General features: G+C 66.6%; 239 protein-coding genes, 3 tRNA genes and 3 pseudogenes (1 of these 245 only partly in view). 84 read left to right on the forward strand and 161 right to left on the reverse strand.

Annotation, left to right across the window (positions count from 1 at the left end; all coding sequences use genetic code 11):
- Positions 1–1141, forward strand: the 3' portion of a protein-coding gene (locus M9978_RS01410; protein ID WP_254291063.1) for a sensor histidine kinase. The gene continues 1112 nt to the left of window position 1, outside the view; 1141 of the gene's 2253 nt are visible here — the last part of the coding sequence; the start codon falls outside the window, past its left edge; the stop codon is at positions 1139–1141.
- Complete coding sequence (ntrX, locus tag M9978_RS01415; RefSeq protein WP_254291064.1) at positions 1138–2511, forward strand: nitrogen assimilation response regulator NtrX; 1374 nt, start codon at positions 1138–1140, stop codon at positions 2509–2511. The genes M9978_RS01410 and ntrX overlap by 4 nt, the downstream gene beginning before the upstream one ends.
- 27 nt (positions 2512–2538) lie before the next feature.
- Here the strand turns inward: ntrX and M9978_RS01420 are convergent, their stop codons facing one another.
- A complete protein-coding gene (locus tag M9978_RS01420; protein ID WP_254291065.1) occupies positions 2539–2856 on the reverse strand; it encodes a DMT family transporter in 318 nt (105 codons plus the stop codon).
- A gap of 122 nt (positions 2857–2978) precedes the next feature.
- Here M9978_RS01420 and hfq point away from each other — a divergent pair, with 122 nt between their 5' ends.
- The 4 genes from hfq to M9978_RS01440 all read left to right on the forward strand — a co-directional run bounded on the left by hfq (position 2979) and on the right by M9978_RS01440 (position 5993).
- Complete coding sequence (gene hfq, locus M9978_RS01425; RefSeq protein WP_436977157.1) at positions 2979–3581, forward strand: RNA chaperone Hfq; 603 nt, start codon at positions 2979–2981, stop codon at positions 3579–3581.
- 10 nt (positions 3582–3591) lie between these two features.
- Positions 3592–4884 carry a GTPase HflX gene (gene hflX, locus M9978_RS01430; RefSeq protein ID WP_254291067.1) on the forward strand — a complete coding sequence of 431 codons (1293 nt, stop codon included), beginning with the start codon at positions 3592–3594 and terminating at the stop codon, positions 4882–4884.
- Positions 4884–5543 (forward strand): peptidylprolyl isomerase, encoded by a 660-nt coding sequence (locus M9978_RS01435; protein WP_436977161.1) that lies wholly within the window; start codon positions 4884–4886, stop codon positions 5541–5543. The genes hflX and M9978_RS01435 overlap by 1 nt, the downstream gene beginning before the upstream one ends.
- Positions 5544–5645: 102 nt before the next feature.
- Positions 5646–5993, forward strand: coding sequence for a WYL domain-containing protein (locus M9978_RS01440; RefSeq protein WP_254291069.1), 348 nt, complete (start codon positions 5646–5648; stop codon positions 5991–5993).
- A gap of 4 nt (positions 5994–5997) precedes the next feature.
- Here the strand turns inward: M9978_RS01440 and mazG are convergent, their stop codons facing one another.
- The 10 genes from mazG to M9978_RS01490 are packed head-to-tail and all read right to left on the reverse strand — an operon-like array spanning position 5998 to position 15189.
- On the reverse strand, positions 5998–6792 hold the full coding sequence (mazG, locus tag M9978_RS01445) for a nucleoside triphosphate pyrophosphohydrolase (protein ID WP_254291070.1): 795 nt from the start codon (positions 6790–6792) through the stop codon (positions 5998–6000).
- 32 nt (positions 6793–6824) lie between these two features.
- Complete coding sequence (locus tag M9978_RS01450) at positions 6825–7442, reverse strand: retropepsin-like aspartic protease family protein (protein WP_254291300.1); 618 nt, start codon at positions 7440–7442, stop codon at positions 6825–6827.
- A gap of 5 nt (positions 7443–7447) precedes the next feature.
- Entirely contained in the window at positions 7448–8212 is a 765-nt protein-coding gene (locus M9978_RS01455; RefSeq protein WP_254291071.1) for an MBL fold metallo-hydrolase, read from the reverse strand.
- Positions 8209–8988: a TatD family hydrolase gene (locus M9978_RS01460; RefSeq protein ID WP_254291072.1), complete on the reverse strand. Its 780-nt coding sequence runs from the start codon at positions 8986–8988 to the stop codon at positions 8209–8211. The genes M9978_RS01455 and M9978_RS01460 overlap by 4 nt, the downstream gene beginning before the upstream one ends.
- On the reverse strand, positions 8985–10529 hold the full coding sequence (gene metG / locus M9978_RS01465) for a methionine--tRNA ligase (protein ID WP_254291073.1): 1545 nt from the start codon (positions 10527–10529) through the stop codon (positions 8985–8987). The genes M9978_RS01460 and metG overlap by 4 nt, the downstream gene beginning before the upstream one ends.
- A gap of 38 nt (positions 10530–10567) precedes the next feature.
- On the reverse strand, positions 10568–11551 hold the full coding sequence (locus tag M9978_RS01470; RefSeq protein WP_254291074.1) for a DNA polymerase III delta subunit-related protein: 984 nt from the start codon (positions 11549–11551) through the stop codon (positions 10568–10570).
- The gene (gene tmk / locus M9978_RS01475) at positions 11548–12171 is read right to left on the reverse strand and encodes a dTMP kinase (RefSeq protein ID WP_254291075.1); all 624 of its coding nucleotides are present in this window, start codon (positions 12169–12171) and stop codon (positions 11548–11550) included. Before tmk ends, M9978_RS01470 begins: the two co-directional genes overlap by 4 nt.
- The gene (locus M9978_RS01480) at positions 12168–13331 is read right to left on the reverse strand and encodes a D-alanyl-D-alanine carboxypeptidase family protein (RefSeq protein ID WP_254291076.1); all 1164 of its coding nucleotides are present in this window, start codon (positions 13329–13331) and stop codon (positions 12168–12170) included. The genes tmk and M9978_RS01480 overlap by 4 nt, the downstream gene beginning before the upstream one ends.
- A 27-nt stretch (positions 13332–13358) precedes the next feature.
- Positions 13359–14153, reverse strand: coding sequence for an SPOR domain-containing protein (locus tag M9978_RS01485; RefSeq protein ID WP_254291077.1), 795 nt, complete (start codon positions 14151–14153; stop codon positions 13359–13361).
- A gap of 16 nt (positions 14154–14169) precedes the next feature.
- Positions 14170–15189 carry a lytic murein transglycosylase gene (locus M9978_RS01490; RefSeq protein WP_254291078.1) on the reverse strand — a complete coding sequence of 340 codons (1020 nt, stop codon included), beginning with the start codon at positions 15187–15189 and terminating at the stop codon, positions 14170–14172.
- Between the two features lie 129 nt (positions 15190–15318).
- On the opposite strand from M9978_RS01490, the gene M9978_RS01495 reads away from it, so the two are divergent.
- Positions 15319–15408: transfer RNA gene (locus tag M9978_RS01495), tRNA-Ser, on the forward strand.
- 4 nt (positions 15409–15412) lie between these two features.
- On the opposite strand, the gene M9978_RS01500 is transcribed toward M9978_RS01495, so the two are convergent.
- The 13 genes from M9978_RS01500 to pyrH form a co-directional block, all read right to left on the reverse strand.
- Entirely contained in the window at positions 15413–15769 is a 357-nt protein-coding gene (locus M9978_RS01500) for a hypothetical protein (protein ID WP_254291079.1), read from the reverse strand.
- Between the two features lie 66 nt (positions 15770–15835).
- Positions 15836–16165 carry a PilZ domain-containing protein gene (locus tag M9978_RS01505; protein WP_254291080.1) on the reverse strand — a complete coding sequence of 110 codons (330 nt, stop codon included), beginning with the start codon at positions 16163–16165 and terminating at the stop codon, positions 15836–15838.
- A gap of 55 nt (positions 16166–16220) precedes the next feature.
- Positions 16221–16451, reverse strand: coding sequence for a 50S ribosomal protein L31 (gene rpmE, locus M9978_RS01510; RefSeq protein ID WP_254291081.1), 231 nt, complete (start codon positions 16449–16451; stop codon positions 16221–16223).
- 97 nt (positions 16452–16548) lie between these two features.
- Positions 16549–17427 carry a nuclear transport factor 2 family protein gene (locus tag M9978_RS01515; RefSeq protein WP_254291082.1) on the reverse strand — a complete coding sequence of 293 codons (879 nt, stop codon included), beginning with the start codon at positions 17425–17427 and terminating at the stop codon, positions 16549–16551.
- 125 nt (positions 17428–17552) lie between these two features.
- Positions 17553–18032, reverse strand: coding sequence for a 3-hydroxyacyl-ACP dehydratase FabZ (fabZ, locus tag M9978_RS01520; protein ID WP_254291083.1), 480 nt, complete (start codon positions 18030–18032; stop codon positions 17553–17555).
- Positions 18032–18652 carry an OmpH/Skp family outer membrane protein gene (locus M9978_RS01525; RefSeq protein WP_254291084.1) on the reverse strand — a complete coding sequence of 207 codons (621 nt, stop codon included), beginning with the start codon at positions 18650–18652 and terminating at the stop codon, positions 18032–18034. The genes fabZ and M9978_RS01525 overlap by 1 nt, the downstream gene beginning before the upstream one ends.
- A complete protein-coding gene (bamA, locus tag M9978_RS01530; RefSeq protein ID WP_254291085.1) occupies positions 18652–21435 on the reverse strand; it encodes an outer membrane protein assembly factor BamA in 2784 nt (927 codons plus the stop codon). Before bamA ends, M9978_RS01525 begins: the two co-directional genes overlap by 1 nt.
- 73 nt (positions 21436–21508) lie before the next feature.
- On the reverse strand, positions 21509–22642 hold the full coding sequence (gene rseP / locus M9978_RS01535; protein ID WP_254291086.1) for an RIP metalloprotease RseP: 1134 nt from the start codon (positions 22640–22642) through the stop codon (positions 21509–21511).
- On the reverse strand, positions 22639–23796 hold the full coding sequence (locus M9978_RS01540) for a 1-deoxy-D-xylulose-5-phosphate reductoisomerase (protein ID WP_254291087.1): 1158 nt from the start codon (positions 23794–23796) through the stop codon (positions 22639–22641). Before M9978_RS01540 ends, rseP begins: the two co-directional genes overlap by 4 nt.
- The gene (locus tag M9978_RS01545; protein ID WP_254291088.1) at positions 23793–24578 is read right to left on the reverse strand and encodes a phosphatidate cytidylyltransferase; all 786 of its coding nucleotides are present in this window, start codon (positions 24576–24578) and stop codon (positions 23793–23795) included. The genes M9978_RS01540 and M9978_RS01545 overlap by 4 nt, the downstream gene beginning before the upstream one ends.
- The gene (locus M9978_RS01550) at positions 24575–25315 is read right to left on the reverse strand and encodes an isoprenyl transferase (protein WP_254291089.1); all 741 of its coding nucleotides are present in this window, start codon (positions 25313–25315) and stop codon (positions 24575–24577) included. Before M9978_RS01550 ends, M9978_RS01545 begins: the two co-directional genes overlap by 4 nt.
- Complete coding sequence (gene frr, locus M9978_RS01555; RefSeq protein WP_254291090.1) at positions 25312–25869, reverse strand: ribosome recycling factor; 558 nt, start codon at positions 25867–25869, stop codon at positions 25312–25314. The genes M9978_RS01550 and frr overlap by 4 nt, the downstream gene beginning before the upstream one ends.
- Positions 25870–25883: 14 nt before the next feature.
- A complete protein-coding gene (gene pyrH / locus M9978_RS01560) occupies positions 25884–26615 on the reverse strand; it encodes a UMP kinase (protein ID WP_254291091.1) in 732 nt (243 codons plus the stop codon).
- Positions 26616–26860: 245 nt separating this feature from the next.
- On the opposite strand from pyrH, the gene M9978_RS01565 reads away from it, so the two are divergent.
- Positions 26861–27754: an OmpA family protein gene (locus tag M9978_RS01565; protein WP_254291092.1), complete on the forward strand. Its 894-nt coding sequence runs from the start codon at positions 26861–26863 to the stop codon at positions 27752–27754.
- Between the two features lie 58 nt (positions 27755–27812).
- Here M9978_RS01565 and M9978_RS01570 read toward each other — a convergent pair whose 3' ends face one another.
- From M9978_RS01570 to rpsB, 3 genes are all read right to left on the reverse strand, one after another.
- Entirely contained in the window at positions 27813–29402 is a 1590-nt protein-coding gene (locus tag M9978_RS01570) for an EAL domain-containing protein (RefSeq protein WP_254291093.1), read from the reverse strand.
- 161 nt (positions 29403–29563) lie between these two features.
- Complete coding sequence (gene tsf / locus M9978_RS01575) at positions 29564–30496, reverse strand: translation elongation factor Ts (RefSeq protein WP_254291094.1); 933 nt, start codon at positions 30494–30496, stop codon at positions 29564–29566.
- 92 nt (positions 30497–30588) lie between these two features.
- Positions 30589–31485 (reverse strand): 30S ribosomal protein S2, encoded by an 897-nt coding sequence (gene rpsB, locus M9978_RS01580; protein ID WP_254291095.1) that lies wholly within the window; start codon positions 31483–31485, stop codon positions 30589–30591.
- A gap of 275 nt (positions 31486–31760) precedes the next feature.
- Between rpsB and M9978_RS01585 the strand changes: the two genes are divergently transcribed.
- Positions 31761–31982 (forward strand): hypothetical protein, encoded by a 222-nt coding sequence (locus tag M9978_RS01585; protein WP_254291096.1) that lies wholly within the window; start codon positions 31761–31763, stop codon positions 31980–31982.
- Here the strand turns inward: M9978_RS01585 and M9978_RS01590 are convergent.
- Both M9978_RS01590 and M9978_RS01595 read right to left on the reverse strand, forming a co-directional pair.
- On the reverse strand, positions 31924–32718 hold the full coding sequence (locus M9978_RS01590; RefSeq protein WP_254291097.1) for a CDP-alcohol phosphatidyltransferase family protein: 795 nt from the start codon (positions 32716–32718) through the stop codon (positions 31924–31926). The genes M9978_RS01585 and M9978_RS01590 overlap by 59 nt on opposite strands.
- A gap of 10 nt (positions 32719–32728) precedes the next feature.
- On the reverse strand, positions 32729–33460 hold the full coding sequence (locus M9978_RS01595; protein WP_254291098.1) for a phosphatidylserine decarboxylase: 732 nt from the start codon (positions 33458–33460) through the stop codon (positions 32729–32731).
- Positions 33461–33620: 160 nt separating this feature from the next.
- Here M9978_RS01595 and M9978_RS01600 point away from each other — a divergent pair, with 160 nt between their 5' ends.
- The gene (locus M9978_RS01600) at positions 33621–34844 is read left to right on the forward strand and encodes an NADP-dependent isocitrate dehydrogenase (protein ID WP_254291099.1); all 1224 of its coding nucleotides are present in this window, start codon (positions 33621–33623) and stop codon (positions 34842–34844) included.
- 73 nt (positions 34845–34917) lie between these two features.
- Here M9978_RS01600 and M9978_RS01605 read toward each other — a convergent pair whose 3' ends face one another.
- Both M9978_RS01605 and M9978_RS01610 read right to left on the reverse strand, forming a co-directional pair.
- A complete protein-coding gene (locus tag M9978_RS01605) occupies positions 34918–35355 on the reverse strand; it encodes a hypothetical protein (protein ID WP_254291100.1) in 438 nt (145 codons plus the stop codon).
- A gap of 41 nt (positions 35356–35396) precedes the next feature.
- Positions 35397–36596, reverse strand: a complete 1200-nt coding sequence (locus M9978_RS01610) for an FAD-dependent oxidoreductase (protein WP_254291101.1) — start codon at positions 36594–36596, stop codon at positions 35397–35399.
- Between the two features lie 48 nt (positions 36597–36644).
- Here M9978_RS01610 and M9978_RS01615 point away from each other — a divergent pair, with 48 nt between their 5' ends.
- Positions 36645–38417 (forward strand): cation:proton antiporter domain-containing protein, encoded by a 1773-nt coding sequence (locus tag M9978_RS01615; RefSeq protein ID WP_254291102.1) that lies wholly within the window; start codon positions 36645–36647, stop codon positions 38415–38417.
- Here the strand turns inward: M9978_RS01615 and M9978_RS01620 are convergent.
- The 5 genes and pseudogenes from M9978_RS01620 to M9978_RS01640 all read right to left on the reverse strand — a co-directional run bounded on the left by M9978_RS01620 (position 38414) and on the right by M9978_RS01640 (position 44885).
- Positions 38414–40222 (reverse strand): DUF885 domain-containing protein, encoded by a 1809-nt coding sequence (locus tag M9978_RS01620; RefSeq protein WP_254291103.1) that lies wholly within the window; start codon positions 40220–40222, stop codon positions 38414–38416. The genes M9978_RS01615 and M9978_RS01620 overlap by 4 nt on opposite strands.
- Positions 40223–40237: 15 nt before the next feature.
- Positions 40238–40561 carry a hypothetical protein gene (locus M9978_RS01625; protein WP_254291104.1) on the reverse strand — a complete coding sequence of 108 codons (324 nt, stop codon included), beginning with the start codon at positions 40559–40561 and terminating at the stop codon, positions 40238–40240.
- Positions 40562–40586: 25 nt separating this feature from the next.
- The gene (gene alaS, locus M9978_RS01630) at positions 40587–43247 is read right to left on the reverse strand and encodes an alanine--tRNA ligase (protein WP_254291105.1); all 2661 of its coding nucleotides are present in this window, start codon (positions 43245–43247) and stop codon (positions 40587–40589) included.
- Positions 43244–43618 carry a hypothetical protein gene (locus M9978_RS01635; RefSeq protein ID WP_254291106.1) on the reverse strand — a complete coding sequence of 125 codons (375 nt, stop codon included), beginning with the start codon at positions 43616–43618 and terminating at the stop codon, positions 43244–43246. The genes alaS and M9978_RS01635 overlap by 4 nt, the downstream gene beginning before the upstream one ends.
- Positions 43615–44885: pseudogene (locus M9978_RS01640) on the reverse strand (M24 family metallopeptidase). The gene M9978_RS01635 and the pseudogene M9978_RS01640 overlap by 4 nt, the downstream one beginning before the upstream one ends.
- Before the next feature lie 70 nt (positions 44886–44955).
- Here M9978_RS01640 and M9978_RS01645 point away from each other — a divergent pair.
- On the forward strand, positions 44956–46293 hold the full coding sequence (locus M9978_RS01645; protein WP_254291107.1) for a dicarboxylate/amino acid:cation symporter: 1338 nt from the start codon (positions 44956–44958) through the stop codon (positions 46291–46293).
- On the opposite strand, the gene M9978_RS01650 is transcribed toward M9978_RS01645, so the two are convergent.
- Both M9978_RS01650 and recA read right to left on the reverse strand, forming a co-directional pair.
- Positions 46290–46931 (reverse strand): glutathione S-transferase family protein, encoded by a 642-nt coding sequence (locus M9978_RS01650; RefSeq protein WP_254291108.1) that lies wholly within the window; start codon positions 46929–46931, stop codon positions 46290–46292. The genes M9978_RS01645 and M9978_RS01650 overlap by 4 nt on opposite strands.
- A gap of 161 nt (positions 46932–47092) precedes the next feature.
- Positions 47093–48172: a recombinase RecA gene (recA, locus tag M9978_RS01655; protein WP_302053738.1), complete on the reverse strand. Its 1080-nt coding sequence runs from the start codon at positions 48170–48172 to the stop codon at positions 47093–47095.
- 141 nt (positions 48173–48313) lie between these two features.
- Between recA and M9978_RS01660 the strand changes: the two genes are divergently transcribed.
- Both M9978_RS01660 and M9978_RS01665 read left to right on the forward strand, forming a co-directional pair.
- Positions 48314–48694, forward strand: coding sequence for a DNA-3-methyladenine glycosylase I (locus tag M9978_RS01660; protein WP_254291109.1), 381 nt, complete (start codon positions 48314–48316; stop codon positions 48692–48694).
- Positions 48695–48827: 133 nt separating this feature from the next.
- Positions 48828–49265, forward strand: coding sequence for an endonuclease domain-containing protein (locus M9978_RS01665; RefSeq protein WP_436977158.1), 438 nt, complete (start codon positions 48828–48830; stop codon positions 49263–49265).
- A gap of 30 nt (positions 49266–49295) precedes the next feature.
- Here M9978_RS01665 and M9978_RS01670 read toward each other — a convergent pair whose 3' ends face one another.
- From M9978_RS01670 to M9978_RS01705, 8 genes are all read right to left on the reverse strand, one after another.
- Entirely contained in the window at positions 49296–49559 is a 264-nt protein-coding gene (locus tag M9978_RS01670; protein ID WP_254291110.1) for a hypothetical protein, read from the reverse strand.
- A gap of 51 nt (positions 49560–49610) precedes the next feature.
- The gene (locus M9978_RS01675) at positions 49611–51266 is read right to left on the reverse strand and encodes a hypothetical protein (protein ID WP_254291111.1); all 1656 of its coding nucleotides are present in this window, start codon (positions 51264–51266) and stop codon (positions 49611–49613) included.
- 94 nt (positions 51267–51360) lie between these two features.
- Complete coding sequence (locus tag M9978_RS01680; protein ID WP_254291112.1) at positions 51361–53526, reverse strand: prolyl oligopeptidase family serine peptidase; 2166 nt, start codon at positions 53524–53526, stop codon at positions 51361–51363.
- 380 nt (positions 53527–53906) lie between these two features.
- A complete protein-coding gene (rplQ, locus tag M9978_RS01685) occupies positions 53907–54329 on the reverse strand; it encodes a 50S ribosomal protein L17 (protein ID WP_254291113.1) in 423 nt (140 codons plus the stop codon).
- Positions 54330–54554: 225 nt separating this feature from the next.
- The gene (locus M9978_RS01690) at positions 54555–55622 is read right to left on the reverse strand and encodes a DNA-directed RNA polymerase subunit alpha (protein ID WP_254291114.1); all 1068 of its coding nucleotides are present in this window, start codon (positions 55620–55622) and stop codon (positions 54555–54557) included.
- Positions 55623–55727: 105 nt separating this feature from the next.
- Positions 55728–56117 (reverse strand): 30S ribosomal protein S11, encoded by a 390-nt coding sequence (gene rpsK / locus M9978_RS01695; RefSeq protein WP_066579261.1) that lies wholly within the window; start codon positions 56115–56117, stop codon positions 55728–55730.
- Between the two features lie 58 nt (positions 56118–56175).
- Positions 56176–56544: a 30S ribosomal protein S13 gene (gene rpsM, locus M9978_RS01700; RefSeq protein ID WP_254291115.1), complete on the reverse strand. Its 369-nt coding sequence runs from the start codon at positions 56542–56544 to the stop codon at positions 56176–56178.
- Positions 56545–56698: 154 nt separating this feature from the next.
- Positions 56699–57211 (reverse strand): hypothetical protein, encoded by a 513-nt coding sequence (locus tag M9978_RS01705; protein WP_254291116.1) that lies wholly within the window; start codon positions 57209–57211, stop codon positions 56699–56701.
- A gap of 18 nt (positions 57212–57229) precedes the next feature.
- Here M9978_RS01705 and M9978_RS01710 point away from each other — a divergent pair, with 18 nt between their 5' ends.
- Positions 57230–57862, forward strand: coding sequence for a tetratricopeptide repeat protein (locus tag M9978_RS01710; protein WP_254291117.1), 633 nt, complete (start codon positions 57230–57232; stop codon positions 57860–57862).
- Here the strand turns inward: M9978_RS01710 and M9978_RS01715 are convergent.
- From M9978_RS01715 to soxR, 4 genes are all read right to left on the reverse strand, one after another.
- Positions 57859–58389: an SRPBCC family protein gene (locus M9978_RS01715; protein WP_254291118.1), complete on the reverse strand. Its 531-nt coding sequence runs from the start codon at positions 58387–58389 to the stop codon at positions 57859–57861. The genes M9978_RS01710 and M9978_RS01715 overlap by 4 nt on opposite strands.
- Positions 58386–59708: a DUF418 domain-containing protein gene (locus tag M9978_RS01720; RefSeq protein ID WP_254291119.1), complete on the reverse strand. Its 1323-nt coding sequence runs from the start codon at positions 59706–59708 to the stop codon at positions 58386–58388. Before M9978_RS01720 ends, M9978_RS01715 begins: the two co-directional genes overlap by 4 nt.
- Positions 59709–59769: 61 nt before the next feature.
- Entirely contained in the window at positions 59770–61995 is a 2226-nt protein-coding gene (locus M9978_RS01725; RefSeq protein WP_436977159.1) for a S9 family peptidase, read from the reverse strand.
- A gap of 71 nt (positions 61996–62066) precedes the next feature.
- On the reverse strand, positions 62067–62510 hold the full coding sequence (soxR, locus tag M9978_RS01730) for a redox-sensitive transcriptional activator SoxR (RefSeq protein WP_254291120.1): 444 nt from the start codon (positions 62508–62510) through the stop codon (positions 62067–62069).
- Positions 62511–62583: 73 nt separating this feature from the next.
- Between soxR and M9978_RS01735 the strand changes: the two genes are divergently transcribed.
- Positions 62584–62958 carry a VOC family protein gene (locus tag M9978_RS01735; protein WP_254291121.1) on the forward strand — a complete coding sequence of 125 codons (375 nt, stop codon included), beginning with the start codon at positions 62584–62586 and terminating at the stop codon, positions 62956–62958.
- Positions 62959–62996: 38 nt separating this feature from the next.
- Here the strand turns inward: M9978_RS01735 and M9978_RS01740 are convergent, their stop codons facing one another.
- From M9978_RS01740 to trmD, 4 genes are all read right to left on the reverse strand, one after another.
- On the reverse strand, positions 62997–64634 hold the full coding sequence (locus M9978_RS01740; protein ID WP_254291122.1) for a cation:proton antiporter domain-containing protein: 1638 nt from the start codon (positions 64632–64634) through the stop codon (positions 62997–62999).
- 214 nt (positions 64635–64848) lie between these two features.
- Complete coding sequence (locus tag M9978_RS01745) at positions 64849–65223, reverse strand: hypothetical protein (RefSeq protein ID WP_254291123.1); 375 nt, start codon at positions 65221–65223, stop codon at positions 64849–64851.
- A gap of 125 nt (positions 65224–65348) precedes the next feature.
- Positions 65349–65741, reverse strand: coding sequence for a 50S ribosomal protein L19 (gene rplS, locus M9978_RS01750; protein WP_254291124.1), 393 nt, complete (start codon positions 65739–65741; stop codon positions 65349–65351).
- A 1-nt stretch (position 65742) separates the two neighbouring features.
- Positions 65743–66471, reverse strand: coding sequence for a tRNA (guanosine(37)-N1)-methyltransferase TrmD (trmD, locus tag M9978_RS01755; RefSeq protein WP_254291125.1), 729 nt, complete (start codon positions 66469–66471; stop codon positions 65743–65745).
- Positions 66472–66517: 46 nt separating this feature from the next.
- Between trmD and M9978_RS01760 the strand changes: the two genes are divergently transcribed.
- Positions 66518–67426, forward strand: a complete 909-nt coding sequence (locus M9978_RS01760) for an NAD(P)/FAD-dependent oxidoreductase (protein ID WP_254291126.1) — start codon at positions 66518–66520, stop codon at positions 67424–67426.
- Here the strand turns inward: M9978_RS01760 and M9978_RS01765 are convergent.
- From M9978_RS01765 to tpiA, 7 genes and pseudogenes are all read right to left on the reverse strand, one after another.
- Positions 67423–69018, reverse strand: a complete 1596-nt coding sequence (locus M9978_RS01765) for a serine hydrolase domain-containing protein (protein ID WP_254291127.1) — start codon at positions 69016–69018, stop codon at positions 67423–67425. The genes M9978_RS01760 and M9978_RS01765 overlap by 4 nt on opposite strands.
- A gap of 41 nt (positions 69019–69059) precedes the next feature.
- On the reverse strand, positions 69060–69560 hold the full coding sequence (locus M9978_RS01770) for an SRPBCC family protein (protein WP_254291128.1): 501 nt from the start codon (positions 69558–69560) through the stop codon (positions 69060–69062).
- Positions 69557–69886: an ArsR/SmtB family transcription factor gene (locus M9978_RS01775; protein ID WP_254291129.1), complete on the reverse strand. Its 330-nt coding sequence runs from the start codon at positions 69884–69886 to the stop codon at positions 69557–69559. The genes M9978_RS01770 and M9978_RS01775 overlap by 4 nt, the downstream gene beginning before the upstream one ends.
- Before the next feature lie 251 nt (positions 69887–70137).
- Positions 70138–70614 (reverse strand): ribosome maturation factor RimM, encoded by a 477-nt coding sequence (gene rimM / locus M9978_RS01780; RefSeq protein ID WP_254291130.1) that lies wholly within the window; start codon positions 70612–70614, stop codon positions 70138–70140.
- 171 nt (positions 70615–70785) lie between these two features.
- Positions 70786–71244: pseudogene (gene rpsP / locus M9978_RS01785) on the reverse strand (30S ribosomal protein S16); the annotation flags it as partial.
- A gap of 38 nt (positions 71245–71282) precedes the next feature.
- A complete protein-coding gene (gene ffh / locus M9978_RS01790; RefSeq protein WP_254291132.1) occupies positions 71283–72779 on the reverse strand; it encodes a signal recognition particle protein in 1497 nt (498 codons plus the stop codon).
- Positions 72780–72936: 157 nt separating this feature from the next.
- Entirely contained in the window at positions 72937–73683 is a 747-nt protein-coding gene (tpiA, locus tag M9978_RS01795) for a triose-phosphate isomerase (RefSeq protein ID WP_254291133.1), read from the reverse strand.
- A 127-nt stretch (positions 73684–73810) separates the two neighbouring features.
- Here tpiA and M9978_RS01800 point away from each other — a divergent pair, with 127 nt between their 5' ends.
- A complete protein-coding gene (locus M9978_RS01800; RefSeq protein ID WP_254291134.1) occupies positions 73811–75763 on the forward strand; it encodes a peptidylprolyl isomerase in 1953 nt (650 codons plus the stop codon).
- Positions 75764–75766: 3 nt separating this feature from the next.
- The gene (trpE, locus tag M9978_RS01805; RefSeq protein ID WP_254291135.1) at positions 75767–77272 is read left to right on the forward strand and encodes an anthranilate synthase component I; all 1506 of its coding nucleotides are present in this window, start codon (positions 75767–75769) and stop codon (positions 77270–77272) included.
- 9 nt (positions 77273–77281) lie between these two features.
- Here trpE and M9978_RS01810 read toward each other — a convergent pair whose 3' ends face one another.
- The 5 genes from M9978_RS01810 to M9978_RS01830 all read right to left on the reverse strand — a co-directional run bounded on the left by M9978_RS01810 (position 77282) and on the right by M9978_RS01830 (position 82404).
- Positions 77282–78211, reverse strand: coding sequence for a hypothetical protein (locus tag M9978_RS01810; protein ID WP_254291136.1), 930 nt, complete (start codon positions 78209–78211; stop codon positions 77282–77284).
- 78 nt (positions 78212–78289) lie between these two features.
- Positions 78290–79207, reverse strand: coding sequence for a DUF808 domain-containing protein (locus M9978_RS01815; RefSeq protein ID WP_254291137.1), 918 nt, complete (start codon positions 79205–79207; stop codon positions 78290–78292).
- 115 nt (positions 79208–79322) lie between these two features.
- Positions 79323–80594, reverse strand: a complete 1272-nt coding sequence (clpX, locus tag M9978_RS01820) for an ATP-dependent Clp protease ATP-binding subunit ClpX (protein WP_254291138.1) — start codon at positions 80592–80594, stop codon at positions 79323–79325.
- Between the two features lie 107 nt (positions 80595–80701).
- Complete coding sequence (locus tag M9978_RS01825) at positions 80702–81373, reverse strand: ATP-dependent Clp protease proteolytic subunit (RefSeq protein ID WP_302053739.1); 672 nt, start codon at positions 81371–81373, stop codon at positions 80702–80704.
- Positions 81374–81480: 107 nt separating this feature from the next.
- Positions 81481–82404: a glycosyltransferase family 2 protein gene (locus tag M9978_RS01830; protein WP_254291139.1), complete on the reverse strand. Its 924-nt coding sequence runs from the start codon at positions 82402–82404 to the stop codon at positions 81481–81483.
- A 94-nt stretch (positions 82405–82498) separates the two neighbouring features.
- Here M9978_RS01830 and M9978_RS01835 point away from each other — a divergent pair, with 94 nt between their 5' ends.
- The gene (locus M9978_RS01835; RefSeq protein WP_254291140.1) at positions 82499–83095 is read left to right on the forward strand and encodes a DUF4328 domain-containing protein; all 597 of its coding nucleotides are present in this window, start codon (positions 82499–82501) and stop codon (positions 83093–83095) included.
- Between the two features lie 60 nt (positions 83096–83155).
- Here the strand turns inward: M9978_RS01835 and tig are convergent, their stop codons facing one another.
- A complete protein-coding gene (tig, locus tag M9978_RS01840) occupies positions 83156–84772 on the reverse strand; it encodes a trigger factor (RefSeq protein WP_254291141.1) in 1617 nt (538 codons plus the stop codon).
- A gap of 68 nt (positions 84773–84840) precedes the next feature.
- A tRNA-Leu gene (locus M9978_RS01845) sits at positions 84841–84925 on the reverse strand.
- A gap of 147 nt (positions 84926–85072) precedes the next feature.
- Here M9978_RS01845 and M9978_RS23005 point away from each other — a divergent pair.
- Entirely contained in the window at positions 85073–85264 is a 192-nt protein-coding gene (locus tag M9978_RS23005; RefSeq protein WP_302053740.1) for a hypothetical protein, read from the forward strand.
- Positions 85265–85268: 4 nt separating this feature from the next.
- Here M9978_RS23005 and M9978_RS01855 read toward each other — a convergent pair whose 3' ends face one another.
- The 3 genes from M9978_RS01855 to M9978_RS01865 are packed head-to-tail and all read right to left on the reverse strand — an operon-like array spanning position 85269 to position 87777.
- Positions 85269–85862 (reverse strand): hypothetical protein, encoded by a 594-nt coding sequence (locus M9978_RS01855; protein WP_254291142.1) that lies wholly within the window; start codon positions 85860–85862, stop codon positions 85269–85271.
- Positions 85862–87010, reverse strand: a complete 1149-nt coding sequence (locus M9978_RS01860; protein ID WP_254291143.1) for a M48 family metallopeptidase — start codon at positions 87008–87010, stop codon at positions 85862–85864. The genes M9978_RS01855 and M9978_RS01860 overlap by 1 nt, the downstream gene beginning before the upstream one ends.
- Before the next feature lie 5 nt (positions 87011–87015).
- Positions 87016–87777 (reverse strand): hypothetical protein, encoded by a 762-nt coding sequence (locus M9978_RS01865; protein WP_254291144.1) that lies wholly within the window; start codon positions 87775–87777, stop codon positions 87016–87018.
- A 153-nt stretch (positions 87778–87930) separates the two neighbouring features.
- On the opposite strand from M9978_RS01865, the gene M9978_RS01870 reads away from it, so the two are divergent.
- Entirely contained in the window at positions 87931–88143 is a 213-nt protein-coding gene (locus tag M9978_RS01870; protein WP_254291145.1) for a hypothetical protein, read from the forward strand.
- A gap of 15 nt (positions 88144–88158) precedes the next feature.
- On the opposite strand, the gene gatB is transcribed toward M9978_RS01870, so the two are convergent.
- The 3 genes from gatB to gatC are packed head-to-tail and all read right to left on the reverse strand — an operon-like array spanning position 88159 to position 91386.
- Positions 88159–89613 carry an Asp-tRNA(Asn)/Glu-tRNA(Gln) amidotransferase subunit GatB gene (gene gatB, locus M9978_RS01875; RefSeq protein ID WP_254291146.1) on the reverse strand — a complete coding sequence of 485 codons (1455 nt, stop codon included), beginning with the start codon at positions 89611–89613 and terminating at the stop codon, positions 88159–88161.
- A 1-nt stretch (position 89614) separates the two neighbouring features.
- On the reverse strand, positions 89615–91099 hold the full coding sequence (gene gatA, locus M9978_RS01880; RefSeq protein WP_254291147.1) for an Asp-tRNA(Asn)/Glu-tRNA(Gln) amidotransferase subunit GatA: 1485 nt from the start codon (positions 91097–91099) through the stop codon (positions 89615–89617).
- On the reverse strand, positions 91099–91386 hold the full coding sequence (gatC, locus tag M9978_RS01885; protein WP_254291148.1) for an Asp-tRNA(Asn)/Glu-tRNA(Gln) amidotransferase subunit GatC: 288 nt from the start codon (positions 91384–91386) through the stop codon (positions 91099–91101). Before gatC ends, gatA begins: the two co-directional genes overlap by 1 nt.
- Positions 91387–91514: 128 nt before the next feature.
- On the opposite strand from gatC, the gene M9978_RS01890 reads away from it, so the two are divergent.
- From M9978_RS01890 to M9978_RS01905, 4 genes are read left to right on the forward strand one after another with little or no spacing between them, the layout of a single operon-like run.
- Positions 91515–92621, forward strand: coding sequence for a DUF3089 domain-containing protein (locus M9978_RS01890; protein WP_254291149.1), 1107 nt, complete (start codon positions 91515–91517; stop codon positions 92619–92621).
- The gene (gene ruvX / locus M9978_RS01895) at positions 92618–93082 is read left to right on the forward strand and encodes a Holliday junction resolvase RuvX (protein WP_254291150.1); all 465 of its coding nucleotides are present in this window, start codon (positions 92618–92620) and stop codon (positions 93080–93082) included. The genes M9978_RS01890 and ruvX overlap by 4 nt, the downstream gene beginning before the upstream one ends.
- Positions 93083–93134: 52 nt before the next feature.
- Positions 93135–94127: an aspartate carbamoyltransferase catalytic subunit gene (locus M9978_RS01900; protein WP_254291151.1), complete on the forward strand. Its 993-nt coding sequence runs from the start codon at positions 93135–93137 to the stop codon at positions 94125–94127.
- The gene (locus tag M9978_RS01905) at positions 94124–95332 is read left to right on the forward strand and encodes a dihydroorotase (RefSeq protein WP_254291152.1); all 1209 of its coding nucleotides are present in this window, start codon (positions 94124–94126) and stop codon (positions 95330–95332) included. The genes M9978_RS01900 and M9978_RS01905 overlap by 4 nt, the downstream gene beginning before the upstream one ends.
- A 59-nt stretch (positions 95333–95391) precedes the next feature.
- Here M9978_RS01905 and M9978_RS01910 read toward each other — a convergent pair whose 3' ends face one another.
- Genes M9978_RS01910 through M9978_RS01920 form a run of 3 tightly spaced genes read right to left on the reverse strand, consistent with a single transcriptional unit; the run spans position 95392 to position 98081 of the window.
- Entirely contained in the window at positions 95392–96753 is a 1362-nt protein-coding gene (locus M9978_RS01910; protein WP_254291153.1) for an SPOR domain-containing protein, read from the reverse strand.
- Positions 96754–96786: 33 nt separating this feature from the next.
- Positions 96787–97368, reverse strand: coding sequence for a hypothetical protein (locus M9978_RS01915; protein ID WP_254291154.1), 582 nt, complete (start codon positions 97366–97368; stop codon positions 96787–96789).
- Positions 97368–98081, reverse strand: coding sequence for an AAA family ATPase (locus M9978_RS01920; protein ID WP_254291155.1), 714 nt, complete (start codon positions 98079–98081; stop codon positions 97368–97370). Before M9978_RS01920 ends, M9978_RS01915 begins: the two co-directional genes overlap by 1 nt.
- Positions 98082–98271: 190 nt before the next feature.
- Between M9978_RS01920 and M9978_RS01925 the strand changes: the two genes are divergently transcribed.
- Positions 98272–99267 (forward strand): SPOR domain-containing protein, encoded by a 996-nt coding sequence (locus tag M9978_RS01925; RefSeq protein ID WP_254291156.1) that lies wholly within the window; start codon positions 98272–98274, stop codon positions 99265–99267.
- Between the two features lie 4 nt (positions 99268–99271).
- Here M9978_RS01925 and serB read toward each other — a convergent pair whose 3' ends face one another.
- On the reverse strand, positions 99272–100153 hold the full coding sequence (gene serB / locus M9978_RS01930; protein WP_254291157.1) for a phosphoserine phosphatase SerB: 882 nt from the start codon (positions 100151–100153) through the stop codon (positions 99272–99274).
- Between serB and miaA the strand changes: the two genes are divergently transcribed.
- The 7 genes from miaA (at position 100146) to argJ (ending at position 108515) form a co-directional block, all read left to right on the forward strand.
- Positions 100146–101081, forward strand: coding sequence for a tRNA (adenosine(37)-N6)-dimethylallyltransferase MiaA (gene miaA, locus M9978_RS01935; RefSeq protein ID WP_254291158.1), 936 nt, complete (start codon positions 100146–100148; stop codon positions 101079–101081). The genes serB and miaA overlap by 8 nt on opposite strands.
- Positions 101082–101162: 81 nt before the next feature.
- Positions 101163–102908 carry an acetolactate synthase 3 large subunit gene (locus tag M9978_RS01940; protein WP_254291159.1) on the forward strand — a complete coding sequence of 582 codons (1746 nt, stop codon included), beginning with the start codon at positions 101163–101165 and terminating at the stop codon, positions 102906–102908.
- Positions 102909–102912: 4 nt separating this feature from the next.
- Positions 102913–103428: an acetolactate synthase small subunit gene (ilvN, locus tag M9978_RS01945; protein ID WP_254291160.1), complete on the forward strand. Its 516-nt coding sequence runs from the start codon at positions 102913–102915 to the stop codon at positions 103426–103428.
- A 100-nt stretch (positions 103429–103528) separates the two neighbouring features.
- Positions 103529–104548, forward strand: coding sequence for a ketol-acid reductoisomerase (ilvC, locus tag M9978_RS01950; protein WP_254291161.1), 1020 nt, complete (start codon positions 103529–103531; stop codon positions 104546–104548).
- Positions 104549–104651: 103 nt separating this feature from the next.
- Positions 104652–105287 carry a YceI family protein gene (locus M9978_RS01955; RefSeq protein WP_254291162.1) on the forward strand — a complete coding sequence of 212 codons (636 nt, stop codon included), beginning with the start codon at positions 104652–104654 and terminating at the stop codon, positions 105285–105287.
- A 204-nt stretch (positions 105288–105491) separates the two neighbouring features.
- Entirely contained in the window at positions 105492–107156 is a 1665-nt protein-coding gene (gene leuA, locus M9978_RS01960) for a 2-isopropylmalate synthase (protein WP_254291305.1), read from the forward strand.
- A 135-nt stretch (positions 107157–107291) separates the two neighbouring features.
- A complete protein-coding gene (argJ, locus tag M9978_RS01965) occupies positions 107292–108515 on the forward strand; it encodes a bifunctional glutamate N-acetyltransferase/amino-acid acetyltransferase ArgJ (RefSeq protein ID WP_254291163.1) in 1224 nt (407 codons plus the stop codon).
- 130 nt (positions 108516–108645) lie between these two features.
- Here argJ and trxA read toward each other — a convergent pair whose 3' ends face one another.
- The 10 genes from trxA to M9978_RS02015 all read right to left on the reverse strand — a co-directional run bounded on the left by trxA (position 108646) and on the right by M9978_RS02015 (position 125595).
- Positions 108646–108999, reverse strand: coding sequence for a thioredoxin (trxA, locus tag M9978_RS01970; RefSeq protein ID WP_254291164.1), 354 nt, complete (start codon positions 108997–108999; stop codon positions 108646–108648).
- 51 nt (positions 109000–109050) lie between these two features.
- Complete coding sequence (gene addA, locus M9978_RS01975) at positions 109051–112461, reverse strand: double-strand break repair helicase AddA (RefSeq protein WP_254291165.1); 3411 nt, start codon at positions 112459–112461, stop codon at positions 109051–109053.
- Complete coding sequence (gene addB, locus M9978_RS01980) at positions 112442–115387, reverse strand: double-strand break repair protein AddB (protein ID WP_254291166.1); 2946 nt, start codon at positions 115385–115387, stop codon at positions 112442–112444. The genes addA and addB overlap by 20 nt, the downstream gene beginning before the upstream one ends.
- Positions 115380–116078 carry a nucleotidyltransferase family protein gene (locus M9978_RS01985; RefSeq protein ID WP_254291306.1) on the reverse strand — a complete coding sequence of 233 codons (699 nt, stop codon included), beginning with the start codon at positions 116076–116078 and terminating at the stop codon, positions 115380–115382. Before M9978_RS01985 ends, addB begins: the two co-directional genes overlap by 8 nt.
- A 59-nt stretch (positions 116079–116137) precedes the next feature.
- Positions 116138–117121: an aminoglycoside phosphotransferase family protein gene (locus M9978_RS01990; RefSeq protein WP_254291167.1), complete on the reverse strand. Its 984-nt coding sequence runs from the start codon at positions 117119–117121 to the stop codon at positions 116138–116140.
- On the reverse strand, positions 117106–117552 hold the full coding sequence (gene tsaE, locus M9978_RS01995; protein ID WP_254291168.1) for a tRNA (adenosine(37)-N6)-threonylcarbamoyltransferase complex ATPase subunit type 1 TsaE: 447 nt from the start codon (positions 117550–117552) through the stop codon (positions 117106–117108). Before tsaE ends, M9978_RS01990 begins: the two co-directional genes overlap by 16 nt.
- Positions 117549–119870, reverse strand: coding sequence for a sensor histidine kinase (locus M9978_RS02000; protein ID WP_254291307.1), 2322 nt, complete (start codon positions 119868–119870; stop codon positions 117549–117551). The genes tsaE and M9978_RS02000 overlap by 4 nt, the downstream gene beginning before the upstream one ends.
- A 176-nt stretch (positions 119871–120046) precedes the next feature.
- Positions 120047–123043 (reverse strand): TonB-dependent receptor plug domain-containing protein, encoded by a 2997-nt coding sequence (locus tag M9978_RS02005; protein ID WP_254291169.1) that lies wholly within the window; start codon positions 123041–123043, stop codon positions 120047–120049.
- Between the two features lie 209 nt (positions 123044–123252).
- Complete coding sequence (gene ahcY / locus M9978_RS02010; RefSeq protein ID WP_254291170.1) at positions 123253–124659, reverse strand: adenosylhomocysteinase; 1407 nt, start codon at positions 124657–124659, stop codon at positions 123253–123255.
- 102 nt (positions 124660–124761) lie between these two features.
- Positions 124762–125595 carry a sterol desaturase family protein gene (locus M9978_RS02015; RefSeq protein ID WP_254291171.1) on the reverse strand — a complete coding sequence of 278 codons (834 nt, stop codon included), beginning with the start codon at positions 125593–125595 and terminating at the stop codon, positions 124762–124764.
- A 129-nt stretch (positions 125596–125724) separates the two neighbouring features.
- On the opposite strand from M9978_RS02015, the gene M9978_RS02020 reads away from it, so the two are divergent.
- Positions 125725–126120, forward strand: coding sequence for a hypothetical protein (locus tag M9978_RS02020; RefSeq protein ID WP_254291172.1), 396 nt, complete (start codon positions 125725–125727; stop codon positions 126118–126120).
- A 121-nt stretch (positions 126121–126241) separates the two neighbouring features.
- Here M9978_RS02020 and M9978_RS02025 read toward each other — a convergent pair whose 3' ends face one another.
- Positions 126242–126802: a YqgE/AlgH family protein gene (locus M9978_RS02025; RefSeq protein WP_254291173.1), complete on the reverse strand. Its 561-nt coding sequence runs from the start codon at positions 126800–126802 to the stop codon at positions 126242–126244.
- A gap of 108 nt (positions 126803–126910) precedes the next feature.
- On the opposite strand from M9978_RS02025, the gene M9978_RS02030 reads away from it, so the two are divergent.
- From M9978_RS02030 to M9978_RS02045, 4 genes are all read left to right on the forward strand, one after another.
- Positions 126911–127390, forward strand: coding sequence for a peroxiredoxin (locus M9978_RS02030; protein WP_254291174.1), 480 nt, complete (start codon positions 126911–126913; stop codon positions 127388–127390).
- A 96-nt stretch (positions 127391–127486) separates the two neighbouring features.
- A complete protein-coding gene (locus M9978_RS02035) occupies positions 127487–127726 on the forward strand; it encodes a hypothetical protein (RefSeq protein WP_254291175.1) in 240 nt (79 codons plus the stop codon).
- 101 nt (positions 127727–127827) lie between these two features.
- Positions 127828–129279, forward strand: a complete 1452-nt coding sequence (locus tag M9978_RS02040; protein WP_254291176.1) for an AMP nucleosidase — start codon at positions 127828–127830, stop codon at positions 129277–129279.
- An 87-nt stretch (positions 129280–129366) separates the two neighbouring features.
- Complete coding sequence (locus M9978_RS02045) at positions 129367–130014, forward strand: hypothetical protein (RefSeq protein ID WP_254291177.1); 648 nt, start codon at positions 129367–129369, stop codon at positions 130012–130014.
- A 60-nt stretch (positions 130015–130074) separates the two neighbouring features.
- Here M9978_RS02045 and M9978_RS02050 read toward each other — a convergent pair whose 3' ends face one another.
- Together M9978_RS02050 and M9978_RS02055 are read right to left on the reverse strand one after the other, a co-directional pair.
- Positions 130075–131907, reverse strand: coding sequence for a M2 family metallopeptidase (locus tag M9978_RS02050; RefSeq protein ID WP_254291178.1), 1833 nt, complete (start codon positions 131905–131907; stop codon positions 130075–130077).
- A 62-nt stretch (positions 131908–131969) separates the two neighbouring features.
- On the reverse strand, positions 131970–132722 hold the full coding sequence (locus tag M9978_RS02055) for an alpha/beta fold hydrolase (protein WP_254291179.1): 753 nt from the start codon (positions 132720–132722) through the stop codon (positions 131970–131972).
- 124 nt (positions 132723–132846) lie between these two features.
- Here M9978_RS02055 and M9978_RS02060 point away from each other — a divergent pair, with 124 nt between their 5' ends.
- From M9978_RS02060 to nadA, 7 genes are read left to right on the forward strand one after another with little or no spacing between them, the layout of a single operon-like run.
- Positions 132847–133290, forward strand: coding sequence for a MarR family winged helix-turn-helix transcriptional regulator (locus M9978_RS02060; protein ID WP_254291180.1), 444 nt, complete (start codon positions 132847–132849; stop codon positions 133288–133290).
- Positions 133283–134341 (forward strand): HlyD family secretion protein, encoded by a 1059-nt coding sequence (locus M9978_RS02065; RefSeq protein ID WP_254291181.1) that lies wholly within the window; start codon positions 133283–133285, stop codon positions 134339–134341. Before M9978_RS02060 ends, M9978_RS02065 begins: the two co-directional genes overlap by 8 nt.
- Position 134342: 1 nt before the next feature.
- Positions 134343–135923, forward strand: coding sequence for a DHA2 family efflux MFS transporter permease subunit (locus tag M9978_RS02070; RefSeq protein WP_254291182.1), 1581 nt, complete (start codon positions 134343–134345; stop codon positions 135921–135923).
- Positions 135924–135978: 55 nt separating this feature from the next.
- Positions 135979–136836, forward strand: a complete 858-nt coding sequence (locus M9978_RS02075) for an MBL fold metallo-hydrolase (RefSeq protein WP_254291183.1) — start codon at positions 135979–135981, stop codon at positions 136834–136836.
- A complete protein-coding gene (locus M9978_RS02080) occupies positions 136833–137552 on the forward strand; it encodes a DUF4230 domain-containing protein (RefSeq protein ID WP_254291184.1) in 720 nt (239 codons plus the stop codon). Before M9978_RS02075 ends, M9978_RS02080 begins: the two co-directional genes overlap by 4 nt.
- 57 nt (positions 137553–137609) lie before the next feature.
- Entirely contained in the window at positions 137610–138377 is a 768-nt protein-coding gene (locus M9978_RS02085) for a hypothetical protein (RefSeq protein WP_254291185.1), read from the forward strand.
- A 49-nt stretch (positions 138378–138426) separates the two neighbouring features.
- A complete protein-coding gene (gene nadA / locus M9978_RS02090; protein WP_254291186.1) occupies positions 138427–139425 on the forward strand; it encodes a quinolinate synthase NadA in 999 nt (332 codons plus the stop codon).
- Positions 139426–139441: 16 nt separating this feature from the next.
- Here nadA and M9978_RS02095 read toward each other — a convergent pair whose 3' ends face one another.
- Together M9978_RS02095 and ettA are read right to left on the reverse strand one after the other, a co-directional pair.
- Complete coding sequence (locus M9978_RS02095; RefSeq protein ID WP_254291187.1) at positions 139442–140161, reverse strand: sterol desaturase family protein; 720 nt, start codon at positions 140159–140161, stop codon at positions 139442–139444.
- 131 nt (positions 140162–140292) lie between these two features.
- A complete protein-coding gene (gene ettA / locus M9978_RS02100) occupies positions 140293–141972 on the reverse strand; it encodes an energy-dependent translational throttle protein EttA (RefSeq protein WP_254291188.1) in 1680 nt (559 codons plus the stop codon).
- A gap of 166 nt (positions 141973–142138) precedes the next feature.
- On the opposite strand from ettA, the gene M9978_RS02105 reads away from it, so the two are divergent.
- The 7 genes from M9978_RS02105 (at position 142139) to M9978_RS02135 (ending at position 149419) form a co-directional block, all read left to right on the forward strand.
- Entirely contained in the window at positions 142139–143494 is a 1356-nt protein-coding gene (locus M9978_RS02105) for a M20/M25/M40 family metallo-hydrolase (protein ID WP_254291189.1), read from the forward strand.
- Between the two features lie 140 nt (positions 143495–143634).
- Positions 143635–143871 (forward strand): hypothetical protein, encoded by a 237-nt coding sequence (locus M9978_RS02110; RefSeq protein ID WP_254291190.1) that lies wholly within the window; start codon positions 143635–143637, stop codon positions 143869–143871.
- Positions 143872–144133: 262 nt separating this feature from the next.
- Complete coding sequence (locus M9978_RS02115; RefSeq protein ID WP_254291191.1) at positions 144134–145033, forward strand: hypothetical protein; 900 nt, start codon at positions 144134–144136, stop codon at positions 145031–145033.
- Between the two features lie 56 nt (positions 145034–145089).
- On the forward strand, positions 145090–145575 hold the full coding sequence (locus M9978_RS02120) for a pyridoxamine 5'-phosphate oxidase family protein (protein ID WP_254291192.1): 486 nt from the start codon (positions 145090–145092) through the stop codon (positions 145573–145575).
- 125 nt (positions 145576–145700) lie between these two features.
- Complete coding sequence (locus M9978_RS02125) at positions 145701–147026, forward strand: MFS transporter (RefSeq protein WP_254291193.1); 1326 nt, start codon at positions 145701–145703, stop codon at positions 147024–147026.
- Positions 147023–147943, forward strand: a complete 921-nt coding sequence (cysK, locus tag M9978_RS02130) for a cysteine synthase A (RefSeq protein WP_254291194.1) — start codon at positions 147023–147025, stop codon at positions 147941–147943. Before M9978_RS02125 ends, cysK begins: the two co-directional genes overlap by 4 nt.
- 177 nt (positions 147944–148120) lie before the next feature.
- Positions 148121–149419 (forward strand): cell wall hydrolase, encoded by a 1299-nt coding sequence (locus tag M9978_RS02135; RefSeq protein WP_254291195.1) that lies wholly within the window; start codon positions 148121–148123, stop codon positions 149417–149419.
- Between the two features lie 9 nt (positions 149420–149428).
- Here M9978_RS02135 and M9978_RS02140 read toward each other — a convergent pair whose 3' ends face one another.
- The 9 genes from M9978_RS02140 to M9978_RS02180 form a co-directional block, all read right to left on the reverse strand.
- Complete coding sequence (locus M9978_RS02140) at positions 149429–150856, reverse strand: PH domain-containing protein (RefSeq protein ID WP_254291196.1); 1428 nt, start codon at positions 150854–150856, stop codon at positions 149429–149431.
- 20 nt (positions 150857–150876) lie between these two features.
- On the reverse strand, positions 150877–151362 hold the full coding sequence (locus M9978_RS02145; RefSeq protein WP_254291197.1) for a PH domain-containing protein: 486 nt from the start codon (positions 151360–151362) through the stop codon (positions 150877–150879).
- A gap of 43 nt (positions 151363–151405) precedes the next feature.
- Positions 151406–153208 carry an acyl-CoA dehydrogenase C-terminal domain-containing protein gene (locus tag M9978_RS02150; RefSeq protein WP_254291198.1) on the reverse strand — a complete coding sequence of 601 codons (1803 nt, stop codon included), beginning with the start codon at positions 153206–153208 and terminating at the stop codon, positions 151406–151408.
- 9 nt (positions 153209–153217) lie between these two features.
- Positions 153218–153649 (reverse strand): MerR family transcriptional regulator, encoded by a 432-nt coding sequence (locus tag M9978_RS02155; RefSeq protein ID WP_436977160.1) that lies wholly within the window; start codon positions 153647–153649, stop codon positions 153218–153220.
- A gap of 31 nt (positions 153650–153680) precedes the next feature.
- Complete coding sequence (locus M9978_RS02160; RefSeq protein ID WP_254291199.1) at positions 153681–154169, reverse strand: hypothetical protein; 489 nt, start codon at positions 154167–154169, stop codon at positions 153681–153683.
- Positions 154170–154213: 44 nt separating this feature from the next.
- The gene (hisI, locus tag M9978_RS02165; RefSeq protein WP_254291200.1) at positions 154214–154573 is read right to left on the reverse strand and encodes a phosphoribosyl-AMP cyclohydrolase; all 360 of its coding nucleotides are present in this window, start codon (positions 154571–154573) and stop codon (positions 154214–154216) included.
- Positions 154574–154605: 32 nt separating this feature from the next.
- On the reverse strand, positions 154606–155310 hold the full coding sequence (locus tag M9978_RS02170) for a hypothetical protein (protein ID WP_254291201.1): 705 nt from the start codon (positions 155308–155310) through the stop codon (positions 154606–154608).
- A 118-nt stretch (positions 155311–155428) separates the two neighbouring features.
- Entirely contained in the window at positions 155429–157630 is a 2202-nt protein-coding gene (gene katG / locus M9978_RS02175; protein ID WP_254291202.1) for a catalase/peroxidase HPI, read from the reverse strand.
- A gap of 149 nt (positions 157631–157779) precedes the next feature.
- A complete protein-coding gene (locus tag M9978_RS02180) occupies positions 157780–158028 on the reverse strand; it encodes a DUF7218 family protein (protein WP_254291203.1) in 249 nt (82 codons plus the stop codon).
- Between the two features lie 135 nt (positions 158029–158163).
- Between M9978_RS02180 and purF the strand changes: the two genes are divergently transcribed.
- On the forward strand, positions 158164–159615 hold the full coding sequence (purF, locus tag M9978_RS02185; RefSeq protein ID WP_254291204.1) for an amidophosphoribosyltransferase: 1452 nt from the start codon (positions 158164–158166) through the stop codon (positions 159613–159615).
- A 6-nt stretch (positions 159616–159621) separates the two neighbouring features.
- On the forward strand, positions 159622–160329 hold the full coding sequence (locus M9978_RS02190) for an SDR family NAD(P)-dependent oxidoreductase (RefSeq protein ID WP_254291205.1): 708 nt from the start codon (positions 159622–159624) through the stop codon (positions 160327–160329).
- 1 nt (position 160330) lies between these two features.
- On the opposite strand, the gene M9978_RS02195 is transcribed toward M9978_RS02190, so the two are convergent.
- From M9978_RS02195 to M9978_RS02205, 3 genes are read right to left on the reverse strand one after another with little or no spacing between them, the layout of a single operon-like run.
- Entirely contained in the window at positions 160331–160756 is a 426-nt protein-coding gene (locus tag M9978_RS02195; RefSeq protein ID WP_254291206.1) for a hypothetical protein, read from the reverse strand.
- Positions 160756–161211: a YybH family protein gene (locus M9978_RS02200; RefSeq protein ID WP_254291207.1), complete on the reverse strand. Its 456-nt coding sequence runs from the start codon at positions 161209–161211 to the stop codon at positions 160756–160758. Before M9978_RS02200 ends, M9978_RS02195 begins: the two co-directional genes overlap by 1 nt.
- Positions 161208–163190 carry a putative bifunctional diguanylate cyclase/phosphodiesterase gene (locus tag M9978_RS02205; RefSeq protein ID WP_254291208.1) on the reverse strand — a complete coding sequence of 661 codons (1983 nt, stop codon included), beginning with the start codon at positions 163188–163190 and terminating at the stop codon, positions 161208–161210. Before M9978_RS02205 ends, M9978_RS02200 begins: the two co-directional genes overlap by 4 nt.
- A gap of 61 nt (positions 163191–163251) precedes the next feature.
- On the opposite strand from M9978_RS02205, the gene moaA reads away from it, so the two are divergent.
- The 5 genes from moaA to M9978_RS02230 all read left to right on the forward strand — a co-directional run bounded on the left by moaA (position 163252) and on the right by M9978_RS02230 (position 167327).
- Complete coding sequence (gene moaA / locus M9978_RS02210; RefSeq protein ID WP_254291209.1) at positions 163252–164265, forward strand: GTP 3',8-cyclase MoaA; 1014 nt, start codon at positions 163252–163254, stop codon at positions 164263–164265.
- The gene (locus tag M9978_RS02215) at positions 164262–165032 is read left to right on the forward strand and encodes an NAD kinase (RefSeq protein WP_254291210.1); all 771 of its coding nucleotides are present in this window, start codon (positions 164262–164264) and stop codon (positions 165030–165032) included. Before moaA ends, M9978_RS02215 begins: the two co-directional genes overlap by 4 nt.
- A 66-nt stretch (positions 165033–165098) precedes the next feature.
- A tRNA-Asn gene (locus tag M9978_RS02220) sits at positions 165099–165173 on the forward strand.
- A gap of 158 nt (positions 165174–165331) precedes the next feature.
- A complete protein-coding gene (locus tag M9978_RS02225; protein WP_254291211.1) occupies positions 165332–166597 on the forward strand; it encodes a tyrosine-type recombinase/integrase in 1266 nt (421 codons plus the stop codon).
- Positions 166598–166613: 16 nt separating this feature from the next.
- On the forward strand, positions 166614–167327 hold the full coding sequence (locus tag M9978_RS02230; RefSeq protein ID WP_254291212.1) for a hypothetical protein: 714 nt from the start codon (positions 166614–166616) through the stop codon (positions 167325–167327).
- Between the two features lie 184 nt (positions 167328–167511).
- Here M9978_RS02230 and M9978_RS02235 read toward each other — a convergent pair whose 3' ends face one another.
- Entirely contained in the window at positions 167512–168690 is a 1179-nt protein-coding gene (locus tag M9978_RS02235; protein ID WP_254291213.1) for a tyrosine-type recombinase/integrase, read from the reverse strand.
- A 27-nt stretch (positions 168691–168717) separates the two neighbouring features.
- On the opposite strand from M9978_RS02235, the gene M9978_RS02240 reads away from it, so the two are divergent.
- Positions 168718–169209 carry a hypothetical protein gene (locus tag M9978_RS02240; RefSeq protein ID WP_254291214.1) on the forward strand — a complete coding sequence of 164 codons (492 nt, stop codon included), beginning with the start codon at positions 168718–168720 and terminating at the stop codon, positions 169207–169209.
- Positions 169210–169385: 176 nt separating this feature from the next.
- Here the strand turns inward: M9978_RS02240 and M9978_RS02245 are convergent, their stop codons facing one another.
- The 47 genes from M9978_RS02245 to M9978_RS02470 form a co-directional block, all read right to left on the reverse strand.
- The gene (locus M9978_RS02245) at positions 169386–170171 is read right to left on the reverse strand and encodes a DNA adenine methylase (protein ID WP_254291215.1); all 786 of its coding nucleotides are present in this window, start codon (positions 170169–170171) and stop codon (positions 169386–169388) included.
- Between the two features lie 305 nt (positions 170172–170476).
- Positions 170477–170857: a hypothetical protein gene (locus tag M9978_RS02250; RefSeq protein ID WP_254291216.1), complete on the reverse strand. Its 381-nt coding sequence runs from the start codon at positions 170855–170857 to the stop codon at positions 170477–170479.
- Between the two features lie 39 nt (positions 170858–170896).
- Positions 170897–173716 (reverse strand): LamG-like jellyroll fold domain-containing protein, encoded by a 2820-nt coding sequence (locus M9978_RS02255; protein WP_254291217.1) that lies wholly within the window; start codon positions 173714–173716, stop codon positions 170897–170899.
- Positions 173717–173811: 95 nt separating this feature from the next.
- The gene (locus tag M9978_RS02260; protein WP_254291218.1) at positions 173812–174123 is read right to left on the reverse strand and encodes a hypothetical protein; all 312 of its coding nucleotides are present in this window, start codon (positions 174121–174123) and stop codon (positions 173812–173814) included.
- 32 nt (positions 174124–174155) lie between these two features.
- On the reverse strand, positions 174156–174779 hold the full coding sequence (locus tag M9978_RS02265; protein WP_254291219.1) for a hypothetical protein: 624 nt from the start codon (positions 174777–174779) through the stop codon (positions 174156–174158).
- Positions 174776–175288: a lysozyme gene (locus M9978_RS02270; protein ID WP_254291220.1), complete on the reverse strand. Its 513-nt coding sequence runs from the start codon at positions 175286–175288 to the stop codon at positions 174776–174778. Before M9978_RS02270 ends, M9978_RS02265 begins: the two co-directional genes overlap by 4 nt.
- The gene (locus M9978_RS02275; RefSeq protein WP_254291221.1) at positions 175285–175512 is read right to left on the reverse strand and encodes a phage holin family protein; all 228 of its coding nucleotides are present in this window, start codon (positions 175510–175512) and stop codon (positions 175285–175287) included. The genes M9978_RS02270 and M9978_RS02275 overlap by 4 nt, the downstream gene beginning before the upstream one ends.
- A gap of 43 nt (positions 175513–175555) precedes the next feature.
- Positions 175556–177211 (reverse strand): hypothetical protein, encoded by a 1656-nt coding sequence (locus M9978_RS02280; RefSeq protein ID WP_254291222.1) that lies wholly within the window; start codon positions 177209–177211, stop codon positions 175556–175558.
- A 27-nt stretch (positions 177212–177238) separates the two neighbouring features.
- A complete protein-coding gene (locus tag M9978_RS02285; RefSeq protein ID WP_254291223.1) occupies positions 177239–177937 on the reverse strand; it encodes a hypothetical protein in 699 nt (232 codons plus the stop codon).
- Between the two features lies 1 nt (position 177938).
- Positions 177939–178235: a hypothetical protein gene (locus tag M9978_RS02290; RefSeq protein WP_254291224.1), complete on the reverse strand. Its 297-nt coding sequence runs from the start codon at positions 178233–178235 to the stop codon at positions 177939–177941.
- Complete coding sequence (locus M9978_RS02295; RefSeq protein WP_254291225.1) at positions 178232–181486, reverse strand: hypothetical protein; 3255 nt, start codon at positions 181484–181486, stop codon at positions 178232–178234. The genes M9978_RS02290 and M9978_RS02295 overlap by 4 nt, the downstream gene beginning before the upstream one ends.
- Positions 181487–181888 (reverse strand): DUF6950 family protein, encoded by a 402-nt coding sequence (locus M9978_RS02300; protein WP_254291226.1) that lies wholly within the window; start codon positions 181886–181888, stop codon positions 181487–181489.
- Positions 181889–181890: 2 nt separating this feature from the next.
- Complete coding sequence (locus tag M9978_RS02305) at positions 181891–182544, reverse strand: hypothetical protein (protein WP_254291227.1); 654 nt, start codon at positions 182542–182544, stop codon at positions 181891–181893.
- Complete coding sequence (locus tag M9978_RS02310; RefSeq protein ID WP_254291228.1) at positions 182541–183152, reverse strand: hypothetical protein; 612 nt, start codon at positions 183150–183152, stop codon at positions 182541–182543. Before M9978_RS02310 ends, M9978_RS02305 begins: the two co-directional genes overlap by 4 nt.
- A gap of 9 nt (positions 183153–183161) precedes the next feature.
- Positions 183162–186134, reverse strand: coding sequence for a hypothetical protein (locus M9978_RS02315; protein WP_254291229.1), 2973 nt, complete (start codon positions 186132–186134; stop codon positions 183162–183164).
- Between the two features lie 8 nt (positions 186135–186142).
- On the reverse strand, positions 186143–186253 hold the full coding sequence (locus M9978_RS23250; RefSeq protein ID WP_367305030.1) for a phage tail assembly chaperone: 111 nt from the start codon (positions 186251–186253) through the stop codon (positions 186143–186145).
- Positions 186253–186654: a GTA-gp10 family protein gene (locus tag M9978_RS02320; RefSeq protein ID WP_254291230.1), complete on the reverse strand. Its 402-nt coding sequence runs from the start codon at positions 186652–186654 to the stop codon at positions 186253–186255. Before M9978_RS02320 ends, M9978_RS23250 begins: the two co-directional genes overlap by 1 nt.
- Positions 186651–187076 carry a phage tail tube protein gene (locus M9978_RS02325; RefSeq protein ID WP_254291231.1) on the reverse strand — a complete coding sequence of 142 codons (426 nt, stop codon included), beginning with the start codon at positions 187074–187076 and terminating at the stop codon, positions 186651–186653. The genes M9978_RS02320 and M9978_RS02325 overlap by 4 nt, the downstream gene beginning before the upstream one ends.
- A 19-nt stretch (positions 187077–187095) precedes the next feature.
- Positions 187096–187512 carry a tail completion protein gp17 gene (gene gp17 / locus M9978_RS02330; RefSeq protein ID WP_254291232.1) on the reverse strand — a complete coding sequence of 139 codons (417 nt, stop codon included), beginning with the start codon at positions 187510–187512 and terminating at the stop codon, positions 187096–187098.
- Complete coding sequence (locus tag M9978_RS02335; RefSeq protein ID WP_254291233.1) at positions 187512–188069, reverse strand: hypothetical protein; 558 nt, start codon at positions 188067–188069, stop codon at positions 187512–187514. Before M9978_RS02335 ends, gp17 begins: the two co-directional genes overlap by 1 nt.
- Positions 188069–188419, reverse strand: coding sequence for a head-tail adaptor protein (locus M9978_RS02340; protein ID WP_254291234.1), 351 nt, complete (start codon positions 188417–188419; stop codon positions 188069–188071). The genes M9978_RS02335 and M9978_RS02340 overlap by 1 nt, the downstream gene beginning before the upstream one ends.
- A gap of 8 nt (positions 188420–188427) precedes the next feature.
- On the reverse strand, positions 188428–188838 hold the full coding sequence (locus M9978_RS02345) for a hypothetical protein (RefSeq protein ID WP_254291235.1): 411 nt from the start codon (positions 188836–188838) through the stop codon (positions 188428–188430).
- 60 nt (positions 188839–188898) lie between these two features.
- On the reverse strand, positions 188899–189234 hold the full coding sequence (locus M9978_RS02350) for a head-tail connector protein (RefSeq protein ID WP_254291236.1): 336 nt from the start codon (positions 189232–189234) through the stop codon (positions 188899–188901).
- A 27-nt stretch (positions 189235–189261) separates the two neighbouring features.
- On the reverse strand, positions 189262–189711 hold the full coding sequence (locus tag M9978_RS02355; RefSeq protein ID WP_254291237.1) for a hypothetical protein: 450 nt from the start codon (positions 189709–189711) through the stop codon (positions 189262–189264).
- 106 nt (positions 189712–189817) lie between these two features.
- A complete protein-coding gene (locus tag M9978_RS02360; protein ID WP_254291238.1) occupies positions 189818–191158 on the reverse strand; it encodes a phage major capsid protein in 1341 nt (446 codons plus the stop codon).
- 26 nt (positions 191159–191184) lie between these two features.
- A complete protein-coding gene (locus M9978_RS02365) occupies positions 191185–191853 on the reverse strand; it encodes an HK97 family phage prohead protease (RefSeq protein ID WP_254291239.1) in 669 nt (222 codons plus the stop codon).
- Positions 191853–192089: a hypothetical protein gene (locus tag M9978_RS02370; RefSeq protein ID WP_254291240.1), complete on the reverse strand. Its 237-nt coding sequence runs from the start codon at positions 192087–192089 to the stop codon at positions 191853–191855. The genes M9978_RS02365 and M9978_RS02370 overlap by 1 nt, the downstream gene beginning before the upstream one ends.
- Positions 192086–192331: a hypothetical protein gene (locus M9978_RS02375; protein ID WP_254291241.1), complete on the reverse strand. Its 246-nt coding sequence runs from the start codon at positions 192329–192331 to the stop codon at positions 192086–192088. Before M9978_RS02375 ends, M9978_RS02370 begins: the two co-directional genes overlap by 4 nt.
- Positions 192331–192507, reverse strand: coding sequence for a hypothetical protein (locus M9978_RS02380; RefSeq protein WP_254291242.1), 177 nt, complete (start codon positions 192505–192507; stop codon positions 192331–192333). Before M9978_RS02380 ends, M9978_RS02375 begins: the two co-directional genes overlap by 1 nt.
- Positions 192507–193745, reverse strand: coding sequence for a phage portal protein (locus M9978_RS02385; protein ID WP_254291243.1), 1239 nt, complete (start codon positions 193743–193745; stop codon positions 192507–192509). Before M9978_RS02385 ends, M9978_RS02380 begins: the two co-directional genes overlap by 1 nt.
- Positions 193746–193756: 11 nt before the next feature.
- Entirely contained in the window at positions 193757–193900 is a 144-nt protein-coding gene (locus M9978_RS02390; RefSeq protein ID WP_254291244.1) for a hypothetical protein, read from the reverse strand.
- 9 nt (positions 193901–193909) lie between these two features.
- Positions 193910–195718 carry a terminase large subunit gene (locus M9978_RS02395; protein ID WP_254291245.1) on the reverse strand — a complete coding sequence of 603 codons (1809 nt, stop codon included), beginning with the start codon at positions 195716–195718 and terminating at the stop codon, positions 193910–193912.
- Entirely contained in the window at positions 195687–196151 is a 465-nt protein-coding gene (locus M9978_RS02400) for a P27 family phage terminase small subunit (RefSeq protein WP_254291246.1), read from the reverse strand. The genes M9978_RS02395 and M9978_RS02400 overlap by 32 nt, the downstream gene beginning before the upstream one ends.
- Before the next feature lie 23 nt (positions 196152–196174).
- On the reverse strand, positions 196175–196372 hold the full coding sequence (locus M9978_RS02405; protein ID WP_254291247.1) for a hypothetical protein: 198 nt from the start codon (positions 196370–196372) through the stop codon (positions 196175–196177).
- 8 nt (positions 196373–196380) lie between these two features.
- Positions 196381–196815, reverse strand: a complete 435-nt coding sequence (locus M9978_RS02410) for an HNH endonuclease (protein ID WP_254291248.1) — start codon at positions 196813–196815, stop codon at positions 196381–196383.
- Complete coding sequence (locus M9978_RS02415) at positions 196793–196981, reverse strand: hypothetical protein (protein ID WP_254291249.1); 189 nt, start codon at positions 196979–196981, stop codon at positions 196793–196795. Before M9978_RS02415 ends, M9978_RS02410 begins: the two co-directional genes overlap by 23 nt.
- A gap of 19 nt (positions 196982–197000) precedes the next feature.
- Positions 197001–197219, reverse strand: a complete 219-nt coding sequence (locus tag M9978_RS02420; RefSeq protein ID WP_254291250.1) for a hypothetical protein — start codon at positions 197217–197219, stop codon at positions 197001–197003.
- Entirely contained in the window at positions 197216–197527 is a 312-nt protein-coding gene (locus tag M9978_RS02425; RefSeq protein WP_254291251.1) for a hypothetical protein, read from the reverse strand. The genes M9978_RS02420 and M9978_RS02425 overlap by 4 nt, the downstream gene beginning before the upstream one ends.
- On the reverse strand, positions 197527–198036 hold the full coding sequence (locus M9978_RS02430; protein ID WP_254291252.1) for a host-nuclease inhibitor Gam family protein: 510 nt from the start codon (positions 198034–198036) through the stop codon (positions 197527–197529). Before M9978_RS02430 ends, M9978_RS02425 begins: the two co-directional genes overlap by 1 nt.
- Entirely contained in the window at positions 198033–198221 is a 189-nt protein-coding gene (locus M9978_RS02435; RefSeq protein WP_254291253.1) for a hypothetical protein, read from the reverse strand. The genes M9978_RS02430 and M9978_RS02435 overlap by 4 nt, the downstream gene beginning before the upstream one ends.
- A complete protein-coding gene (locus tag M9978_RS02440) occupies positions 198212–198445 on the reverse strand; it encodes a hypothetical protein (protein ID WP_254291254.1) in 234 nt (77 codons plus the stop codon). The genes M9978_RS02435 and M9978_RS02440 overlap by 10 nt, the downstream gene beginning before the upstream one ends.
- 126 nt (positions 198446–198571) lie before the next feature.
- Positions 198572–199246, reverse strand: coding sequence for a hypothetical protein (locus M9978_RS02445; protein WP_254291255.1), 675 nt, complete (start codon positions 199244–199246; stop codon positions 198572–198574).
- On the reverse strand, positions 199206–199661 hold the full coding sequence (locus M9978_RS02450; RefSeq protein WP_254291256.1) for a hypothetical protein: 456 nt from the start codon (positions 199659–199661) through the stop codon (positions 199206–199208). The genes M9978_RS02445 and M9978_RS02450 overlap by 41 nt, the downstream gene beginning before the upstream one ends.
- Before the next feature lie 20 nt (positions 199662–199681).
- Positions 199682–200104: a hypothetical protein gene (locus M9978_RS02455; RefSeq protein ID WP_254291257.1), complete on the reverse strand. Its 423-nt coding sequence runs from the start codon at positions 200102–200104 to the stop codon at positions 199682–199684.
- Positions 200105–200176: 72 nt separating this feature from the next.
- Entirely contained in the window at positions 200177–200590 is a 414-nt protein-coding gene (locus M9978_RS02460; protein ID WP_254291258.1) for a hypothetical protein, read from the reverse strand.
- A gap of 29 nt (positions 200591–200619) precedes the next feature.
- Positions 200620–200865 carry a hypothetical protein gene (locus tag M9978_RS02465; RefSeq protein WP_254291259.1) on the reverse strand — a complete coding sequence of 82 codons (246 nt, stop codon included), beginning with the start codon at positions 200863–200865 and terminating at the stop codon, positions 200620–200622.
- Positions 200866–200915: 50 nt separating this feature from the next.
- Positions 200916–201302: a helix-turn-helix domain-containing protein gene (locus M9978_RS02470; RefSeq protein ID WP_254291260.1), complete on the reverse strand. Its 387-nt coding sequence runs from the start codon at positions 201300–201302 to the stop codon at positions 200916–200918.
- A gap of 86 nt (positions 201303–201388) precedes the next feature.
- On the opposite strand from M9978_RS02470, the gene M9978_RS02475 reads away from it, so the two are divergent.
- The 21 genes from M9978_RS02475 to M9978_RS23255 all read left to right on the forward strand — a co-directional run bounded on the left by M9978_RS02475 (position 201389) and on the right by M9978_RS23255 (position 210207).
- Positions 201389–201661 (forward strand): transcriptional regulator, encoded by a 273-nt coding sequence (locus M9978_RS02475; protein WP_254291261.1) that lies wholly within the window; start codon positions 201389–201391, stop codon positions 201659–201661.
- Positions 201658–201822, forward strand: a complete 165-nt coding sequence (locus tag M9978_RS02480; protein WP_254291262.1) for a hypothetical protein — start codon at positions 201658–201660, stop codon at positions 201820–201822. The genes M9978_RS02475 and M9978_RS02480 overlap by 4 nt, the downstream gene beginning before the upstream one ends.
- A 310-nt stretch (positions 201823–202132) precedes the next feature.
- On the forward strand, positions 202133–202600 hold the full coding sequence (locus M9978_RS02485; protein WP_254291263.1) for a hypothetical protein: 468 nt from the start codon (positions 202133–202135) through the stop codon (positions 202598–202600).
- Between the two features lie 105 nt (positions 202601–202705).
- Complete coding sequence (locus tag M9978_RS02490) at positions 202706–203188, forward strand: helix-turn-helix domain-containing protein (protein ID WP_254291264.1); 483 nt, start codon at positions 202706–202708, stop codon at positions 203186–203188.
- On the forward strand, positions 203185–203373 hold the full coding sequence (locus M9978_RS02495) for a hypothetical protein (protein WP_254291265.1): 189 nt from the start codon (positions 203185–203187) through the stop codon (positions 203371–203373). The genes M9978_RS02490 and M9978_RS02495 overlap by 4 nt, the downstream gene beginning before the upstream one ends.
- A complete protein-coding gene (locus M9978_RS02500) occupies positions 203363–203569 on the forward strand; it encodes a hypothetical protein (RefSeq protein WP_254291266.1) in 207 nt (68 codons plus the stop codon). The genes M9978_RS02495 and M9978_RS02500 overlap by 11 nt, the downstream gene beginning before the upstream one ends.
- The gene (locus tag M9978_RS02505; RefSeq protein WP_254291267.1) at positions 203566–203805 is read left to right on the forward strand and encodes a DUF2312 domain-containing protein; all 240 of its coding nucleotides are present in this window, start codon (positions 203566–203568) and stop codon (positions 203803–203805) included. Before M9978_RS02500 ends, M9978_RS02505 begins: the two co-directional genes overlap by 4 nt.
- Entirely contained in the window at positions 203805–204134 is a 330-nt protein-coding gene (locus M9978_RS02510) for a hypothetical protein (protein WP_254291268.1), read from the forward strand. The genes M9978_RS02505 and M9978_RS02510 overlap by 1 nt, the downstream gene beginning before the upstream one ends.
- Positions 204134–204496 (forward strand): hypothetical protein, encoded by a 363-nt coding sequence (locus tag M9978_RS02515; protein ID WP_254291269.1) that lies wholly within the window; start codon positions 204134–204136, stop codon positions 204494–204496. Before M9978_RS02510 ends, M9978_RS02515 begins: the two co-directional genes overlap by 1 nt.
- Positions 204493–204804, forward strand: a complete 312-nt coding sequence (locus M9978_RS02520) for a hypothetical protein (RefSeq protein WP_254291270.1) — start codon at positions 204493–204495, stop codon at positions 204802–204804. The genes M9978_RS02515 and M9978_RS02520 overlap by 4 nt, the downstream gene beginning before the upstream one ends.
- Positions 204801–204968, forward strand: coding sequence for a hypothetical protein (locus M9978_RS02525; RefSeq protein WP_254291271.1), 168 nt, complete (start codon positions 204801–204803; stop codon positions 204966–204968). The genes M9978_RS02520 and M9978_RS02525 overlap by 4 nt, the downstream gene beginning before the upstream one ends.
- Positions 204968–205144 (forward strand): hypothetical protein, encoded by a 177-nt coding sequence (locus M9978_RS02530; RefSeq protein WP_254291272.1) that lies wholly within the window; start codon positions 204968–204970, stop codon positions 205142–205144. The genes M9978_RS02525 and M9978_RS02530 overlap by 1 nt, the downstream gene beginning before the upstream one ends.
- Entirely contained in the window at positions 205144–205392 is a 249-nt protein-coding gene (locus tag M9978_RS02535) for a hypothetical protein (protein ID WP_254291273.1), read from the forward strand. The genes M9978_RS02530 and M9978_RS02535 overlap by 1 nt, the downstream gene beginning before the upstream one ends.
- Positions 205389–207419 carry a ParB/RepB/Spo0J family partition protein gene (locus M9978_RS02540; RefSeq protein WP_254291274.1) on the forward strand — a complete coding sequence of 677 codons (2031 nt, stop codon included), beginning with the start codon at positions 205389–205391 and terminating at the stop codon, positions 207417–207419. The genes M9978_RS02535 and M9978_RS02540 overlap by 4 nt, the downstream gene beginning before the upstream one ends.
- The gene (locus M9978_RS02545; protein WP_254291275.1) at positions 207416–207748 is read left to right on the forward strand and encodes a hypothetical protein; all 333 of its coding nucleotides are present in this window, start codon (positions 207416–207418) and stop codon (positions 207746–207748) included. Before M9978_RS02540 ends, M9978_RS02545 begins: the two co-directional genes overlap by 4 nt.
- Entirely contained in the window at positions 207745–208254 is a 510-nt protein-coding gene (locus tag M9978_RS02550) for a hypothetical protein (protein WP_254291276.1), read from the forward strand. The genes M9978_RS02545 and M9978_RS02550 overlap by 4 nt, the downstream gene beginning before the upstream one ends.
- Entirely contained in the window at positions 208251–208469 is a 219-nt protein-coding gene (locus M9978_RS02555; RefSeq protein ID WP_254291277.1) for a hypothetical protein, read from the forward strand. Before M9978_RS02550 ends, M9978_RS02555 begins: the two co-directional genes overlap by 4 nt.
- Positions 208466–209206 carry a phosphoadenosine phosphosulfate reductase domain-containing protein gene (locus M9978_RS02560; protein WP_254291278.1) on the forward strand — a complete coding sequence of 247 codons (741 nt, stop codon included), beginning with the start codon at positions 208466–208468 and terminating at the stop codon, positions 209204–209206. Before M9978_RS02555 ends, M9978_RS02560 begins: the two co-directional genes overlap by 4 nt.
- Complete coding sequence (locus tag M9978_RS02565) at positions 209206–209532, forward strand: hypothetical protein (protein WP_254291279.1); 327 nt, start codon at positions 209206–209208, stop codon at positions 209530–209532. The genes M9978_RS02560 and M9978_RS02565 overlap by 1 nt, the downstream gene beginning before the upstream one ends.
- A complete protein-coding gene (locus M9978_RS02570) occupies positions 209532–209768 on the forward strand; it encodes a hypothetical protein (RefSeq protein ID WP_254291280.1) in 237 nt (78 codons plus the stop codon). The genes M9978_RS02565 and M9978_RS02570 overlap by 1 nt, the downstream gene beginning before the upstream one ends.
- A gap of 268 nt (positions 209769–210036) precedes the next feature.
- Positions 210037–210207, forward strand: a complete 171-nt coding sequence (locus M9978_RS23255; protein WP_367305035.1) for a helix-turn-helix transcriptional regulator — start codon at positions 210037–210039, stop codon at positions 210205–210207.
- Between the two features lie 624 nt (positions 210208–210831).
- Here the strand turns inward: M9978_RS23255 and M9978_RS23260 are convergent.
- The 5 genes and pseudogenes from M9978_RS23260 to M9978_RS02590 all read right to left on the reverse strand — a co-directional run.
- Positions 210832–211869 (reverse strand): annotated as a pseudogene (locus M9978_RS23260) (recombinase family protein); the annotation flags it as partial.
- 415 nt (positions 211870–212284) lie between these two features.
- Entirely contained in the window at positions 212285–212812 is a 528-nt protein-coding gene (locus M9978_RS23265; protein WP_367305032.1) for a lytic transglycosylase domain-containing protein, read from the reverse strand.
- Positions 212802–215744 carry a MobF family relaxase gene (mobF, locus tag M9978_RS02580; RefSeq protein ID WP_254291282.1) on the reverse strand — a complete coding sequence of 981 codons (2943 nt, stop codon included), beginning with the start codon at positions 215742–215744 and terminating at the stop codon, positions 212802–212804. The genes M9978_RS23265 and mobF overlap by 11 nt, the downstream gene beginning before the upstream one ends.
- Complete coding sequence (locus M9978_RS02585) at positions 215741–217792, reverse strand: type IV secretion system DNA-binding domain-containing protein (RefSeq protein WP_254291283.1); 2052 nt, start codon at positions 217790–217792, stop codon at positions 215741–215743. The genes mobF and M9978_RS02585 overlap by 4 nt, the downstream gene beginning before the upstream one ends.
- Positions 217789–218091, reverse strand: coding sequence for a hypothetical protein (locus M9978_RS02590; protein ID WP_254291284.1), 303 nt, complete (start codon positions 218089–218091; stop codon positions 217789–217791). Before M9978_RS02590 ends, M9978_RS02585 begins: the two co-directional genes overlap by 4 nt.
- A 459-nt stretch (positions 218092–218550) precedes the next feature.
- Here M9978_RS02590 and M9978_RS02595 point away from each other — a divergent pair, with 459 nt between their 5' ends.
- Positions 218551–218790, forward strand: coding sequence for a hypothetical protein (locus M9978_RS02595; protein WP_254291285.1), 240 nt, complete (start codon positions 218551–218553; stop codon positions 218788–218790).
- A 187-nt stretch (positions 218791–218977) separates the two neighbouring features.
- Here M9978_RS02595 and M9978_RS02600 read toward each other — a convergent pair whose 3' ends face one another.
- Positions 218978–219955: a DUF2493 domain-containing protein gene (locus tag M9978_RS02600; protein WP_254291286.1), complete on the reverse strand. Its 978-nt coding sequence runs from the start codon at positions 219953–219955 to the stop codon at positions 218978–218980.
- A 461-nt stretch (positions 219956–220416) separates the two neighbouring features.
- On the opposite strand from M9978_RS02600, the gene M9978_RS02605 reads away from it, so the two are divergent.
- Positions 220417–220893 carry an SRPBCC domain-containing protein gene (locus tag M9978_RS02605; protein ID WP_254291287.1) on the forward strand — a complete coding sequence of 159 codons (477 nt, stop codon included), beginning with the start codon at positions 220417–220419 and terminating at the stop codon, positions 220891–220893.
- A 35-nt stretch (positions 220894–220928) separates the two neighbouring features.
- On the opposite strand, the gene M9978_RS02610 is transcribed toward M9978_RS02605, so the two are convergent.
- A complete protein-coding gene (locus M9978_RS02610; protein WP_254291288.1) occupies positions 220929–221348 on the reverse strand; it encodes a type II toxin-antitoxin system VapC family toxin in 420 nt (139 codons plus the stop codon).
- On the reverse strand, positions 221345–221590 hold the full coding sequence (locus M9978_RS02615) for a FitA-like ribbon-helix-helix domain-containing protein (RefSeq protein ID WP_254291289.1): 246 nt from the start codon (positions 221588–221590) through the stop codon (positions 221345–221347). The genes M9978_RS02610 and M9978_RS02615 overlap by 4 nt, the downstream gene beginning before the upstream one ends.
- Positions 221591–221788: the final 198 nt, after the last annotated feature.

The raw sequence follows: 221788 nt of genomic DNA on the forward strand, positions 1-221788 counted from the left end.
CGACCGGCTGCAGGAGCAGACCAACGCACTGGTCACCGCCAACGCCCAGTCGGAGAGCCGCCGCGCGCTGATCGAGGCGGTGATGTCGGGCGTGACCGCGGGCGTGCTGTCGATCGACGCCGAACGCCGCATCCGCCTGATCAACAGCTCGGCGATGGCGCTGCTCAGGCCGGGCGAGGCGCCGGTCGGGCGACAGCTCGCCGAGGTCGCGCCAGAGCTCGACGCGGTGCTCGGCGGCGAGGCGCGCGAGGACATCGTCCAGCTGATCAGCGGCGGCGAGGCGCGCACGCTGGCGGTCAAAATCACCCGCGACGAGGCGGGGCAGGTGCTGACCTTCGATGACATCACCCAGCAATTGCTCGACCAGCGCCGCGCGGCCTGGTCCGACGTGGCGCGCCGCATCGCGCACGAGATCAAGAACCCTCTGACCCCGATCCAGCTCGCTGCCGAGCGGCTCCAGCGCCGTTACGGCAAGAAGGTCGAGAATGACGACGGCACCTTCGCCAAGCTGACCGACACGATCGTGCGGCAGGTCGGCGATCTGCGGCGGATGGTCGATGAATTCTCGTCCTTCGCACGCATGCCAAAACCGGTGTTCCGCGAGGAGTCGTTGCTCGACATCGCGCGCCAGACGCTGTTCCTGCACGAGGTCGCCAAGCCCGAGATCCGCTTCACGCTCGACCATGACGGCCCGGCGCCTTTGGTCAGCGACCGCCGCCAGCTCGGTCAGGCGCTGACCAACCTCGTCAAGAACGCGATCGAAGCGGTCGAGGCGCGCCCAGAATCGGATGGGGATGGCGAACAGGGCCTCGTCGCGATGACCATCCGTGAAGGCGATCAGGGGCAATTGCTGCTCGACATCGCCGACAACGGTATCGGCCTGCCCGCCGAACGCGAGCGGATCGTCGAACCCTATATGACCACGCGCAGCCGCGGCACCGGCCTTGGCCTCGCGATCGTCAAGAAGATCATCGAGGAGCATTTCGGCACGATGGCGTTCGCCGACCGTCCCGGCGGCGGCACCATCGTCACGCTCTGCTTCGACACCGCCACGCTGGCGCCGATGGCGGGCACGGGCGGGGAGGGCGATGAAGTCTCCCCGGTCGCCCTCACGCGTACCAAGAACGGACCCAAGCAATGACACTCGATATCCTGGTCGTCGACGACGAAGCCGACATTCGCGAGCTGGTCGCGGGCGTGCTCGAGGACGAGGGCTATGAGACGCGCGCCGCCGCCGACAGCGACACCGCACTGGAGGCGATCGCCGAGCGGCGGCCGAGCCTGGTGCTGCTCGACGTGTGGCTGCAAGGGTCGCGGCTCGACGGGCTGGAGTTGCTCGACGAGATCAAGCGGCGCGACGCGTCGATCCCGGTGCTGGTCATCTCGGGCCACGGCAATCTCGACACCGCGGTGGCGGCGATCCGGCGCGGGGCGAGCGACTTCATCGAAAAGCCGTTCGAGGCCGAGCGGCTGCTGCTGCTGGTCGAGCGCGCGACCGAGACCGAGCGGCTCAAGCGCGAGGTGGCGTCGCTGCGCGCGAGCGCCGGGCGCGAGAACGACCTGACCGGCAATTCGACCTCGATCAACGGCGTGCGTGCGACGCTCAAGCGCGTGGCCGCGACCGGCAGCCGCGTGATGATCACCGGTGGTCCGGGCACCGGCAAGGAAGTCGCCGCGCGGCTGCTGCACGAATGGAGCACGCGCGTGAACGGCCCGTTCGTGATCGTCAGCGCGGCGCGGATGACGCCCGAGCGCGTCGAGGAGGAGCTGTTCGGGCTGGAGGAGGGCGATGTCGTTCATCCCGGCATGCTCGAACAGGCGCATGGCGGGACGCTGTTCCTCGACGAGATTGCCGACATGCCGATGGCGACGCAGGGCCGTATCCTGCGCGTGCTGACCGAGCAGAAGTTCAACCGCGTCGGCGGGCAGCGCCAGGTCAAGGTCGATGTTCGCGTCGTTTCCGCGACCGGGCGCGATTTGCAGGACGAGATTGCCGAGGGACGGTTCCGCGAGGACCTGTTCTACCGCCTCAACGTGGTGCCGGTGGCGATCCCGCCGCTGGCCGAACGCCGCGAGGACATTCCCCCGCTGGTCGAGCATTTCGTCGCGCATTACGCCAGCGAACGTCGCGTGCCGACGCCCGAGGTCGCGCCCGAGGCGATGGTCGCGCTGCAAAGCTATGAATGGCCGGGCAATGTCCGCCAGCTGCGCAATGTGGTCGAGGCGACGGTGATTCTGGCACCCGGCGACCGCATCGGGCGGATCGACCTCGACCTGCTGCCGACCGAAGTGCTCGGCCGCAAGGGCGAGAGCGACAGCGGCGGGGCGAGCGCGATGATGGGCGCGCCGCTCAAGGAAGCACGCGAGACGTTCGAGCGCGAATATCTGCGCATCCAGATCCGGCGGTTTTCAGGCAACATCTCGCGGACCGCGCATTTCATCGGGATGGAGCGCTCGGCGCTGCACCGGAAGCTCAAGCTGCTGGGGATTCACGAGGGCCGGGAGGAGTGACTCGAACCCTCCCCGCCAAGGGAGGATTCAGGGCGACGCCAGCTTCATCAGCGCGATGCCGCACAGGATCAGCGCCGCCGCGATCAACCGGATCGCGCTGACGCTTTCGCCCAGCATCACGATGCCGACGACAAACGCCCCCAGCGCGCCGATCCCGGTCCAGATCATATAGGCCGTGCCGAGCGGCAATTGCCGCATCGCCAGCGCCAGCAGTGCGAAGCTGCCGAGCATCGCGGCGAGCGTGACCGCCGACGCCAGCGGGCGCGTGAACCCGGCCGACAGCTTCATCGCCGACGCCCACACGATCTCCAGCAATCCGGCGAAAAACAACATGATCCAGGCCATTTCCGGCACTCCTTGCGAAGCGCCGGGCCGTCCCGGACTTGAAGCGCCGCGCAGCGGCGGGAGGACGTGGCCTCGCTTGCCGCTGATATCGGTGCGATGCCCGATGGATCAAGGCCGGGACTATGGACGTTGTGCCGGCACGGCCCTACATTGGGCTCACGCGCCATTGGGGGCGCGTCTCCGACGCCGGGAAACGGCGCCACAGCGGGAAAAATCCCGCCAAGAACATGGAAGCCGCGAACATGGCCGACAAACAGACTTCGCTTCAGGACCTCTTCCTGAACGCCCTCCGCAAATCCAAGACCCCCGTCACGATGTTCCTGGTCAAGGGCGTCAAGCTGCAGGGCATCGTCACCTGGTTCGACAATTTCTCGGTGCTGCTGCGCCGGGACGGCCAGTCGCAGCTGATCTACAAGCACGCCATCTCGACGATCATGCCCTCGGGTTCGGTCGATGTCGCGTCGATCGTCGACGCGGTGCCGGAAGCGGCGTCCAAGAACCCGGTCTTGCAGGAGATTTTCCTGAGTGCGGTCAAGCGCCAGCAGGAAAATGTCACCATGTTCCTGGTCAATGGCGTGATGTTGCAGGGCGGGATCGCGGCGTTCGACCTGTTCTGCATGCTGCTCCAGCGCGACGGCGTGTACCAGCTGGTCTACAAGCACGCGGTCTCGACCATCCAGCCGGCGCATCCGCTCGACCTGACCGATCACGGCGAGGACGCCTGAAAGTAGGTTTATGAGTACTGGTTTCGACCGCGATCCCGACGAGTTCACGCGGGGCGCCAAGGCGGTCGTCATTTATCCCGACATGGGCGGTTCCAGCCGCGATTCCGACGCGCGGCTGGAGGAAACCGCCGGGCTCGCGCTCGCCATCGGGATCGAGGTAGTCGAGCGCGTGGCGCTGCGCATCCGTGCGCCCAAGCCGGGCACGCTGATCGGATCGGGGCAGGTCGAGGTGCTGGCCGAGACGGTGGCCGCGCGCGAACTGAGCCTCGCGGTGTTCGACGCCGCGCTGACCCCGGTTCAGCAGCGCAACCTCGAAACCGGGCTCGGCTGCAAGGTGATCGACCGCACGGGTCTGATCCTCGAAATCTTCGGCGAGCGCGCGCGCACGGCCGAGGGCCGCTTGCAGGTCGAGCTGGCGCATCTCGACTATCAGGCGGGCCGGCTCGTGCGCAGCTGGACTCACCTCGAACGCCAGCGCGGCGGCTTCGGCTTTCTCGGGGGTCCGGGCGAGACGCAGATCGAGGCCGACCGCCGGCTGATCCGCGACCGCATGGCGCGGTTGAAGCGCGAGCTCGATTCGGTCAGCCGCACGCGCGGGCTGCACCGCGAGCGGCGCCAGCGCGCACCGTGGCCGGTGATCGCGCTGGTCGGCTATACCAACGCCGGAAAATCCACGCTTTTCAATCGCGTGACCGGCGCTGACGTCATGGCGGAGAATCTGCTGTTCGCCACGCTGGACCCGACGTTGCGGCAGATCTCGCTGACGGGCATCGACAAGGCGATCCTGTCCGACACGGTGGGCTTCGTCTCGGAGCTGCCGACTCAGCTGGTGGCGGCGTTCAAGGCGACGCTCGAGGAAGTGGTGTCGGCCGACATCCTCATCCATGTCCGCGACATCGCCCATCCCGACACGATCGCGCAGAAGGACGATGTCGAGACCGTGCTCAAGGAGATCGGCGTCGATCCCGCGACGCCGCGGTTCGAGGCATGGAACAAGCTCGACCTGCTTGATGGCGAGGCGCGAGAGGCGGTGCTGGCCGAGGCCGGCAAGCGCGACGATGTGGTAGCGGTGTCGGCGCTGAGCGGGGAAGGGGTGGCCGAGCTGATCGAGCAGGTCGCGGCCCAATTGACCCAGGGGCATCGCCGCTACCGTATCGAGCTCGATCCCAGCGACGGCGCGGGTGCGGCGTGGCTGCACCAGCATGGCGAGGTGATCGAGCACAGCGTCGAGGACGGCCGCGCCATTTACGAGGTGCGGATGGCGCCCAAGGATCATGAAAGGTTCGAGACCCGCGGTACATGATGTTGGTTCGACCCGCTTTTTTACTCGTTCCCGCGATCCTGCTGACCGCCGCCGCGCCGCCCGAGCCGGCGCCCGAACCGGCCAGCGTGCGGGTGCGGCTGGTCACCTCCGCCGGCAATATCACGCTGGCGCTCGACGCCCGCCGCGCGCCGAAGACCGTCGCCAACTTCCTCTATTATATCGATGACGGACGGTTTGAAGGGACGGAGTTCTATCGTTCGTCGCGACGGCGCACCGATCCGCGCACCGGGCTGGTGCAGGGCGGGATCGGCACCGATGCGCGCCGCATCCTGCCCTCGGTGCCGCTCGAACCCACCAGCCGAACGGGAATCCGGCATCTCGACGGCACGATCTCGATGGCGCACGGGCTCGATCCGCATTCGGGCGCCGGTAATTTCTCGATCATGGTCGGCGACAATCCGGGCCTCGACGCGCGTCCCGGCAATCCCGGCTTCGCCGCCTTCGGCAAGGTGATCGGCGGGATGGACGTCGTCCGCCGCATCCTCGCCATGCCGACCGGCGGCGGGCGCGGGGTGATGCGCGGGCAGATGATCCTCAAGCCTGTGCGAATCGTCCGGGCGCAGCGACTCGACGGCACGCCAAGACCGAGCGGGCGGCCCAAGCCGTGGCTGCTCCAGATGCCGTGGCACAAGAAATGATGCTGCCGAAAATCTGGGCGTTCGCGCCACTTGTCCGATTTTTATGCAGGTTCTGGCGCATCACCTCTTGCTGCAATGCGGCATAATTGCCACATTGCTATCATGAGTGACGAAATCGCGGGCGACACGGCAACCAATCCCACGCCGATCGTCCTGGAGGGGATCGTGCGGCAGCGCTGTGTCAGCGCCGTCTATAACCGCACGCGCATGGTGCTGGCGCCGCACATTCTCTACATGCGCGGCGGCGCGCTTTACATGGACGCGGCGGTGGTCTCGCGCGATTTCATCGTGCCGCGCGAGGAAAAGTTCGGCACCTACAAGCTCGACGGCCTCAAAGGACTAGCGATCACCGAGCGCGAATTCCGCATCAGTTCGCTGTTCCTGCCTGAATCCGAGAAATATGACGGGCAGACATTGATGAAGGTCGAGCCGGCTACGGCCGACGCCTGACGCCTCAGCCGCCGGCGCGTTTGACCTGCTGCCACAGCGCTTCCTGGGCATCGAGATCCAGCGTCGCAAAGGTGTCGCCCGCGACGGCTTCCATCGCGCGGAAGCGTTTCTCGAACTTGGCATTGGCGGCGCGTAACGCGGCTTCCGGATCGATGCCGAGCTTGCGCGACCAGTTCACCATCGCGAACAGCAGGTCGCCAATCTCTTCCTCGCGCGTCGCATCGTCGGCGGTTTCGACCTCGGCGAGTTCCTCGTCGATCTTGGCGCGGGCGCCGGACGGGTCGGGCCAGTCGAAGCCGGTGCGCGCGGCACGTTTCTGCAGCTTTTCGGCGCGGAGCAGGGCGGGGAGGCCGGTCGCCACGCCATCCAGCGCGCCCGCTCTCCCCTTGCTCCCCCGCTCTTCGGCCTTGATTTGTTCCCACAGGTGATGGCCGCCTTGCTCGGCGCCGCGAAAGATGTGCGGGTGGCGCCGTTCCATCTTGTCGCTGATCGCGGCGATCACATCGGCGAGCGCGAAATGGCCGGCTTCCTCGGCCATGCGGCTGTGGAAGATGACCTGGAGCAGCAGGTCGCCGAGCTCGTCCTTGAGATCGTCGAGATCGCCGCGCTGGATCGCGTCGGCGACCTCATAGGCTTCCTCGATCGTATAGGGCGCGATCGTCGCGAAGGTCTGGACGCTGTCCCATTCGCAGCCGCTGACCGGATCGCGCAGCCGCGCCATGATCGCCATCAGCCGCTCGATGCCGGGGGACTGGATTTGCGGCGTGGTCGCCGCGGGGGAGTCCTCCCGATCGCTCATGCCGTAAGTCCGATAATATACATTATGTTAAATCACGCTTTGCTTTTGCTGGTCTGGGGTTGCGGTTCGAGGATCAGGACGTTCCCTTCCACCCGCCAGGATTTGAGCCGTGACAGGAAGTTCATCCCCAGCACGTCGAGATCGCCGAAGTTCGACGCGACGAACACGGTGAGATCCTCGGTGCCGAGCGGCCCGACATCGATCCGGCGCACCTGCGCGCGTCTCGCATCGACCGTGCCGTTGGCGGTCGATACCTTTACCGCGGCGCCATTCTCGAAATCGATGTCCGCCGCGCGCGCCGTAGCCTCGCTGATCGCGCTGACCGTCGCGCCGCTGTCGATCAGCATGCGGCGCTCGACGCCGTTGATCGCCGCGCGCGCCCAGAAATGACCGTCCGGCGACAGGCGGATACGGACGGTTTCGCCTTGGGCGACCTGCGCCGGCTCGCTGATGCCGATGCTCGCGCCGAGCCGGTCGAACTGATCGGCGATGCGGTCCTTGTTGATCACCACCGCCCAGATGAAGAAGCCGATCGCCGCCCAGCCGATCACGGTCTTGAGCAGGAATCCCAGCCGCAAGCGCCGCGCGCCGAGCGAGGCCAGGATCAGCACGAGGAAACCGACCAGCGAAACCAGCTGAACGACCTGCATCTCGCTCAAATGACGATCTCCATCCCGTCGAACCCCGGTTCGACCCGCTCGGACAATTCGGCCCGCAGCGTCATATAGTCCATGCTGGTGTCCATATGAATGAGCACCATCCGCCCGACACCGCACTCCGCGCCCCATTGCAGCGTTTGCGCGAGATGCGGGTGAGTCGGATGCGGATGGCGGCGCAGCGCGTCGGCGACCCACAGATCGACGCCGGTATAAAGTTGCCGCATATCGCTTGTAAATTCATTAAAATCAGTTGCATATCCAACTGATTTTCCATTTTGTTCGAAGCGAAGGCCAGCCGAAGTGATCCCGCCATGCGGCTGGGTCGCGGTGCGGATCACGATGTCGCCGACGATCATGCCGTCCACCAACGGTTCCATCGTCGCGGTCGCGCGATACGGCCCGCCGCCCGAAAAGACATAGCGGAAGCGCGTCGTCAGCCCTTCGGCCGTGACATCGGGCGCGATGCCGCGCACCGGCGCGCGGCGCGCATGCATCAGCTGGCGCAGGTCATCGATGCCGTGGGTATGATCGGCGTGATCGTGCGTCCAGATCACGGCATCGACGTCGGACACATTGGCCGCCAGCAGCTGCTCGCGCATATCGGGGCTGGTATCGACCAGAATGCGCGTCGTGTCGCTCTCGACCAGGATCGAGGCCCGGCTACGGCGGTTGCGCGGCTCAGCCGGGTCGCAATCACCCCAGTCGTTGCCGATGCGCGGCACGCCGGAGGAAGTACCCGAACCGAGAATGCGGACTTTCATCCCAATGTTTTGGCGAACAGCGTGTGGAAATTGGCGCGCGTCACTTCCGCCAGCTCCTCAGCGTCCTGCCCGCGCAACTGCGCGAGGAAGCGGCAGGTGTCGGCGACGAAGGCCGGTTCGCCGGTCTTGCCGCGATGCGGTACCGGCGCCAGGAACGGCGCGTCGGTCTCGATCAGGAGCCGATCGAGCGGCAGCCGCGCCGCGGTTTCCTGAAGCTCGCGCGCATTCTTGAACGTCACGATACCCGAGATCGAGATGTAGAAGCCCAGATCCAATGCCTTGTCGGCGAACGCGCCGCTAGCAGTGAAACAGTGGATCACGCCGGGATAGGCGCCCTGCCCCATCTCGTCGGCGAGGATCGACGCGGTATCGTCCTCGGCATCGCGCGTGTGCACGATCAGCGGCAGCCCGGTCTCGCGTGATGCGGCGATGTGGCTGCGGAAGCTCGCCTGCTGCTGCGCGCGGTCGCTATGATCGTAATAATAATCGAGCCCGGTCTCGCCGATCCCCACGACACGGGGATGCGCGGCGCGGGCGACCAGCTTTGAGGTGTCGATATGCGGATGCTCGTCGGCCTCGTGCGGGTGGATGCCGACCGTCGCCCACACATCCGGCTCACGCTCGGCGGTGGCGAGCACCTCGTCCCACTCACGCTCGCGCGTTGCGATGTTGAGCATCGCCACCACGCCACTCTCCCGCGCGCGCGCCAGCACTTCGGGCTGTTGCTCGCCCAGTCCCTTGTAATTCAAGTGGCAATGGCTGTCGGCGAGCCTCACGCGGCGGCTTCCTTGAGGTCAAGCCGCGGGAACACGCCGGTCGGCGGGGCCAGCCGGAAGCCTGACGACGCCTTGACGTCATACCAGTCCGACCCCAGCGAATCCGCGGGTTTCGCATCGATCTGCGCCAGCAGCTTCTCAGCGGATTCGGGGATCACCGGCCAGATGCAGATCGCCAGATCGCGGATCGCGCGGACCAGGGTGCCGAGCACCGCGTGCATGCGATCGGGATCGGTCTTGCGCAGCGCCCAAGGCGCCTGCACGTCGATATATTGGTTGCACGCGAACACCGCGCGCATCCACGCCTCGACGCCCTGGCTGAGCGCCAGCGTCGCGAACGAGTCACGAAACTCGCGGCAGGCGCCGTCCACCGTCGCGAGCAACTCGGCATCGGCCGGATCGCTGCGTCCCGCTTCCGGCAGCACGCCGTCGAGGTTCTTTGCAATGAACGCGAGCGTCCGCTGCGCGAGATTGCCGAAGCTGTTCGCGAGATCGGCATTGGCGCGCGTCACGATCGCCTCGTCGCTGAAGCTGCCGTCGCTGCCGAAATTGACCTCGCGCAACAGGAAATAGCGCAGCGAATCGACGCCATAGAGCCGCGCCAGCTCCATCGGATCGGCGACGTTGCCGGTCGATTTCGACATCTTCTCGCCGCGGTTGAGGATGAAGCCGTGCCCGAACACCTGTTTCGGCAGCGCGATGTCGGCAGACATCAGGAAAGCGGGCCAATAGACGGCGTGGAATCGCGTGATGTCCTTGCCGATCAGGTGCAGGTCGGCCGGCCAGTAGCGCTTGAGCTCGCTGTCCTCGTCGAAATAGCCGATGCCGGTCAGATAGTTGGTCAGCGCATCGACCCACACATACATGACGTGCCCCGGCGAACCCGGAACCGGCACGCCCCAGTCGAAGCTGGTCCGCGACACCGACAGATCCACCAGCCCGCCCTCGACGAACTTGACGATCTCGTTGCGTGCGCGCTCGGGCCGGATGAAATCGGGTTGCGATTCATAGAGTTCGAGCAAAGGCTGCTGATAGTTGGAGAGCTTGAAGAACCAGGTCTCCTCCGCTGTCCACTCGACCGGGGTGCCGTGCGGCGAGAGCTTGACGCCCCCTTCCCCTTCGCTCAGCTCCTTTTCCTCGTAAAACGCCTCGTCGCGAACCGAATACCAGCCTTCATAGCGGTCGAGATACAGGTCGCCCTTGGCCGCCATCGCCTGCCAGATCGCCTGGCTGGCGGCATAGTGATCGACATCGCTGGTCCGAATAAATCGATCATAGGAAATATTCAGATCATCAGCCATTTCACTGAAATAGGCTGACATTTCATCGGCGAGCTGGCGCGCGGTCAGGTCGCGCGCGCGCGCCGTCTGCGCCATCTTGAGGCCATGCTCGTCGGTGCCGGTCATGAAACGCACGTCGCGGCCCTGCTGACGCTGGAAGCGCGCGATCGCGTCGGCGGCGATCATCTCATAGGCGTGGCCGATATGCGGCTTGCCGTTGGGATAATGAATCGCGGTGGTGATGTAATAGGGTTCGGCCATGCGGCGGCTCTAGAGCAAGCCGAAGTCAGATTGAAGCGCTAGCGCGTCGCCAGCCGGGCGAGAATCCCGCCCATCTCGAACACCGTCGCCTGCGCATCGAGCGATTGGGCCAGCGCGAGCGGGCCGAGATGCGCGGCGGTGTCATATGCCTCCAGCGCATCGGCAAGCGCTCGTCCATGCCGATTGCGCGCCTCCGCCGCGATGAAGGCCGGCACGCGCGCCAGAAACGCCTCGTAGCGCGGCTGCGCCGCCTTGGCGCCCAATGTCCTGGCGAGGCGCGAGCGGATCGCATTGTCGGCGTCACCGCGCGCAGCGATCGCCGCCATCTCGCCGTCGAGCGTGGCGAGATCGAGCCCGGCAAAGCCCAGCGCCTTGCCCGGCGACCCGCCGCCCGCGCGGACCAGCGCGTCGATTTCGGCCGCGCTCGCCTCGGGCAGTTCGGCGCGCAGCACGCCGGCAACCTCGGCATCGCTCAGCGGATCGAAGCGCAGCAGGCGGCAGCGCGAACGGATCGTCGGCAGCAGCCGGCCCGGCGAGTGGCTGACCAGCAGGAAGATCGTGCCCTCGGGCGGCTCCTCGAGATTCTTGAGCAGTGCATTGGCCGCGCCGGGGCGTTCGACATCGTCGATCGAATCGATCACCACCACGCGCCGGCTCGACATGCTCGGCTTGGTCGCGAACATCGGTCCCAGCCCGCGCACCTGGCCGATCGGGATCGATCGCGCGAGATTCTCGTCGGGCTTGGCCGGGTCCTTGGGCAGCCGTTCCAATACGCGATAATCCGGGTGCGCCCCGGCCTCGATCATGCGCCGCGTGTGATGCGCCTCGAGCACGTCGAAATCGCCGGGCAGATCACTCGCACCCGCGCCTTCGGCCAGCATCCGCATTGCCGCAGCGCGCGCGAAGCTCGCCTTGCCGACGCCCTCCGGCCCGGCGAACAGCCAGGCGTGATGCAGCTGTGCGCCCGACATGGCGGCGCGGAACGCGGCCTTTGCCGCGGCATTGCCGGCAAGTGACGTCATGGCAGCAAGTCGGTCAGCGCATCCAGAAGTGACGTCGTGACGTCATCCACGGCGCCCGCGGCATCGATCAGGCGAACGCGGTCCGGCTCGGCGGCGGCGATGCGGCGGAATTGCGCGGCGACCGCCTGATGAAAGTCCGGCCCGCGCGCGCCGAACCGGTCCGCTGCGCCGCCGTCACGCTCCAGCGAGCGCGCATGACCCTCGCCATCGGGCAGGTCGAGCACCAGTGTCCGGTCGGGCAGCAACCCCTTCGAGCCGAAGCCGTGCAGCGCCAGGATCGCGGCGTCGTCGATATCCTGTGCACCCTGATAGGCCCGCGTCGAATCGATATAGCGGTCGCAGAGCACCCAGCTGCCGGCGTCGACCGCGGGGCGGATCAGCTTTTCGACATGATCGGCGCGCGCGGCGGCGAAAAGCAGCGTCTCGGCATGCGCGCTCCAGCGGGCGACATCGCCCTGCATCAGCAGGCTGCGCACGCCCTCCGCGCCCTCGGTCCCGCCCGGCTCGCGGGTCAGCACGACATGCAGCCCGCGCGCTTCGAGCGCCGCGGCCAGCCGTTTGACCTGAGTCGATTTGCCGACCCCTTCCCCGCCCTCAAGGCTGAGGAAGCGGCCGCTCATGCGAACAGCGACATCAGGCCGACCCAGGCGCGGCCGAAAAAGCCCGCTTCGGCGACATCGGCCTCGGCCACCAGCGGCAGCCGCTGCTCGGGCATGCCCGGCGCGGTGATGACGAGGTCGGCGATATGCTGACCGGCCTTGATCGGCGCCTTGACCGGGCCGTCATAAACCACCGTGCCGCGCAGCTGCGGCGAGGTCCCGGCGGGCACCGCGATGGCGAGATCGCGCGGCGCCACCAGCCCGACTTCGGATTCGCCGCCCAGCTGCACCTGCGCGCTGTCGACCTTGCGGCCCTTGGTAACGACCGTTTGCGACGACCAGGCGCGGAAGCCCCAGTCCATGAACTTCACCGATTCTTCGATGCGGCCGTTGAAGCTGGTCAGCCCGGCCACGACCATCACCAGCCGCCGGCCATTCTGCTCGGCCGACCCGGTAAAGCCATAGCCGGCCTCGTCGGTGTGGCCGGTCTTGAGCCCGTCGGCGCCCTTGACGCGGCCGAGCAGCGGGTCGCGATTGGCCTGGGTGATCGGCTGACCACCCATCGTCGTGCCGAAGGTGAAGCTCTCGCGCGAATAGAAGCGCTTGTAGAGGTCCGGGTGGTTGCTGATCGTCGCCTTGGCGAGCTTGGCGAGGTCGCGCGCGGTGACATAGGTGCGGCCCGCATCCGGCCAGCCGTTCGACGTGCCGAACTGGCTGTTGCTGAGGCCCAGCTCCTTCGCCTTCTGGTTCATCAGATTGACGAACGCTTCCTCGGTCCCGGCCACCGCCTCAGCCAGCACGACGCAGGCGTCGTTGCCCGATACGACGATCACGCCATTGAGCAGATTTTCGACGCTGACCTTCTGACCCGGCGACAGGAACATCGTCGAACCCGCTGATGGACCATGCCATTTCTGCCATGTCTCGGGGCGCACATCGACTTGCTGGTCGAGCTTGAGCTTGCCCTGCTTGATCAGATCGAACGCGACATAGGCGGTCATCATCTTGGCCATCGACGCCGGCGGCATGCGGCGGTCGGCGTCCTTGGCATAGAGCACCGCGCTGGAGGACAGGTCCTCCATATAGGCGACCGGCGCCACGGTTTCGAACGGCGGCGTCTGGGCGGCGGTCGGCGCGATAGTGACGGCAAGCGCGGCGGCGGAAAGCAGGATGTTCTTCATGGATCTCTGGACTCGAACGCTGGAAACTCAGGGTACTGAAACGACTCGTGCATCGCCATAGCCGCGCCGGGCGGCATCCGCACGCGCGCGTTGCGCGGCGGCGGCATTGGGATAGGGGCCGGTCTGCACGCGATGCACATTGCCCGCGCTGCGCACCACGCCGCCGAGCTGATCGGCGAGCGCGCGGGCGCGCTGCACGTTGGAGAGCGCGGCGACCTGGACGAACAGGCCCCTGGTCGCACGCGATGCCGGCGCAGGCGCTGGCTTGGGTTGCTTAACCGGCGTTGCGGCGGCCGGGCGCGCCGGGCGGCGCACCGCTGCGCTCTGCGGCTTCGGCGTATCGGCGTCCTTCAACTGCCGCCGCAGCCCGACGAGCAGGACTTGCGGCGCATCGGCACGCAACGGCGCGGGTTCGCCCGCCGCCAGCTGGGCGGCGTCCTGCGCCGATGCGGTCACGCGGCGCACGCGCACCGCCGGATTGCCGGTGACCCCCAGTTGCTTCGCGGCCGCGCCCGATAGGTCGATGAGGCCGCTGCCGCCGCCGCGGATCGCCACGATGATGGTCCGGCCCGTGTCGAGCGCCGTCACCTCGGCATGGCTGCCCGCCGGGAGCAGGTCGCTCGTCGCGAACACGCCCGCGCCTTCACCGGCATAACCGGCATAGCCGACGCGGTCGTAGCGCTCCTCGCCGGGCTTGCGCTGCGACGATCCCTGCGGCCCCTCCGATGGCGGCGGACCGCCTTCCGCCTGCGGCGGCGCATAGCTGGCCCCGGCCTGTGCCGACGCCTGAGCAGACCATGCACCGCAAAGGGCGATCCCCACGCCCCCCGCGATCAGCCTAGTTTTCAATCTCATCCGCCAGCAGCCCCACCGAAAGCGCATAGAAGTTCGAGCAATTATAATCGAGAATCACGCGGTAATTGCCCGTGAGCAGGTACGCGGTCTTGCCCGGTCCATCGGGTTCGAGCAACGTCGCCATGACGTCGCCGCCGGGCCATACGCCCTTTTGCGGCACGATCCCGAGCGCGCGCCACTCGGCCATCGTCTTCCAGCGCGAATGCCGGTCGAACACGCGCGGGCAGCGTGGCGAGGTGGTGCGGCTGCGCACCGCGGCGCGGTCGAATCCGGCGGGCACGCTGACCGCAAAGCCCCAAGGCTGCCCCGCCCGCCACCCGGCATTGACGAAATAATTGGCGATCGAGGCGAGCGTGTCCGCCTCATTCGACCAGATATTGGCGATCCCGTCGCCGTCACCGTCGCGCGCGAGGCGCAGATAGACCGAGGGCAGGAACTGCGGATAGCCGAACGCCCCCGCCCAGCTGCCAAGCAGCCGCTCGCGCGGCACGCCGCGGTCGACCATCTTCATCGTCGCGATGAACTCGCCGGCGAACAGCTCGCGGCGGCGGCCCTCATAGGCGAGCGTCGCCAGGCTGCGCGGCAGGTCGAAATTGCCGGTGTAGCTGCCGTAATTGGTCTCGTGGCCAAAAATGGCGACCATCACCGATTCGGGCACGCCGGTCTCGCGCTCGACCCGCGCGAGCAACGGCCGCAACCGCTGATAGGTGGTCCGCCCACGGCTGATCCGCGCGGCATCGACATGCTTGGCCTTGTAGGGCGCGAAACTGGGGATCGAGGCGGTCGCGGTCGGCGGCCCGCCCGGCTGGTCGCGGTCGAGATCGACCACGCGCTGGTTATAGGTCAGCGTCGGCAGCACGCGATCGAGCGTGCGCGCGCTCACGCCCTCGCGCAGCGCCTGCTGCCGCAGCGGTCCGTCGAGATAGGCCCGAAACCCGCTTTCGTCCTGAGCCGAAGCCGGAACCCCGGCGAGCATCGCGCCCGCCGCCGCAGTTCCGACCATGATGATACGCCGTACAAGGCCCGAAAAATCCCGCATTCCCGCACTGTGGCACAGCCCCGCGCCAAGGTGAATCCCCCTTGCGCCCCCACTTGCGGAAAAGCCGCCGAACGCCCAAAGCGCGTGTCCAACGGAGAGGTGGCCGAGTGGTTTAAGGCAGCGGTCTTGAAAACCGCCGTGGGTGCAAGCTCACCGTGGGTTCGAATCCCACCCTCTCCGCCATCGCTCAGCGCCGCGGCTTCATCCCGATCAGATTGGGTGCAATGCCGCTCATCCGGACAGGGCCATCCACGTCCGCCGCGTCGATGGTCAGCGCCATCACCGGGCGGAAGCGAAACACGCGCGGACGGCGCATGTTGATCGCGTTCATCTCGCTCAACGCGCGCGTGTGCGCGGAGCGGTCGGCATAGGCTGACGGCGCGACACGATAGTCGCGATGGTGGGTCGAATGCGGGTACGCCGTTGCGGTCAGACCATCCAGCGCTGCCGAATGCCGCTGCGGCGCGAGCAGCGCGCCGGTCTGCTGCGCTTGCGACGCCATCGGCAATGTCATGACCGTCATGGCGATGATGCGGTAGCGCATCGGCCCTCCCTGCTTGCCCCGGACGGAGCATGTAGGGTTAACGGGATCGGCGCAACGGGCGCGGTGTCAGGCTGCGACGAGCCGGTCGAATTCGTCTTCGGCCAGAGGAATCTGGAACTCGAGGCCCGCCTCGAAGTCGCTGGACCACACCACTCGCGCGGCCCAATGGCCCACGACCGGCAGCGTCAGCCAGATCATGCTGTCCTTGCGCAGTTCGGAGAACATCTCGATCCGCGCGCCGCCGAGCGACAGGTCGGTAACCTTGCACAGCGCACGGTCGAGTCCGCCGCGCCCGACGCGCGCATCGAGTGAGACCGGCGCGCGCGGACTGCGTCGCCGGCCCAGCACCGCGGGTTCGAATTCTGCTGCGAAGGAGCGCTTGCCCGGTGAGATCATCGGGCAAGCCTATGCTACGATGGCTAACGGCGCGTTAACGACGCGCCGCGCCTTCTCACTTCTTGGAGAGCGAGAGCCCGCCGAAACGCTTGTTGAAGCGCGCAACCTGGCCGCCCGTGTCGAGCATCTGGCCGCGGCCGCCGGTCCAGGCAGGATGCGCCAGCGGGTCGATTTCCAGCTGCATCGTGTCGCCTTCCTTGCCCCAGGTGGAGCGGGTTTCGTACACGGTGCCGTCGGTCATCTGCACCTTGATCATGTGATAGTCGGGGTGCGTGTCTTTCTTCACGGGACAAATTCCTTGAAAGGCCGCCGGTTTCCGACCGGCAGCAAGAGGGCGCGCGCCTAGCAGAGACGCGCCGGCGGCGCAACCTCGGGCCGGCCAATCACTCGGCGATATATTTCCACGGCTCACCGGGACCGCCGCGCACCCACACCGTCGTATAGGGCACGGCGGCGGGACGCCCTTCCGCCACCGGCCCGTTCTGCCGGATCATGCCCCAGGTGACGCCCATGTCGCCGCTCGACGCGACTTCGACCGCATCGGGCGCCCACGTCACCGGGCTGGGCGGCGGGCCGCCGATCGTGCCGCAGATCTTGTCGAGGCCGATCAGCATGCCAGAGCGCGGCGCGCCGAGGTTCGTGGCGTCGGCCCGGCCATGCTTGCAGAAAGCGGGGCCGAGCCCGATCACCTGCGCCTCGTCGGAAAAGCCGCGTTCGGCCGCGTCGATGCTCTTGCGGTGCGCCGCGCGCGCCGCCGGGTCCGACACCCGCACGGCCTTCGCCGGGAGAACCGGCGGCAGCATCGCGGCAGCGGCCTCGCTTTCCTGCGCCTGCCGCTTGTACGAAACCACCCGCCACCCCGCGGCATCCTTGCGCCAATAGGCCAGATATTTGGCGCGGCGCACGGGCGCGGCGCGGTCGTGCAGCGTCATGAAGCCCATGGTGAAGCCCTGCATTCCGTCGGCGGAGATCCCCACCCGAATCGGGCGCCATTCGGCACGCGCGGTCCGGTTGACCGGATTGGCCCTGAGCGCGTCCACCGCCTCGGCCTTGCTGCGCGTGAAGGTCGCGTCGGGGCGCGGCATCGCCACGTCCTGCGCGAACATGGCGGAGATCCCGACGACCGCATCGGTTTTCGCGCTGGCGTCGGAAAAGGCGCGGTCGGCGGCGAGCAGGCTATCCGCCGCCCGGGCCGGCGTCGTGGCCGGTCCAGCCAGGGCCGGCTGAGCCATCGCGACCATCACGGCGAGCAACACACGCATGCCATCCTCCCAACTGTGTTAGAATGACACTACACCGCTTTGCATCATTTGCCAGTGCCCGAACGAAAATGGGCCACGCCGCCGGCATCCGGCGGGTGGCCCATGATTTCGTGACGCGCGCGCCTTCAGGCCGAAGGCGGGTCCGCGATCATCGCGGTGAATTCGCATTCGGTCGCGAGCTCGTCGCCGAGATACGCCTTGCCCGCGAACTTGCAGATGCGTGACCGCTTCTGCACGAACTCGACCTCGAGCCGCAGCAGGACGCCCGGCTCGACCGGCTTGCGGAACTTCACGCCGTCGATCGACATGAAATAGACGAGCTTGCCCGATCCCGCGAGGCCGAGGCTCTCGACTGCGAGCACGCCCGCCGCCTGCGCCAGCGCCTCCACCTGGAGCACGCCGGGCATGATCGGCCTTCCCGGGAAATGCCCCTGGAAGAATTCCTCGTTCATCGACACCGCCTTGATCGCGACGATGCGCTGGTCGGGGACCAGACTCTCGACGCGATCGACCAGCAGCATCGGGTAGCGGTGCGGAAGCGCCGCCATCACCCGCACGATATCGAGCTGGCCGATGTCAGTGCCCGCTTCCGCCACGTCGCTCATCAGCGGCCCGTGGGCGCCGGCTGAGCGGGCGCGGGCGCCGGTGCGGTCGGCTGGGCCGGCGGCGGCGCGGTCACGCTGACGCTGGGCAGCTGCTGGTTGAGCGTGGCGAGCACCGCATCGGTGATGTCGACCGAGGTCGCCGAGAACAGCAGGCTCTCACGCGCGATCGCGACGCTGGCGCCGCGCTGCTGCGCGATCTGCTGCACCACCGGCACCATCTTCTGGGCGATCTGCTGCTGCACGAACTGGACGTTGCGCTGGAACGTCTGCTCACGCTCCGACACCGCGCGCTGCGCGTTCTGCGCGCGCGTCTGGAACGCCTGGATACGAGTCGACAGCGCCGCATCGGGCTTGCCGGCAGCAGCCTTGACCGCGGCCTCGAGCGAGGTCTGCTCGCCCTGAAGCGGCTGGCCCTGCTGCTGCGCGAAGGTCTGCAACGCGGTGCGCTGCTGCTGGAGCTGGCCATTGGCCGCGACGCACGCGGTGCACTGGCTCATGATCCGATCGACATCGACGACCGCCACCTTGGCGTCGGCGAGCGCCTGCGCGGCGGCTGCGCCGGCGCCGAAGGTGGCGCCCGCAACCGCGAGCGCGGCGAGAAGGGTCTTGGTGTTACGCATTAGAAGGACGTCCCTACGTTGAAGCTGAAGAGTTTGTCGTCATCGCCTTTCTGCTTGAGAATGGCGTAAGCGAGATCGAGGCGCAGCGGCCCGAACGGCGAGTTCCAGTTGACGCCGATGCCCGCGGAAATGCGCGGCCGCGGCGAGTTGCCCAGGAACTGCTCGATGAACGGATCGGTGGTGGTGTTGTAGACCGAGTTGACCGAGGTGCCCGAGCACGCCCCGCCGCCGGTCGCCGAATAGCCGATCGTGCAGGTCGTGACCGCGCCCGGCGCGACGGTGTCGGTGTCGGGCACGACGAAGAGCGCGCGGCCCTGAGCGTCGAACTGCGGCGTTTGCAGCGGCAGCAGCGTCGGCGAACCGTCGGCGTTGAACAGCAATGTGCCGCTGCTGCTGCGCGCCTGGGTGAAGCTGGCGGTCAGGCCCGGACGGCGCACGCCCCAGTTGGCGCCCGCCATCACGAAGATCGACGGACGGATGCCCATCTCGCGCGCGCCGGCGCCGAGCGGGATTTCGAGCTCGAGCTTGCCGAGATAATAAGCCCGGCCACCGATCGCATCGTCGAAGATCTGATCCTTGTCGGTGATCAGCAGCTGGTTGCCCGCCGCCGCGGTGCCGGTGAAGCCGATGCGCTGGATGCGCGGGCCGACGCCGCGGATGTCGAAGCCGCGGAACTGCGGCTCACCGAGGAAGAAGCGGTCGGTGATCCGCACCGGATCGATCGTCGCGGTGCCCGCTTCCAGGCTGTGGATATAGCCGCCCTCGAGGCCGACCGAGAAAATGAAGCCGCTGCCGACATTCCAATATTTGTCGGCGTCGAAGCGGCCGCGCAGATAGCGCACATCGCCGCCGAGCCCTGCGAAATCGCCGCCGAGCACCAGCCGCTGGCCCGCGGTCGGGCGCTGGCGGCTGTTGAGGCTGTCATAGATCAGCGACAGGCCGAGGCTCGACGTCCAGCGGTTGCCGAGCGCCTCGCACAGATAGCGGCCGGCGAGCAGCGGGTCGCACTGGCCGTTGCGGAAGAAGGTGCTCTCGTCGAGGCCGACCTGGTCATAGACCAGCGAATAGCGCGCCGACGCGGTCCAATATTCGGTCAGCGGCACGCCCGCGACGAGCTGGCCGCCGGTCGATACCTGCTCATAGGTCGTGCGACGATCGCTGCCCAAATAGTTGAACGAATTATAGTCGCGGCGGAACAGCGTGCCGCCCAGCGCGATATTCTGGTCGAACAGATACGGCTCGGTGAAACCGAGTTCGAGCGACTTGGAATAGCTCGAATAATCGGCCGACAGGCGCAGGTCCTGACCGCGGCCGCGGAAGTTGCGCTGGCGGATCGAGCCCTGGAAGATGAAGCGTTCGAGGCTCGAGAAACCGGCCGACAGCGTCAGCTCGCCGGTCGACTTCTCCTCGACATTGGCGGTCAGCACGACGCGATCGGGCGCCGAGCCTTCCTTCTGCTCGATCTCGAACTTCTCGCCGAAATAGCCGAGCGAGTTGATGCGGTCCTGCGAACGCTTGACCAGGAAGGTGTTGAACGCGTCGCCTTCGGCAATGCGCATCTCGCGCCGGATCACCTTGTCCTGCGTCTGGGTGTTGCCGGTGATGTCGATCCGCTCGACATAGGTGCGGCGCGCCTCGGCGATGTTGAAGTTGAGCGTCATCGTCAACTTCTCGCGGTCGCGCTGGAATTCGGGCCGCACGTCGGCAAAGGCGTAGCCGAGCATGCCGGCCGCTTCCTGCAGTCCGTCGACCGTGTCCTCGACCTTCTTCGCGTCGTACCAGTCGCCTTCCTTGATCGAGAGGCTGGAGGCGAGCTGCTTGTCGTCGAAGTCGCGGATCGCGCTGTCGACGCTGACCGCGCCGAATTTGTAGCGCGGGCCTTCCTCGACCACATAGGTGATGATGAAATCGCGCTTGTCCGGGGTCAGCTCGGCGACCGCGGAGACGACGCGGAAATCGGCATAGCCCTGAGTCAGATAGAATTGGCGCAGCTTCTGCTGGTCATAGGCCAGGCGATCTTGGTCATAGCTGGTGTTCGAGCTGAAGATGCTGGTCAGGCGCGCCTGCTTGGTCGCCATCTCGCCGCGCAGCTCGCCGTCCTTGAACTGCTCGTTGCCGATGATGTTGATCTGGCGGACCTTGGACTTCGCACCCTCGCGGATCTCGAAGATCACGTCGACGCGGTTCTGGTCGAGGCTGACCATCTTCGGTTCGACATTGGCGGCGAAGCGGCCCTGCCGGCGATACAGCTCGACGATGCGCGCGACGTCGGCGCGGACCGCGGTGCGCGTGAACATCTGGCGCGGAGCGAGCTTGATCTCCTTGGTGATCTTGTCGCTCTTGAGGCGCTTGTTGCCCTCCAGCACCACGCGGTTGATGATCGGATTCTCGCGCACGCGCAGGACGATGTCACCGCTCTCGACGCCCTCGATCGTCACGTCGGCGAGCAGGTCGCTCGCCAGCACGTCGCGAATCGCCTGATCGAGCGTCTCGGTGGTGTAGGCCTGGCCGACGCGCAGCCGGGTGTAGGACAGCACCGTCTCGGGCTCGAGCCGCTGCGTGCCGTCGACGCGCAGCGTGCGGATCGTGCGCGAGGTCAGCGGGGCGACCGGCGCAGCCGGCGCGGGCGCAGTCTGCGGCACCGGCGCGGCTTGCGCGGCGGCAGGCTGGGCCGGCGCCGCGGTCTGCGCATAGGCGACGGTGGTCAGCCCGGACAGCATCGTGCCGGTCAGCAGCAGGGCGGTGGCGCGCACGCCGATCTTGGAAACCTTAATCGCAGTCACATCCCACCCCAAGTCGGATTTGAGAATAATCGGGCCGAAGCGCGGGCCGCGTTACCGCCCTGCCCCAACCGCATCAGCCGATCAACCCGGCCAGATTCCGCCAGACGCCGAATGCGCCCAGATCGTTGAAGGTCACCAGCAGCATCAGCGCCAGGATCGCGACCATCCCGCCACGGAACGCCCACTCCATCACCTGCGGTTCGACCGGCTTACGCCGCACCGCCTCGACCGCATAGAACAGAAGATGGCCGCCATCCAGCACCGGCACTGGCAGGAGGTTGATGAACCCCAGATTTATCGAAATGAGCGCGATCAGGAACGCGAAATCGGTCGGTCCCATCACGAACCGCTCGCCCGACACCTGTGCGATTCGCAGCGGACCGCCCAATTCCTCGACCGAGCGGCGGCCGGTGATGATCTGGCCGAGGCCGTCGACCGTGCCCTGGATGACGTTGCCCGTCATGCGCAGGCCAGCGGGGATCGCGCCGAGCAGCCCGATCTCGACCTGCACCGGTTCGCCGGGCGTCACACCGAGCTGGCCGAGCTTATATTCGTTGCCGAAGCGGTCCTTCTCGACCCGCACTCCGATCTGCGCGGTCATCTCGACCTCGGCGCCGTCGCGCTCGACGGTCAGCTCGACCGTCTCGGCGGGCCGCATGACGATGTAGCGGCGCAGGTCGTTGAACGTCTCGATCCCGCGCCCGTCGATCGCCGTGATACGGTCACCCTTGAGCAATCCGGCCTGCGCCGCGGCGCTTTCCGCCGCCACGCCGGCCACGACGGTCGGCGTGCGGTTCTCGCCAAAGGCGAGCGCGAACGCCGCCAGGATCAGGATCGCCACCACAAAATTGGTCACCGGCCCCGCCGCGACGACGATCGCGCGCTGCCACAGCGGCTTGGCCTGAAAGGTCTGCGCGCGCTCGGCGGCGGGCAGCGAGAGCCATTCGGGGCTGGGCTGGCTCGCCGGGTTCATGTCGCCAGCGAAGCGAACATAGCCGCCCAAGGGCAGCCAGCCGAACTTCCAGCGCGTGCCGCGCTTGTCGGTGATCCCGCCAATCTCGCGTCCAAAGCCGATCGAGAAGACTTCGGCCTTGATCCCGAACCAGCGGCCGGCGGCGTAATGGCCAAGCTCGTGCACGAAGACCAGCGGGCCGATCACCAGCAGAAAGGCGATGATATAGAAGATGAAACCGGGGGCTTCGGTCAATCGACGCAATCCTTCACACGCTCACCCGCAATGTGCCGCGCTTCCGCATCGATCGCCAATACCTGATCGAGCGTTTCCGGCGCGGCCGGGTCGTAGCGCTCCAGCGTATCCGAGACGATTGCGGCAATTTCAAGAAACGCCGCGCGCCCGTCCAGAAATGCCGCGACCGCCACTTCATTGGCGGCGTTGAGCACCGCCGGCCGCGCCCCGCCCGCCGCCAGCGCCTCGCGGGCCAGCTTTAGGCACGGGAAGCGCTCGTAATCCGGCGCCTCGAAGTCGAGCCGGCCGATCGTCGCGAGATCGAGCCGCTGGCACGGCGTTGCCATCCGCCGCGGCCAGGCCAGCGCGTGCGCGATCGGAATGCGCATGTCGGGCGCGCCCAGCTGGGCGAGCATCGACCCGTCGACATATTCGACCAGGCTGTGGATCACCGACTGGCGGTGGACGACCACGTCGAGCTGTTCGGCCGACACCGGGAACAGGTGGAACGCCTCGATCAGCTCCAGCCCCTTGTTCATCAGCGTGGCCGAATCGACGCTGATCTTGGCGCCCATGGACCAGTTGGGATGCGCCACCGCCTGCGCCGGGGTGATGCCGCGCATCTCGTCGAGCGTCCGCTCGCGAAACGGCCCGCCGCTCGCGGTCAGCACGATCCGCGACACGCGGTCGGCATTGGCCGGGTCGAGACACTGGAACACCGCATTATGCTCGGAATCGACCGGCAGCAGCGTCGCGCCGAACCGCGCCGCGGCATCGGTCATCACGCCGCCGGCCGACACCAGCGACTCCTTGTTGGCGAGCGCGACGACGCCGCCATGCTCCATTGCCGCGAGCGTCGGCTTGAGCCCGGCGGTGCCGACGATCGCCGCCATCGTCCAGCCGGCGCCCATCCGCGCCGCCTCGCACACCGCGTCGATCCCGCCCGCCGCTTCAATATTCGTGCCCCGCAGCGCCTCGCGCAGCGCCGGCAGGCGGCTTTCGTCCGCCACCACCGCACGCCGCGCCCGCACCCGCCGCGCCGCAGCGGCGAGCTTCCCGACATCGCCATTGGCGGTCAGCGCCAGCACTTCATAGGCGTCGGGATCGCGCTCGATCAGATCCAGCGTCGAGCTGCCGACCGATCCGGTCGCACCGAGGATGGTGACGGTCTTCACCGCGTGGCCAGCAGGATCACGAGCATCGCCGCCACCGGCGCCACCGGCACCAGCCCGTCGAGCCGGTCGAGAACGCCGCCATGACCGGGCAGGACGTTGCCCGAATCCTTGACCCCCGCACGGCGCTTGAGCCAGCTCTCATAGAGATCGCCGGCCTGTGCCAGCACCGCCAGCAATGGCGTCGTGAAGGCCAGCGGCCAGGGCAGTCCCCATTGCGTCAGCGCCAGTCCGAACAGCCCCGCCGCCAGCATGCCGCCGATCAGCCCGGCCCAGGTCTTGTTGGGGCTCACCGCCGGCATCAGCTTCGGCCCGCCGATCGTGCGCCCGGCGAAATAGGCGCCGATATCGCACGCCCACACCAGCGCCATCGCCCAGAAGGCGAGCAACAGGCCGTCAGGCTGGTCGCGCAGCAGCAGCAGCGCCAGCACCGGCAGCCCGACATAGGCCGCGCCCACGCCCAGCATGCCGTTCTTCGTCACGATCGCGAGGAAGAACCCCGCCCCGACGATCAGCCCCAGCGCCAGAAAGCTCGGTCCCGCCGCGATCGGCGCCATGATCGCCAGCGGCACCATCAGCGCATATTGCGCCAGCCGCTTGTGCGCCGCGTTCGCGCCGTGCAGCCCGGCCCATTCGTGGATCATAATCAGGCCGGCCAGCGTAACCAGCATCCAGAAGGCGAACCCGCCGAACCACAGTGCCGCCGCCGCTACGACGATCAGCGCCACGCCCACCACGGTGCGCGTGCCCAGATCGGCATTCTTGCGGGGCGGAAGCTCGTTCACAGCCCGCCGAACCGCCGCTGCCGCCGTGCGAACTGCGCCACGGCGTCGCCCAGCGCCGCACCGTCGAAATCGGGCCACAGCGTGTCCACGAAGAGCAATTCGGCATAGGCCGCTTGCCACAGCAGGAAGTTGGACAGCCGTTGCTCGCCCGAGGTGCGGATCAGCAGGTCGAGCGGCGGCAGGCCGTGCGTGGTCAGCGCGTCGTCGAACATCGCCTCGTCGATCGCCGAGGGCTCGATCTCGCCCGCCTTCGCCGCCGCCGCCAGCCGCCGCGCCGCGGTCAATATCTCGGCCTGTGCGCCATAGTTGAGCGCAATCACCAGCGTCGAACCGTCATTGGCCGCCGTGCGCGCGATCGCATCGTCGATCATGATCACCAGATCGCCCGACAGCGCATGATAGTCGCCGATCACGCGCAGCCGAACATTCTCGGCCACCAGATCCTTGAGCTCGTTCTTGAGGAAGTGGCGCAGCAGACCCATCAGGTCGCGCACTTCCTCCTCCGGCCGCCGCCAGTTCTCCGACGAGAAGGCGTAGAGCGTCAGCACCTCGATGCCGAGCTCGCGCGCCGCTTTCGACACGCGCCGCACCGCCTCGACGCCCTGCTTGTGCCCGGCGAGCCGCGGCAGCCGCCGTGCCTTCGCCCAGCGGCCATTGCCGTCCATGATGATCGCAACGTGGCGAGGCACCGCCCCGCCGTCCGGACTGGCCGGCACAGGCGCGCTGGCCGCGGTCACTTGCCGAGGATTTCCTTTTCCTTGGCCGCCGCCGCCGCGTCGATGTCGGCGATCGTCGCATCGGTCAGCTTCTGCACCTCGGTCTCGTGGCGCTTGCGCTCGTCTTCGCCGAACAGGCCCTTCTTCTCGTCGGCCTTCAGGCTGTCATTGCCGTCGCGGCGCACGTTGCGCGCGGCGATGCGGGCATTCTCGGCATATTTCGACGCGAGCTTGGCCAGTTCCTTGCGCCGCTCCTCGGTCAGGTCGGGGATCGGCAGGCGCAGCGTCTGCCCGTCGACGATCGGGTTGAGGCCCAGCCCCGCCGAGCGGATCGCCTTGTCGACCGGGCCGACATTGGACTTGTCCCACACCTGCACCGAGATCATCCGCGGCTCGGGCACCGAGACCGTCGCGAGCTGGACGATCGGCATGTGCGCGCCATAGACCTCGACCGACACCGGATCGAGCAGCGTCGTGCTCGCGCGGCCGGTGCGCAGGCCATTCAGGTCGTGCTTGAGCGATTCGACCGCGCCCGCCATGCGGCGTTCGAGATCGGCCTTGTCGTAAGCGGCCATTTGTCAGGCTCCCCTTATGCGTATTCAGGTTCGTTGCGGACGATCGTGGAGGTGCCATGGCCCTCCAGCACCGCCGCCAGATTGCCCTCGTCGCGGATGTTGAACACGACGATCGGAATGTCATTGTCGCGGCACAAGGCGATCGCGGTCGCGTCCATCACCTTGAGATTGTCGACCAGCACGCGGTCGAAGCTCAATTCGTCATAGCGCGTGGCCGTCGGCACCTTCTTGGGGTCCGCGTTGTACACGCCATCGACGCTCGTGCCCTTGAACAGCGCATCGCAATTCATCTCGGCGGCGCGCAGCGCGGCGGTGGTGTCGGTCGTGAAGAACGGCATGCCGGTGCCGGCGGCGAAGATCACCACCCGGCCCTTCTCCATGTGCCGCATCGCCTTGCGGCGGATATAGGGCTCGCTGACCGAAGCCATCGGGATCGCCGACTGCACGCGCGTATCGACGCCCAGCCGCTCCAGCGTGTTCTGCATCGCCAGCGCGTTCATCACGGTGGCGAGCATGCCCATATAGTCGGCGCTCGCCCGCTCGAAGCCCTGTGCGGCCCCCGCCAGCCCGCGGAAGATGTTCCCCCCGCCGACGACCATGCAGATTTCGAGGCCTGTCTCGGTCGCCGCCTTCACCTCCCGCGCGACGCGCTCGCAGGTGGCGGGATCGATGCCGAACTGCCCCTGCCCCATCAGCACTTCGCCCGACAGCTTGAGGAGGATGCGTTTGAAGCGTGGCGCGGTCATCTGGCCCTTGATTCTCTGGTGTTTGCGGGAGCGGCGCGGACCTTAGATGCGGCCCCGCGCAATGCCAAGCGGGGAAACCGGTCATGGCGTCGGTGGAGCGGCATTTGCGTCGGCTTGTCGTGCGCAAGGCTCGAATCGCCCCTGTAACGACCCAGATCGCCCCCTTCGTTCATCTGCCCGCAAGGTTCGCCCGAACACGCGGACGGAGCAACGGGTCCGGCGGGGGACTGAGTAGGAGTATGTGTATGCGAGTAACGTCCAAGAACCCACGCAACGTCATGCTGATCGCCGCGCTGGCTGGTGCGGCATCGGTCAGCCTGACGGCACAGGCGCAGGACGCGCCTCCCGCCGACGATACGGTCGTCGTGACCGGAGCATTGCCGCCTTTGTCCGAAATGACCAAAGGGCCGGACGTCCAGGGCATCATTTCAGCGCGCAAGGGCGACCGCGTGCAGGTCACCACGCCTGACGGCAGCAACACCGTTCTCGTCGTGACTGAAAGCACTCAGATCAAGTCGAGCGGCGGCTTTCTCGGCCTCAACCGCAACAAGCTCGCTTCCGGCCAGCTGCTCAACGGGCTGCCGGTGACGGTCAAGACGCTGCAATGGAGCGGCGGTCTGGTGGCGAGCCAGATCAACCTGCAGAACAAGGATCTGCGCACCGCCTCGATGATCCGCAACGGCACCGACCAGCGCTTCGCCGAACAAACCGCTGCGACCGAGGCGCTCAAGAGCCGCGTGGGCGACATCGACCAGTATAACGTCAAGGGCACGACCAACGTGAACTTCGACACTGGCAAGGCGGTGCTTTCCGAACAGGCGAAGGCGGACCTGTGCACCGCGGCGACCCAGGCGCAGGGCATGGACAACGCGCTGTTGCTCGTCGTCGGTTATACCGATTCCACGGGTAGCCAGGAACTCAACCAGACGCTCAGCGAAAAGCGCGCCAGCCGCGTGGTCAATCACCTCCAGCAGGCGTGCGGCTGGAAACCCTATCGCATGCTCACCCCCACCGGCATGGCCGAAGCCGACCCGGCGGCGGACAACACGACCGAGGAGGGCAAGGCGCAGAACCGCCGCGTGGCGGTGAACATCCTGGTCAGCAAGGCCGTGGACGGGTTCGAGGTGGCTTCGCGCTGAGCCATCACGCCCGCTCGTCGGGATAAAGGCGGCCTGATTGCGTCGATCGCGACTGCGGTCAGGCCGCCACGTTCTTTTTTCGGCGCGGAATAGCGCGCTGTGCGCGCAGCCGCTGGAGCAGGTCCTCCAACGACAACGGGCGATCGTACAGATAGCCTTGCGCATAATGGACACCAAGATTGCGCAGGATCATCTCCTGAGCGCGCGTTTCGATGCCCTCGGCAATGATCCGTAGATTCAGATCGTTTGCCATTTCGATGATGCGTGCGGCGACCTGATTGGTCGCCGACCCGGTGCCCAGTGAGTGAACGAACAGCTTATCGATCTTCAGGAAATCGACGTCCAGTTGCGCGAGATAGGCCAAACTTGAATAGCCCGTGCCGAAATCGTCGATCGCAACGGCGATTCCTCCCCGACGGAGCGAATGGACGGTTTCGCGCGCGCGCTCCAGGTCCACCACGCTCCGCTCGGTTACCTCGACGATCAATTTGGCGTGGGGGATGCCCGACCGTTCGGTCAGCGAGTGAATGTCCGCGATGATATCCGACCGGTGCATGTCTGCTGCCGAGAGGTTCACCGCGAAGTGAAAGTCCGGCTCGATCCGCAGCACATCGCTGGCGTCCTCGGCCAACAGATCGAATACGCGTCCGGTGATGGCGCAAATGATGCCAGCTTCCTCCGCGGCTGGAATGAAGATATCGGGCGGCACGATCTCGCCCGACGACCGACGCCATCGTATCAGCGCTTCGGCTCCGACGATCCGGCCCGACGCCAGATCGATCACAGGCTGATAGCATAAATGGTATTCGCGCCGGCGGAGCCCCTGCCGGACAATCGCGCGCGTTGAAGACCATGACCGCATGGCCCAGATCAGCAAAGCCGAAAGCGCGATGCCGACCAGCAGCCCGATCGGCACCAGCAGCTTGGCTGCCTCTGTCGCATAGGTTGCGGCCTGATTGGCGGGCAGCACAACGATGGCGCCCGTATCGTAACGCTTTGACCTGGCGACACCGACCGTCCGGTCGGCGACGCGAAAAATGGCTTCGCGCTCGACCTTGCTGTGCAACAGCGTCAGCGGGACGTCGCCCCGTGACAGGATCGGGATACGGTGCAACCACGAAATGACGCTGACATCGAGTCCCGGCATTGCTTCGACGAAGCTGAGTGCCAGCTCTTTGTGAACGATCGCCACCGTCGCCCCGGCCTGAACCGCGACGTAGGGAAGCGCCGGATCGATCAGCCTCACCTGCGCGCGAAATATCGTGCCGTTAGCCGAAACAAATTGCGGAGGCCCCAAATCGAATGCCTTGCCGCCGGCGAATGACGAGCAGCGCATGACGTTGCCCTCCATCCGACCGACACCCTGAAGCAGTGTCGAGCCGAGATCGAGCTTTCGCATCAGATCGAGCCCGAGCCTGGAACATGCTTCGGCGTCCGTCAGCGGATTGATTGCCCGAGCGGCGGCGGCGATCTGGTCGCCGGTTTCGTCGGAGCGCGCCAGCGCGCTTCTGGCCAGGCTCAGAACGAGCAATTCTTCACGTTCCACAGCCTGCTGGCGCGCCAGCGCGATGGCCGCGCCGATGGGAACCGCTATCATGCAGCAAACACCGATCACGATGGCCAGCGTCAATCGGCCGATGGGTTTCATCTGCCCTCCTGCTAACCGCAGTTAGCCAGACAGGATAAAGATGTGGTTACGGCAAGCCGGAATGGCATTCCCGGTTCAGCGCAGCCAACCCATGCCCACAAAAAAGGGCGCGGCCACCTTCCGGCAGCCGCGCCCTCTTCTACTCAAGCGATGCGTAAGGCTCAGTTGCCCGCCGCCGTCGCCGCGACTTCCGCCGCGAAATCGCTTTCTTCCTTCTCGATGCCTTCGCCGAGCTGGAAGCGGACATAGTCCTTCAGCGTGATGGTCGTGCCGGCATCCTTGCCCGCCTTGGCGATGACGTCGGCGACCGGGGTCTTGCCGTCCATCACGAACGCCTGCGTCAACAGCGCGTTCTCCTTCTTGAACTTCTCGATCGGGCCGTTGAGGATCTTCTCGACGACGTCGGCCGGCTTGCCCACGGTGCGGTCGGCGTTCTTCTCGCGCAGGATCGCGGCTTCGCGCTCGACGACCTCGGGGTCGAGATCATCGACCGACAGCGCCAGGGGGAAGGCCGCCGCGACGTGCATCGCGATCTGCTTGCCCAGCGGCTCGAGCACGTCGACGCCCGCATCCGATTCGAGCGCGACCAGCACGCCGATCTTGCCCAGGCCCGGCGCCGCGGCGTTGTGGACATAAGGGATCACCGCGCCCTGCGTGACCGACACGGCCTTGGCACGGCGCAGCACCTGGTTCTCGCCGATCGTGGCGATATTGTTGATCAGCACTTCATTGACGGTGCCGCCCTGAGGCATCGCCGACGCCTTCAGCGCCTCGATATCGTCGCCCTGCTCGAGCGCGATCGCGGTCACGTCGCGGACAAAGCCCTGGAAGATCTCGTTCTTGGCGACGAAGTCGGTCTGCGAGTTGACCTCGACGGCCACGCCCTTGGTCCCGGCGACGGCGACGCCGACCAGGCCCTCGGCCGCGGTGCGGCTCGACTTCTTGTCGGCGGCGGCCAAGCCCTTGGTGCGCAGCCAGTCGACCGCGGCTTCCATGTCGCCATTGTTCTCAGCCAGCGCCTTCTTGCAATCCATCATGCCGGCGCCGCTCTTCTCGCGCAGTTCCTTGACGGCTGCTGCAGTGATCTCGGCCATGTTCAATTCCTCGATTTAGTCTGAATGTGATGCGGGCGGGACAGTGCGTTTGCGCCCTGCCCCGCCCGAATTACGTGTTCGTGACGAAGCCTTCAGGCGTCGATCTGACGCTCGCCCTCGGCAGCCGTTTCCGGCTCGGTCGAAGCGGCGGGCGCTTCCGGTTCGGATTCGGCGACCGGCGCAGGCTCGGGCGCTGCTTCGACGGCAGGCTCGGCGGCAACCGGCTCGGCAGCAGCCGGCTCAGCGAGCGCGGCCTCGACCGGCGGCACTTCGGCGGCGCCGAAATCGCCGCTGCTCATCTGCGCCTGGTTGTTGCCGCGGGTCGCCGCGATGGCGATCGCTTCGCAATAGAGACGGATGGCGCGCGACGCGTCGTCGTTAGCGGGCACCGGAAAGGCGATGCCGTCCGGCGACACGTTGGTGTCGAGGATCGCGACGACCGGGATGCCGAGCGTGTTGGCTTCCTTGATCGCCAGCTCTTCCTTGTTGGCGTCGATGACGAACATGATGTCCGGCACGCCACCCAGGTCACGGATACCGCCCAGCGACAGCTCGAGCTTGTCGCGCTCGCGGGTCAGGTTGAGCACTTCCTTCTTGGTCAGGCCGTGCGTGTCGCCCGACAGCTGCTCTTCGAGCGTCTTGAGGCGCTTGATCGAGTTGCTGATCGTCTTCCAGTTGGTGAGCATGCCGCCCAGCCAGCGGTGGTTGACGAAATGCTGGTTCGACTTGCGCGCGGCGTCGGCGATCGCTTCCTGCGCCTGGCGCTTGGTGCCGACGAACAGCACCTTGCCGCCGGCGGCGACGGTCGAGCTGACGAACTCCAGCGCGCGCGCGAACAGCGGCACGGTCTGCGAGAGGTCGATGATGTGAACGCCGTTGCGGTCGCCGAAGATATACGGCTTCATCTTCGGGTTCCAGCGGTGGGTCTGGTGACCGAAGTGCGCGCCCGATTCGAGCAACTGCTGCATGGAGACGACAGGTGCCGCCATAGGGATAACTCCTTCCGGTTGTTCCTCTGGGAAGCGAGTGACCGATGGCCCAAAGGCCCGCGGCACCGGGTTATGATGCTTCCCATGTGGGGTTGAAGGTGGCGCGCTTAGTCGAAGCGGCCGAATAGCGCAAGTGAACAAAAGTGGAAAATGGATGTTGACGGCGGAACGTTAATGGAACATATGGAGTTCAAGAGACGGACGCGGAACTTATCCACAGGCTAAGAGTCTGGGATTACAGGGTTTCGACCGTCGGGTGAATCCGGGAGGCTCTCATGGTTGCTGTTCTCGCTGCGCTGCTCTTCTCTGCTGCCTTCGCGGCCTCGATCTGGGCGATGTTCATCACGATTGCGCCCCGCATCGGCTATATGCGCGAGCTTCTCAACGGCACGACGGTCCCCGCGCTGGCGCCCGCCGTGGCGCCGCGGGTGCGCAACGTCACGCGTCCGGCGGCGGTGTCGACGCTGGCGCCGCGGCCGATGCGCGCGGCGGCGTAGTCCGGCGATAGGCGCGCACGCTGAACGGCAGCGTCGCGAGATAGCCGAGGCATACGACCGTCAGCGTCTGCCAGGGCGCGGTGACCAGCGCGGCGAGCAGGATCGCCACCACCACCAGCGCTTCGAACCGCACATGCCGCCGCAGCCGCAGCGATTTCCACGAATAGGTCGCAATGCTCGACACCATCAGCAGCCCGACGAACCCCACCCACGGCGTCACGATGCGATAGTCCCGCGCCCATTCCTCGCCGCTCCACAGCCAGATATAGATCGGCAGCATCGCCAGCCCCGCGCCGGCCGGCGCCGGAATCCCGGTGAGATAGCCGGCCAGCTTGCGCGGCCCGTCGGCGGCATCGATCTGCGCATTGAACCGCGCCAGCCGCAGCGCGCAGAACACCGCGTACAGCAACGCCACGATCCAGCCGATCTTTGGCGCCGCGATCAATGCCCACAGATACAGGATCAGCGCCGGCGCCACACCGAACGAGATCGCGTCGGAAAGGCTGTCGAGCTCGGCCCCGAACCGGCTCTCGCCACGGATCATCCGCGCGATCTGCCCATCGATGCCGTCGAGCACGGCAGCGAGCATGATCATCAGCACCGCCCGCTCCCACTCCGCCGCAATGGCGAAGCGAACAGCGGTGAGGCCCGAGCACAAGGCGAGCGCGGTCACCGCATTGGGCAGCACCGCCCGAAGCGGGATGCCGCGCCGCTGCGGTCGCGGCCTGAGACTCATGCCTTCACCTTCATTGGGCGATGCCCGTCGTCGCGGTCCCGCCCTTCACGCCGACGATCGTCTCGCCTGCCAGGCAGCGCTGGCCGAGCGCGACTTGGGGCGCGTAATCGTCGGGCAGGAACACGTCGAGCCGGCTGCCGAAGCGGATCAGGCCGAAGCGCTGGCCCGCGACCAGGATGTCGCCCGGCTTGACGAAGGTCACGATGCGCCGCGCCACCAGTCCGGCGATCTGCGTGAAGCCGACACGCGTACCGTCGCGCGTCTCCATCACGAAATGCTGGCGCTCATTCTCGTCGCTCGCCTTGTCGAGGTCGGCGTTGAGGAACTTGCCGGCGATGTAGACGACCTGCCGGATCGTGCCCGCGACGGGCGTGCGGTTGATATGGACGTCGAACACACTCATGAAGATCGAAACGCGTATCCGCGTCGCTTCGTTCAATCCCTCCGGCCCGGCGATCTCGCGCGGCACCGGCACGCGCTCGATCATGGTCACGAGACCATCGGCGGGCGAGACGATCAGCCCCTCCCCCTGCGGCGTGACGCGGATCGGATCGCGGAAGAAGGCGGCGACCCAGATCGTCAGGCCAATCAGCGCGAAGCCGAGTTCGTCCCAGATCGCGAACAGGAACAGCAGCGTCACCGCCGCCGAGATCAGGACATATTTGCGCCCTTCGGGATGGACCGAGGGAAAGCGCCATTTGACGGTGTTGGTGCCGACCGGCGGCGTATCAAGCGAGGACATGGCCCAAGGCTTTAGCCACGCGCGACAACAGGCGCTAGTGTGTTGTTCAACTAATACAACGAAGCGCGGCTATCAGCGGCATGTATTCGGCCCGCTTGATCCCCCCGCCCCTTCCTCCTAGACGCACCGCCAAACCTCCCACACGAACAGGAAAGACAGCATGGCGAAGATCAAGGTGAAAACGCCGGTCGTGGAGATCGACGGCGACGAAATGACCCGGATCATCTGGGAATGGATTCGCGAGCGCCTGATCAAGCCGTATCTCGACATCGACCTCAAATATTATGATCTCGGCGTCGAAAAGCGCGACGAGACCAACGACCAGATCACGATCGATAGCGCCAATGCGATCAAGCAATATGGCGTGGGCGTGAAGTGCGCGACGATCACCCCAGACGAGCAGCGCGTCGAGGAGTTTGGCCTCAAGGAAATGTGGAAGTCGCCCAACGGCACGATCCGCAACATCCTGGGCGGCGTCGTCTTCCGCGAGCCGATCGTGATCTCGAACGTGCCGCGGCTGATCCCGGGCTGGACCAAGCCGATCGTCGTCGGCCGTCACGCCTTTGGCGACCAGTATCGCGCGACCGACTTCAAGGTGCCCGGCGCCGGCAAGCTGCGCATGATCTGGGAAGGCGCCAACGGCGAGAAGATCGAGAAGGAAGTGTTCGATTTCCCCGCCGCCGGCGTGGCGATGGGCATGTACAATCTCGACGATTCGATCCGCGATTTCGCGCGCGCTTCGTTCAACTATGGCCTGAACCTGAAGTGGCCGGTCTATCTCTCGACCAAGAACACCATCCTCAAGGCCTATGACGGCCGCTTCAAGGATCTGTTCCAGGAAGTGTTCGAGACCGAGGGCTTTGCTGCAAAGTTCAAGGAAGCCGGCATCGTTTATGAGCATCGCCTGATCGACGACATGGTCGCCTCGGCGCTCAAGTGGAGCGGCGAGTTCGTGTGGGCGTGCAAGAATTATGACGGCGACGTCCAGTCGGATCAGGTCGCACAGGGCTTCGGTTCGCTCGGTCTGATGACCTCGGTCCTGCTCTCGCCCGACGGCAAGACCGTCGAGGCCGAGGCGGCGCATGGCACCGTCACGCGCCACTATCGCCAGCACCAGCAGGGCAAGGCGACGTCGACCAACCCGATCGCGTCGATCTTCGCCTGGACCGGTGGCCTCAAGTTCCGCGGCAAGTTCGACGACACGCCGGATGTGGTGAAGTTCGCCGAGACGCTGGAGCGCGTGTGCATCGAGACCGTCGAGAGCGGCAAGATGACCAAGGACCTCGCGCTGCTGATCGGCCCGGACCAGCCGTGGATGACCACCGAGCAGTTCTTCGAAGCGATCCGCGAGAACCTCGAAACCGAAATGGGCAGCTGGCAGTAAGCTGTTCGAACAAATGATAAAAAAGGCCGCGATCCATCCTGGATCGTGGCCTTTTTAGTTACTGGTATCGGCGCTAATCGAACACCTTGACCAGTTCGTCCCGAGCGCTTGGTTTATCGGCCAAGCTCCGGCGCACAGCGGCTGCGCGCAACGCCTGAAAGTAAAGCGCGGCCGCGGTGAACCAGATCGCAAAGGGCCAGCCATGTGGTTCGGGCACCTCGGTGCCGACTGCGGCAGCCAATAGAAACAACGCGCTCAACAATAGCGACGCCAATGCCAACAGGGCGTTCACCCAACCTCTTCCGAACAGCGGCAACATCGTCGCACCGCCTCGATATCGCCACAGATGTATTGCGGCGAATGCGAGCGGCACAGCGAACCAGCCGATCGCAATCGCAATCTCGGAAAGCGGCGCATCGCTGGCAACCAGCGCATCGCTTGGCTCCACCCCCATCATCGCTTCCCGGATCAGCACAGCTGGAATAGCCGCTAGCGGCAAAATGATGCTCATCGACCATAAGAACCAAGGCCGCGACCAGAATGCCATCGGCCTCAAGGATTTGCCTCCGGCGAGCGGATATGTTCGCGCCGCACACCGAGTCCGACGACCCGCGCGGGGATGCGCCGGAGCAGCGCAAAGCGATCGAGCAATCGTACGGCCAGCGGCGCTCGCATCGAACGATTGCCCAGCGCCGCGCCGATCACGTTGCGGTGGACCATCCGCTGCATGCCCTGGATCATCCGCACCGGGAGCATCCGGCGTTCCTGCACCTGTACCAGCCAGCGGTCCGGGCTTTCGCCGCGCAGCATCGGCTCGCACAAGATGTTGGCGGCCGCGACCGCGTCCTGGATCGCGAGGTTGATGCCAACGCCGCCGACCGGCGACATCGCATGCGCCGCGTCGCCGATCGCCAGCAGCCCGGGCCGGAACCACCGCGTCAGCCGGTCGAGCGAGACGGTGAGCAGTTTGACGTCGTCCCAGCCCGCGATCGCCTCGACGCCCGCCGCCATCACCGGCGCGGTCGCGGCAACGTCGGCGCGGAACGCCTCGATCCCTTTCGCGCGGATCGCGTCGGCGGCGCCCTTGGCGATCACACGCGCGCCCTGAAAATAGTCACCCCGGTCGATCGCCACGACCATCTCGCCGCCCGCGATATAACCCTGCGTGTCGTTCGCCTCGGTCCGCGCCTTGGGCACGCGGAACCAGAACACGTCGATCGGTGCGCCCAGATCCTCCAGCGGCAAGCCCGCCGCCTTTCGTAACACCGACCCGCGCCCGTCGGCCGCGATCACCAGCTGCGCCGTGACCGTCGAGCCGTCGGCCAGCCGCACGCCCGTCACGCGGCCGTCCGTCTCGACGATATCGATGGCTTCGGCGTTCATCCGCAATTCGAACGCCGGATAGCGCCTTGCGGCCTGCGCGACGAAGTCGAGGAATTCCCATTGCGGCATCATCGCGATGAACCGGCCGCGGCCCGGCAGGTGGCTGAAATCGGCCACCCGCCACGCCCGTCCGCCGACCACCGCCTCGATGTCGGGCACCTTGTCGTGCGGCCGTTCGAGCAGCGCGTCGAGCATGCCCAGTTCGTCGAAGAGGTTTAGCGTCGAGGGGTGGACGGTATCGCCGCGGAAATCGCGCAGGAAATCGCCATGCTTCTCCACCACCACCGTCCGCAGCCCGGCGCGGGCGAACAACAGTCCCGCCATCATCCCTGCAGGGCCGCCACCGGCGACAATAATGTCGTAGTCCATGGCGCTTCCCCCATGACAAATCGTTTCGCGGCCCGTTACAACTAGGTCATGGCCCTAGACCTGACAAATAGCGGTTTCAGCGACGCACTGGTGATCCTTGGCGCCGCGGGGCTGGTGATCCCGGCGTTCGCGCGCTTCCGCATCAGTCCGGTGATCGGTTTCATCCTGGTCGGCGCGCTGGTCGGCCCGGCCGGACTCGGCCAGCTCGTCGACCGCATGCCCTGGCTCTATTACCTGACCATCACCGATCCGCATTCGATCGAACCGTTCGCCGAATTCGGCATCATTTTGCTGCTGTTCTCGATCGGGCTGGAGCTGTCGTTCCGGCGATTATGGTCGATGCGCGGGCTGGTGTTCGGGGTCGGCGCGGCGGAGTTGTTCGCCGCCGCCCTGCTGATCGGCGGCGCGCTGTTCGCGCTTGGGCAGGCTTGGACCGGCGCGCTGGGGCTGGGCCTCGCGCTCGCCCTCTCCTCCACCGCGCTGGTGCTGCCGATCGCGGGTACGACCAGTCCGGTCGGCAAATCGGCCTTCGCGATGCTGTTGTTCGAAGATCTGGCGCTGGTGCCGATCGTGTTCCTGCTCGGCGCGCTCGCCCCGGCGGCGGCCGACGCGGGCTGGCGCGAGCTTGCCGGCACGCTCGGCCGCGGCGGCATCGTCGTCGCGATCCTGTTCATCGGCGGCCGTTTCATCCTGCCGCGCATGTTCGGCCAGGCCGCGCGCACCAAATCGCCCGAGCTGTTCCTTGCCGCCAGCCTGCTCGTCGTGATCGTCGCCAGCATGGCCACAACCGCGGTCGGCCTGTCACCGATCGTCGGCGCGCTGCTCGCCGGCCTGCTGATCGCCGAGACCGAATATCACAGCGAGGTCGAGGTGATCACCGCGCCGTTCAAGGGGCTAGCGCTCGGCGTGTTCCTGATCACCGTCGGCATGCGCCTCGACCTGCGCATGGTGATGCAGGATTGGGCACTGCTGCTCGCCGCGATCCTCGGCGTGATGGCGATCAAGGTCGGCGTGACGATCGGTCTGCTCAAGCTGTCGGGTGCGCGCGCGGGCACTGCCGCGGAAGCCGGCATCCTGATGGCCAGCCCGTCGGAAACCACGCTGATCGTACTCGGCGTCGCGGCGACGGCGGGACTGATCCTCCCCTCGGACGCCGCCTTCTGGACCACCGTCACCGCGATCGGCCTGACGATCACGCCCTTGCTCGCGGAAGCGGGCAAGTTCATCTCGCGCCGGCTGGAGGACCGCGATCACGACCATGCGATGGCGATCCCGTCGGAGGTCGCAATCGGCGGTACGGTCATCATCGGCTTCGGCCGCGTCGGCCGCACCGTCGCCGACATGCTGACCGCGCACGGCAAGACCTATATCGCGGTCGATGCCGATATCGACGGCGTCGCGGCGGCGCGGCGCGAAGGCTATACGGTGATGTTCGGCGACGTTTCGCGCAGCGAACTGGTCGACCGGCTCAACCTTGGCCATGCCGACGCGCTGATCCTGACGATGGACGATCCGGTGCTGACCGTGCGGCTGACTCGCCGCGTGCGCAGCTGGGTGCCGGGCATCCCGATCATTGCCCGCGCCCGCGACGCGGCGCACGCCGCCGAACTCTACAAGGCCGGCGCGACCGACGCCGTGCCCGAAACGCTCGAAAGCTCGCTGCAGCTATCGGAAGCGGTGCTCGTCGATCTCGGCGTCGCGGTCGGCCCGGTCATCGCCTCGATCCACGAAAAGCGCGACGAAATGCGCCAGTCGATCAAGGAAGCCGCCAGCCTCGACCGCGAACCCCGCATCCGCCGGGTGCGCAAGGCCGAGACTTAAGCCCGTCCCCTCACCACCCGCTCGAGCACCGACAGCGGCATCGCGCCCTTGCGCAGCACCTCGTGGAATTTGCGCGGGTCCCAGTTCGCGCCGGCCTTCGCCTTCGCCTCGTCGCGCAGCTTCACCCAGACGGTGTGCCCGATCTTGTAGCTGCACGCCTGCCCCGGCCACACCGTATAGCGGTCGATCTCGCCCTGGCTGCGCCCGCGCGCGATGCCGGTGGTGGCGATGAAATAGTCGGTCGCCTTTTCTCGGCTCCAGCGCTTGGCGTGCAGCCCGCTGTCGACCACCAGCCGCGTCGCGCGGAACAGCAGCGACTGGAGATAGCCGACCTGCCCCAGCGGATCGCCCTCGAACATCCCCATCTCGTCCGCCAGCTGCTCGGTATAGAGCGCCCAGCCCTCGCTATAGGCACTGAACCCGCCGCGCCGCCGGATCAGCGGAATGTCCTGCGATTCGAGCGCGAGCATGATCTGCAGATGATGTCCCGGCACCGCCTCGTGATGCGTCAGCGTGGCGAGACCGAATTTGGGCCGGTCGAACGTATCGCGCAGGTTGATGTAATAGATTCCTGGCCGCGAGCCATCGAGCGTCGCCGCCTGATAATAACCGCCCGGCGACCCCGCCTGAATCGCCGGCGGCACGCGCCGCACCTCGACCGGCGCCTTGGGCAGCGTGCCGAACTGCTCGGGCAGGCGCTTCTCCATCGCGCGGATCTGCTTGTTGAGCTCGGCCAGCAGCGCCTCGCGGCCCGGATCGGTGTTGGGAAACAACTGGTCGGGCCGCTCGTTGAGCGCCACCAGCCGCGCGCCGACGCTGCCCTGGCTCATCCCCTGCGCCTTGAGAATCGCGTCGATCCGCCCGCTGATCTCCGCGACCTGCTCTAGACCCAGCCGGTGAATCTCGTCCCCGCTCAGCTTCACGGTCGTCGCCGCTTCCGCCGCCGCTGCGTAATAGGCCTCCCCATCGGGAAGCCGCCACACACCCGCGTCATGCCCAGCTTTGGCCCGCAATTGCGTCACCAGCGCCCGCTGACGATCCAGTGCGGGATAGATCTTGGTTTCAACAAGCGTCGCCGCCGCCCCCGCAAGCTCGATCGGCAATCCCGCACTCTTGAGCTTGGTGGCAAAGCCAGTGACCAGCGCAGCATCGCCCGCCGGTTTGTCGCGCAATGCGGAATACTGCTTCAGCGCCGTGTCGAGAATGTAGTCCGGCGCAAACACGCCCTTGGCCGCATCGCCGCGCTGCCGCTCGGTCTCCTGATCGAGCACCGTCGCGAACGCACCCAGCCGCGCGAGATAGGCGTCGGCATCCGCCGCATCCTTCACGCGATGCTGCGTGTCGAGGAAGTCGGGTACGTCCTGATAGGCGCCGCTCAGCTGGCTCAGCCGATACGGCACGAACCGCCCGCCATTGTCGCCGTAGGAAAACCGCTTGCGCCCGGCGATGCTCCGCTCGAGCTCATAGACGATCACGTCCTGATCGAGCCGCGCATCCTGGCTCAATGTCGCTGGTGCGAACGCCCGAACCGCGGCAAGCTCGCGCCCGGACCGCGCCAGTTCGCGCGCATCATCCGCCGCGCTGCGCCCCGACAGCCGCGATTTCAGCCCCGCATTCTTGCCGGTATCGAGGCCGAGCTGGGTCGCGCCTTCAGGGTCGCTGGCCAGCCGGTCCGCAAAGATGCGGTCCAACAACGCGCGCAGCTTGGCGTCATTCGATCCCGGTCTGGCCTGAATCGCCCAGGCGGGCAATGGACCGGCGAGCGCCCCCGCCCCCACCGTTGCAACGAAGGTGCGGCGGCGCATCGGTCGATCTCCCGGTTATTTGTCGAGTGGCGGAACGCGGCTGACGCAACCGGCCAGCGCCGCCGCGGTCGCGCCATCGCCGGCACGCAGCTTCGGTTGAAGCGCGGCGGAGTCACGCTCGACTTCGGCATCCACCGCCTTGGCCGGCTTACCCGCCGCGCGGCCCGCATCAGCCGTCGCCATGCCCCAATAGATGACATGGTCGAACAGCTGCGATTCCTGCGGCGTGCCCTTGCCCAGCACCAGCGCGGCATGAGTCAGCGCGGCGCAACGCAGCGCTTCGGGATAAGGCGGCAATTTCCCCTGCGCACTCACGCCGGGGGCCACGAACAGGGCCATCGCCGCAGCGACAGCCATAAAACGGTCAGGCAGCTTCTTTCTCCTCGGCGAGTGCGCCCTTTACGGCTTCGATCGCGGCGGCGGCGTTTCCGCCGTCCGGGCCGCCACCCTGCGCCATATCCGGCCGCCCGCCGCCGCCTTGCCCGCCCAGCGCGGCAACGCCACGCTTGACCAGTTCGACGGCATTCAGGCTTCCGGTCAGGTCGTCGGTGACGCCAACCGCAATCGCTGCACGCCCCTCATTTACCGCCACAAAAGCTACCACAGCTGAACCAACGCGCGCCTTGGCCTCGTCCACCGCGCCGCGCAGCGCCTTGGGATCGAGCCCGTCTAGGATCTGGCCGACGAAATTCACGCCGCCGACCTGCTCGGGTCCGGCGGGCGCCGCCGCGCCACCGCCGCCGCCCAGCGCCAGCGCTTTTTTCGCCTCGGCCAGTTCCTTCTCTAGCTTGCGGCGTTCCTCCACCAGCGCCAGCACCCGCGCCGGCACCTCGTCGGGTGACGCCTTGAGCGCCGCCGCCGCCTCGCGCAATCTGTCGTCGCGGCCCTGCAGCCACAGCCGCGCGGCTTCGCCGGTCAGCGCCTCGATCCGGCGAACACCGCTCGACACCGCGCTTTCGCTCACGATCTTGAAGATCGCGATGTCGCCCAGCGCGTTGACATGTGTGCCGCCGCACAGCTCGACCGAATAGCTGTTCTGCGTTGCCCGGCCCATCGAAAGCACGCGGACCTCGTCGCCATATTTCTCGCCGAACAGCGCCATCGCGCCGGCCGCGATCGCATCGTCCGGGGTCATCAGCCGCGTGCCGACCGAGTCATTCTCGCGGATATGCCGGTTCACATCGGCCTCGATCGCAGCGATGTCCTCCGCACTCAGCGCCGAAGGATGCGAGAAGTCGAAGCGCAGCCGGTCGGGCGCGACCAGACTGCCCTTCTGCGTCACATGGCCGCCCAGCCGCTCGCGCAGCGCCGCGTGCAGCAAGTGCGTGGCGCTGTGATTGGCGCGCACCTGATCGCGGCGGACGGTGTCGATGCTCAACCGCGCCGTATCGCCGACCGCGATCTCGCCGCTTTCGATCGTCGCATGATGCGCGTGCAGCCGGCCGAGCGGCTTGGAGGTATCACTGACCACCGCGCGAGCCTTGTCGCTGACGATCAGCCCGGCATCACCCATCTGGCCGCCGCTCTCGCCGTAAAAGGGCGTCTGGTTGGTCAGCAGGATGACCTCGTCGCCCTGCCCGGCCTTGTCGACGCGCGCGCCGTCCTTGACGATGGCGACGATATGCCCTTCGCCCTCGCTCGTGGAATAGCCGGTGAACTCGGTTCCGCCGAGTTCCTCGGCAATATCGAACCAGACATCATCCGAAGCCTTGGCGCCCGATCCCTTCCACGCGGCGCGTGCGGCCGCCTTTTGCTGCGCCATCGCCGCGTCGAAGCCCGCGCGGTCCACCGCCATGCCCTGCGGGCGCAGCGCGTCCTCGGTCAGGTCATAGGGGAAGCCGAATGTGTCGTAGAGCTTGAACGCGGTCTCGCCGGGGAGCGTGTCGCCCTCGCCCATATCCGCCGTCGCCTCGTCGAGCAGCTTGAGGCCGTTGGCGAGAGTCTGGCGGAAACGCGTCTCCTCCTGCAGCAGCGTCGCCTCGATCAGCGGCTGCGCACGCACCAGTTCGGGATAGGCCGCGCCCATCTCCGCGACCAGCGACGGCACCATGCGGTGCATCAGCGGTTCCTTGGCGCCAAGGATATGCGCGTGGCGCATCGCTCGGCGCATGATCCGGCGAAGCACATAGCCGCGGCCCTCATTGGCCGGCAGCACCCCGTCCGCGACCAGAAAGCCCGAGGTGCGGATATGATCGGCGATGACGCGGTGGCTCGCCTGATTGTCGCCGCTCGTCGCCGCGCCGGTCAGCGCGCCGCTCTCGGCGATCAGCGCCTTGAACGTGTCGGTATCGTAATTGTCGGTCACGCCCTGCAGCACCGCCGCGACGCGCTCGAGCCCCATGCCGGTGTCGATGCTCGGCTTGGGCAGGTCGCTGACGATGACGTCGTTTTCCTGCAAATGCTGCATGAAGACGAGGTTCCAGATCTCGACGAAGCGATCGCCATCCTCTTCCGAGCTTCCGGGAGGGCCGCCCCAGATGTGATCGCCATGATCATAGAAGATTTCCGAACACGGCCCGCACGGCCCATCCGGACCCATCGCCCAGAAATTGTCCTTGGTCGGGATGCGGATGATGCGTTCTTCGGGCAGGCCCGCAATCTTCTTCCACAGGTCGAACGCCTGATCGTCGGTGTGATAGACGGTCGCGGTCAGCTTGTCCGGCGACAGGCCCCATTCCTTGGTCAGCAGCGTCCACGCATGCGTGATCGCCTGCTCCTTGAAATAGTCGCCAAACGAGAAATTGCCGAGCATTTCGAAGAAGGTGTGGTGCCGCGCGGTATAGCCGACATTGTCGAGATCATTGTGCTTGCCGCCCGCGCGAACGCATTTCTGCGACGATGCCGCGGTCTTGTAGGGGCGCGTTTCGAGGCCGGTGAACACGTTCTTGAACGGCACCATGCCCGCATTGACGAACATCAGCGTCGGATCGTTGTGCGGCACCAGCGGCGCGGACTGCACGCGCGCATGTCCCTGGCCTTCGAAATAGTCGAGGAAGCTGCGGCGGATATCGTTGGTCGAAGTCATGACCGCGACTTAGGGGCGAGCGGGCGTTCGCTCAAGCAAAACGGTTCGATCAGGGTGATTGCATCCATCCGGCGTCCTGCTTCGCCGTTGCAATGTTGGAATTCGTCTGGTTGCATCCCTGCGCCTGGAAATGGCCGCCCTTTGATCTCCTCCGTCGTCAGCTTCGTCGCGTCGATATCGCGCCGGTGTCGCGGGCCGTCGCGTAGCTGTCGTGCGGGCGTCGCGTGGCTGTCGTGCGGGCGTCGCGTGGCTGTCGCGCAGATGTCGCTTCGCCGTCGCGCCGGCCGCGCGCGCGCCTCCATGGCCGCCTGACAACCCGCGATTTGTGTCAACTTCGTCAAGCGGTCGTCAACCTGACCGGTTACGGTCATCCGATCGGCGCTTCGAGCGATCCGGGCGGCTCACTGAACCATTTCGGCCCGGCTTCGGTCATGTGGAAACAATCCTCCAGCCGCACGCCGAACTTGCCCGGCAGATACAGCCCCGGCTCATTGGAAAAGCACATGCCCGGCCCTAGTTTCGTTGTCTCGCCGCGGACCAGGTTGATCGGCTCGTGTCCATCCATGCCGATGCCATGGCCGGTTCGATGCGACAGGCCGGGCAGCCTGTAGTCCGGCCCGTAGCCCAGCGTCGCATACCAGCCGCGCACCGCGTCATCGACGCTCCCCGCCGCCGCGCCCAACGTTGCCGCGGCAAAGGCGCGCTGCTGACCCTCACGGACATGGTTCCAAACGCGGCGCTGCCCGGCGCTCGGCTCGCCATGGACGAAGGTGCGGCTGATATCGCTCTCATAGCCATGCACCACCGCACCACAGTCCATCAGCACCACAGTCCATCAGCACCACCTCGCCCTTCGCCACTTTCTGCGGCTTGCCGGTGCCATGCGGATAGGCCGATGCTTCGCCGAGCAGGATCAGGTTGAACGCCACCTGCCCGCCCAGCGCGCGGGTCGCGGCGCTCATCAGCGCGGCGATGTCCTGCGGCGTCATCCCCGCCTCGATTCGCGGCCAGGTCCAGCGATAGGTGGCCATCGTCACGTCCGCCGCCTTCTGCATCAGCGCGATCTCGGCTGGAGTCTTGATCATGCGGCAGCCACGCACCACCGGATTGGCCGAGACCAGCTTCGCGCCGGGGAGCGCCTTCGCCAGCCCATCGACCGCGAAGTGCCGCACCGTCTCCTCGATCCCGATCGGACGGCCCGCCAGTTTCTTCTCGCGCAACCAGCCCGCGACCAGTGCGAACGGGCTCTCATGCTCCTGCCACACCCGCACCTCCGCCGGGATGCTGAGCGATTCGCGAACCGACGGCTCCTCGAAGAACGGCGTGACGATCAGCGGCTCGCCCTCGGCGGGAATCACCGCCGCGGTCAGCCGTTCGCTCCGGCCCCAGCGCACCGCGGTGAAATAGAGCAGGCTCGCCCCCGGCTCGATCAGCACCGCGCCGATGCCGTTCGCCCGCATCAGCGCCTGCGCACGCGCCAGCCGATCGCGGCGCTCGGCCGCGCCGATCGGCACCGCATCGCCGGTGATCGGCTTGAGTGCAGAAAAGGTCCGGCTCTGCGGCGCGCAGCACCCCGGCATGGGCCGCCAGTGGCGACAGAGCGGCGGCGGCGATCAGCGATCTGCGGGAAAACCTCATGGTCGCAAGCGATACGGCCCTTGACCCGCGGCCCGCAATCCCCTGTCTAGTCGCATCAAAGGGGAGCGCGATGGCCAAGAAACTGACGACCTTCATCCTGATCGCGCTGGTGGCGGGCGCGATCGTCGGCCTCGCGCTCCATTTCGGTGTCCGCAACAGCTATGGCGCCGACGCGGCCGGCGCCGAAGCGCAGCTCAAGACGATCGCCGGCTATTTCTCGATCATCACCACGATCTTCCTGCGGCTGATCAAGATGATCATCGCGCCGCTGGTGTTCGCGACCCTTGTCGCGGGCATCGCCCATATGGGCGACACCGCGGCACTGGGCCGTGTCGGTGGCCGCGCGGTCGGCTGGTTCATCTGCGCCAGCCTGGTTTCGCTCACGCTCGGGCTGATCCTCGTCAATCTGTTCCAGCCCGGCGTCGGCCTCAACTTCGCGCTGCCCCCGGCCGATGCGGCGAGCGGGGTCGAGAAAGCGGCGTTCAACCTGAAGGACTTCTTCACCCACGTCTTCCCCGCCTCGGGCATCGAGGCGATGGCGAAGAACGAGATCCTGCAGATCGTGATCTTCTCGCTGTTCATCGGCGTCGCGATCACCGCGGTCGGCGAAAAGGCCAAGCCGCTGGTCAGCGCGATCGAGGCGCTCGTGCATGTGATGCTTCAGGTCACCAACTACGTCATGCGCTTCGCCCCGGTCGCGGTGTTCGCGGCGGTGGCAGGCACGCTGGCCGAGCGCGGGCCGGCGATCATCGGCAACCTCGCTTACTTCATGGGCACCTTCTACCTCGGCATGCTGATCCTGTGGGCGCTGCTGATCGGCGTCTGCTTCCTGATCGTCGGCAAGCGCACCACCTTGCTCGTCCGCTACATCCGCGATCCGCTGCTGCTCGCCTTCTCGACCGCCTCGTCCGAAGCCGCCTATCCGCGCACACTCGAGGCGCTCGACCGCTTTGGCGTGCCGCCGCGCATCGCCAGTTTCGTGCTGCCGCTGGGGTACAGCTTCAACCTCGACGGCTCGATGATCTACATGACCTTCGCGACCATCTTCATCGCGCAGGCCTACGGCATCGACCTGACATTGGGGCAGGAAATCACGATGCTGCTGGTGCTGATGATTACCAGCAAGGGCATCGCCGGGGTGCCGCGCGCCAGCCTGGTGGTGATCGCGGCGACGCTCGGTTTCTTCGATATTCCCGAGGCGGGGCTCCTGCTGATTCTCGGCATCGACCATTTCCTCGACATGGGCCGCTCGGCGACCAACGTCGTCGGCAATGCGGTGGCGAGCGCGGTGGTGGCGAAATGGGAGGGCGGGCGGCTCGACCCGATCGAGCCGCCCGAGATCGAGCCGCCGCATGCGCCGACCGGCGGTGGGCCGGCGGTGGACGAGCAGAGCTTCACCAAATTCTAGGCATAAGCGTAGGGACCACCGGCCTGAAGCGCGGCCTGATAGGCCGGACGGGCATGGATCCTGGTCAGCCACGCAATGGTGGCCGGGCGTGACGAGTCGAGACCGGCGCGGCTGCGCGCGGCTTCGAGCGGGAAGCTCATCATCACGTCGGCGGCGGTGAAGACGTCGCCGGCGAACCAGTCATGCGCGGCCAAATGCGCCTCGACATAGTCGAGATGGACGTCGATCATCGGCTGGATCTTCTTCTGCGCGGTCTTTCCGAGCAAAGGCACGCGGCCGAGGACGAGCTTCACCAGCAAGGGCGGCATCAGCGAGCCTTCGGCATAGTGAAGGAAGTGGCGGTAGCGGAGGACCGCGTCGCGGTGCGCCGGCGGGCCGAGCTTTCCATCGGCCTTTTCGACGAGATATTCGATGATCGCGCCGGTCTCTGCGACGGTGCGGCCCTGCCCGCCATCGGCCTCGTCATCCTCGATCACCGGCGACTTGCCGAGCGGGTGGACGGCGCGCAGTTCGGGCGGGGCTAGCATCGTCGCCTTGTTCCGCTCGTAGCGCTTGATCGCATAGGGCAGCGCCAACTCTTCGAGCAGCCAGAGTACGCGTTGCGAGCGGGAGTTTTCGAGGTGATGGACGGTGATCATCGGGCGCGTCCTCAGTCAAAAGTGGCGAACATCGTCCACAAGCGTGACGGCGAATGCGCCAAATGGAAAGACCCGGCGTGGACACGCCGGGTCTTCCAATGGGAGACTAGTCCCGTGACCGCCGCCGGTCCGCTGGACACGGTGCGGCCCAAAATCGAATGTCAGCCCTCGTCGTCGTCGTCCTCGGCGTCCGGGCCGGCCATCATCTCTTCGGCGACCTTGTCGGTGCGCGTGCGAATCGCCTTTTCGAGGCGGTCGCAGAGTTCGGGGTTTTCCTTGAGGAAAGTCTTGGCGTTCTCGCGGCCCTGGCCGATGCGGACGCTGTCATAGCTGAACCATGCGCCCGATTTCTCGACCAGCCCGGCCTTGACGCCGATGTCGAGGATTTCGCCGATCTTCGAGATGCCCTCGCCATACATGATGTCGAACTCGACCTGCTTGAACGGCGGGGCGACCTTGTTCTTGACGACCTTCACGCGAGTCGAGTTGCCGATGATGTCGTCGCGGTCCTTGATCTGGCCGGTGCGGCGGATGTCGAGACGGACCGAGGCGTAGAATTTGAGCGCGTTGCCGCCGGTCGTGGTCTCCGGATTGCCGTACATCACGCCGATCTTCATGCGCAGCTGGTTGATGAAGATCACCATGCAGCGCGAACGGCTGATCGAGCCGGTCAGCTTGCGCAGCGACTGCGACATCAGGCGCGCCTGCAAGCCGACATGGCTGTCGCCCATCTCGCCCTCGATCTCCGCGCGGGGCACCAGCGCCGCGACCGAATCGACCACCAGCACGTCGATCGCGTTCGAGCGCACCAAAGTATCGACGATCTCGAGCGCCTGCTCGCCGGTGTCGGGCTGTGACACGATCAGTTCGTCGATGTTGACGCCGAGCTTCTTGGCATAGACCGGGTCGAGCGCATGCTCGGCATCGACGAACGCCGCGGTGCCGCCACCGCGCTGCGCCTCGGCGATGACGTGCAGCGCCAGCGTGGTCTTGCCCGAGCTTTCCGGGCCATACACCTCGATCACGCGGCCGCGCGGCAGACCGCCGACGCCGAGCGCGATGTCGAGCCCGAGCGAACCGGTCGAGATCGCCTCGACCTGCATCGTCTCCTTCGAGCCCAGCCGCATCGCCGAACCCTTGCCGAAGGCGCGGTCGATCTGCGCCAATGCGGCGTCGAGCGCCTTCTGTTTATCCGAAGAAATCGCCATGTTTCCGTCGATCACCTTGAGGGAAGCTGCCATTCGAAGTCTCCGTCGCTAGAGGCTTTGCCGCTGTCGTTCAACGCCCGATATCCCGGCTGTTGTTGGATTATGTATATCCTTTGTTCCGGTAGAACAAGTGCGGAACGATCTTTTTTTGTTCTCGTTGATTCGGAGGGCACGATGATGGAACGGACGCGGTGTGGCTGGGCGAACGGCGATGCACTGATGGCGGACTATCACGACCGGGAATGGGGCGTGCCCGTGCACGATTCGCGACGGTTGTGGGAAATCCTGATGCTGGAGGGCATGCAGGCCGGCCTCTCCTGGTCGATCATCCTCAAACGGCGCGAGGGCTTTCACGCGGCATTCGCGGGCGGCGCGCCGGTCAAGGGCGACGGGATGAACGTGCCGGCCAGCACCGCGGTCAGCGAAGCGCTGTCCAAGGCACTGAAGGGCAAGGGGTTCAAGTTCGTCGGGCCGGTAATCGTCTATGCCTGGATGCAGGCGGTCGGCATGGTCAACGACCACGCCGCGGGGTGTTTCCGGCGGGAGGCAGTGTGAAGGCCCGGCGTTGCCGAGCCGTCACCTACTTGCCCTTGTCTTTTTCCTTCGCGCAGCAGGCGCAATCCTTGCCGCAGCAATCGCTTTTTTCCATCACCGGCTCCTTTGTCGTTGCCCGACACTAGGCCCGGAGATGGATGTCCGCAACGTTGGGATAGGTCGCCATATGCTTCATGGCCCGAAACGAAACCAGAAGCGCGCCAAGCAATTGCGCCGGGCGATGACGCTGCCGGAGATATTGCTGTGGCGGGAGTTGAAGAAACGCCCGGCCGAGCTTCGGTTTCGGCACCAGCATCCCGCCGGCGAGCATTATGTGCTCGATTTCTTCTGTCCTCGGCACAAGCTCGCGGTCGAAGTCGACGGCGAGGCGCATGAGCGCGGCGATCGGCCAGAGCGCGACGCGGTTCGGGATGCTTGGGTGTCGTCGCAGGGTGTGCGGACGTTGCGCATTCCGGCGGTGGAGGTGTTGAACGATCTGGACGCAGTGGTGCGATACATCGTCGTCACCGCTCTGGGAGACTACCCCTCCACCGCCTTCGGCGGTCCCCCTCCCCCTCCGGGGGAGGAATGAGTATGAGGTCGGCAATTGGGTGGTTAGCGATCAATCCCTGTCCGCAGTCGCTTGCACCCAAATTCGAGGCACACTGTATTTGACGGCCCATTCTCGGGCGGCTCCAATCGCGCTTTCCAAGCTGATGTCGCTTTCTGCGAGCGACGCATAAAACACGCTTTCGCCGTTTGGCTTAAGAGCGCTACCAGTCCCAAAGAACCGCCCATCGTCGCTGGCTTCCACGATCAGCCAAGGTTCGTGATCGGATATTTCCGGCATCTGCTCGCCAGCGGCCAAATGAATTACCTCAACCATAGCCTCATTCTGGCACTTTAGCAGACGTCCGCAATTGGCTCCTTCCCGACCCTACTCCACCACCGGATACTTCCCCGCCAGCGCCGCGCGCACCTCCGCCACCTTGAACGCGCGCCATTGCCGCGGCTTGGCATCGGCGTCCGCGTAACCCAGTGGGCGGATCAGCATTCGCATTTCGTGGCCGCTGTCGACGGTGCCGCCCGAATAATACATCCCGTACATGGTGGTGCTGCGCTTCACCATCTGCGCGCTTTCGATGACGAACGCGTCCTTGCCGAGCGAGGCGGCGTGGTTGGCGGCGACGAGCAACGCGGCTTCTTCGAGGCTCGCCGGACTGGCGACGGTGCCGCCGAAGCGGACGTTGAACAGCGCTGGATCGTCGGCGTCCATCACGCGCCAGCCGTCGAGGTTGGAGCGCCAGAGGTTGCTCCCCTCCCCGCGCATCTTCGGCCCCAGCCCATCGGCTTCGGCGAGCGGAAGCATGCCGACGAGCCCGGAGAAGTTGAGCGAGAGCGCCTTGGTCAGCGCGGCGTCGCCGAACTTGTGGATCGCCTCGATCGTGTCGCCGATCTGCTGCGCTTCGGCGAGATCGGCCGCCTTCACTTGCCCCAGCAGGTCGGCGATGACGAGCGTGCCCTCGCCCGTCGGCTTTTCCTCGGCCAGCTGTTTCGCCGTCATCTTCGGCGCGCGCAGGCGGATCGCCATCGCCGCCGACCATTGATCGAGCGCGGCGGTGGCCTGCGTGCCCGCGGCAACGCGCTTGCTATAGTCTTCGGTGACCTTCTTGCTCTGCTTACGGCCATCGGGCGCGGGCGGCGGCGGCTCGATCGCGGTCGCCACCTCGGCACGGGCGGCGGCGAGCTGCTTGGCCGACTCCTCGGTGCGGCCCACCGCGAGCAGCGCATAGGCGCGCGCGCCGGCGAGCGAGGCGCGCTCGGAAATCTGCTCGTAACGCCGCCCTTCCTCGCCACGCAGCGTCCAGCCGCCACGCTGGCGCGGCAGGTCGAAGGTGAGCTGATCGGCATAGAGCAAGGCATTGTCGAAATCGGCCTGACGCATCGACAGGATGAACATCAGCCGCAGCGCCTGCGGGTTGAGCGCGGCCTGCTGGCGCAGTTGCGCCATACGCTTGGCGCGGTCGCTGTCGAACAGCATCCGCACGCTGCTGGTCATCCGCCGCACGCTCATCGCATAGGGGCGGCGCGCGTCGATCGAGGCGAGCATCGCCTCGGCCTCTTTGGGTTTCTTCGCGCGATAGAGCGCGACCGCGCGCAACGCGTCGTTGGCGAGCTTGACCGAGGGCAGCGCACCGAACTTGTCGTTGTCGGCGTAGAGCTTCTCGACCTCGTCGAGCGTCTTCATCGCGGTGTCGTTCGAATTCTCGCCGAGCTCGTGCAGTGCGCGCGCCTGAATCAGCGAGGCGCGGCGTTGCCAGAATTCGGGGACCAGCACCGGATCGGCGAGTACCTTCTCGCACGCGACCACGCCGACGACGTTGAAACCGCGGACGCGCTTGGCCGTCGTGGTGCCCTGATAGCCCCAGCCGCGCCAGACGGGCTGAGTCTCGCCCGGCTTGAGGCTCTTCTTGGGACGCGGCGCTGGGTAGCCGTCGCAGACAAGATAGTCGGCGGGCTTGACCGCCTCCTGCGCCGCTACCGGTGTCAGACAGAATAACGACGCGCCGAGCAGCGCCCATTTACGATTCACGGCATCCCCCGCCACTTTCCCTGGCCGCAGCTTAATCCAGTCTATGCCGTTCGGAAAAGACGGAAAAAGCAGCGGCCGGGCGTGGTGTGCGGGATCAGCGGACCGGCTTGACCTCGAGGCCGGTCCACTTTGCGGCGAAGGCCCAGAGGTCGGACGTTTCCTCAATCACCTTGTCGGTCGGCTTGCCCGAGCCGTGGCCGGCGCGGGTTTCGATGCGGACGAGGTGCGGCTTGGGGCCGATGTCCGCGGCCTGCAGCGCGGCGGTGTATTTGAAGGTGTGGCCCGGCACGACGCGGTCGTCGGTATCGGCGGTGGTGGCGAGGATCGCGGGGTAGGTCTTGCCCGGCACGATGTTGTGATAGGGCGAATAGGCGCGCAGGATCTTCCAGTCGGCTTCCTTCGACGGATAGCCATAGTCGTCGACCCAGTAGCGGCCGGCCGTCCAGCGGTCGAAGCGCAGCATGTCCATCACGCCGACCGCGGGGAGCGCCGCGGCGAACAGGTCCGGGCGCTGGTTGACCACCACGCCGACCAGCAGCCCGCCGTTCGAACCGCCCTGGATGGCAAGGCCGTCCTTCTTGGTGATGCCCTGTGCGATCAGATATTCGCCGGCGCCGATGAAGTCATCGAAGACGTTCTGCTTGTTGTTGAGCCGGCCGCCATCGTGCCATGCCTTGCCATATTCGCCGCCGCCGCGGATGTTGGCGAGGACGAACACCCCGCCCTGCTCCATCCACGCCAGCCGTGAGGCCGAGAAGGCCGGGCCGTAGGGGACGTTGAAGCCGCCATAGCCCCACAGCAGTGTCGGCGCAGGGCCGGTCACGTCCTTCCGCTTGACGATGAACATCGGCACCTTGGTGCCGTCCTTCGAGGCGAAGAAGCGCTGCTCGACGGCATAGTCGGCCGGGTTGAACGCCACCTTGGGCGTGGCCCACTCGGTCGCTTTCCCCGTGGCGACGTCATAGCGATAGACCGTCGTCGGCGCGTTGAAGCTGGTATAGGCGTAGAAGGCTTCGGTCTTGGCGGGATCGCCGGTGAAGCCGGCGACGCTGCCGATGCCGGGCAGCGCGACCTTGCCGAGCGGCTTGCCGTCGAGCGCGTAGCGGCGCAGCTCGTCGCGGGCATCGACCAGATAGGTGGCGATCAGCTGGCCGCCGACGATGCCGGCGCCCTGCAGCGTGGCCTTGTCCTCGGGGATCACGTCGGTCGCGACCGGATTGGCCTGTGCGACGTCCATCGTCACGACCTTGAGCCGCGGTGCGCCCTTGTTGGTGTTCCAGAAGAAGCGCGTGCCGACATTGCCGGCGAGCGACCAGTTGTTGTCGAGGCCGGCGATCAGCTTGCGCGGTTTTGCGCCCGGCGTCTTGAGGTCGAGCAGCGTGATCTCGTAGCGGTCATCGGTGCCTTCGGTGGTGGTGATGACCAGCCAGTCGCCGTCGTCGGTGACCTGCGCGTAATGGCCGCGCTTGGGGGTTTCGGGGGTCGAGTAGATCAGCGTGTCGGCGCTCTGCGGGGTGCCGATGCGGTGGAAATAGACCGCCTGATTCTCGTTGAGCTGCTGGAATGCCTGACCCTGCGCGGGCTCGGGGAAGCGGCTGTAGTAGAAGCCCGAGCCGTCCTTCGCCCAGCTGAGATTGCTGAACTTCATCCATTTGACTTCGTCGTCGAGCGTCTTGCCGGTGGCGACGTCGAGCACCTTGACGGTGCGCCAGTCGCTGCCGCCGTCCTGAATGCCGTAGACGAGCAGCTTGCCGTCCTCCGACGGCACCCATTCGGACAGCGCGGTGGCGCCGTCCTTGGCCCAGCCATTGGGGTCGATCAGCACGCGGCCGGGACCGTTCAGGCTGTCGCGCACCCATAGCACCGCCTGGTTCTGGAGGCCGGTGTTGTGGGCGTAGAAGTAGCGATTGCCCTTGTGTGTGGGGACGCCGAAGCGCTCATAATCGAACAGCTGCTTGATGCGCGCCTTGAACGCGTCGCGGCCGGGGAGCGTGTCGAGATAGGCGCCGGTGACCTTGTTCTGCGCCTCGACCCAGGCGGCGACGTCCTTGTCGTTGCGCACGTCATTCTCGAGCCAGCGATAGGGGTCGGCGACCTTCTGGCCGAACTGTTCCTCGACGATATCGACGCGCTTGGTCTGCGGATAGGCGATCGGGGCGGGCATCGTGGTCGGGGTCTCCGGATTGGCGAGAGCGTGGGGGGCGGCGAACAGCAACGGAAGGGCGAGCAACGGCAGAGCCAGATACGGCACGGGGCGCATTGGTTTCTCCTGAAACGGGAATGGCCGCACCCTATTGCGGCGCGGCCCTCCGTCAAGCGCGTTGCACGTGCCTCAGGCGAGGCTGGTCAGCGCGCTTTGATAGCTGACCCAGCTCATCACCATGAGCGGTAGCGTGGCGAAACCGATCGCCAGTGCGTTGGCGGCGCCAAATCCGGTATTGCGTCTCATCTTCCTCCTCCTGCCCGCGGGGTTGCATGCCGCGTGCCAGTTGCCGAATTGGCGGAAATCCGCGGCTCGGGCCGATGCGTGGAAGATGGGGAGCGGCGCGCTGCGCCAAAGTTCAGCGATTCTTGCGACGCCGAAACAAAAAGGGCGGCGGCATTGCTGCCACCGCCCTCTTGAAACCGATCCGGCGCGGATTACGCGGCCTGGTCGAAATCCTCGTCGGTCAGGACCGGACCCGAATCCTGGCCCTTGGCCGAGACGTCGCGGTCGACGAACTCGATATAGGCCATCGGCGCGGCGTCAGACGCGCGCGGGCCGGCCTTGATGATGCGGGTATAGCCGCCGTTGCGGTCGGCGTAGCGCGTGGCGAGCGTGTCGAACAGCTTCACCAGCTGCGCGTCGTCGAGCAGGCGGGCATGCGCGAGACGGCGGTTCGAAAGGCCGCCCTTCTTCGCCAGCGTCACCAGCTTTTCGATGTAAGGACGCAGTTCCTTCGCCTTGGCGACGGTGGTCAGGATCTGCTCGTGCTTGATCAGCGCTGCCGACATGTTGCGGAACAGGGCGATGCGGTGGGCCGAGGTGCGCTGTAGCTTACGGCCGCCGTACTTATGGCGCATGGTATCTTCCTTCTCGTTCGTTCGGGGGCCGTATAGCGGGTCCCATCAAAGTACTACTTTGATGGGTGCCCACTGGTACCCCGGACCAGGCAGCGCTTGGGGTGGCTGCCGATGACCCTTCTTCCAGGAGGCCCGCCGCGGCAAAGCCGCGACGTCGGACGGCTCTGCGACCCGCCGGCCGGGCTGGCGTCGTCTCCGGGTTAGCTTGCGCTAACCCGGTGCGACTTAGCCCATGATTTCCTGCTCGAGCTTCTTGGCCATCTCTTCGATGTTCTCAGGCGGCCAGCCCGGGATTTCCATGCCGAGGCGCAGACCCATCGACGACAGCACCTCCTTGATCTCGTTCAAGGACTTGCGGCCGAAGTTCGGGGTGCGCAGCATCTCGGCTTCGGTCTTCTGGACCAGATCGCCGATATAGATGATGTTGTCGTTCTTGAGGCAGTTGGCCGAACGGACCGACAGCTCGAGCTCGTCCACCTTCTTGAGCAGGTAGCGGTTGATCGTCGCGGTATCGCCCGCGCCCGCATCGCCGCCGCCCGAAGCCGGAGCGGCCACGCCGATCGGCGCCGAACGGGTGATCGCCGAATCGTCGAAGTGGACGAACAGCGCCAGCTGGTCCTGCAGGATGCGCGCGGCATAAGCGAGCGCGTCCTCCGGGGTCACGGTGCCGTCGGTCTCGATCGACAGGCTGAGCTTGTCGTAATCGAGCTCCTGCCCGACGCGGGTGTTCTCGACCTTGTAGCTCACCTGACGGACCGGCGAGTAGAGCGCATCGACCGGGATCAGACCGATCGGCGCGTCGGCCGGACGGTTGGCGGCGGCCGGCACGTAACCCTTGCCGGTGTCGGCGACGAGTTCCATATTGAGCGTCGCGCCGTCATCGAGATGGCACAGCACCAGCTCGGGGTTCATCACTTCGATGTCGCCCGAGACGGCGATGTCGCCGGCCTTGACTTCGGCCGGGCCCGTGGCGCTCAGCTGGAGCCGCTTGGCGCCCTCGCCCTGCATGCGCAGCGCGATTTGCTTCACGTTCAGGACGAGATCGGTCACGTCCTCGCGAACGCCGGCCAACGAGCTGAACTCGTGGAGGACGTTCTCGATCTTGATCGAAGTCACCGCGGCGCCCTGGAGCGACGAGAGCAGCACGCGGCGCAGCGCGTTGCCGAGCGTCAGGCCGAAGCCGCGCTCCAGCGGTTCAGCGACGAACGTCGCCTTGCGCTTGCCGTCACCGCCCTTTTTCTCAAGGCCGTTCGGCTTCTTCAGTTCCTGCCAGTTCTTTGCGTTGACAGACACAGGCTTCCCCTGGGTTGGGCGGGACAGGGGCGGTCCCGCCAGGATTGGAGCCGCCTCCGGCCCGGACCCGGCTTCCCGAGTCCGCGGCGGAGGCGGAAAGTCAAATCAGACGCGGCGGCGCTTGCTCGGACGCACGCCATTGTGCGGGATCGAGGTCACGTCGCGGATCGAGGTGATCTGGAAACCGACTGCCTGGAGGGCGCGCAGCGCGCTCTCGCGGCCCGAACCGGGACCCTTCACCTCGACCTCGAGGGTGCGAACGCCATGCTCGGCAGCCTTGCGGCCTGCGTCCTCGGCGGCGACCTGCGCGGCATACGGGGTCGACTTGCGCGAACCCTTGAAGCCCATCATGCCGGCCGACGACCAGCTGATCGCATTGCCCTGTGCGTCCGTGATCGTGATCATGGTGTTGTTGAAGCTGGCGTTCACATGGGCGACGCCGGCGGTGATGTTCTTGCGTTCGCGACGGCGAAGACGCTGCGGTGCTTGTGCCATTGTTCAGTAATCCTTCGAAATTCGAAGCAGGCGGGCCGCGTTTCGGCGGCCCAGCGGCTTACTTCTTCTTGCCGGCGATCGGCTTGGCCTTGCCCTTGCGAGTGCGCGCATTGGTGTGCGTGCGCTGGCCGCGAACCGGAAGCCCCTTGCGATGGCGCAGGCCGCGATAGCAGGCGAGGTCCATCAGGCGCTTGATGTTCATCGCGGTCTCGCGGCGAAGATCGCCCTCGACGGTGTGATCGGCGTCGATGGTTTCGCGGATCTGCAGCACTTCCTGATCGGTCAGGTCCTGCACGCGGCGATCGACGGTGATGCCGAGCTTCTCGGTGATCGCCTTGGCCTTGGTCGGGCCGATGCCGTGGATATACTGAAGCGCGATCAGAACGCGCTTGTTGGTGGGCAGGTTAACGCCCGCAATACGTGCCATGAACTATGTTCTCCCAGCTCCACGGGGTTTGCATGGCAGCTAACCCCATCTCTTCGCGTTGACCCGAAACGCATACGCGCGGCACACGCTGGGAAGCGCTGCCGGGCGAACAGGTTTCGGAAGATGCGGCAAATATGGAGTCGCGGCCCGGCTGTCAAGCGCAGCACGGCAGGATTTCGCGGTTGACCGCATATACATCATTCGCGGCGCCTGGCCAAGCACGGCGTGCGGTCAGAAAGCGTACCGGGCCGGCGCCTTGGGACAGGCGGGCATCAGGCGTATAGCTTAGGCCATGCGGTTCGGATCGGCTTTCCTCCCATGCCTTGTCGCGGCGATCATCACTGCCGCGACCCCGGCACATGCCGAGCCGCGCGAGCGACGTCAGCCAAGCCCGGCGATCGCGGAACGCGTGGGAATCGACGCCGCCGCAACCCGTAAACTCGACCGTGAGATCGAGACGTGCGAGCAGGCCCCGCGTTTTGCGGACGATTGCCTCGACCTTATCCAACTCGGCGCAGCGGCCAACATAGCGGAGGACCCGCTGGCGGCCGAAGCCTATCAGCGACGCGCCTTGGCCCTTCGCATCGCCGCCTTCGGCGCGGACAGCGACGCCGCCGCGCAAGGGCATGCCGCTCTGGGCAGCATGCTGCTCCAGCGGCAGCGCCACGCCGAAGCGGAGGTTGAAATGGCTCGTGCGGTGGCGCTGTTCCGCAAGCTGGGCGGACCCGATTGGGCGCTCAGCCGCGCGCTGCTCGATCTGGCCGGAGCGATTCAGGCGCAAGGCCGCATCCGCGAGGCCGAGCCCCTGCTGCGCGAAGCGTTGGGACGGATGCCGGACCGGGAAGGCAGCCGCTACAGCCGCGCGGCGCTTGCGCTAAGACCGCTTGCCGACAACCTGACCCGGCAGGGACGGCACGCGGAAGCGGAACAGGTTCTGCGCCGCCTGCTGGCCGCTACGCGCGTGCCTGAGCGCGAGGATAGCGGCATCGCCAAACATGCGCTGATGGACCTGGCATGGAACCTTGCCGAACAGCGTCGGACCGCCGAGGGCGAGGCGATGATGCGCGAAGCGCTGGGCAACCCGCCCCCGGCGCTCGACCGGAGCCCGACCGTCTATATCGGACGCGCGGCGCTCGGGCGTTATCTGCTCCGTAAATCGGGAGATACCGACGGGGCGCTCACCGAATTGCGGCGCGTCACGCGCGCGATCGTCGCTCGCGAGATGGTCCGCGAGACCGCGGGCCTGCTACCGCTTTATCAGACCACGCTGCAGCTGCATGTCGAAGCGGCCTGGCGCGTTGCTCATCGGCGGCGCTAGCGCGCCTCCGCCGCCCGCTTGAGCGCCGGCATCTGCGCGGCGAACACGCCATCAACCGGTGCGGCGAAGCCCTGCAGGCCACCCGGGTGGAAACCGCCGACGACATAGGTGATCGTCACCGCCGTTCCCTGCCCCTCGGCCTTAAGCGCGAAGGTGAGCGTGCCGGTCACCGCGCCGCTCTGCAACGGGCCGAACGCGCCGTCGAAGCGCAGCACCTTGCCGCGGTCGGCATAGATCACCCGGGCATGCTCGATCGACCCGCCCTTGAGCTTTTCGCACCAGCAGCCGCCGGGGCGCGCGTCGATCGAGAGGTTGGCGTTGTCGCCGCTATAGGTGTGGTCCTTGCTCCACCATAGGTTTGGTTTGGCGATCGTGTCCCACACCTTCTCCGGCGGCGCAGCGATCACGAGCTTGTGAACCGACACGAAACCGCCCGGTTCGGACTTGGTCACTTCGGCATGGGCCGGGACGGCAAGCTCGATCGCGATGGCGGCGGCGATCGCCGTCTTGCGGTACATCATCGTCATGCGAACTCCTTGCGCCGCAGGAACGGCTGCCATTTGACATAGGACAGGCTACGCCACGCCCATTCGAGCGGGCCGTTGGCGAACCAGCGCACCCACAGATTGGCAACGATCAGGCACAGCACGATCACCCCGGTCGCGATCCAGAACTGGTTCGCCCAGCCGAACTTGTCCCACAGGTTGAGGCCATAGGGCGCGAACAGGATGTGCAGCCCGATGAGCTGCTGGAGGAAATAGAGCGAAAAGGCCGTTCGGCCGGCCGCCTTGAACGGCGACAGGATCGCGCGGCCGGCGGCACCCTTCACGATCAGGTTGATCAGCGTGACATGGCCGAAGCCCATCGCCAGCCGGGCGAATTCCTGCGTGATCCAGATCGACTTGGGATAGGGCGCGAAGCTGGTGATCTCGAGTGCGCCGACATAGCGCGCGGTGATGCCGAACGCGTAAGCGAGCAACGTCGCCACGGCATAGAAGCGTGCGCTGCGCTGGCCCTGGATGATCCCCCATTTCCACAGTGCGACGCCGATCAGCATCGCGAAGAACGCCTCGATCACGGTCAGGAACAGGAAGCCCTTGCCGATGAAGAAGGTGTGCCACTGGCCCCAATAATAGCTGGCATAGGCGCTCCAGCCGCCGGCATGCGCCTTCTGCTCCTCGGCCAGCGCCTTCTTGGTCTTGTCGGTCATGCGATAGCGGTCCAGCCGCTTCTGCCAGTCGTCGAGCGCCTTTTTCTGATCGGCGGAGACGGCCTTGCCCGACTCCTTGACCGCCTGTGCCGCTTCGACCTTCGCGACGAGTTCGACGCGCTCCTTATACTCGATCGCACCGGCGATCGCGGTGAACAGCGCGAAGCCGCAGCCGAGCCCGAGCAGCAGCTTCGGCCCGAGCTTGCGAAACGGGAACAGGAACAGCGCAGCGAGCGAATAGATCGTCAGGATGTCGCCGACCCACAGCACCAGGAAGATGTTGAGCAGGCCAAAGCCGAGCAGCCACAAATTGCGGCGATAATGGAGGTCGGCGACCGCGACCGGGCCATCGGGTGCCATCGCCTTGCGCGTGAGCACCATGAAGCCCGCCGCGAACAGGAATTCGAGCATGCAGCGCTGCGTGCCTTCGAGCAACGTCTGCACCGCGATCCAGGTGGCGCGGTCGGCGGCGGTCCAGCCGATCAGGCGGAAATCGCCGAACAAATGGGTGACCGGCGACGCCTGGAAGCCGATGTTCATGTAATAGATGAACAGGATCGCGATGCCGCGCAGGATGTCGAGCACCTCGATCCGCGCATCGCCGACGACCGGCCCCAGCCTCGTCTCATCCGTCACGACTCGCCCCCTGCTCGCCCGTGGAAAGGCGAGCGTGCGGGGGCGCCGGGCAGGCGTCAAATCATTTCGCAGGCGTGTCCTTTGCCGGAGCGGCGCGGTCGAGGAAGCCGAAGATCGTCTGCCACAGATGGACGCTGATGCCGGGGCCGGCGACGCGATGCGTCTGGCCGGGGTAGAGCATGACCTCGAACGGCACCGCTGCCGCCTGCATCTTGGCCATCATCACGGTCGAATGTTCGAGCACGACATTGTCGTCGGCCATGCCGTGGATCAGCAGCAGCGGATCGGCGATCTTCGCGGCGTCCTGCACCGTGTCGGCCTTGCGGTAGGCGGCGGCGACCTTGCGCGGATCGCCCATGTAGCGCTCGGTATAATGGGTGTCGTAAAGCTCCCACTTGCTGACCGGCGCGCCGGCCACGCCCGCGGCGAAGGTGCCGGGCGCGGCCTGCAGCATCTTGAGCGTCATATAGCCGCCATAGGACCAGCCATAGGTGCTGATCCGCGCCGGATCGACGAAATCGAGCGACTTGAGATAGTTGGCGCCGGCGAGCTGATCGTCGACCTCGACGCCGCCCATCGCCTGGAACAGATGATCCTCGAACGCCTTGCCGCGATTGGCCGCGCCGCGATTGTCGAGCACGAACCAGATATAGCCGCGGTCGACGATGTACTGCTGGAGCGCGCCGCCCCATGCCTTGCTGACCTGCTGGGAATGCGGGCCGCCATAATGCTGGAAGAAGACGGGGTATTTGCGGCCGGGTTCGAGCGGCGGAGTGATCATTTCCCAGTGCAGGACCGTACCGTCCGCGGCCTTGATCGTGCCGAACTGCTTGGTGCGGTGGCCCGCGAGATAGGGGGCGTAGGGGTGGTCGCCCTTGACCGCATTCTCGTTGACCCAGGCGAGCCGTTTGCCCGTGGCGTCGGTGAGCATGACCTGCGCGGGCTGGTCGCTTTTCGAGCGGGTCACGATGATGCGGCTGGCAGTGCCGTTGGCGCTGGCCGCGTGCCACCAGCCGGCTTCGGTGAGGCGCGTGACCGCGCCGGGCCTGGCGAGATCGACCGTGTAGAGATGCCGTTCGAGCACGCCGTCCTTGTTGCCGAGGAAGGTGATGCGGCCGCTGGCCTCGTCGACGCCGACCAGCTCGGCGACTTCCCATTCGCCCTTCGTCAGCTGAGTCCATTTGCCTTCGCGGAAGCGATAGAGATGGCCGTGACCGTCGCGTTCGGACCACCAGATCAGGCTGCCGTCCTTGAGCGGGCGATAGGCGTTGGACAGGTTGACCCAGCTCTTCTGGCCGGATTTTTCGCTGAACAGGATGCGTGACTTGCCGGTGGCGGGATCGACGGCGAGCATGTCGAGGACGGTCTGCGCGCGGTTCTGGCGCTGGACTAGCAAGGTCTTGCCATCGGGCGTCCAGTCGACGCGGGCGAGATAGATGTCCGTGTCCTTGCCGAGATCGACCTTCACGCGGCCGCTGCCGTCAGGGTTCATCACATAGAGATCGACCAGCGCATTGGCGGTGCCGGCCTTGGGGTAGCGCTGATCATAGACGCGCGTCCCCTCGGCGCCGATCGCGGCGCGGCTGACGATGCCGACCGGCGCCTCGTCGAAGCGCTGGACGGCGATGCGGCGGTCGTCGGGCGACCACCAATAGCCGGTGCTGCGGCCCATTTCCTCCTGCGCAACGAATTCGGCTTCGCCGAAATGCACGGTGCCCGCGCCCTCGGTCGTGACCTTCACTTCCTTGCCGGCGGCGAGATCGACCACGACGAGGTTCTGGTCGCGCACGAAGCTCGCATAGCCGCCGCGCGGGCTGATCACCGGGTTGAGCTCGCTGCCCTCGGTCGCGGTCAGGCGGCGGACCTTGCCGTCGGGGCCTGCCAGATACAGGTCGCCGTCGAGCGGCACGAGGATCGACTTGCCGTCGGGCGCCCAGTCATAGGCGACGATGCCGCGCTGGTCGCCGATGCGGGCGCGCTCGCGCTGCATCTTCTCGGCTTCGGACAGCTCGGCGCCGGTGCCGACCTTCTTGCTGTCGACGAGCATGCGCCACTGACCGGTGGCGGTGTCCATCGCCCACAGGTCGAACCGCTCCTTCTCGTCGGCGCGGTTGCGCAGCAGCGTGACGAACTTGCCGTCGGGCGAGAGCTTGAGCGCGCGCGGGGTGCTGCCGGCAAGATCGGGGCTGGCGAAGACTCGTTCGAGCGTCAGCGGCTTGTTCTGTGCTTCAGCGGGCATCGCGCCCGCCGTGATGACCAATACCACCGCGCTCAACGCCTTCCACATGCCAATCCGTCCTCGTCAAACCTGCCTCCGCTATCGGGCTTCGCTCGGCCCGCGTAAAGTATCACCTGAAATCAACGGTGGAGGACGAAGCGCGGCCCCTCGCCTTCGCCGCCCGCCACATCGCCCGGATTGTACAGGCCGCATTTGCGGAGCGACAGGCAGCCGCAGCCGATGCACTGGTCGAGCTTGTCGCGCGTGCGCTCGAGCAACGCGATGCGGCGGTCGATCTCGGCGCGGAAATGGCGGCTGATGCGGTTCCAGTCGGCAAGCGTCGGCGTGCGGCCTTGGGGCAGTCCCGCCAGCTCGGCGCCGATTTCCTCGATCGTCAGGCCGAGCTTCTGCGCGATCAGCGCGAACGACAGCCGGCGGATGTCGGAACGCAGGAAGCGGCGCTGGTTGCCGCTGGTGCGGATCGCCGACACCAGTCCCCGTCCCTCGTAGAAGCGGATCGCCGAGACCGACAGGCCGGTGCGCCGCGCGAGATCGCCGATGGTGAGCAGTTCGTTGCCGCGCATTTTTCGTTTGACCTCAACTTATGTTGAGGTTGTAGCGGGTGTGGGCAGTCACGCAACCGCAATGGAAATGCCCATGCCCACCCCTTTTATCGAGCACGTCAATCTGACGGTCACCAGCCCGGCGCGCACGGCGAAACTGTTCCAGCATTTGTTCGGCTGGCACGTTCGCTGGCAGGGCGCGGCGCGCGACGGCGGCACCTCGATCCATGTCGGCGACGACCGCTTCTACCTCGCGCTGTACGCCCCGCCGGGCGAGCCGGAGCAACGCCATCGCAAGGGCGAACCGCTCAACCATGTCGGGTTCGTCGTTGACGATCTCGAGCATGTCGAGGCGAAGGTCGCCGCGGCCGGGCTCAAGCCGTTCGGGCATGAGGAATATGATCCGGGGCGGCGCTTCTATTTTTTCGACTTCGACGGGATCGAGTTCGAGGTCGTGTCGTATGGGTGATGCGCGCCTTGAGCCTCCCTCTCCAGGGGAGGATCATGTCAGGCCCGTACCAAAGGCACCGCGCACAGGCTGAGCATGCGGTTGGCGATTTCGCGTTCGCCCATCACCACCTCGCCCGCGCCGGCCGCTTCGAGATGCGCGACCTCGGCATCGGAATGCGCGCGGGCGATGATGGCGAGGTCGGGGCGGATCGCGCGGGCTGCCTCGACCACCGCGCCGCCCTCGAAGCCCTCGGGGATCGCAATCAGCAGCTTGCTCGCATCGTCGATCCCGGCGGCATGCAGCGCGGCCGGATCGAGCGCGTTGCCGCGGACCACATCGAGTCCGGCGTCCTTGGCCGCTCGCGCCATGTCCGGCTGATCCTCGATCAGGATGAACGGCTTGCCGCGCGCCTTGAGGTCGCGCGCGATCAGCTTGCCGACGCGGCCATAGCCGACGAGCACGACATGATCGCGCCGCCGCGCCGCCTCGTTCGGCGGCTCGACCGGTTCGCCCTTCTCCTGCCGCTTGGGCACGAGGGCGTTGAAGATGAACGGGTTGACGAAGATGGAGATCAGCGCGCCCGCCAGGATCAAGTCACGTCCCTCGGGCGGCAGGATCTGCAAGCCCGTCCCGAGTGAGGCGAGGATGAACGAGAATTCGCCGATCTGCGCGAGGCTGGCCGCGGCGGTAATCGCGGTGCGGTGGTCGTGCTTGAGCAACCGAACGATGGCGTAAGCGGCGAGCGACTTGCCGATGACGATGATCGCCACGGTCGCGACCAGCAGCAACGGCTGCTCGATCACCACGGCGGGGTTGAACAGCATCCCGACCGAGACGAAGAACAGCACCGCGAAGGCGTCGCGCAGCGGCAGCGTCTCTTCGGTCGCCTGACGACTCAGCGGGGTCTCGCCCAGAATCATCCCGGCGAAGAAGGCGCCGAGCGCGAACGACACGTCGAACACCACGGCCGCGCCGAATGCGACGCCAAGCGCGATCGCCAGCACCGCCAGCCGGAACAGCTCGCGCGACCCGGTATGCACCACCCAGTGCAGCGCCAGCGGGATCACGCGGCGCGCGACCAGCAGCATGACAACGAGAAAACCAGTGACCTTGAACCCGGTCTGCATGAGCGGGACGAGCAAGGTGCTCCACGTCATCGGCCCGTCGGTCTTCATGGCGGCGGCGAGGGCAGGCAGCAGCACCAGCGCCAGCACCATCACCAGATCCTCGACGATCAGCCAGCCGACCGCGATGCGCCCGCGCTCGGTTTCGACGATGCCGTGCCCCTGTAGCGCGCGCAGCAGCACCACGGTGCTGGCGACCGACAATGCCAGGCCGAACACGAACCCGGCGAGCGGATCCCAGCCCAGCGCCCAGGCGAGGCCCATCCCCAACAGCGTCGCAACCGCGATCTGAACGATCGCACCCGGCACGGCGACGTTCTTCACCGATAGCAGGTCGCGCAGCGAGAAGTGCAGCCCGACGCCGAACATCAACAGGATGACGCCGATCTCGGCCAGTTCGGCGGCTAGGTTGGCGTCGGCGACGAAGCCGGGCGTGAACGGCCCGACGATGATGCCGGCGGCAAGGTAGCCGACGAGCGGCGAGACCTTCAGTCGGTGCGCAATGGCGCCCATGACGAAGGCGATGACGAGGCCCGCGACGATCGTCGCAATGAGGGGCGTGTGATGCATAAGGTGTTTAGTCTCCTCCCTGTGCCCGGACCGTTTCCGGCCCGGGGCTTTGGGGCTCACTCGGTCGCCGCGCCGATCACCGTCGCGGCGATGGCAGCGCTACTTGCGATGCCGGCCCAGACGGCGGGCGCGAACCACCAGGGTGGCCGCTTCTTGCGGGGTTGTTCCATGACGTTTCTCCAATGCCTGCGCCGGAAGCGCGGGTTGGCGAAGGTCAGGCTGACGGCGGGCCGCGCGGGCTGCCGTCCAGTCCGGCGTGCGGCGCAATCGGGCGCAGCGCGACCGCTGGCTTGGGAGCCTCAGCGGCCGTCGCCGGTCGCACGGCCGGCTGGACGGTCAACAGGGAGGTGGAGATCGCGGCGCCCTGCCCGCTCGCCGGACCATCGTCACGGCGAACATGCTCGATCAGCGCCCGCGGTTGTGCGCGGGTCGGCTGCAGCGCGACGGCGGTGGTGGCCGGGTTGAAGGCCGAGCCGAGCGATGTCGTGCGCGGCAGGCCGCTCGACATCAACGATGAGAGCAAGGCTACGGCAAGCGCGAGCCAGATGGATGCGGCGCGAAGCGGCAGGGTGTGCCGCTCGTTCGTCATCCGGATCGCTGATCTCGCCATGACTTCAAGATAGGGCGATCCGACGCAGAATCAACGCGCCGTAACGCAAACGGGGCGCGGAAAGCCAAGCCTTCCGCGCCCCGCGCTGTTCGGTTGCGAACGGCTTATTCGGCCGCTGCGACGTCCTTGGCCGGACGCGGATCACGGCGCTCGGCGATACGCGCCGACTTGCCGGTGCGGCCGCGCAGATAATAGAGCTTCGCGCGACGCACGACGCCCTTGCGGACGACTTCGATGCTGTCGATGTTCGGCGAATAGAGCGGGAAGACGCGCTCGACGCCTTCGCCGAACGAAATCTTGCGAACGGTGAAGTTGCTGCCCATGCCCTTGTTGGCGCGGGCGATGCAGACGCCTTCATAGTTCTGGACGCGGGTGCGCTCGCCTTCGACCACCTTCACGCCGACCTTCAGCGTGTCGCCGGGGCGGAAATCGGGAATCTTCTTCGATTCGTTGAACTTGGCGATGTTCTCCGCCTCGATCTGCTGGATGAGGTTCATCTCATTCGTCCTTCTTTTGCCGCGCGCCAGAGGGAGACTGGACCCGAGCGCCCTCATGGCGCTCCCAAAGATCCGGCCTCCTTAGCCGTGTATCGGTCTCGGCCATCGACTTGCGCCAGGCCGCGATCCTCGCATGATCCCCCGATCGCAGCACTTCGGGGATCGTGCGCCCTTCCCATATGACGGGCCGGGTATATTGCGGATATTCGAGCAAGCCGCTTTCGAAGCTCTCGTCATCCCCGCTGGAAGGCGCGCCCATTACGCCGGGAAGCAGGCGAATGCAAGCGTCGAGCAGCACCAGCGCACCCATCTCGCCGCCCGAGAGGACATAGTCGCCGATCGACACGGGTTCGATGGCGCGCGCTTCGAACAAGCGCTCGTCGAAACCCTCGAAGCGGCCGCACAGGATCGAGACGCCCGGCCCGGCGGCGAGTTCTCGGACGCGTTGCTGGGTCAGGGGCGCGCCGCGCGGCGTCATGGCGAGCATCGGGCGGTCGTAGCCGACGGAATCGCAGGCGGCGGCGAGGATGTCGGGCTTGAGCACCATCCCTGCCCCGCCCCCTGCCGGGGTATCATCGACGGTGCGGTGTTTGTCGGTGGCGAAGTCGCGGATCTGGACGGTGTCGAGCGACCATCTGCCCTCCGCCAGCCCGCGTCCGGCGAGCGAAATGCCGAGCGGTCCGGGAAACATCTCCGGGTAAAGCGTTAGTACGGTCGCAGCGAAGGTCATGGTCGCCTGTTCGCCGTTCGCACATCGGTTGGCAAGGGAAGCGAGTTTGGAAGATTGCATCATCGTCGGCGCCGGACCCGCGGGGCTCACCGCCGCGATCTATCTCGCCCGCTTTCACCTTTCGATCCGGTTGTTCGATTGCGGGTCGAGCCGCGCCGCGCTGATCCCCAAGACGCGCAACCATGCCGGGTTTCCCGATGGGATCGCCGGCAAGGATCTGCTGGCACGGATGCTGGAACAGGCGGAGCTGTATGGGGCGGTGCGCGAGATGTTCGAGGTGACGCGGATCGAGCCGCTGGCGGAGGGGTTTGCGGTGCATGCCGATGGGCGAACCTTCCCGGCGCGGGCCGTGCTGCTGGCGACGGGGGTGGTCAATAAGCGGCCGGAGGGACTGGACGATCCGCTGCATGGCGAGGCGCTGATGCGGGGCCTGCTGCGCTATTGCCCGATCTGTGACGGGTATGAGGTCACCGACAAGCGTATCGGGGTGATCGGCACCGGCGATCATGGGATGCGCGAGGCGTTGTTCCTGCGGGGTTATACCAGCGACATCACGCTGATCTCGCCGGGGGCCGGGCATGAGCTGGATGTGGATTGCGCCGCGGCGCTGGATGCGGCGGGCGTGACGCGGGTCGACGGGCCGTGCGGCGGTTATACGATCGAAGGCGAACGGATCGCGGTGGATACGGCCGCGGGACGACTGGCGTTCGACAGTCTGTATCCGGCGCTGGGCTCGCGAATTCGGTCGCGTCTGGCCGTTGCGGCGGGTGCGCGGGCTTCGGAGGACGGGTGTCTGGAGGTGGACGATCATCAGCGAACCTCGGTGCCCGGGCTGTTCGCGGCGGGCGACGTGGTGAAGGGGCTCGACCAGATCAGCCATGCGATGGGCGAGGCTGGCGTCGCCGCGACGACAATCCGCAACATGCTGGCCGAGCAGCGCCCGATCCGGCGCTAATTCGGCTGGGGTGTGAAACGCAGCGCCTGGATGGTCGGCGGGGTGGTTGGCGCGAGCAGGATCTGGCCGTCGAGCTTGCCTCTGATGCAATTCCAGCGGAACGCGGTCGAGAGATTGCCGCTCGGCGCGAGCGGTTCGGCGGTCGGGCATTCGCCGACGACGGTCTTCAGGCGGGCAAATTCCTTCGCCCAGTTTTCCGCCGAGCGGTCGAGCAGGAAGTTCATCGCCAGCTTGCCTTCGAGCGGCGCAAGGTTGCCTGATGTGTAGGCGGCCCGCGCCGCTTGCTGCATTTCGACAAGCGCTGGAGCTGGCTGGATTGCCGCGCCCCGCAGCTCGCCCGCCTTGAGCAGCGCCAGCGCCGCGTCCCATACCGGTGCGCTCGGCCCGGCATAGGTGCGGTTGGCGAAGGCGAAGATGCCGACGCCTGCTTCGGGGAGCAGCAGCACATGGCTGCCATAGCCGGGATAGCCGCCGCCATGGCTGAGCGTCAGGCCGAGGTCGCAATCCACGCCGATCCGCCAGCCCATGCCGTAGGCGCCGGCCTGACGGCAGGTCGTGGCATCGCCACCGGGGCGCTGGCGATATTGGACGAAGTTGCTGCCCTGCGCGATCTCACGGATCGTGGCGCGCTTGACCAGCCCCGCGTCCGCCCCGTCGCGCGCCGGCCAGCCGGAGAGCAGGAAGCGCACCCATTTGGCATAGTCGTTGGCGGTCGTGACGAGTCCGCCCATCGCGTTGAATGCGCCGTCCCGCATCACCGGTTCGGGCGACCAGGCGTCGTTTTCCCAGCGATAGCCGCGGGCGAGCAACGTGTCGGGGACGTCGCGCACCTCGAAGCCGGTGTCGTTCATGCCGAGCGGGCGCAGGATCGTGCGCTCGACATAGGCGCGGTAGGGCATGCCGCTGACGTTCGAGACGATGCGGCCGAGCAGCGCATAGCCATAGTTGGAATATTCGTGGCCGCTTTGCGGCGCGCGGCTGAACGGCACGCCTTGCGCGATCATGCGGGTGAATTCGGGCTGCGTGAGCACCTGCTGGCGGTCGCCCCATGGATCGTCGGTGACGAGCCCCGCGACATGGCCGAGCAGGTCGCGCACGCGGATGCGAGGCGAGTCGGTGGTCGGATAGCGCCAGCCGCGCATCTCGGGGACGTATTTCTCCGCCGGATCGTCGAGCGAGAGCTTTCCCGCATCGCGCAGCGAGAGGATCGCCAGCGCGGTGAATGCCTTGGTCATCGAGGCGATGCGGAAGCGCGTGGTTGGGCCGACCGGGCGCTTGGCATCGACGTCCTGCACGCCATGAACGCTGAGGAAGACCAGCTTGCCGTCCCTGACCACGCCCCACACCAGCCCCGGAGCATGGGCCTCGGCCTTCCAGCGGAGGAAGGCGGCATCGGCCTGGCCCAGCACCTCGCCGGTGCGTCCACCCTCCAGCACCGGCTCGCGTTGCGCCATCGCCGGCGCCGCCGGCAGCAGGAGCAACAATGCGAGCAGCCAGCGGTTGACGAAGTTGACAGTTCTGCCGGGCGTCATGCGCGGACCAGCGGGCCGTTCGCAGGCGTGAAATGCGGGGCGGAGATCGGAGCCGGTCATCCGCCCACGCAATCAGAGATTTTCCAACATTGGAAGGCTTTTCAGCCCGCCAGGAAGGCGTCGAGCTTGTCGAAGCTGCCGCTCCAGCCGCCGGTCATCGAGTCCATGATGCTGGCGAATTGCGCTTCCTCGTCGGGCGTCGCGCCGATCGGGGTCCAGCGCAGCGTCAGGCGCGTGCCGTCGCCGTCCTCGGCGAGATCGACCTCGGTGCGCAGGACGTGCGGCCAATGGTCGAAGAATGGCGCCTTGGTGACGTTGCCCGCTTCGTCGGCGAAGCTCTGGTCATAGACCAGCCGGTGCGGACGGCGGAGTTCAAGGTAGCGGCCAATCGTGAACATCGCCCCGCCATCGGCGGTGTCCTGCCGTGCGTGCATCGTTGCACCCTCGGCGATCTCGCCGCTGAGCACCGTGAGTTGCGCACCGGTCGGCCCCGCCCAGGCCGCCATCTGCGCCGGATCGGCCCAAGCATCGAACACGCGTTCGATCGGTGCAGAGAAGCGGCGCTGGATCATGAAGACGGGGGTGATGCGGGTATCGGTCATTTCTCGTCTCCCTGAGCGAGCTTGGAAAGATAGGCGTCGAGCCGGTCGAATTTCGCATCCCAGTCGCCGCCGAGCAGCTCGAGCCATTTGGCGGGCTCGGCGATGGCTTCGCGCTTGAGACGGCGGGGCCGGGATTGAGCGGCGCGGCTGGTCTCGATCAGGCCGGCGCGTTCGAGGACGCGCAGATGCTTGGAGATGGCGGGCTGGCTGAGCGCGAACGGCTGAGCGAGGTCGGTGACCGAGGCTTCGCCCTTCGCGAGGCGCGCGAGAATGGCCCGGCGGGTCGGGTCGGCCAAGGCGGCGAATTTGAGGTCAAGCGATTCCATAGCCGAGAGTTTATATAACTGATTGGATATGTAAAGTGGAACTGCATGACGCGGACCGTCAGAAAACCCATCGTCACCCCAGCCTTGTGCCGGGGTCCACTGCGCCTCAAGCGATGCAGGCGACAAAGTTAGGACGTGGCGAGCGGCATGGTGGACCCCGGCACAAGGCCGGGGTGACGGAGAAGTGTGGGGAGAGCAACGGCCAGTCAAGCCGGGATGACGGGAAGTGTGCGTGGGGAACGCGGTGGCACTTACTCGGCCCAGCCGTCGGCGACGGTCAGCGTCGTGTCGTCCCAGGCGGGCACGGCTTCGGGGCGCATCGGGATCATGAAGCGCTTGCCGTCGGGCTTCTCGATTTCGATCACATCGCCCGCGCCGAAATTCTCGACGGTCACGACCGTGCCGATCGCCGCGCCGTTTTCCGCGACAGCGGGAAGGCCGATCAAATCGGCGTGATAATATTCGCCATCGGCCAGCGGCGGCAACGCATCGCGCGGGACGCTGAGTTCGGTGCCGCGCAGCGCCTCGGCGGCGTTGCGGTCGGCGACTTCGGCGAAGCGCGCGATCGCGCCGTTATTGCCGGGACGTACCGATTTGAGCGTCAGCGCGCCGCCGTTGAAGCGGCGGTGCACCGACAGGTCCTCGGCGAAGACCTTGAGACGGACCTCCCCCGTCACGCCGTGCGCGCCGATGACGACAGCGAGCGTGACAGGAGAGTCCTTGGCCAAGGCTCAGCCCTCGGCCTTTTCCTCGGTGGCTTCGGCGGCCGGAGCCTCCTCAGCGGCAGGCGCCTCGGCAGCAGCTTCCTCAGCAGGTGCTTCGGCAGCGGCTTCCTCGACCGGAGCCTCGGGGGTCGCTTCCTCGATCGCCTCGGCGGCGACTTCGACGGTCTCGGCCTGAGCTTCCTCGACCGCTGCCTCCTCGGCAGGGGCCTCTTCAGCGGCTGCTTCGACGGCGGGCTCTTCGACCACCGGCTCCGGCGCAGGCGCGGCAGCGGCCTCGGCGGCGGCTTCCTCGGCTGCCTTCAGCTTCTCGGCACGCTCCTCGGCGCGCTCGACGGCCTTCTCGCCCGGCTTGCCCTTGGTCGGGTTGTTCTTCGCGGCGCGCTCCTTGACGCCGAGCACGTCGAGGAAGCGGGCGACGCGGTCGGTCGGCTGCGCGCCGACGCCCAGCCAATGCTTGGCGCGGTCGGTGTCGAGGATGATGCGCTTCTCGTCATCCTTGGCGAGCAGCGGGTTGTAAGTGCCGATCTTCTCGAGGAACTTGCCGTCACGCGGGCTGCGCGCGTCGGCAACGACGATGCGGTAATAAGGGCGCTTCTTCGAACCGCCACGCGACAGACGCATGCTGAGTGCCATGGTATTTCTTCCTTCTTCGTAATTCTAAACGGTTGAAACTATTTCTTCTTGTTCAAAAGCTTGGCGAGGTCGGGCGGCAGGTCCGCGCCGCCGGGCAATCCCGGCAGGCCGCCACCGGGGCCGCCCAATTTGCCCATCATGTCGCCCATCGCGGGACCGCCGAGCGCATTGCCGAGGCCGCCAAGTCCGCCTCCTGGGCCGCCCTTGCCGAGCATCCCCAGCATCCCCTTGAGACCGCCCATCTTCTTGATGCGCTTCATCGCGGTGGACATTTCCTGGTGCATCTTGAGCAGCTTGTTGACGTCCTGAACGGTCGTGCCCGAACCCTTGGCGATGCGGATCTTGCGCTTGGCGTTGATCAGCTCGGGCTTGGTGCGCTCCTTGGGCGTCATCGACGTGATCATCGCGTCCATGCGCAGCAGGATGCGCTCGTCGACCGCGCCATTGGCCATCGCCTGCTGCGCCTTCTTCATGCCGGGGATCATGCCGGCGAGCGCGCCGATGCCGCCCATGCGGCGCATCTGGCCGAGCTGGCTGCGCAGGTCGTTCATGTCGAACTGACCCTTGGCGAGCCGCGCCGCCATCTTCTCGGCGTCTTCGGCCTCGATCGCCTGCGCGGCCTTTTCGACCAGCGACACGACGTCGCCCATGCCGAGGATGCGGCCGGCGACGCGCTGCGGGTGGAACGGCTCGATCGCGTCGAGCTTCTCGCCGACACCGGCGAACTTGATCGGCTTGCCGGTGACGGCGCGCATCGACAGCGCCGCGCCGCCGCGCGCATCGCCATCCATGCGGGTGAGCACGACGCCGGTCAGCGGCACCTGCTCGCCAAAGCTTTGCGCGACGTTGACGGCGTCCTGACCGGTCAGGCTGTCGACGACGAGCAGGATTTCCTGCGGCTTGGAGATATCGGCGACCGCCTTCATCTCGTCCATCAATTGCTGGTCGACGTGGAGACGGCCCGCGGTGTCGAGCATCAGCACGTCGAAGCCCTGAAGCTTCGCGGCCTGGAGCGCGCGGCGGGCGATATCGACCGGCTGCTGCCCGGCGACGATCGGGAGCGTCGCGCCCTCGATCTGCGTGCCGAGGATCGCGAGCTGCTCCTGCGCGTTCGGGCGGTTGACGTCGAGCGACGCCATCATGACCTTCTTGCCCTGCTTCTTCAGAAGCTTGGCAAGCTTGGCGGTGGTGGTGGTCTTGCCCGAGCCTTGCAGGCCGACCATCATCACGACGGCGGGCGGGGTGACGTCGAGTTCGAGTTCGGCCGTATCGGGGCCGAGCATTTCGATCAGCGCGTCGTTGACGATCTTGACGACCTGCTGGCCCGGCGTGATCGAGCGGAGGACCTGCTGGCCGACGGCCTTTTCGGTGACGCTGTCGACGAAGCTGCGTGCGACCGGCAGCGCGACATCGGCCTCGAGCAGCGCGATCCGCACTTCGCGCATCGCGGTCCGCACATCCGCTTCGGTCAGCGCGCCACGGCCCTTGAGACGGTCGAAAACGCCGCCAAGCCGTTCGCTCAGGCTATCGAACACTCGCTTCTCCAACATGCTCCGGGGACGAAACGCAAAACACGCCGGCGGACGAAACCTCGTCGGCCAGCGTCACCCACATGGGGTGGCAATGCGTCACGTTCCAGGAACGATCGAGGGGCCCTTAACGCCCGCAGCCGTCAAACGCAACCGTTGAGCGTCAGAGCGACGCCGCCGCCTCGATGATCGGCACGAACTTGTCCGCGGTCAGGCTCGCGCCGCCGACCAGCGCGCCGTCGACATCGGCGCAGGCGAGCAGCGAGGCGGCGTTCGCGCCATTGACCGAGCCGCCATAAAGGATGCGCAGCTTGCTCGCAGCGTCCGTGCCGAGCAGGTCGGTCAGCTTCGCGCGGATCGCGCCGTGCATCGCCGCCACGTCGGCCTCGGTCGGGGTGCGGCCGGTGCCGATCGCCCAGACCGGCTCATAGGCAATGGAAAGCCATGCGCCGTCCGCGCCATCGGGCAGCGAGCCGGCAATCTGTGCGGTGACGACCGCTTCGGCCTGCCCGGCGTCGCGCTCGTCGAGCGTCTCGCCGACACACAGAATGACGTCGAGCCCGTGACGATGGCCGGCCTCCGCCTTGCCCTTGACGTCAGCATCGGTCTCGCCCTGATCGGCGCGGCGTTCGCTATGGCCGACGATGACGAGCTTCGCACCCGCCTCGACCAGCATCGGCGCGGCGATGTTGCCGGTGTGGGCGCCGCTGTCATTGGCGTGGCAGTCCTGACCGCCGACCGGCATCGCGCCGGCGACTGCGACGGCGGGGGCGATCAGCGTGGCGGGAAGGCCGAGCGCGACATCGACGCCGGGATGGGCAGCGGCGGCCGCGGCGATCGCCTCGACCTGCGGCAGCGAGGCCTTGAGGCCGTTCATCTTCCAATTGCCCGCCACCAGTTTGCGCCGCATGCCTGCCCCTGTCCGTGAATGTCCGAATTTGGACATGCCACTAGGCAAGCCGATCGACGCGCACAAGCTTGATGGAAGCGAGTGGTGACCCTAAAGCACCGCGATCCAAGTTTCTGATCGGGACTCCATGCTCACTTTCCTCCGCCGCATCCTGTTCTCGACCGCCGGCAAGATCGTCGCGCTGCTGCTGCTGATCGTCATCGCGGTGGCGTTCGCGCTGGGCGACATCACCAACCTTGGCGGCGGCGGGGGGCCTTCGGGCGGCGCGCTGGTGCAGGTCGGCGACAAGAAGGTGACCGAGGCCGAGCTGCGCCAGCGGCTCAAGACCGCGCTCGACCGTGTGCGCCAGCAGCAGCCGATGCTCGACATGACCCAGTTCGTGAACAGCGGCGGGTTCGATCAGGTGCTCGAACAGATCGTCAATGGCCTCGCGCTCGAGGAATATGCGCGGCGCAACGGCATGGCGGTGTCCAAATCGGCGGTGGACGGCGAAATCGCCTCGATCCCGGCGTTCCAGGGGCTCGACGGCAAGTTCAGCCAGGCGAAGTTCGACCAGATCCTCGCGCAGGAAGGGCTGACCGCGGACCAGCTGCGCGCCGATATCGCGCGCGAGACGCTGGCGCAGTGGCTGGTCGGACCGACGATCGGCGCGACGCAGGTGCCGACGCAGTTCGCGACGCCCTATGCCTCACTGCTGCTGGAGCGCCGCAAGGGTTCGGTGGGTTACATTCCGATCACGGCGATTGCACCCGGCGCCACGCCGACCGATGCCGAACTGACCGCCTTCTACAAGCGTAACGGCAGCCGCTACACGCTGCCCGAGCGCCGCATCGTCCGTTACGCGGTGGTCCGTCCCGAGCAGTTCGCCGAGACGGCCAAGGCGACCGACGCGGAGATCGCGGAGGCCTATCGCAAGGACGCGGCGAAATATGCGGCCTCGACCCGCCGCCAACTTTCGCAGGTGATCGTCGCCGACCAGAACGCCGCCAATGCGCTGGCGGCCAAGGTCAAGAGCGGCACCGGACTCGCCGCCGCGGCGAGCGCCGCCGGGCTCAAGGCCTCGACGGTCGACAATGCCGAGAAGGCGTCGTTCGCGCGTGCCAGCAGCCCCGCGATCGCCGATGGCGCCTTCGCCGGCGCACCGGGCACCGTAGTCGGGCCGCTCAAGTCGCCGCTCGGCTGGCATATCGTCAAGGTCGAGAAGATCGAACAGGTCGCCGGAAAGCCGCTCGAAGCGGTGCGCGGCGAACTCGCTGCCGAGATCGCCAAGCGCAAGGAGGCCGAGATCCTCGCCGACCTGCGCGGGCGGATCGACAACGGCCTCGCCAACAATGCGACGTTCGACGAATCGGTCGCCGACGCCAAACTCAAGGCCGAGACGACGCCGGCACTATTCGCCGATGGCCGTCCGACGCAGGTTTCTGGGCAGGACGCGACGGCCCAGCCCGATCCGATGCTGGCGCAGATCGCGCAGGGCGGCTTCGCGATGGAGCAGAATCAGGAACCGCAGCTGATCCCGCTCGGCCAGGACGGCAGCTTCGCGCTGATCAAGGCCGAGCGCATCTTCCCCGCCGCACCGCGCCCGTTCGCCGAAATCCGCGACGCGGTGGTCAAGGACTTCACCGCCGACCGCCAGCTGCAGGGCGCGCGCAAGGCGGCTGCGGCGGTGCTTGCCGATATCGGCAAGGGAACGCCGATCGCCGATGCGCTCAGGAAGACCGGGCTCAGCCTGCCGCCGCTCCAGCCGCTCGACGCGTCGCGCGGCCAGCTGGCGCAGATGGGTGCGCAGTTGCCGGCGCCGGTGCGGCTGATGTTCAGCATGGCCGCGAAGAAGGCGAAGCTCACCGAATCGCCCAATGGCGGCGGCTATTGGGTGGTGTGGCTCGACGAGATTCAGGAGGGCAACGCCGCCGGCAACCAGCCGCTGATCGCGCAGACGCGCGGCCAGCTCGGCCAGATGCTCGGCGCCGAATATGTCGAGCAGTTCGCCGCCGCCGTGCGCAAGTCGGTCGGCGTCAAGCGCGACGAGGCCGCGATCGCGCGGCTGAAGGCGTCGCTCGGCGGCCAGAGCGGCAACTGAGGCATGCTGGAGGGCGTTGACGCCGCGCGCGCGGCCCTCGCAGCGGGACGTCCGGCGCTGGTATGGCGGCGCGAACTGGCCGACACCGACACGCCGGTCGCCGCCGCGCTCAAGCTGATCGAGCCGGGCCGCGGGGACTTCCTGCTCGAATCGGTCGAGGGCGGCGCGGTGCGCGGGCGGCACAGCCTGCTCGGCCTCGCCCCGGACCTCGTCTTCCGTGCGCAGGGCGAAGCGGCGGAAATCAACGCCGACTGGCTGAGCGACCGCGCGGCGTTCCGCGCGGCGGACAAGCCGACGCTCGAAGCGATGCGCGAGCTGGTGCAGGCCTGCCGGATGGACGTGCCGGCCGAGCTGCCGCGCGCGTTGGCCTGTCTGGTCGGCTATTTCGGCTACGAGACGATCGGGCTGGTCGAGAAGCTGCCGCGGGCCGCCAACGATGTGCTCGGCCTGCCCGACATGATCTTCGTGCGGCCCACGGTGATCCTGATCTTCGACCGGCTGGCGGACAGCTTGTTCGTCGTCGCGCCGGTGTGGCCCGATGCGGCGAAGGATGCCGACGCGCTGATCGCCGCCGCCGCCGAACGGATCGATGCGACCGCGGCGAAACTCGCGACCGCCCCGCTGCCACCGCGCATGACCGCCGATCCGCTCTCGGTCGAGCCGCAGCCTGCGCTCGATCCGGCCGACTATGCGGCGATGGTGGCACGGGCGAAGGACTATATCTCGGCGGGCGACATCTTTCAGGTGGTCCTCGCACAGCGCTTCAGCGCGCCCTTCACGCTGCCGCCGATCGAGCTGTATCGCGCGCTGCGGCGGGTGAACCCCTCCCCCTTCCTCTATTTCCTCGACCTGCCCGGCTTTGCGCTGACCGGGTCGAGCCCGGAAATCCTCGTCCGCGTGCGCGACGGCGAAGTCACAATCCGGCCGATCGCCGGCACGCGCCCGCGCGGCAAGACGCCGGAGGAGGACGCGGCGAACAAGGCGAGCCTGCTTGCGGACGCCAAGGAACGCGCCGAGCATCTGATGCTGCTCGACCTCGGCCGCAACGATACCGGGCGCGTGGCGGAGGCGGGCAGCGTGCGCGTGACCGACAGCTACACGGTCGAATTCTACAGCCATGTCATGCACATCGTGTCGAATGTGGTCGGCAAATTGCGGCCCGATGCCGACGCGCTCGACGCGCTGTTCGCGGGTTTCCCGGCGGGCACGGTCAGCGGCGCGCCCAAGGTTCGCGCGTGCGAGATCATCGCCGAACTGGAACAGGACGAGCGTGGCCCCTATGCCGGCGGTGTCGGCTATTTCTCGCCCGACGGCTCGATGGACAGCTGCATCGTGCTGCGCACCGGCATCGTCAAGGATGGCACGCTGCATGTGTCGGCAGGCGCGGGCATCGTCGCCGACAGCGTGCCCGAATATGAGCAACGCGAGTGCGAGGCCAAGGCCGGCGCGCTGTTCGCCGCGGCACGCGAAGCGGTGAAGCGGGCGAGCGAGCCGGGTTTCGGGCAGTAGGTCGCCGGCTCAGGGTCTGGCGGCGATTTCGGCCTCTGCCCTGGCCTTGGCCGCCGCCATGCGGCGCGCGATGCTCGCGGCCTGCTGCCCGGCATCCCCCTCGGCCATGTTCCCGCGCATCGTATAAAGGCTGGCGATGAGGCCCCGGTCGCTGGCAGTCAGCGCGGCAGGCGACGGCGTCACCTGCGGATCGAACAGGGACAGGATCGAATCGAGCGCGACCTTGCCGTTGGCCGGTGGGCGAGCGCCGGTAAAGGCGCGGAACGCGGCGTAGTCGGCAAGCTGGCGCACCGATTTCCCCGATGCCGAGCGTTTGTCCATGATCACGACCGCGTTGACCGCGACGGTGCGGGTCGGCGTTTCGTAAACGGGTGGATTTTCCGGCGCCGATCTGGCGCTCTTCACCAGCCCCATTGCGCCGACATCGTCACGCAGCACCAGCTGACGCCAGGCACGGATCGACCCGGGCTGAAAGGCGGTGGCCCGGTCACCGTCGCCAAGATCGGAAAAGAACATGCGATAACGGCCGCGCATATATTTCATGAACGTGTCCGCATCGGCGACGAACATGACGAGGATATTGGCCTGGCATTTGGCCTTTTTGGGCCGCGGCACGGCGGTCTCTGCGGCGACCTCACGGATGCGGGCCTGCATCGCCTGCGCGACTTGCGGCGACAGGCCGATCACCTCGGGGCAGACGGGATCGACGAAGCGGGCATATTGGCCCTCCTGCGCATCCATCACCTGGGTGACGAAGGTCTCGATGACCTTTTCAGCCGCGCGAGTCTTGCCAGTGACCACGATCGACGGATCCTGCGCCGGCTCGGGCGCATTCGACTGGCCGGCGTGAGCGTGCGCGGCCAGGAGGCAGGCCGCCAGCACGCCGCATGCCCGGACGCCACCCGTCGTTCGCGCCCGAGAGCTCCGCTGCCACCCCATGCCGCGTCCTCCCCCAAAAGCCGGGGGTATAATGGCTGATAAATATGATTTAACAAGGGTGAGGCGAAACGGCTGCGGCTAGTGCTTCTTGTGGAAGAATTTCCCGATCACCACCGCGATCACCGCACCGACCGCCAGCCCGACCACGCCCGACGCCAATGCCGTGACCACCCAGCCCAAAAGACCGCCGCCGGCGGCCTCGGCCCAGTGATGGATCACTTCCTCCGGCGCATGCCAGCCGAGCTGGTTCGCGCCGTGGACCAGGATTCCGCCGCCGACCCAGATCATCGCCGCGGTGCCGATCGTCGACAGCGCGCTCATCACGATCGGCATGCCCTTGACCAGTCCGCGCCCGACCGCGCGCGTGAAGGACAGGCGCCGTTCCGCCAAATGCAGCCCGATATCGTCCATCTTCACGATCAGCGCGACCACGCCATAGACGCCGATCGTGATCGCAATGCCGACGATGGCGAGGACAACGCCCTGCTCCCACACCGGCTTGGCGCTGACGTCGGCCAGCGCGATCGCCATGATTTCGGCCGACAGGATCAGGTCGGTACGGATCGCGCCAGAGACCTTGTCGGCTTCGAGATGCGCCGGGTCGCCGACCGCTTCGGCCTCGTGCAGTTCGGCGTCGTGACCGCCAAACGCCTCGATCACTTTCTCAGCGCCCTCGAAACACAGGAAGGCGCCGCCGAGCATCAGCAGCGGCGTGATCGCCCAGGGCGCGAGCCAGCTGAGCAGCAGCGCGGCGGGGAGCAGGATGACCAGCTTGTTGAACAATGAGCCGCGCGCGATCTTCCAGATGATCGGCAACTCGCGCTGCGGCGACAGGCCGGTGACGTAGCGCGGCGTGACCGCGGTGTCGTCGATCACCACGCCGGCGGCCTTGGTTCCAGCCTTCCCCGCCGCCGCCCCGACATCGTCGAGCGACGCGGCGGCGAGCTTGGTGATCGCGGCGACATCGTCGAGCAGCGCGGCGAGACCTGAAGGCATGAGATCAATTCCCTGAAAATCGAACGGCTGAATCGAAACGGGCGCCGGTTGGTCCGGCGCCCGTCGAATGTTTCAAAAGGCCGAAAGGTTCAAGCCCGAGGATCAGGCCCAAGGATCAGGCGGCGTCGCCCGATCCCGTCTTCTTCTTTTCGGCATAGACGCGGATCGGCTCCTTCGAGCCCAGCACGACATCCTTGTCGATCATCACCTCGTCCACCCCGTCCATGCTGGGCAGGTCGAACATCGTGTCGAGCAGGATGCCTTCGAGGATCGAACGCAGGCCGCGCGCGCCGGTCTTGCGCTCGATCGCCTTCTTGGAGACCGACACCAGCGCATCGTCGGTGAAGGAGAGCTTGACGTTCTCCATCTCGAACAGCTTCTGATACTGCTTGACCAGCGCGTTCTTCGGCTCGGTCAAGATCTTGATCAGCGCATCGACGTCGAGATCCTCGAGCGTCGCGACCACCGGCAGGCGGCCGACGAATTCGGGGATCAGGCCGAACTTGAGCAGATCTTCCGGCTCGGTCTGGCGCAGCGTCTCACCGGTGCGGCGCTCCTCGGGCGAGGCGACATAGGCGCCAAAGCCGATCGACTTGCCCTGCAGACGATCGCCGATGATCTTTTCGAGACCGCTGAACGCGCCGCCGCAAATGAACAGGATGTTGGTCGTGTCCACCTGCAGGAACTCCTGCTGCGGGTGCTTGCGGCCGCCCTGCGGCGGGACGGAGGCGGTGGTGCCTTCCATCAGCTTGAGCAGCGCCTGCTGCACGCCCTCGCCCGACACGTCGCGCGTGATCGAGGGATTCTCGGCCTTGCGCGAAATCTTGTCGATCTCGTCGATATAGACGATGCCGCGCTGCGCCCGCTCGACATTGTAGTCGGAGGCCTGAAGCAGCTTGAGGATGATGTTCTCGACATCCTCGCCGACATAGCCGGCTTCGGTCAGCGTCGTGGCATCGGCCATCGTGAACGGCACGTCGAGGATGCGTGCCAGCGTCTGCGCGAGCAGCGTCTTGCCGCAGCCGGTCGGGCCGACGAGCAGGATGTTCGACTTGCTCAGCTCGACATCGGCGCCCTTGGCGCCGTGGTTCAGCCGCTTGTAGTGATTGTGCACCGCGACCGACAGCACGCGCTTCGCGCGGAACTGGCCGATGACGTAATCGTCGAGGACGTCGCAGATTTCCTGCGGGGTCGGGACGCCGCCATCCTTCTTCGAGACGAGCGCCGATTTGGTCTCCTCGCGAATGATGTCGTTGCACAGTTCGACGCACTCATCGCAGATGAACACGGTCGGGCCGGCGATCAGCTTGCGCACTTCGTGCTGCGATTTGCCGCAGAACGAACAGTAGAGCGTGCTCTTCGAATCGCCGCCACTCAGCTTCGTCATTCAGTCATCCTTTGCGTGCCAAGGCGGTTACGCAGCCCGGCATCCTACACCCGGGATCATCCCCGGCAATCAAAAACGCCTTCTAACGCGTCAAGGTGAGCAGGCGATTAAGCCGCGCCGCTCTCGCCGTCGGTCGGCTGCGGGCGCTTGTCATACACTTCGTCGACAAGACCGAACGCCTTGGCTTCGTCCGCCTCGAGGAAGGTATCGCGGTCCATCGCCGCCTCGATCCGCTCAAGCGGCTGACCGGTATATTTGACGTACAGCGCGTTCATCCGGTCCTTGATGCGCTGGATTTCCTTGGCCTGGATCTGGATGTCCGACGCCATGCCCTGCGCCCCGCCAGAGGGCTGGTGGATCATGATGCGCGAGTTGGTCAGCGCCACGCGCAGCCCCGGCTCACCGGCGGCGAGCAGGAAGCTGCCCATCGACGCGGCCTGACCGATACACACCGTGCCGACGCGCGGGCGGATGTATTGCATCGTGTCGTGGATCGCCATGCCGGCGGTCACCACGCCACCCGGCGAGTTGATGTACATCCAGATATCCTTCTTCGGGTTCTCGGACTCGAGGAAGAGCAGCTGGGCGGTGATGACCGAGGCCATGTGATCCTCGACCCCGCCGGTCACGAAGATGATCCGCTCGCGCAGCAGGCGCGAATAGATGTCGAAGCTGCGCTCGCCGCGGCTCGACTGTTCGATGACGATGGGAACGAGGCCGCCGGTGACGGGATCGCGCGTGAAGCCGCCGGGGGTCATCTGACCGGAAAGGGGATGCATAGGTGGGGAATCTCGTATGTCTGTTTTTGCCCGTCGCCTACATCGGCGCTCGATCCCCAAGGCGCAAGGGGGGAAGGCGGTGAACGGTTTGGGTTAGCGGAGCGATATCATCGCAGCGGTCCGGGCTGGGCGAGATAGGCGAGCCGCCGCATCTCGCGCCGGCCGCGCACCACGGTATCGAGGATCAGGCCCGCAAACAGGCTGAGCGCGGAGAGAATAACAAGGCCGGTGGCGAGAATCGCGGTCGGGAACCGCGGCACGAGGCCGGTATCGGCATAGGTGATCGCCAGCGGCACGGACAGCACTACCGCCACCGCCGCGAGTAGCGCCGCGACGATGCCGAAGAACAGGATTGGCTTCTCGATGCGGTAGAGCGTCAGGATCGTGCGGCCGATGCGCAGGCCGTCGCTGTAGGTCGACAGCTTCGACGCCGATCCTTCGGGCCGCGCGAGATAGCGCGTTTCGACCTCGCCCACCGGCATCTTCAGTTCGAGCGCGTGGACGCTGATCTCGGTCTCGATCTCGAACCCGGCCGAGAGCACCGGGAAACTCTTCACGAAGCGGCGCGAAAACACGCGGTAGCCCGAAAAGATGTCGGTGAAGCTGCGCCCGAACAGCCGCGCGAGCAGCCCGGTCATCGCGCGGTTGCCGAGCACATGACCGCGGCGATAGGCGTCCTGCGCCTCGTGCACGCGGGTGCCGACGACCATGTCGAGGCCCTCGCTCAGCACCTTGTCGATCATCGCGGGCGCGGCAGTGGCGTCATAGGTCGCGTCGCCATCGGCCATGACATAGATGTCGGCGTCGACATCGGCGAACATGCGGCGGACGACATTGCCCTTGCCCTGCATCCGCTCGCTGCGGACGATCGCACCGGCCTCGCGCGCAACCTCGATCGTGCGGTCGCGGCTGTTATTGTCATAGACGTAGATCGCAGCGCCGGGGAGCGACGCGCGAAAGGCCGCGACGGTCTGCCCGATCGCGGCCTCTTCGTTATAGCAGGGCAGGATCACTGCGATTTTCGGAGCCATGGCGCTCCCATAGGACCGAAATGGTAACGATTCGATCATTTTCCTTTGATCCGAGGCGTGGACGACTTCATCCTCCGACATAGGGGGAAGCATCGTGCGCGTTCACCAGCTGGAAATCCTGAGCTTCATCGTGATGGCGATGGTTGCGATCAGCGGCTTGAGCTCGCTCGTTGTCTTGAGCTGGGAAGCCCTGCACGCTCCCAGCTTCGTCAAATATGCGTCACCGCATTCTGATGCGATCGATATCGGCGCCGTTGCGTTCCTGTTCGCGACGGCGATCATATTCGGCCGCTGGATCTATGTCGCGGGAACCAATGCGATCGAACTTGGCCATGACGACCTCGAATTCAGTCCAGCGTCCCGCATCTGGTGGTTTGCCGTCCCAGTCCTTTGTCTTTTCAAGCCGTTCGAGGCCATGCGCGAGTTGTGGAATGCGAGCCACGGCGAAGTTCAATACAGCAAGAATGCGTCCACGGTGACGATCTGGTGGGCCTTGTGGCTGGGGTCGACCTTGTCCGGGTTGATGGCGGGCGTGTTCGAGGGCGTGGAAGACGGCGGCAGCGAGCTGCTGTGGTGGATCGACGCTGTCGTCGTCGCCGCACTGTCGGCTGCCGCAATCATGCTGGTGCGTGGGATCACCGCAGCGCAGGGGCGACCGCACGTAATGCAGTTTGCAGATATATTCGCCTGAAGCGAAAACCCCGCCGGTCACGGGACCGACGGGGTTTTGATTTGCTCAAGTCAGTTTGACTTAGTCCGCCTTCTTCTTGGCAGGTGCCTTCTTCTTCGGCGCCGCCTCGGCGGGCGCTTCCTCGGTCTTCGCAGCCTTCTTGGCCGGAGCCTTCTTGGCGGGCGCTTCGGGAGCGGCTTCCTCGGCCTTGGCTTCCTTCTTCGGCGCGGCCTTCTTCGCCGGCTTCACGTCCTCGGCGGCGGCTTCGGCTGGAGCCTCGTCCTTCTTCGCCTTGGCCTTCTTGGCCGGCTTGGCGTCGTGATCATGGTCGTGGCCGCAGCCCGGACCATGGACGTGAGGAACGGCGCCCTCCTCGCTCTCGATCGCGGCTTCCAGCTCCTCGCGAGTCACTTCGCGCTCGCTGATCTCGGCCTTGCCGAACAGGAAGTCGACGACCTTGTCCTCATAGAGCGGCGCGCGCAGCTGGGCTGCCGCCATCGGCTCCTGCTGGATATACTGGAAGAAGCGCTGCTGGTCCTCCGGGCGGTACTGCTGCGCGGCCTGCGCGATCAGGCGGTTCATCTCCGCCTGAGTCACCTCGACGCCGTTCGCCTGGCCGATTTCCGAGAGCAGCAGACCGAGGCGCACGCGGCGCTCGGCGATCGCGCGGTAGTCGTCGCGATCCTTCTCCAGCTCAGCCTTGGCCGCCTCGACGTCTTCCTCGTGGCCGGCCTCATGCTCGAGCTGCGCCCAGATCTGCTGGAACTCGGCCTCGACCATCGACGGCGGGACGGGGAAGTCGTGGCCCGCGGCGAGCTGGTCGAGCAGCTTGCGCTTCATGTGCGTGCGGGTGAGGCCACCGGTCTCGTTCTCGAGCTGGCCCTTGAGGATGCCGCGCAGCTGCTCGAGGCTCTCGAGGCCGAGATTCTTCGCGAAATCCTCATCGATCTTGGTTTCGCCCGCGGTCTGCACCTTGGTGATCTTGAGGTCGAAGGTCGCGGGCTTGCCGGCGAGATTGTCGGCGCCGTAATCCTCGGGGAAGGTCACGCTGATCTGCTTCTCGTCGCCGGCCTTCACGCCGACGATCTGGTCCTCGAAGCCGGGGATCAGGCGGCCCGAGCCGATCTCGATCGCCATGGCCTCGCCGGTGCCGCCCTCGAACGCGACGCCGTCGACCTTGCCGACGAAGTCCATCGTCACCTGGTCGCCCTGCTTCGCTTTGTACTTGTCGGCAGCGTCTTCCCACGCCTTTTGCTGGCCCGCGATCTGCGCGAGCTGCGCGTCGATCGCGCTCTCGTCGGTCGGGATCACCAGCCGCTCGAGCTTCAGCCCCTCGATCGAGGGCGCCGGCACGTCCGGCAGGACTTCCAGCTCGACCTTGACCTCGGCGTCGCCGCCGGGGGCGAATTCGCCCTCCAGGCTGACCGACGGCTGCATCGCGGGACGCAGCTTGTTGTCGGCGATGATCTTCTGCACGCCTTCCTGAATCGTCGTATTGAGCGCGTCCTGGGTCAGCGCCTCGCCGTGCATCTTGCGCACGAGATTCGCCGGCACCTTGCCGGGGCGAAAGCCGGGCATGCGGATGTTCGGCGCGACCTTCTTGACCTCGGCATCGACGCGGCTGTCGATGTCCTTGGCGGTGATCTTCAGGGTGTAGGCGCGCTTCAGGCCTTCGTTCAACGTCTCAACGGTCTGCATTTTGCTCAGGCTTCCTGCTCTGGAAGTGGAATCGGTTTCGCGGCGTCCGCTCTCGCGCCGGGCGGGACTGGTGCGGGCGAAGGGACTCGAACCCCCACATCTTTCGATACTGGTACCTAAAACCAGCGCGTCTACCAGTTCCGCCACGCCCGCATCCAGGGACACCGCAGGTCGGGCGCGTCTATAGCAAGCGATACCCCGGGGGCAAGCGGCGATGCGTCATCACGCGCCGGACGCTTTCGGACGGCCGATGAACCCGCAGCCCAGCGGCGCGTTGGAGGGCGTGAAGGAGTTTTCCCGATGCCCGTCGAACCGCCCATCCCCGGCCCCGCCGAACCCAGCATCCCGCCGCCCGAGGCGCCCCCTGCCCCGCAGCCAGGCCAGCCCTCGCCCGGCGCGCCGGAGATCGAGCCCCCTGCCCCCGACATCGACGTTCCCGCGCCGCAGCCGCAGGGCGACCCGCCGGGCGCGCCGATCCAGCCGGTGGCGTGAGGGGTCAGCCGACCTTCGCGCTCGCCACCACCGCGCGGTAGTCGGCGATGTTGCGGTCGTAATAATGGATCTTCGGTGCTTCGAAGGTGATCATGTAGAGCTGACCGTTGACGATCGCCCCGGTCGCCTCGCCCGAGCGCCGCACTTCCTCGTTCTGGATCGTGAAGCTGTAGGTGAAGCGAAAGCCCGGCTTGCCCGCGAAGGTCGCAGGTTCGACCGAATCGACCGAGAAGAGCGAGGTCGAATTGGCGATGCGATAGCTCGATTCGAACATCGCCACGACATCGGGCGCCAGCATCTTAGCGTCGAACTTGGGCAGCGGCTTGTTCTTCTTGTCGACCTCGCGGAACAGCGTCTGCCCGGCGGGGATCGCGGTGTAGAAGATCAGGTCGTTGAGCGTGTTGCCGTCGAGCGTCCACGCCTCGGCATTGCGGCCGAGCCGCGCGCCGAGCCGGTTCCAGGCGATGCCCGGCGTCACCGTCAGCGCCGACTTGCGGATCAGCTGCGGCTGGCCGGCCGGCATCAGCTTGAACCCGGCCATCGCCGGCGCGGCGGCGAGCAGCGCGGCACCGCCCGCGATCATCAGAAACTTGCGCATCACGAACTCTCCCCCGCCAGCATGGCGATCATTGCCTTGTCCTTCGCCTCCGGCCGCAGCCGCAGATATTCCTTGAGCGCCGCTTGCCCCTCGGCGCTCTTGCCCGAGCGCAGCAGCGCCATGCCGAGCCCGCGCTGCGCCTCGACCGGTGCGCCCCTGGCCACCGCATCGGCATAATAGCCTGCCGCCTTGTCGAAATCGCCCGCGGCACCGCGCGCGCGATGCAGCTCGCCGCGCGCGAACAGCAGTTCGGCGGTCCAGCCATCGCTCGCCAGCTGACCGAGCAACAGGTCGGTCGCGCCGAAATCGTTGAGCTTGATCTGGTCGTCGATCAGGTCGGCCCAATAGGGCGCCAGCGCCGCGCGATAGCTGTCCTTGCCGCGCCGCCGTTCGCCACCGGCGGGCAAGGCGGCGGCCTGTTTCTTGAGGTCGGCCTGCCGCTCGACGCTCGGCGGGTGAGTCGCGAACATCCCGCCTTCGCTGCGCCGTTTGCGCTTGCGCTCGGCGGCGGTGGCGTCGAATTCAGCGAGCATCTGGCCCCAGATCTGCGACGCCGCCTCGGGATCGTAGCCGCTGGCCGACAGTGCGGTCAGCGAGCCGCTGTCCGCCTCGCGCTCCATCTCGCGCGAGAAGCTGAAGATCGACCCGAGCATGCCCAATGAGATGATTCCGGCAAACGGGACGATCGCCAGCCACGCCGCCGCGTTGGTCTTGTCCTTGATGTTGCGGAACAGCCGCAGCGAATGGCGCTGGCGGTAGTGTGTATGTTCGTGGGCCAGCACCGCCGCCAGCTGCGCCTCGTCGCGCACGCGCAGGAACAGGCCCGACCAGATCTGCATCATGCCGTTGGGCGCCATGCTGGCGTTGAAGAACGGGGTGCGCGTGATGTAGATGCGAACGCCCGCGCATTCGCTCGGCCCGACCGCCTTGCAATAGACCGACCGGACATAGTCGTTGAGCGCGGGATCTCGGATCACGAAGTTGGACGCCTTGAGCTTGCGCTCGGCATCCTCGACCTGCATCCACAGCCCGCGTTCGTCCTCGTCCTGCGGCCCGGTCGCCGCCGTCGGCGCGGGCGCATCCTGTGCCGTGGCGGGCATGCCCGCCAGCACCACCGCTGCCGCCGTGATCGCCGATACGAAGCGCATCGCGGTCAGCGCGCCTTGGCCGCCACCGTGGTGGCCTTGCCGCCCTCGCCCGGGCGGCTCGGCATCGACGCCATGATCGCATCGACCATGCCCTGCGCACCCTCGGCCTCGCGCACGTCGCCCTTCGAACCGCGGAGTACGTTGAACCACACGACATTGCCGGTCGAAAGCTCGACCAGCGAGGCGTAATAGACGTGCTGCCCACCGCTGGTGATGATGCACATGCCGATGAGGCAACCGAGCATGCCCGCGACCTGCACCGCCTTGCGGCTGGCGCTGGCGAAATTATCGCGGCCATAGAAGAACAGCGCGTAATTGGCGCCCGACGCCTCGCCCAGCTTCTGCGCGCCCGGGCCGAGCGTCCAGTCGAACTGGTCCTTCTTCGTCGGCAGCTTGGCGCCATAATATTTGTAGGTGACGATCGCCTCGGCCACCGCGCGGTGCAGCGCCTCGTAATCGGCGACGAGCTGGGCGTTGCCTTCCTGGCTCTCGTCGATCGGCTTGAGTTCGATGTTGCGCGACTTGTGCGCCGACTCCATCGCCTTGGCGAGGTGCTCGCGCGCTGCCTTGGTCCAGTCGGCATTGGGCTCGACCATGCCGCCGGCCTGCAGCTCGCCGACTTCCATGTCGGGGCGCATCAGCACGATCGTCACCGGCTTGTCGGCGGGCAGCGCATAGCCCTGCGCGGTGAAATCCTTCGGCCCCGCCGCCGCCGGCGACGTGACCAGCGCCGCCGCGGCGACACCAAGCGCGAGTCTTTTGAGCATCCTTCCCCCTCGGCGCCGACTCATCCCCAGCGGCGCAGTCTCAATCGATACCGGCTGCGCGGCGACTGACAAGATGGATTTTTGCGTGCCGGTTCAATGTCCTGCGCGGACCCGATCGTCCGCCGCTTCGTTGATGGCGCAAGGAGAAATGCCATGACCGACCGCGATCCCCATCCCGACAGCCCGCCTGAAGCCGATCACGACCGCCGCAGCGATCTGGAACAGGCGACGACCGGCACCAATCGCGACATCGAACAGGTGGAGGAAGCCGAAAGCGGCGTCACGTCCGAACCGCCCGAAGGCGTCGACGGCGCGGTCGGCGGGACCGGCGGGGTGACCAAGAATCAGGAGGAAACGGCGCAATAAAGCGCCGCTCCGGGGTCAGCCGTCGAGCGCTTTTTTCAGCAGGTCGTTGACCACGCCCGGGTTAGCCTTGCCCGCCATCGCCTTCATCGTCTGGCCGACGAAGAAGCCGAAGAGCTTGTCCTTGCCCGAGCGGTATTCGGCGACCTTGTCGGCGTTGGCGTCGAGCACCTTGGCGATCTCCGCCTCGATCGCGCCGGTGTCCGAGGTCTGCTTGAGGCCGCGCTCCTCGACGATCTTCGAGGGGTCCTCGCCGGTTTCGAGCATAATCTCGAACACCTGCTTGGCGAGCGTATTCGACAGTGTGCCCTCGGCCACCAGCCCGAGCAGTTCCGCCGCCTGCGTGGCCGAAACCGGGCTGTCCTCGATCTGCTTGCCGAGCCGGTTGAGCGCGCCGAACAGCTCCGACGTCACCCAGTTCGATGCCGCCGGCCCCTTGGCGCCAGCGTCGAGCAGCGCATCGAAGAAGCGCGCCGACTCGACTTCGGCGGTCAACACGCTGGCGTTGTAGGGCGTCACCCCCAGCGCGACGTAGCGCGCGCGCTTGGCGTCGGGCAGTTCGGGCAGCGATTTGCGGCAATCGTCGAGGAAATCGTCGTCGAGTTCGAGCGGGAGCAGGTCGGGATCGGGGAAATAGCGGTAATCATGCGCGTCTTCCTTCGAGCGCATCGACCGCGTCTCGCCCTTGTCAGGGTCGAACAGGCGCGTTTCCTGGACGATCTTGCCGCCATTTTCGATCACGTCGATCTGGCGCAGCGCCTCGATCTCGACCGTCTGCATGACGAAGCGGACCGAGTTGACGTTCTTGGTCTCCGTGCGCGTACCGAACGGCTCGCCCGGCTTGCGGACCGAGACGTTGACGTCCGCGCGCATCGAGCCCTGATCCATATTGCCGTCGCACGAACCGACATAGCGCAGAATCGATCGCAGCTTTGCCAGATAAGCTCCTGCTTCGGCAGGCGAACGCATGTCGGGTTTCGACACGATTTCCATCAGCGCCACGCCCGAGCGGTTGAGGTCGACATAGGAGCGCGTGGGATGCTGGTCGTGCATCAGCTTGCCGGCGTCCTGCTCGACATGGATGCGCTCGACGCCGATCGTCTTGGTCTCGCCCTCGACGTCGATCTCGACCTCGCCCTCGCCAACCAGCGGATGGTAGAGCTGGCTGATCTGATAGCCCTGCGGGAGATCGGCGTAGAAGTAATTCTTGCGGTCGAAGCGCGACCATTTGTTGATCTGCGCGTCGATCGCCATGCCGGTGCGGACGGCCTGACGAATGCACTCGCGGTTCGGCACCGGCAGCATGCCCGGCATCGCGGCATCGACCAGACTGACCTGCGTGTTCGGCTCCGCGCCGAAGGTGGTCGCCGCGCCCGAGAACAGCTTGGCGTTGGACGTGACCTGAGCGTGGACCTCGAGGCCGATCACGACCTCCCACTCGCCGGTTGCGCCCTTGATACGATAGTCGCTCATCTTACCACCACTGCTCCGGCCGCGCCGTGAATCCCGCCCGCTGCTCGATCGCGAGGCCGGCGTTCAACACGCCCTGTTCGTCAAGCGGTTTGCCGATGATCTGGAGACCCAGCGGCAGTCCGGCCTTGTCCAGCCCGCCCGGGACCGACATCGCCGGGATGCCCGCGAGGCTCGACGGCACCGTGAACACGTCGTTCAAATACATCGCCAATGGATCCGCCGATTTCTCGCCCAGCGCAAACGCGGCGCTTGGCGCGGTCGGCGTCAGCAACAGGTCGCAGTCCAGCCACGCCCGCTCGAAGTCGCGCGCGATCAGCGTGCGGACCTTCTGCGCCTGGGTGTAATAAGCGTCGTAGAAGCCCGCCGAGAGCACATAGGTGCCGATCAGGATGCGGCGCTGCACTTCCGGCCCGAAGCCGGCGGCGCGGGTCGCCGCGTACATATCCTGCAAATTCGCGCCGTCGGGCAGCTCGCGCTGGCCGTAGCGCACGCCGTCATAGCGGGCGAGGTTGGACGACGCCTCAGCCGGAGCGATGATGTAATACGCGGGCAGCGCATATTGCGTATGCGGGAGCGAAACCTCGACGATCTCCGCGCCCGCGTCCTTCAGCCAGTCGATGCCCTGCTGCCACAGCGCCTCGATCTCGGACGGCATCCCATCGACGCGATATTCCTTTGGAATGCCGATCTTCTTGCCGCGCAGGTCGCCTGACAACCCCTGTTCCCACTTGGGCACGTCGAGCTTGAGCGAGGTGGCGTCCTTCGCATCGAAGCCGGCCATCGCCTCGAGCATGATCGCGCAGTCGCGAACGTCGCGCGCCATCGGCCCGGCCTGGTCGAGCGACGACGCGAACGCCACGACGCCCCAACGCGAGCAGCGGCCATAGGTCGGCTTGATCCCCGAAATGCCGGTGAACGCCGCGGGCTGACGGATCGAGCCGCCAGTGTCGGTGCCGGTCGCCGCCGGCACCAGCCGCGCGCTGATCGCCGCCGACGAGCCGCCCGACGACCCGCCGGGCGCGAGCGGCGCGTTGCCGCCGTCCCGGCGGCGCCAGGGCGAAATCACATTGCCGAAATAGCTGGTCTCGTTCGACGAACCCATCGCGAACTGGTCGAGGTTGAGCTTGCCCAGCATGCCGGCGCCCGCGTCCCACAATTTCTGCGAGACGGTCGATTCATAAACCGGCTTGAACCCCTCCAGCATGTGGCTGGCTGCGGTGGTCTGCACGCCCTTGGTGCAGAACAGGTCCTTCATGCCGATCGGCACGCCGGCGAGCGGCTTGAGCACCTCGCCCGCCGCACGCGCCGCATCGGCCTCGCGCGCTGCGGCCAGCGCATGTTCGGGCGTCTCGACGATGAAGGCGTTGAGCTGCTTGGCAGCGCTCACCTTGACGATGAAGGCGTCGGCGACTTCCTTGGCGGAAAACTCGCCCGAGCGGATGCCGTCGCGCAGCGCAGCGACGCCGAGATTGGTGACGTCGCTCATTATTCGATCACCTTGGGCACGGTGAAGAAGCCATGCTCGCCGGCCGGCGCATTGGCCAGCACGTCGTCGCGCATGTCGCCGTCATTCACGACATCGTCGCGCAGGCGCAGCGTGTTGGGGATCACGGCGGTCATCGGCTGAACCGACGAGGTATCGACCTCGCCGAGCTGCTCGATCCAGCCCAGGATGTTGTTGAGTTCGGGCACAAGGCGCTCGGCGTCGCCATCGCTGATCGCGATGCGCGCAAGGCTCGCGACCTTCTTCACGGTTGCGGTATCTACGGACATGGGGCGCGGCTAGCCCCTCGCCGTCGAAGTTTCAACCAGAGCGTGAGGTTGCATCCTTCGCAACCATCGCGCACGGGAACGCGGTTGCAGCGCCTTTGGTTATGCCGCAACGCACAATGGAGAGCCTGTTGGCGCGTAAATTCCTCTATCTGGTGGTCGTCCTTATCGTGCTCGCCCTTGCCGCAACCTTTGCCTATCGCATCTGGGGCGTGCAGCTGTTGCGGCAGGCGATGATCCCCGGCGCGCGGTTCGAATCGCAAGGCGAGCTGCCCAAGGACAGCTATGCCCGGCGCGAGATGTGGCTGGCGCGGCCCGATCTGCGCGGCAATCCGGCGCTGTGGCTGCCCGCCGGCGTGCAGAGCGCCGCCAAGCCCGCCGCCGCGGTGTTCGCGATCCATCCGACGTCGTATCTCGACCGTTCGCACTGGAACGCCCCGCTCGACGACAAGGAGGCGAATGATCGCGCCGCCTTGTTCCTGCGCGGGCAGGCGAGCGCGTTCAACGGCGCCGGGCTGATCTGGGCGCCGCGTTACCGGCAAGCGACGTTCGGCGCGTTCCTGACCGCCAGCGCCGATGCGCAGGCTGCGCTGGATTTCGCCTATGCCGATGTCGAGGCGGCGTTTGACCAGTTCATCGCCGAGGCCGGCGACCGGCCGATCATCCTGACCGGCCACAGCCAGGGTGCGCTGCATCTCACGCGGCTGTTGCTCGACCGCGTCGCGGGCAAGCCGGTCGCGAAGCGAATCGTCGCCGCCTATGTCGTCGGCTGGCCGGTGTCGAAGACGGTCGATCTGCCGCGCATGGGGCTGCCCGAATGCATCCGCGCCGACCAGACCGGCTGCATCCTCTCATGGCAGAGCTTCGGCGAGCCGGCCGACCCGTCGCTGATCCTCGACACGTTCGATGCGACCAAGGGCTTCACCGGCGCCAGCCGCGCCAACACGCCGATGATCTGCACCAACCCGATCACCGGGACGCCGGACACCGCCGCGCCAGCGTCCGCGAATCTCGGCAGCCTGGTGCCATCGGCGGATTTCTCGTCCGCGGTGTTGCAGACCGGCACGGTCGGCGCGCGCTGCGACGGACGCGGCATCCTGCTGATCGGCGAGCCGCCCGCATCGTTCGCGAGCAGCAGCTATGTGCTGCCCGGCAACAACTATCATGTGTTCGATTACTCGCTGTTCTGGGCGAATATCCGCGCCGATGCAGAGCGGCGGCTGGCCGCGTTCAAATGATCACGGTGGACCGCGCGACGTTTCGGGAGGCGCTCCCGGACGGTGGCCGCCTGCTCGGACTCGACGTCGGGACCAAGACGATCGGTACCGCGCTGTGCGATGCCGGCTGGTCGTTCGCGAGCCCGGCCGCGCTGATCAAGCGCACCAAGTTCACCGCCGACAAGACCGCGCTGGCCGCGATGATCGGCGAGCAGCAGGTGAAGGGCCTCGTCATCGGCCTGCCGCTCAACCTCGACGGGACCGATTCGCCGCGCACGCAATCGACTCGCGCCTTCGCCCGCAATGTCGAGGATCTCGGCCTGCCGATCCTGCTGTGGGACGAGCGATGGTCGACCCAGGCGGTCGAGCGCCAGATGATCGCGGAGGACTTGTCGCGGGCCAAGCGCGCCGAGCGAGTCGACAAGCTCGCCGCCAGCTACATCCTGCAAGGCGCGATCGACGGGCTGGCGGCGCTGGGCTGACCCCTTTTGGCGGGTTGCCACCCCCGCCCTACCCCGCTAACCGGCACCTTTAATGCAATCGCCGATCGATCATCGCCCCGGCGCCCAGATTCATGGGCGCGCCGTGTTTCCGCACGCGCATCTGACCGGTATTTCCGGGCTCCAGCCGCACGAAATCCTGTTCCTGCTCGACGAGGCGGAACAGTGGATCGAGGCGAACCGGACGCGCGCGAAGAGCGACCATCGGCTCGACGGCCTCACCCAGATCAACGCCTTTTTCGAGAATTCGACGCGGACATTGCTGTCGTTCGAGATCGCGGGGAAGCGGCTCGGCGCGGACGTGGTCAACATGCACGCCGCCCAGTCGAGCGTGAAGAAGGGCGAGACGCTGATCGACACCGCGATGACGCTCAACGCGATGCGCGCGGACGTGATCGTCATCCGTCACATGAGCTCGGGCGCGGTGCAGCTGATCGCCGACAAGGTCGATTGCCCGGTGCTCAATGCCGGCGACGGCAGCCATGAGCATCCCACGCAAGCGCTGCTCGACGCGCTGACGATCCGCCGCCGCCGCGGGTCGATCGCGCACCAGCGCGTGGTGATCTGTGGCGACATCCTCCACAGCCGCGTCGCACGCTCGAACATCCTCGCGCTGACCGCGCTCGCCGCCGAGGTGCGCGTCGTCGCGCCCTCGACGCTGATGCCCGCGGCGATCGAGAAGATGCACGTCACGCCCTTCACCGATTTCGACGCGGCGCTCGAGGGTGCAGATGTGGTGATGATGCTGCGGCTGCAGAATGAGCGGATGTCGGGCGCATTCATTCCCTCGACGCGCGAATATCATCTCAATTACGGCCTCACGCCCGAACGGCTGGCGCGCGCCAAGCCCGATGCGCTGGTCATGCACCCCGGCCCGATGAATCGCGGCGTCGAGATCGATTCGTCGGTCGCCGACATGCCCGGCCGCTCGGCGATCACCGAGCAGGTCGAGATGGGCGTCGCGGTGCGCATGGCCTGCCTCGACGTGCTGACGCGCAAGGCACGCGGCGTGGAGGGCTGGGCATGAAGCTGACCTTCCGCAATGCCCGGCTGGTCTGCCCCGAGGGCGGCGAGCGCAGCGGCGATCTCCACGTCGCCGACCACGAGATCGTTGCCGACGCGCCCGACGGCGCGCAGCTGATCGACTGTGGCGGCCGCATCCTTGCCCCTGCCCTGATCGATCTCGGCGTGTTCGCGATGGACAAGGCGGCGTGCCGCGCGGGCGGGATCGCGCGGATCGGGCTGATGCCCGACCAGTCGCCGGTGCTCGACGGCCCCGGTCTGGTCCAGCGCGCCGCCGACATGGGCAAGCCGGAATTATGGGTCCACCCGATCGCCGCCGCGACGCGCGGGCTGGCGGGGGAGAATCTCGCCGAATTCGCCACCAATGCCGAAGCCGGCGCGCGCGCGGTTTCGACCGGGCGCGGCTGGATCGCCGATTCGGGCGTGATGCGGCGCGTGCTCGCCTATGCGCGCGATTGCGGTCTCACGGTGATCGCGCATGCCGAGGATAGCGGGCTGGCGGGTCATGCCGTGGCAACCGAGGGCGAGACCGCCACCCGCCTCGGCCTGCCGTCAGCGCCCGCCATTGCCGAGGCGCTCGCCGTCGCACGCGACCTCATGCTCGCCGAACAGACCGGCGCGGCGATCCATTTCCGCCAGCTGACCACCGCCGCGGCGTTCGACCTGATCCGCGCCGCCCGCGCGCGCGGGGTCGCGGTGACGTGCGGCGTCACCCCGGCGCATCTCCTGCTGTCGGACATCAACGTCACCGATTTCCGCACCTTTGCCCGCCTCTCGCCGCCATTGCGCGACGAAAGCGACCGGCAAGCGGTGCTTAACGCGCTGGCGGACGGCACGATCGACATCCTCTGCTCGGGCCACGACCCGCAAGGGCCGGAGGAAAAACGCCTGCCCTTCGCCGATTCGACGCCGGGCATGGCGGGTGCAGAGACGCTGCTCGCACTGGGCCTGGGGCTGGTGCGCGACGATCGCCTCACCCTGCCCCGGCTGTTCGCATTGCTCGCGCGCAATCCGGCCAAGCTGCTCGGGATCGAGGCAGGCACGCTGGCGCCGGGCATGCCGGCCGATCTGGTGCTGATCGATCCCGACGCGCCGTGGCAGATCAATTCGGACCGCATGGCGGGCAAGGCCGGCAACACGCCGTTCGACGGGCTCCCGGTTCAGGGCAAGGCGCTGCGGCTGTTCAAGGGCGGCAGCGAGATCGGCTGAAACGAAAGGCGGCCCGCCCCGCATGGGACGAGCCGCCGGAATATCTTTCGGGGCCGGGATCAGCGCGCGCGCTTGCTCCAGTTGACCGCCTTGTCGCCCGCAGCGGTGCGCACGAAGCACTTGCCGCCGCTCGAGCGAACCTTGTTGCAAAGCGCGTTGGCATCGGCGCGGCTGAGACCGCCGACCGCGAGGCGCTCGAACGCGCCCGCGTCGGTCTTGATGCTCGCGCTCGACGGCGTCATGCCGCTCAGCGCCGGGATGCGCTTGACCGCGCGGCCCCACGCATCGCGGGCAACGCCGCTGCTGTCATAGGCGCCGAGCTGGACCGCCCATTCGCCCTTGGCCTGGGCGAACTTCACGACCGGCTGAGTCTTGAGCACGCGGACCGCGCCGGTCGAAGCCTTGGCCTCGACAACCGGCTTCACCACCGCAGCGCGCTTGGCCAGCATTACAGGAACGGGCACCGTCTGGATGATTTCCTTGCGCTCGCCGAACACGATCTGCGAACCGCTGGGTGCGGTGATCGCGGGCGCGATCTCGACCTTGGCGACACTGCCGACTTCAGCGGGCGCGGACGCCGGAGCCGCAGCCGCAGCCGCAGCCGCCGTCTCGGCAACCGCCGGACCGGGCATGTAGGTGTCGACCGGATCGGCGACCTGCTGCGCCGCCACCGCGACCGACATCGAGCGTGCGAGCGCGAGCTGCTCGGGCTGGCCCTTGTCCGCGACCGGCGTCACGTTGAGCAGCGCCGCGATCTGGTCATAGGCGTTCTGCGGGCGCGAGAAGGTCGCCCACTGCATGATGCGCGCGTCGACCTGATCGGGCGGCAGATCGACCGCGGCAACCGCCTTGGCTTGCTGCCACTGACCCGCCAGCGCCAGGCTGAGCGCGAGATTCTGACGCGTCTTGGCGTCGGCGCCGGGCTGACGCGCGGCATCGCTGAGCAGCGCGACCGCCGTGCCGGGATCGCCTGCGAGGGCGAAGGCCAGGCCGCGGTCGCTCACCGGGATCGACGCGGCATGCGTTTCGAGCGTCTGGCGCGCGGTGGTCCACTCGCCGGTCGCGACCTGCGCCAGCGCGAGGTTGAGCGCCGTGCGGCCGTTCGCCGGATCGAGCGAGAGCGCCTCGTTCAGCGCCTGCGCCGCCGAGATGAAGCGGCCGGTGAACAGATAGGTCTCGCCGAGCAGCTTGCGATATTCGCCATTCTTGGGATCGAGGCTCACCGCCGTCTCGGCCTGAGTCACGGCGAGCTGGCCATTGCCCTTCTTGAGCGCCTTGCGCGCTGCCTGGGCGAACTTGGCCGCCTTCTTGGCATCGACGGTCTCGGTCTTGCCGCTGGCGACGGCGAAGCCACCGACCAGCGCGGTACCACCGACCAGCGGCGCCCCCAGCACCAGCACCGAGGCTGCGATCTTCAACATGCGAGCTGCGTTCATGGCCCTAAATCCCCCTGATCAACGAGCCTTGCCGGCCGGCAGCTGGCTCGCCAGCGCACCGACTTCGGGCAGAGTTTCGAGAAACGCGTCGAGCGCCTCGGTAACGAGCAACTGCGACGAACGGCCGGAAAGGGCCGAGGCGAGCCGCAGCTTGAGGTGACGATCGTGGTCGAGCCGCAGCGTAAACGCCGCCTTACCCTTCTTCGCCGAGACTTCGCGGTCGATGCGCGCGGCGGTCGCGGTCGAGACCGGACGTGAGGCGGGCGCTTCGGGTGCGGGTTCGGGTGCAGGCGCCGGCACCATCACCGGCTCGGGTACCTGTGCGACGTCCACGACGGGCGCGACCGGAGCCGCGAATTCCTCGGCCAGCGCCTGGCGCTGCTGCAGCACCGGCGGGGCGGTTTCGGGCAGCGGCGCTTCATGCACGCCGAATTCATGCGCCCCATGATCCTGGCCCATATCGTTCCAGCCGAGATCGTCGAGCGAGGTGCCGGGGTTCAGCCCGACAAAGCCCTGCGGCCGCATTGCCGGACGCGCCTGACCCTTGCGCGCGAGCAGGCCCGAAGAGAGCGAGGCGGCGGGCTTGAGGTTGCCGAACATCAGCTCACCACCCGGCGGCCAAAGCCACCCTGCGGACGTGCTGAATAGACGACCTGCGCCGCGGCGGGCGCCGTGAACACGGTGCGGCGGAAATTCTTTTCGAGACGGTCGTTGATATAGGCCCACAGCGCCGTGACCTCACCGGCCGACTTGCCGTTGGGGTCGATCTCCATGACGGTGCGGCCATCGATCATCGACGAAGCGAAGTCGGTGCGCTGGTGCAAGGTGATCGGCGCGACCGTGCCGTGCTGCGACAGTGCGACCGCGGCCTCGCTGGTGATCTTGGCCTTGGGCGTCGCGGCGTTGACGACGAAGAGGAGCGGCTTGCCGGCGCGGTCGCACAGATCGACCGTGGCGCCGACCGCACGCAGATCGTGCGGCGACGGACGCGTCGGGATGACGATCAACTCGGCGACCTGGATCACGCTCTGGATCGCCATGGTGATGGCGGGGGGCGTGTCGATCACGGCAAGGCGGAAGCCCTGTTGGCGCAGCACCTCGAGATCGGCGGCGAGCCGCGCGACCGTGGTCTGGGCAAAAGCCGGGAATTCGGTCTGGCGTTCGTTCCACCAGTCCGAGAGCGACCCCTGCGGGTCGATATCGATCAACACGACCGGCCCGGCGCCCGCGCGCTGCGCTTGCACCGCCAGGTGCCCGCTCAGCGTGGTCTTTCCCGAACCACCCTTTTGTGATGCCATCGCTAGTACGCGCATCGACCCCTCTAAAAATCCCGGTATCCCAATGATGAAATTGCCAGCCGGAGCCTAAGAAGCGGTTAACGGCGCAGCAGCCGCGGCGTTTTGACGTCACCGATATGGGTAGGCTTAACGTTGCGGTAACACTGACTTGGCCAGCCTGTGGATAACTGGCATGATCACAGTGCTTTGACCGGGGATGGGCGGAATGAGGAATTTGGGTGCGGTCGTGTTGCTGGCCGGCATCGGATTGGCGAGCCTGCCGGCGCTGGCCGATGTGAAGGGCGGCGTCGAGGCGTGGCAGCGCGGCGACTATAAGAAAGCCATCGCCGAATGGCGCGGCCCGGCCGTCGCCGGCGATCCCGACGCGCAATTCAATCTGGGGCAGGCCTACAAGCTCGGGCGCGGCGTGCCCGCCGATCTGGCACAGGCCGAACAATGGTACCGCAAGGCCGCATTGCAGGGCCATCCGCAGGCCGAGGAGAATTACGGCCTCGTCCTGTTCGAGAACAACAAGCGGATGCAGGCGGCCGAATGGCTGCAACGCGCCGCCGCGCGCGGCGAACCGCGCTCGCAATATGTGCTGGGCACGATGTACTTCAACGGCGACGGGGTCGAGAAGGACTGGGTGCGCGCCTACGCGCTGACCGTCCGCGCCAGCGCGCAAGGCCTGCCGCAAGCATCGACCGCGCAGGCGCAGATGGACCGCTACATCACGCTGGCCGATCGCCAGAAGGGGCTGGAGCTCGCGCGCAACTACGAACGCGATGCCGGACGCCCGCTGGTTGCCGCCGCACCGCCGCCGCCGCGCAAGGGCGGCCCGATCGTCAAGACCGATCTACCGCCCTCGACCGTCGCGCAGCGCCCGATTCCGGTCGAGCCTGAGTCCGAGCCGCAAGTCGCCGAAACGCGCCCGGCACCGCCGATCGTCCGCCCCGCGCCGCGCCAGACGCCGCGCCCGGCGCCCGTGCAGGCCGAAGCACCGGTTCGCGACGGCGGCTGGCGCGTCCAGATCGGCGCATTCGGCGACCCCGCCAATGCGCGCAAAGCGGGCGGTCAGGCCGCAGGCCGCTTCCCGGGGCGCAAGGTGTTCTTCGAAAAGGCGGGCAAGCTCACCAAGGTGCTGGTCGGCCCGTTCGGGTCGAGTGCGGAGGCGACGCGCGCGTGTGGCGCGTTCAGGCCGTGCGTGCCGGTGAAGGACTGAGCGGCTAGCCTTCGATCCACTCCGCCCGCGCAATCCCTTGCGCGTAGAGCAAAGCGGTCAGGTCGCCGTGATCGATCCGCGCGCCCGCAACGGCCGCGACGATCGGCTTGGCGTGATAGGCGACGCCCAATCCCGCCTGCTTGATCATCGCGAGGTCATTGGCGCCGTCGCCGACCGCCATCGTCGCGCTCGCGGGCAGGCCCAGCTCGGCCATCGCGTTCAGCAAGGTCGTTTCCTTGGTCGATGAATCGACGATCGGCTTGGTCACCGTGCCGGTCAGCGCGTCGGCCTCGATCAGCAATTCGTTGGCGATAACCCGGTCGAAGCCGATCTGCGCACCCACCGGCTGGGCGAAGCGGGTGAAGCCGCCCGAGACCAGAATCGTCGCCGCGCCGCGCGCCTTCATCGTCTGGATCAGCATGCGGGCGCCGGGCATCAGCCGCACACGTTCGGCGAGGCAGCGGTCGATCGCATCCGCGCCCAGCCCCTTGAGCAGCGCGACGCGCGCGTCGAGCGCCTCGGCGAAATCGAGCTCGCCGCGCATCGCCGCCTCGGTCACCTCGGCGATCTGCGCCTTGATCCCGGCATAATCGGCGAGCTCGTCGATGCATTCGACGGTGATCATGGTCGAATCCATGTCAGCGACGAGCAGCTTCTTTTCGCGGTTCGCGGCGGGCTGGACCACCACATCGACCCCCGCGAACGCGCCCTCCAGCGCCGAACGCGCCGCATCGGGCGTCGTGGCGAAGGTCAGATCGACAGCCCTGCCCGTCTCCAGCATGACAGCTTCGCCAGGCGAACATCCGGCATCGCGCAGCTTGTCCTGCGCGGAGGATAAATCGCCCGCTTCCAGCCGATCCGATGCTATCAGCGTTGCGATGAACATGCCGCACTCCCGTAAGCCAAGGGTCGCGCTCATTGCAGGCCCGACCGCCAGCGGCAAGTCCGCTTTGGCGATCGAACTCGCGCAGCGCACGGGCGGCACGGTGATCAACGCGGATTCGGCGCAGGTCTATGCCGAGTTGCGTATCCTCTCGGCCCGCCCCTCGCCCGACGAAGAAGCACAGGCGCCGCACCGGCTGTTCGGCCATGTCGCGGGCACCGAGAATTACTCCGCTGCGCGCTGGGCAGAGGAGGCGAAGGCTGAGGTCGCTGCCGCTCATGCCGGGGGCAGCCTGCCGATCCTTGCCGGCGGCACGGGCATGTATATCCGCACCTTGCTCGACGGGATCGCGCCGGTGCCCGAGATCGATCCCGCAATCCGCGCCGAGGTCCGCGCGCTGCCCGTCGCCGAGGGCCATCGGCAGCTCGCGCAGATCGATCCGCAGGCCGCCGCTCGCCTCAACCCCGCCGACACCACCCGCGTCGCCCGTGCGCTCGAGGTGGTGCGCTCGACCGGCCGCACGCTGGCCGACTGGCAGCGCGAGCGTGTGGGCGGAATCGGCGGCGCGATCGATCTCGTCCCGCTGGTGCTGCTCCCCGACCGCGCGTGGCTCGCCGAACGCTGCGACCGTCGCCTCGCCGCGATGTTCGATGACGGTGCGATCGACGAAGTCCATGCGCTGACGGCCCGCGACGACATCCCCGCCAATGCACCAGTCCGCCGCGCGATCGGCGTTGCCGAGATCGTCGCATTTCTCGACGGTTCGCTCATGCGCGACGAGGCCCTGGCGCGCGCTCAGACTGCGACGCGCCAATATGCCAAGCGCCAGTACACTTGGCTCCGGCATCAGTCGCCAAGCGACTGGCCGCGCGAAGATTCGATAGAAACATCCAAACGAGCCACTCATTTCGCACGATTATTACAACATTAATGCTTGACACGCATCTTTCATACGCATAGCAGCGCGCTTCCCGTTCTGATATTGCAGCGCGGCATTTAGAGGAGACACGACGTGGCCGAGAAAAGCGGCGCAGACATTCTGATCGAGGCGCTGAACGACCTCGGTGTGGAGGTCGTGTTCGGCTATCCGGGCGGCGCTGTGCTTCCGATTTACGACGCGATCTTCAAGCAGAAGAAGATCCGCCACATCCTCGTCCGCCACGAGCAGGCGGCGACACATGCCGCGGAGGGCTATGCGCGCTCCACCGGCAAGCCCGGCGTGGTGCTCGTCACCTCGGGCCCCGGCGCGACCAACGCGGTCACCGGCATCACCGACGCGCTGATGGATTCGATCCCGATGGTGGTCATCACGGGGCAGGTCGCGACGCATCTGATCGGCTCGGATGCGTTCCAGGAGGCCGACACGGTCGGCATCACGCGCCACTGCACCAAGCACAATTATCTGGTGAAGGACCCGGCTGACCTCGGCCCGACGATCCATGAGGCATTCCACATCGCCACTTCGGGCCGCCCCGGCCCGGTGGTGATCGATATCCCCAAGGACGTTCAGGTCGCGACCGCGCGCTACACCAAGCCCGGCCCGATCCAGCACAAGACCTATCGCCCGCAGGTGAAGGCCGACAAGACGCTGATCGAGAGCGCGGTCGAGATGCTGGCCGCGGCCGAGCGTCCGATCTTCTACACCGGCGGCGGCGTGATCAACTCCGGCCCGGGCGCGTCGCAGCTGCTGCGCGAGCTGGCGCGGATCACCGGCGCGCCGGTCACCTCGACGCTGATGGGCCTCGGCGCCTTTCCGGCCTCGTCCGACCAGTGGCTCGGCATGCTCGGCATGCATGGCACCTATGAGGCGAACCTGGCGATGAACCAGGCCGACCTGATCATCGCGCTCGGCTCGCGCTTCGACGACCGCGTGACGGGGCGGCTGGACGCGTTCGCCCCGCATGCGCGGAAAATCCATATCGATATCGACCGCTCGTCGATGAACAAGACGGTGCGCGTCGACCTGCCGATCGTTGCCGATGTCGGCCATGCGATCGAGGATATGGTCCGCATCTGGAAGGGCCGTCAGCATCCCAAGCCGGACCTGTCCGACTGGTGGCGCCGGATCGAGGGCTGGCGCGCGGTCAAGTGCCTCGACTATCCCGAGGACGGCAACGACATCATGCCGCAGCGCGCAATCCAGGCGCTGTACGAGGCGACGCGCGACAAGGCGCCGATCATCACCACCGAGGTCGGCCAGCATCAGATGTGGGCCGCGCAGCACTTCCACTTCGAAAGCCCCAACAAGTGGCTGACGAGCGGGGGTCTCGGCACGATGGGCTATGGTCTGCCCGCCGCGATCGGCGCGCAGCTCGGCAATCCCAACGCGCTGGTGATCGACATCGCCGGCGAAGCCTCGATCCAGATGAACATCCAGGAGCTGGCGACGGCGACGCAATATCGCCTGCCGGTCAAGATCTTCATCCTCAACAACGAATATATGGGCATGGTCCGCCAGTGGCAGGAGCTGACCTATGCGGGCCGCTATGCCGAAAGCTATTCCGACGCGCTGCCCGATTTCGTGAAGCTGGGCGAAGCCTATGGCTGGAAGGGCATCCGGATCGAGGGCAATGACGCGCTCGACGACGGCATCGCCGCGATGCTGGCGCATGACGGGCCGGTGATCGTCGATTGCCGCGTGGCGAAGCTCGCCAACTGCTTCCCGATGATCCCATCGGGCGCCGCCCATACCGACATGATCCTCCAGGCCGCCGAAGTTTCCGGCGAAATGGACGACGAAGCCAAGGCGCTGGTCTGACCTCATGCATATCAAGGAAGAAAAAGCCGAACGGCATACGCTTGCCGTGATCGTCGACAACGAGCCGGGCATCCTCGCCCGGATCGCCGGCCTGTTCACCGCGCGCGGCTATAATATCGAGAGCCTGACGGTGTCCGAGATCACGTCGGACAAGTCCGTCAGCCGCATCACGATCGTGACGTCGGCCAGCCCATCGACGCTCGAGCAGATCGTCGCGCAGCTCGATCGGCTGGTACCGGTCCATCGCGTCCACGACCTCACCGCCGAGGGCGAGCATGTCGAGCGCGAGCTGGCGCTGGTCAAGGTTGCCGGCACCGGCGATCACCGGATCGAGGCGCTGCGCCTCGCCGACGTCTATCGCGCGCGCGTGGTCGACGCGACGATCTCGAGCTTCGTGTTCGAAGTGACCGGCACCACCGACAAGATCGACAAGTTCGTCGAGTTGATGGGCGAAGTCGGGCTGCTCGAAGTCGCCCGGACCGGCATCGTCGCGATTGCGCGCGGCAAAGAGTCGGCCTGACCGGCCTTTAGATTAATTGCGTCCCCGCCGCGGCGGGATTGGATTATGCGCGGCGCCAACCGACCCGGCCTGCGCGGGATTACGAAGGGAAATCTTTGAAATGCGTGTCTATTACGATCGTGACGCCGACCTGAACCTGATCACCGGCAAGAAGATCGCCATCGTCGGCTATGGCTCGCAGGGCCACGCCCATGCGCAGAACCTGCGCGACAGCGGCGTCAAGGAAGTCGCGATCGCGCTTCGCGCCGGCTCGGCCACCGCCAAGAAGGCCGAAGGCGCCGGCTTCAAGGTGATGACCAACAAGGAAGCGGCCGGATGGGCCGACATCCTGATGATCCTCGCCCCCGACGAGCATCAGGCCGCGATCTGGGCCGACGACCTTGCCGGCAACATGAAGCCGGGCGCGGCGCTCGCCTTCGCCCACGGCCTCAACGTTCATTTCGGCCTGATCGAACCGCCGGCGGACATCGACGTCATCATGATCGCGCCCAAGGGTCCGGGCCACACCGTGCGCAGCGAATATGTCCGCGGCGGCGGCGTCCCCTGCCTGATCGCGATCCACCAGGACTCGACCGGCAACGCGCATGACGTCGCGCTCGCTTATGCCAGCGGCGTCGGCGGCGGCCGTTCGGGCATCATCGAGACCAACTTCAAGGAAGAATGCGAGACCGACCTGTTCGGCGAGCAGGCTGTGCTGTGCGGTGGCATCACCCACCTGATCCAGGCCGGGTTCGAGACGCTGGTCGAGGCCGGCTATGCCCCCGAAATGGCCTATTTCGAGTGCCTGCACGAGACCAAACTGATCGTCGATCTGCTCTATGAGGGCGGCATCGCCAACATGCGCTATTCGATCTCGAACACCGCCGAATATGGTGACATCAAGACCGGCCCGCGCATCATCACCGACGAGACCAAGGCCGAGATGAAGCGCGTGCTCGCCGACATCCAGTCGGGCCGCTTCGTCAAGGACTTTGTCCTCGACAACCGCGCCGGCCAGCCTGAGCTCAAGGCCAGCCGCAAGGCCGCCGCCGCGCACCCGATCGAGAAGACAGGCAGCGAGCTGCGGGCGATGATGCCGTGGATCAAGGCGAACCAGCTGGTGGACAAGGAAAAGAACTAAGTCTCACCCGGCGGCGGAAACCCAGGGTTTCCGCATCATTATCTGGCGGACGCGCATTCTCCCCGTAGAGTGCGCGTCCGTTGCCGTTTCAGGAGACTCGCTCATGCGCATCCTCGCCGCCGCCCTCGCCATCACCGCCGCCATCGCCACACCGCTCGTCGCCCAGCAGATGAAGGTGCCGGGATCGAAGAACGTGGCAGTGGTCACTGGCGGCACTTATCAGGCCGACGCCAATCATACCTTCGTGATCTGGACGGTCGATCATCTCGGCTTCAGCCCGCTGTCGGGTACGTTCGGCGAGATCACCGGTTCGCTTCAGCTCGATCCCCGAAACCTCAAGGCCACGCGGGTCGACATCACCATTCCCGTGACCAAGATGGCGCTGCCCAGCGCGGGCCTGCGCGGCCATTTGCTGCGTCCCGGAAAGGATGGCGGCAAGCCCGACTTCTTCGGCGCCACGCCGGCCGATGGCAAGTTCGTCTCGACCAGCGTCGTGGCTGCGGGCAAGGACAAGGCGAAGCTGTCGGGCGACCTGACGCTCAACGGGGTCACCAAGGCGGTGACGCTCGACGTCGAATTCTACGGCGCGGGCAAGATGCCGGCGCAGATGGGCGGCAAAGAGAATGTCGGCTTCACGGCAACCGGCGCGATCCAGCGCAGCGATTTTGGCCTTGGCCTCGCCGTCCCGATCGTGTCGGACAAGGTGGAGCTGAAGATCGCCGCGGCCTTCGTGAAGTAGCCGCGGTCAAGAAATAGTTCTTTCCCTTACCGACCAGCGCAGGCTATGGGCAGCGGCATGACCGCCATCCATGGCCTGCTTCTTCTTGCACGACTTACGCGCCCTTAGGCGCGTGTCTCCGCGCGGCTGCGAGCCGACGCGCACGGCCTAAGGGCAAATTCGAACCCCGACCGCCACTATATCCGCAAGAGTGCACCCATGACCATGTTGCGCGACCCGAGCGTCAAATACCGCCCCTTCCCGCCGATCAACCTGCCCGACCGGCAATGGCCGTCGCGCACGATCACCAAACCGCCGCGCTGGCTCTCCACCGACATGCGCGACGGCAACCAGGCGCTGATCGACCCGATGGATGCGGAGAAGAAGACCCGCTTCTTCGATCTGATCTGCCGTGTCGGCATCAAGGAGATCGAGGTGGGTTTCCCCAGCGCCGGCGCGACCGAGTTCGACTTCATCTCGGGTCTCGTCCGCGACGGCCGCATCCCCGATGACGTCACCGTTCAGGTGCTCACGCAAGCACGCCGCGACCTCATCGAAACCTCCTTCGAAAGCCTGCGTGGTGCGAAGACTGGCATCGTCCATGTCTATAACGCGGTCTCGCCGGCGTGGCGCAAGATCGTGTTCGGCATGACTCGCGACGAGATCAAGGGGATCGCAGTCGATGCGGCGAAGCTGCTGCGCGACAACGCCGCCGCGCGGCCCGAAACCGACTGGCATTTCCAGTACAGCCCGGAGACCTTCTCCACCGCCGAGGTCGATTTCTCGGTCGAGGTCTGCGCCGCGGTGATGGAGGTGCTCCAGCCGACCGCGGACAAGCCGATCATCTTCAACCTGCCCGCCACGGTCGAGTGCGCGACGCCCAACATCTATGCCGACCAGATCGAATATTTCTGCCGCAACATTCCCAACCGCGACGCGGTGGTGGTGTCGCTGCACACGCATAACGACCGCGGCACCGGCGTCGCCGCGGCGGAGCTCGGCATGATGGCCGGCGCCGATCGAGTCGAGGGCTGCCTGCTCGGTAATGGCGAGCGCACCGGCAATTGCGATCTCGTGACCGTGGCGATGAACCTGTACACGCAGGGTGTCGACCCGGGCCTGGATTTCTCCGACATCGACGAGATCGTGAAGACGGTGGAATATTGCACCAACATCCCGGTGCATCCGCGCACGCCCTATGCCGGCGATCTGGTGTTCACCGCCTTTTCCGGCAGCCATCAGGACGCGATCAAGAAAGGCTTTGCCGCTCAGGAAGCGAAGAACGATCAGCTGTGGGAAGTCCCCTATCTGCCGATCGATCCCGCCGATCTCGGCCGCAGCTACGAGGCGGTGATCCGCGTCAACTCGCAATCGGGCAAGGGCGGCGTTGCCTGGGTGCTGGAGCAGGACAAGGGGCTCAAGCTGCCCAAGCGGATGCAGGCGGATTTCAGCCGCCATGTGCAACGCCTCGCCGACGAAAGCAGCCGCGAATTGAACGCCGCCGACATCTGGCGCGCGTTCGTCAAGGCTTATCGTCTCGAAGTGCCGCAGCGCTTTACGCTGGGCGCCTATGACGAGACCCGCGCGCCGAATGGCGATCGTATCTTCGCCGGTGCGATCGAGATCGACGGCCAGCAGCATTCGGTCAGCGGGCGCGGCAACGGCCTGATCTCCAGCGTCGTCGCGGCGATGAAGGAAGGCTTCGGCATCGATCTCGACATTGCCGACTATGCCGAGCACGCGATCGGCCACGGCTCGGGCGCGCAGGCCGCCGCCTATGTCGAATGCCGTACCCCCGATGGCCGCACGCTATGGGGCGTCGGGATCGACGAGGACGTCGCGACGGCGAGCGTGCGGGCGATTTTGAGTGCGGCCAGCGCGGCGGAGTAGCCAAACCCGTCACCCCGGCCTTGTGCCGGGGTCCACCGCGCGGCAAACGCTGCGCTCGAACATGAAGGGCATCGCCCGCTTAACCGTGGATCCCGGCACGAGGCCGGGATGACGACCGTAGTGACAGGACGAACGATGACCCGCTCCCCCCTCGCCCCCACCGGCTTCCCCTATCTCCCGCCCGTCGCCGGCGTCACGCTTCGCGTCGCCCGCGCACAGTACAAGACGTGGGACCGCTGCGACCTGACCTTCGTCACGCTCGATGAAGGGACCAGCGTCGCGGGGGTCACCACCACCAGCAAATGCCCCTCGCCCGAAGTCGAATGGTGCCGCGACGCGCTGGTGCTCGGCAAGGCGAGGGCGCTGGTCGTCAATGCGGGGAACAGCAACGCCTTCACCGGCAATCGCGGGCGCGCCGCGGTCGAAGCGATCGCGGCTCGCGTCGCTCAGCATCTCGATTGCCAGCCCTCCGATGTGTTCGTCTCATCGACCGGCGTGATCGGCGTGCCGCTGCCGATCGACAAGGCCGAGGCCGGGCTCGACGCCGCCTTCGCCGCGCAACCGTGCGGCTGGGAGGATGCCGCCCGCACGATCGGGACGACCGACACGTTCGAAAAGGGTGCGGTCACCACCGCGGTGGTCGGCGGCAGGACCGTCAGCCTGGTCGGCATCGTCAAAGGCAGCGGCATGATCGCGCCGGACATGGCGACGATGCTCGGCTATGTGTTCACGGACGCCGCGGTCGATCCCGCCTTCCTCCAGCGCGCGCTGTCGGATGCGAACCGCAAGAGTTTCTCGTGCATCACCGTCGATAGCGACACTTCGACCAGCGACACCGTCCTCGCCTTCGCCACCGGTGCGGCGGACAACGATCCGCTAACCGACGACGACGGCGACGGCGCAGACGCCTTCCGCGCCGCGCTGGCCGATCTGTGCATGCAGCTCGCCCATCTCGTCGTCCGCGACGGCGAGGGCGCGTCGAAGTTCATCCGCATCGACGTGGACGGCGCCGAAAGCGACACCAGCGCGCATCGCATCGCGCTCAGCATCGCCAACTCGCCGCTGGTCAAGACCGCCATCGCCGGCGAGGACGCCAATTGGGGCCGCATCGTGATGGCAGTGGGCAAGGCCGGCGAACCCGCCGACCGCGACAAGCTCGCCATCACCTTCGGCGGCGTGCAAGTGGCATCGGGCGGGCTGGCGGTCGAGGGCTATGACGAAGCCCCGGTCACCGCGCACCTGAAGGGCCAGGACATCGAGATCGGCGTCGATCTCGGTCTGGGCGAAGGCCGCGCCACCGTGTGGACCTGCGACCTGACGCACGGCTATATCTCGATCAACGCGGACTATCGCAGCTAGTCGCGAGCTAATCCGTCATCCGAGCCTTGTGCCGGGATCCACCGGGAGGCAAGCGGCGGACGCGAGGATCACTTGGCATCGCGCGAGCCACCGTGGACCCCGGCACGAGGCCGGGGTGACGGTGAATTGTTCAGCCAGCCTGCGCCGCCGCACCTTCGCCGACAACGCTCTCGATCCACGCCTTCAGCTTCGACTTGGTCGAGATGTTCTGGATGCCGATCTCCTGCGCGACCTTCTGCCCATCCTTGTAGATGTACAGCGTCGGGATGCCGCGGATGCCGAGCGAACCCGGCGTATCGGGATTCTCCTCGATGTTCAGCTTGGTGATGGTGACCTTGTCGGCCAGCTCCTCGGCCAGCTCTTCCAGGCTCGGGCCGATGATCTTGCACGGGCCGCACCATTCCGCCCAGAAATCGACCAGCACGGGCTTGTCAGACTTGAGGACATCGGCTTCGAAGCTTGCATCGGTAACGGCCTTGGCCATCGGGAATCTCCTGTTGAGTTGACCGCAACGTAAGTGGGCGGCCTGCCCCGCTCAAGCGCCTGAAGCCAAACTTTGCTCCGCCTGGGCGAAGCCGGGCTTGTGCGTCGCGATCAGCGCTTCGGGCAGCTCGAACAGCTCCGGTCCGGCGGTGTACAGCAGCCCCGCCGTGATCCGCCGCCCGGGAAACACGACCGCCAGCGCCGCGACATAGGCCGCCATCTGCTTCACATGATAGGGCGGCACTTCGTCCAGCGATGCCGGGGCGCGCCGCCCGGTCTTGAAGTCGACCACCAGCACGCGGTCCTCGGTCACCAGCAACCGGTCGGCCGTCCCCGACACGACATAGCCGCCGCCGACTACCGCCGCGATCGGCGCCTCGGCCAGCGCGTCCGGCCCGAACAGCTCGGCAAAGCGCGGATCGCCCAGCACACCCAGCGCAGCGGCTGCAAGCGCCGCGCGCTCCGCCGCATCCGCGACCCCGCCAGCCCCCGCCAGCCAGCGCTCCGCCGCGCCCGCGCGCTTGTCGGGCGCTACCGCGGGCAATCGCTCGAGCAGCGCATGGATCAGCCGCCCGCGCTCGGCCGCCGCGCGCAACGCCGGTCCCGGCGGCGGGTCGGCGACCAGATCCTCCCCCAGTGACGACGGCGCCAATGGGCGCGGCGGCCGCGCCTCGGCCGGAGCGGCGCGTTTGATCCATTCGGGCAGCACAAGCTCGCTGGCAGCAACCGCACCGGCCGACGCCTTGCGCGCCACCGGCGGCTGCGGACGATGCCCGACGAACATGGCCTCGCCCTCGCCCACTTCCACACCGAGCGTTGCGAACGCGGCGCGCGCCGCCGCATACCAGCTCAACGCCGGCGGCTCGCCCTTGCACTTCGGCCCCAGCGCGCCCGCGACCACCAGCCGCTCCTCTGCCCGCGTCGCCGCGACGTAGAACAGCCGCCAATGCTCCTCCAGTTCGCGTGCGTCGGCCAAAGCCACCGCCGCATCGATCGGCCCGCCGCGCTCGGTCTTGCCCGGGCGAAACACCGGAAATGGCACCCCGTCATGCCCCTCCGGCGCCCACTTCACGAAATCGAACAGCTTGTTCCCGCCCGCCGGATCGGCGCAGGCATCGGCCAGGATCACCAGCGGCGCCTGCAACCCCTTCGCGCCATGCGCGGTCATCACCCGCACCGCCGCCTGCGGCTGCGCCGAATCGCGCACGATCTCGACATCGCCGCGATCGAACCAGTCGAGGAAGCGCTGCAAGGTCGGCGTCGCCAGCCCCTCGAACCCCAGCGCGGCGGTCAGCAATTCCTCGACCGGATCGAGCGCCTCCCTGCCCAGCCGCCGCACCAGCTTGCGACGCCCGTCCAGCGGCCCCGACAGCAGATGCTCGAGGAAGCGGTAGGGCGTCATGAAATCCGCCCGCGCGAGCAGGTCGAACAGCGGCGCCAAGCGCTCGTCCGCCGCTGTCGCGCGCAAATGTCGCCACAGGCTCCCGCGCTCGCGCAACGCTGCATGCATCAGCTCGTCCTGCGACCAACCGATGAGCGGCGACACCAGCAACGCCGCCAGCGACAGATCATCGTCCGGCTGCAACGCGAAGCGCACCGCCGCCAGCAGATCCTGCACCGCCAGCGGCGCATTGAGCCGCAGCCGGTCCACGCCGGCCACGGGCACGCCCTCGGCATAGAGCCGCGCGACCAGCAGCGACGCCAGTTCGCCGCGCCGCTTGACCAGGATCATCACATCCTCCGGCCGCAGCGTCCGCCCCTTGCTCTCCAGTTCGAGCGTCCCGATCCACGCCTTGATCTGCCGCGCAATCTGGTTCGCGACCTCGCGCGTGGCGTCGTCGACCCAGCTCTCCTCGTCCTCCGGATCGCCGCCAGCCACCACAGGCGGCCATAACGTCACTGTCCCCGGCCCATCGACCCGGCTGGCATGCGCCTCGGTCTCGGTCCCCATCCCCGGTTCGGGCAGCGCCGCCACAGCGGCATCAACGAACTCGAGGATTGGTGCGGTCGAACGGAACGAATGCGTCAGCGAAAGCCGTGCCAGCGTGCCGTCTGAACGCGCCGAGAAATGCTGCTCGGCCGCCGCGAAGTTGACCGGATCGGTGCCCTGAAAGCCGAAGATCGCCTGCTTGTAGTCGCCCACGGTGAAGAGCGTGCGCACTTCCTCGCCATGCGCGCCCTCGCCCGCGAAGAACTCGTCGGCCAGCGCGCGCACGATCCGCCACTGGCTGACATTGGTGTCCTGCGCCTCGTCGATCAGCACGTGGCTGGTCGCCTGATCGAGCTTGAAGCGGATCCAGTCGCCCATCCCCGGCTGGTCGAGCAGCGCCACCGTCTTGCCGATCAGATCGTCGAAATCGACCGCGCCGACGCGCCGCTTTGCCGCCTGATAGGCCGCGGCATATTCACGCCCCGCGCTCAGCCCCTGTGCCAGCAGATCGGCATAGCCCGCCCGCGCAATCATCCCCAGCACGCCGCTGCACGCCTCGCCCAGCTCGACCAGCAGCGCCTCGTAATCCGGATCGAGCGCGACCAGCTTAACCGAAGCCTTGCGCGGCTCATCCTTCGCGGTCAGCGCCAGCTTCTTGAGGTCGCCCAGCATCGCCACCCGAGCAACCGGCTCCGCCTCCAGCCAAGCCCCCGCGACCGCCGCGTCCTTCTGTCCGGTCGCGGTGCCCCATGCATGATTGGCGTCCGCGATCCGCCGCAGCCCCGCGACGTCGAACGCGTCGTCCGAACACCACTCCGCCGCCTGCGCCAGCACATCGCCCTGCGGCAACCCGAGCGCGCGCCGCACGAACGGCTGCAATCCCGACGGCAGCCCGGCCATTGCCTCGGGCGCCCGTGCGCAGGCATGGAGGAACGCCTCCGCCTTGCCCTCGCCCAGCCGCAGGCTCAACGCGCCGACCGCGTCGATCAGCCCGTCTCGCCCCTCCCGCCCGGCATCCGCCAGCATTTCCGCCAGCGTCTCGCGCGCCAGCGCGGTCTCCTCGCGCGCCTCCAGCGGCCGGAACCCTGGCGTCAGCCCCGCCTCGACCGGGAAGGCCGATAACAGCGTCTGGCAGAAGCTGTGGATCGTCTGGATGCGCAATCCCCCGCCCGGCGCATCCAGCACCTTGGCGAACAGCGTGCGGGCATAGGCGACCCGCTCCAGCGAAAAATCTTCGCCCAGCGCATCGAGATCGCGCGCGACCTCCTCGTTCTTCGCCCGCACCCAATGCGCCAACCGTCCGCTGACCCGCGCCGCCATCTCCGCAGCGCCCGCCTTGGTGAAGGTCAGGCACAAGATCGCCCCCGGATCGACTCCGCGCAGCAGCAATCGGAACACCCGCGCCGCCAGTACCTGAGTCTTGCCGGTGCCGGCGGATGCCGACAGCCACACGCTCGACTCGGGGCTGGACGCCGCCGCCTGATTGCCCGCCAGCGGCGGCAGCGCGCCCGAGCTAGCGCCGCTCACGGCCATACCATTCGTCGCGCCGCATCAGCTGGTCATATTCGGCATAGGGCGCATATTCGGGATGCAGCTTGGCCACGAACGCCGCCGCTCCCGTCAGATACGCTCCCGCCGTTTCGGCAAACCGCTCCGCCGCATTTGGCACGAACTCGTCTGGCAGCATCCGGCCATATTTGCCCGCAGCATCGACCGGCGTCGCGACATAGCCGAACTCGCCGCCCTTGCGCGCCAGCGACCAGTACTCGAAACAGCTCGCCCGCCCCGAAATCCCCTCGAACCCGCCGCGCTCGGCGATCAGCCCGAGCAGGCCCAACTGCAACGAATAGCCCGCCTTCACCGCCTTGGTGCTCGGCGGCTGGCCGGTCTTGTAATCAACGATGCCGAGCGTCCCGTCGCCCATCGCATCGATCCGGTCAAACTTGCCGGTCAGAGTCACCCCGGCGACGTCGATCCGGCCCTCCTTCTCCACATCGAGCACTCGCCGGTCGGGGCGTGCCGCCAGCTCGCGCACGATCCAGCGCACGGCCTCGATCAGCCGCGGCTGCCACAGCGCCCGCATCATCGGATGCGCCTCGCTCAGCATCGCCAGCACGCGCGGCTCCAAGGCATCGGGCGCGCAGTCGTCTTTGCTTTTCCATTTCTCCAGCACATCATGCACCGCCGTCCCGCGCCACGCCGCGCTGGGATCGGCATCCACCGGATCGAGTTGCCGCAGCCGCAGCATGCGCTTGGCGTAGAAGGCGTAAGGATCGGCCTTCAACCGGTCGACATCGGTCACCGGAATCAGCCTGGGCCGCAGCGCCACCGGCGGGCACGGCTCGGGCCGCTCGGCCGGCTCGTGCAGCTTCGGATCGTCGATCTCGCGCGCCCAGCCTTCCAGCTCGTCCGCCCGTTCCAGCCCGCCCGACAGCGCCTCAAGCCGCAGCCAGAAGCGCGACGCGATCGTCGGCGCCCCCGCATCGCGCCGCGCCCGCGTCAGCAGCACCTCGCGCGCGCCCAGCCCCATCGCCAGATCATGCGCAGCCAGCCCGATCCGCCGCTCAAGCCCCGGCAGACCCAGCTCGCTCCTGATCCGCGGCGCCAGCCACGGGTCCGGCGCCGGCAGGCCCGGCCACACGCCTTCGTTGAGCCCGCCCAAAATCATCAGATCGGCGGTCTGTAGCCGCGCCTCGATCAGACCATAGATGGCCAGCCGCGGATGCCCGCCCTGGGGCGGCCGCACCGCGATCTCGTCCATCAGCGTCCGCAGCATCGCCGACAGGCTTGCCGGATCGACCAGCGCCGGCCCATGCCCGGCCTCACGCTCCAGATCATCGAGCAGCGTTGCCGCCGCGCGACCCTCTGCGCGCCCCCACAGTCCCTTGCCGCACAGCGCCGTGGCCGACTCGCGCAGCTGCGCCAGCAAGCCGCTCAGCGGCGCCGGTCCGCCCGCGAACAGCGCCTCGACCGGTTCCAGCAACGGCCGCACCGTGCCCCACCAGCGCAACGGCGCCTGTCGCACCCGCGCGTCATAACCCTCGGGGTTCGCCAGATGCGCGTCGATCCCCGCGAGCCCCGCCGCCGGCCGCGGCCCGCGCAATGCCAGATCGAGCGCCCGCGCGCCCTCCAGCCACGCCAGCCGGTCCTCGCCTGCCGCCACCAGCGGGTGCTTGAGCAGCGCCAGCAACGCCAGCGGCGCGAACGCCTGTGCCCCCGCCTCGGCGAGAGCGAGCAGCAAGGTTCCCGGCGGCAGGCTCGACAGCGGCGCGCCCGCCGTATCGTCGATCGCCAGTCCCCAACGCGCGCAATGCGCCGCCACGCGTTTCGCCAGCCCACGGTCGGGCGTGACCAAAGCCGCCGTGCGCCCCTCGACCTCAAGCGCCTCGCGCATCGCCAGCGCGATCGCCTGCGCCTCCTCGGCCGGCGTCGCCACCTCGATCGCGCGCACCCCGCCCAGCCGGCGTTCGGCCGCCGGCGTCTCGCTCCATCCCTTGGTCAGCTCGGCCGGCATCATCGCGCTGGCAATCGCCTTGCTGCGCGCGGGCGGCGCGTCGAGTTCGGTCGCGACCTTCCATGGCTCGATCTCGGCGCGCTGAACGCCCATCCGCTCGATCAGCAGCTTCAAATGAAACTGCGGATGCGTCTCCAGACTGCGCTTGCGCCGACCGCTCACGGGATCGGCCTCGAACGGACCGAGCATCGCCCATTCCGCCTCACCCATGCCCAAATCGACACCCGGAAACACCACCATTCCACCGGGCAGACCCGCCACGACCCGCAGCAACCGCGCAATCGCGGGCGCCGCCGTGGTGATCCCGGCGGCGCACACGAACCGGTCCGGCGGATCGTCGCGCCACCGCTTTGTCACCCGTTCCAGCAGCCGGTTGCGCCGATCGGCCAGATCGATCCGCCCGAGCCGTGCCAGTTCCTGCGGCCACTTCCCCAGCACGATCTCGAACAGGTCGAGCGAGCGCTGCCAATGCTCGGACAGTTCGCCCACCGCGACATCGCGCATCCGCCGCGGATCGACATTTTCGACCAGCAGCTGGTCGAGCGTCCGCCCCAGCTCGCCCGCCAGCCGTACCGCTTCCGCCGCGTCGATGCCGGGGTTCCCCGCCTGCACCAGCCGCGCGAGGATCAGCCGCCGCTGCAATGGATCGACCGCCGGCGGCACCGGCTCGTCGTCATCGGCCGGATCGAGGAACGGCCCCGCCGCTTCGTCCAGTTCGGGATCGCCCACCGCGACCAGCCGCGGCAGCAGCAACCCGCCTTCGCTCGCGCGCACGAACGCATCGGTGATCGCCCGCTTGGCGCGATTGGTCGGCACCAGCACGATCCCTCGCGCCAACCGCATCGGGTCCCCGCCAAAGCGCCGGATCAACCCTTGCGCGAGCGCGTCGGCGAACGCCCGATGCGGCGGGATGGAGTAGAGCGAGAGGCCCCGCCCCTCACCCATCCGCCAGCACCGCCTCCGTCGCGGGGATCGCCGGCGGCGAACCGACGTCGAACCACAAACCCTGATGCACGACGCCCCAGGCGCGGCCCGCGTCGATCGCACGCTGCCAGAACAGGTTGGTCGAGAACGGCCCTTCGGGCCAGTCGCGGATGACGCGCGGCGAGAGGATCTGCACGCCGGTGAACACGAACGGCGCGAGGCGGCCGGGCTTGCGCCGCCCGACGATCTTGCCGAACGCATCGATATGGAAGTCGCCCTGCCCGCCATGATTGTTGGCGCGCGCGAGCGGCACCAGCAGCAGCAGCGCGTCCATCTTCGCGTCGTCCCACGCCGCGGCGAGCTGGCGGATTGCGTCGATCGGGCCATCGACCCACAGATTGTCGCTGTTGACGCACACGAACGGGCCGTCGCCCAGCCATTCGCGCGCCTGCACCAGCCCGCCGCCGGTCTCCATCAGCTGCTTGCGCTCGTCGGAGACGATGACCTCGATGTCCTTCACGCGGTGACTGACATGCGCCTCGAGCGCGTCGGCGAGGTAATGGACGTTGACCACCGCGCGCTTGACCCCGGCGCTGCGCAACCGGTCGAAGACATGATCGATCAGCGGCTTGCCGGCCACTTCGACCAGCGGCTTGGGCCGCGTGGCGGTCAGTGGCCGCATGCGCTTGCCCAGCCCCGCGGCCATGACCATTGCGGTCTCCGGCACCGGCGCGTCGGGTGCGGGGCGGATCGCCAGCGTCTTCTTCGCGCTCACGCGTCAACCACCGTCATCGGATCGCCGCGCAGGGCGGCCGGAATGTTCGCATCGAACCACGCCGCCACCGGGGCGAGCGCAGGATGGTTGAGGTCGCGCTCCAGATAGCCCCACACACGCGGGCATAGCCCGGGATAGCGCGGCTTGCCGTCGCGCTTCCACAGCCGCGTGAAGATACCGACGATCTTCGCGTTCCGCTGCGCGCCGAGCACATGATAGGCATCGAAAAAGCGCTGATCCGCCCCCGTGATCCGCCGATAGCGGTCGAGCAAGGCTGCCTCCAGCTCGGGATGCACGTCGCGCCGCGCATCCTGCAGCAGCGAGACGAGATCATAGGCCGCATGCCCCGCGAGCGCGTCCTGGAAATCGAGCAGGCCGAGCGTCTCGCTGCCCTCGATCAGCATGATGTTCTCGGCATGATAGTCGCGCAGCACCGTCACCGCCGGGCCGTCCAGCGCCGGCGCCAGCACCGCATCCCACACCGCGACATAGCCGTCGACATCGACATCCAGCCCGACCGCCGGGCAATACCATTCCGTCAGCAACGCCGCCTCGCGCTGATAGACGTCGCGGTCATATGGCGCGACCTCTGCCGCACCATGATCGCGCAGCCGGATCAGCAGGTCGACCGCCTCCTCGTACAACCGCAGCTCGCTTTCGGGCGCGGCATCGACCGTCTCGCGCATTCGCGCGTCGCCAAAATCCTGCAGCAGCACGAGACCCTCGGTGAGGTCCTCGCCATGAATCACCGGCGCCGCGAAGCCGCGGCCGGTAAGCCAGCGCGCGATGCCGATGAATGGGCGCGGATCCTCGTGCGGCGGTGGCGCATCCATCAGGATCGCCGTCCGCCCGGGCGCCTGCACGCGGAAATAGCGGCGGAACGAGGCGTCGCCGGCGAGCGGCAGGATTTCGCCGTCGCCCCAGCCGAGATCGTCGAGGAATTTCTGCGCCGCGGCGGGCGGATTCATGTCAGGGGCCATCGGTCCCTCCATGCCGCCGGCACTATCGCTGTCAAGCCGCGCGCGCCGTCCGGCTCGATCGTCAGGGTCAGCCACAGCGCATCGGCCCACCAGCTTTCGGGCAACCGCTCCGGCCATTCCACCAACAACAGCGAATCGGACCGCGCATCGTCCAGCCCCAGTTCCTCCGCCTCGTCCGGATCGTCGATTCGATAGAGATCGACATGGAGCACCGGGAAACGCACCTCGGGCGGCGCATAGGGCTGAACGATCGCGAAGCTCGGCGAAGGCGCCTCTTCCTCCAGCCCCAAAGCTGCAAGAAGCCCGCGCGCGATGCTGGTCTTGCCCGCGCCCAATTGCCCCGACATTGCGATCACGTCGCCTGGCCGCGCGACACTCGCCAGCCGCGCGCCCAGCGCCTCGCTCGCCGCCGCATCCGCCAGCCGGATCATCCGCGCGGCAGCTCCACCACCACCATCGTCCCCTCGCCCGGTTCCGACACCAGCTGGATCGTCCCGCCATGCGCCTCGACGAACTGCTTGGCGAGCGGCAGGCCAAGTCCGAGCGCGCGGTCGCCATCACGGCTGATGCCAGGCTGGACGAAACGCTCGAACGCCTTGGCGGCCAGCCCCTTGGCCATGCCCGGCCCGTCGTCGGAGACCACGATTCGAGCTCGCTTCGCACCGCCATCGACATGCAGCAGCACGCGCCCCGCCTCGGGGGTTCCGGCCACGGCATGGCGCAGCAGATGCTCGACCGTCTGGCGAATCCGCCGCGCATCGCCCTTCACCGTGCCGGCGCTGCCATCCACCTCGACCGCCAGCTCGATCCGCTTGGCCTGCGCGAGCGGCAAGACCGATTCGGCGGCGGCGTGGGCGGTCAGTTCGAGATCGACGGACGCCCGCGCCAGCGCGCCGCCTTCGCGGGTCAGATCGAGCACGTCGTCGATCAGATCGCCGAGCCGTGCGACCGACGCCAGGATCGCCTCGGAATATTCGACTGCGCTTTCCGGCAGTTCGCCAGCATAGCCGGCGTGCAGCATCTCGGCGAAGCCCTTGATCGAGGTCAGCGGCGTGCGCAGCTCATAGCTCATATTGGCGACGAACGCGGTCTTGACCTTGTCTGCCGCCTCCAGCGCCTCGTTGCGTTCGCGCAACGCCGCCTCGCTGCGGCGGCGGTCGGAAATGTCGAGCATCGTGAACAGCGCATTGCCATCGGGCAACGGCACCGCGGCGACCTCGAAATGGCGCCCGTCGGCAAACTCGATCGTCGCGCCGCGTTGCTGCCGCTCGACCGTCGCCGCGCGCACGAGCTCGGCGATCAGCGTCGCGCGGCCCGGATTGGCGAGCCGCGGGCCCGCCGCCTTGGCCAGCGCATCGACGCGCGGATGGCTGGTGACGAACGCCTCGTCGAATCCCCAGAGCTGGCGGAAACGGTTGTTCCACAGCTGCAGTTTGCCGTCCGCCGCGAACACGCCGAGCGCCTCGAACAGATTGTCGAACGTCGCGGTGCGCACGCGCAGCAGCGTGTCGCGTGCGCTGGCGAGCTGAACCTGCTCGGTCAGATCCTCGAAGATCACCAGCAGCCCGCCCTCGGGCAGCGGTTGCGCGACGACGCGCAGATGGGTGCCGCCGGGCAGCGTCCAATTCTCCTCGGTCGCGGCATCGGCGGCGCGAAACCAGTCGCGCCGCTCCGCTTTCCAGCCCGGGAAGTCGCGCACCACCGGCAGGCGATTCGCCTCGCGCATGCGCTCGAGCACGCGGTCGAACTCGGGCCGGTCGGCCAGCCACTCGGCGCGCATCTCGAACATGCGCGTGAAGGGCTGGTTGCAGAAGATCAGGCTGCGATCGGCGGCGAATTGCGCCACGCCCGCCGACAGCCGGTCGAGCATGGCGCGTTGCGCCTCGCCCGCGCGCTTGATCCCAACGCGGGCCTGCTCGAGTTCCTCGACATCGACCGCGAAGCCCGCGACGCCGCCGGTCGGCAACGGGACGTCATGGATGTGCAGCATCCGCCGCGCGCCGCCGATCGTCGCGGGCAGCTTGACCATGCGCGGCCGCCCCGCCTCGCGCGCCGCCATGGCGCTGGCGAGCGGCCCGCCCGGCGCCGACGCGTCGACCAGCTCCAGCCCCGAATCGACCACGCTCTCGGCATCCTTGCCGTTGACCGCGGCGACATAGGCGTTGTTGACCATCGCCAGCTTGAAGCTGCCGTCGCGGTACCACATCGGCATCGGCGCGGACTGGATCAGGCCGGTGAGCGACTGGAACGCCTCGCGATATTTCGCCGCCTCGCCCGACAGCCGGGTGACTTCTTCCTGCGATTCGGTGGCGTCGAAGAACCATACCACGACCCCGCCCGGCGCGCGGATGCTGTCGGGCGCACGCTGGCCGATCGCGAGCAATGTGCGCGCCGATCCCTTCGACCGCACGATCGTGCGGAACGGCCGCGCCGCCTTTTGCGCGGCGGCGATGTCCTGCTCGAGCACACGGCCCTCGGCCTTGTCGAACACGGCTTCGTTGCCGACGATCTCGTCGAGCTGCTGCGGCAATGTGTCGAAGCCGAGCAGGTCGGCGAGCCGCTCGGGCAGTTCGACCCGCCCATCGGCGCGCACGACCATCGCCACCGCCGGGCTTTGCTCGGCCAGCGCGGCCAGCCGGGCATGCGCCGCCAGTTCACGCCGTGCGCCGGCCCTCGCGCGCAGCCCGGCGAACAGCGCGGCCGCGGCGAGCGCGATCAGCAACGCCAGCACCGCGCCGGCGACCGTCATCGAAATCTGCGAAACCTGGATCACCCGCGGCCCTCAAGCTTGCAGAACGCATAGGGGGGCGGATCGGCCGCTGGCAAGCGCCGCCGCGCGGCTTGGGCGCGCTCGCGGCTGGCCGACACGAAAAAGGGGCCGGACGTTGGTCCGGCCCCTCGCTTTCGATCACGTCATTGCGTGCTTCAGAACACCTTGGCCTTGAAGCCGACGAAGAACGACCGGCCGACCGCGCTGATCGGATAGGCCACCGCCGCAACGTCCGGCTTGGTGTCGAACAGGTTGTTCACACCGGCATAGATGTCGAACTTATCGTCGACATTGTAGCTGATATAGGCCTCGTGCTCCCACTTCTCCTTGTACCAGATATACTGGCTGGCGACGTAGTCGGGGTTCGCCGCTTCCTGCTCGCGGGTCACGCGGCGGGTCTTGGCCCACCAGTTGACGCCATAGTTGAGCGTCAGCGGCCCCTTCTCCCAGGTCAGGTCGAAGGTCGCGCTGTACTTGGGCGACGGATAGAGCGCCGAATCCAGCTCGTTCTCGGCATCGGCGCCCGAGCTGGGCACGAACTGCAGCTTGTCGAGATAGTTGCCCTGCGCCCGCACGGTGAAGGTGCCGGCATTGGCGAACGGCTCGAAGCGATAGGTCAGCGAGACGTCGAGACCCGCGGTCTCATACGACGCCACATTCTCCGGAATGATCGTGAAGAAGCTGATGTAGCCGTTGGTCGAGCTGCGGCGGATCACCTGGCAGTAGATGTTGTTAAGATTGGGCTGATCGACGCACAGATCGACCACCGACTGCGCGGTCGAGTAGTTGATCGCCTGCTGGATTTTGATGTCGTACCAGTCGGCGGTGATCGACAGACCCGGGATGAAGCGCGGACGCACCACGGCGCCAGCGGTCCAGGTGCGCGCGGTTTCCTCCTGCAACGTCGGATTGCCGCCCTGGAAACCGAGCAGGCTGCTGTTCTGCGGCGAGGTGAAGTCATTCGCCGGGTTGAACGCGGCCCGTTGCGCCGGCGTCAGGCCTGCGGCCGTCAGCGCCGCGGTGCAGTTTGCCGCGCGATACTGAGTGCCTTCGGCGAGACGGTCGGGACCGCACGGATCGATGATGAACTCATAGGTGCCGCTACCGCCCGCGAACAGCTCGGTAATGTTCGGCGCGCGTACCGCCTCCGAATAGGTGCCGCGGAACATGAGGTCGCGAACCGGCGCCCAGCTGCCGTTGACGTTCCAGGTGTTGGTCTGGCCGATCGTCGAATAGTCCGACAGACGATAGGCGGCGCCGACCGACAGGCTCTCGGCGAACGGCATGTCCTTGAGCAACGGCAGGTTGATCTCGGCGAACACTTCCTTGACGTCGAAGCTGCCGCGATCGACGCGCGCCGGCGCGTTGTCCATCAGCACGCCGCGCAGGCTGACGTCCGACGGGATGTAGTGGCTGCTCTCGAAGCGATATTCGGCGCCGAGCGCGAAGCCGACCCCGCCGCCCGGCAGCTTGAAGAAGGATTCGGTATCCCCCGTCAGCACCGCCGACACGACATGCTGCTTGATCCGCGCCCAGTCGGTGTGATCGACCGTCACGAAATCGAGCGCCGCCTGCGACGGCGAGCCTTCGCCGAGGATGTTGAGCGGGACGCACTGGCCCGGTGCGAAGGTCACGGGAGCGCCGTTGAAGACGACGCCGTTACCAAAGCTCGAGCCATTGACGGTGGTCTGGCCGGGCAGGTTGATGCGGCAGGTGACCTGGCCGTTCGCCGGGTTCACCACCGCGTCGAGCGCCGCATAATAGCGGTCGGCGATACGGTCGTTGCGGTTGGTCGCCTCCTGCGTCGACTGGCCGAAGACATAGGACAGGTCGTATTTCAGGCCCGAACCCAGATCGCCGCGCGCGCCGACGACCGTGCGAAACAGCTCGCGCTGCATCTCGTAGCGGCGGATGCCGAAGTCGAAATGGTCGCGGCTGAAGATCGCGCCATTCGCCGATGCCGCAGCGCCATAGCGCTGGCGCAGATAGGCGTTGTCGGGGAACAGCTCGGTGTAGAAGTCATAGGTCGGCTGCGCGAAGGTGTACGCGGTCGAGCGGACATATTTGCCCTGCGCATAGATTTCGAGCGCGGGGCTGAACTCGAACTTACCCATCAGATTGGCGATATGGCGCCGGCTGTAGGGCAGGAAGTCGCCATAATAGCTCTCGCGCGGCGTGCTCGAGCCGCCGACGGTGAAGGCCGAACCGGGCACATAGGTGCCGAGGTCGTAGATGCCGCCCTCACCGGTGCGGTCGGGCGTGAAGTCGCCATCGAGATCGACCGCGCCGCCCGGCGAGCTGTCCGCCCAGCGCAGGTCGGTGTACAGAATGCGGTCGGGCACGTTGGGATTGTCGGTCGCGCTGCCCGGCGCGCCGTCGGCGCGGTTGCGTGCGAACGCGTAGGACGGGCCGGTCAGGCCATAGTTCAGGCGATCGCGCTGGCTGAAGCGGTCAGTCTCCTGAAACTCATAGGCTGCCGTGACATTGCCGCGCCCGTCGGCGAAGTTCTTGCCCCAGGTCACCGCGATGAAGCGCGAGCCCGCGTCGCCGCGCTGGGCAATGTTGGCCTGGCCGCGCAGGCGCAAGCCGTCGAAATCGTCCTTGAGGATGAAGTTGACCACGCCGGTCACGCCGTCCGCACCGTAAACGGCCGAGGCGCCGCCGGTGAGGATGTCGATGCTCTGCACCAGATCCGACGGGATCGTGTTGACGTCGACCGCGGCGATACCGGGATAGCCCGCGACGTGGCGGCGGCCGTCGACCAGCACCAGCGTGCGCTGCGTGCCGAGGTTGCGCAGATCGAGCAGGTTCACGCCGACATTCTGCGCGTTGCTGAGGTTCGAACCGGCCACGTCGAGGTTGCTCTGCGAGCCGAGCAGCGCGGGCGTGTCGATCAGGAATTCGGTGAGGTTGGTCTTGCCCGATTGCTCGACGGCTTCGGTGGTAATCACCTGGACCGGATTGGGCATCGACAATTCGGGGCGGCCGATGCGCGAACCGGTGACGATGATGACTTCATCGTCTTCAGCTGCGGCGGCGGTTGCGGGTGTGTCCTGCGCCATCGCCGGCGTGGAGAGCGCTGCCAGCGCGATCGAATTCAGCGACGCAGCGAGAAGAAAGCTCTTGCGCGAGCCGGGACGAGATAGACGCATTACGGGTTCCCTTTTGTGTTCCCTCCCCCACCCAACAGATATGTTGTCCCCGCCTTTAGTTGCGCCCGATACGTCCTGCTTCGCAACCCATATTGGTCAATTTTGTTACGGTGTTGCCGTCCTGCAACAGCAACGTTCTGGAAACGCAACGAAAAAGGGCGCGTCCGTTGCCGGACGCGCCCCGATTACGTTACGGCAGGGCCGTAAAATCAGTAACGATAGTGATCAGGCTTGAACGGCCCCTCGACCGGCACGCCGATATAATCGGCCTGCTTCTTGGTCAGCGTGGTCAGCTTGACGCCGAGCTTTTCGAGGTGAAGCGCCGCAACCTTCTCGTCGAGATGCTTGGGCAGAACGTACACGTCGTTCTTGTACTTGTCGGCGCCGGTCCACAGCTCGAGCTGCGCGAGGACCTGGTTGGTGAAGCTCGACGACATCACGAACGACGGGTGGCCGGTCGCGTTGCCGAGGTTCACCAGACGGCCCTTCGACAGCACGATGATCTTCTTGCCGTCGGGGAACTCGACCTCGTCGACCTGCGGCTTGATCTCGGTCCACTTCATGTTGGCCAGGCCGGCGATCTCGATCTCGCTGTCGAAATGGCCGATGTTCGAGACGATCGCCATGTTCTTCATCGCGCGCATGTGATCGACGGTCAGCACGGCTTCGTTGCCGGTCGCGGTGACGAAGATGTCGGCGCGAGTCGCCGCCTCTTCCATCGTCACGACCTCATAGCCCTCCATCGCCGCCTGCAGCGCGCAGATCGGGTCGATCTCGGTCACCAGCACGCGTGCGCCGCCGTTGCGCAGCGACGCGGCCGAGCCCTTGCCGACATCGCCGAAGCCGGCGACGACCGCGACCTTGCCGGCCAGCATCACGTCGGTGGCGCGGCGGATCGCGTCGACCAGCGATTCCTTGCAGCCATAGAGGTTGTCGAACTTCGACTTGGTGACGCTGTCGTTCACGTTGATCGCCGGGAAGGGCAGCTTGCCCTTCTTGGACAGCTCGTACAGACGATGCACGCCGGTGGTGGTCTCTTCCGACACGCCCTTGATCGTCTGGACGGTCTTGGTGAGGTAACCCGGACGCTCGGCGAGGAAGCGGGTCAGCGTCGCGACGAAGATCTCTTCCTCTTCGTTCGACGGGGTGAACAGTTCTTCACCCGCCTCGACGCGCGCGCCCCACAGCGCGAACATGGTGGCATCGCCACCGTCGTCGAGGATCATGTTGCAGGTCTGGTCCTGACCCCAGTCGAAGATGCGGATGACGTAATCCCAATATTCTTCCAGCGTCTCGCCCTTGACGGCGAACACCGGGATGCCCGCCTGCGCGATCGCGGCGGCGGCATGGTCCTGGGTCGAATAGATGTTGCAGGTCGCCCAGCGCAGTTCGGCGCCGAGTTCCTTGAGCGTCTCGATCAGCACCGCGGTCTGGATCGTCATGTGCAGCGAGCCGGTGATGCGCGCGCCCTTGAGCGGCTTGCTCGCGCCGAATTCCTCGCGCAGCGCCATCAGGCCCGGCATTTCGGTCTCGGCGATCTCGATTTCCTTGCGGCCGAACGCAGCGAGCGAGAGGTCCTTGATGACGTAGTCGGTCTTTTCGAGCACGGTGGCCACGACTTGTTCTCCGGATGTGGGTCTTCGCGCCGGGAAGCCCGGCGACATGACGCGCCCCTAGCGGATCAGTCGGACCTTCGCAATCCAAATATAAAGATATCTTTATATCGCGTCCGGAAGGCCGTCAGGCGCCGGGTTGCCGCGGCGCTTCAGCCGCGCCGGCAGGTCGATCCACGCGCGGACGCTGTGCGGCTGTTCGACACCGGCGAGGCCGACATCGGGCCACTCGTCCTTTGCCGGAAACCATGCAGTTCCGAACAGCCGGTCCCACAATGTCGTGCACGCGCCGAAATTCTTGTCGAAGTGATGCTCGTCGAGGCTGTGGTGGATGCGGTGGAAGCGGTTGTCGACGATCAGCGCGCGCAGCGGGCCGATGTCGAGTCGTGCCGGCGAATGAATGTACGACGCCTGCAGGTGAAGCACCACGACCACCGCCGGAATGCTGTAACTCGCCTCCACCGCGATCAGGCTGGCGGGCACGAGCAGGAACAGCATCTGGAACAGCGGCTCGCTGATATGATGATAGGCGTTGACCGCATTGAGCTCGCGGATCGAGTGATGCACCGCGTGATAGCGCCACAGCCAGCGGTGCTGCGCGCGGTGGAACCAGTAGAAGAAGAAGTCGTAGATAAATGCGGCCAGCACCGGCGCCACGATCGCCCCGGTCCAGTTCGCCCACGGGCCCATCTCGGGTACGAGCACGGCAAGGTTGAGCGGCGCGATGCCGATCATCGCCCACAGGCTGCGATAGGCGGCATGCGCCAGCAGCATCACCGGAATCCACAACGACCAGAAGATCAGTCCCGGCAGCCGCCCACGCAGCGAATGGCGCTCGCGCGGCAGCAGCAGCTCGATCGCGGTCATCGACGCAAAGCCGAGCGCCCAGGGCGCGAGCAATTGCGGCAGTGTTTCGGTCAGGCGGGCGAGGCTGTCCATGCTGCCCTCATGCCGCGCAACCCGGTTCCAAAAGGTTAAACCCCGCGCGGTCCCGCCATGTTGACCGTGGACTTTTCGCGTTCGGCCTGATCCACCTTGCGCTTCAACGCGTTAACGGGGGACTTCACGATGCGGAAACAGCTTCTGGCGCTCGGCGCAGCCATCCTTGTGTCGAGCTGCGGTGGCGGCGAAGGCGGTAACGCCACCGCAGACGACGACGGCGCTGCGGCGGGCGCGGACTTCCCTGATCAATATGCCGGCACCTGGGCCGCCGATTGCGCGAGTCCGTTCGCCAAGTTCGAGGACGGCGGCGTCACCCTCTATCCCGTCACCAAGCCCTATCCGCTCAAGGAAGCCAAGGTCGAAGGATCGAACCTGCTGGTCAGCTATACCAGCCCCGATGTGCCCGGCACGGTCACCGAGACCTATGCGATCGAAGGCGATACGCTTCGTCTGACGACGAGCGCGGTCGACGGCAAGGTGGCGGCGACGTGGACCAAGAAGCCGATGCAGAAGTGTAGCTGAACCGGTTGCGGCACCGGCCCGCTCCCCCACCCGGCCACCCACGAGCGTAAACTGATTGGGTGGCCGGGTGAGGGAGCGGGCGGAGCAGCCTCGTTCGGCTTGCCGAACCAAAAAAGCGCCGTCAGGCGGTGCCGCCGCCGACGCCCAGCATCCTCGGATCGATCCCCGCGGCCTCGAACCCGCGCTCCCAGCGCCGGTCGACTTGCGTGTCATAAATGATCCCCGGGTCGCCAGGCACATTGAACCAGCCGTGCCGCGTCATCTCCTCGTCGAGCTGCTCCTCGCCCCAGCCGGCATAGCCGAGCGCGACCAGCCAGCGCGACGGCCCCTTCCCTTCGGCGATCGCGCGCAGCACGTCGATCGTGCCCGACAGCGCCCATTTGCCGGCGACGTCGATCGTGTCCTGCCCGCCCCAGTCGGTCGAATGCAGCACGAAGCCGCGGCGCGGTTCGACCGGCCCGCCGAAATGCACCGGCGCGTCCGGCGCATCGCCGGGATCGATCTCGAATTGCTGCAACAGCTCGTGCAGGCCAAGCCCCGCGATGGTCGCGCCGACACCGATGCCGAGCGCGCCCTGCCCGTCATGCGCACACATCGCGATAACGGCGCGCTCGAACCGCGGGTCGCCGATCCCCGGCATGGCCAGCAGGATCTGGCCGGTAAGGTACGCTTGAGACTCCATATCGTCGCAAAACATACTGCCAGCCGTTCGGCTCCGCCACGCTTGAAAAAGCCGGGGATCGTGCCAAGTGGGGGCGATCCCGCATGTTGCGGCCAACAGGAGACGAGCATGACCATCCAAGTCGGCGATCGCGTGCCCAGCGCGACCTTCATCAAGGCCACCGAGAACGGCCCAGAGCCGGTCAGCTCCGACGAATTTTTCGCGGGCCGCAAGGTCGCGCTCTTTTCGGTGCCCGGCGCCTTCACCCCGACCTGCTCGGCGCGCCACCTGCCCGGCTATGTCGAGAAGGCCGACGAGCTCAAGGCCAAGGGCGTGGACGAGATCGCCTGCACCGCGGTCAACGATGCGTTCGTGATGGGCGCATGGGGCAAGAGCGCCGAGGCGGACAATGTGACGATGCTCTCTGACGGCAACGGCGCCTTCGCCAAGGCGGTCGGTCTCGATTTCGACGGCAGCAAGTTCGGCATGGGCACGCGCGGCCAGCGTTACTCGATGCTGGTCAATGACGGCGTGGTCGAGCAGCTTCACGTCGAAGCCCCCGGTGAGTTCAAGGTCAGCTCCGCCGAACATCTGATCGAGAATCTCTGATCGTCTTATGCTTTCGGTCGTTCGCCGGTTTCGCGTTGACGCAGGAACCGGCGGGCGATGAAGCTGTTGTCTTCCATGCAAGGGAGACTTGAGATGATGGACGAAACCACCCCACCCGCCACCGCGACCGAACAGGAGGCATCGCTGCTCGATCAGGCGCGCGATGCACTGAGCGATGCGGGCGATGCGATCCGTGACGCGGTCGACGGCGTCGTCGATGCCGCCAAGGAACATCCGGCCGCAGCTGCCGCCATCGCGGCGGGCGCGGCTGCCGCAGTCGCGGGCGCCGCCTATGGCATCAGCAAACTGCGCGAGAAGGACACCGCGGACAGCTGACCGGCACGGCGCGCGGGTTGCGGCCCGCGCGCCGCCCGGCTGCCATCGTGTTGCCACGGACCGGTCTTGCCAACGTCATGTTGCGGCATTAGCCGTCCAAGATGACAACAGCAGAACAAATCGTCGCCGACCTGGATCGGCTCTACACCGCGTCCGTCACCCGTCTTCAGGACGCGCTCACGCTCTATCTCACCGAAGGTACCGCGCCCGATCCGGCGCGCCGCAAGGACGGCAGCTTCGCCTATCCCGAGATCCGCGTCGCCTATCGCAACGAAGTCGACCGCCCCACCCCGGCCCGCTCGTTCGGCCGGCTGGTCACGCCGGGCGACTATTCGATCAGCGTCACCAAGCCCGCGGTCTTCGCGGCCTATCTCATCGAACAGCTCACGCTGCTGATCGAGGACTATGACGTCGAGGTCAGCGCCGTTCCCGGGCGGCAGGAAATCCCCTTCCCCTATGTCCTCGACCCGGGCCACGCCGCGCGCATGGACGAGGTGTCGACACTCGAGCTCGCCCGCCACTTCCCGGCGACCGAGCTCGCGCATATCGGCGACGAGATTGCCGATGGCACCTGGATCGGCCTCGACGGCACGCGCCCGCTGGCGCTGTTCGACGGGCTGCGCACCGATTTCAGCCTGGCGCGGCTTCGCCACTATACCGGCACGCCCACCGAACACGTCCAGCAATATATCCTGTTCACCAACTATCACCGTTATGTGGACGAGTTCGTGCGCTGGGCGTCGGAGCAGGTCGGCCCGGACGAGAGCGGCGAGCCGCGCCGCTTCACCGGCGTCTCCGGCCCCGGCGGCATCATGTACAAGTCCGGCGACGATCCCGAGATGCTGCTGACCGACAGCGCCTGGCGGCGGCACCAGATGCCCGCCTGGCATCTGATGGCCGAGGACGGCACCGGTATCACGCTGGTCAATATCGGCGTCGGCCCGTCGAACGCGAAGACGATCACCGACCACCTCGCGGTGCTGCGCCCCGAAGCGTGGCTGATGATCGGCCATTGCGGCGGCCTGCGCCCCAGCCAGCGCATCGGCGACTATGTGCTCGCGCACGCCTATCTGCGCGACGACCATGTCCTCGACGACGTGCTGCCGCCGGAAATCCCGGTTCCGGCGATCGCCGAGGTACAACAGGCGCTCGCCCGCGCCGCGGAGACCGTGTCCGGCCAGACCGGCGAGGAACTCAAGCGCCGGCTGCGCACGGGCACGATCGTCACCACCGACGACCGCAACTGGGAGCTGCGCTTCTCGCGCTCGGCGCTACGCTTCTCGCTCAGCCGCGCGGTCGGCGTGGATATGGAAAGCGCCACGCTCGCCGCGCAGGGTTATCGCTTCCGCGTCCCCTACGGCACCTTGCTGTGCGTCTCGGACAAGCCGCTGCACGGCGAGCTCAAGCTGCCGGGTCAGGCCAACCGCTTCTACGAGCGCGCGATCGCCGAGCATCTCAAGATCGGCATCGAAGCCTGCGAGGAGCTGCGCCGGGAAGGCGCCAAGCTCCATTCGCGCAAGCTGCGCGCGTTCAACGAACCGCCGTTCCGTTGATACGGATCGGCGCGAACGCTTTTGTTTGACTGGGGAAACCGATTCGCGTCAGGTTGGTTACAGACACGAAACCAACGGAGTATCGTGATGGCCAAGGCCCCGACCAAGCCGAAGACCAAGGCAGCCGGCACCCCCGCTGCCGATGCCGCACCTGCCAAGCCGAAGAAGCCGGCCGCCGCCAAATCGGCCGCGCCCAAGGCACCTGCCGCGAAGAAGCCCGCAGCAAAGGCCAAGGCTGCGAAGCCGAAGACGGTTGCGGCCCCGGCGCCTGCGGAAGTGAAGACCGAAACCGCGCCCAAGCCTGCGGCACCGGCGAAGAAGCCCGCAGCAAAGAAGCCGGCGGCGCCGAAGGCCGAGCCGAAGCCCGCCGCTGAAAAGGCCCCGCCCCCGCGCCGCAAGGCCGCCACGCGCAAGGCCCCTGCCGCAGCGCCCGCCAAGCCACGTGCGGCGACTCGCAAGCCCGCCGCGAGCCGCGCGCGCGCTGCCGCCAGCACCGCCGCCGCGAAAGTGACGAGCGCGGCGCAGACTGCAGCCCAGACCGTCGCCGAGTCCGCACCCGCGCAGTTCGTCGCCGACAAGCGCGAGCAGATGGGTGACCGCAACTTCTTCGCGTCGGTGATCGGCGGCGTGGCTGCGATCGGCGCCGCGGTGGCCGGGATCTTCATCGCGCTTCAAAAGGGCGAAGGCGGACCGACCGACACGCCGGCGTCGAAGCCCAAAAAGCCGGGCAGCTAACGCCTGCCCTGACCTGAATCGAAAGGGCCGCGGCGATCCCTCGCCGCGGCCCTTTTCACGTCACCAGCCGGTCGGCTTTCCCTTGTTCTGCTCGTCGAGCCACGCCTTCAAGGGCGCGAAATATTCGACCAGCGCGGCGCCGGACATCTCGCGGCTGCCGGTGAACGCCTCCAGCGCGTCGGGCCAGGGCTTGGACGCGCCCATCTTTAGCATCGCGTCCAGCTTCGCGCCGACTTCCTTGTTGCCATAGAAGGAACAGCGGTGCAGCGGCCCCTTCCACCCGGCCTGGTCGCACGCCGCCTTGTAGAACTGGAACTGCAGCAACCGCGCGAGGAAGTAGCGCGTGTACGGCACGTTCGCCGGAATATGGTATTTCGCGCCGGGATCGAACTTGGTCTCGTCGCGCTTCACCGGCGGCGTGATGCCCTGATATTGCAGCCGTAGCGCGTCCCATGCGCCCTGATAGCCGTCCGGGCGGATGCCGCCCGAGAACACGCCCCAGCGCCATTTGTCGATCAGCAGGCCGAACGGCAGGAACGCGACCTTGTCCATCGCCTGACGCAGCAGCAGCCCGGTGTCCTTGTCCGCGCTCGGCACCTTGCTCTGCTCGAGCAGGTTGATCGAGACGAGGTAATCGGGCGTGATCGACAGCGCGACGAAATCGCCGATCGCCTCGTGGAAGCCGTCATTGGCGCCGGTGCGGTAGATCAGCGGCTGCTTGTTGTAGGCGCGCTGATAATAATTGTGGCCGAGCTCGTGATGGATCGTGGTGAAGTCGTCGCCATTGACCTTGATGCACATCTTGATGCGCAGGTCCTCGATATTGTCGAGGTTCCACGCCGAGGCATGGCACTGCACCTCGCGGTCGGCAGGCTTCACGAACAGCGAGCGCTTCCAGAAGGTCTCCGGCATCGGCGCGAGGCCGAGCGAGGAGTAAAACCCCTCACCCGCCTTCACCATCTGGATCGCGTCATACTTCTTCGCGACCAGCAGTTCGCCGACATCGAAACCGAGGTCGCCCGCGCCCTTGGGCGCGACGACGTCATAGATGTTGCCCCATTCCTGCGCCCACATGTTGCCGAGCAGGTCCGCGCGGATCGGCCCGGTCTTGGCCTGCACCGCGTCGCCATATTTCTCGTTGAGCTTCCAGCGAACATAGGTGTGCAGCGATTCGTAGAGCGGCTTCACCTCGTTCCACAATTTGTCGGTGAGCTTGGCGAACTCCTCGGGCGGCATGTCGTAGTTCGACCGCCACATCGCCCCGGTATCCTTGAAGCCGAGCTCGCGCGCGCCTTCGTTGAGCAACCCTGCGGCGCGCTGATAGTCCGTCCGCTGCGGCGCGCCGACATTGTCATGCCAGCTGGTCCACATCTCCTTGAGTTCGGCCGGGTTGCGGTTGATCCCCATCGCCGCTTCGATGTCGCTGCCGCTGATCGGCTGGCCTTTCAGCGTGCCCTTGCCGGTGCCGTACACGGTCTGCATGTCGGTCTGCAGCTTCGACAGCGTGGTTGCGGCGCCCGCGCGAGTCGGCGCGGGCGAGGTGATGCCGCTGCGCAGGATGTCGAGCTGGCGGCGGGTGTCGGGGGAGAGGCCCTTCACCTTGTCATATTTCGCCGCCTCGAGCGCGAAGCGGACCGACATTTCGGTGCCCTCGGCCTGGCTCTTCGAGACAAGCGCCGACGTGTCGTCGTTGATATAGGTCGCGTAGAGCCACTGGATGCGGGCGTCATCGACCGAGAACGCCTCCAGCTCCTGCGTCGCGCGTTTCAGAAATTCATCGGCGGCGGCCGGCGTCGCGGCGCCCGCCGCGGTTGCCGCCTTCTTCTCCTGCGCCACTGCCGGACCAGCCAGCAGCAGGGCGAGCGCCATCGTCGAAATACCCGTGCGGATCATCAAACCCTCGATTGTGTCGGTTTTTGTGGATGGCCGCAGACTGCGCCCGCCCACCCGGCGGGTCAAGCGGTCAGAAATGTTACGATCGCATCGCCCAGCTCGGGCCGTGTCACCGCGCTCATGTGATTGCCGGGAATCTCGACGAAGCGCGCATCGGGCAGCATCGCCGCCAGCCCCTCGAACGAGCCGACCTCGTCATCCGCCTCGCCGCCAACCACGAGCACCGGCACCTCGACCTTCGCCACGTCCGCCTCCGGCGTATCGACAAAGGTATCGAGAATGCCGAGCAGCGCGACCGGATCGCCCTTGGTCGTCTTGAGGAATGCCTGCGACATGAATTCCGGATCGCCATGCTTGAAGCTGCCGAACCCGGTCAGCACGCGACGAAAGAAGCCCGCGCGCCGCCCGGTATCGGTCACCCCCTCGTCCCCCAGCCCCGACAGCACCGCGCGGCGTGGGGCGGGCGCGATACCGCGCGCCAGCACACGCATCGTCGTCCGCGCGCCGAGCGAATAGCCGCCCAGATCATAGTCGGTCAGCGCCAGATGTGCGATCAGCGCCTCGGCATCCATCGCCAGCGCGTCGGGAGGATATGCTGCCGGTTCGTGCGGCCTCGTGCTGCGGCCATGCGCGCGAAGATCGGGCATGATCACGCGGAAACCGGCCGCGGCAAGCTTGTCCGCAGTGCCATATTTGATCCAGTTCGTGTCCGCGTCCGAAAAATAGCCGTGGATCAGCACCACTGGCCGCCCATCGCCGGTTTCGCGCCAGGCTAGACTCTCGCCGTCGAAGCTCTTGAAGGTCTGCACGTCCATTCCCCGCAGATGCAGCAGTTCGGCACCGGACGAAAGGGCTGCGTGCACATCCTGCAACCCTGCCTTCGAAAAATTCACTTCATAGCTATGGTAATATATAAGCATGCTTATTATAACGTGAGACATGAGTGAACCGATCGGCTATCTGATTACCGATGTATCGCGGTTGATCCGCCGCGAATTCGGTGCGCGTGCGCGGCAGATCGGCGTGACGAGCGCGCAATTGCGGACGCTCAGCTTGCTGAAGCGCGAGCCGGGCTGCAATCAGGGCCAGATCGCCGACATTCTTGAAGTCGAGCCGATCACCGTCGGCCGCATGATCGACCGGCTGGAAGAAGCCGGGCTGGTGGAGCGGCGGCGCGATCCGGCCGACCGCCGCGTCTGGCGGATACATCTCACCGACGCTGCGCAACCGCTGATCGTCCAGCTTCGCGAAATTGGCGACGCACTGACCGAGCACGCGTTGACGGGGCTCGGGTCTGCCGATCGCGAGGCGCTCGACGCCATGCTCGCACGCATTCGCACGAATCTTTTGACCGACAATATCAACGAGGCCGCCAATGGCTGACGCCGACCCCAAATTCGATCCCGCGATCGCGATCGACGCCACCGAGGTGCTGCGCAAGCGGCGCTGGCTGCGCCCGTTGCTGATGTTCGGCGTGCCAGTGCTGCTGATCGCTGCGGCAGCAGCATGGTGGTCGATGTCGGGCGGTACGGTCTCGACCGACAACGCCTATGTCCAGCAGGAAAAGGTGTCGATCGGCGCCGATGTCGCCGGCCGCATCGTCGAAGTCACCGTTCGGGAGAATCAGCCGGTGAAGGCCGGCGATGTGCTGTTCCGCATCGATCCCGAACCCTATCGCATCGCGCTGGCGCAGGCCGACGCCGCGATTGCCAGCGCGCAGGTGCAGGTCACGACGCTTCAGGCGAGCTATGCTGGCACCGGCGCCGACATTCAGGCGGCGCGCGACACGATCGCCTCCGCGCAGGAGGATTTCGACCGGCAGCAGGCGCTGATGCGGCGCGGCTTCACCACCCGCGCGCGGTTCGATCAGGCCAAGCATTCGGTCGAGCAGGCCCGTGCCACCTTCCAGCGCGCGGTCGCCGACTCCGCCGAAGCCCGCTCGAAATTGTCGAGCGGATCGGCCGTGCCAGGCGTCAATCCCGCGATCGCCGCCGCGCGGGCGCAGCGCGAGAAGGCGTTGCTCGACCTCAGCCGCACCACGCGCCGCGCGCCGGTCGGCGGCATCGTCAGCCAGTCGGATCGGCTGCAGGTCGGCCAGATGATGATGTCCGGGCTGCCGGCGTTGACGATCGTGCGGTCGGGCGGATCGTGGATCGAAGCCAATTTCAAGGAAACCGATCTCGACAAGATGCGCGTCGGCCAGACGGCCACGGTCGAGTTCGACGCCTATCCCGACCTCAAGCTCAAGGGCCATGTCGCGTCGATCGGCGCGGGAACCGGCAGCGAGTTCGCCATCCTTCCCGCGCAGAACGCCAACGGCAACTGGGTCAAGGTGACTCAGCGCATCCCGGTGCGCATTGCGATCGACGACCAAAGCCCGCGCCGGCTGATCGCCGGACTCACCGCCGAAGTCACGGTCCACACCGGCAAGTAACATGGCCAGCGCTGCCGCCTCATCCGCCGGCCCTTCCGCCGCGCCGTCGTCCGGCACGGCGGCGCTGCCCGTGCGCAACAAGGGGTTGCTCACTTTCGGCGTGATGCTGGCGACGATCATGCAGATCCTCGACGGGACGATCGCCAACGTCGCGCTGCCGCATATGCAGACATCGCTCGGCGGCACCGCAGACACCATCACCTGGGTGCTGACGAGCTATATCGTGGCGTCCGCCATCGCCATTCCGGTCACCGGCTGGATCTCCGAACGTATCGGCTCTCGCAACCTCTTTCTCCTCTCGGTCGCGGGTTTCATCATCGCATCGGCGCTGTGCGGCGCGGCGCAAAATCTCACTGAAATGGTCGCGTTTCGCGTCCTGCAGGGGATCGCCGCAGCGTTCATGAACCCACTCAGCCAGACCGTGTTGCTCGACATCAACGCGCCCCGGGATCAGCCGCGCGCCATGGCGATCTGGGGGATGGGCGTGATGATCGGGCCCATCCTGGGGCCGGTGCTGGGCGGCTGGCTGACCGAGAATTTCGACTGGCGCTGGGTGTTCTACGTCAACTTGCCGCTCGGCGTGATCTGCCTCGCAATCATGTGGTGGCTGCTGCCCAGCCGACCGCTTCGCAGACGCGGTTTCGACCTGTTCGGCTTCTCGCTGCTCGCGATCGGCATCGGCGCGCTACAGTTGATGCTCGACCGCGGCCAGGGCGAGGACTGGTTCAGCTCGGCGGAAATCTGGATCGAGACGCTGATCGCGGTGATCGCGCTGTGGATGTTCGTCATGCACATGGCGACCGGCAAGAACCCGATGTTCGAACGCAGCCTGTGGCACAACCGCAACCTCGTCACTGCGCTGTTCTTCATGCCGGTTCTGGGGCTGGTGATGATGGCGACGATGGCACTGCTGCCGCCGATGCTGCAGTCGCTCTACGGCTATCCGGTGATCGACACTGGCCTGCTGCTGATGCCGCGCGGGATCGGTGTGATGATCACCATGTTCGTGTCGTCGCGGCTGGTCGCGCACGGTGTCGATCCGCGCCTGCCGGTCGGGCTCGGCTTCCTGCTCGTCGCCTGGTCGCTCTACGACATGACGCAGTGGACGCTGGCGATGGACATATGGCCGGTTGTCCTCTCGGGCTTCATCCAGGGACTCGGCATGGGCCTTGTCTTCATGCCGCTCAACGGCATCGCCTTCGCCACCTTGCCCGCCAACCAGCGGACCGAGGCGGCGAGCCTGACCAATTTGTCGCGCAACATCGGCTCCTCGATCGGCATCTCTCTGGTGACCACGGTGCTCGCGCGCGGCATGCAGACCAGCCACGCCGACCTCGCGCAACGGGTCACGCCCGAACGCCTCCAGACGCTCGACCCGGGCCTGCTCGCCAATCTCGGCGGCTCGACCGATACCGTTCTGGCCGTGGTCAACGCCGAAGTGACGCGGCAATCGATGATGATCGCCTATCTCAACGACTTCAAGGCGATGATGATCGTTACCGCCTGCGCAATTCCGCTCGTGGTGCTGCTGCGAAAGCCGAAGGGGCCGGTCGAAAACGATCCCGCCGCGGCAGGTCACTGATGCGCCGGACAGCGGAGGCTTGCCTCCCCTCCGATCAATCGCCATCTCGTCCGGCATGACAGATTCACCGACCGGACAAGCGATCCAGCTCGAACCGCTGGTGACACGCGTGCTGGCGGCCAACCCGTCGCCCTTCACCTATACCGGCACCGAGACTTATCTCGTCGGCACCACCGATGTCGCGGTGATCGATCCCGGTCCCGACCTGCCCGAGCATGTCGATGCGCTGTTCGACATCATCGCCGGCCGGCCGGTCGTCGCGATCTTGTGCACGCACACCCATCGCGACCACAGCCCCGCCAGCCGCGCGCTCAAGGCCGCGACCGGCGCGCCCATCATCGGCTGCGCCCCGCTGGCGCTCAACGATGACGGCCCGCGCGCCGACGCAGCGTTCGACCGCGACTATGCGCCAGACCGGGTGCTGCTCGACGGCGAGCAGCTGCGCGGCGAAGGCTGGACGATCACCGCGGTGGCGACGCCGGGCCACACGTCCAATCACCTCTGCTTCGCACTGGAGGAGAGCGGCGCGCTGTTCACTGGCGATCATGTCATGGGCTGGTCGACCAGCGTGGTCGCGCCGCCCGATGGCGACATGGGCGCCTATATGGCCAGCCTCGACAAGCTCCATGCCCGTAGCGACCGCGTCTATTATCCGGCGCATGGCGATCCGGTCGACAAGCCGCAGCGCTTCGTGCGCGGTCTGATGGGCCACCGCAAGCAGCGGGAGGGGCAAATCTTGCGCCTGCTCGACAGCCAGATCGGCGAGATTCCGGCGATGGTTGAGAAGATGTATGTCGGGCTCGACCCCCGCCTGACCGGCGCGGCGGGCCGCTCGGTGCTCGCGCATCTGATTGACCTGCGCAATCGCGGCCTCGCGCGCACCGAGGGCGAGGCCTGGGTCAGGGCGGCGTGACGCCCGGTACCTTGCGCGCACTGCTCGCCGCCGCCGCGCTGGCCATCGTCGTCCTCGCCGGATGGGCCGCGTGGGACCGTTTTGCCGAGAACCGGCTCGAAACGCTGCCCGAGGATGGCGGCTCGCCGGTCACCCAGATCGTCACCGCGCGCCTCAGCGGCGCCAGCGCGCTCAAGGTCGCCGAGCTGACCGGCACGGTGCAGGCCACCGCGTCCGACACGCGTGGACTCGGCATGCTGCGCAGCGACCAGACGGTGAAGATGCCTTATTCGGTCGGCTATTTCGTCGATCTCTCGAAGCTCGGCGCCGGCGATCTCGAATGGAACGGCGCGACGAAGACGCTGATCGTCGACGCGCCCGACATCGCCCCTGCCCCCGCCAACACCGACGAAGGCCGCCGCACGCTGATCGAGACCAGCGGCGTGCTGGTGACGCGCAAGGCGGCCGAGACGCTCAGCCAGCGCACCTCGGCGCGCGCGACCGCCGTCGCCGAACGCGAGGCGAAAAGCCCCGAGCGGATGGCACAGGCGCGCGAGCATGGCCGCAGCGCCATCGCCCGCCTGCTCGCCCAGCCATTGACCGCCGCCGGTCTCGGTGATGTGCGCCTGATCGTCACCTTCCCGCCGGAACGTACCGCTCGAACCCGCGAACAATGGGACGTCTCGCGCTCGCCCGAACAGGTGATGAAGGACCGCGCGGCACGCGAAAAGAACTAGTCGAGATCGTAACGAAATGTGGTAAATCGGTCCGTCGAAACAGCGGGGGCTGATCACATGGCGACTCTGGCACCGGCGCAATCGAAGCTCGCGCCCGACACCAAATTCTTCCTGACGATGGCGATCGTCTTCGCGGCGATCAACGTCGCGGCGTTCTCCTTCTTCGCGCTGATGGGCATCTCCAGCTTCGGCGCGCCGCTCTATGTGCACGTTCACGCCTTCACCTTTTTCGGCTGGGTGGTGATCTACGTCACGCAGAACGCGCTGGTCGCAACCGGATCGACTGCGCTGCACCGCAAGCTCGGCTGGTTCGCCGCCGCCTATACGATCTTCATGGTGATCGTCGGCACGTTGACGACGGTTCACAACGTCCAGCGCGGGATGGTGCCGCCGCTGTTCGAGCCAGCCCATTTCCTGATTATGAACCCGCTCAACGTGTTCTGCTTCGCGATGCTCGTGCTGGCCGGTGTCGCGGTGCGCGCGAATACCGGCTGGCATCGCCGGCTCATCTATTGCGGCATGGCGTCGATCATGGGGCCAGCGTTCGGGCGGCTGCTCCCGCCCCCGCTGCAACTCAGCGGAGGCATGACACTGATCTTCGGCATCCTCGCGGGATTCATGCTGATCGGCGTGGTGCGCGACCGTATCACGCACGGCAGAATTCATCCCGCCTGGTGGGTTGGGCTTTCCGTGCTGACCATGCAATGGCTGGTGGGAGAACCTATCGCGCGGACTTCGTTCGGGCTCTCGCTCTATCAGGGCGTGGTCGACGGCACAGCGGGCGCCGCGAAGCCGCCCTATGAAAAGGCGCCCTTCCCCGGTTGAACCGCGGCGCGGACAAGGCCATGTGGGACCAAAGAACGAGGGTCCCAGTATGAACGCTCCCACCAGCCTCAACGGCGTCGATGTCCGCGCCGAGATCGACCGCTTGCGCAAGGAGCGCAACGCGGTGATCCTGGCGCATTACTATCAGAAGCCGGAGATTCAGGACCTCGCCGATTTCGTAGGCGACAGCCTCGAACTCTCGCGCAAGGCCGCCGAGACCGATGCCGAGGTCATCGCCTTCTGCGGCGTGCGCTTTATGGCCGAAACCGCGAAGATCCTGTCGCCGCAGAAGATCGTGGTGCTGCCCGACATGAACGCCGGGTGCAGCCTCGAGGACAGCTGCCCGCCGCAGCAATTCGCCGCCTTCCGCGCGCAGCATCCCGATCACATCGCGCTGACCTACATCAACTGTTCGGTCGAGGTGAAGGCGCTGTCCGACATCATCGTCACCAGCTCGTCGGCCGAGAAGATCCTGAGCCAGATCCCCAAGGACCAGAAGATCATCTTCGGCCCCGACAAGCATCTCGGCGGCTACATCAACCGCAAGATGGGCCGCGACATGCTGCTCTGGCCGGGCGTGTGCATCGTGCACGAGGCGTTCAGCGAGACCGAGCTGCTCAAGCTCAAGGCGCTGCACCCCGGCGCGCCCGTCGCCGCGCACCCCGAATGCCCGCCGCACGTGCTGGATCATGCCGACTATGTCGGTTCGACCAGCGGCATCCTGGCCTATGCCAAGGACTTCGAAGGCGACACGATGATCGTCGCGACCGAGCCGCACATCATCCACCAGATGGAAAAGGCGGTCCCCGAAAAGACCTTCATCGGCGCGCCCGGCGCGGACGGCAACTGCAACTGCAACATCTGCCCGTACATGGCGCTGAACACGCTGGAGAAGCTCTACGTCGCGCTACGCGACCTCGAACCGCGGATCGAGATCGAGGAGGAAATCCGCTTGAAGGCGAAGAAGAGCCTCGACCGTATGCTGGCGATGGCGAGCGGGACGGTGGGATTGGGCGATTTGGGACCGCTCAGGGTTACGGGCGACTGACGCTCCGCAGCCTCGCTCAGGAGATTTTCCGGAAAAACAGCATCGGCCAGATTTCCCGCGTCGATCCAGGATGAAAGCCGTTTTCGCCCTCCCATTCGCGCGGATTGCGGAACGTGCCGAAGATCATGTCGGGCAGCGGGATGTCGCCATAGTTATAGGCGTGCACCCCGCGCTGATGGTGGATCATGTGGCTTTCCGGCCGCTGCACGATGTATCCAAGCCAGTGCGGCGTGCGGATGTTGAGATGCTGGAACATCCCCGGGATGGTCGTCACCACCGCCACGACCAGCGTGGCCGCCGGCGTCAGTCCCACGATGCCCACGAGGCACAGCGACGCGAGCAGCGCCCAGCCGAGCATGTCGATCGGATGGAAATAATAGGCGCCCCAGATGTCCACGCGTTCGGCGGCATGGTGCATCTGGTGCGTCACGCGCCATAGCGGGTCCCAGCTATGCATCGCACGGTGCCAGAAATAGATGGCGAACTCGACGACGAAGAACCCGATGACGATCTGCGCGATGAAGGGCAGCTTGCTCGCGTTGAACAGCTGGTGACTGCCCAACCACGCGTCCCACAGAAACGGCGCGAAGGTCGCGATGGCGAAGTACAGGATGAACGACAGGACGCCCATCAGGCGCCAGAATCGGACATCCGGAAACGCGCGACGCCGCGCGATCATCTCGATCGCCGCGAAGACCAGAAAGAACGCGATCACGATATAGTGAAAAACGGTCATCGACTTGCCCCCCAAAAGCAGCCGGTCGATGGCGACAGTATCGCGATTTAGCGCTGCGATCCAGCGCGGCGGCGATCAGACGATCGTCCCGCGCAAAAGGGGCGACGGCCTGCGTCGCCCCCGATCCACCGTCAGCGCGTCAGCTTCTTATACGCCAACCGCGTAGGCCGGTCCGCCGCATCGCCCAGACGGCGCCTTTTGTCCTCTTCATACGCCTCGAAGTTCCCCTCGAACCATTCGACATGGCTATCCCCCTCGAACGCCAGAATGTGCGTCGCAAGGCGGTCGAGGAAGAAGCGGTCATGGCTGATCACCACCGCGCAGCCGGCGAAATTCTCGATCGCCTCTTCCAGAGCACCCAGCGTCTCGACGTCGAGGTCGTTGGTCGGTTCGTCGAGCAACAGCACGTTGCCGCCCTTTTTGAGCATCTTGGCGATGTTCACGCGGTTGCGTTCACCACCCGACAGCTTGCCGACATTCTTCTGCTGATCCTGCCCCTTGAAGTTGAACGCGCCGACATAAGCGCGCGTCGACTGGTCGAAGCCGTTGATCTTCATATAGTCGAGCCCGTCCGAGATCTCTTCCCAAACGTTCTTCGACGCGTCGAGGTGATCGCGGCTCTGGTCGACATAGCCGAGACGAACCGTGGTCCCCATCTCGATCGTGCCGCTGTCGGGCGTCTCCTGCCCGGTGATCAGCTTGAACAAGGTCGACTTGCCCGCGCCGTTCGGCCCGATCACCCCGACGATGCCGCCGGCCGGCAGCGTGAAGGACAGATTCTCGAACAGCAATTTGTCGCCATAGGCCTTCGAGACATTCTCGACCTCGATCACCTTGCCGCCGAGGCGCTCGGGCACCTGGATGACGATCTGCGCGCCGGTCGGCTTGCGGTTTTCCTGGCTCGCGACGAGCTGGTCGAACTTGGCGATACGCGCCTTCGACTTGGTCTGGCGGCCCTTGGTGCCGGCGCGGATCCACTCGAGCTCGTCCTTGATCGCCTTCTGGCGGCCGGTCGCCTCGCGGTCCTCCTGCTCGAGCCGCTTGGCCTTCTTCTCGAGATAGGTCGAGTAATTGCCCTCGTAGGGGAAATACTTCCCGCGATCGAGCTCGAGGATCCACTCCACCACATTGTCGAGGAAATAGCGGTCATGGGTGATCATCAGCACCGCGCCGGCATATTCCTTGAGGTGGTTTTCGAGCCATTTGACGCTCTCCGCGTCGAGATGGTTGGTCGGCTCGTCGAGCAGCAGGATCGAAGGCTTCTGGATCAGCAGCCGCGTCAGCGCCACGCGGCGCTTTTCACCACCCGACAGGTTCGCGACCTCCCAGTCGCCCGGCGGGCAACGCAGCGCTTCCATCGCGATTTCGAGCTGGTTGTCGAGGCTCCACCCGTCGACCGCGTCGATCTTGGTCTGGAGCTCGCCCATCTCCTCCATCAGCGCGTCAAAATCAGTGTCGTCCTGGGGATCGCCCATTTCGGCCGAGATCGCGTTGAAGCGCTCGACCAGATCGGCGGTCTCGCGCGCGCCATCCTTGACGTTCTCCAGCACGTTCTTGCTCGGATCGAGCTGCGGCTCCTGCTCCAGATAGCCGACCGTGATGTTCTCGCCGGGCCATGCCTCGCCGCTGAAATCCTTGTCGATGCCGGCCATGATCTTGATCAGCGTCGACTTGCCGGCGCCGTTGGGGCCGACGATGCCGATCTTGGCACCCTGATAGAATTGCAGATTGATGTTGCTCAGCACCGGCTTGGGCGCGCCGGGGAAGGTCTTGGTCATGTCCTTCATCACGAAGGCGTATTGGGCGGCCACGATGCGGTCTCCAGTCTCGAAATCAGATGCGTCAGGATTTGGCCGGGCATGTAGCGAGCGCCTCGCCGAATGGCAACGCGCGGCGATGGGCTGGGGACCAACATCGGCGGCGTTTTGCCGCGACTTGACGGGTGACGCTCGTCACCGCCGCCGATAAGGTGCGGATATGTTGAAACATCTGCTCGCCGCCACGGCGCTCGCCACCGCCCTCCCCGCTCTCGCCCAAACCGATCCCGCCGCGTTGCGCGACGCCGCGCTCGAGGATGAGATCGCGTGGGACATCACCGAAGGGATCACCACCGAAGTCGGCCCGCGCCTCGCCGGGACGCAGGCCGAAGCGCGCGCCCGCGTCTGGGCGGTGAAAAAGCTGACCGCGCTCGGCTTCAGCAACGTCCGCAGCGAACCCTTCAAGATGAAGACCTGGGTGCGCGGCGAGGAAAAGCTCGAAGTGCTCGCGCCCTTCCCTCAGCCGCTCGCGCTCACCGCGCTCGGCAATAGCGGCGCGACGCACGCCACGGGGCTCGAAGCCGAAATCGTCTATTTCCCGACGCTCGCCGCGCTGGAAGCCGCGCCCGCGGGCAGTCTCAAGGGCAAGATCGCCTTTGTCAGCCATTCGATGACCCGCACGCAGGATGGTTCGCAATATGGCCCGTTCGGCGCCGCCCGGCGCTCCGGCCCGGCGACCGCTTCGCGCAAGGGAGCCGCAGGCATTCTGATCCGTTCGATCGGGACCGACTATCACCGCAACCCGCATACCGGCGGCACTGGCTTCCCTGAGGGCGTGACGCCGATCCCCGCCGCCGCGCTGTCGCTGCCCGATGCCGAGCAGCTCGAACGCATCCTCAAGCGCGGCCAGCCGGTGAAGGTCAGGCTCACGCTGACCCCGAAGCAGGTCGGCACCACCGAATCGGGCAATGTCATCGCGGATGTGCCAGGCAGCGATCCCGCCGCGGGTATCGTCGTCGTCGCCTGCCACCTCGACAGCTGGGACCTCGGCACCGGCGCGTTCGATGATGGCGCAGGCTGCGGCATCGTCGCTGCTGCGGCCAAGCGCATCATGGATGCCGGCCAGCCGCGCCGCACGATCCGCGTGCTGTGGGCGGGCGCAGAGGAAGTCGGCGTGTTCGGGGGTGCGGCCTATTTCGCAGCGCACAAGGGGGAGAAGCATGCGCTCGCCGCCGAATCCGACTTCGGTGCCGACCGCGTCTGGCGCGTCGATTTCAAACTGCCCGACACGGCCAATGCCGTCGCCGATCGCGTGGCGACGGCGCTCGCCCCGCTCGGCATCGCGCGCGGCCAGCAACCGGCCGGCGGCGGCGCGGACGTCGCTGCGCTGGTCGCGTCGGGCGTCGCGGGGATCGATCTGCAGCAGGACGGGTCGCGTTATTTCGACCTGCACCACACCCCCGACGACACGCTCGACAAGATCGATCCGGCGCAGCTTCGCCAGAATGTCGCGGCGTGGACGGCGATGCTCGCGGTGGTCGCGAATGCCCCTGAAGAATTGGGTGCGGCGCAATAAACCGTGCCACAATTCCGTCGCATTTCGCCTTGCTGTGGAATGAATACCCATTGACGGCGGCGTAACGGGCGTTATTCCGACTAACTCGCACGGCAATCGGGCCGGGGCGAACCGATATAGTTTTGCTTGGGAGCAAACGAATGAAGAAGATCCTCATCGTCGCTGCCGCGACCGGCCTGATGTCGCTCGCCGCTTGCAACGAGACCGTCACGACCAACAACACCGCCGAGAACGTTGCCGAGGCTCTGGAAGAGAGCGCCGACAACCTCGAAGCAGCTGCCGACAACGCCACCAACGAAGTCGCCGAGGACGCGCTCGAGAACGCTGCCGACGCGACCGAGGAAGCTGCTGACGCGGCTGGCAACGCGGTCGAGTAATCGATCCGCGTCTCCGGTTCCTCGCGAGCCGGGAGATACGAAAGGGCGTCCCTCGGGGCGCCCTTTTTGTTTGTCCGCGGCGGGTCAGCCGGCAAATTGTGGCAATTGATACTCAAAATGGTGATGCATAGCGGTTCCGCGGTGCAAAATGAGTAACGCTTGCATTGCACCATATCAATTTAGGTTCATCACTTGTTGTCCATTTGGGGAATGGGCAAGTCATTGGCGTTCAATCGTTTCGTTACCGGAATACGCTGAACTCATGGCGTTCGATCCGGCACAGCCGCAGCATCAGGAATCCGGGCCGCTGGCGGGGCCGCGACTGGATATGCTGTTGCTGGAATATGGCGTCTGCGCGATGTCGGCTGCGATCGCCCATTTCGGCACGCTCTCCCGCGCCATCCTGTTCGCCGCCGCGGCGCGCGCCTGCGGCCCCTTCGAAGCGGCACCGGTCCGTGCCGGACGGCCGGTCAGCGTCAATGCGCTCGCCGCATCGCTGCGCCGTCCGTTCGAAACCACGCGGCGCAACGCCAATGCGCTGATCGCCATGGGCCTGCTCGTCCGCTCCGACGGCGGCCTCCAGATGCCTACACAGGCGATCACCGATCCGCGCGCCGCCGCTTTCAGCGATGCGTGCCACGACCTGCTTGTCCGGCTGATCGAGGATGTTCGCGCATCCAATCTCGCGCTGCCGGCCCCGCGCACCGACATCGCCTATGATCCGCGCGCCGGCGTCGGCATCGCGTTCGACCTGTTGCTGGCCGGCTTTGAATGCCGCGACGGCGACGACCGCAATCTGATCCGGATTGCGCTGCTCACCGCGATCGAATGGGCCAATGCGCGCTTCGGCGGGCGGCTCGACGGGACGAGACAGCTTGCCCCGGTCAAGCCCAGCATGATCGCGCGAACGCTCGGCCTGCCCTATGCGACCGCCGCCCGCAATCTCGACCAGCTGGTGCGCGACGGCGCGCTGGAACGCTCGCCGGACGGGCTGATCGTGCCGCGCGATCAGTTGTCGAGCGTGGCCGCCACGGATGCACGACTCGCGCTCGGCAACCGCGCCCGCCAGCTGCTCGGCCGGCTCGCACAGGCAGGCTTTCCGCTCCACCAGCCCGCGCTGGGCTATATCCGCGCCCGCCCGCCGCTTCCCGCCCTCGGCTAAGGAACCGCGCCGCGCTCCACCCGTTCGGGTTGCAATCCAATTCAAGGAGCAACCCCATGCCAACGCCGCAGGAACTCGAACAAAAATTCTGGAAAGCGCTGAAGAGCGACCGCACGCTCTTCCTGGGCCTCGACGGCGTCGATGACGGTCACGCGCAGCCGATGACCGCGCTGACCGATGGCGATCACGGCCCGCTCTGGTTCTTCACCACCAAGGACAACGGCCTCGTCCAGTCGCTCGCCCAGGGGCACCGTGCGATGGCGCATTTCGCCTCCAAAGGGCATGAGCTGTGGGCGACGCTCCACGGCAACCTGAGCACCGATAACGACCGCGCGGTCATCGACCGGCTGTGGAATCCGTTCGTTGCGGCCTGGTTCGAAGGCGGCAAGGACGATCCCAAACTCCAGTTGCTCCGCCTCGACACCGAGCGCGCGCAGATCTGGCTCAATGAGAACAGCCTGTTCGCCGGCGTGAAGATGCTGCTCGGCGCCGATCCCAAGAAGGATTATCAGGACAAGGTCGCCGAGGTCTCGCTGGCCTGACGCCCCACAACCAAACGGCCTTTTTACGGTCGCGCAACGAATCCGGCGTTGCGCGACCGCTGGCCGGAACTCTACAGACCCGCTGAAGCGCCACGCGAACGGGTCGGCGGCTTTGCAAGGACATCATGGCCGCCCACCCCTTCGCCATTCACAATTATCGCGCCTATTGGATCGCCCGCTTCGCTTCGACGCTGGCGAACATGGCGATGGTCGTGGTCATCGGCTGGCAGGTCTATGACATCGCGCGCCAGACGATGGGCGTGCAACAGGCGGCGCTCCAGCTCGGCCTGATCGGCGTCGCCCAGTTCCTGCCGCTGCTGGTGCTGTCGCTCGTCGCCGGCTGGGTCGCCGACCGCATCGACCGGCGTTGGATCGTCCGCGCTTCGATCGTGCTCGAGCTCGGCTGCGCCGCGGCGCTCGCCTGGCTGACGGCAAACGACGCGATCACCCTGCCCGCCTTGTTCGGCATCGCCGCACTGCTCGGCGTCGCCCGCGCCTTTGTCGGTCCGGCGCTCTCGGCGCTTTCACCAAACCTTGTCCCCGCCGCCTCGCTGCCGACCGCGATCGCGCTGAGCGGGCTGGCATGGCAGATCGGATCGATCGGCGGCCCGGCAATGGGCGGCTATCTCTACGCTGCCGATCATGCATTGCCCTATATCGTCTCCACCGGCCTTTTCCTGCTCGCTCTGGCGATGATGATGATGGTGACCCCGGTGCCGCGCGCGAACATCAAGACCGGCGCGCATCCGTTCGCCCAGATGGCCGACGGCCTGCGCTATGTGAAACGCAACCGGCTGGTCTATGGCGCGATCTCGCTCGACATGTTCGCGGTGCTGCTGAGTGGCGCCACGGCGATGCTGCCGATCTACGCCCGCGACATCCTCCAGATCGGCGCCGACGGGCTCGGTCATCTGCGCGCCGCACCCGCGGTCGGCGCGGTCGCGGTGGCGCTGATCCTCTCCTGGCGTCCGCTCAAGACCAATGTCGGCGTGAAGATGCTGTGGTCGGTGATCGGCTTCGGCATCGCGACCGCCATATTCGGCTGGGCCGGGCCGCTGATGACCTACTGGTGGGGTCCATCGATGATCGGCAGCGACGTTGCGCCCGCCGTAATCGTCTCGCTGGTCGCCTTGGCGGCGCTCGGCGCGTTCGACATGGTGTCGGTCTATATCCGCTCGTCGCTGATCCAGCTCTATACGCCCGACTCGATGCGCGGCCGGGTGGGCGCAGTCTCGACGCTGTTCGTCTCCAGCTCGAACGAGCTCGGCGAAGCCCGCGCCGGCTTCCTCGCCGCCGCGATCGGCCCGGTGATCGCAACCGCGGGCGGCGGCATACTCGCCATCTTGGTAACCGCGCTCTGGGCGCGTATCTTCCCCGAACTGCAGCGGGCGCGAACATTTGATCCGCCCGTGGACCTTGCGGAGCCTATTCCTGAGGAGACGAAGACGTGAAAGCAAACACCATCCTCGAGACGATCGGCAATACGCCGCACATTCGCGTCCAGCGCCTGTTTCCCGGCGCCGAAGTGTGGATCAAGTCCGAGCGCTCGAACCCCGGCGGTTCGATCAAGGACCGCATCGCGCTCGCCATGGTCGAGGCGGCGGAAGCTGACGGCAGCCTCAAGCCGGGCGGCACGATCGTCGAACCGACCAGCGGCAACACCGGCGTCGGCCTGGCGATGGTCGCGGCGGTCAAGGGCTACAAGCTCGTCCTCGTCATGCCCGAGAGCATGAGCCTCGAGCGCCGCCGGCTGATGCTCGCCTATGGCGCGAGCTTCGACCTCACGCCGCGCGAAAAGGGCATGAAGGGCGCGATCGAACGCGCGCTGGAGATCGTCGATTCGACTCCGGGCGCATGGATGCCGCAGCAGTTCGAAAACCCTGCGAACATCGACGTGCATGTGAAGACGACGGCTCAGGAAATTCTCGCCGACTTCGCCGATTCACCGCTCGACGCGATCATCACCGGCGTCGGTACCGGCGGCCACATCACCGGCGTTGCCGAAACGCTCAAGAAGAGCTGGCCGGGCCTCAAGGTCTATGCGGTGGAACCCGAGCTTTCGCCGGTGATCTCGGGCGGCCAGCCCGGCCCGCACCCGATCCAGGGGATCGGCGCCGGCTTCGTGCCGCGCAACCTGCACACCGATTCGATCGACGGTGCGATCCAGGTCGATGCCAATGACGCGAAGGAATATGCCCGCCGCGCCGCGCGCGAGGAAGGCATCCTCGTCGGCATCAGCTCGGGCGCGACGCTGGCGGCGATCGCCAAGAAACTCGGCGACCTGCCTGCCGGATCGCGCGTGCTCGGGTTCAACTATGATACGGGTGAGCGCTATCTCAGCGTGCCGGACTTCCTGCCAGAAAGCTGAGCGTTGCTGCGATTCGTCCCATCCCGGCGGCGGTTCGCCGTCGCCGGATGGTTCCAACTGCGTCACGACTGCGTTAAGGGCGTCGACCCTTCGTAACAGGACATCCGTTCACTCGTGACTTCCGCCATTGCTCCACACGCCGCCGAACGCACAATCGCGCCCGGCCTCTGGATCGCGATGGCGCTGACGGCACTGGCGGTCATTCTGGCGCCGCTGCTGATCGTGCTCACGATGCCGCGCGTCGTCGTCGCCGATGCCGAACTGGCGAAGATCAGCCGCCCCAAGCGTGTCGTGCCCAAGGCCGAGCTGCCGCAGGTCGAACCGGTCGAACTCGCCGCGCTTCCGATGGACAAGGCGCGCGAATTCAACGCCGCTATCCCCTTCTCCACCGCGCCCAACCCGGCGGCGCGCCCGTTCGTGATCACCGGCTCGCCCGACGATCAGGCGCGCGCGGTCGACTGCCTCGCCGCGGCGACCTGGTATGAGGCAGGTGACGATGCGGTCGGCCAGCGCGCAGTCGCGCAGGTCATCCTCAACCGGATGCGCCACCCGGCCTTTCCCAAGACGGTCTGCGGCGTGGTGTTCCAGGGACAGGAGCGGCGCACCGGCTGCCAGTTCACCTTCACCTGCGACGGCGCGATGACGCGAGCCCCGTCCGCCGCAGCCTGGGTACGCGCGCGCGAGATCGCGCGGATCGCGCTCAACGGCGGGGTCGAACGCAAGGTGGGCCACTCCACCCATTACCATACCGACTGGGTCGTGCCCTATTGGAGCGCCAGCCTCGACAAGGTTGCCGAGATTCATACTCACTTGTTCTTCCGCTGGACCGGTTGGTGGGGCACGCCGCCCGCCTTCCGCCGCGGCTATGCCGGCGCCGAACCGGTGATCGCCAAGATGGCATGGCTGTCCCCGGCGCACGCCGTCGCTGGCGCGGCCGATCCGGCGCTGGCGATGATCGACGGCGTGGTCGATCCCGCCTCGATCCCCGACGCCGCCATTCCCAAGCCTGCGACCAGCGGCGACGCCAACACCTTCCATGTCGCGCTCGACCGCAAGCTCGGGGAAGAAGGCTTCGCCGCACTCGCGATTCGCACTTGCGGCGAGCGGCCCTATTGCAAGTTCCTCGGCTGGAGCGATCCGCGCAAGGTGCCGCCCGCCGGCGCCGCGCTGACCCCCGCCCAGCTCGAGAGCATGTCGTTCAGCTATCTGCGGGATCAGGCGCAGGGCTATGGCAAGGCGTTGTGGAACTGCACTGAATATAAGCGGCCGAGCCCGGTGCAGTGCATGCGCCGTGCGCCGGCCGCGGTTGCGCCGCCCGCACCCGCCGAACCATCAGCGGCGAAGCGCGCTGCGGCGCCCGACGGGCTGGCCGGCGTGCGCCGCAAGGGTGAAGTCGCGCCGCCGATGGTCAGCGTTCCCGTCCCGCAACCAAGCCCGGCGCCAAATTCGGCTCCGTCACGACCTCGTTCTAATTGAGTTCAGACCCTAGTCGACCCGCGCGATCAGCCCCGCCGCCAGCGCCCGCGCATCGGGCAGGTTCACATCCACCACATCCGGCGCGCCGCGGCCCTTGGCGCCCGCCGTATCGACCAGCACGCTGGCGACGCCCAGCAGCCGCTGGAGCCAGGTCGCGTGCAGCGTGACCACCTGCACATTGTTCGCCGGCACGGTCCAGTCGCGCTGCGCGACGACGCCGCGCATCACCTGCAATCCGCAGCCGGACAGCGCGAAGCGGTGGTAGCGCCGCTGCAGCAGCGCCGCGGCGGCCATCGGCGGCAGGACCAACAGTCCGATCAGCGCCAGCGGCGTCAGCAGCACAGTAGCGAGCAAGATCGCGGCGAGCGGCGCGGTGACGGTGCGGATCAGCGACCGCACCACATGCCCCGCCCCCACCGGCCTTAGCGGCAGCCGCTCGAACGGCGGCAGCCCCGCGATCCGCATGAGTTCGCTGACCTCTGCTTCCGTGGCGAGCGGCGCCAGCAGCTGACGGCCGGACGGATCGTTGCTCCCGCCCAGCGTCTGCACGCTCAACGCCTGCCACCCCAGCCAACCGCGCAACGGTCCGCGCTGCACCAGCGCAAGCTGGATGCGCCGCATCGCCACCACCACCTCGCTCCGCGTCAGCAATCCGCGCGTGCGCCGGAACCGCCCCTCGCCGGCGCGCAGCGTGAAGCCCCAGTCGCGCAGCAATGTGCTGATCACCCCGCTCACCACGCCCAGCGCCAGTGCGAGGGCCGCTACGATCAGCACCGCGTTGACGCTGAACCGCGCCTGCGCCTCGGCCCGCGCCGCGCCGGCATAGTCCTTGATCTGATCCCAGCCGAAATCGATGAACTGGTCGAGGAACTGGATCGCACCGAACAGCGCCGCCAGCCACACCAGCGAAAAGCTGAACAGCCCCAGCAGCAGCACCCGGCCCGGCGACATCGCGAACACCACCGGCAGCGCGTGCGGCTCGGCCGGCGCCGCCACTTCGCCCGTTTCCACCGACGCCGCGACCCGTTGCCCGCGCAACGCCGCCCGCAACCGCTGCGCCTCGGCCAGCGACACGCTGTCGAGCACCGCCTCGTCGGCATCGCCGCCGCCCGTCTCGACCCGCACTTCCGCCAGCCCGAACAGCCGGTGCAGCAACTTGCGCTCGATCGACACGTCCTGGATGCGTTCGAGCGGGATCGACCGGCGGCTGAGATTGAGCAGCCCGCGCTCGATCACCAGTTCCTCGGCTCCGACCGTGTAAGTAAAGCGCCGCCATTTCAGCCACATGAAGAACAGCGCAAAGCCTCCGGCGATCGCCGCGATCAGCAACGCCCAGCCAAAGCCACGCCCCGACATCCACCCTGCAAAGATCGGGATCGCCAGCACATTCTGCGGCGCCTTGCGCAAGAAGGTGATCGCGACCGTGCCGGGATGCATGCGCCTCGGCGTGCCGTCGGCTACCACGGTTCGGCGCTCAGCTTCGCTCGGATCGCGTCGCGGATCTCCTCGGCGGTGGCGCGCGAGATGCCGGGCAGATGCACCGTGCTGTGGGTGGTCCCGGCGGTATGCAGCACCAGGGTCGCCACGCCGAACATCCGCTCCACCGGCCCCTGCGTCACATCGATATGCTGAACGCGCAGCGCCGGCACGATCGTATGGCTTTGCGTCAGCCAGCCCTGCGCGACATGCAGCTCGCGCCCCGTCCACGCCCAGCCCCACCGCGCCCAGCGGCGCGGCGCGGCGATCAGCACCGACCACAGGCCGATCAGCACCAGCACAAGCGGCGCGGCCCACACGGGCAACCACGTCCATTCGCGGCTCAGCGCATAGCTCGGGATCGCCGACCCGATCGCGGCGGCGGCGAAGAACACCGCACCGCTCAGGCGCATCGCATTGAGGTGACCGCGTTCGAGCGGCTGGAGGGGCACATCTGGCAACAGCATGTCCCGGTTATGCCGTGCCGCCCGCGCCGCTCAAGCGAAACCGTTACGCTGCCCGAAACATCTCCGGCGGCAGCGCCATGATCGACTCGGCGCCGCCCTCGATCTTGCGGCGCAACGCCCCGGCATCGGGCATGATCCGTTCGGCATAGAAGCGCGCGGTGACCAGCTTGGCCTCGAGGAACGCCTTGTCGTCGCCACCCTCGGCCAGCGCCGTCACCGCAGCATCCGCCATGCGCAGCCACATCAGCCCGATCGCAACGATCCCCATCAGCTGCATATAGCTGTACGCGCCCGCCGCGACCTGATTGGGATCCTTCATCCCATTCGCCATGAACCACATCGTCGCCGCCTGAAGCTGCCCGTTGGCCTTCTCCAGCGCCTCGGCAAAGCTCGCCAGCTCGGGCTGGCCCTTCGCCACCGCGACCTCCTCGCCGACGATGCGGAACAGCGCCTGCACCGCCCGCCCGCCATTCTGCGCGAGCTTGCGGCCGACCAGGTCCATCGCCTGCACGCCGTTGGTGCCTTCGTAGATCATCGCGATCCGCGCATCGCGGACATATTGCTCCATCCCCCATTCGGCGATGTAGCCATGCCCGCCATAGACCTGCTGGCTGTCGGTCGCGATCTTGTAACCGGCATCGGTGCCGACACCCTTGATCACCGGGGTCAGCAGCCCGACCAGATCGTCTGCCAGCTGCCGCTCCTCCTCGCTCGCCGCGGCATGGGCGAGGTCGACCTGGAGGCCACCCCACAGGCACAGCGCGCGCAGCCCTTCGGTCATCGCCTTCGCTTCCATCAGCATGCGGCGCACATCGGGATGGACGAACAGCGTGTCGGCCTTTTCCGCTGGCTCGGCAGCGCCGGTCAGCGCGCGCCCCTGCCGCCGGTCCTCGGCATATTGCACGGCGTTCTGGAACGCGACTTCGCCCACGCCGAGCCCTTGCAGGCCGACGCCCAGCCGAGCCGCGTTCATCATGATGAACATCGCGGCGAGGCCCTTCATCTCCTCGCCGACCAGCCAGCCGGTCGCCCCGTCATAGTTCATCACGCAGGTCGAATTGCCATGGATGCCCATCTTGTGCTCGATCGAGCCGCACGACACGGCATTGCGCTCGCCCAGCGACCCGTCGTCGCCGACCATGAACTTGGGCACCACGAACAGCGAAATGCCCTTGCTGCTTTCCGGCGCGCCCGGCGTCTTGGCCAGCACCAGATGGATGATGTTGCTGGTCAGGTCGTGCTCGCCCGCCGAGATGAAGATCTTGGTCCCGGTGATCGACCAGCTGCCATCGGCCTGCGGCTCGGCACGGGTCTTGATGAGGCCCAGATCCGTGCCGCATTGCGGCTCGGTCAGGTTCATCGTCCCGCTCCACTCGCCCGAGATCATCTTCGGCAGATACTTGGCCTGCTGCTCGGGCGAACCCTTGACCAGCAGCGAGGAAATCGCGCCGTGCGTCAGCCCCGGATACATCGCGAAGGCCATGTTCGAGCTGATCATATATTCCTGAAACGCGGTCGAGATGACGTGCGGCATGCCCTGCCCGCCAAATTCCTCCGGCGCGCTCAACGTGCCCCAGCCGCTCTCGACGAACTGCGCATAGGCTTCCTTGAATCCGTCCGGCGTCGTCACGCTGCCGTCGGCGTTGCGCGTGCAGCCCTGCTGGTCGCCCGAATGGTTGATCGGGAACAGCACCTCGGCGACGAAGCGCCCGCCTTCCTCCAGCACCGCGTTCACCACATCGGGCGACGCGGCGGCAAAGCCCGGCAGATTGGCGTAGCGGTCGATCTTGAGCACCCGGTCGAGCACGAAACGCGTGTCGCGCACCGGCGGCGTATATTGCGGCATCTTCGGCTCCTATTTGGCGGGTTCGGCGCGGCCTTCCAGCACGGCCACAAAGTCTTCCAGTTCCGAGATCGCGGCGTCGAGATCGACCTTCTGCCGCTCGAGCAACTCGATCCGCGCGCGGCACTTGTCGAGCGTCACCTGATGCTGCGTGCGCCGGTCGTCGCCGACATCGTACAGGTCGATCATCTCGCGGATTTCGGCGAGGCTGAACCCGACGCGCTTGCCGCGCAATATCCACGCCAGCCGCGCGCGGTCGCGGTGCGAATAGATGCGCGCCAGCCCGCGCCGCTCGGGCGAGATCAGGCCTTCATCTTCGTAGAAACGCAGGGCCCGCGCCGTCACCTCGAACTCGGCGCACAGGTCCGAGATCGAAAAGCTCTCCTTGTCGGGCCGGGCTTCGGTCGGCGCAAAGCTGGCCACCGGCTTCATGGTCGTTGCCATGCCGGTGTTTTACGCCCACCTTACGTTAACGTCAATCGCTACAGAGGCGGGTTCCCTCGGCGGTCCGCAGCGCCCCCGCTTCCGCTGCGGATTCGCTCAGCCGCTCCACGTCCAGCGCGGCGAACGAAGCGCGCGGCCCGCATAATTTGACGCAGGCATCGGGCATGTTCGCGGGAAAGATGATGCGTTCGCCGTCGAACCGGGCATCGAATGCGCACGCGGCGCCGCTCTTGCCCTTCAACTCAACCGACAGCGTCCCGCCCGATCGCCGGGCAGTGCCGATGCCGGTGCAGCTCAGCCCGTCGCCATAATCGACGAACGCGCCGATTCGGTAGCTTCCGCCCTGTTTCACCACGCACACCCGGTCGGTGTCGCGCGCATAAAGGCCGGTAACGTCGGTATCGCCGGGATCGCGCACCAGCCCGCGCTCGACCGCCGCGGATTCGAGATCGGGCGGACTGGCCGGCTGGTTGCCGGAAGGGCCGCCCGAGCAAGCGGCGAGGAGCAGGAACGTGGTCAATATCCTCCCCCGCCAGGGGGAGGATAGAGTGAAGCCTTCCCGTCTCACCCGCGCACCAGCTTCCCGTCATCGATCCGCCGGAAGAAGCACGACCGCTCGCCGGTGTGGCACGCCGGCCCCGCCGCCTCGACCTTCAGCCACAGCGCGTCCTGATCGCAATCGATCCGCGCTTCGACCACGCGCAGCACGTTGCCGCTGCTCTCGCCCTTCTTCCACAGCCGTCCCTTGCTGCGCGACCAGAACCACGCCTCGCCGCTGTCCAGCGTCTTGGCCAGCGCATCGGCATTCATATGCGCCAGCATCAGCAATTCACCGGTCGCGGCGTCGGTCGCGACCGCGGTGATCAGACCATTGGCGTCGAACTTGGGGTCGAGGGTCAGTGTGCTGTCACGGGCATCGGTCATGCAACGCTGTTAACGCCGCTGCGCCGCGCCGCCTAGCGCATCTTGCGGAACGGCGCGGCGCACTTGCCGCGCTCGCCCTGTGTGCCGAACCACGGCTGGTCGAAGCTCAGCCCGCCATTCGCGTCGATCGTGAACTTCGCCTCGGCCGCGAAATCCGCCGGCTTGCTCCCGGTCACTTCGGTCAGGATCAGCCGGTCCCCCTCGACCCGCCATTTACCGTGATAATCCTTGCTGCCGTGAAACCGCGGCCCCAGCGCGACGGCGAAATCGCCGCTGCGCTCGAACACCAGGTCGAACAGCCGCGTCGGCTCGGCACAGGCGTCAACGCCTTCCTGCGTCCAGAATCCGACCAATGGCGAGGCGACTGGCACGATCACCTCATAAGTCTCACTGATCCGCTTGCCGCGAAACATCGCGGAAACCGTGAACTTGCTGCCAGCCCTGGCGGCTGCGGCGACCGCGATCGTCTTGCGGTCGGACGACAGCCTGGCGAGCTTGGGGTCCGATACGGTCCAGCCCGAGAAACACTTCACCGGCAATTCGTCGAGCGCGCCGGGATTGGTGGTGTAGATCGGCTTCATGGCGACCGTCTCGCCTGCCTTGACCTTCGGGGCCGAGCGCGCTGCGAGCACCACCACGCCGCGGTCGGCGGGCACCCTGCACCGTTCGGGGTCGAAATCACGGTCCTGCACGGGCGCACTCGCCAGCATCGCCATCAGGGTCAGAAACGCCAGCATGCTTCCTCCGATGCGCCGACGCTAGCGCCGCGCGGAACACCGGGTCAACGCATTGCTTTCAGACCAATTGGGTCATGAAATGGGTGCCGCGCCGCACCGGCGCGACACCCGATCGGCCTCAGGCGCGCAGATCGAAGCGATCCGCGTTCATCACCTTGGTCCACGCCTTGACGAAGTCCTTCACGAACTTTTCCTCGTGGCCGTTCTCGGCATAGACTTCGCCCACCGCACGAAGTTCGGCGTTGGACCCGAAGATCAGGTCGGCGCGCGTCGCCCGCCAGGTCTCGCCGCCGCCCTTGCGGTCGGTCGCGACATATTCCTGATCGTTCGATCCCTCGACCGCCTTCCACACATTGGTCATGTCGTACAGGTTGACGAAGAAGTCGTTGGTCAGTTGCCCGGACCGCCTGGTGAAATGCCCATGGCCGCGCTCGCCATGATTGGCGCCGAGCACGCGCAAGCCGCCAATCAGCACGACCATCTCCGGCACCGACAGGCCGAGCAGCGACGCACGGTCGAGCATCATCTCCTCGGTCTTCACCGCCAGCTTCTTCTTGCCGAGATAGTTGCGGAATGCGTCCGCATCCGGCTCCATCACCGCGAAGCTGTCGCCATCGGTCTGTTCCTCGGTCGCGTCGCCACGCCCGCCGGTGAACGGCACCGCCACGCTGGAGCCGGCATCCTTGATCGCCTTCTCCAGCCCGACCACGCCGCCGAGCACGATCGCGTCGGCCAGCGACAAATTGCCGCGCAGCCCGTCGAGCGTGCCAAGCACCTTGGCCAGCATGTCGGGCTCGTTGACCTCCCAGTCCTTTTGCGGCGCGAGCCGGACGCGCGCGCCGTTGGCGCCGCCGCGATGGTCCGACTTGCGATAGGTGCTGGCCGAGGCCCATGCCGTCTTGATCAGCTGGCTGACGGTAAGACCGCTGGCAGCGATCTTGGCCTTCACCGCCGCGACATCGGCGTCCGACGGCGTCGTCCCCGCCGGAATCGGATCCTGCCAGATCAGGTCTTCCGCCGGCACTTCCGGGCCGAGGTAACGGACCTTCGGCCCCATGTCGCGATGGCACAGCTTGAACCAGGCGCGGGCGAAGGCGTCCTTGAACGCTTCATGGTCGTTGCGGAATTTCTCCGAGATCACGCGGAATTCCGGATCGACCTTCAGCGCCATGTCGGCGGTGGTCATCATGGTCGGGACCTTGATGTTCGGGTCCCAGGCGGCCGGCGCCTTGTCCTCTTCCTTCTGGTTGACCGGCTGCCATTGCTGCGCGCCGGCGGGCGAGTGGACGATCTCGTACTCGTAATCGAGCAGCAGGCGGAAATAATTCTCGCTCCAGCTGGTGGGCGTGTTCACCCACGAACCCTCGATCCCGCTGGTCACGCTATGCTCGCCGATACCACCGCTCTCGTGCGTGCTGACCCAGCCGAAACCCTGCGCGGCAAGGTCGCCACCCGAAGGCGCCGCGCCGAGCAGCGAGGCGTCGCCATTGCCATGCGCCTTACCGAAGGTGTGCCCGCCCGCGGTCAACGCCACGGTCTCCTCATGATTCATCGCCATGCGCTCGAACGTCGCCTTGATGTCGCGCGCCGATTGCAGCGGATCGGGGTTGCCGCCCGGCCCCTCCGGGTTGACGTAGATCAGCCCCATCTGGATCGCGGCGAGCGGGCCTTCGAGCTCGTGCATGCCGTGCTCGGGGGCGATGCGAGTCTGCACGCCCTGATTGACCCATTTGTCCTCCGAGCCCCAATAGATGTCGCGCTCCGGCTCGAACACGTCGGCACGTCCGCCGCCAAAGCCGAACACCGGCCCGCCCATGCTCTCGATCGCGACGTTGCCGGCCAGGATGAACAGATCGGCCCAGCTGATGCTCTGGCCGTATTTCTGCTTGATCGGCCACAGCAGCCGCCGCGCCTTGTCGAGATTGCCGTTGTCGGGCCAGCTGTCGAGCGGCGCGAAGCGCTGCTGCCCGCTATTGGCGCCGCCGCGGCCATCGGCGGTGCGATAGGTGCCCGCCGCGTGCCACGCCATGCGGATGAAGAATGGCCCGTAATGCCCGTAATCCGCCGGCCACCAGGGCTGGCTATCGGTCATCAGCGCGGTGAGATCGGCCTTGAGCGCGTTGTAATCGAGCGCCTTGAACGCCGCGGCATAGTCGAAATCGTCGCCCATCGGGTTGGACGCGCCGTTGGGGTTGAGGATTTCGGTGGCCAGCATTTCGGGCCACCAGTCGCGGTTGGTGCGTCCCAGCAGCGCGCGGACACCGCCATCGCCGTTAAACGGGCAGCCGCCGCCGTCGATCGATCCAGTCTTGGCGTCCATGAGCAGGTCCCTCCTATGATTATGTTGGAGCGAGGCTAGCCGCACGGCCCGCCCCCCGGAAATTAGATAAACAGGTCAACGAAAGTGAGAGAATCGATCAAGGCAGCCGCACTAGATCGATCGTATCGAACAGGCTCGGAATTAGAGCCCTAATGATCGCGGATCGAATCGATCAGCTCGTCCTTGTCCATCGTCGAGCGCCCCTCGATGCCGATCGCCTTTGCCTCATCGTACAATTCGTCCTTCGAACGGTTTTCGAGATGCGTGCTTTCGTGATTGAGCGTGCCAGCCGCCTTGGCATTGGCGATGCGCGCCGCCTTCTCCTTCGATGCGCCGTCCTTGCGCAGATCCTCGTATAATTTGTCGTCCTTGATCGTCGGTCCGTGGTCCTTCGCCATGGTCGCCTCCTTCGTCGCGCTACCAACGCAGCGGAAAAGCTCAGGTTCACCCGACTGCATGTGACAAACAGGCGACAAAGCCGGAATGGCTGCCTATATGCCCGCGGATCGACACCGATTCCCCGCGAAGGGCCGATGCTGACCACTAATCCATATGATGACGACAAGCTGCGCGAAGAGTGCGGCGTCTTCGGCGTTGCCGGTGCCGACGGAGCCGCCGCGCTCGTCGCGCTCGGCCTTCATGCGCTCCAGCACCGCGGGCAGGAGGCTGCCGGCATTACCAGCTGGGACGGCACTCATTTCCACACGCATCGTGCGATGGGCCATGTCGCGGGCAATTTCGACCGCGACGAGGTCATCCGCGCCCTGCCCGGCACCGTCGCCTGCGGCCATGTCCGCTATTCGACCACCGGCGAGACTGCGCTGCGCAACGTCCAGCCGCTCTATGCCGAGCTGGCCAGTGGCGGCTTCGCCGTGGCTCACAATGGCAACATTTCGAACGCGATCCACCTGCGCCGCGAACTCGTCCAGCGCGGGTCGATCTTCCAGTCGACCTCGGACACCGAGACGATCATCCATCTCGTCGCGACCAGCGGCTATCGCGACCTGCTCGACCGCTTCATCGATGCGTTGAAGCAGATCGAGGGCGCCTATTCGCTGATCTGCATGACGCCCGAGGGCATGATCGCCTGCCGCGACCCGCTCGGCGTTCGCCCGCTGGTGATGGGCAAGCTCGGTGACAGCTTCATCTTCGCCTCGGAAACGGTCGCGCTCGACGTGGTCGGCGCCGATTTCGTGCGCGCGATCGACCCCGGCGAAATGGTCATCGTCAAGGATGGCGAGCTCCGCTCGCTGCGCCCGTTCAGCGCGATCGCGCCGCGGCCGTGCATCTTCGAATGGGTCTATTTCTCGCGCCCCGATTCGATCGCCGAGGACCGATCCGTCTATTCGGTGCGCAAGGCGATCGGCGCTCAGCTCGCGCTCGAATCGGGCGTCGAAGCCGACATCGTCGTCCCGGTCCCCGATTCGGGCGTCCCCGCCGCGATCGGCTATGCGCAGGAATCGGGCATCCCGTTCGAGCTGGGCATCATCCGCTCGCACTATGTCGGACGTACCTTCATTCAACCGAGCGCGGAGGTCCGCCGCCTGGGCGTCAAGCTCAAGCACAACGCCAATCGCGACCTCATCCACGGCAAGCGAATCATCCTGGTCGACGATTCGATCGTGCGCGGCACCACCAGCCTCAAGATCGTCGAGATGATGCGCGAGGCCGGCGCCGCCGAGGTGCATATGCGCATCGCCAGCCCGCCGACGACGCACAGCTGCTTCTACGGCGTCGACACGCCCGAACGCTCGAAACTGCTCGCCGCGAAGCTCAACGTTCAGGGCATGGCCGATTTCATCAAGGCCGACAGCCTCGCCTTCATCAGCATCGACGGTCTCTACCGCGCGCTGGGCGAGAGCGAGCGCCGCAGCGTGCTGCCCAAATATTGCGATGCCTGCTTCACCGGCGACTATCCGACGCCGCTGACCGACCATAACGAGCAGGCGCTGACTCAACTCGCGCTCCTCGACGAACCGGCCTGAACGAGCATGACCACTGAAAACCAGGCGCGCGTCGCGCTCGTCACCGGCGCGAGCCGCGGCATCGGCGCGGCCACGGCGAAGGCGCTGGCGGCGCAGGGCTATCACGTCGTGCTTACCGCGCGCACCGCTGGCGGGCTGGAGGAAGTCGAGGAAGCGATCTTCGCGGCGGGCGGCAGCGCCACCATCGCGCCGATGGACCTGACCGAAACCGATTCGATCCCGCGCCTCGCCGCAGCGGTCGCGGAGCGCTGGGGGAAGCTCGACCTGCTCGTGCTCAACGCCGCCGCACTCGGTACGCTCGCCGCGATCGGCGCCTATGATCCCAAGGAAGTCGCCAAGGTGCTCGCACTCAACGTCAGCGCTCAGGCGGCGTTGCTCGGCGCGTTCGACCCGCTGCTGCGCAAGTCCGAGGCGGGTCGCGTGATCGGCCTCAGCTCCACCGTCGCGCGCCAGCCGCGCGCCTTCTGGGGTCTGTACGGCGCGACCAAGGCGGCGTTCGAGAATCTGCTGCTGAGCTATGGCGAGGAAGTGCGCAACCTCACCAAGGTCCGCGTCGCCATCGTCGATCCCGGCGCCACTCGCACCAAGATGCGCGCCCGTGCCTATCCCGGCGAAGCGCCCGAGAGCGTCAAGCCGCCGGAAGTCGTGGCCGAAGCGATCACGGCGCTGCTCGCGCGGGACTTCGAAACCGGTGCGTTCGAGAAAGTCAGCTGAGTTACCGCTCCAGCGGCTCGTCCATGACGATCACGATGTCCTCGTCCACTGCTGCTTGCTCGTCGAGTTCGTCGGCCGTGAACTTCTCGCGGTTCATCACGAAGCTGCCGTGATAGCCTGAAAAGCGCCATTCGCCGGTCACTTCGGTCCCGTCGCCGCTGATCGTCCCGGCATAGGCGACCGAATGCGCCAGCGCGCCGGCCGGGTCATATTGCTTGGTGAATTTGAGCTGCGAGGCCATGCGGCTGCCGTCGACAAAGGCGCGGCGGACCTCGTCTTGCCCGGTGGTGTCCGGTTCGGTGATCGTCCCGCTGACTTCGCCCACCAGCTCCTCGAGATGGGCGATGAAGCTGTTCTCCTCGACCTCCGCCGATCCGGCGAAATAGCGGCCATACCAGACGCCGCTGACATCGTGCGGATCGTCCATCAGCTGCTGTGATCCGCGACGATCTTCCAACCCTTCGCCTCGCGCCGGAACAGCAGCGAGGTCATGCCCGTCATCGCCGCCCCGCCCGCCGCCGGCGTCAGCGTCCAGCGCGCCACCAGATGCGCGTGCGTCCGACCGATCAGCTGGAACTCCTCGAACCTGAAACTCAGCGCCGTCCGCTTCGGCCGCTCACCCGGTCCGAACTGGTCGGGATAGTTCTTCACATAGCGCGCCCGGATCGGCCCCAGCCCGCGCTCGACGCCCTTCGATCCGGTGAAGGTGATCCCCGGATCGTTCGAATAGATCGCCAGGAAGGCGTCGAGATCGCCGCGGTTCCACCCTTCCGCGCTGTCCTCCATCGCCGCTTCGATCTGGATACGCGAATCCGGCCGCTCTTTCGCTGCGACCGGCAGCGCGGTCAGCAGCATCAGCAACGGCACCAGCCAGCGCATCATCGGCTCTCTCCCACCAGCGCCGCTAACTCGTTCACGGTCAGCGGCTCGGCACACAGGAAGCCCTGATAGAATTGGCACCCTTCCTTGGCGAGCAGTTCGAGCTGTTCGGCTGTTTCCACGCCCTCGGCCACCACCGCCAGCCCCAGCGAGCGCGCCATGTCGATCACGCCGCGCACCACAACCCGGTCACGCACCGATCCGGCGATGTCCTGAGTCAGCTTGCGGTCGATCTTGAGGTAATCGAGCGGCAGCGCCTTGAGATAGGCGAGGCTCGAATAGCCCGTCCCGAAATCGTCGATCGCCACCCGGCAGCCCGCGGTGCGCAACTCCGCCAGCAGCCGCGATGCGTCGCCGATATCGGCGATCAGTCCGCCCTCGGTAATCTCGACCGTCAGCCGCGAACGGGGAAAGCCGCTGCCATCGACCCAGTCGAGGAAGAGATCGGCGAAATTGCTGCGCGCGACATCGGCCGACGTCACGTTCACTGCGAGCCGTAACGCACTCATCGCCGCCGGCCAGCGTGCGGCCTGCGCCAGTGCGAGCCGCTGGACATGCTCCGACAGCGCCAGCGCCAGTCCCGCGCGCTCTGCCGCCGCGAACAGTGTCTCGGCGCCGATCTCCCCCAATCCGCGATGCCGCCAGCGCGCCAGCGCCTCGACGCCGACGATCGCTCCGGTCGCCACCGCCACTTGCGGCTGGAAGCGCAGCTCGATCTCGCCCGCGTCCATCGCGCGCCGCAGATCGACCGCCAGCCCATCGAGTGATGGACCCGTGCCCTCGCTCGTTTCGCCCGCCAGCGCTTCGCTCACGCGCTTGAGCAATGCCGCCACGTCCTCGCCCGGTGCCGCCCGTACAGCCGCGACGCGCGCACCCATCGGCGCGATCTCGTCGCCGATCACGAACGGACGGGCAAGCACTTCGGCGATCCGCGACTCCGCGGCGTCGAGCGCATCGGGGTCGGCATCCTCGCTTGCGATCAGGAATTCCGCACCGCCCATCCGCGCGGTGATCGCACGCTTGCCGAGTGTTTCGCGCGCTGTCTCGGCCACGCGCGCCGACGCTGTCCGCAGCACCATGTCGCCCGCCGCGCGGCCATAGGCCGTGTTGACCAGATCGAAGCGGTTGAGCACCGCCAGCACCACCGCCGCGGGCCGCCCGTCCGACAGCCGCCGCTGCAGCCAGCGCCGCGCGCCGGCGGCGTCGCGCACGCCCGCCAGCGCCTCGCGTACGGCCGCCCCGGCATCGACCAGCCCAAGCCGCTCGATCAGCGCATGGACGCGGCCGGTCCGCGCATCGACTTGCAGATGCTCGACCACGCGGCCCGCGCCGGCCAGTTCGTGGGCAAAGGCGGTCGCCTGCACTCCCTCGCGCAACCGTCCCAATGCCGCACGCAGCGCCTGCCGGTCATCGGCCTCGACCCGGCGCAGCATGGCGCGCAGCGACGGCGCCTCGCTCAGGCCGAGCAAGCTCGCCAGCGCCGGCGTCACCTGCACCGAATCGAGCGCGGGGTCGTAGCGCCAGCCAAGCGCCTCGACCATTTCCGGCACGACGGCGCCCTCACCGCCGACTCGTTCGGCATGCCGTGCCGCGAAGCGCAGCGCCTGGACGAATTCGGCTTCGCGCATCGGGCTGGCGAGAAATTGGGTTGCGCCCGCGTCATAGAATTCGCCGAGCCGAGCCGCATCGTTGCGGGACACCAGCACCAGCAGCGCGCAGCCGTTGGCGCCGACCGCGCCCGCCAGCGCACGCACCGCGGCCAGCCCGTCCTCAACCGCGCCGCGGGCATCGACCACCGCGACCGCCGCGCCGCTGGCGATCAGCCGCCGCTCGACACCGTCAATCCGCCGCGCCGCGACGACCTGCCAGCCCGCGCCCGCGGCCAGCGCCGCCAGCTCGTCGCGCTGGCGAAAGGAAAGCATGAAGATGGGCCGGTCGCGTCCGGGGTTCGGGGCAGCGGCGGTTGGCGCGCGATCGGTCATTGCCCCCTTCACTAACGCAACGCTTGCTGCGAAGCCATGAACGGCTTAGCTCGGTCTGGCAATGCATGACGCACCCGCCCTGATCGACCGCCATGGCCGCACGATCCGTTACCTGCGGGTTTCGGTGACCGACCGGTGCGATCTGCGCTGCCGCTATTGCATGGCCGAGAAGATGAGCTTCCTCCCGCGCAGCGAGTTGCTCGCGCTCGAGGAGATCGCGCTGATCGCCGAGCGTTTCATCGCGCGCGGTGTCACCAAGATTCGGCTGACCGGCGGCGAACCGCTGGTACGGCGCGACGCCATGGATCTCGTCCGGCGGCTCGGACGGCATGTGGGCGCCCAGGGAAAAAATGGGGGTCTCAACGAACTCACCCTCACGACCAATGGCACGCGGCTGACCGAATATGCCGGCGCGCTGGCGGACGCCGGCGTGCGCCGGATCAACGTCAGCCTCGATAGCCGCGACCCCGAATTGTTTCGTCACATCACGCGACACGGCGATGTCGCGCAGGTGCTCGAAGGGATCGACGCCGCCCAGGCCGCGGGCCTGACCGTCAAGATCAACATGGTCGCGCTCAAGGGCCTCAACGACGCCGAAATCGCGCCGATGCTCGAATGGGCCGGTGCGAACGGCATGGACCTGACGCTGATCGAGACCATGCCGCTCGGCTCGATCGATGAGGACCGTGCAGACCGTTTCGTGCCGCTGACGCAGGTGTTCGACGATCTTTCGTCCCGCTTCACGCTCAGCCGGGACGCGCACCAGAGTGGCGGCCCGGCGCGCTACTGGCGCGTTGCCGAAACCGGCGGCCGGCTTGGGCTGATCTCGCCGCTCACCGGCAATTTCTGCGACACCTGCAACCGCGTGCGACTGACCACCGAGGGCAAGCTGTTCACCTGCCTCGGCCATGAGGATCAGGTCGATCTCAAGGCCGCGATCCGCGCCGGCGGGCTCGACGCGGTCGATGCCGCGATCGACGAGGCGCTGGCGGCGAAGCCCGCGCGGCATGACTTCAACGTCGAGCGCGGCGCCGCGCCTGCGGTTGGCCGGCACATGAGCGTGACCGGCGGATGAGTTTGCGCCGGGCGCTCGCCGCATCGCCGACCAACCCGGCCGAAACCGCTGCGCATGAGTTGCTGGCCGCGCATGACTGGGCGAGCCTCGACGATGCCGAGCTGCTGGTCGCGCTGGGTGGCGACGGCTTCATGCTGCAGACGTTGCACACGATGCTCGAGCGGCACCGGATATTGCCGGTGTTCGGGATGAATCTGGGCACGATCGGCTTCCTGATGAACGAGTGGCGCCCGGATGGCCTCGACGAACGGCTCGCCCGCGCCAAGCCGTTCAAGGTCACGCCGCTGGTCATGACCGCCACCACGGTCGAGGGCGAAACCCATGTTCTCCCGGCGATCAACGAGGTCTCGCTGCTGCGCGAAACGCGTCAGACCGCCAAGCTCGAGGTGACCGTCAACGACCGCATCGTGCTGCCCGAGCTGGTGTGCGACGGCATCCTCGTCGCGACGCCGGCAGGCTCGACCGCGTATAATCTTTCCGCGCACGGCCCGATCCTTCCGCTCGGGTCGCAGATGCTGGCGCTGACCCCGATCAGCCCGTTCCGCCCGCGGCGCTGGCGCGGGGCGATCCTGCCGGAAAAGGCGCGCATCTCGCTCAAGGTGCTCGATCCCGCCAAGCGCCCGGTCAGCGCCGTCGCCGACCAGCGCGAAGTACGCGACGTCGCGCGCGTCGATGTCCAGATCGACCAGCGCCGCGACCTCACGCTGCTGTTCGACCCCGAACATGCGCTCGACGACCGCATCACCATGGAGCAGTTCGTCGGCTGAAAAATCTTGCCGTTGAGCGCTTGCAATGCGCCGAACCGCTTCGTATAGGCGCGCCCTCGCTGCCGTTCCCTGATAGCTCAGCGGTAGAGTAGGTGACTGTTAATCACTTGGTCGTTGGTTCGAATCCAACTCAGGGAGCCAGCGAGGCGGATCATCGAGGATCAAGGCGGCTCAAAAGCCCTTGAATTCCTCGGGTGCCGGCGACAAACCCGGATCAGCGCGGATCATCCCGGATCACCAAAGCGCCCCCGCTGTGGGGGCACTTCTGGGGCACCGGCCGCCGAGATTGGGGGCACCGCTTGCTGACCGACATGCAATGCCGGAACGCGAAGAAGCGCGACAAGGCATACAAGCTGGCGGACGAGCGCGGGCTCTATCTCTACGTCACCACGACGGGCTTTCGCTCCTGGCGGTTCAAGTACCGGATGCCGCTGGGCGACAAGCTGATCGAGAAGCGGCTGATCTTCGGCCCCTATCCCGATGTCCCCTTGGAGGGGGCACGCGCGCAGCGCGACGAGGCGCGGCGCATGCTTCGCGAGGGGCTGGATCCGGCGGTGGAGCGGCAGCGTCGCGCGAAGGCCGCGGCGAAGTCGGCGTCGAACACCTTCGAGCTGATCGCGCGCGACTGGCACAAACTCAGGTCGACGACGCTGGCGACGCGCTACGCGAAACAGATCCTAGATCGGTTCGAGGCGGATGTCTTCCCGCCGATCGGCAAGCGGCCGATCGGCGAGATCAGTGCCGGCGACGTGCTCGAGGTGATTCGCGCGATCGAGGCGCGCGGATCGCTCGAGATGGCACACAAGGTGCGGACGCATATTTCGGACGTCTTCGTGCACGCGATCGCGTGCGGCCTGGCGAAGGACGATCCGGCTCACGTGATCCGCAAGGCGTTACAGCCCACGCAGGACCGCCTTTGGCCAGCGCGGACCAAGCTGAAGGACGCGCGCGAGGTGCTCGAAGTGACGGAGGCGCGGCCGCGAACCTATTGGGGCACGCGCTTCGCCTCGCGCCTGCTGGCGCTGACGGCTGCCCGGCCGGGGATCGTGCGCCTCGCGGAGAAGAGCGAGTTCGAGGATCTCGACGGCAAGGCGCCGATCTGGCGTGTGCCGGCCGAGAAAATGAAGCTGACGCGCGAGCGCAAGAACGACGCGACGTTCGAATTCGTAATGCCGCTGTCCTACCAGGCCGTGGAGCTGGTGAAGCTCGCGATCGCGACCTCGGCGTCGAAGACGCTGCTGTTCCCGAGCATCCGGCACCTGCACCGGCCGATCAGCGATTCGACGCTGAGCAAGCTGTATCGGGACGCCGGCTTCACCGGCCTGCACGTGCCGCACGGTTGGCGCGCCAGCTTCTCGACGATCATGAACGAGCTGGCGGCCGCCGACGAGCGCGAGACCGATCGCGCGATCATCGACATGATGCTGGCGCACGTCCAGGAGGGCGTCGAGGCGGCATACAACCGCGCCGCCTATCTGCCCCGGCGTCGCGAGATCGCGCAGCGCTGGGCCGACCTGCTTGTCGAGGGAATGCCGCCGCCGGCCGAGCTGCTGTTGCGACGCTGATCTTGGGAGGCCGGGCATGAGCGCCCGGGCAGGCTTTAGCAGCGCGCCACTGGGCTATGCCTCGCGGCGCACCTTCCAGAACGTTCGACGCGGTAGCCCGCACGCCGGCGGCGCCGAGATCGAGCTTTGGAAGCGGCACAATCGCTTCAGCCGCGCCGAGAATAACGCTTGGCTGAGCGCGGCCGAGGACCACGAGCGCGCGACGAAGAAGCCGGGCAAGCGCAACGGCGCCCTGGGCGATATTGGGATGAAGGTGCTGCGGCTGCTGCTGCGCTTGCGCGGCAAGCTGGATGGCCGCCTCGACCCGTCATACGCTTGGATCGCACAGCAGGCGCGCATCGCGCGCAGTTCCGTCGGCAAGGCGCTCGCACGTCTAAAGGCGGCCGGCTTCCTCGACTGGATGCGCCGATCGGAACCGGTCGAGGATCCGGAACCAGGCGGCCAGTACGTCAAGCAGACCACCAACGCCTTCATCCTGAAGGCGACGGGCGCTGCGGCCGACATGATCCGGCGGCTACTGCGGCGGCCCACCGAGGCGATGCTGCGCGTCGGTATCGAGCGCGAGCGCGCCGCCAAGGCCGCCCGCCCTGCAGCTGAAAGCATCAGCGAAATTGCCGACGAGGGCCTGCGCGCCCTCCTGGAGGATCTCGCCCAAGGGGTCCGCGATGAGGAGGAGGGTGAAAATCCGCCGAGCGGTCTCAATCCGCCCCTGAAGGGATCAAAGGGATAAGGACTCGCTTCGCGAGGCGCTATTTTAGCTGGTCCCCTCCCCCACGCGTCGAATTCGACGAACCCGAAGTGCCCCACGGCACCTTCGGGACGGGCCGGCTTGCGCCGTCCCGGGTGCTCCCCAGGGGGAACACGGCAAGGTTCAGACCAAATAACGAAGTCAGCGCCCGCGGCAGCGGGCAGGATCAAGACAGGATCAAATCTGCCCAGATCTCGAACAGGCGGCGCCGGCGCGCCAGTTGCTCGGCGCGGTTATACGCGCCCTCGACCTTGTTCTTGTTGGCGTGCGCCAGCGCCGCGTCGATCGCGTCGCGCTCATTGGGCAGCGCCTCGTTCAGGATCGTCGAAAAGCTCGCCCGCCAGCCGTGCGGAACATGGCGGCCCTTGAAGCCGGCCCGCGCGATCGCGTCGCCGATCGCCGCCTCGCCGATCGGGAAGACCAGCGCATCCGCCGGCGCCGAACGGGTATCATACCCATTCTCGGCCGCCGCGGCGCGCAGCAGCTCGGCCGCGGCCGGCGCCAGCGGCACGATGTGCTCGAATCGTGCCTCTGCCTTCTTCGCCTTCGCCAGCTTCAGGTGCGCCGGCGGGATCCGCCAGATTGGCGCGTTGCCGTCCAGGCCCTCGACCTCTCGCCACCGCATGGCGCGCAGCGAGCCAACGCGCACCGCGGTCAGCGCAACGAAGCGCGCAGCGCGCGCAACGATCGGCGACGCCGTCGCATCGATCCCCGCCAGCAGCTCGCGGCACTCGGCCGCGGTGACCAGCGCCGGCATCGGCTGAGCCGGCGGTCGCACCGCGAGCTCGTCGACGACGTCGGTCGGATCGATCGATGCCAGCCGGCGGCGGCGCGCATATTTGAAGATCGCCTCGAGCCGCTGGCGGACGCGCCGCGCGGTCTCGATCTTGCCGGTCGCTTCGAGGCGGCCGAGCAGCTCGAGGATCTGCGCTTCGTCGACGTCGTCGGGGTGTTTCGCGCCGATCGACGGAAAGACGTGGTTCTCGAGGCTCTCGATCACGTCGCCGGCGTGCTCGGCCGACCAACGCTCGAGGCGGCCGGCATGCCAGGCGCGCGCGAGCTGCTCGAGCGTGTGCAGCTGCTCGGCCGGGGCGGCGGTACCGCGCGGATCCTCGCCGCGGCGCAGCTGCTCGCGCACCTGGTCGACTCGCGCGCGCGCGCAGACGAGGGACATCTCGGGATAGCGGCCGAACGTCAGCAGCTGTTCGCGGCCGGCGATGCGGCACTTCATGCGCCAGCTCTTCCGCCCGGTGGGCGCAACAAGCAGGTGCAGACCGCGCCCGTCCGCCATTTTATAGGCGGCCGAACGCGGCGCGGCGGCTTTCACCGCGGCGTTGGTCAGCATAGAACCTCTGATTATCGGGAGGGAATCGTGGATCGAGAGCTTGAAGCCGGCGAGATCGAGGTCGATCGACAGTTAGCGGCGCACTATGCCGACCGAACCCAAGTGAATGCCGCGAACATTATCGATCAGCTTGCAAAAACCTCGGGATGGCTCACCGCGACCTTGCTTGCCGTCAACGGCGGCGGGATCGCCGCCACGCTGAAGGTGCTCGAGAAATCGACAGCCGCCGCGCCGAGCCTGTGGCTGTTTGGGGCCGGCCTCCTATGGGCAATGCTGAACGCGTTCTCGATCCAGTGGATGGCCAGCCGGATGGTGCGTCCGATGGAGCACCTGGCTTTCCTTTGGCGGAAGGCGTCGATCGAAGGTGTCGTGGTGGAGGCCGATCATGCGGCATTGGAGCAAGCGCTGTTGAAAGTGGCACGCTTATCGTGGGTGCCGCCGACACTGGGCTGGATCTCCGCATTCTGCTTCGTGATCGGCGGGCTGCTCTTGGGCTGGAGACTTAGCGGTCACGCATAATTTATGCATTCCAATGCATATCGAGCGGCTCGGAACACATAATTTAATGTGGTCATCGCCTGATCGCGGCGGACCATCCCTCCGCCGCGGCGTGACGCCGAAACGGCAGAAATCTGCCAATTCCGACGCCTCGCCGCGCGAGCGATACCCCCAACGATACCCCCAGCTGTCCGACGCTAGTTTCGGATGATTAGCTCGGTCACCTTCTTCGAGCCGCTAGCTGCGATCGCGTAGGTCGTCTCGGCCGCGGAGATCTCGAACTGGGCGAATGCCGCGCGGATCTCCGGCGCATCGTTGATCGACAGGATGAAGCGGCCGCTGACGCGGCCGAGCAGCTCGGCCAGGCGCGCGAAGTCGTCAGAGTCGAACACGCCGGCACCATAATCGCCCTCGCAGCCCCAGTAGGGCGGATCGAGATAGAACAGCGTCTCCGCGGAATCGTATCGCCGGATGAAATCGGCATAGGGCAGCCGCTCGATCGACACGCGCGCGAGGCGATCGTGCAAATTCGCAAGCCGGTCGACCAGCTGCGCCGGGTTGAAGCTCGCCGGCCGCTCACGCGCAACGCCGAAGTTCTGTCCAACCACCTTTCCGCCAAACGCGAGGCGCTGCAGGTAGAGGAACCGCGCCGCCCGCTCGATGTCGGTCAGCGTCGTCGGATCGACCCGCTGCAGCCGTTCGAATTCCTCGCGGCTGGTGAACATCCAGCGCAGCTCATGCTCGATCGCGGCGCGGTGCCGACGCACGACGCGAAACAGGTTCACGACGTCGCGGCTGATATCGTTGATGGCTTCGGCCTTGGCCGGCGATCGCCGCTTCAGAAACACGCCGCCCATCCCGACAAACGGCTCGGCATAGGTCCGGTGCGGCGTCGCCTCGATCAGCTCGACCAGGCGACGCGCCAGAAAGCGCTTGCCGCCGATATAACCCGCGGGCGTCTGCACCGCGGCGGAAGATGACATGGTATTCAATCCTTCAGGCGAGGCACGTCGGCTACGCGCACCTGAGGGTTGCGGCGGCTCCTCGAGCACGCCGATCGGCGCCGTCCTGGCAGCGCGCAGATCTCGATGATGATGGCGGTGGGGCGGTCCCTATCGTCCGCGGCCGCCCGGGAGCCGGGTGGTTAGCCGCGCAGACCATAGGAACCGCGCCCTGCGTATTCCCCTGGGGTATTCTATTCCGCAGGCCACCCGACACAAAGGCCGGTGACCTATGGTTCCGCACGTGCGGGCCACCCCCTACGGCTAAGTCCAGGGCAGCGGCCGAGCTATGGCACGACCGGCTCGGCCCGGCTAGTGCCCGCCAGCGTCCGCTGCTCGAGCGCCTGCGCCTTACCCAGCTGCTCGACCAGCTCAAGATCCGGTGGAATGCCCAACGCACGCCAGATGCGGTGAATCGCGGGCGTCAGCGTGGCAGAGCGCCGGATGTTGCTCATCGTCTCGCTGTGGGCGTCGGCGACTGGATCTCCGCAGGTCCGCCAAAACTCGTCGAACGGCGCGCGATCGCCGCCGGCGCGCTCGTGCAGATAGGCCAGCGCCAGGCGCAGCGCGTTCGTGCGCGGCACCGGCCCCTTCTGCGCCTCATGACGCGCTTGCTCGAGGATGCTCAGCGCCAACACGACCGTCAGTTCGCTATCGAGTCGGTTCATTGCCGCAAATGAGAACGAACTAGGAACAAGCGCAAGAGATTAAGCGACGTCCCACAACGCCATCTCGTACGCCTCCCACGCGGCGGTCAGCCCCTCGGACAGGTAGCTGTCGCACATGCCCAAGCAGTGCAACGGGCCGTTGAAGCCCGCGCCGTTGCCGGGGTTGAACCCCAGCACGAGATTGCCCGCCGAGAAGTCCCCGCTGCCAGTGCCCGAGCCGACCTCAACGCCGTTGACCCGCAGCGACCAGTGATCATCGGACGCCCGATGTCGAGCAGTGACCACAAACCTCTCGGTCATATCGACGCCGGAGGTGACGCTGCCTTGCACGGCGACGCCCTGGCGCACGAGCCGTAGTGTCGCACCGCTACTCTGCACATCCACGCTCGGGCCGTTCGAGTTGGCATTGCCGAACATCGTCTGGTCGCCCGAGATATCTCCGCCAGAGACCTTGCCGACGACGAGATAGGTGAAGTCGCCGGTTCCCACGCCCACGTTGCTGGGCAGGCTGTCATAGCTCGCCTTGGCGAACACTGCAGCGGGATGGCCGTCAACGGTACTGCGCGCCGGCGCGTTGCCCGCGCTGGTCAACGCTCCGCTGCCCTGCGCCGCCGCCCATGACGTGACATGCGTGGTGCCGACCATGCCCGTGTTAGCGTCCCAGCGCGCGAGCAGCGACGTCAGATCGTCTAGGCTGAACGGCGGCACCTCGTCCTCAGTCTCGGCGCCATCGGTGATCGCATATTCCTTGCTGTAATGCGCATTCGACAGCGTAACCGTGCCATCGAGGACGGTGCCGATATCAGCCTCGACCTGCGTATAGGTGAAGGTGTCTTCGCTCGGATCGATCGTCACGGGAGAGCCGAGCGCCACGCCATCGCGTGTCATCTGCACGGTCGCCTCGTCCGTGTTGAACGCTTCCGGCAGGGTCAGCGTCAGCACTTGCCCGACCACTCGCGTGCCGGTCAGCGCCGGCGCGAGTCCGGGCTGGAAATACGGACGGAAGATGCCTTGGCGGAAATCGTCCCACGCGATCGACTTTGGCGTCGGCGCTTGCCCGCGATACTCACGCATGCCCCAGCCGCCCGCCCGACCGGTGCTGATCGGCGTGATGTCCGAGAAATAATGCACGGGAATGGTCACGCCTACGCCATGCAGGCGATACAATTCAGAGGCGGCATACGCTGTCAGCTCGCCCATCTTCTCGTCGCGGTGATGGCTCTGCGCGGTCGCCAGCACGGTTTCGTTGTCGAGGTGCTGGCCCCACTCGTACAGGACAACCCCAACGTCGGTGCCGTCCAGTAGATCGATATGCTCGGCGAGCTCGGCGGGCTTCTGGGAGGCGCTGAGATACCCACTGGCCCAGAACGCATCCTCGCTCACCGGATCGGCGACGAAATAGAAGTACGGCGCTACCTCAACCCACCCGACAGCTGACGCGAAGTTGGGCAGCAGCTTGTACACACCCGTTGTGGTCGAAGCGCTGGACGACTGCGCGCCGATCGCTGTGGGGAAGTCAGCCGCAACCGCCCTCATCGCGGTAAAGTTGCTGATCGCCATTGTGCCGTACTGCTTCAGCAGCTTGTGTTGCGGGTCGATCCCGCTCACGCCGTTCATGAGCGCCAGCGTGTAATACCAGCGGGTCGCCTGCGTGCCGTAGTTGAACGGCTCGTTGCCCTTCCCGGCCAGCCAGAGATGGTAGCTTGCCGGGAACGCGGCGACGATCAGGCTGGCGACCTGGGCGGCATAATCGTCGTCGGCGTTCTGCGGCAGCAGGAAGTTGAGCGGCTGTCCGAGCTGCTGGCCCAGTTCTACGACATCCGGCCAATAGGTGTTGCCGCCGGGACCGTCGAAACCACCCGTGAAATTCGTCTCTGCGAGCGTGGCCACAGCGCCCGCCGCCAACGCGGCGTTATAATCACCCGAGCTGACTGGTGCCGTGTTCGTCCCGGCAACAATCTCGACCATCTTGGGGATGTCAGCGTGCGCGTAGATCTGGGCCGCGATCTGGGCGGCGCTCGTCGCCCCTGCTGCAGGCGTTACCGTGATGTCTAGGCCGTCGAGGACGACGGACCCGCCGCCGGAGGCAGCGAGGATCGTCAGCGTCAGCCGATTGCCGCCCGCGCCTGTGTACAGGTCGTCCGGACCGTAGGCGGCCAGCAGTTCCGCTTCCGCGTCCGTGGTGTGGTAGGCCTTAACCGTCAGCATGAGCCTGCCGCTGCCGGTGCCGTGGACAAGCCGCGCCGAGCTATACTGGAACGCCCGTCGCGACTGCGCGCGCTGCTCCCATGTCAGCGTGCCGGTGCTGGGCATGTGCGGGCCGTTAATGCCCTGGAGATCCATGATGCGAGGACGGTCGCTGACCAGCTTCAGCTCATCAATAAACTCGGCGAAATACAGGCCTTCGTCCACGTAATCGCCGCCCGGGCCCGTGATCTCGCGGCAATCGACATTGCTGATCGGGGTGCCAGGCGTGCCGCTGATCGCGAGATAGTTGCCAGAGTTGGGATCGTTTGGAGACGCGGACAGGGTCATGTCCATGTAGAACTCGATCGTGCGACTGTTCACGATCGTTGGCGCGTCGGGCACCACGTCATTGTTGCGCTGGAAGCTGTCGAGGCTATCGGTGCCGTCGAAGGTCAGCCGGAACCAGCTCGCCACAGTAGGGCCGGGATTCTGGATGCTGATGCGGCCTGTCGTGATGCCCGCTGGAAGCGACGCCAGATCGCCGGCCGCGTTGACGTGCGGCGCGCGCATAGGCTCGTATTCACCGAGGACCGGATCACCCAGCCATGGGGACTGCACGCACAGGTTGTTATAGACACGCTGGAAGCTTGGGTTGACGTTGACGCCGAACATCGCTGGCGCTGGCGGATCGACGGGCGTTACCGCACCGAGAACGCACGAGCTTACACTCAGCGCCAGCGCCAAAGCGGAAGCCGAAAGCGCCATCGTCAGGCGTCCTTCACGGCGATCTTCTCGCCGGCGCTGGTGACCGCGAAGTCACGGGTCTGCCCGCCGAGGATCAGGTGACCAGCACCGCTCACCGCTGTCGGATTGGCGCCGAATGCGATCCAGACGTTGGCCGTCGCGGTGACCGACCAGAACAGGCCATCGGCCTTGCTGGGCGTGATGGCGGCTTGCGCTGACGAGCCGCTCGAGGTCATCGTTTCAGCGGCGGTGGGCACTGACGTGATCAGCTGCACGGAGGCGCCCGTATCGCCGCGATCGTCGACCTTCGAAATCGTAACATGAACCGTCGCCATGATGGTCGTCCTTCAAATGATGGTGGAAGTGATCAGCGGGGCTCCGCGAAGACGCGGGCCCAGAATTCGGCCCAGCCTTCCGCGATCACGGTGTTTCGGGTGCAGATCCGGACGTCGTCATCCAGGAGGGCCGGATTACCGGCGCGAGCAGGATCGCCGGCGGCGTCGGCGGCCGCGGGCAGATCCGCTGCTCGGCCACCACCGGAATTGCTTCCGGCCGGACTTTGCTGGCGCCGCAACCGGCGAGCATAATCATCAGCGCGGCGCAGCTCGGCCGCCAGCTTCTTGGAGAGCGCATCCTGTTGTTCCTTCATGATCGCGAGGTCGCGGCCCTCGACGTCGCGAGCTCGGCCGAGATCGGCCGCCCTGGCCGCCGCGGTCTTCGTGCGGATCTCGCGCAGCGCGTTGCCGTAGAGTTGGATCTGCAGCGGGAGCTGCTCGGCCTTCAACCGCATCGTCGCTGGCCAGCCATTGGCCGCGCCGGCGGCCGCGACCGATTGCTCGAGCACTGCGCCGCGTGCGTTGGCGAGTTCGCGCTGGCGGTCGCGATCGGCGTCGATCGCCAGGGTGTTCGCCACGACGGCGGCCGCGATCGTCGCCAATAGGATCCCACGCCAGTGCTGGCGGACGAAGCGCGCGATCGCGAGCAGCTTCACGCTGCCAGCCCCTTCTTGCACAGCTCGATCTCGCCGAGGCGCGCGGCGTCGCCGGTCCTGCGAAGCACAAGGCCCTGCCAGACCTTGCCGCCGGCGAGCCGCCACGATCGGATCGCGTCACACGCCTCGCGCTTGCGCCCCTGCTTGTAGAGGCGGAGCGTGCTCGAGCGCGCATAGTTGGCCCGACCGACATTGTTCGCCAGGCTCGCATGAGCCGCCCATTGCAGCGGATCTGCGACGATGCCCGGGTTGAGCTCGCGGACCTCCTGCAGCCGCAGCGTCATTCGCCGGCGGTCGATCGCGTCGCACTCCGCCTCGGTGTAGGGGCGCATCGGCACATGCGTTTCGCCGCGGCAGACGGTCCAGACGCCGATCGGGTCATGATACGGCGTGAGGCTATTGCCTTCCCACACCGCACTGATCGCCATAGCGGCGGCCAGCGCGAGTGACATGGCGCCGCCGGCGGCCGCGGCCCTGGCCTGCGCCGGCGACAGCTCGCCGCGCTTCACGCGTCGTCCCCGCGCGAACGCCGGCGGATGAGCTTGTCATAGACGAACCATCCCGCCTGCAGCACGGTATAGACCAGCGTCGCGATCAGGACCCACTGGTCCAGGCCGACACCGGCGAGGGTGATCGTGGTCACCGCCACGGACGGGGTAGCCTTGCCCGCCTGGACCATCATCTCCTGAAGATCAGGCGACAGGTTTGCCGTGGCCCGGATGTCGAGCGTCATGATAAATCTCCATTGAACTGGCGACCTGCGCGGCCGCGAGGCGTCAGCCGTGCTGCACGTCGATCCAGGGGCAGCCCTCGCGGACCGCCCAGACCTTGCCGAGCCGGCGCATGTAGACCGGCAGCGTCATGTCGGATTCGAGCACGGCAGCGGCCGCGATGCTGGCCCCGGCCTGCGCCGCGACGAGATAGACGCCCACGCCATCCTCCAGAGCATCCTCGATTGCATCGAGCGTGGCTGGTCCGACATTGACCGGCACCTGGCCGCTGAAGGCGATGCGATCGACGGTCTGACGCGCCGCCTCGAGCGCCGCTTCCCATTCGGCGAGATCGTCTTCGTACTGCTCGAGCTCAGATGCGTAATCGGGATTGAGGAAGCCCGGATCGATCGATCCGAAGCCCTCGGGAGGCTCGGGCTTCGGATCGAGGCCCGCTGCCCAGGTGTCGCCGCCGACCAGCGAAGGAGCCGTCGACTTGACCACGAAGCTGATCGCCTGCGCCCAGGCGGTGACGAGCAGCCCGTTGGCGTCGACGCCGCAAACATCCCCGGGCGCGATGGTGCCGCAGCCCTCGGCTTTCGTCATGTACTCTGCATAGTCCGCGCCACTGGCGTTGATAGTTCCGCCCGCGTTGATGGAGCGGTTCGTGCCGCTGTTTTTGCCGAGCGAGAGAGTCGTCGCCGCGCCGTTCGCGCCGCCGTCCGCCGCGCCATAGAACACCGCGCCATAGGCGTTGGCGTCTACCTGCAAAATGACGTTGCCCTCTGCAGCGGTCTTTCGAACGATGTGATAGCTGCCGCTGGTAGCACCGACTAGCAGGTTGCCTAAAGTATCAACCCGCGCTCGCTCGGTTGTGCCGCCGGCCTTGAAGATCAGGTTGCCTTGGGACTGTTCGATCTCGGCACTCCACGCCTGATCAATCATGGTGATCTTGGTGCCGTTTCCAACCGTATTTTCGATCTGCAGAAGGTTGTTGTCACCCTTTGCGATAGAGAGCCTGTAACTGCCGGGGTCGACCTTACCGATAGCGACGTTGCCACCATTGGCATTGATTGCGAGCGGAGTTCCGGTGCCTCCCGAAATGGCCTGGATCGAGCCGCGCCAGACTTCATCGCCTCCGAGGAAATAGCCAAAGGCGAGATTGTAACTGGTGTTCTTGGTCATTTCCCCGACAGTGAGTTGCTTCGCCGTAGCAACAGAGGTCGGGTTAGCAGCGGGATAAATAGTCTGCAGACCCGCGACCTGAACGCCATTCGTGTCGGCGCGAAACCGCTCCACACCAGCAGTCCCGATGGCCAAGATGTTGCTGCCCGGGCGCGAAATGCCGGTGTCTTGATCGTTGATGAAGCGCATGCCCGGCGTCCCGACCGAGCCATCGCCGAACATGCCTTGGCCGGCATTGTCGCGCACCGCGGCATAGTCGGTGATCAGCTGTGAGATCGCCGTGAAGAGCTGGATATCGCTCCCGCGCGTCGGCACGATGAGATAGTTGATTCCGGACGCCGTGCTCGCGGTAACCGGATCGACCAGCGTGATGCTCGTCGGTGAATTGACCGTCTCGACCTCGCCCAAGATCACCCCGGCCGCGCTCACCAGCGCGAAGCCAGGCAGGATCTGCTGCGCCGACCAGGCCGTGCTGGTGCCGGTCACGGCGTCGGAGCCGTTGACGATCGCGATCGTCCCGGATTTGAACCAGGTCATAGAATGTCCTTCGGTGGAGAGGGTCGGTTAAAGGTCGGTCACGTCGAGAACGGTGATCTCGACGCTGCTCGAGAACGGCGTGACCACCGGAGCGGAGTGCCCGGGAAAGATCGTGAAGAAGATGATGACGTTCGATTGCTCGATGCCGCCGACCGGGGTTTTCCAGCCGACGGCCCCCTGAACGACCGCGACGTCGGGCGCTCCTCCAGAGCCGGTACCGCCAAGCGGCTCGGCGTAGGTGTCGTAGCCCGCGCGGCCGGGCGCGACGGCATAAAGGCGCCCACTCTCGTAGCTGGCGCTAAAGGCCGAGCTGGCGCCGATTTCTTCCTGGAAATCGACGACATCCATATACTCGTTGTCGGCATCGAAGATCAGGTCGCCGGCGAGAACGCGAAGCACCGCACCCGATGGCGAGGCATTGGGCAGTGGTGTATCAAAATGGTACACTGTGATCGTCGTGCCGATCGGGCCATTGCTGATCATTCGCACCGTGCGGGTCGTGCCCGAGGCGAGCATGAACAGCATGGCCGCGCCGTGTGTCTCGCAGCGAAATGCGACCTCTGGGTCGTCGCAATCGTCCAGCACGACGTCGACATAGCTGCACTCGTCGCCCAGTGTGTCGGTTGTGACCGCCCGCTTCTCGCGCAGCGATGTGTTGCTGTACGTGCGGTCGATCAGCGTCGTGCCGCTCGTGTTCGTGATCCGCAGCACGGGGGTCAGCGCCATGCTAGAACACCCCGTAACGAATGATGCAGCTCGACCGTGTTCCTTCGTAGCCGCCTTCGAACGCCCAGCTCAGCGTGTTGCCCGAGACCGAGACCTGCGGCGCGTAGCTCTGGCTCATGTCGCCCGAAGTCGACAGCACCTGCCATCGCGGGTGTCCGAGCGCGAACCCGGGATGATCGATTGATCCATCCACGGTGCCGGTCACCACGCTGCCCAGCCGGCGGCACAATCGCTTGCTCAGGTTGACCTTCAGCGAACCGTCAGGCCGCCAGATCCGAAGGACGGCGACCTTTGTCATACGTCCTCGACGCCCCACTCGATGGCTGGGGAACCGTCGGGATAGTAAACGGTCCAGAGGCCGTCGACGAAATCGGTCCGGGCGCCCGTGCCGCCTGAAACTTCGAAGACGTCGGCCCTCACGCGGAATGCAGAGGTCTCGCCGTCGTTCTCGGAAATGGTCCCCGAGATTTTGCCGTCCACATCGAGCAGCACGCCATGGATGGCCTTCGCGATGCCGTTGGCCTCAACCGCGACCTCGCTCACTTCTGTGATCGATGCCTCGGTATCGTCGATCCGCGCGTGCAAGGTGGTCACCGCCGTCGCGCGCGCGCCGGCTTCGTCGGCGATTGCCTCGAGCAGCGAGGCGACGCCTGCCGCCAGATCGTCCTCAACACCATCGATCCGCGCGTTGACCGTGGTCAGCGCCGCCCCGCGTGCCGAAGTCTCGTCGGCGATGGCCTCGAACAGCGTCGTTACCGCCGCGTCGAGATCCGCCGCCACGCCATCGATGCTGACCTGCACCGTTGCAACGGCCGCCGCCCATGCTTCGGCGTCGTCGACGTCCGCCTGCTGGAGCATCGTCACCGCGGCGTCGAGCTCGCCGGCGACGCCGGTGACCGTCGCGCTCAACGCAGTCAGGCTGCTCGCGAAGGCGCTGTCGGCCGACGCGCGCGTGACCTGCTCTGCAAGTAGGCCGGCTTCATTCGCCGCGACGCGAACCGCCAGCGCCAGGCGCTGCGTCGCCTCGACGCTGAGGTCATCATTGATCTTGGCCGTCAGCTCCTGTCGCGCCGTCGCCAGCGCGGTCAGTGCCCCGCGGCGTGTCTTGTCACCCTCCAGGAGCGCGCGCAGCAGATTCTCCGCCGTGGCGTCGGCTTCGTACCGCGCCTGGCGCAGTTCGACGCGAACGCTCGAGATATTGCCGAGCGCCGTTATCGTCACTTCGGCTGCGCTCAGCCGCGTGTCGAGCGCCGTCACGCTTGCGCTGCTGGCCTTCAATGCCACTTCGCCGGCGAGAGCGTCGAGATCGGCCGCGACCGTCGTCACCGTGCCGGCCAGGCCGGTCACCGTGGTCGCGTCCGCCTTCAGCGCGATCGACGCGTTCAGGCCGTCGAGCTCGAGCTCGGCCGCAGTCAGGCGCGTGAAGATGTCGCCGAGCTCGGCGATCTGGCTGGGATCGATCACCGCTTCGGCGATCTTCTCGTTGACGTAGGTCTGGGTGGCTCGCAGCGAAATCGCCGCGGTCGCGGCGCTCAGCGCGATCTCGACGTTGCTAACGCGATCGCGAGTCTCGTCCAGAGCCCACAGCCGCACCTGGCCGGAAGCCGGATCGACGGTGATGCCGGCATCGCGGAACACGCGACGGGTGCGATCCGCCTCGAGCAACGCGCGCTGCAGCGCCACGCTGAGCGCATCCTCCGCGATGAGCCGCTGGCGTTCGGCCGATTCGACCGCACGATTGAGCTCGGCATGGGCGAGCAGCTGGGCGCTGAGCCCGCCGGTCAGCGTGACGACGTCGGCCTCGGCCTCGGCGACGCGGCCGAGCGCGTCGGCGACAGTGCCTTCGAGCCCGAACGGGCTGTCCGGGTCCGCGCTGTTGGTCGCGTTGTCCGCCGGCTTGGTGCCGTCGGGATCTGTGATCTCCGGCCAATCGGCTGTCTTGCCGGCATCGCCGATCGCCTGCACGATCGGCGTCAGGCCTTGGTCATAGGTGGTTGGATCCGCGCCCTGCACCGCAGGACCCTCGTCGGCGTCCCAGGCATAGATATCGACATGCTCCTCGCGCAGCACCATCGGGACCGTGCCGTCCTGGCGCTGTTCGCTGTCGGCGACGCGAAACTTCTTCGCGACCCAGCCAAGCGGCTTGAAGGTCACCGTGACCGGATCGCCCTTCTGCACCTTCCAGCCGGTCACCTGCCACGTCGCGGCGAAGGTGCCCGGATACTGCGCGCGCTGCAGGCGCTGCTTGACCAGGCGCTGGGCCTGGCTCGGCGATTCCACCAGGGGCAAGTTGATCGTCTCGGCGCGATCGATCCCGTCGGGGCTCGGCAGCGCGACCTCTGGATAGTCGATCAGCTGATAGAGCGAATTGTTCGAAGGGTCAGTATAGCCGCCCCGGATGATGTTGAACGTGTCCTTGAGCGGCGGCGTCTGATCCCAGGTAAATTCGCCCAGGATGTCGTCGGTCGTGAAGTGCGCGATCGGCGTGCCCAGATCGTTGTGCAACACCGTGATGCGGATCCGGCCGTCGACGTCGTCGAGCTCTGCGTTCATCGCCGCCTTGAAGTTCTCGAGCACGAGCGACGTATCATCGCCCTCGCTGAAAACGCCGTCGCAGCGATAACGCGGCTCGGTCCCGCCCGCCGCCTTGGTGACGGGCTCGTCGCACATGTTCGCGGCCGTGATGAAGCTGGCGATGTCGATCCGCGCCGGCGGAACGCCCTTCCCCACCGCGAGCTTCCACGCGTTCGTCACGGGGTTGCGGATCCGCCAGCCGAGCAGCCAGGTCAGCATGACCAGCGGCGGGTTGCGGCACGCATCCTCGTCCCAGCCCCAGGTGGTCTGGTCGTCCGCGCGCTGCGGCCCGTCGCCGCCGACCGTGCTGTCGAGGCGCGGATCATAGATATAGGCGCCGTCGCCAATGATCGTCACGCGCGAGGGCACCGATTGCGCGAAGGGGGATTCCGCCTTCTTGGTGTTGCCGGTCAGCTTGTAGCGCAGGTGCACATAGGCGCAGCCGGTGTAGCGGCGTGCCGAGCCCATCCGCGCCGAGATGTTGATCGCGTTCGCAGCCGAGCCTTCGAGGACCGGCGTCACGGTCAGGTAGCCGGCGAACTCGCCCTGCGCGCCGCCGGCGAGCGTCCAAGCCAGCTTGTCGTCGAACCAGATCTCGCGGATCGCATGAATCTTGTGGCTCGCGACGACCACGAAGCGGTGCAGATAGGACTGGTCGTCCGTAAACTCCTGGTCGCGAATGTCGGTCGCCAACGCAGTCGTGCCGAAGGCGAAGGTGCGGAAGGCGCGCGGATTGATGCTCGCGAACAGTCGATCCTTCATCGACGCGCTCGTGTCCGGCGCTTTTGGGCGCGGCGCGAGCAGCGAGGCTCCGATCGAAAGACCGGCCGAGACAAGGAATAGCGTGCTGGCAGAGACGCCGATGCCGAACGCGCTCGCTCCGGCCAGTGTAAGGCCGGCCGCCAGGCCCATGCCGGTAAATGTGAGCGCGACGACCGCGACGACCATCGCCGCGATCTTGAGGACCTTCGCCACCTAGATCCTCCAGGCCTTGGACCAACTTGGTCGCGCGATCCGCACCAGGCCGGCCGCCCCGCCCTCCTCGCCGACGAAAAGCGCGTCGCCGCCGACGCAAATCCCGAGGGCGCCGGCATGCATCACGAGATCGCCGCGGCGCGCAAAGGCGCGCCCGATCGTCGGGAACAAGCTGTCGATCGTCGCCTCGAGCGTGCCGGCACCATAGCGCCGCAGCGCGCGGACGCTGCCAATCGCGGTTCGATAATGGCCGCGGAAGGATGCCGCGAAGTCGATATCGGTCATCGACAGCACGGCGTTCGCGCTGTGGAGGGCGCAATCATGCACGCCCCACTCGAACGGCCGATCGACGACGCTGGCGAGATATTCGCCCAGGCGAGCTTCCCAGTCGGTGCGGCGCATCGTCACAGCCCCATCCGCGGGCCGAGCGGCGATCGCCAGTCGTCGTAATCGCTCTGCACCGGCGTATTGGAGATCAGCGGATTGCCCGACGTGCCGTTGGCGATCGCGATCGCGGCCTTCGCCGACAGGTCGCCGGGATCGTACTGCTCCTGGTCGAGATAGGTCCGGTTCGAAGCCTGACTGTACGCGGCCAGATAGCTCTCGATCTTGACGCTGATCGACTGGCTCTGCGGTGTGCCGGTCACCGACAGTGCGACCATGTAGCCGGTGTAGTAATGCTGAAGCGCGCCCGCCTGCGTGCCGCTTTCGTCACGGATGATCCGCCACAGCCGGGCAACCCGGCCCTGCCAGTTCGATTTGTCGCCGATCAGCTCGAGCGTGTCGGCATCGATCGTCGCGATGCCGGACAGGCGGGCCGTGACTGGCTCGGCGCCGTTCGCCTTGACCCGGACCGAGCTGATCTCGACCACGTCGGGGTTGATCGCATCGAACACCTGGTCGTCGACGTCAGGGTCGCCGATCCCCGTGAAGGTGATGCTGCGCGCGGCCGTGCAGGCTCGGATCGGGTCGCCCAGAATGTCGAGATAGGCGAACCAGACCGGCCGAACGACCTGCGCGTCGAGTGCGGCCGAGGCGGCGGCGTCGGGGCGGCTCACAGCGCCTCCTCCGCTTCGATCGAGAAGCTATAGATCTGCCCCGGATCGACACCCCAGCCGGGCGGAAAGTCGCTGGCCAGCGACATGGTCGAGAACGGCCACCGGATCTCGACCGCGTCGCCAATTTCGGGCGTTTCGGTCAGCTCCTGCTTGAATGTCGCCGTGCCGAGGCCGGAGCCGTTGCTCACGAGCGCCGCCGACAGGCTCACTAGCCGGCCATGCCCGCTGGGCAACGTGATCGTCATCAGCGAGCCCTTGGGAAGCACCGTTGCGCTGAGGGGCAAGCCCTGCAACGGCACCGAAAAGCCGTCCGTGCTTCCGCTCGCGACGGTCGGGTTCGACGCCGCCGTCTGCTGCACCTCCACGGCGCGCACCGGAAACCGATGCACCGGGCCCTCGAGATCGAGGAACCACCCACGCCAAGCCACGACGTTGGTCTGTCCGATGATCGGCACGAACTCACCCGACATCGACCACCAGAACGCGCCGGCCTGGCCCACGACCTTGCGCTTGCCGGTCCATCCGGAGCGGTTGACCTGCGCCGGGACGTTGGCGCGCCACTTCGCATTGCGCAGCCGCAGCGGCGCGGGCGGATTGATCAGGGCCAATGGGAAATCCTAGAGCGAGGGCCGGCCGAGCGCCGCGAACGTGTCGTTCATCGCCGACTGCTTGATCGCCGGCGCAGCTGCGCGCGTCACCTCGACGGCGACGCCGGCGGCGCGGTTGTCGATCCGCGCGTCGAGATCGTCGCTCAGCGTCACCTGCAGGCGGACCAGTTGCTCGCCATTGCCGGCATTGCCGCCGACAAGGCGCAGCGTGTCATTCGCCGGCAGCCGCGCCACCGAGCTCGGCAACGTGCCAACCAGTCCGCCATCGGCGAATGCCGGCAGCCGATTGTCGTTCATCGCCATCAGCAGCGGCAAATTCTTGCGCGTCGCGTCGGCGTTCATCACGAACTCGCCATTCGACAGGCGCGCGATGATGCTGTCCTCTCGCGGACCGCCGGGACCAGAGACGTAGCCGCCGTCCGAGAACCCCAGCACCGATTTGAGCAGTCCGCCGAGCAGGCCACCGGTACCGCCGCCGGCGGTGCCGAACAGGAAATCCGCCACCGGGCCCAGTACCGCGCGCTCAAGACCTATGCGGATGAGCTGCCCGACGACATCTCCCAGCGCGCCCTTCAAGCCCAGCGCCTTCACCGCCGCGCCAGACAGCTCGTCGCCGAGCCGACGGATCGAGTCGACCTTCAGGTCGTCGATCTGGTCCTGAATGCTGTCGATCGACCCGAGCTCGCGCCGGTATCGGTCATAGGATCCCTCGTTTTGCCGCTCGAGCGCCTTTTCGTCATTGCCTTTGCGCTCGGCCAGGTCGGCCGCGCGGGCCATGGCCTTGGCGTACCGATCCCAATCCTTCGCCGCGAACGCGGAGGCCAGCTCGATCGCGGCCTCGTTGATTTCCAGCCGATAGGCATTCTCGAGCAGCTGCCGCTCGATCCGCGCGCGATCGTCACGGCTATCGGCGATCTGGAGCTGAGAGCGCAGCAGCTCGTTGCTCTGGTCGACCTCAGCTCGGACATCGGCGAGTTGCTTTTCGGCTTGGTCCGCCAGCTGCTGGCGCGCGATGCCGATCCGTCGGGCTTGGCGGGTCTGCTCGTTGAGCTCAAGCAGCTGCGCCGCCTCCGCTTCCTCGAGCTTGCCAGCCGACAGCTGCAGGCCGATCTTGCGCGCGCGGCCTGAAGCCTCCGCATCGATCTCTTCAGTCAGGAATCGCGCGCGCTCTTCCTCGCTGACCGCGGTCTTGCCCTGCGCGTCGAGCAGCCGCCCGCGCGCGGCGCGCAGCTCGTCGACGAACGACACGTCCTCGGCCAGCTCGCGCTGTCGCAGCGCCTCCTGCTTCTTCTCGATCGATTCACGAGACGCACGGATCTTCTTGAACGACACATGGAAGTGATCGTCATGATCCTTGTCGCCGGGGCCGAGCACCTTGAGCACGTCGACGCCCTGCGCCTCGAGCGCCGCGCGCACCTGTGTCTTGGTGACCGAACCCATGCCGCCGGCGGGTACATAATCGACCGCCTGCCCCTTGTAGTGGAGCGATCCCTTTTCGTGCTTCCCGCCGGTCGTCGAGGTCACCGTACCGCCGAACGCAGCCTTGAGCATCGCGCCCACCTCGCTCGGCGCGATTTTCACGCCGTCACTCGTGGCGGTGGTCCCCTTCTTCTGCCGGTTTGCCTCCTGAAGCTGCTTCAGCTCCTTCTGGCGCTCGACGTCGAGCTGAGCGAGCGTGCGGCCATACTTGGCATAGTCCTTCGTCCGCTCTGCCTCGAGCCGCGCCGCCTCCTCGCGCTCGTCGAATTTGACGTTGATCCGGCCCTCGGGCGTTGAACGGGCCTGCACGCGATCGGCAACGATCCGGCCTGCAGCGCGATCGACGGCACCATTGAGCTTTGCCAGCGCGGCACTGTTCTTCGCGAGCTCGGCCTCGACCTTGGCAACCTTGCCCTGTGCAGTGGCGACGTCGCGCTGTGCCGCGAGCTGCTCGTCGGCCGAGCCGAACGCCCCGGGATTGTTCGCGGTCGCGTCGGCGAGGCGCAACTGTGCCTTGGCCTGGTCGAGCAGGGCGGCGGTTTTCTCGCGCGCGGCGATGGCGGCTTGCCGCTCTACTCCCAGCGCAATGTAGTCCTGGCGCAGTTTGGCCGCCGTTGATTGCACGGCGCGGTCCTGCGCGCTGATCAGCGCCTCGATCGCCTTGGCATGATCCTTAGCGGCTTCCTCGGCCTCTTTCTCGGCCTTGCTCTTTTCGAAGAGCTTGCTGACGAGCGGCGTGAGCAGCACCAGCGCCGACGAAAGGGCTAGCCCGTAAGGCCCGCCGATGAAGCCGATGAACCCCTTGGTCTCCTGGGTCATCAGGCCGATAGCCTGCGTAACTTGGCCGATCTGCTGCGCGAACACGATGGTGGGTGGCGTGCCGGCCGCCAGCTGGGTCGCGACGTCGCCCAGCTGATAGCTGAGCTGCTGCATGCCAGCGCGCGCCTGCCCGCTGACCTCAACAATGCGCTTCCCCGGCGCGACGATCGCGTTCATCCGTCCTTCGACGGCGGTGAGAGTGTTCGCCTGCGTGCGCAGCGCGATCGCGTACTGCTCGGCCTCGCGCTCAGCGACGGTGGCCGCGGACGCATAGGCCGTCAGCTGGGCATTGGCGCTGCCCTGGGCGATTGCCTCGGCCCGTGCGGCCTCGGCAACGACGCGGATCGCCGCGGCACGCTGCTCGGCCGCGGCGGCCGCCTCGCGCGCCGCGCTGGCGTTGAGCACGTTGAGCGCGCCGGCGCCGCTGTCGGCGCCGAGCACGTTCTGCGCGTTCGCGCGGATCTCGCGGAACGCGTTCGAATAGCTCTGGGTGAGCTGCTTCGCGGTCGCGCCGGGGTCCTTGACCATGTCCCGCATCGAGCGCTCGACGGCCTCGAATGCTTTTTCCGCGTCGCCGCTGAATTCGATCAGCGCGGTTTTGCCGACCTTCAGCGCGCCCTGCAGCGGCGTGACGGTGCCGCCGACCGAAAGGAACAGCTCCTGGCGTGACGGTGATCGCGCCATGCTGCCTCCTATCGCTTGTTTGCTTCGAGCCGCGCCTCAATCATCGCCCACCATTCATGGGGCGTGGCGGACCAGAATTGACGCGACGACCAGCCGAAGCTGGCCATCGCAATGCCCATTAGTTCGCGGTAGCGGAATCGGTCTCCGCCACCGCCTTCGGCTCCCCCGCAACCGTTCGCCCTCCCGACGCGGCATCGGTCAGCGCGACGGCCAGGCGTCCCATGACGCTCGGCAAACCGGCCTCGAACGCCAATTCGCCGATGCGCTCGTCCGCGACATTGGCGGTCAGCTCATCGCCGGCGCCGGCGCGGATCAGCTCGCCGGCGACGATGCCGATCTGGCGCAGCGTCATCGCACCGGAGTGCGCGAGCTGCATCAGCCGGATCAGCGACTGGCCGGTCTTTTCCTCGGCCGCCTCGATCGCCGCGAAGCTCGGCCGCAGGACATACGTCTTGCGGCCGAGCGGGAGGCGATGCTCACCGCGCGCATTGGCGGCGGGCTTATCCGCCGCTTTCGTCACGCGGTGGCGACCAGGTCGTCAACATCCGGCGCCGCGACGGCGCTGAAGTCGAGCGAATAGGTCACGGGGCCGTCCTTGCCGCCGGTCATGCTGAGGTTGCCGATGCCGACGCGGCCGTGGAACTTCACGATCGAGCCCTTCACGAGCTGGATGTTGAGCTCGGGCGGCGACGCCTTCGACTGGTCGACCACGCGCTCGAGGCCGTCGTCGGGCAGCTTAACGTTGCCGGTGACCGAGATGGTGATCGCCTGCTGGCCCCAGCCCTGCGACTTGTATGCGCCGTCGTCTTTGGACGACAGATCGATCTGGTCGGACGACCGCTTCAGGTCCCAGCTGCCCTCGCCGCCGAGGAAATCGAACGCCTCGGTGCCACCACCGTCGCCGATCTTGATCCGCCAGTCCTTGCCATATTCATTTGCCATGTTGTGCTCCTGTCCCGGCTCAGGCCGGCTCTGCTTCCACTGCGAAGGTGATGAGGCCGGCATGCGTGACGCCGTCCGTCGACGGCGGGCCCGAGGCCGCGCCGAGGTAATCGATTGATTGAAAGATCACGCCGGCGATCGCCGGCACGGCGTCTTCCAGCCCGTCGCGAACCAGGTGCATGAGCGCCTGCAGCTGCGACCGCTGGTTGCCGCGGTAGATGACGATCACTTCGACGGTGATCCGCTCGGCCTGCTCGCCCTTGCCGGCGACATTCTCGCTTTCGATCTCGCCCAGCATGACGACACGCCGGTCGGACTGGTCCGCCGGGTCGCGCGGCTCGGGATTGGTTGTGACCTCGGCCGTGCTCGCGTCAATCGCCGCGTCGAGCAGCGCGAAGAAGCCGTCCGAAGCGGCCGAGAGCAGGTCGATCGCCATCAGCGCGCTCCCACTCGGCCGAGCAGCCGGCTCGCATATTCGGATAAATGCTGCTGCCCGACGTCCTGCAGGATCGGCTGAGCGACGAACGGCCGCGCGGCCTTCGCGCGCACGCGCAATTTATACGGATCGCCGACGAACGTGCCGCGGTTCGGGCTCGAGCGCGGCCGCCGGCGCTTCTTCGGGCCCAGATAGGCGACCTCGCGCTTGCTCTCGGTCCCGTTGCCGGTGATCCGCCGCTTCTTCACCCGGCGCGTGACCAGCACGGTCTGCGCGTCGCGGCCATGCTCGATCATGCGGCCGACAAAATTGTTGCGGCTGCCGCGCGAGCTCGAGCCCTTGAGCAGTCCGACGCGGGAGCGCAGCTGCTCGAGCTGAAGCTGAAAAGTCAGCGCCGCCTGTGTCGCGCCCGTCAGCGTCGGGACGTCGGCCTTCTGCGCGGCGGAGATCTCGCGGCTTATCAGCCCGATTTCGACCGCCATCTCGTCGCGCGCCGCCTCGGGCAGCGCGTCGAACGTGGAAAGCACGGCGTTAACGCCGTCAATTCGCGACCGCATCAGCCCGCCTTCAGCGCGCCGGCCGAGCTGGCGATGATCACCAGCCATTCGCGCCGGCCGTCCGGATTGGTCGGCGGCGCGGTGATATTCAGATCCATGGTGCCGAATCGCACCTGCCACTTGGCCGCAACGTCGCCGCGCCAGCGCATCGTGATGCGGAACGTCGAAACGCCCTCGAGCACGCGTTCGATCAGCGCCTCACGCCCGTCGAGCGGCTCGACACAGGCGCGCACGCCCGTGGCGACCACGCCGAACGAACTCTCCCACCCGCCCTTGCCGTCCTTGATCTTGTCCGGGCGGAGCAGGTCGACGCGATGGCGCAGCCGGCCCGCGGTCATGGTCGTCGGCACGTGCGGTCCTACACCGCCACGCCGGATTCGTGGATCTTGACGTCCAGGACTGAAGCGGACCGCGCGATGCCGATGATCGTCGCATATTCGCCGCTCGCGAGATCCGCGAAGGGGCAAATGCCGCCGGGCGTGTCGCTGAGATAATAGGTCGTCCCGGGCGTCAGCGTCGCGCCGATCGTGATCGGACCCTCGGTCAGCAGGAGAACCGGCTGCCCGCTGGCTGCGCCGTTCAGGAAAATGCCCTTGGCTTTGCGCACGGCGGCCGTGCCGCTGTTGTTGTCGGCCAGCTTGCAGCGATCGTCAGTCCGATCGCGGTAACCCACCTGACCGGCTGTGACGGTGGCGCCCGCAGTGCCGTGAAACGTCAGCGCGCCGACGCCGGCAATGACATTTGCCGCGGTGATCGTGATATCCGCCATGAAACTCTCCAGATTAGATTTGAAGTTGGACAGTGGACGCCGAGCGCGCGCCCGAGCGCGTCAGCGGCCGGAGAAGTCGCGGAGCGGCTCGATCAGCCAGTCCAGGCCGGTGGGCAACTCGGTCATCGCACCCGCCACGCTGTTCTCGCGATTGGCGTACCAGTCGCCGATCAGCAGCAGCGCCGCCTGTTCGACCATCGCGAGCTCGCGTTCGTCGAATTCGGCACCGGCGTGATCATCGGGCGCGTCGTTGGGATCGACGAAGCGGTTGGTCCGGAGCTCGATCGAGCGCACAGCCGCGGTCGCGAGCGCCCTGAGGCGCAGATCCTCGCTCTCATCATCGGCATCGAGGACGAGATGCGCCTTGATCGTGTCGAGGGTGAGGATCTCGCTCATGACGCTCGCGCCGCTGCCCGAAGGCAGTTAGGCGACGCCCTTCAGAGCGGCATTGCTGCGGACGACGACGGCCGAGACCGGCGTGCCGGTGCCGTGCGTGCCGCTGAAGTCGGCGAGCAGCTTGAGATAGCCCTTGCCGCCGATATAGCCGAGCTCCTGCAGCGTTGCCGCGGCATGGGCTGCGGTCAGCGCGCGAACGATGCCGCTGGTGATCGTCGCCGGCGCCAGCGCGTCCTTGATCACGTCGTCGTCGGTCACGGCGGTGTAGGTCACGCCATCGTCGCTGTGCGTCAGCACGAACTCGATCTTGTTCGAGCCGGTGAACGTGATTCCGCCGACGCCGATCGACAGATTGAGGGTCGCCGACTGATAGCCGCGAACATCGATCGCGTCGGGGGTGTTGTCGGCACTCAGGGTGGCAGGCGCGATCGCAGCCACCGGGAAGAGCGCGCTGGCTCCGTCACGGTTGGGGGTCATGTGCAGTCCTTTCGCATTGGCGCGGCGCCTTCGCCGGCTCTCACGACGGTCGCGCGCGGCCGCCGAAAGAGCCGGCGGGCCCGAAGGCCCGCCGGTGATCGAGTGATCAGGTGCCGATCTTCATCATCTTCAGCGCTTCGAAGTTGACCGCGCCGCCACCGACGCGCCGGCGCATGTGATACTTCACGAAGCCCGGGCGGGTGATGTTGTCGCGGACGACCGAGGTCCCGAGCCGATCGACGATCGTATAGGCCTCGTTGAAGTCGCCGAAGGCCAGCGGCACGGCGTCGGCCGCGACCGCGGGCATGTCTTCGCCATCGGTCACGCCGAAGCCAAAGATCGACTCCACCAGGGCGCCGTCGCGCAGGCGCAGGTCGACTAGGTAGTTGCCCTGCCCGTCCTTCAGCTTGCGGATTGCGCCGATCGACTTGCGCGCGGTCAGGAAGCCCGCATTCTGGCGATAGCCGGCCTTCAGCTCGAAGATCAGGCTCAGGATCTGATCCGCAGTGAACTGAGTGGCGTGGCCGCTCATCACATGCTGGAAGATGCCCCAGGCCCGCGTCGCGTCGTCGGTTGCCGCCGTGGTGTACGAGAGGAAGCCCTTCGGCTTGCCGACGCCATCGCCGCTGACGAACGCCGCATTCTCCTTGCGGGAGAACTTCGAGCTCGACTTGTCAGCCAGCCAGCCCTCGACGTCGATCTTGCTGTCCTCGAGCAGCTTCTGCGTCACCATCGGGTACGCGTAGAGCTCGTTGACGTCGATCGCCCACATGCCGATCTGCGCGGCGTCGGTCTGGCTGCGGGTGCCGGTCTCGCCGACCCAGGCCGCATCCATCTCACCGTTGTCGATCGGCCCCTCGAGGCGATCGGTGCCGATCGAGACGACGTTTGCCAGCTGGCGCATTGGCGTCGATTCGAAGATCTTCTTGACCATCCGGCCGCCGACCTCGGGCGTGACCCAGAAGCCGCCGCTCGGGTCGGCCGCTACCATCATCGTGGTCGCTTTGACCTCGTTGCGGCGCAGATAGTTGCCGAGGTCGCCCTTGTATTCGACCAGCTTCTCGGCGTCGAAATCCTTCTGGCCGATGAGCTCGCCAAATGCCTGCGCGGCCTTGGCTTCCGCGACGCCGTCGGCCGAGCCGCCCAGCTGCAGGCGGTTTGCCTTCGCCTCGAGCTCGTCGAGCCGCTTCTTCAGCTCCGCCTTGGCATCGTCGATGCCCTTGTTGATCTTCTCGACCTCGTCCTTGGTGACGGCATCCTCACCGCGCTTCGTCTCGACCTGCTTCAGGCGCTCGTCGTTCTTGGTCTTGAAGTCCTCGAACGTCTTGCCGAGGGCTTCGACAGCGGCCTTCACCTCCGCGGTGAGGTCGCCGTCCTTGGTCTCGGGCGCACGCGTGAAGATGGGGGTCGCGCCCGCGAGGAACGCGCCCTGCTTTCCGATAAACATTATGTGATCTCCAGTGCGCGGCGTGCCTAGCGGAGGGCCTCGGCGGCGCGGCGCAGCGACATGAGCATGTCTTTCGCCCCGTCGCGGGGTTCATGCTCGAGGGGTTGATCACCACCGTCGCGGAGGTGTTGCTTGACGAGCGCGACGGCCTTCACGGCAGCCGAGCTGGACAGTCCAAGGCCTTCGCGCAGCGAGCGTTCGAGCTCGCGCGGATCGAAGGTGCCTTTTACGCCCGAAATCAGGGCGTCGGTATTCATGGGAAACGTGACCAGGCTGATTTCCCACAGCTTGGCCTTTTTGATCTTCCGGATGCCGGTTTTCCGGTCGATCTCGTAGTCGACCGTCTCATAGCCGATCGAAAGCCCGCGGATCGCCCCAGCCTTCACCAGCGCGCGCGCGGCGGCGGCCTGCGGAACCTCGGTGACCAGCTGGCCGGCGACCTTCAGGCCGTGATCGTCCTCGACCAGGTCGGTCCACACGCCGATCGGCTCGCTCGACCAGTGCTGCCACAGCATCGGCAGGCCGGTCTTGGCCTTGCGCAGCTCGGCGATCGACGCCTTGAACGCGCCGGGCATGACGATGTCCGCGCCACGGTCGACGACATTGAACACCGCGCCATAGCCGCTGATCGCGCCCTCGTCGGTTCCGTCGCCGGCGAGCTTCAGCTCCGCGATTTCGAACGCTTGCCGGTCCATCAGGCGGCCGCCAGTCGATCAAGCCGGTGATCGGCTGCGATGGTGAGGTTCTTGACCATCGCGGCGATCGCGACGCGAGTGTCGAGGATCTGCTGGGCGCTCACCGCCACGGAGGCGTAAGCACGCCGCCCGCCGACATCGCAGAATTTCACGAAATAGCCGAGGCCGGGCTTCAATTGGCGATAGCGAAAGCCGCTCGCCCGCATCGCGCGGAAGAACTCCAGAAGTCGTTTCATCGGGTGATTACCTCTGCCTCAAGGCCGGTGACGAGCACGGGCGGCGCGGTGCGCTCGCCCCAAACGGACAGCCAGATGACGCCGGTCTCGGCGATCTCGCGGATCTCGGCGGCCGACAGCTGCCAGCACGACACGATCTGGCCGTTGTCGCGCAGCACCGGCAGCGGGATAACGCGATCCTCGCATCCGGGGGGCGCGGTCAGCAGCAGGTTCGACCCTGCGAAATCGACGGGCCTCGCCATCAGGGGCGCGCCCGCTTCGTCGCATCGGCGACGTTTGCCATGACCGAGCGCGCCTTCGTTGCAGTATATGGCTCGTCGCGGTCGGTCAGCGCGCCACCGAGCGTCACCACGTCGGCCGCGAGGTCGAGCGGCATCGTCGCAGCGCCCACCGCCGCGCGAAGCAGGTTATCCAGCATCAGCTGTCCTTTTTCTCAGTGGTCGGCTTCACGACGGGCAGATCGCGGCCGTCCTGCACGGCCATGTTCGCCTCGACGATGTACTGATTCCCGCCCTCGTCATCGCGCGGGTTCATGTCCTCGAGCTCGCGCCACTCATTGGCGTTGATCACGCCACTGCGGCGCTGAATCTGAAGCCCTTCCTGACGATCCTTGTAGGCACCGCGCATCAGGGAATTCAGATTGAACCGAGCGGTAAGGCCTTCGTCCTTCTCGGCATCGGTCAGCAGCGACACTTCGACCGACTGCTCGATCCGACCTGCCCACGGTGACATCGTGTGCGTCGCGTGTGCGATCAGCATCTGCTCGACGCTGGCATAGGTCGCCGTCTTATCGGTGAGCCCCACCATGATCGGCAGCACGCGCGCGCCGCGACAGACTTCTTCGATCTGGAAGCGCCGCGTCTCGAGATGCTCGGCATCGACGCCCGTCATCTGTTGCGCGAGCCATTTCGCGCCGCGATCGAGGATCATCGGCGTGCCGGCGAGGTCGCCGCCGGCGGCGTAGCGTTTCAGCCAGGTCGCCAACTGCTTGTATTGATCGACAGTAAGCTCGCCATCGATGGCATAGGCGCCGCTCGGTGTCGCGCCGCTCTTGTGCATCCGGGCGTGGCCCGCCTCAAGCGCCAAGCTCAGCCCCAGCGCCTCGCGTGCCAGCTTCACCGGCTCGAGTCCCATCCAGCCGTTCCAGCTGGGCCCGCGGATGTGCCACACGCTGCCCGGCGGCATCGGTTGCCAGTGGCCGTCGTCGCCGGCGACTTCGTACCGATACGTCAGGTCGGCGCGGCGGGTGACCTTCACCCGACCCGGTTCGATCACGATCAGCTCGTGCACGCGATTGTCGCCGACCCGGTTCACGAACACGAATGCGTTGCCGACGAACATCAGGTGGATCGCAACCGTCTCGATCAGGCTGAAGGCGGTCATGCCCGCGCTCGGCTCGAGGAAAAGGCGCCGGTGCAGCGGGTGATCCGAATAGACATCGGCGCCGATGCCGCTTTTTCGCGGCCGCATCAGCCGCAAGCGCGACTGCGCCAGCCCTTCGCCAACTACGCGAGCGCAGGCGAACATCGCCGAGACCTGCAGAGCGGTCGACCAGGTGACACTTATCCCGGTCGCGCTCTCCGCGTTCATCAGGAATCCCGGCAGCTGATCGAGCGTGACCGCATCTTTGCGCTCGCCGCCCGCCAGTCGGGCCATCGGACCTCGCATCAATCGCGCGCCAGCAAATATGCGATGCCGAACAGCAGAGCGCCGGCGGTGATCAGTGCCGCCGGGACGTGGATCATCCCCACGCCGATGACGACGAGTGTCGCGGCGAGCATCCCGAGGAGCTCGGGCACCATCTTCGGCATGTGCCGCTCCTATTCTTCCCAGAAGGACTTGGACGGCTTCGCCAGCTCGATGCTGACGGCCGCGCCAGCGCCCATCGCCATGGTGACCAGGCCATCGATGCGACCGCGCGAGCGCTTCTTGTCGAAAGCGCGGTTCTTCATGCCGTCCTCGATCAGCGCGGCATTCGAAGCGCACATGTAGTTCACCGGTGAGTCATCGATGACGATCGTCTCCTTCAGGATCCGATCCTCGAACCGCTCGACCGAGCGCGGCATGCAATATTGCCGATCTTCGAACACCACGCGCGTGCCCTGGGCGTGTTTGACCAGGCGCAACCCGGTCCCCTTCGGCTTGTCGGGACCATCGAACTGCCAGACGTCGAAGCCAATGTCCTCGCAGGCCGTCAGAAAGTCCGCCATCTGCGCGATGTCGAACACCAGCTCCTGGACGTCATGCTCGGCGCAGATCTGCGCGACCTGCTGTGCGACGAACTTCTTGTCGATCGTCGCCCCGGGCACGGCGGTCAGCCAGCCTTCCTCGACCCACTTCTCATACGGCGCCTTGTCGGCCGTCGCGCGATCGGCGAGCCCGTCGGCCGTCGTCCAGTACCAGGTCTTCTGCCAGAGGACGCCGTCGCCATCGATCCACGTCGCGGTCAGCGCCGTCAGGTCGTTCTTCTTCGACAGGTCGAGACTCAACCAGCACTTGCAGCCCCTGAGCGCGGCGATCGCCGCCTCATCGACGGTGCCCAGCACCTTCGCCCACTTTTCCTCGGCGATCCAGAAGTCCGCAGCGCCGGCGGGAATGCCGAAATACAGCCGCTTGACCGAGGCCGCCTTCGACAGTCGGGTCTTGGCCTCCTCCACCGCCTCCCGGATGTTCGTCACGGGATAGGTGACGCCCAGTGCGGGCAGCGACTTGCCCCAGCACGCCTCATTTTCGAAGACCGTCTCGCGGTCCTTCTTGTCGATTCGCGCGACGAAGGCGAACGACGTCTCGGCTTTGACGTCCCCTTTGGCCACCGCCTGCGCGGTGTCCGAGATCTCGGTGCCGACATGCTGCGACACGGCCGGGGTGTTGCTCCCCAACACCATCATCGCGCTGCCTGCGATCTTATCGATCGCCGCCTGCCAAATCTCGATCTGGGCGATCGACGAGAATTCGTGGATCTCGTCGGCCAGCACCATGCGCGGCCGCGGCCCCGACTGCTGCGTGCCGTCGGCGAGCGGCTGGAAGAACGACTGGGAGCCCGGGTGCTCGATCTTGTGGGCGTTGTCGCCCTCGCCGCGGATGATGACGTGCCCGAGCTCCTCGAGCGTTTCGTGCTCCTCGTACCCAGGCACCGGCGCCCGGCACATCGCCGTCGCGTCCTTGAACAGGACCATCGACGTCTGTTTGTTTGCCGCGATCGAATAGATCTGCGAGCGGCGAAACCCGCACCATCCCATCGCGTAGAGGCCGAGCCCGGCCATCATCGGCGATTTGGCTTGGCCCTTGCCGGTCTCGACATATGCGTTGCGGAAGCGCCACCGCCCCGTGGCATTCACCCAGCCCATCAGCGAGCCGACGATGAACACTTGGTACGGGATAAGGTTGAACGACTGCCCTTCCGCGGGCCCGTCCGTGATCGTGAACAGCGACGGGAAGAAATCCAGCGCGCGTTGCGCCAGCTCTGGCCGCCAGAAATAGCCTTTAAGGTCGCGCAGGTCGCGCAGATGGCGCTCGGCCGCATGGCGGACCAGCTCGCCGGTTACGAAATCGCCGCGGACCGCTGCCTCCGCCCACGCCGTGGTCGGATCGGTCGGGCTAGCCCTGCGGGCCGAGGAACGCGTCGGCACCGGCGCTGCGCTCCCGCTTCTTCACCACCTTGCCGACTTTGGCCCGCCGTCCTGGGGTGAGACCGAGCTGCTGCTCGAGCCGCTCGGTTGTTTTCTCGGCCTCCCGCATCGCCTGATAATAGATGGAGAGGCGCGCGATCGCCTTGGGGTTGTCCTTGGCCGGCTCGGTGACCAGGCCATCGGTCGCGACGCTCAGCGAGCAGCGATCATAGACGAGGTACGCGAGCACCAGGCGCTGGACCGAGTGGCTGTTCGAATCCGCGAACGTCTCGCGCTCACGCATCTCGCCAACGATCCGCTGCCAGTGCGCGCTGGCGGCGATCCGCTCGGCCGCATCGGGCAGCAACCGCTCCCAATCCGGCTCGCCATCCATGCGCTTCGGCTTCGCCGGCGCGCGGGTCCGCTTCGCCGGCGCCCGCTTCGCCTTCGCCATGCCGATCAGCTCGCGGCGGGCCGTCAGGCGGTCGGGTAGCGGTACCCGTCGGGATGATACTCCTCGGTGACCGTGATCGTCTGATCCGTCCCGACCCAGATCTCGACGGAATGCCCGCTGGCGATCAGCTCGTTATGCGATTCCGAGCCGTCCTTCTCGCGCTTCACCAGGCGGGCGGGGTAGCAGGGGCCGCTGGCCTTGACGGTCACCAGAGTGGTCATCGCTGATCCTAACTTTTTGGTTTGAAAATGCTCGCAGTGCACATGGGGGCACTACGCGGTGTCCGGGGGGTGGGCGCCCCGACTTTCGACCCGCCCCCGGGTCGAGGGCCTGACCACGGGTGGTCGGGGTGAGTCGGTCGCCCTGCCAGGTCGATGCGGCCGCGGCCGTCGGCCTGGTCGAACCCGAACTGCTCGGCCGTGACCTCGATGTCACAGGACCGGCACAGGTTCTCGGTGTTGTCGTCCTCATCGCTGCCACCGTGGATCAGCGGGACAATATGGTTGACCCGAGCAGCTGCGCGGGTGCGCTTCGGCGATCGCCCGACCCAGCGTCCGATGCCGAGGCACCGCTCGCATAGGCCGTTGGTCCGCTTCAGCCGGCGCAGGCGCTGGGCTTGCCCAGCCCGGCCGCGCTTGCGCTCAACAGGTGCCGAGACGGCCAAGGCTCAAGCGGCGCCGCATGCGACGCCCTGCCTTGCTGGGGCCACGCTCGCGCTGGCGGCGCGCCCATGCCCAGGCCAGCTCGACCATCAGCGCACGCTGCAACGATGCGGGCGCACTGGCGACACGCGCCTGCAGCGCGTCGAGGCGCTTCAACGTCATCATCATGATGGGGATCCTTGCTAGCTCAGGGAATGGTGACGCCGAGCGCCTTCAGGTCGGCCTCGAGCGCACGAATGCGTGAGCGCAGCTCCTCACGCACAAAGGGCGTGACCAGCTGGATCAGCGTCTCGTCCTGGTCATCGCGATTGATCAGCACCGCAATCTTGCCGTGGTCGAGCTGCATCTGCAGATTGTGCCGCGCGACGGCGATGCGGTTGACCATGGCCAGCTTGTCCAGCCTCATGCGTCCTCCACGGTCAGCGCTTCGATCGTCACCCGCTGGCGTCCGCCCAGCTGCTCGACACGGCCCACGGCCACATCCGCCACCAGGTGCCCGGGCACGCTCAGCTCGGCATCTTTCAGGTCATCCGCCCAGGGCGCGAAAGCCGGGCTCACATCGGCCGCCAGCATCATCTCGTGCCGGCCGCCGAGGAACATCGCCGACGACCAGGACTCGCTGACCGAATAGATCATCGTCACGGGACAGCCCGCCGCAGCGGCCGATCGCTCGAGCGCCCGCCACAGGCGGTCGCCGGCCGCGACATGGGACATCAGCCCTTCACCGCCGGCGTCTCGATCGCGCGGATGAAGAAGCTCTCCGGCTGCGCCTCGGCATAGCCCATCAACTTCAGCGCTGCACCGCGATCGCCCTTCAGCGCCTTCCGCACGGCCGTCTTGTCGACGGCGTAGGTCACGCTGATCAGCGGTTCGGCCCACTTCGCGGCCTGCAGCTTGGCCAGGCCGAAATCCTTGTCCTGATGGGCATAGGCCAGCGAGGCCGACCCGAGCTTGGTGCCGATCATGCATCCGCCAAGCTCGATCGACTTGCGCTCACCCTTGGTCAGCTCGGCCGCGTTGGCTCTCCACCACGGCTCGAGCACCTCGGCGATCGGCGCGAGCTTCGCCACCAGCGGCACCAGCTTCTTGTCAGTCGACGCGTCGATCGCCGCCTTCAGCGACGTCCGCGTCGCCTCGAGCGATGCAATCTGGCCCAACGTCTTGCCATAGCGCTGCAGTAGCCGCGCGGCGTCCTTGGTCGACTGGGGGGCGGCGATCGTCACGTGCGCAGCTCTTTCAGCGCCACATGCGCATCGACGCGCCCCGCCAGGACCGAGCGCGCGATCGCGCCCAGCTCGAGATCCCGGACCAGGCCGAGCATGGATGTCTTGTCGAGGGCGACGGACGACCCGTCGGGCAGCGCCTCGATCTGTTCGCGAAGGGCGGCGTGATTGACCATCAGACCCACGCACCTCCGCTTTTGCCCATCGTCACCTTGACGCTCGGCACCGCCGGCGCGCGGAACGGCGCGACGATCGCCGCGGCGATCCGCTGCGCGCGTTCCTCGAGCTCGTGGATGCCAAGGGGGTGACGGGTGCCCAGCCGGGCCTCGCGGATTAGCTCGTCCAGTTCGGGGACGACACGATCGAGGGCGTCGGCAACCGACGCGAGCGACACTCTCGGGCTGGGCATAGGAGACCGTCTCCAGACGCGAAAAAGGCCCGCCGGGGGGTATCGGCGGGCCTTCGGGCGCAATTGTCGCTGCGGTCGATTTGGCCGTTTCGTGTTCGTTTCGGGAGGGGCAAAAACGACACACCCTCAATTCAGGCGGGCATGCGCCTCGTCCAGGTCGCGCCGATCGACGCTGCGCTGTGCGTCGGCCAGCGTCCGCAGCCACTGGTCCAGCGCCTCGATGAGCAGCCGCCGCGCGCGCGCCACGCCCAGCCGGTAGCGCTTGGCGACGATCACGACGCCGCGGTCCTCGACGATCATCTCGAGCAACGGTGACGTGAACACGCCGAGTGACGCGCGCCACCGGCTATACGCCATCTCGGCCTGCACCATCGCCAGCGATTCGCGGATCCGCGCGTCGAACATCGGCGTGCGATCGATCCGCGTTTCCAGGCTCATCGTGCGGACCGATGCGCCGGCGCGGATCCGCTCGGCGATCGCCGCGATCTGCTCGGCCGATGCCTTCTGCACCGCGTCGATCGTGCCCTTCTGATACAGGCGCTCAATGCCGCCCTGGCGCGTGCGCTCGGCTTTGTGCAGCGTTTCCGGGGTGCCCTGTCGGCCGCGCTGCGCCTCGCGCATCGCCACGACGCGCTCGATCTCGGGCGTCAGCTCGTGCGGGATCCTGCGCTTCGACTTGCCACGGCCGACCGATCGCGCCGGCGGCCGCGGCCGCTCGAGCACCAGGTGCTCGATGCGCTCGCGCTCGCGGCGCTGCGCGTCATGCTCCGCCGGGCCTTCGCCCTGCCCCGTCACTGCCATGTTGAACCCCACCGCCGAACTCGATGTCGGGAATGTGCTCCAGCTCGATCGGCACCGGCAGGGGCGAATTCGACACGGGCGGCGCCACCAGCTCCAGCTTGCCCGGGTTGATGACGTATCCGGCCTTGCGCAGCAGCTGCAGCGCGCGGGCCTGCTCGCCGATCGGCAACAGCCCGCGCGGCACGCCGGGAAAGCGCAGGATCTTCTCGTCCCGGGCCAGCTGCTTCACCAGCCGCCGCGCCTTCTCACACGGGATATGGCCCAGCGCGGCTGCCAGCTCGCGCAAGCTGCAGCCATCGCCGGTGCGAAGGAAATGATGTTCGATGAACGCAACGGCATTCACCTTCAGGTTCGCCCGCTCCGGCGCGAGAGTATACTCGGTCCCCAAGTGGAAACCCTCCCCGCGCAGGAACATAGCGGGAATTGTTCAGATCGCTAGTAGTCGCCTTCCGAGATTTGCCGACGGGCCTCCCGCATTCCGCGCCCTGCAATCAGCATTTCGATGGAAACATCGATGCCTGCTTCGAGCTGGTCGCATATGACTGTGTCCGGTCCACCCTGCGGCGGTTCGCAAGGGCAATAGTCCTTGTAGCACATCGCTGGCTGAGGCCGGGCCTTCGCCTCGCGGCTGGACGGTTCCGTCTCCCGGTCCTTCGGCGGATCCGCCGTTGCTGCCGACGCAGCGCGACGCCGACCAATCTCTTCGTTCAACGCCGCCTTTAGACTGGCGACTTCACCTTCGCGGTCCTCCAGTTTTTGCCGTAGGTCAGCGACCTGATTTCGCAACTGGGCGTCTTCTGGCGACGAGCATCCAACTAGCAGAGCGGCCAACAGACTCGTGCACGCGAACCGCTTCATATCGTGCCGAGCCGCGTCAGCTTGGTCATCTCCACCCTCCTTGCAAATGCGCGCCGTGCGTCCGGTGTTGCCCTACTGACGAGCCGCAAAGATGATGAACAGCACCGCGAACACCACACCGATCCCGCCCAGCAAAAGCCACATGATCCGATCGGTCTTCTTTTCGTCCTCGATGCGCTCAGCACTAGACGGGGTTGGTCCGACGGCGTTCGTCGGCGCGGCAGGCCCCAGATCGTTCAAGCTAACGTTCCGTCCCGGCAAGAAATAGAGCGCTCTCACGATGTAGCCGGTGATGACCAGCAACACGCCAAAGTTGACCAACCCGCCCCCGACCAGCGTCATCGGCCACTTCCACGTGTTGACCGTCGGCGGCCTGTAGCCATAGCCGCCATAACCCGCACTGCCCGCATCGCTGAGCACCGGCATGAGCAGTCCGATCGCCAGCAGCACCGCGCCCACGCCGATTGCAGCCCAGCCCCATGCCATCACTGCGCCGCCATGCGGCCGCTCCAATTTCATTGTCCCCATCCCCCTTGTCTCCGCTCGCCGAAGCTGATCGGCTGCACGTCATGCCAGCGCATCGCCGCCGGTTTGTTCCTAGCCATTGAGCGGGCCACCTGGAGGAGGGCTTCCTGTTCCGCTCGGCTAAGGCGGTGGAAGCATTCGACCAGTTCCAGCTCACGATACTTCACCTTCGGCGTCGCCGCCGCATTCGCTTTCCCCGCATGACGTCTCCCCGTTTCGGCAGGAAGAGCTGTCATCGCCTTGGGAAGGTTAAGTAAAAGTCCAAGCGATTTGCATCCGTATTGGATCATTCTCCCTTGGATGCCGTAGCGTCAGCGTGAAGTCGGCGCGGCGGATCGGGCTCGCCGCCGCCCATCGACCGCGCGATTTGAAGCAATGCCTGCTGGTCGGCCCGGCTCAATCGATCGAAAAACCCGAGCAGCTCGGATTGATCATCGGTCAGCGCTGGCGACTCCGGCGCATCTGCGGTGGGGTCGTCGACCTCACCCGTGAGGAATGCCGGCGTAGTATGGAGTGCGCGAGCGATCTTCAGCAGATGAGGTGACGAGCGACGGGAGGGCGCCCGGATCAGGCTATTGATCGTTGTCTGCGGCACCTTCGCGCGGCGCGCGAGCTCAGCTTGTGTCATGCCGAGATCTGAAAGACGCCCTTCGATGCGCTCGCCTAATGTCATGCGCCACACCCTACCGGATCGCCGGTAGAAGAATATTCCGATGAGTCGATTGACACCCTACCGAAAGTTCGGTTAGCACATCCGACATGTCGGTAGCCATGCCATCCGAATCGCCGTTGAAGCGCGCTGTACGCCTTGCAGGCTCGCAAGCTGCGCTCGCTCGCAAAATCGGGCGTCCTCAACAGACCGTCAACGACTGGGTTGTGAATGGTCGGCCCGTCCCCCCGGTCGATGCCCAAGCTATCGAGCGCGAGACCGGCGTGCCGAAAGAGCAGCTGCGTCCCGACATCTACCCGCCGCAGCTTGCCGCGCAGCCGCCTGCCCCCACTCGCGACCAGCTTGAGGGCGTCCGCACATGACCGGCTCACCGCTCACCCCCGAGCAGCAGCTCCTCGTGCGCGAGATCGCGTCCGAAGAAGCCGCCGCGGTCGCCGCCTATCCGTCGATCCTCGCCGTTATTGCTCTTGTCGGCGTCACGCTCATGGCGATCCTGCTCGTTGCTCAATGGGTCTTCGAGTGAAGCGCCCGGCCTTCTATTTCTCCCGGCGGCGCATCGGTGTTTCCGCCGCCACGTCCGGACGGGGCGCGCCACTTCCCAAGCAGCGCGCCCCCGAAGGCCCCCCTTCATCGCTTTCCCCCATCGGTCGCTGGCAGTCCGGCCGATTCCCGTGCCGCGGATTTTCCCCTTTTCCCGCCGCCCGGGCCGACGCCGCCGTCTGCCCTGTAACGCGTGCCCTGCGGGGCGTCGGTTCTACGCCACCGGCGCCCCGCACTTCTTTTATCAGCTTGGCCGCCCGCGATCTGCCACGATCGGCGACGGGATGCGCGGCATGACAAAGGCCCGCCCGCCCCTCTCGATCGAGAACGCGCTGTACAAGGTCCTCGGCCGAATCGGCATCGAGCGCGCCGCCGAGGTCACCAGCCGGGGCGCCGACTATCTCCGCAGCCTCAGCGATCCCGACAACCGCTACCGCCTGACCTGCCAGGACATGCTCGCGCTCGACGACGAGCACCAGGTGCTCACCGGCGAGCGGCCGCTCTATGAGACGCTCGGCCTGATGATCGACGCGCGCAACGCGGCGCGCTTCTCCGATCGCGCCGAGCTGCGCCGCCTGACCGTGCCGGTCCTGAAGGAGGCTGGCGAAGCCCATGCCGCGCTCGCCGCAGCCACCTGCGACGGCGCCGGCGCGGTCGAGCTCCGCAACTTCGTTCGCGAGGCCGAGCAGTCCGTCGCCAAGATCACCCAGGCGATCGGCGCGGCACAGGCCATGCTCGAGGCGCAGCAGCAGCCCCCGTGATCCGCCGCGGGTCATAGCAACCGCACCCCACCCTTCAGCCCGAACCCCTCCGCTTCGCAGGTGCGCCCGCGAAGGCGGTTTTCTGCTGCCCGATCGGATCAGCCCATGCCCGACGATCTGCCCTCGCCCGGAACCTATCTGCGCAAACGCCGCGAGGCGCAGTGCCTGTCGATCGACGACGTCGCCGCGATCTTCGGCACGGTGCCCAGCGTCCCGCTGGCGACGCGCGCCGCGATGCTCGAGTCGATCGAGGCGGATCTGACGCCGATCGACGACAGTGTCATCACCGCGCTTCGCAAAGCGACCGAGCTCGGCTCGTTCCGCTTCGATCCAAACGTGCTGATCCGCCTGATCGACATGCGCGCTGGCTCGCCGCTTCTGTCGAACGCGCCGCGCCTGTGTCGCACCTGCGCGTGCAGTGAGAACGACGCCTGCGTCGAGGGATGGCCCGCCGCGACGTGCGGCTGGCGCGACGACGAGGTCGATCTGTGCACCGCCTGTGGCCCCGACGACGGCGACGCCGGCGAAGAAACCCCGCCACCGGCCAACGTCCCGGTCAACGACCAGCTCGGGAGCGCCGCGGCGTGAGAAGCAGCCGCACCCGACACGCCGTCCGCGCCACACACGCCGCGGCGATCGCCGCCGGCGTCGCGATCGCGCTCACCCTCAACGGCCGCCTCGGTCCCGCGATCGCGGTGATCGCCGTCGCCGTCGCACTCATCATCGCTGCCCTGCTCTGGGCGCTCAAACAGGAGGACCGCCGTGGCGCATGATCAGCCCCGCCGACCGCTCGAGCTGCACCCCGCCGACTGCCCGTGCTGCAGCGACGATCCCGCCGCGCTGGATCTCGGCGCCGTCGCGCTGCGCCTGATCGTCGGTTTCGGCCTGGGCGGCCTCGTCATCTTCTTCCTCGACGTCGCCGGCATCGGCGCCGGCGCCGCAGTCATCATCGGAGGGCTGCCTCAGTGAGCGACTCCATTTCCGCCGAGCAGCTGCGCCTGCTGATCGAGCGCATCGAGCGCCTCGAGGAAGAGAAGAAGGGCCTGAGCGATGACATCAAGGATGTCTATGGCGAGGCCAAGGCGACCGGGTTCGACGCCAAGATCATGCGCACCGTCATCCGCCTGCGGAAGATGGAGAAGCACCAGCTCGATGAGCAGGACGCGCTGCTCGAAACCTATCGCGCCGCGCTGGGGATGGCGTGATGGCCCGCTACGACAGCGCCGTCGATGACGTCACCGCGCAGCTCGCCGAGGGCAAGTCGCTCGTCCCTGATCATCTTTGGGGCGGCATCCTGAACCATGTGCTGGAAGGGCACGGCACGGGTTCGTTCCTGACGCACGTTTTCCGGAACGACCTGCTCAACGCGGCCACCGGCGCCGACGAGGTTTCCCTCGCCCGGCTGCCCGATCTCATGCGCTTCCTGCACAACTATGCCCCGCAATCGAGCTGGGGAACGCCCAAGCGCGTGTCGCGCTGGCGCGAGGCCGGCGGCATCCGCGGCGGCGCGCACGAGCTCGAGGACGCCGAGTGATGTCCGGCCGCCGCGCAGCCATCGATCGCCTCGTCGCCACGCCGATCTGGCCGGTCGATCACATCTGCCCGCCGCAGCAGCCGGTGGAGCCGCTGGCGCCGATGCGCGAGCACATCCTCGTCGGCCCGGAGGACGGCCGGTGCGTCGTGACGAACCCGAGTGGGTTTAGCGCGATCGCGCCGATCGGCCGCGGAATCGCGCTCGCCTGGGCGCCCGCGCCCGAGCTCGGCGGCGTCGCGCTCAGCCAGTTCATCGCGCTCGGCCCAGATCGCGGCATCGTGACGATCGTCTCGCGCCCCGGGCTCAAGCGCCTGATCGCCGACCTGCAGTCGATCGACGCCCAGCTGGGAGATGCATCATGATGCTGTGTGGCGACATCACCCGCGCCGCGCTCGAGGAGGCCGTCCGCGAGGCCGGCGGCACGATCGCGTGGAGCGAGGAAAAGCCGGCCTCGACTGAGATCGCCCTCAAGATCGACGTCGATCCCGAATATGCCGCTTACGAGGCGGCCTGGTACGTGCCGACCTGTCGCGGTGAATTCGATCCGCAGGACGTGCGCGACTTCGCGACTGCCGCTTCGCGCGGCAACCGCGCCCTGGCGCTGGCGCTCGCCCCTCGTCTGTTCGTGTTCGACAGCGAAATGGCGGCCGTCGAGCGAGCGCTGCAGTGACCGCCGGCTTCCGCCCCAACCCTGGGCACCTTCCCTCGGTCGTCGCCGACAAGCGCGTCCGCGTGCGCCTGGTCAACGGCCAGACGCACGAATGGCCGGCCAAGACGAGCCGCTGGACGATCACCGGCGACCCATTCGACATCGCCGAATTCGTGGTGCTGTGATGATCGGCCTCCACCAGCACATCGCTAACAGCCACGCGAAGCTGCGTCGCGGCCAGGTGTGGTGCCGCCGCTGCGGCGCGAACCGCGCGGTCGATGCCGCCGCGGCGCTGCGCTTCGGTTGGCCGCGCTGCTGTGGCCACACCATGACGATCGACGCGCCCGAGGAGCGAAGCTGATGGCGGTCGATCGCTTCTGGACCGCGACCGAGCGCGCGGAGGAAAATTTCACCGGCGTCGGCGACGTGACCTGGTTCCGCCGCCGCATGCTTAGGCTCGGACACGAAGCCTCCATCATCCGCGATCGCGTCGAAACGATCCATCCCGACCTCGTCGGTCAATTTGACCGCCTCGAGAAGCGGCGCGCCGGCGGCTCCCACCGCCAGCGCGCCAACGCCCTCCAGTCCCACCCCGGAGAACGCCCATGACGGTTAGAACCTTCGTCGCGGCCGAGCTAGCCGTGTCCCCGTACAACGTGCGCAAGAACAAGCGGGCGATCACCAGCATCGACGGGCTCGAGGCGTCGATCAAGCGCGTCGGCCTGATCCTGCCGCTCGCCGTCCACCCGCTGCGCGGCTCGAAGAAACACGGCGTGTTCGACGGCGGCCGCCGCTTCCGCGCGATCCAGAACCTGATCGCGCGCGGCGAGTTGCCCGCCGACTGGCCGATCGACGCCAGCGTCCGCACCATCTCGAGCGAGGCCGAGCTGCTCGAGATCTCCAGCGCCGCCGGCCTGCTGCATGTCGACCTGCTGCCCTGGGAAGTGATGGAGGGCCTGCGCCGCGCCAGCAAACGCGGCGCGACGATCGAGGAAATCGCCGATGTTACCGGCCAGACCGAGCTGTGGGTCAAGCAACACCTGCGCCTGGCCAACCTCGCCGAGCCGATATTCACCGCCTATGTCGAAGGCGAGATCAGCCAGGACCAGGCCAAGGCCTTCGCCGCGACCGAGGATCACAAGCTGCAGCTGGCGGCATGGGAGGCGTTCCGCCATCGGCCGAGCTTCGAGCGGACGTCCGATCACATCCGGCGGCTGCTCAAGGTCGGCGATCACGACGAAGAGAAGCTGCTGCGCTTCGTCGGCGAGCGCGCGTTCCGCGACGCCGGCGGCGCCTTCGAGCTCGACCTGTTCGCCGACGCCGCCGAGCATCGCGGCCGCGTCGACCGGCCGGGCCTGCTGCGGGAGCTCGCCGAGGCTCGCATCGAATCGGTCCGCGCCACGCTGCGCCGCCGCGCCGCCCGCGACGACCTGCGCTTCGCCGCCGAATATCCGCGCGCGCGCCATGGCGGCGTCGATCGGGATCTCGAGCTTTCGCCCGACCATGAACCGCTGCTCGGCGACGAGGCCGAGCGCGCGCAGTTTCTCGATGACGAGCTGCTCGAGCTCGCCGATCGGCGCCGGCGCATCGATGATCCGGTCGAGCAGGCCGCGATCGACCTCGAGGCGGAGTCGCACGCCGCTGAGCTGCAGCAGCTGCAGGACAGCCGCCCTGTGCTGCTGCCCGCCGGCGACATCTACGCCACACTGGTGATCGAGGAATCGGGCGCCGTCGAAACGCGCTGGTGGTGGGCCAGTCACGCGGCGAAGCGCGCCGCCGAAAAGCCGCCCGAGCCCGCGCGGCCGGTTTCGCTCGGCGAGATCGCCAAGCCCGCGCGGGATCTGGGCGGCAGCGCCGTCGGCGCCAATATCGGCAGCCAGATCCAGCAGCAGGCCGACGCCGCTGCCCGCGAGGAATATGCCTTCAGCGCGCAGGGCGTGCAGATCGTCCGCGCGATCCGTCGCGAAGTCATGCGCGCCGCGATGATCGAGGACGGCGCGACCGGCATCGCGCACGATTTCTTGATCTTCACCCTGCTGCGCGCCGAGCTCGGCAACCACCACAATCGCACGCTCGGCGTCCGCACCCTCCACCGTGCCGAGGATTCGCCGCCGATGGCGATGATCCCGGCCGTCCGCGCGGCGGTCGAGGCGACGCCGGCGCACGGCTTCTGGACCGCCATGCTCGGCGTGTTTCGCGATCATGCCGCGATCCAGCTGGCCGACGAGGCTGACGCCTTCGACGCCTTCCGTGGCGAGCGCGACGAGTGGAAGGAATGCGCCGCGGCGATTGTCGCCGCGACCGCGCTGACCAAGACCGCCAACCTCGACGGCTACCGCCTGCCCATCCACGATCGCCTCGCCCAGCTTCTCGGTATCGCCGACGACGAGGCGTTCCGCGGCTATTGGGCGCCCGACGAGACGTTCGTCGAGCTGCTCCCCCGCGCCACGCGCGTCGAGCTCGCCACGCCGCACGTCGACGAAGCCACCCGCCGCAACCTCGGCACGATGAAGGCGGCTGAGACGATCGCCCCCGTCGCCCGCGCCCTCACCCGCGTCTGCTGGGTCCACCCGGCGCTGCGGTTCGAAGCGGCATCCGTATCCGCGGACGCAGAGCTTGAAGGGGCTTTGGCATGAGCCCGGACCGCAAGATCGAAATGGCCCGCGAGATGGCGAGCCTTCTGAGCGAAGACTTCAGCGAGATGCTGAAGCGCCGCATGGGAATCGCGTTCGCCGGCGGCATCCCCTATTCGGCCCAGTCCGCCGCCATTGCCATGTTCGCGGAAGGCGTGAACCGCGTTGCCCTGGGCATGGGCTTGGTGGGCATCGATCCGGCGGCACGGCTCGCCGCGGCGACGAATTTTGCCGCAGTGCTCAAACAAGGGATCGATCGGCAGGCGAGCAACCCGGAGGAGCTCTGCTCCGGGTTCGATCTGATTCTCGCAGCAGCGGGGCTGCAGCGATGACCGCCCTCCCTGAAAACCCCACCGGCGAGCAGCTGATCGACGCGCTGCGCGTGTACGGCATCTCGACCGACCGCTCGCTGACGACGGTAGCGCGGTTGCTTTCGCCTGATCCCTGGACGTGGATCAACAATATCCAGCGGGCGGAAGCCCCACAGCCGTTGACGATCGCGCGCGTGGCCGCGGTGATCGCCGGCGAAACGCCCCCACCCCAACGCAAGCGGACGAAATATCATCCGCTCGCCGGCACGGTGCCCAGCCCGCAGCCCGCGCCTACGCCGCCAGCTGCGGTCGCCGCCCCGGCGCCCGCGCGTGGCAAGGCAAGGCCGCCTGCCCCGGTCGCCGCACCACCGCCGCGGCGCGACAACCGTAAGCCCTGGACCCCGCCGCTCACCTTCGAGCAGCAGCTCGAAAGGCTGCAACAGGGTGCACGCCTCGTCGAGGTCCGCCCGCTGCGCCGCGCCGATCACGCGTTCACGCTCGGCGGCGTCGGGAGCGGGATGCTGTGAGCGCCGCCGCTCGCCCCCGCGCCGATCGCGACCGCCTTGCGGCCGTCTGTGCCAATCCTCGCGGCGTCGCCTTCGCCGCTTTCACCCCAGTTGATCTGCTGGAAAAGTTGCTTGGTGGCACCCGCGCCGACGCTCAGGCGCTGCAGGAGCAGGCTCAGCACGATTGGCGCTTCGCCCAGATCGCTGTCGACCGCGCCAGGACCAAGCCGTCATGAACCTGCCGTCCATCCAGACGCTCATCGGGCGCGGCGCGCTCTTCGTCGTCAATCACAGCGCAGGCAAAGACAGCCAAGCGATGTTCATAAAGCTGCGCGCGATGATCCCGCCGCACCAGTTGCTGGTGGTTCATGCTGTGCTTCCGGACGTCGAATGGGGTGGCGTGATCGAGCACATCCAGGCGACCGTCGGAGAGACACCAACAATTTTCGCCAAAGCCCCGAAGACGTTCTTTGAAATGGTCGAGAAGAACGGGCGATTTCCGATTGCCGGCAATCGGCAGTGCACCTCGGATCTTAAGCGTGACCCGATCGAGCGAGAGCTCCGGCGCTACCTCCGCAATCATCCCGAGTTCGGTGGACTGATCGTCCAATGCTTCGGCATTCGTGCCGCAGAGAGTGCCAGTCGTCGGCGTCAGGTTCCATTCACCCATTACAGCCGTGGCAGCAAGGCTGGTCGAGAGTGGTTTCATTGGAAGCCGATATTCGATCTTAGCGAGGCAGAGGTGTTCTCCACGATTGCGGGTGCGGGGGAGAAACCGCACTGGGCTTACCGTGCCGGGATGACGCGTCTTTCATGCTGCTTTTGCATCATGGCGAGCCGGCAAGACCTCACCACCGCAGCGCGCCTCAACCCAAGCCTTTATCGCCGGTACGTCGAAACGGAACGTCGGCTTGGATTCACGCTGTCGATGTCCAGGCAGCCGCTGCCTCACACCACCGGGATTGCCGCCTGATGGGTACTATCTGCGGCCGCTACAAACGAACCTTCGCCGAGGCGGACACGGTCCTGCTCGATGGGGTCAGCCTCAACGCGCCGTATCCATATTTCTGGCTGAAAATTGATCGGGTCGAAGCAGGTCACGTGGTCTGCTCGGCAACGGGTGAGACTCACAGCCTCAAGATCGAACGATCGCAGGTGCGCGGTCGACCGGCCGAGCGCGTCACGATCACGATGCGCGATCCTGTATTCGGCATCGTCCGATACGCAGCCCTTCCCCTGCTTAGCGAAGGCGGAGTGCCGGCGGGAAAAGCGCAGCTGCAGCTCGAGCTTGCGCCCTGATGCCCTGCCAGCACGTCACCGTTCCCGGCGCCGGCGCGGCGATCGTCTGCAGCCCCACCCGACGCTGCGCCTGCGGCAAGCGCGCGACGCTCCAGTGCGACTGGAAGGTGCCGACGCGGCGCAGCGGAACCTGCGATCGCTACATCTGCAGCAGCTGCACGACATCGCCGGCGCCCGACAAGGACCTGTGCAAAGAACACGGCGCCGCCTGGGCCGAATGGCAGGCTCGCCGATGAGCGGTCCTCTGCATTGGCCGCACCGCGCGCCCGCCGCAGCAGTCGTGGCCCTTGCCGCGGCCGAGGACCAGGCGCTGACTGATTTGTCGCGGCGCTTTGCTACCGGCGGCAACCAGCTCACGGCCGCCATGCGCGCTGCATATCGGCAGGCCCTCGCCGACGCGGGCGTCCCGTCGGCCATCATCCGTCAACTCGAACAGCGAGACCCAGCATGAACCAGGCGCCGATCGCGCCCGCGGCCGACGCGCCGCGCGGCCGCTTCCTCAGCATGAAGGACATCGTCGCCGACAGCAGTCTGTCGAAGCCGACGATCAACCGCATGCATCGCCGCGGGGAATTCCCGCCGAAGCGCAAGCTCAGCGGCAATCGAATCGGCTGGTGGGAGAGCGATTACGAGGCGTGGAAGCTCACCCGCGCGCGCGCGATCGACGACGGCTGAAGCCCCGATCAGGGGGCGCTTTTGGGGGCACTCGCCAGCCTCATCACACAACCAGCCGTTTATTTTTAGGGGGTTAGCAATGCAATTCGGTTCGAACTCAGGGAGCCAAGCGGGATGATCTTCCGGAGACGGGCTTTTTGCCCGGTCTTCGGAAGCCCCATCGGGGCCATTTTGCACAAGAAGATCAAATGGTTGGCGGAAGCTTAGACTGAGCTTGCCGTTCCCCCATGTGCAGTTCGAAACTAACAGATTCAGCGCCGAACTTTTCAGCTCAGATGGCTGCAAAGTGAAACTCTTATGCATCGCTCTGGCCAAATCGAGCAGGGCCAGTCCGTCGTCGACAAGACTGTCTTCAGCGACATGCAATGTGTCGATCTGTCGCTGACACCGCTCGCGTTCCTCGCGCCAAGTGGCGGCCATTCGGTCGTGCGTCTCGGTCGAGATGCGACCGTCGAGGCGATCGACGTAGAGCGTGTCGAGCCGATGCTGGAGCCTGGCAAGCTCGCCACCGAGTCGGACAATCAGCTCATGTCGCTCGCGATTCTTGTCTTGATATGTTTCTCGAACGGCCCTCTGCATCAAACCGAATATCTCATCGTCTATGCGCAGCCGCCGAAGCTCAGCAGCAAATTGCTCGCCCAACGCCTCCTCGCGGACAAACCGCTCGGGACAACGCTGCTTGAACCACGAGCAGCGGTAATAGACGTATTTTTCTTTCTGAACCTGTCCGACTACCGCGCAGCCGCAATGGCTGCATGTGATGAGACCAGTGTAGGCGAACCGCAATTTGTCCGACCGGTTCGCATTGCTGATGCTGCGGCCGTCGAGAATCTCCTGAACGCCGTGCCACATCTCCTGGCTCACCAGCGGCTCGTGAGAGCCGGGATATATTTTCCCATTCCATTCGAACGAACCGGCGTAGAGCCGACTACGAAGAATCTTGTGAATGCTGCTCACGTTGAACGGCTTGCCGGTCCGTGGGCTCAGGAAACCATGTGTCGCAGCCTGTGCCGCAAGGGACTTGAGTGAATAGTCGCCGGAATCAAACCATTCGAACAGCCTCGCGACCACCGGCGATGAAACGGGGTCAGGGACGATGATCTTCTTGCCCGCTGGCCCGATGCAATTGGCATATCCAAATGGCGCCTTCGACGGCCAGATGCCCTGCTGAGCCTTCTCCAGCATGCCCTTCCGGGTCTCTTCGGAAAGATTGTCGATGTAGTTCTTCGCCATCAGGACCTTGATCCCGTGCATGAACTTTTCCGAAGACCGCGAATCCGGGGAAAGTACGCTAGCCTCTTTCACCAGATGAATTTCGATATCGAACCCGTCTAGCGTTACCCAGTCCTTGAGGTTGCGATAGAGGCGATCCGTTTTCTCAACCAGGACATGGCGGATTCCATGGCTTCTCAGAAACGCGAGCATCTCCTGAAATTGGGTGCGGCCAGAACGTTTCGCAGTCTCGATATCGACAAATTCGCGTTTGATGTGCAGGCCGTGGTTCACCGCATAGTCGCGGATCAACTTGAGCTGCGCATCAATCGAGAAGCCTTCGCGCTCCTGTTCGGGCGTTGATACCCGAGCATATAGAACCGCAGCCGCGCCCGTTCTGCCGCAATCCCGCGCATCACGCGGCTGTTTCGGTTTTCTCGGCCGAGCCATTACCTGTCACCTTCCTGAGCGCTGCACCTCGACCGATAAATCGGACACCCGCAACTGCCCCGCTTTTCTCCAACTCCATGACCGCGTGAGGGTCAGGTTGGCGAAACACTATCGCCTGAAGCGTCGGCTTCAAGGTTGGACGTGCAGATCGTGTCGGCAGCGCTTCCGATCGCATGCCAGTCGATGATCATGCTCATGAGGTCGGCGAGCCTGCCGAGATATATGCGAGCCTCTTCTGGTCCCACGTGACGACCCAAGCGTCTCTCGAGAACGGAGACCGCATCTGCGACAAGAGCTTCGGAGAACTTATCCCGACGAGCCACGTGAGCGCGCGGCCGCGCCTGTTCGATCGACAGGACACCTCCCGTAAGGCGCGCTCCCGAGCGAGGAGCCTTGCCTCGGCGCATGCGGGCGGTCATCGCCGCCCCGGCTTACGGTCGGCGGGTCGGCGTACAGACCGAGCATGGATATGGCGCGCGACAGCGAGCGCGTAGCGCTTTCGACGGTGTGCGGTCGGGCTGTGGTAGGCGCCGACAGCCAGCCAATAATTGCGCGTCGTCTGGAGGCCAGTGAGAAGTATCCAGCGAGCAGCCTGCACGTTGAAGCAGGGGTCGTATCTGAGCCACGATCGAACATCTGCCGCAGACCTCCCTGTCATCCTCGCCAGCCGCGAGACCCACCAACTATTGACCTGAAGAGGGCCGAGGTCGTGGCTCCCGTCGCGATTGCGCAACTCCGCGCCGATCCAGCCACCCTCCTGGTCACGAAGGCCCCAGAGCGTCGTTTCGAGCCAAGGACGGCCTTCGGCAGCCGCTTTGATGCAAGCCGCAATTCGGCGTTCGCCGGCAGGATCGCGACGTCCCGACGCGCTTGCGTCCTCGACCGTCAGCGTCATCGCCAGCGCCCAAGCGCAAGCATGCCCCCAGATGCGCCTATCGATCATGCCCGGACCCCCGGTCGAAGGCAGCCGAGCTGGCTTGCTGGTCGCTGCTGGAGTCGCGGGACGGTGTGAGGTCCGAAAGTTTGATGAGCGATTGCAGCCAGCGATCGATCGACCCGATCCCCGAAGCAGCCTTGGAGGCTAAAAATACCGCCACGCCCCCAGACCGGAGCGCTTGCCGCTCGGACTTTCCCGGCGCTAGCGCCCGCCTCTCTGCGCGCTCTCGGAGCATGTCCCGTTGCATGCTGCCAAGCGTGTCGCCATGCCGCTGCAAGCGTTCTCGGACCGTGTCGCGACCGAGGCGACCAAGCCCCTCCAAGGCAGACGACTTTTCGCCCGAGCGCCGCTCCAGCTTATCGACCAGCCGCCGCTGATCCTCGGTCCACAGCTTCACGCCGAACCGGGCGCGGGTGATCGCGGTGTAATAATTCTGCCCGGTCACGAGCGCTGAGTTGACCGGCGCGAGCACGTAGACCCGATCATAGGTTTTCGACTGGGCCGAGTAGACGGTCTCGCTATAGCCGTGGTCCCAGCTTTTGTGCCGTCCCAAATCGATGTCCTGCTTCCGCCCGTCGCTGTCCCACCGAATCGTGGCTAGGTTCCCGCGCAGTTCCTTGATGGTGCCCCGCTCGGCGTTGCGCAGGCCGAGTTCGCGATTGACGAGCCGCCACTGGATGCGGTCGCCTGCGGCGAGGTCCCGCTGTTCACTATGGAAGACGTTGACCTGCGAAGCCCGGCCCAGGCGCGGATCCCAACGGATGACGCGGCCGTGCGCATCGATGAGCTGGACATGATGGCGACCAGTCGCGTCGCGCGCCACGCCTGCTACGCGGTATTCGGCATCTCGGGCGATGCCGAGCCGGGCATTGTCGCGCGAGAAAACGAGGACCTGGCCTGCGGTGTAGAAGCGCGCGAAATGCTTCTCCTGATCGCTCATGCCGGCCGGCGCGAGAATCTCAATGCGGGTGTCCTCCGCGGCAACCGCGCCCTCGGCCTTGAGTGCCTTGCGCACCTCGGTATTCACGACCAGCCGCGTGGCGTTTTCCAGCACCAGAATGTTGGTGTTCGTGCGGCTCACGGGCTTCAGACGCGTCCATTCACGGACCAGACCACGCGCGAGTTCGCTCGCGTTCTCGCCAGCGACGACTCGATCAAGATTGGCGAGTGATCCAGCATAGTTTCCTGCTCGCGCTTGAGTGACCGCCGCCTTCATGGCGCGCGTTTCCTGGCGGACCGATTCGGCGAGATCCGAATTGGGCAGTCCCAGCTTCTGCATCAGCCAGAACGGCTTGCCCTGCTCGATGGCGCCAGTTTGTTTGTTGTCGCCAAGCATGATCAGCTTGGCACCCGAAGCCCGACTGATCTCAAGAAGTCGCAGCGCCTGCCGATTGCCAAGCTGCCCGGCTTCATCGAGCACGATGACATGGCTCGCGCCCAAGCCATGGCCACCGCCGGCCAGAAGGCTGGCGACGGTGCGGGATTCGATTCCAGCACTGGCCCCGAGGTTGGCGGCAGCAGACGAGGTCGGCGCGACGGCGATGAACATCGCGTGGGAACCGGCGGCGGCACGAAGCGTGCGGACGAGCGTCGACTTGCCCGCGCCCGCCACGCCGTGAAGGCCCGTGACGCGGTCGCTTGAAGAACCGAGATGCAAAAGTGCCGCTTCTTGTCCTGGAGTCAGGCCACCAGCTTTGCTTGCTTCCCTCAATCGCTCCACAGTTGCGAGCGGCCGTGCGTCCTCCAACGCCAAAGCCAGATGGTCGGAAAGCGCGAGTTCAAGCCGCGCAGTCCGGCGCGATGTCCGCCCCCGTGTATGAACCTCATCGCCGCTTTTCCCGCGGGTCTTCAGCAGTCTGCGCCGCTCGGTCTGGGCCTCGATGTGAGGCCGGATATCGGCCAGTCTGACCTCGCCGAGATGAGACGCGAGCCCCAGCTGCAACATCCGCCCGAGATTGTTGACGGCCTCCTTGCCCTCCGCCTGCCGTAGCCCGAACAGCATCGCGCGCGCGGAAACCGCTGCGGTAGGCGCCAGGACCGTCTCCCTCTGCGCTTCGGCACTCCGGCGGGCCACCTCGATCGCAGGCTCATGCGCCGCCGACCTCGCCGCCCATCGCGCCTGCAGGTCGTCGAGGCAAACCTTCTCCTTGGCCGCGCGGGTCTCGTAAAAGGAGACCCGGCGTGCAGCCTGCCCCGTCAAGCCATGCTCCTGCGCATGCGCATCGATCTGTTCGGCGCGTTGCGACATCGCCGCAATCAGATCGCGGGGCACGCCTTCGATCTCGAACAGGCCGGTCCGCGGATCGGCACGGAGACTGTAGCCGTGCTCGCGCAGCGCGAACGCCAGTTCGTTGCGGTAGACCTGCCCAGCCGGCATCTGCTCGGCAAACATCGCGCGCGTTTCCAGGCTCGCCATCGGCGCGCCCTCCTCGCGGTTGGTGATGTTGAGGACAACCACATGGGTGTGGAGATGCGGGTCAAGTTCGCGTGAGGCGTGTTCGGTGAACCTGGCGAACAACAGCCGGCCAGTCACCTTATGAACGATCTCGCCATTCATGCGATGGCGAAGCAAGGCATGCTCCTCGAGATAGTCCAGCGCCGTGTCTACGGCGCGCTCATGGGCCGCAATGATCCGTTCATCGCCTGACACCAGCGCCATGATCGACACCGATTTGGGCGCATTGACCGCGAAGTCCCAACCCGGGTGGTGCTCGATCCCGCCCTCCCGGCGCTGCCGACCGAGTTGCTGGCCATCGACGCGGCCTTCCAGAAGCTGCTGAAGCATGGCTGGTTCGACCCTGCCTGTAAGACCGAGGTCGACCGCGATCCGGCCACCCCATTCGGAGTGCTCGTCAGCGCCTTTGGAATAATAGTCGCCGACCGCATAATATCGCGCGATGTTGCCGGCCGAGCCCTTGAGGCGTCGGGGATGGATCATGCCGGTCTCGCCGCATCTCGCGCGCCGTCGCGGCGCGCATGCTGATGAAGCCGCAGCCCTGCCGGCTTGCCGTAAAGGGTCAGTTTCGGCGGGGTGTCGCCAATACCCTCTACCACTGTAGGAGAGTCAAGGGCCGCAGATGACGCCGCATCGGTCGGTGAAGCCGTGTCCGCTGCGACGCCAGCCATGGGGTCGATGCCAACGACTAGGTCCAGCGGTAACTCGGGGCCGCGTTCGTCGGCACGCCGACCTTTTCGCTTCGCAACCTGCTTTGGCACCTCCGCTGCCGGGGGCGATGCCGACGATGCAGCACCATCGCCCATTCTCAGCGGCGGATTGGTCCGCTCCTCGAACCCGGCAGAAATCGTGGGGAGATCGTTATAGCGGTCCTGGAACCGCACCACGGGTAGATTGCGGCCGAAACGCAGATAGCCGGTCAGGTTGGGGAGATTGGTGACCTCGGTGTGGAGCACCAGCGGCCGGGTCACCTGCATGCGCGACAGGTTCACGCCGTCGCGCATGTCGTTCACACCGTACGACATGCCTTCATTGGCTTCGATCTGCTCGACCTGTCCCAGATTTTCGCTGACATGTTTGGCAGTGGGGGTATCGTTGGCGCGCAGCGCGACCCAGGTCGAGCAATAGCCAGTGATCGCCGCGGCATCCTGAATGCCGTAGGTCGCCTCGAGCTGCGGGTAGCTTTGGAAACCGAGAATGCCGCACCCGCCATATTTCCGGGCGCGGGCGAGGAAATCGGAGAGCGATGGCAGCTTCTGCAGCGTTGGCAGCTCGTCGATCACGCAATAAAGCCGTCGGTTGCGGTCGGCCGACAGACTCATGATCGCGGAGATCGCGATATCGAGCCAAACGGTGATGAGCGGCCGCAGCGATGGCAGCTGATCGGCCTTGACGGTGATGAACAGCCAGCTGTCGTCTTTTTCGTTCGCCACCCAGTCGCGGATCGACAGGCCATCCTCGGTATCGTCAAGATAAGAGAAGCTGCGCATCACCGAGGCGAGTTCGGCCTGGATACCAGCCGATGTCCGCTCCCCCTCAAGGCTGATGAAGGCCGCGGCGTCGGTTCCCTGCGCGAAAACGGCGAGGTCCTTGAGCTTCGAGCGGAGCAAAGTGTCGAGCAGGATCGAGATCAGCGGGCGCTCAAGCCGGGCGAGCTTGCGCAGCACGGCGACCAGCGTGCCGCGGGCCGACTTCGCCCAGAACGGGTCACCCGATTTGTCGGGGATCGTCGACTCCGCAATCTGATCGTAATGATAGTCCCGGGGCACATCGACCCACGGGCTCCAGCGGTCGGCACGCCGATCGAGCGGGTTGAGCAGGACGTCGACGCCCGGTCGGTAGAACTTCTCAACGAACGTGCCGGCGGTGTCGTAGACGATCGCGCGCCGGCCCTTCGATCGGATCCCGGCAAGCATCTTGACGATGATGTTGGTCTTCCCCGTCCCGGGCGCCCCGCAGATAAGGATATGCTCCGGCTCGAACGCGTCAGGCATCGGTACGCCCCCGATCGCGAAGCTGCCGCGCGCATGGCGCCACAGCGCTCGCCGGACAGCGCGCGCGCTGCCGAACCGTGCCCCGCGCAGGAACTGGTTCGAGCCAAGTCCCCGTCCCATGCGAGTGAAGTAGAACCAGGCCCAGCCCAGCATCAGCGAGGTGAACGCGCCCGAGATCGCCGCACCGTGCAAAAGATAGGATTCGAAAGAGCGCAGCGTCGCCTTGGCGACCGTCGAGGTCATCAGCGTTTCGGGGTTGGTCCAATATGCTTGCCCGGTCGGCGATTCGAACAGGATCGGGGTAGCGTTGCCTGGTACCGCGTCCCCCATGATCGCCGCCTGGGCGAGCTTCGCGAGCACGAACCGCTCATAGGCCGTCGAGACTTCGAACGCGTACCAGCCGACCCCAAGCAGCCAGATGATCAGGCCCGCCAAAACGGTTTGGTAGAAGACTTGCGTGGTCATGCGGACGTTGTGGACGATCGCCTGCCCGCCGCGCGTCCAGGAGCCCAGCGTATCGTTGCGGAAGATGCTCATGATGGGTCCTGCTCCGGATCGAGCAAGTCCCGTTCGCGGAGCAGCCGCCGGGCTTCGGCAAGACCCTGTTCGAGGAGCTCGGGCGCCCGCTTGCCGACGGATGAAGCGAGGATCGCAAGCGTCTGGATCGACGTCGCGTGAAGTTCGTCGAACCGGGCATGGTAGCCAGCCGGATCGGTGCCTTCGAAGCGGTCGACGAGGTCGCGGATATAGGCGGAGGGGGTGGTGCCGCTCGCACGCGCACGATCGACCAGGCGGTCGAGCATCGCGTCCTCGAGGCGGATGGTAATACGAGCCATAACGGATCCTGTCCGTCGCTGGCGCGTGATGAAGCACAGGCCTTCTAGCAAATTGAGCGAGTAATCTCAAGGATTTGTGGTGACGGACGTTGTCCGACACGGGATGACGAGCTCGTTCAGTCGCTTAGTAGTCGGGCCACAGCGGCGTGTCCGACGATCGCACCATATTCCGAAGACCCGTCAGACCTTTGGTGACGCGATGATCTGGCGGATTCGCGGGGATTTCAGCGCTGCAGCACCCGTGCGTACGGTGCATTACAAACGCCTTGCGCGTGCGTGCTCCTTTCGCAGCGCCTTGCCGCGCTGCGTCGCCTCGACCTGGCAAGGGCGTGGCGCCCCCGCAGGGGCAGCTTTTTCTGTCGCCGGCGCCAGCCGGCTCTAGCTTCATCGCCATTGCGACTGCTCCCGAGCCATGCAAAATTGAACGTGGCGGGCAGACGTTCGACTGGAGTGTTCGACATGCCCAAATTGACCGACCGCGAGAAACTCGCCGACCTCGACAAACGCCAGCGCGCGCTTGCCGACGAAGCCAATAACGTGCGCCGCAACCTGCGCGAACGCTACGGCTCGATGCTCGCCGACATCCCGGTCGAACGGCTCGGCGAGCGCGAGTTTCGCGACTTGCTCAACCATGCCGTCCGCGCCGGCGGATCTGCCGCTGTCGCCGCGCTCAAGGCCTTGCCGGCGACTTCATCATAAGCAATTCTCGCCCCGCAGGGGCGTCCCTGCGGCGAGCACGGCGGAGCCGCGCGCAGACGGCCGGTGTCGCGCAGCGGCACCGCATCGACCGCGCGACGGGCCCCGGCGGGGGTCCCTGAGCGCGGTCGACTTCCCCCCTTCAAAAAAAGAAGAGACCGGCCCGGTAGCCCGGACCGGTCTCCTCGCCTCACGCCGCAGCGCGACGCTGGCCATCCAGCCTGAAGAACGTTGCCGGCACCCCCGCCGCCCGCACTAGGCGCGCGAGGTGCGACTGCAACCCCGATCCTTCGCAGACCAGCGCCTCGATTGGTTTCAAGGCCAGCAATTGCTCGTTGCGCGCGAATCCGGCGCGTTGGCCAAGCCTTTGGTTGAGCGTGAACGCGATAAGCGGCGTTCCCGTCCGCGCCGCCCAGGATGCCGCGATGGCATCGCAGCCCTTGCTCTGCGCGGTGGTCGCCAACACCATCGCCGGCACGCGCTGCTTGATCCCGTCGAGCGCGTCGGTCAGCTGGCGATGATCCTCCCAGGCCTGCCCGCCCGAGAAGATCACCACCGGCCCTTGCGGCGCATGCGCGTCGATCCGGCGCTGGCGGCGCGCGGCGAGAAAATCGGACGCCGCCACCACCGACGCGGTCCGCTTGCTCGACACGAGCGATCCGCGCGGGGTGGACCAGGGTCGCCCGGTCTCGGCATGATAGGTGGCGGCGGCGTGATCGCGGATGCAGGCGGCCGCTTCCTGCGCTTCGTCGAGCGACTGACAGGCGAGCTGTGCTTCCTCGAGTTCGGCGGTCATCACCTCGCTGCCATCGGAATCGCGGATCAGCTCCTTGACCCGGAGCGCTGCCCGATCGGCTTCGGCCTCGATCTGCCCCGCGACGCGATGGAACGCCTGCACGATGCCCCAGGCGAACCGGTCGGAAAGGCCTTCGAGTCGGGTGTCTCGGAGCACGTCGAAAAGCGTGCGCACCACCATTTCGGTCGCGAGCTGCACCTCCAACGCGTCGGGCATCGCGGCATCGGTCACATCGGCACCGGCATCGATTCGGAACCCGTCGATGGTCTCGGTGAATGCTTCGGCGAAGACATCGCTGGCGCTTGCTGTCTCTTCGGCGATGAGCTCGGCAATCTCGCTGAAGCTGCGGATGGAACGGTTGAGCTTGGTCATTGGAACCTCCTTTTTCTGAAGAGGTCCCTCCCCGGCACGGGCTCCGAGCGGCGGGGTCAAGGATCGCGGACCGCAGGGCCGCGACCGCGCCAGCGGCGGTGGGGGTCACGATTTTCTCTGGCGGCCACCACGCTGGAGAGGATTCCCGCGGCTCGCGCCGCCAGGGAAAATGGTGGGGCCCCGCCGTCCTTGAGGCCGCCGCGTCCCCGTGCCACCCTTGGACTTCTTGAGAGAAGAAGAATGGCTGGCCTGGCGGGGGCTCGATGCCCCCGCCAGCCATCATCGCGACGCCGATGGGATCGCACCGGACACGCCATGACGATAGGCCCCTCGCTTGGGCGAGAGGCCCATTGCGACGAACCGTGGCCTAGAGGTCAGGAATCGATTGTCGAGTCGACCGGCATCTTCCACAAGCATGATGGGCCGAAGGGAAACGGCCCTGAAGACAGGGGTGTCTTTGCGTGACCATCGAACTGGCCGAGGCGCGGACGCATAGCGCCTCGCGCGTCATTCTTGCCTCGCCACGGACCTTGTTCCGGGCCTTCGTCGATTCGGAGATGCTGGCATCGTGGCGCGCGCCGCAAGGCATGACCGCGCGAATCCCGAGGTTCGATCCGCGAGTCGGCGGCGGCTACCTCATGATCCTCACCTATGAAGATGCCGCTGGCGCACCGGGCAAGAGCGACGCCGATAGGGACGTCGTCCAGGTGAAGTTCGCCGAGCTCGCCGCCGAGGAGCGCGTGGTGGAGCTCGTCCGGTTCGAAAGCGACGATCCCGACTTCGCCGGCGAGATGCGCCTCACCACGACCTTCACCCAGTTCGCCGATGGCACCCGCGTCACTATGACGGCAGACCAGGTGCCCGCCGGGATCGGCAAGGCCGATCACGAGACCGGGATCGCCGGCTCGCTCAAGAAGCTCGCCCTGCTGACTGAATAAAGAGCGCTACGACCGGGCCCCCGCGCCTGAGCTGCTTATGCGTCCCAAGGGTTGATGAGCGTGACGCCGCAATCCACGAAATCACGAACATTCCGGGTTGCCAAATTTGCTCCCCGCGACCGCGTTATCGCGGCAATTTGCGCGTCAAACTGACTGATGGGTTTGCCGAGTGCCCGCCGATCCGCGGCGATCGTCGCGAAATATTCTGCGGCCGCCGCGTCGAACGTCAAAGTCTGGCCCGCAAAATCCTCGCCAAGTATCTCGTTCGCAAGCGCGTCCAGCGCATCCCGTCGCTTGCCCGCGGGCAAGATGGCGATGCCGTATCTAATCTCGGCATGGGTAACCGTCGTGATAAACAGCGACGCACTTGACTGACCTCGGAGCCAGTCGAGCACCTCGCTCGCGGGCTCCGTGCGCAGCAGTTCGGATACTACATTGGTGTCGAGCACGATCACGACAAGTCGACCGGCTCGCGCATTGCTTCTCGACGAACGTCGGCAAGATCGATGCCGCCCACGCGAGCGACACGTTCGCGAATCCGATCAACCAAATGCGGCGTCCGGTCAGTTCCGGAGGACAATGCCGAGCGGAGAATGTCTCGTGCCTCATCCTCCATCGACCGGCCATGATGCGCTGCGCGGATTCGCAAACGCGACTTGAGTGCGTCGTCAATGTTGCGGATGGTCATGCTCGCCATGTCGTATCTCCCGGTGGCATATTAAGCATTGATTGCAGGCCAATCAATGCTGAACACTCTCATCCAGTTGATGGTTGATCTGCCCCCTTCTGAGTGGTCCAAAATTGATGATATTTGGATGACGAAGGAGACGAGGAATGCCGAGCAAGAAGCATCGCCCGGAAGAGATTATCGGCAAGCTGCGTGAAGCGGAGGTGG

The sequence above is a fragment of the Sphingomonas tagetis genome (assembly GCF_024211275.1).
Classification (GTDB): Bacteria; Pseudomonadota; Alphaproteobacteria; order Sphingomonadales; family Sphingomonadaceae; genus Sphingomonas; species Sphingomonas tagetis.

Bases quoted from the DNA above. Each gene is read 5' to 3' on its own strand.
- ntrX (WP_254291064.1), top strand. From the start codon at position 1,138: ATGACACTCGATATCCTGGTCGTCGACGACGAAGCCGACATTCGCGAG.
- M9978_RS01420 (WP_254291065.1), bottom strand. From the start codon at position 2,856: ATGGCCTGGATCATGTTGTTTTTCGCCGGATTGCTGGAGATCGTGTGG.
- hfq (WP_436977157.1), top strand. From the start codon at position 2,979: ATGGACGTTGTGCCGGCACGGCCCTACATTGGGCTCACGCGCCATTGG.
- hflX (WP_254291067.1), top strand. From the start codon at position 3,592: ATGAGTACTGGTTTCGACCGCGATCCCGACGAGTTCACGCGGGGCGCC.
- M9978_RS01435 (WP_436977161.1), top strand. From the start codon at position 4,884: ATGTTGGTTCGACCCGCTTTTTTACTCGTTCCCGCGATCCTGCTGACC.
- M9978_RS01440 (WP_254291069.1), top strand. From the start codon at position 5,646: ATGAGTGACGAAATCGCGGGCGACACGGCAACCAATCCCACGCCGATC.
- mazG (WP_254291070.1), bottom strand. From the start codon at position 6,792: ATGAGCGATCGGGAGGACTCCCCCGCGGCGACCACGCCGCAAATCCAG.
- M9978_RS01450 (WP_254291300.1), bottom strand. From the start codon at position 7,442: ATGCAGGTCGTTCAGCTGGTTTCGCTGGTCGGTTTCCTCGTGCTGATC.
- M9978_RS01455 (WP_254291071.1), bottom strand. From the start codon at position 8,212: ATGAAAGTCCGCATTCTCGGTTCGGGTACTTCCTCCGGCGTGCCGCGC.
- metG (WP_254291073.1), bottom strand. From the start codon at position 10,529: ATGGCCGAACCCTATTACATCACCACCGCGATTCATTATCCCAACGGC.
- M9978_RS01470 (WP_254291074.1), bottom strand. From the start codon at position 11,551: ATGACGTCACTTGCCGGCAATGCCGCGGCAAAGGCCGCGTTCCGCGCC.
- tmk (WP_254291075.1), bottom strand. From the start codon at position 12,171: ATGAGCGGCCGCTTCCTCAGCCTTGAGGGCGGGGAAGGGGTCGGCAAA.
- M9978_RS01480 (WP_254291076.1), bottom strand. From the start codon at position 13,331: ATGAAGAACATCCTGCTTTCCGCCGCCGCGCTTGCCGTCACTATCGCG.
- M9978_RS01490 (WP_254291078.1), bottom strand. From the start codon at position 15,189: ATGGTCGGAACTGCGGCGGCGGGCGCGATGCTCGCCGGGGTTCCGGCT.
- M9978_RS01500 (WP_254291079.1), bottom strand. From the start codon at position 15,769: ATGCGCTACCGCATCATCGCCATGACGGTCATGACATTGCCGATGGCG.
- M9978_RS01505 (WP_254291080.1), bottom strand. From the start codon at position 16,165: ATGATCTCACCGGGCAAGCGCTCCTTCGCAGCAGAATTCGAACCCGCG.
- M9978_RS01515 (WP_254291082.1), bottom strand. From the start codon at position 17,427: ATGCGTGTGTTGCTCGCCGTGATGGTCGCGATGGCTCAGCCGGCCCTG.
- fabZ (WP_254291083.1), bottom strand. From the start codon at position 18,032: ATGAGCGACGTGGCGGAAGCGGGCACTGACATCGGCCAGCTCGATATC.
- M9978_RS01525 (WP_254291084.1), bottom strand. From the start codon at position 18,652: ATGCGTAACACCAAGACCCTTCTCGCCGCGCTCGCGGTTGCGGGCGCC.
- frr (WP_254291090.1), bottom strand. From the start codon at position 25,869: ATGGCCGCTTACGACAAGGCCGATCTCGAACGCCGCATGGCGGGCGCG.
- pyrH (WP_254291091.1), bottom strand. From the start codon at position 26,615: ATGACCGCGCCACGCTTCAAACGCATCCTCCTCAAGCTGTCGGGCGAA.
- M9978_RS01565 (WP_254291092.1), top strand. From the start codon at position 26,861: ATGCGAGTAACGTCCAAGAACCCACGCAACGTCATGCTGATCGCCGCG.
- M9978_RS01570 (WP_254291093.1), bottom strand. From the start codon at position 29,402: ATGAAACCCATCGGCCGATTGACGCTGGCCATCGTGATCGGTGTTTGC.
- tsf (WP_254291094.1), bottom strand. From the start codon at position 30,496: ATGGCCGAGATCACTGCAGCAGCCGTCAAGGAACTGCGCGAGAAGAGC.
- rpsB (WP_254291095.1), bottom strand. From the start codon at position 31,485: ATGGCGGCACCTGTCGTCTCCATGCAGCAGTTGCTCGAATCGGGCGCG.
- M9978_RS01585 (WP_254291096.1), top strand. From the start codon at position 31,761: ATGGTTGCTGTTCTCGCTGCGCTGCTCTTCTCTGCTGCCTTCGCGGCC.
- M9978_RS01590 (WP_254291097.1), bottom strand. From the start codon at position 32,718: ATGAGTCTCAGGCCGCGACCGCAGCGGCGCGGCATCCCGCTTCGGGCG.
- M9978_RS01595 (WP_254291098.1), bottom strand. From the start codon at position 33,460: ATGTCCTCGCTTGATACGCCGCCGGTCGGCACCAACACCGTCAAATGG.
- M9978_RS01600 (WP_254291099.1), top strand. From the start codon at position 33,621: ATGGCGAAGATCAAGGTGAAAACGCCGGTCGTGGAGATCGACGGCGAC.
- M9978_RS01605 (WP_254291100.1), bottom strand. From the start codon at position 35,355: ATGAGCATCATTTTGCCGCTAGCGGCTATTCCAGCTGTGCTGATCCGG.
- M9978_RS01610 (WP_254291101.1), bottom strand. From the start codon at position 36,596: ATGGACTACGACATTATTGTCGCCGGTGGCGGCCCTGCAGGGATGATG.
- M9978_RS01615 (WP_254291102.1), top strand. From the start codon at position 36,645: ATGGCCCTAGACCTGACAAATAGCGGTTTCAGCGACGCACTGGTGATC.
- M9978_RS01620 (WP_254291103.1), bottom strand. From the start codon at position 40,222: ATGCGCCGCCGCACCTTCGTTGCAACGGTGGGGGCGGGGGCGCTCGCC.
- M9978_RS01625 (WP_254291104.1), bottom strand. From the start codon at position 40,561: ATGGCCCTGTTCGTGGCCCCCGGCGTGAGTGCGCAGGGGAAATTGCCG.
- alaS (WP_254291105.1), bottom strand. From the start codon at position 43,247: ATGACTTCGACCAACGATATCCGCCGCAGCTTCCTCGACTATTTCGAA.
- M9978_RS01635 (WP_254291106.1), bottom strand. From the start codon at position 43,618: ATGACCGTAACCGGTCAGGTTGACGACCGCTTGACGAAGTTGACACAA.
- M9978_RS01645 (WP_254291107.1), top strand. From the start codon at position 44,956: ATGGCCAAGAAACTGACGACCTTCATCCTGATCGCGCTGGTGGCGGGC.
- M9978_RS01650 (WP_254291108.1), bottom strand. From the start codon at position 46,931: ATGATCACCGTCCATCACCTCGAAAACTCCCGCTCGCAACGCGTACTC.
- recA (WP_302053738.1), bottom strand. From the start codon at position 48,172: ATGGCAGCTTCCCTCAAGGTGATCGACGGAAACATGGCGATTTCTTCG.
- M9978_RS01660 (WP_254291109.1), top strand. From the start codon at position 48,314: ATGATGGAACGGACGCGGTGTGGCTGGGCGAACGGCGATGCACTGATG.
- M9978_RS01665 (WP_436977158.1), top strand. From the start codon at position 48,828: ATGGATGTCCGCAACGTTGGGATAGGTCGCCATATGCTTCATGGCCCG.
- M9978_RS01670 (WP_254291110.1), bottom strand. From the start codon at position 49,559: ATGGTTGAGGTAATTCATTTGGCCGCTGGCGAGCAGATGCCGGAAATA.
- M9978_RS01680 (WP_254291112.1), bottom strand. From the start codon at position 53,526: ATGCGCCCCGTGCCGTATCTGGCTCTGCCGTTGCTCGCCCTTCCGTTG.
- rplQ (WP_254291113.1), bottom strand. From the start codon at position 54,329: ATGCGCCATAAGTACGGCGGCCGTAAGCTACAGCGCACCTCGGCCCAC.
- rpsK (WP_066579261.1), bottom strand. From the start codon at position 56,117: ATGGCACAAGCACCGCAGCGTCTTCGCCGTCGCGAACGCAAGAACATC.
- rpsM (WP_254291115.1), bottom strand. From the start codon at position 56,544: ATGGCACGTATTGCGGGCGTTAACCTGCCCACCAACAAGCGCGTTCTG.
- M9978_RS01710 (WP_254291117.1), top strand. From the start codon at position 57,230: ATGGCTCGTGCGGTGGCGCTGTTCCGCAAGCTGGGCGGACCCGATTGG.
- M9978_RS01715 (WP_254291118.1), bottom strand. From the start codon at position 58,389: ATGACGATGATGTACCGCAAGACGGCGATCGCCGCCGCCATCGCGATC.
- M9978_RS01725 (WP_436977159.1), bottom strand. From the start codon at position 61,995: ATGTGGAAGGCGTTGAGCGCGGTGGTATTGGTCATCACGGCGGGCGCG.
- soxR (WP_254291120.1), bottom strand. From the start codon at position 62,510: ATGCGCGGCAACGAACTGCTCACCATCGGCGATCTCGCGCGGCGCACC.
- M9978_RS01735 (WP_254291121.1), top strand. From the start codon at position 62,584: ATGCCCACCCCTTTTATCGAGCACGTCAATCTGACGGTCACCAGCCCG.
- M9978_RS01740 (WP_254291122.1), bottom strand. From the start codon at position 64,634: ATGCATCACACGCCCCTCATTGCGACGATCGTCGCGGGCCTCGTCATC.
- M9978_RS01745 (WP_254291123.1), bottom strand. From the start codon at position 65,223: ATGACGAACGAGCGGCACACCCTGCCGCTTCGCGCCGCATCCATCTGG.
- rplS (WP_254291124.1), bottom strand. From the start codon at position 65,741: ATGAACCTCATCCAGCAGATCGAGGCGGAGAACATCGCCAAGTTCAAC.
- trmD (WP_254291125.1), bottom strand. From the start codon at position 66,471: ATGACCTTCGCTGCGACCGTACTAACGCTTTACCCGGAGATGTTTCCC.
- M9978_RS01765 (WP_254291127.1), bottom strand. From the start codon at position 69,018: ATGACCGGCTCCGATCTCCGCCCCGCATTTCACGCCTGCGAACGGCCC.
- M9978_RS01770 (WP_254291128.1), bottom strand. From the start codon at position 69,560: ATGACCGATACCCGCATCACCCCCGTCTTCATGATCCAGCGCCGCTTC.
- M9978_RS01775 (WP_254291129.1), bottom strand. From the start codon at position 69,886: ATGGAATCGCTTGACCTCAAATTCGCCGCCTTGGCCGACCCGACCCGC.
- tpiA (WP_254291133.1), bottom strand. From the start codon at position 73,683: ATGCGGCGCAAACTGGTGGCGGGCAATTGGAAGATGAACGGCCTCAAG.
- M9978_RS01800 (WP_254291134.1), top strand. From the start codon at position 73,811: ATGCTCACTTTCCTCCGCCGCATCCTGTTCTCGACCGCCGGCAAGATC.
- trpE (WP_254291135.1), top strand. From the start codon at position 75,767: ATGCTGGAGGGCGTTGACGCCGCGCGCGCGGCCCTCGCAGCGGGACGT.
- M9978_RS01810 (WP_254291136.1), bottom strand. From the start codon at position 78,211: ATGGGGTGGCAGCGGAGCTCTCGGGCGCGAACGACGGGTGGCGTCCGG.
- M9978_RS01815 (WP_254291137.1), bottom strand. From the start codon at position 79,207: ATGCCTTCAGGTCTCGCCGCGCTGCTCGACGATGTCGCCGCGATCACC.
- clpX (WP_254291138.1), bottom strand. From the start codon at position 80,594: ATGACGAAGCTGAGTGGCGGCGATTCGAAGAGCACGCTCTACTGTTCG.
- M9978_RS01825 (WP_302053739.1), bottom strand. From the start codon at position 81,373: ATGCATCCCCTTTCCGGTCAGATGACCCCCGGCGGCTTCACGCGCGAT.
- M9978_RS01830 (WP_254291139.1), bottom strand. From the start codon at position 82,404: ATGGCTCCGAAAATCGCAGTGATCCTGCCCTGCTATAACGAAGAGGCC.
- tig (WP_254291141.1), bottom strand. From the start codon at position 84,772: ATGCAGACCGTTGAGACGTTGAACGAAGGCCTGAAGCGCGCCTACACC.
- M9978_RS23005 (WP_302053740.1), top strand. From the start codon at position 85,073: ATGCCCGTCGAACCGCCCATCCCCGGCCCCGCCGAACCCAGCATCCCG.
- M9978_RS01855 (WP_254291142.1), bottom strand. From the start codon at position 85,862: ATGCGCAAGTTTCTGATGATCGCGGGCGGTGCCGCGCTGCTCGCCGCC.
- M9978_RS01860 (WP_254291143.1), bottom strand. From the start codon at position 87,010: ATGCGCTTCGTATCGGCGATCACGGCGGCAGCGGTGGTGCTGGCGGGC.
- M9978_RS01865 (WP_254291144.1), bottom strand. From the start codon at position 87,777: ATGCTCAAAAGACTCGCGCTTGGTGTCGCCGCGGCGGCGCTGGTCACG.
- M9978_RS01870 (WP_254291145.1), top strand. From the start codon at position 87,931: ATGACCGACCGCGATCCCCATCCCGACAGCCCGCCTGAAGCCGATCAC.
- gatB (WP_254291146.1), bottom strand. From the start codon at position 89,613: ATGAGCGACTATCGTATCAAGGGCGCAACCGGCGAGTGGGAGGTCGTG.
- gatA (WP_254291147.1), bottom strand. From the start codon at position 91,099: ATGAGCGACGTCACCAATCTCGGCGTCGCTGCGCTGCGCGACGGCATC.
- gatC (WP_254291148.1), bottom strand. From the start codon at position 91,386: ATGTCCGTAGATACCGCAACCGTGAAGAAGGTCGCGAGCCTTGCGCGC.
- ruvX (WP_254291150.1), top strand. From the start codon at position 92,618: ATGATCACGGTGGACCGCGCGACGTTTCGGGAGGCGCTCCCGGACGGT.
- M9978_RS01900 (WP_254291151.1), top strand. From the start codon at position 93,135: ATGCAATCGCCGATCGATCATCGCCCCGGCGCCCAGATTCATGGGCGC.
- M9978_RS01905 (WP_254291152.1), top strand. From the start codon at position 94,124: ATGAAGCTGACCTTCCGCAATGCCCGGCTGGTCTGCCCCGAGGGCGGC.
- M9978_RS01910 (WP_254291153.1), bottom strand. From the start codon at position 96,753: ATGTTGAAGATCGCAGCCTCGGTGCTGGTGCTGGGGGCGCCGCTGGTC.
- M9978_RS01915 (WP_254291154.1), bottom strand. From the start codon at position 97,368: ATGTTCGGCAACCTCAAGCCCGCCGCCTCGCTCTCTTCGGGCCTGCTC.
- M9978_RS01920 (WP_254291155.1), bottom strand. From the start codon at position 98,081: ATGCGCGTACTAGCGATGGCATCACAAAAGGGTGGTTCGGGAAAGACC.
- M9978_RS01925 (WP_254291156.1), top strand. From the start codon at position 98,272: ATGAGGAATTTGGGTGCGGTCGTGTTGCTGGCCGGCATCGGATTGGCG.
- miaA (WP_254291158.1), top strand. From the start codon at position 100,146: ATGAACATGCCGCACTCCCGTAAGCCAAGGGTCGCGCTCATTGCAGGC.
- serB (WP_254291157.1), bottom strand. From the start codon at position 100,153: ATGTTCATCGCAACGCTGATAGCATCGGATCGGCTGGAAGCGGGCGAT.
- ilvN (WP_254291160.1), top strand. From the start codon at position 102,913: ATGCATATCAAGGAAGAAAAAGCCGAACGGCATACGCTTGCCGTGATC.
- ilvC (WP_254291161.1), top strand. From the start codon at position 103,529: ATGCGTGTCTATTACGATCGTGACGCCGACCTGAACCTGATCACCGGC.
- M9978_RS01955 (WP_254291162.1), top strand. From the start codon at position 104,652: ATGCGCATCCTCGCCGCCGCCCTCGCCATCACCGCCGCCATCGCCACA.
- leuA (WP_254291305.1), top strand. From the start codon at position 105,492: ATGTTGCGCGACCCGAGCGTCAAATACCGCCCCTTCCCGCCGATCAAC.
- argJ (WP_254291163.1), top strand. From the start codon at position 107,292: ATGACCCGCTCCCCCCTCGCCCCCACCGGCTTCCCCTATCTCCCGCCC.
- trxA (WP_254291164.1), bottom strand. From the start codon at position 108,999: ATGGCCAAGGCCGTTACCGATGCAAGCTTCGAAGCCGATGTCCTCAAG.
- addA (WP_254291165.1), bottom strand. From the start codon at position 112,461: ATGGCCGTGAGCGGCGCTAGCTCGGGCGCGCTGCCGCCGCTGGCGGGC.
- addB (WP_254291166.1), bottom strand. From the start codon at position 115,387: ATGGGTGAGGGGCGGGGCCTCTCGCTCTACTCCATCCCGCCGCATCGG.
- M9978_RS01985 (WP_254291306.1), bottom strand. From the start codon at position 116,078: ATGGTCATGGCCGCGGGGCTGGGCAAGCGCATGCGGCCACTGACCGCC.
- M9978_RS01990 (WP_254291167.1), bottom strand. From the start codon at position 117,121: ATGGCCCCTGACATGAATCCGCCCGCCGCGGCGCAGAAATTCCTCGAC.
- tsaE (WP_254291168.1), bottom strand. From the start codon at position 117,552: ATGATCCGGCTGGCGGATGCGGCGGCGAGCGAGGCGCTGGGCGCGCGG.
- M9978_RS02000 (WP_254291307.1), bottom strand. From the start codon at position 119,870: ATGACGGTCGCCGGCGCGGTGCTGGCGTTGCTGATCGCGCTCGCCGCG.
- M9978_RS02005 (WP_254291169.1), bottom strand. From the start codon at position 123,043: ATGCGTCTATCTCGTCCCGGCTCGCGCAAGAGCTTTCTTCTCGCTGCG.
- M9978_RS02015 (WP_254291171.1), bottom strand. From the start codon at position 125,595: ATGGACAGCCTCGCCCGCCTGACCGAAACACTGCCGCAATTGCTCGCG.
- M9978_RS02020 (WP_254291172.1), top strand. From the start codon at position 125,725: ATGCGGAAACAGCTTCTGGCGCTCGGCGCAGCCATCCTTGTGTCGAGC.
- M9978_RS02025 (WP_254291173.1), bottom strand. From the start codon at position 126,802: ATGGAGTCTCAAGCGTACCTTACCGGCCAGATCCTGCTGGCCATGCCG.
- M9978_RS02030 (WP_254291174.1), top strand. From the start codon at position 126,911: ATGACCATCCAAGTCGGCGATCGCGTGCCCAGCGCGACCTTCATCAAG.
- M9978_RS02035 (WP_254291175.1), top strand. From the start codon at position 127,487: ATGGACGAAACCACCCCACCCGCCACCGCGACCGAACAGGAGGCATCG.
- M9978_RS02040 (WP_254291176.1), top strand. From the start codon at position 127,828: ATGACAACAGCAGAACAAATCGTCGCCGACCTGGATCGGCTCTACACC.
- M9978_RS02045 (WP_254291177.1), top strand. From the start codon at position 129,367: ATGGCCAAGGCCCCGACCAAGCCGAAGACCAAGGCAGCCGGCACCCCC.
- M9978_RS02050 (WP_254291178.1), bottom strand. From the start codon at position 131,907: ATGATCCGCACGGGTATTTCGACGATGGCGCTCGCCCTGCTGCTGGCT.
- M9978_RS02055 (WP_254291179.1), bottom strand. From the start codon at position 132,722: ATGGACGTGCAGACCTTCAAGAGCTTCGACGGCGAGAGTCTAGCCTGG.
- M9978_RS02060 (WP_254291180.1), top strand. From the start codon at position 132,847: ATGAGTGAACCGATCGGCTATCTGATTACCGATGTATCGCGGTTGATC.
- M9978_RS02065 (WP_254291181.1), top strand. From the start codon at position 133,283: ATGGCTGACGCCGACCCCAAATTCGATCCCGCGATCGCGATCGACGCC.
- M9978_RS02070 (WP_254291182.1), top strand. From the start codon at position 134,343: ATGGCCAGCGCTGCCGCCTCATCCGCCGGCCCTTCCGCCGCGCCGTCG.
- M9978_RS02075 (WP_254291183.1), top strand. From the start codon at position 135,979: ATGACAGATTCACCGACCGGACAAGCGATCCAGCTCGAACCGCTGGTG.
- M9978_RS02085 (WP_254291185.1), top strand. From the start codon at position 137,610: ATGGCGACTCTGGCACCGGCGCAATCGAAGCTCGCGCCCGACACCAAA.
- nadA (WP_254291186.1), top strand. From the start codon at position 138,427: ATGAACGCTCCCACCAGCCTCAACGGCGTCGATGTCCGCGCCGAGATC.
- M9978_RS02095 (WP_254291187.1), bottom strand. From the start codon at position 140,161: ATGACCGTTTTTCACTATATCGTGATCGCGTTCTTTCTGGTCTTCGCG.
- M9978_RS02105 (WP_254291189.1), top strand. From the start codon at position 142,139: ATGTTGAAACATCTGCTCGCCGCCACGGCGCTCGCCACCGCCCTCCCC.
- M9978_RS02110 (WP_254291190.1), top strand. From the start codon at position 143,635: ATGAAGAAGATCCTCATCGTCGCTGCCGCGACCGGCCTGATGTCGCTC.
- M9978_RS02115 (WP_254291191.1), top strand. From the start codon at position 144,134: ATGGCGTTCGATCCGGCACAGCCGCAGCATCAGGAATCCGGGCCGCTG.
- M9978_RS02120 (WP_254291192.1), top strand. From the start codon at position 145,090: ATGCCAACGCCGCAGGAACTCGAACAAAAATTCTGGAAAGCGCTGAAG.
- M9978_RS02125 (WP_254291193.1), top strand. From the start codon at position 145,701: ATGGCCGCCCACCCCTTCGCCATTCACAATTATCGCGCCTATTGGATC.
- M9978_RS02135 (WP_254291195.1), top strand. From the start codon at position 148,121: ATGGCGCTGACGGCACTGGCGGTCATTCTGGCGCCGCTGCTGATCGTG.
- M9978_RS02140 (WP_254291196.1), bottom strand. From the start codon at position 150,856: ATGCATCCCGGCACGGTCGCGATCACCTTCTTGCGCAAGGCGCCGCAG.
- M9978_RS02145 (WP_254291197.1), bottom strand. From the start codon at position 151,362: ATGCTGTTGCCAGATGTGCCCCTCCAGCCGCTCGAACGCGGTCACCTC.
- M9978_RS02150 (WP_254291198.1), bottom strand. From the start codon at position 153,208: ATGCCGCAATATACGCCGCCGGTGCGCGACACGCGTTTCGTGCTCGAC.
- M9978_RS02155 (WP_436977160.1), bottom strand. From the start codon at position 153,649: ATGGCAACGACCATGAAGCCGGTGGCCAGCTTTGCGCCGACCGAAGCC.
- hisI (WP_254291200.1), bottom strand. From the start codon at position 154,573: ATGACCGATGCCCGTGACAGCACACTGACCCTCGACCCCAAGTTCGAC.
- M9978_RS02170 (WP_254291201.1), bottom strand. From the start codon at position 155,310: ATGCTGGCGTTTCTGACCCTGATGGCGATGCTGGCGAGTGCGCCCGTG.
- katG (WP_254291202.1), bottom strand. From the start codon at position 157,630: ATGGACGCCAAGACTGGATCGATCGACGGCGGCGGCTGCCCGTTTAAC.
- M9978_RS02180 (WP_254291203.1), bottom strand. From the start codon at position 158,028: ATGGCGAAGGACCACGGACCGACGATCAAGGACGACAAATTATACGAG.
- purF (WP_254291204.1), top strand. From the start codon at position 158,164: ATGCTGACCACTAATCCATATGATGACGACAAGCTGCGCGAAGAGTGC.
- M9978_RS02190 (WP_254291205.1), top strand. From the start codon at position 159,622: ATGACCACTGAAAACCAGGCGCGCGTCGCGCTCGTCACCGGCGCGAGC.
- M9978_RS02195 (WP_254291206.1), bottom strand. From the start codon at position 160,756: ATGGACGATCCGCACGATGTCAGCGGCGTCTGGTATGGCCGCTATTTC.
- M9978_RS02200 (WP_254291207.1), bottom strand. From the start codon at position 161,211: ATGATGCGCTGGCTGGTGCCGTTGCTGATGCTGCTGACCGCGCTGCCG.
- M9978_RS02205 (WP_254291208.1), bottom strand. From the start codon at position 163,190: ATGACCGATCGCGCGCCAACCGCCGCTGCCCCGAACCCCGGACGCGAC.
- moaA (WP_254291209.1), top strand. From the start codon at position 163,252: ATGCATGACGCACCCGCCCTGATCGACCGCCATGGCCGCACGATCCGT.
- M9978_RS02215 (WP_254291210.1), top strand. From the start codon at position 164,262: ATGAGTTTGCGCCGGGCGCTCGCCGCATCGCCGACCAACCCGGCCGAA.
- M9978_RS02230 (WP_254291212.1), top strand. From the start codon at position 166,614: ATGAGCGCCCGGGCAGGCTTTAGCAGCGCGCCACTGGGCTATGCCTCG.
- M9978_RS02235 (WP_254291213.1), bottom strand. From the start codon at position 168,690: ATGCTGACCAACGCCGCGGTGAAAGCCGCCGCGCCGCGTTCGGCCGCC.
- M9978_RS02245 (WP_254291215.1), bottom strand. From the start codon at position 170,171: ATGTCATCTTCCGCCGCGGTGCAGACGCCCGCGGGTTATATCGGCGGC.
- M9978_RS02250 (WP_254291216.1), bottom strand. From the start codon at position 170,857: ATGAACCGACTCGATAGCGAACTGACGGTCGTGTTGGCGCTGAGCATC.
- M9978_RS02255 (WP_254291217.1), bottom strand. From the start codon at position 173,716: ATGTTCGGCGTCAACGTCAACCCAAGCTTCCAGCGTGTCTATAACAAC.
- M9978_RS02260 (WP_254291218.1), bottom strand. From the start codon at position 174,123: ATGGCGACGGTTCATGTTACGATTTCGAAGGTCGACGATCGCGGCGAT.
- M9978_RS02275 (WP_254291221.1), bottom strand. From the start codon at position 175,512: ATGACGCTCGACATCCGGGCCACGGCAAACCTGTCGCCTGATCTTCAG.
- M9978_RS02280 (WP_254291222.1), bottom strand. From the start codon at position 177,211: ATGACCTGGTTCAAATCCGGGACGATCGCGATCGTCAACGGCTCCGAC.
- M9978_RS02285 (WP_254291223.1), bottom strand. From the start codon at position 177,937: ATGGCGCTGACCCCCGTGCTGCGGATCACGAACACGAGCGGCACGACG.
- M9978_RS02290 (WP_254291224.1), bottom strand. From the start codon at position 178,235: ATGACAAAGGTCGCCGTCCTTCGGATCTGGCGGCCTGACGGTTCGCTG.
- M9978_RS02300 (WP_254291226.1), bottom strand. From the start codon at position 181,888: ATGCGCCGCACCGACTGGGAAGCTCGCCTGGGCGAATATCTCGCCAGC.
- M9978_RS02315 (WP_254291229.1), bottom strand. From the start codon at position 186,134: ATGGCGCGATCACCGTCACGCCAGGAGCTGTTCCTTTCGGTCGGCGGC.
- M9978_RS23250 (WP_367305030.1), bottom strand. From the start codon at position 186,253: ATGGGCATTGCGATGGCCAGCTTCGGCTGGTCGTCGCGTCAATTCTGG.
- M9978_RS02325 (WP_254291231.1), bottom strand. From the start codon at position 187,076: ATGGCAAATGAATATGGCAAGGACTGGCGGATCAAGATCGGCGACGGT.
- gp17 (WP_254291232.1), bottom strand. From the start codon at position 187,512: ATGGCGATCGACCTGCTCTCGGCCGCTTCGGACGGCTTCTTCGCGCTG.
- M9978_RS02335 (WP_254291233.1), bottom strand. From the start codon at position 188,069: ATGCGGTCGCGAATTGACGGCGTTAACGCCGTGCTTTCCACGTTCGAC.
- M9978_RS02345 (WP_254291235.1), bottom strand. From the start codon at position 188,838: ATGGCGGATATCACGATCACCGCGGCAAATGTCATTGCCGGCGTCGGC.
- M9978_RS02350 (WP_254291236.1), bottom strand. From the start codon at position 189,234: ATGAGCGAGATCCTCACCCTCGACACGATCAAGGCGCATCTCGTCCTC.
- M9978_RS02355 (WP_254291237.1), bottom strand. From the start codon at position 189,711: ATGACCCCCAACCGTGACGGAGCCAGCGCGCTCTTCCCGGTGGCTGCG.
- M9978_RS02360 (WP_254291238.1), bottom strand. From the start codon at position 191,158: ATGTTTATCGGAAAGCAGGGCGCGTTCCTCGCGGGCGCGACCCCCATC.
- M9978_RS02365 (WP_254291239.1), bottom strand. From the start codon at position 191,853: ATGGACCGGCAAGCGTTCGAAATCGCGGAGCTGAAGCTCGCCGGCGAC.
- M9978_RS02370 (WP_254291240.1), bottom strand. From the start codon at position 192,089: ATGAAACGACTTCTGGAGTTCTTCCGCGCGATGCGGGCGAGCGGCTTT.
- M9978_RS02375 (WP_254291241.1), bottom strand. From the start codon at position 192,331: ATGGCGAGGCCCGTCGATTTCGCAGGGTCGAACCTGCTGCTGACCGCG.
- M9978_RS02380 (WP_254291242.1), bottom strand. From the start codon at position 192,507: ATGCTGGATAACCTGCTTCGCGCGGCGGTGGGCGCTGCGACGATGCCG.
- M9978_RS02385 (WP_254291243.1), bottom strand. From the start codon at position 193,745: ATGGCCCGACTGGCGGGCGGCGAGCGCAAAGATGCGGTCACGCTCGAT.
- M9978_RS02390 (WP_254291244.1), bottom strand. From the start codon at position 193,900: ATGCCGAAGATGGTGCCCGAGCTCCTCGGGATGCTCGCCGCGACACTC.
- M9978_RS02400 (WP_254291246.1), bottom strand. From the start codon at position 196,151: ATGGCGAAGGCGAAGCGGGCGCCGGCGAAGCGGACCCGCGCGCCGGCG.
- M9978_RS02405 (WP_254291247.1), bottom strand. From the start codon at position 196,372: ATGACCACTCTGGTGACCGTCAAGGCCAGCGGCCCCTGCTACCCCGCC.
- M9978_RS02415 (WP_254291249.1), bottom strand. From the start codon at position 196,981: ATGATGATGACGTTGAAGCGCCTCGACGCGCTGCAGGCGCGTGTCGCC.
- M9978_RS02420 (WP_254291250.1), bottom strand. From the start codon at position 197,219: ATGAGGCTGGACAAGCTGGCCATGGTCAACCGCATCGCCGTCGCGCGG.
- M9978_RS02425 (WP_254291251.1), bottom strand. From the start codon at position 197,527: ATGTCCCATGTCGCGGCCGGCGACCGCCTGTGGCGGGCGCTCGAGCGA.
- M9978_RS02440 (WP_254291254.1), bottom strand. From the start codon at position 198,445: ATGCCCAGCCCGAGAGTGTCGCTCGCGTCGGTTGCCGACGCCCTCGAT.
- M9978_RS02445 (WP_254291255.1), bottom strand. From the start codon at position 199,246: ATGGCAGTGACGGGGCAGGGCGAAGGCCCGGCGGAGCATGACGCGCAG.
- M9978_RS02450 (WP_254291256.1), bottom strand. From the start codon at position 199,661: ATGTTCCTGCGCGGGGAGGGTTTCCACTTGGGGACCGAGTATACTCTC.
- M9978_RS02455 (WP_254291257.1), bottom strand. From the start codon at position 200,104: ATGAAGCGGTTCGCGTGCACGAGTCTGTTGGCCGCTCTGCTAGTTGGA.
- M9978_RS02460 (WP_254291258.1), bottom strand. From the start codon at position 200,590: ATGGCATGGGGCTGGGCTGCAATCGGCGTGGGCGCGGTGCTGCTGGCG.
- M9978_RS02465 (WP_254291259.1), bottom strand. From the start codon at position 200,865: ATGACAGCTCTTCCTGCCGAAACGGGGAGACGTCATGCGGGGAAAGCG.
- M9978_RS02470 (WP_254291260.1), bottom strand. From the start codon at position 201,302: ATGACATTAGGCGAGCGCATCGAAGGGCGTCTTTCAGATCTCGGCATG.
- M9978_RS02475 (WP_254291261.1), top strand. From the start codon at position 201,389: ATGTCGGTAGCCATGCCATCCGAATCGCCGTTGAAGCGCGCTGTACGC.
- M9978_RS02480 (WP_254291262.1), top strand. From the start codon at position 201,658: ATGACCGGCTCACCGCTCACCCCCGAGCAGCAGCTCCTCGTGCGCGAG.
- M9978_RS02485 (WP_254291263.1), top strand. From the start codon at position 202,133: ATGACAAAGGCCCGCCCGCCCCTCTCGATCGAGAACGCGCTGTACAAG.
- M9978_RS02490 (WP_254291264.1), top strand. From the start codon at position 202,706: ATGCCCGACGATCTGCCCTCGCCCGGAACCTATCTGCGCAAACGCCGC.
- M9978_RS02510 (WP_254291268.1), top strand. From the start codon at position 203,805: ATGGCCCGCTACGACAGCGCCGTCGATGACGTCACCGCGCAGCTCGCC.
- M9978_RS02515 (WP_254291269.1), top strand. From the start codon at position 204,134: ATGTCCGGCCGCCGCGCAGCCATCGATCGCCTCGTCGCCACGCCGATC.
- M9978_RS02520 (WP_254291270.1), top strand. From the start codon at position 204,493: ATGATGCTGTGTGGCGACATCACCCGCGCCGCGCTCGAGGAGGCCGTC.
- M9978_RS02530 (WP_254291272.1), top strand. From the start codon at position 204,968: ATGATCGGCCTCCACCAGCACATCGCTAACAGCCACGCGAAGCTGCGT.
- M9978_RS02535 (WP_254291273.1), top strand. From the start codon at position 205,144: ATGGCGGTCGATCGCTTCTGGACCGCGACCGAGCGCGCGGAGGAAAAT.
- M9978_RS02540 (WP_254291274.1), top strand. From the start codon at position 205,389: ATGACGGTTAGAACCTTCGTCGCGGCCGAGCTAGCCGTGTCCCCGTAC.
- M9978_RS02545 (WP_254291275.1), top strand. From the start codon at position 207,416: ATGAGCCCGGACCGCAAGATCGAAATGGCCCGCGAGATGGCGAGCCTT.
- M9978_RS02550 (WP_254291276.1), top strand. From the start codon at position 207,745: ATGACCGCCCTCCCTGAAAACCCCACCGGCGAGCAGCTGATCGACGCG.
- M9978_RS02560 (WP_254291278.1), top strand. From the start codon at position 208,466: ATGAACCTGCCGTCCATCCAGACGCTCATCGGGCGCGGCGCGCTCTTC.
- M9978_RS02565 (WP_254291279.1), top strand. From the start codon at position 209,206: ATGGGTACTATCTGCGGCCGCTACAAACGAACCTTCGCCGAGGCGGAC.
- M9978_RS02570 (WP_254291280.1), top strand. From the start codon at position 209,532: ATGCCCTGCCAGCACGTCACCGTTCCCGGCGCCGGCGCGGCGATCGTC.
- M9978_RS23255 (WP_367305035.1), top strand. From the start codon at position 210,037: ATGAAGGACATCGTCGCCGACAGCAGTCTGTCGAAGCCGACGATCAAC.
- M9978_RS23265 (WP_367305032.1), bottom strand. From the start codon at position 212,812: ATGATCGATAGGCGCATCTGGGGGCATGCTTGCGCTTGGGCGCTGGCG.
- mobF (WP_254291282.1), bottom strand. From the start codon at position 215,744: ATGATCCATCCCCGACGCCTCAAGGGCTCGGCCGGCAACATCGCGCGA.
- M9978_RS02585 (WP_254291283.1), bottom strand. From the start codon at position 217,792: ATGAGCATCTTCCGCAACGATACGCTGGGCTCCTGGACGCGCGGCGGG.
- M9978_RS02590 (WP_254291284.1), bottom strand. From the start codon at position 218,091: ATGGCTCGTATTACCATCCGCCTCGAGGACGCGATGCTCGACCGCCTG.
- M9978_RS02595 (WP_254291285.1), top strand. From the start codon at position 218,551: ATGCCCAAATTGACCGACCGCGAGAAACTCGCCGACCTCGACAAACGC.
- M9978_RS02600 (WP_254291286.1), bottom strand. From the start codon at position 219,955: ATGACCAAGCTCAACCGTTCCATCCGCAGCTTCAGCGAGATTGCCGAG.
- M9978_RS02615 (WP_254291289.1), bottom strand. From the start codon at position 221,590: ATGGCGAGCATGACCATCCGCAACATTGACGACGCACTCAAGTCGCGT.